Source organism: Mesorhizobium sp. B2-5-11, assembly GCF_006440835.1.
Taxonomy (GTDB): Bacteria; Pseudomonadota; Alphaproteobacteria; order Rhizobiales; family Rhizobiaceae; genus Mesorhizobium.
In genome coordinates this window covers 57,294-282,210 of the sequence record NZ_VFUK01000005.1, presented here as the reverse complement: position 1 = coordinate 282,210, position 224,917 = coordinate 57,294, and the positions used below count along the sequence as shown (strand labels likewise).

Genomic DNA, 224,917 nt, shown 5'->3' with positions numbered 1-224,917 from the left:
CCCAATCCCCACCACGTTACCGCCACAGCTTTAAAAATTGCCTAAGCAGACCCTAACAGCTAGGTAATGATCATGAACGCCGCGTTAGTCTTTTCGCAAACATTTGAAATATCTGCCGGGAAGTTCCGGATTCGCTCGAAAAATCTGCGCGGTCACCGGGCCGGCAGTTGCCCGCCGATCGGTTCCCGCAAGCTGGCGCAGCCGCCAAGCTTGACCTATATTCGCGTCATTGGCATGCAAGCGCCGCGCAGAACGAAAGAACCATGAACAGCCTCGATCTTCCCGGACGTCCCGAAAACACCCGTATCGTCGTCGCCATGTCGGGCGGCGTCGATTCGTCCGTCGTCGCGGGTCTCTTGAAGCGCGAGGGTTATGATGTCGTCGGCGTCACCTTGCAGCTTTACGATCATGGCGCCGCGACGCACCGGGCCGGGTCCTGCTGTGCCGGGCAGGATATCGATGACGCCCGCCGCGTTTCCGAGACGCTCGGCATTCCGCATTATGTGCTCGACTACGAAGAGCGCTTCCGCAAGGCGGTCATCGATCCCTTCGCTGAGAGCTATGTCGCCGGCGAGACGCCGATCCCTTGCGTTTCCTGCAACCAAACGGTGAAGTTCGCTGATCTGCTGGCCACCGCCAAGGATCTCGGCGCCGACGCGCTGGCCACGGGCCACTACATTCGCTCCGGCGCCAATGGCGCCCATCGCGCGCTCTATAGGCCGGTCGACGCCGATCGCGACCAGAGCTATTTCCTCTTCGCCACCACGCAGGCGCAGATCGATTATCTGCGCTTTCCGCTCGGCGGCCTGCCGAAGCCGCAGGTTCGCGCCATTGCCGAGGAGATGGGCCTGACGGTAGCCGCCAAGCAGGACAGCCAGGACATCTGCTTCGTGCCCCAGGGCAAATATTCCGACATCATTGCCAAGCTGAAGCCGACGGCCGCCAATCCGGGTGACATCGTCCATATCGACGGCCGGGTGCTCGGCCGCCATGAAGGCATTCTGCGCTACACCATCGGCCAGCGCCGCGGCATCGGCGTGGCCTCCGGCGAGCCGCTCTATGTCGTCCATCTCGACGCCGAGCGCGCCCGTGTCGTGGTCGGGCCGCGCGAGGCGCTGGAGACGCACAAGATCTACCTGCGCAACATGAACTGGCTTGGTGACGGCGCGCTGGCCGACATGCCCGCGGGCGGGCTGGAACTGTTCGCCAAGGTTCGCTCGACCAGGCCGCCACGCCCGGCGATGCTGCGTCACGAGGCGGGCGTCACATCGGTCGAATTGGCCGATGGCGAGTCCGGTATCGCGCCTGGACAGGCTTGCGTGCTCTATTCCGACGACGGCAACGAGGCCCGCGTGTTCGGCGGCGGCTTCATCGAACGCTCCGAGCGCGGCGCCGAGGCCGAGGCGATGTTGAGCCGACTTGCCGCGTCACCGGCGCAGGTTCCCGCCGAGTAGGCAACGATCTCTCCGCCGCGACGCGGCCCGATCTTCTTCAGGGATTGGATTTGGTGTGCGTGACCGTACCTGCGGTCAGGATGCGCAGCACCCGGATTGCCTCCTCGCCGCTGGTGCGCGGTTCGGCCCGCGTTTCGATGCAATGGATGAAGTGCTCGAGTTCGCGCGTCAGCGGCATGCCTTGGCCAACCGCGACATAGGAGGGCTCATTGGTGGTGAACGCCCATTGGCCGCTGTCCTGCCAGACCGCGTGGCGATAGACGGCGAGCTTGCGCTCCCATGGTTCGACATCGTCGAAGACAGCCATCGCCTTGGTGCCGACCACGGTCAGCCGCCGTTCGCGGTAAGGGTTCAGCCGCGAGGCGAAGAGATGGCTGCGCAAACCGTTGGGAAAGCGCATGTGCAGATGCGCGAAGTCGCTGAGATTGTCGAGCAGCGCCGCCCCTTCGCCGCGCACCTCGATCGGTTCGGTGCCGGTGATGGCCAGGATCATCGACAGGTCATGCGGCGCCAGGTCCCATAGCGCATCGTTCTCGGTGTGGAATTTGCCGAGGCCGAGCCGGTGCGAATGGATGTAGCGGACCTCGCCGAGCTCGCCCTTGTCGATGAGCGCCTTCAGCGTCTCGAATGCGGGATGGAAGCGCAAGACGTGGCCGACCATGAAGACGCGGCCCTTGTCCTTCGCCGCCTGCACCGAGCGCTCGGCATCGGCAACCGTCAACGCGATCGGCTTCTCCACCAGCACGTCCTTGCCGCTTTCGGTGGCGCGCACCGCCATCTCGGCATGAAATTGCGGCGGCAGCGCCATGACGATGGCGTCGATGTCATTGCGGACGAACAACTGGTCCGGTTCGATCGCGAGGCAGTCCTGTTCGCTGGCAAAGCCTTCGGCGCGGGCACGGTTGGCGTCGGAGACCGCGTGCAGCGCGCCGAGCGCCTTGAGGGTGCGGATGTGGTTGGAGCCCCAGTATCCGCAACCGAGGACTGCAATGCGCGGCTTCATCTGTTCTCAAACTCTAAAAACTCGTGGCCGAGACATAGCGACGTGCCTCTTCGAACTCAACCCCGGCGGCTGCAACCAATTATCGGCGCGGCAAAGCTTTTCGGCAGCGAGAATAAGCGCCCCTGCCGAGCGGTTCGAAGCTTGACAGGCTCACCCTCCCAACCTTATATCCGCGCGACCTTGGCGAACGCCTCGAAATGCCTTGCGATTTAAGGCGGATTTCGGGCCTTTCGCCGCCCTGGCGGGGTAGCTCAGTTGGTTAGAGCACGGGAATCATAATCCTGGGGTCGGGGGTTCAAGTCCCTCTCCCGCTACCACCTCTCACCTGTACGGCCCGGAGACATAGGTAACAGACTGTACCTAAGACATGGGTGACAACCTCGTGCTGAACGGGTTGGACAGGCCCGCGCTGATGCGGGTCGCGTTGGGAGGAACGTCTACACCTCTTCCGTCTCGAGCACGAACGTCCCGGTGGGGATGCGGTTGGTGATCATGGCGCGGATGCCGACATCGATGGCGGGGTCAGTTTCATCGAATAGGCCGCAGGCCTGCAGCGCCTTGCGCTGGTCGACGGAGCGGCCGAGATATTCCAGAAGCACGACCGAGGCTGCGGGTCTCCGCCCTCGTAAAAGGGGCATGCCCGTCTGGATGCCGACCAGATAGGCGACGCTCGTCTGGTAGCTCGGATAGAGGATCACCTGGGTGATGCTGGTCTTGAGCAGGGTTTCGGATTCGAGCGCGAATATGCGATCGCCGAGCAGCAGCAGGGCGGCCGAATATTTCGAGGTCTTTACGCCATATTTGCCGAAATGGACGAGCCTTTCCATGCATTTCCAGAAATAGCGGCCTTCCTTTTCATAGATTACGACAAGGCATTTGATGATCTTGCCGGCATAGCCGAACGAGTAGAAATAGCGGAAATAGTAGCCGACATAGCGCCCGAGATCGCCGGAACGCTGATAGAGCTGCTCCATATGCACCAGCATGTCCGATGGCGCATGGACGCCGAGCGGGCGGCGGCGCAGGCCGACGATCTCGGCAAAGCGCTGCTGGTCCATCAAAAGCTCGCCTTCGCTCACGCCGAAGAAATCGCAGATCTTGCGCATGTTGCGGCGGGACGGCCAGGTCTGGCCGCTCAGATATTTGTTGAACTGCTGGCGGTTGATCTGCAGGCGCCGGCACACGGCGGCGATAGACGGATAATAGCTGCACAGGAAGGCGAGGTTCTGGGGAAGCGGTTCGGTCTGCATGACCTAATGCATACTGACGCCAGAACAGTGTCAAGTCGCGAAGGGTCGCGAAATTGTGCGGCACCGCCGATTTGCCCAAAGTGGCGCTCTCCAACAGAGGCCTCGTCATGCGCACAGTGTCCAACTTCCCCCATCCGATCCGCTCGGTCGACCATTTCGAGATTCCGATGCCGGACGGTTGCCGGCTTGCGGCGCGCATGTGGCTCCCCGAGGGTGCCGAACAAAAGCCGGTGCCGGCTATCCTGGAATACATCCCCTATCGCAAGAACGATCTGACCGCCGCGCGTGATGTCGTCATGCACCCCTACGTGGCCGGCCACGGCTACGCAGTGGTGCGCGTCGACCTGCGCGGAACCGGCGATTCCGAAGGGCTGATGCTCGACGAGTACCTTCAGCAGGAGCTGGACGACGGCTGCTCGGTCATCGAATGGCTGGCCTCCCAGCCCTGGTGCGACGGCAACGTCGGCATGATCGGCATCTCCTGGGGCGGCTTCAACGGATTGCAGATCGCGGCCATGCGGCCGCCTGCGCTGAAGGCGGTGATCAGTTGCGCCTCGACCGACGACCGCTACGCCGACGATGTCCACCACATGGGTGGCACGCTGCTCATCGACAATCTCTCCTGGGCGGCGATCATGTTCGGGCGCAACACGCTGCCGCCCGACCCACGCAACAAGCCGCACAATTGGCGCGCTTTGTGGCACAGTCGATTGAAGGAAAGCGGGCTATGGCTGAAGAACTGGCTGGAGCACCAGCACCGCGACAAGTTCTGGAAACACGGTTCGGTCTGCGAGGATTTCGGCGCGATCACCTGCCCGGTCTACGCCGTCAGCGGCTGGGCCGATGGTTATTGCCGCTCGGTCTTCCGCCTGATGGAAAAGCTGCAGGGCCCGCGCAAGGGGCTGGTCGGGCCATGGGCGCACACTTATCCCTATATCGGCAAGCCTGGTCCTGCCATCGGCTTTCTGCAGGAATGCGTCCGCTGGTGGGATCAATGGCTGAAGGGCCGTGACACCGGCATCATGGACGAGCCGATGCTGCGCCTGTTCATGCAGGATAGCGCCCCGCCGCAAACTTCCTACGAGACGCGCGCCGGACGCTGGGTCACGGAGCCGGCATGGCCATCGCCGAATATCGAGCGGCAGTCCTTCTTCCTTTCCGGCAATGGGCGCCTGTCCCTACGCCGGGCAGACGATGCGGCCGGAACGCAGACGGTCCGCTCGCCCTTGTCGGTTGGCCTGCGCGGCGGCAAATGGTGCTCCTATGCCGTGCCCGGCGACCAGCCGGCTGACCAGCGCGGCGACGATGCCGGCAGTCTGGTCTATGAGACGCAAGAGCTGGCGCACGATGTTGAGATCGCCGGCGATGCAATGCTCGATCTTGTCTTCGAAAGCGACAGGCCCGTCGCCATGGTGGCCGTCCGTCTTTCGGATGTCGCCCCCGATGGCGCGACGACGCGCGTCAGCTACGGCCTTTTGAACCTGACGCATCGCGATAGCCATGAGAGGCCCGAACCGCTCGAACCGGCAAGGCGCTACCGCACCTCTGTCCCCTTCAAGCACGTAGCACAGCGCTTCAGCGCGGGGCATCGCATACGCCTTGCCATCTCGACAAATTACTTCCCGATCGCTTGGCCTTCGCCCGAGCCGGTCACGCTCACCGTCCATCCGGCGGATTGCCGCCTTGAACTTCCGGTCCGCGTCGGGGGCGCCGGAGATCCGGCACCGGCGCCTTTTGCCGAACCCGAAGGGGCGCCGCCCTTACGGGTGGAGACGATCTCAAAGCCGCAAAAGGATTGGACGATCACGGAGAATCTGGCAGTCGCTTCGACCGTCGTTGAGATCGGCGAAGGCGCCGGCACCTATCGCATCGTCGACAACGACCTAACCATTACCTCGCTCGGCCGCGAACGCTATTCCTTCCGCGGCGACGATTTCGGGTCGGCCAGGGCCGAGGCGAAATGGGAGTTCGAATTTTCGCGCGCTGATTGGCGCATGCGTTCTGTGACCGAAACGACCATGACCGCGACGCCATCGCACTTCCACGTCGAGGCGCATCTCGAGGCATGGGAAGGCGACGAGCTTGTCCACGAACAGAAATGGACCGAGGCGATAGAGCGTCGCCTGCTGTGACATTCGCGAACTGACGCTAATCTCGCTCACATCTGCGTCGGCAGCGAAATTGACCGGCTTGCCGGCTGAATTGAAGAATGCGCCGTCCGAACTCGCGGCCCCATCAGGCGGCGCGGTACCAAAAAGAGGGATCCCGGCAATCGCCGGGAAACCCGCTCAGTTGAAAGGGGAACGAAACCGTGAATGGAATGAAATTGAATCGCAGGCATTTCCTGCAGGCAGGCGCCGGCCTCGGCGCGGGGATCATCGCCTCCGGCCTGCCCTTGTCGCAGGCCGTATGGGCGGCCGAAGGCAAGGTACTCAAGGCCCGCGCCTATTCCGATATCGACAAGCTCGATCCTGGCTTCTACCAGAACGCGTACAATGTCGACGTCATGAACTGCATCTACACCAAGCTTACGCGCTATAAACCGGGTTCGGAGTGGGGCTGGGAACTCGAGGCCGCCGAATCCGTCGAGCAGATCGATCCGACGCACATCCGCTTCCGCCTGAAGAAGGGCATCAACTTCACTGGCGGATTTGGCGAAATGACCGCCGAGGACGTGAAGTTCTCGTTTGAGCGCGTCATCCAGCACAATTCTCCGGTCAAGGGCGACTGGGGTCCGCTTGACCGCATCGAGATCGAGGACGACCATACTGGCGTGATCGTGCTCAAGACGCCTTTCGTGCCGCTCTGGAACATCACTCTTCCCTATGGTTGCGGCCACATCGTCTCGAAAAAAGCGGTGACGAAGGCAGTTGCCGACGGCGGCGATTTCGGCATGAAGCCGCCCTGCTATTCAGGTCCCTACGTGTTGTCGGACTGGAAGCCGAACCAGCTCGTCCTGTTGACCCGAAATCCCGAATGGAAAGGCCCTAGGCCGGGCTTCGACGAAATTCATATCCTGCCCATGAGCGATATCAAGACCGCCGAGCGCGCCTATCAGGCAGGCGACATCGACTTCACCGATTTCAGCCTCGATTCGCTGGCCACGTTGAAGGACAGCCCGCCCGAAAACACCAAGATCGAAGAAAAGCCTTCGCTCTACTATGTCTATATCGGCATGAACTCGGACCATCCGAAGCTGAAGGACGTCAATGTCCGCAAGGCGATTCAATGGGCCATCAATGTGCCGCAGATCATGGACGCGGCCTATTCAGGCCAGGCCCAGGTCGCGACCGGCCTTATCGCTCCAGGCTTGGTGGGACACCGGGAAAAAGCGCTGATACCGCCGGAGGGCGATCTCGAAAAGGCGAAGCAGTATCTTGAGAAGGCCGGCATCACCGAACTCAGCCTCACCATCGACGCGCTCAACGTGACCACCTTCTCCACGATCGCGGAAATGGTCCAGGCGCAGCTGTCGCAGATCGGCATCACGGTCGAGGTCAATGTTCAGGATTCCGGTTCGTTCTGGACCATCGGCATGGAATCGGAAGGCGAACGTTGGAAGGACATGCAGCTGATCGTGCAGCGTTTCTCGATGGTGCCGGATCCCTATTACGCCACCACCTTTTTCGTGCGCGACCAGGTCGGTGTGTGGAACTGGGAGCGCTTCCGCAGCGAGCGCTTCGACGAGCTCAACGCCAAGGCGGTAACCGTCGAAGACCCGCAGGAACGGGCCAAGATGTATTATGAGATGCAGGACATCATGGAAGATTCCGGCTCCTACCGGTTCCTCACCCATGAAGGCTCGCCGATCATGTACCGAACGACGCAACTCGAGGCCGAGACGCGCCCAGACGGGCGGCCACTCTATCTCGGCTTTGAGCCGAAATCGGCCTAGGGCGTTCTAGGAAAAGTGCGTAGCGGTTTTCCGTCCGGAATTGCGAAAAAACAAAGGGTTAGAGCGGGTCGGCGATTCTATCAAACGCTGAACCGCTCTGACGCGGTCGCTGGGACAGGCTGAGTCAAAACATGTGGTTATATCTTGGCAAGCGTATCGTGCTGGCGGCGGCAATTGTCGTCGTTGCCGTCACGCTGCTGTTCCTGATGATCCAGGCCGTTCCCGGCGATCCCGCCGCGGTCCTGCTCGGACCGCGTGCGACGCCGGAACTGAAGGCGCAATTGCACGAGGAAATGGGCCTCGACAAGCCGCTGCCCGTGCAGATCGTCTCATTCTTCGGGGGGCTGCTGCACGGTAATCTCGGCACCGATGTCTTTACCCAGCGCCCTGTCGCGGCCATCGTTTTCGAGCAATTGCCTTACACGATCGAACTCATCCTGGTTTCGATCGCCTGGGCCGTTATCGTCGGCGTGCCGCTCGGCTGCTATTCGGCGCTGCGCCGCAACTCCGTGATCGACAAGGTCGTGGGTGTATTCGCGGTCGGAACCATCGCCATCCCGTCCTTCGTCATGGCGATCTATGCGCTGTTGATCTTCTCGGTCGGCCTGCGCTGGCTGCCGGCCATCGGCGCCGGCTCAGGCTTCCGCGACGGGTTCGTCCATCTCATCCTTCCAGCCTTCGTCGTCGGTATCGGCTGGGTGGGCTACATCTCGCGCATCGTGCGCGCCTCCATGCTGGAGATTCTTGGCGAGAACCACATTCGCATGGCGCGCTCCTTCGGCCTTTCGGAGCGGCGCATCGTGGCGCGCTACGCGCTGCCGCTCGCGATCCTGCCGACAGTGACGATCATCGGCGTCGGCATGGCGCACCTGCTCTCGGCGGCGGTTTTCGTCGAGGTGGTCTTCGCCCGGCCCGGCATCGGCGCTCTGATCGTCAAGGCGGTGGATTCGCGCAACTATCCGATCGTCATGGGCACGGTCCTCGTCACCACCGTTCTGTTCGTCATCTCCACGACGCTCGCCGACCTCGTCAACGCGGCGCTCGATCCAAGAATCCGCGAGAATTTGTAGCGTGTCCGAAGTTCAACTCATTCGCGAGGCGGTCGATGAACGCAGCGGGCAGGGCGCGGCCGCCATGTTCCTGCGGCAATTGCGCAAGTCTCCGCTCGGCATGATGGGCGCCGTGCTGGTCGTGCTGATGGTGGTGACTGCGGTCTTCGCCACCTGGATCGTGCCTTACGATCCGATCAAGATCATGGTTGGGCCCCGGCTGGCGCCGCCCTCTTTGCATTTTCTTCTCGGCACCGATCAGTTGGGACGCGATGTCTTCTCGCGGGTCGTCATGGGCGGAAGGATCGCGCTGCTCGTCGCCTTCGTCTCGTTGGGCGCCTCGCTCAGCGCAGGGCTTGTGCTCGGCCTCATCGCCGCCTTCGGTCCGCGCTGGCTGGACAATCTGCTGCTGCTGGTCTTCGACACGATCCGCTCCTTTCCGGTCATCATCTTCGCCTTGGCAGTGGTGACGCTGCTCGGGCCGAGCCTTGCCAGCGTCATCTTCGTCGTCGCGATCACGTCCGTGCCGATCTATGCGCGCGTGGTGCGCACGCAGGCCCACGCACTGCGCGAGAGCGAGTTCATCACTGCGGAGCGCGCCATGGGCGCCGGCATCGTGCGCATCCTTGCCGTGCACGTGCTACCCAATGTGATCGGGCCGCTGCTGATCCTGGTCAGCATGGATGTTCCGCTGGTCATCACGCTGGAGGCCGGCATGAGCTTCCTAGGCATGGGTGTCCGTCCGCCGACGCCGGACTGGGGAACCATCCTCAGTGACGGCTATGGCTATATCCACAAGACGGTGTGGCTGGTGATCGCCGGCGGCATCCCGATCGTCATAACCACGCTGGGCTTCACTTTCCTCGGCGAGGCGCTGCGCGACATTTTCGACCCCAAGCTTCGGAAAGACCTATGAACACCGGCGCTCAGGCAAGACATTCTCCAAACCGCGACCCGCTTCTGGCGATCCGCGGTCTGTCTCTCGATTTCGGCACGCCGCGCGGTCGCGCCCATGCACTGCGCGATATCCATATCGACGTGTCGGCGGGCGAAGTGGTTGGCATCGTCGGCGAAAGCGGTTCGGGCAAATCGACGCTCGCCTATGCCGTGATGGGGCTGCTGGCGGAAAATGCGGAGATGGTGAACGGCGCCATCCTGTTCGAGGGGCGCGACCTGCTCGGCATGCCTCCGGCGGAGCGGCGCGGCTTGCTCGGCAACCGCATGTCGATGATCTTCCAGGATCCGATGACGGCGTTGAACCCGGTGCGCAGCATCGAAAGCCAGATGATCGATGTCCAGCATCACGAGGGCGGCTCGCACCGGACCAAGCGCCAGCGCGCGCTGGATATGCTCCATCGGGTCGGCATTCCGGACCCGGAGAGCCGCATCGGCGGCTATCCGCACGAGTTTTCCGGCGGCATGCGCCAGCGTATCTGCATCGCGATGGCGCTGCTGGTGAAGCCGGCGCTGCTCATCGCGGACGAACCGACCACAGCGCTCGACGCGACGCTGGAGGTGCAGATCATCCATCTGTTGAAAGAGCTGCAAAAGGAGATCGGCTGCTCGATCCTGTTCGTCTCTCACCACCTCGGCGCTGTCGCCGAGCTCTGCGACCGGGTGGCGGTCATGTATGCGGGCGAGGTGGTCGAATACGGCACCGTGCGCGACATCTTCCGCCGACCGGGGCATCCCTATACGCGCTCGCTGCTCGAATGTGATCCCGGACGCATCCGGCAACGCACCCGCCAGTTGCCGACGATCCCAGGCGAGGTGCCGAGCCTCCTCGGTACCCAGGCGGGTTGCATCTTCCGTCGGCGCTGCCCGCAAGCCTTTACCCGGTGCGTGGATGACAGTCCTGTCCAGTGCGCTATCGGCGCAACGCACACCGCACGCTGCCATCGCCTCGACGACACGTTGGTGGCGCCGGCATGAGCCCCCTGCTTTCAGTCGAGGATCTTCGCGTACGCTTCCGCACCATGGGCGCGCTGAAGGCGCTCGCCAGCGGCGTTAAGAACCCGTTCGTGGACGCCGTCTGCGGCGTTTCCTTCGAGATCCGCAAAGGCGAAACGCTCGGCCTCGTCGGCGAAAGCGGGTCGGGAAAATCCACCATCGCCCGCACCATCATGGGCCTCCGGCCGCCGACGGGCGGCACGATACGCTTCGATGGTCAGGTGCTGAACGGCCTCGCCCCGACGGAGCGCAAGCCGCATCTTCGGCGCATGGCGATGATGTTCCAGGATCCGGTCGGATCGCTGTCGCCGCGCCTCACTGTACGCTCGCTGCTGATGGAGCCTTTCCGCATTCACGGCGTTACCGGCCGCGACCCCGCCGCCGAAGCGGAACGCCTGCTCAACATGGTCGGCCTGCCCGCCGACTTCGGGCGGCGATATCCACACCAGCTTTCCGGAGGCCAGGCGCGCCGCGTCGGCGTGGCGCGGGCCCTTGCATTGCAACCCGATCTTATCATCGCCGACGAGCCGACCGCGGGACTGGACGTGTCCGTTCAGGGTGAAGTCCTCAATCTGCTTGGACGCTTGCAGGGCGAACTCGGCATCGCCATTCTCATCATCACGCATAATCTCAATGTCGTGCGCCACATGACCGATCGCATGGCGATCATGTATCTCGGCCGCTTCATCGAGGTCGGCTCGACTGAGCGGATATTCACGCAGCCGCGCCACCCCTACACGGAGGCGTTGCTGTCGGCCAATCCGGAACCCGACCCGGACGCCGTGCTCGACAGGGTCGAGCTCAGCGGCGAGGTGCCGAGCCTGATGACGCGCCCAGCGGGCTGCGAGTTTCACACCCGCTGCCGCTATGCGCAGGGCATCTGCAAAAGCGTCTTCCCGTCCCGGGCAGCCGACCGGGAAGATCCCCGCCATGTCTTCAATTGCCACTTCCCGCTATCGGAACGTGCGCTCGCCGGAGCCACCAATGTCTCGTGAAATCCTCGATGTTCCTCTTGCCAACGGCACACCGGGCAGCCAACACAGCGTGCGCATCATCCGGTATGGTGCCGCCGACGCGCGCCCGAAAGCCTACATACATGCCGCGCTGCATGCCGACGAAGCGCCCGGCCTGCTGGTGTTACACCATCTGGTCGAGCAGCTTGACGCCGCCGACGCGCGCGGCGAAATCCGGGGCCAGATCGTCGTCGTTCCCTACGCCAACCCGCTCGGCCTGGCGCAGTTCGTCAATGGCGATCATCTGGGGCGTTACGATCTGGCCAGCGGCCGGAATTTCAACCGCAAATGGCCTGATGTCGCCGGCGAATTGACCATCCGACTTGCCGATCGGCTCGGAAGCAGCGCCGACGACAACACGGTGCTCATCCGCAGCACGATTCGCGAAATTCTCGACGAACGCGGCGCAGGGCAGCCTGTCGATTCCCTTTACACCACCTTGGCACGCGAGGCTTTCGATTCCGATCTTGTGCTGGATCTGCACTGCGACGACGAAGGGCTGATGCATCTGTTCGTGCGGCCCGAGATCTCGGCCGAGTTGTCCGACCTTGCGCGGGAACTCGGTTGCCGGGCGGTGTTCTCACAGGGTTCGTCGGGCGGCTCAACCTTCGCGGAAGCAAGCGTCGAGCCCTGGATCAGGCTTGCGGCTGCCCTTCCCGATAAGGTGATCCCGATCGGCTGCCTCGCCGCGACGGTGGAACTGCGCGGCTTCATCGACATCAGTGATGAGATGGCGTCGGCTGACGCTTCCGCCTTGCTCAACGTGCTTCGCCGCCGCGGCTACGTCGCGGGGCAAGCGGGCCTGCCGCCCGCCGCGCTTTGCGAGATCACCGGCTTCGATGCGTGCGATGTGGTTCGCACGCCCGCTTTCGGTGTCATCGTCTACCGCGCCGAACTGGGTGAACGCGTCACTTGTGGACAGCCGATCGCGGACATCATCGTGCCTTCTTCGCTGGGCCGCGAGGCGCGCGTGACGGTACGGGCGCGCACCGACGGGCTCGTGGTGACGCGAAGGCTGAAGAAACTTGTCGCCGCCAATCAGGTCATTGCCAAGGTGGTGGGCCAAAAGCCCCTCGCCCACCGGACAGGCTATCTGCTGGAGGATTAGATCGATCAGCGGGCGCGGGCACTTCTTGACCGCAGATCGATGATTGGCGGCCACGCGTAGAAACGAGGTCCGTTCGACCTGATCCTGTCCCGGGCTCTAGGCCAGGGGCCGACCGCCGTCGACCGGAATGATAACGCCGGTCACGAAACGGAGATGGGTCGCAGCCGCCAAAACCGCCTCGGCGACATCGTCGGGCGTGCCCAGCCGCCCCAGCGGCGTCCGGTTTGCCTGTTCGTCCCGCCAGGATTCGTCACGGCCCTTGATGAAGTCGGTGTCGACCACGCCGGGCGAGACCGAAACGACCCTGATTCTCGGGGCTAGGGCACGCGCCAGCGACTTGGTCAGATTATCGACAGCGGCTTTCGACGCACAATAGGCGACGTTGCTGCCCATGGCGGTGACCCCTGCGATCGACGAGATGTTGACAACAACCCCGCTGCCGGTGCGGTCGAGCAGCGGCCGCATGGCCCGCGTCGCAGCAATCACACCGCGCACGTTGACGCTGAAGATGCGGTCGATCAATTCATCGTCCAGGCTGTCGAGGTCCGGATGTGGCACGAAGCGGGTTGTCCCGGCGCAATTGACCAGGACATCCAGCCGGCCAAAGCTTTTCTCGATCTGACCAGCGAGGCGCGCGAGGCAATCGCTGTCCGTCACGGTCGCCTCGGCGACGAAGTGATCGCCGTACGCCAATGACGAAACCAGATCGTCGGCCGCCTGCCGCGAACGGTTGTAGCCGATGACAACCGAAGCCCCTTCCGCAGCAAGCCTGGATACGATCCGCGCGCCGATGCCGCCGGTTGCTCCAGTGACCAGGGCAACCTTGCCTGTGAGTGTGGCTGTCATGGCCGTCTCCTGAGTGTCAAACCCCGGTGCTTCGCTTATGGGCGGCCAGCGCCATTAGATTGCGGTCGCGCCAGGCGCTGCGTTCGGCGAGTTGGGATGCTGACAACTTTTCGCGGCGCGCTTCCTCGGCCTTGGCAACCAGCCCTTCCGACCAGGGGGCCGGATCGCGCCTGGCGAGGGCGATCGAATGGTAGAGCGGTCCCAGACGTCTCGCGTAGTCCGCGATCCCGCCGGGCGCATTCAGATCGATCGTCTCGAAAGGCCCCATGAAGGACCACCGGTAGCCGAGCCCATGCGACACCGTAAGGTCGATATCGGCGGCACTTGCCACGCCCTCCTCGAGCAGGGCCCAGGCTTCGTTCAGCAATGCCCCCTGAAGCCGGTTGAGGACGAACCCTTCGACTTCCTTGCGCACGATCACGGCAGCCTGCCCTACGGCCTCCATCTGCACCCGCAGCCACGCAACGGCCTCCGCGTCGGTCCAGGGCGCCGGGACCAGTTCCACCAACGGGATCAAATGCGGTGGATTGACGGGATGAGCGACAAGAAAACGCCGGCGGTTGGCACAGGACCCAGCGAAGGCCGAGGCCGGAATGCCGGAGCTGGAGCTGCCTACGACCGCGTCGGGCCGCATCGCCCGGTCAATCTCCAGACAGACCGCCTCCTTGATGTCGCGCACTTCCAGCACCGACTCCTGGATGTAGTCGGCATCCGCTACCGCACCCTCCAGCGTATCGACAACGTTCAGCCGCCGCATGACTGCATCGACGGCATCTACCAGCCCGGCCTCTTGCATATCGGCAAGGCTGGCCCGGATCTTGTCGAGCACCGCGGCGCGGATGTCGGCGCTGCCGTCATAGATGGTCACATCATGGCCGGCCCGGGCGAAGACGATCGCCCAGCCACGGCCGACCAGTCCGGCACCGACAATGGCGACTTTGCGGATTGCATCCATCATTGCACCCGTGACGTCTCGCCGTCCGCGAGGCAAATTTCGGTGATCCGCAGGCCATCCTGAGTGATGCGGGATGGGAACCGGTCCTTCAACCGCTCTTCGTGGATGGGAATGACCCGCCGTGCCTCGTGGCCCACCTGCTTCATCATCTCCTCGGTAGCGAGAACGAGATTGGTCTGGCTGCCGACCGCAAGCCCCACCGGAACGTAGAGCGTCTCGATATCGACGGCAGCTCCCGAGCCCTCGATGTTATCGAAGACGTAGACCAGATCGCCAGCCAGCACCCAGGTGTCGTCCTTGCCGTTGCGCACGGTGACCCACATCGACCCGTAGGTATGGCTGTCAAAAGCGGCATGGAGATCGATGTCGGGCAGGACGTCCTGTTTCGATCCGTCGATCGTTACCAACCGCTTCTGACGGGCCAGATCGACGCCGCGCACGATGTCGCCGGGGTCGACGGCTACGTTCATCCAGCGCATGCGGTCCGGCAGCGACATCGCCCAGACCCACTTCGCGATCTCCCTCTCCTGGATGTAGAAGGTCGCATTCGGGAAGTCCTCGACATTGCCGAAATGGTCGAAATGCGCGTGCGTGACAAAAACTGTGTCGACGTTCTTGGGCGAGAGGCCGATTTCGCCAAGAACGGCGTCGGGCGAGTGCCAGTTCTCGACGCCAAATTTGTCGGCGAGATGCTTGCCGTAGTCCTTGTTGTTGTAGCCGACATCGACCATCGCGACGCGACCGTTGCCCTTGATCAGCGCGTAGCAGTAAGGAAGCTTGACGTAACCCTGGTTGTGGGCGCCGTAGAGCACCCCGCTCTTGTGGTAGTTGCTGACATAGCTGTACTCAAGCACCCAGATCGAATATTGGCCCATTGCTTCCTCCCTGTTGTCGCCAGCGCTGCACACAGCTGCAGCAGGCGTGATTGAAATCGACCGGCGTCATACCGGCCCGCGGTTCCGACGCCGCCTGCAGCCCGGCGTAGGCGCGTTTGATCCTCTCCCCGGCCCGGTCGAGCTCCTGCTGCCAGTCGCGCCGCAGTCGGGCCGAACCGAAATCGTCCAGGACCTCGCCCAGCGTTGCATGAGCGGCCCGCAGACGCGCGCAATGGCTTTCGAGCCCATGCGGCGCGTGCAAGGCGCCCAGCCGCTGCTCCACCTCCGTCCACCGTTCGCGGGCCACCGGAATGTCAGGCAGATCGAGCACGTCGCGGCGTCCGCCGGCCTGAGCCAGGACCAGCAGGCCAGCGAGTTGGCCGATCAGCCGGCGCAGGCCTTCGTAGACGGGGCGGGTTGCCACGACGTAGCGGACGATGGCTTCGTCGGCCAACGCGGCATCGTTCACGGTGGCGACGGGTTCCTCGCTTCCGGTGACGGAGACATGGGGCGCCGCGACGACCTCGCAGTCATAGCGGTGGACGCTTACCGCCCGCTCGAAGAAGCGCTTTCCCGGGATATCAGCCATGGTGCCTTTTTCGCGTCGTCGCGCGCTCGATCACCGCGCCGGGCGGGATTAGTTGAACGATCGGCTCCCGGCCGGAATTCGTGCTCAATTCCTTCGCCAGGCTGACCGTGGCCTCGAGCATCTGGTCAATGGGCTGCCGGACGGTCGTCAGCCCGTGCGAAGGCCAGTGGGCCATCTCGATATCGTCGAAGCCGACGATCGAAATGTCGTCCGGCACGCCGAGCGCCAGCTCTCGCCGCACGCCGTCGAGAAAGCCAATGGCGAGAATGTCGTTGGCGCAGAAGACACCGTCGGGAACCTCTTTCAGGTCACGCAGCTTGCGCGCCGCTTCGTAGCCGGCGTGATAGCTGAACTGGCCTGCCTCGATAACTATCGGCGCGGCGAGGCCACGCTCGACGGCGCGTTCGCTGAAGCCCCTGTGGCGTGCGACATTGGTGGAGGCATCGGGCAAGGCGGCGATGTAGGCCAGGCGCCGGTGGCCGGTATCGACGAGATAGTCGGCGATGCTGCGGCCGCCGAGTATATTGTCGCAGGAAATGCCGAACGCGTGGTCGTCGGCCGAGAGTCGGTTGAAAAAGATCACCGGAGTGCCGGCCCTACGGCATTCCTGCGCGGCCGCCGAAGACAGGGTGGCCGCCAGGATGATGGCAAGATCTGGCTGGTAGTTGAGCAGCAGGCGTAGCGCCTGGTCGACGTCTCCCGACTGGTCGGCGGCGACGAGCATCACGTTCATGTCGATGGCACGAAGGGCGGTGGTCAGCCGCGTCAGCACTTCCGGATAGAACGGGTTCTTGATGTCCGCGACGACGATACCCACGATACGCGTCTTCTTGGTGATGAGGCTGCGCGCGAAAGGGTTCGGCGAATAGCCGATCTCCCTCGCACGGTTCAGCACCAGGTCCCGCGTATCCTTGGCGATCACGGCATCGGCGTGAAAGGCCCTGGATACGGTCGAAACAGACATGCCGAGATCGCGCGCCAGATCCTTGACGGTCAGGCGGGGCTTGCTGTTCTTGTTGCGGGCGATGATCGACATGAAAACTCCGTTGGCGCGCTGGCTTAGGCCTGGTTGCGACCTCCATAGCGGCGGACCCGGATGTTGGCCTGCTCGGCATGCCCATAGAATCCCTCGAGGACACACAGGCGCGAACAGTACTCGCCTATCATGGCGCTCGCTTCGTCGGTCAGGACGCGCTGATAGGTGCAGGTCTTGATGAACTTGCCAACCCACAAACCGCCTGTGTAACGGGCCGCCTTCTTGGTCGGCAGCGTATGGTTGGTGCCGATGACCTTGTCGCCATAGGCAACATTCGTACGCGCTCCCAGAAACAGAGCGCCGTAATTGTGCATGTTGTCGAGGAAGTAGTCCGGATCGCGCGTCATGACCTGGACGTGCTCGGATGCGATCCGGTCGGCCTCGGCGACCATCTCCTCATAGGAAGCGCAGACGATCACTTCGCCATAGTCCGCCCATGCCTTGGCGGCGATCTCGGCGGTCGGCAGGACCTTCAGCTGCCGCTCGATCTCGGTCAGGGTGTCGCGCGCGAGCTTCTCCGAATTTGTCAGAAGCACGGCGGGACTGGTCGGACCGTGCTCGGCCTGGCCGAGCAGATCGGTCGCGCAGATCTCGCCGTCGACACTGTCGTCGGCGATGACCAGCGTCTCGGTCGGGCCGGCGAACAGGTCGATGCCGATACGGCCGTACAATTGCCGCTTGGCCTCAGCGACGAAGGCATTGCCAGGACCGACGAGCATGTCGACGCGCCCGATGGTTTCGGTTCCGAGCGCCATGGCGCCGACGGCCTGCACACCGCCCAGAACGTAGATCTCGTCCGCGCCGGCCATGTGCATTGCGGCCACGATAGCCGGATGCGGACCGCCCTGGAATGGCGGCGCACAGGCGATGATCTTCTTCACGCCGGCGACCTTGGCCGTCACCACGCTCATATGCGCGGAGGCGACCATCGGATATTTCCCGCCCGGCACGTAGCAGCCGACTGTTTCCACGGGAATGTTCTTGTGGCCGAGGACAACGCCGGGAAGCGTTTCCACTTCGAGGTCCTGGAGGCAGGCGCGCTGCTTCTCGGCGAAATTGCGAACCTGGGCCTGGGCGAAGCGAATATCCTCGATGTCGCTTGCCGACACCTTGGACATCGCCTGCTCGATCTCGCTGTCGCTGAGCCGGAAGCTTGGCGGCGACCATTTGTCGAAACGCTCCGACAACTCCCGGACAGCGGTATCGCCTCGCTTTTCTATGTCGGCAAGGATCGTCTCGACGGTCGTCCGGACGGCCGCATCGCTCTGGGCGACAGCTTCGGGATCCCTGCCCCGTTTCAGAAAAGTCGGCATATTCTCATCCTTATGTTGAGTCAGGTGGGCGGCAGGATGCCGTCCACCTGTTGCATTGCTGATCGTCAGGGTTTTACCGTCGGCTCGATCTTGGTGAGCTTGTATTCGTCGGCCGGAGCCTTGCACGATGAGCAGTTGATGCCAGGGGCATCGGGCGCCTGCTTCACGTCCGCGGGCAATGCCTGAATGGTCGCTCCTGGTGTTGGCTTGCCCTCGAGCGCCGACTGCAGCGACAGTTCCGGCAGCAAATCGGGATTGAAGACCTCGGTGACGAAGGAACTCGGGACCTTGTCGGACGGGAAAACATTGCACCCGTCGGCGAAGGTATCGCCTTTGCAGGGTTTTACTTGATCCGCTGGCACCCAAGGCAGCGGGTACTCGATGTTCATCGGCTTCAGGTCGCGCTTCTTGGTCAGGATCTCCATCATCAGCTTGAAGGCATAGCCTGACGTAGCAGGCGGCGAACCGGCGGACACACCCTTGAGACCCATGCCTTGCATCTTCGGGTCTGCCAGTCCGAGACGAAAACCGTCCGAGTTCTCGCCGGTCATCGGAACCAGTTTGTTGCCCTTGTCGAGCAGCGCTTGAACGGCGCCATATTCGCCTGCCTGAGCCCAGATGCCGTCAACATCGGGATGCGCAGCGAGAGCCTTGGCCGTCTCCTGCTGCGTGGTGCGGTCATCCCAGTAGGAGTAGTATTCCGCGACGACCTTGATGCCGGAATACTGGTTGAAAATGTGCATCGCGCCATCGGTGTGGCGCTTATCCACCGAGTTGCCCGGGACGCCACGGCTCAGGAAGATCTTGCCCTTGCCTCCCAGGATGTTGACCAAGGCCTGGGCGGTATTCTCGCCGAAGCCTGCGGTGATATAGCTGACATTGTAGGCGCAAGGCTCGGTCACCGTGGCGTCGTACATGAAGAAGAGCACGCCCTTCTGGCAGCCGCGATGGACGGTGCGGTTCAGCGCCGTCGACGAGATCGGGAAGCTGATGATGCCGTCGGCGCCAGCCTGTATCATGCTTTCATAGGCCGAGATCTGAGCCTGGGGGTCGGTTCCCGAGATGACTTCCTTCAGCTCCACGGTCTTGTCGTAGGGCGGCGTCTGCGCCAACGCCTTGACGATGTTCGCGGCCTCCGACTGCCACGAATTGCCGCTGTAGCTCAGCGACAGATATATCTTGAACTTCTTGTCCTGCGCTTGGGCATGGTCGACAACCGCCCCAACGCCCATGGCGGTGGCAAGCGTCAGCGACGCGGCCAGTCCCAGTCTTTTTAACAGCCTCATTTCGATCAACCTCCCGTTGGAATTTGGCCCTTGCAGGTGCCGGACCAGAGCTTGTGAGAACGTTCTCACAATTGGACAAAACGCATTTCACGCACAGGCGTGGTCACTTCCTCCGCGTCAGCATTCGATTTCCGAGATGGGCCAGGAATTCGCCGCGCAGCACCAGAAGGGCGGCGACAATGATTGCGCCCTCTATGACGGTGCGCCATCCTTCGCTTAGACCGATGGCGGAGATAACCGTGCCAAGGGTCGTGAGAAGAATTGCGCCGCCAACCGTTCCGATGAAAGTTCCGCTGCCGCCGAGGATCGAGGAGCCGCCGACCACGACGGCAGCGATGGAAGGCAGCATGTAGCTGTCGCCCATCCTCAGCGTCGCCCCGTTCGAATAGCCCACCAGCATCATCCCGACGAAGCCTGCGCAAGCGGCACTGATCGCATAGGGGACGAGTTCGAGCCGATTGACAGCGACGCCGGCGATGAGGGCGGCGTTCCTGTTGGTGCCAAGGGCGTAGAGCCGGCGGCCGAGCGCAGTGAAGTTCTGCAAGAACCAGCCGAACAGGATGAAAGCGACGGTGAAGTAGATGACCAGCGGCACGCCGAGGAACCATTCCTTCATCAGCCACAGCAAGGCGGACGGGGAACCGCCGCGCGGCGTCCCGCTGGTATAGCCCAGCGCCACCGAAGCCACGACGATCGAGGTCGCCATGGTCATGATGAAGGGAGGAACCTTCAGCCAGACAATTCCCAGTCCGCTGATCGTGCCGACCAGCGCGCAAATGACCAGGATGGCCGGCAGCATGTACCAGATGCCGGCGTTGCCGCTACCAATCCAGGTCGTCGTCAACACGCCGCCGAGCGTGATGAGGGCGGGGACCGATAGGTCGAGCCCGCCGATCAGGATGACGAGCCCTTGCCCGAACGACAAGACGATCAGGAAGGACGCGAGGATAAGAACCGTCAGCACCTGATCCCAGGAACCCAGCGCCGGACTGATGAAGCGCGAGCACACCACAAGCACGATACTCAGCCCAAACATGACAAGCGTATTGACCACCTCCCGGTCGAGCCTTTGCCTGCCGCGCCGGTCGGAATTGGCCTCGAAACGCGTTGCGACGTCCTTATGCGCGTTCACCGGATCTCTTCCTTCTTGAGCAGGCGCGCCACGGCGCTGCCGAACACGATCGCAAGCACCAACACGAAACCTTGGAATATGCCGGTGTAGAAGGACGAGACCCCACCCGAGAAAAGCACCTTCTGCAAAAGCATCAGCGTACCGGCGCCGAGGATCGAGCCAACGAGGCTGCCCCGGCCGCCGCTCAACGGCGTGCCGCCGAGCGCCACCGCGGCAAAGGTGAGCATCAGGAATGGCGTGCCGGCTGTCGGATTTCCTGTCGCTGTTTGGGCGCTCAGCATGAAGCCGGCGACGCCGTAGAGGATGCCGGCGCCGACAAAGGCCGTGATGCGTACCCCTGCCACGGGCACGCCGGAGAAGCGAGCCGACTGCTCGTCGGCGCCGATCGCATAGAGGCCGATACCGGTATTGGTCCGCCGGAAGGCAAGCCAAAGCGCGATGGCGGCAACCAGAAACAGCCCGGCGATCGGGATGATACCGAACAGGGTGTCGGTCAGCGTATAGGTGACGAAGTCGGCAACCATACCGCCAGGCGCGTCCAGGATAACCAGCGCAAGTCCCTGGCAGACGATCATCGTGCCGAGCGTCGCCGCGATGGTCTGCAATCCAAGCCTGGCCACGAGAATGCCGTTGATTGCGCCGACGCCACCACCGATCGCACAGCACATCAGGAGGCTGGCCAGCGCACCGCCCGGACCACCGAACGGATAGACCGCCATCAGCACATTGGTCAGCGAGACGACGCCTGCGACGGACAAGTCGAAGCCGCGGCTGATGACGACCAGCGTCTCGCCCGCTGCCGCGAGCGCCAATGGCGTCGAGTTGTTGACGAGATCGGTGAAGGTGTAGACCGAAAGCGCATCCGGTTGCCAGAACGCGTAGAGCGCATAAAGCAGGACATAGATCATCGCCACGATGCCGGTGCCGCTGATGACAGCCCTCCATAACGCGGAGCGGCGGGGCGCGGGATTTGCCTGGACCGCGGTCATGCGGCCACTCCATTCACCGCGCCCGCAGCGTGGCCGATCAGCGCGCCGACGATAGTCGGCTCATCGATGGCATCGCCCTGATACTCGGCGAAGACGCGGCCGCCATAGAGCACCATGCAGCGATGCGCGAGATGGACGAGTTCCGGCAGTTCGGACGAGTAAAAGAGCACCGAGCCGCCATCGGCAGCGAACTTCCGGATCGCCTCGTAGATCGACTGCTTGGTTCCGACATCGACTCCACGCGTCGGATCGAAAAGCAGTAGAGTGCGCGCACCCGTCATCATGACGCGCGCCAGAAGCGCCTTCTGCTGGTTGCCACCGGAAAGCTCATCGATCTTGAACTGCAGATAGCGCTCCTGCAGTTCGACCGCCTCAGCGGTTTTTTTCGCAATGCGACGCTCGCTGGCCGGCCAGACGACGCCACCCTGCGCGATACGCGAAATGATAGGCAACACCATGTTGCTGGCGGTGCTGAGGCCGGCGAAAATCCCTTCCGACTTGCGGTCCTCCGGCAGGTAGGCAAGGCCGTTGCCGAAATGGAGCGCGGCGCCCGGGCTGGCGATCTGGGCGGGCACGCCGTCGATCTCGATGCCGCCGCTTTTCGCCTTGGAGAGGCCGATCATCATCCTGAACAGGTCGCGTTGGCCCTGCCCCTCGAGCGCGGCGATGCCGACGATCTCACCTCGCCTGACATCAAACGACACGTCGCGCAAAATGCCGCCGGAGAGGCCCCGAACGCTGAGCGCGACGGGCGCGGTGTCGGCGACCAAAGGCTGCGAGGCGGTCGTCTCACGCGCGCTTCGGCCGACCATCATCTCGAAAATGTTCTCGTCCGAAGCGCCGGACAACTCGACGGTGCCGATGCTGCGGCCATTGCGCAGGATGGTGGCGCGCGAACACAGGGTGCGCACCTCGCCGAGGCGGTGGGAAATGTAGAGGATGGCGGTCTGCAGGTTCTTCTGCCGGCGCACGAGCTCAAACAGCCATTCGACGTCCGCCAGCGCGGCCGTCGGCTCATCGAGGATCAAGAGCTTCGAGGCATGGGTGAAGGCGCGCACGATCTCAAGCCGCTGACGATCCGAAAGCGAAAGCACGCCGACGGGCGTGTCAGGATCAAAGTGGGAGAGAGCGTAGTCGTTAAGAACCTTGCCAGCTGATGCCGTGGCGGTGCGGCGCGAGACGAGACCTAGCTTGCCCTTCGGCATTTTCGGCAGCACGAGATTCTCGGCGATGCTGAGATTCGGCAGCAGGCTGAGTTCCTGAAAGGCCGTCGCCACGCCCTGCGCCCGCGCATCGATGATGCCATGCGGCGCATAAGGCTTGCCGAAGATCGACATGGATCCGCCGTCAGGCGTCACGACGCCGCTGAGGATTTTCACGAGCGTCGATTTGCCGGCGCCGTTCTCGCCCAACAGCGCATGGACTTCCCCTGGCCGCAGATCAATGGAGACGGAATCGAGTGCGACTGTGGGTCCATAGGATTTTGCAATATTCGCGATGCGAACAGCCAGCCGGATCTCGTCGGTACCCATACCTCCTCCCAAAAGGTAAGTCCGCCGCAGCGGTGAGAACGTTCTCTGAGAACGTTCTCACTAATCCACAAGCACCGCCGGCTTGTCAATTGTGAATCGTTCATTCCTTGTCGAACGCACCAGGCTCCCGGCCTCCGGGCGGCACTTGGCCGTCTTTTGAGTGCTCAGAAGTGGCTGAGCCGGCGCCTTTTCTGGGCGGCTGGTCGGGGGGCGCCCGCCGGGATGGATTCTGCCCCTCGGACTGATGCGTTTTCTCATTCACCTCGCCTGAAGGGCGCGTCAGGCCTTGCCCGGACGCCGGCGGCTTGTTGCCTGCGGCGTCCTGGGAGAATGAATCGGCGGGATCGCCGTCGCTCCTGGCCGGATATTTGGTGGCACCAGTCTCGCGGCGATTTTCGCTTCCAGTCATGGCCGGTCCTCCTTTGGCACAGTCATAACCTGGTTTCGACCGGCAGGTTCCAGCGGCTAGGCCGGAAGCGCAGATTTGAATCCGCCGCCGCTCCTATGGCCGGAAACCAATTTGGCGGCGCTGCGTTGACCCCGCAGGATCAGATCCCCCAACAGCTTCGGAGAAAATTCATGCTCGACCGCAGCGGAAGCGCCGTCCTGACGACCGACAGTCTCTGACAACGGGCAGCAACATGGCTCGCATCGAGCGCGGACATTGTTTCTGCGGTGCCGTCACGGCGGTGATGGAAGGAGAGCCCTTCTGGATCTGCTTCGACCATGACGACGATTGCCGGCGGGCGATCGGCGGACCGATGACCATCTGGATCGGCTATCGTCCGCACCAGGTCAAGCTGACCGCCGGGAAGCCTAAGACCTTTTCGAAGACGAAGGGAGTCGTCCGCTCCTTCTGCGCCGATTGCGGTACCTCGATCTTCTATGCCGACGAAGGCCTGCGTGACGAACTCTATGTCTCGATCGGCTTCATGGACGCGCCGGAGCGGTTTCCGCCACAGGCACAGGCCTATTGGGATATGCGCCTGCCATTCATCGACATGGCCGACGGCTTGCCCCGCGTCGACGACTACACGAGGCGCCGCGATCCAGCCTTGGGCAATCCGCGTGACCGTTGATGACGCGCGCCACACTAGGCCCCGCAGGCTATTGCCCGATCAGGGTCAGGCCAAAGAGAATGGCCAGCCACAGGCCCACCGCCGCGACCGCGAGCCTGGGGAGGATGCCCTCGCCCGCCAGATGCATGAACAGCAGCGCGATCACCACTGTCTTGGCAGCCGCCGCGGCAAGGTTGATCGCGGAATTGAACCCACCGAGGTCGACAAACGAAGAGCCGACGGTAAGCGCCAGCAAGGCGAGCAGCGCGAGATAGGCGAATGTGAGCTTGGCGAGGTCGCTCATCGTCGTCAGGCCCGGTTGATCAGATAGAGGACCGGGAACAGGAACACCCAGACGATGTCGACGAAATGCCAGTAGAGTCCGATCGCCTGCACGCGGCGCGCCCGGCTCGCCTGCGCGGTCCTCGGCCAGAGCAACAGCATGCCGGCAATCACCGCGATGCCGCCTATCAGATGCAGCGCGTGCAGCGATGTCATGGCGAAATAGAGCGCGAAGAAGAATTCGGCATGGGCCGGATCTGGGCCTGCGAAGCGGAACGGCGCGCCGAGCACCGGCGCCAGGCCCTCGCTGAATTCCTTGCTGTATTCGACGGCCTTGATCACCAGAAAGATGCAGCCAAGCAGGCTCGTGGACATCAAGGCCCAGAAGGCGGGCCGCCAACGCCGGGCAGCCGTGAACATATGGGCAAGCGCCATCGCGAAGCTGCTGGTGATCAGAACCGCCGTATTCAGCGTGCCGAGCGGCAATGACAGATGTTGCGACGCCGCGGCGAATGCCGCGCCATAGCTCAATCGGGCGTAGAGGAACACCAGCACGATCGCGCCGAACAGCATCGCCTCGGAGCCGATGAAAATCCACATGCCGAACGCATCGGCCGCCTTCTCGCGGGCCCGTGTATCGAAGGCAATGCTTTCGGTCGGCCCGCTCATGAGGCTTCGTCCCTGTGCGGGCTGAACGTCTCGTGCCTCAGGCCTTTCATGGCATAGTCATAGGCCGGCCGCCTGACCACGGGCATGGTGTCGAAATTATGCGGGGGCGGCGGCGAAGCCGTCTGCCATTCAAGGCCGGTCGCGCCCCACGGGTTGGCCGGCGCCCGCGTCCCGCGAAACAGCGACCAGCCGAGATAGAGCAGCGGCATAAGATAGCCGACGGCCAGAACGACCGCGCCGGCCGAGGACAATACGTGCCAGAACTGAAACTCCGGCGGATAGGTGTGATAGCGCCGCGGCATGCCGAGAAAACCGAGCACGAATTGCGGGAAGAAAGTCAGGTTGAAGCCGAGGAAGGTCACGGTCGCGGCGATACGGCCCCAGGTTTCGGAATAGACGCGGCCGGTGATCTTCGGCCACCAGAAATGCAACCCCGCCATGTAGGCCGTCACCATGCCGCCGACCATGATGTAATGGAAATGCGCCACGACGAAATAGGTGTCATGAACGTGGACGTCGACGGCGAGAGCGGCCAGGAACAGGCCGGCCAGCCCCCCGAAAGTGAACAGCGCCAGGAAAAACAGCGCATAAAGCATGGGCGTCTCGAAAGTGATTTCGCCCTTGCGCAGCGTCAGCGTCCAGTTGAACACCTTTATCGCCGAGGGGATCGCGACGCAGAACGACAGGAACGAGAACACGATGCCGGCATAGGCCGACTGGCCTGATACGAACATATGGTGACCCCAGACCAGGAAGCCGAACACGGCAATCGCCATCGAAGACATCGCCACCGCCTTGTAGCCGAACAGCGGGCGCTTGCTGAAGCAGGGCAGCACTTCGGAAACCACGCCCATGCCGGGCAGGATCATGATGTAGACCGCGGGATGTGAGTAGAACCAGAACAGATGCTGGAACAGCAGCGGGTCGCCGCCCAGCGCGGGATTGAAGATGCCGATACCGAAGGCACGCTCCAGCACGATCAGGATCAGCGAGGCGGCCAGCACCGGCGTCGCCAGCACCATGACCAGCGCGGTCGCATACATCGTCCAGACGAAGATCGGCAGTCTGAACCAGGTCAGCCCCGGCGCGCGTAACGTGTGGACGGTGACGATGAAGTTGATGCCGGTCATGATCGTCGAGAAGCCGACGATGAAGACACCCAGCGCGGCCATCGAAACGAAGCCGTTGGCATAGAGCGTCGAGAGCGGCGTGTAGAAGGTCCAACCCGTGTCGACACCGCCGGCGAGCACCGCGGCCAGGGCAAAGGCGCTGCCGAAGATGAACACGTACCAGCTGGCGAGATTGAGCCGCGGAAAAGCGAGATCGCGCGCGCCGATCATCAGCGGCAGCAGGAAATTGCCGAGCGTCGCGGGGATCGACGGCACCAGGAAGAACCACACCATGATGATGCCATGCAGGGAAAACAGCCTGTTATAGACATCGTCCGACACCAGATCGCCCGCAGGCGACGCGAGTTCGATCCGGATCATCACGGCAAAGGCACCGCCAAGAAAAAAGAACGCCGTCAGCGACATCAGGTAGAGCCAGGCGACGCGCTTGTGGTCGGTGGTCAAGAGCCAGGCGGCAGGTCCGGCCTCCCCATGCAGATAGCTCGAAGGCGCCAAGGCTTGCCTGCTCATTGGGTCGCCCCGCTTTCCCTGGTTGCTCGCGGCGACAGGGATTTGAGATATGCCAGCAGCATCTGTAGCTCCTGCTCGTCGACAAGGCCGTCAAAGCTCGGCATCACGGGTTCATACCCGGCGGCGATCTCCTTCTTCGGATTGAGGATGGAATCGCGCAAATAGCGGTCGTCGGCAATGACGGTCTGTTGATTGTCCAAGGCCACCGGCCGTCCGAAGACCCCAGCCAGATCCGGCGCCCTCACCTTGCTGGAATTGCCATGGCAGCCGGAGCAGCCGAGCGCGCGGAAGAGTTTTTCGCCGTCGGCCGCAAGCGTTTCACCCTGGCCCTGGTTGCCCAGCCACGCCGCATATTCTTGCGGCGGCATCACGGTCACCCAGCCGCCCATCTCCGAATGCTGGGTGCCGCAATATTGCGCGCAGAACAAATGATACCGCCCGGGCTCGCTGGCGATGAACCAGACATGCGTGGTGCGCCCCGGCACCGCGTCCTGCTTGACCCGGAAGGCAGGTACGAAGAATGAGTGGATCACGTCCTGCGATGCCAGCGACACGATCACCGCCTTGCCGACCGGCACATGCAGTTCGTTGATTTCACGCTGGCCGCCAGGATGACGGAACTCCCACATCCATTGCTTGCCAAGGCCGGCGATCTCGAGTGCGTCAAGGGGCGGGTGTTCGCGGCGCAGGAACAGCACGGCTCCCCATCCGAAGATGGTGAAAGCGATCAGCAGGCTGGCGACTGTCCAGGTCACCTCGAGCGGCGTGCTGCGCGCACGCTCCCCCGTTCGCTCCACCTTGGAGCCGGCGCGATATTTGATGGCGTAGAAAACGACCAGGCTGGTCAGGAAGACGCCCAGCGCGACGGTGAAGGCAAGCAGCACGTAGAACAGGGCGTCGACACTGCCGGCAATCGAGGAGGCCTGCGGCGGCGTAAAAGGGATGCCGAACGTCAAATCGGCCTCCTTCGCGACAGAACGAGGATGGTGGCGCCAAGGCCAAGCAGCGTCGCCATGCCAGTCACCTTCACGACTGCCCAGACCGCTGGCGTGTACTGGCCCTTTGATGCATCGAAGCCGGCACACAGCAGAAAGACGTGATCGGCGATGGAGCCAAGCCGCCCGGCCGACGCCTCGACCAGGGCAAGCCTGAGATCTCGCGGCTCGAAACTCAGCGCCGGAAGTACTTGCGCGATGCGGCCTTGCGGCGTCAGCGCGATGACCGCGATCGGGTGGACATATTGCGAGATCCGGTCGCGCCGGTCGAATGTGATGCCGGCCTCCACGGCAAGGGCGGCGCCAGCGCCATCCTCGCTGGTCAAGAAGCGCCACGCGGACAACCCTGCCTGACCGGCGGACCGCCCGACTTCGGCTTGGATGGACGCCGCATCCGCGACGGTCTCGGAAGCATCTATCGAGACGAAGAGAGCGTGGTAGGTCGCGGGATCGAGGCCGGTCTTGTTCAGATCCGAGGCAACCGCCTGCTGGGTCACGCCGCAGAGGTTGGGGCATTTGTCGTAACCGAAGATGAGCAGCGCCGGCCGCCCGCCGAGAATGCCGGAAAGCGTCTGCCGTCCGCCCGAAGCCTCGCGGAAGACTGTGTCGAGGCTGAGCTGCGCGCCGATCTGCGGTTCGAAAACCGGCCGCGCGCGCACGCTGGCGGTCATTGCAGCCAGGAGCACGAGCGGCAGGACCAAACGCCTCATGGCCTCGCCCCCATGGCCGGTGCGGCCTGGCCCTGCTGCGGCGCCCTGGCGTTTGGCTGCGCCGCGTCCGCTCGGGCGCGGCAAATGCCGGCCTGCGGCGCGCGCGGAACCTGGCCTTCGAGCAAGGCGCAGTCCTCACCGGCCGCAGCGGGCGTTACCGCCTCCGGCAGTCCCTGCGCGGCGATCAGCTTCATGGCGTCGTCGATCGGAATGCGCGCGATGCCACCATTGCGGTCGACCCATGCAAGCATGCCGAGTTCACGATCTTCCTGCTGACGGAACACGGCAAGATCGGCCCCGGGGAAATCCTGCAAGGCGGGACCTGCGGCGCTGCCGTTCATCTGCGTGCCCGCAAGTGGCCAGAACGGGGCCGTATCGAAAATCAGTCTCAGCCCAAGCGCGGCGAGCGCCAGGAAGACAAGCAGGCCGAGGCCAATGAGCACGAGCGCCCTCGGCCAGACATCGCGTGTTTCGGGATGACGCACGACCTTAGCCACGGGCCAGCCTCCCGCGCCAGACGACGATGCGATCAGGCCTGGTCCAGATATAGATGAAGCACCCGAACCAGATGCCGCCCGCGCCGACCATTGCCGCGAGGTCCGGCCACGACACTCCTGCACCGAGGGCGGACAAAGCCGGCCGGACGCGCCAGGCGACATCGGCGAAATGTCCGGCCAGCAGGAACGCGCCGAGCCCTATCAGGCCAACGCGGCTGCGCTTGACGGAGCGGTTCAGGAAACCGGCGAAGGGCAAGGCAAATTGCAGCGCGATCAGCAGCCAAAGCAGATACTGCCAGCCATTTCGACCACGGATGACATACCAATGGATTTCGTCGGGCAGGTCGCCGCCCCAGACGACCAGCCACTGCATGAATGCCAGATAGGCCCAGATGAGCATGAAGCCGAACATCATGTTGGCGAGGTCTTCGCCGAGCGCCACGTCCTCCTCGACACCCGGCGCCGACTCGATCGCACGGCCGGCCGAGAGCGCCGCCAGCGCCAGCCCGCACACGCCGACGACCTCGGCCGCCGCTTCGAGCATCGCATAGATGGTGGAGGAAAAATCCGGCTCTATCGACATCATCCAATCGATGGCAAACACCGTCACGGCAAAGCCGTGCGCGACGAGCCCGATGGCGTAGCCGCCGCCGGTCCTGCTTGCGGCCGAACCGGGCGCCGTCCAGCCAAGTACAAGCCAGGCCAGCGCCAGCCAGACGACAGCATAGACGATGAAACGAACGACGAAGAATGGCACGTTGAGATAGGTCATTTTCTGGCGCAACGCTTCCGTCAGCGCGGCCGGGCCGGCTCCTGCCCAGGGAAAGACCAGATCGAGCCGCGCAAGCACCGGCAGCATCAACAGCAGCGCGACAGGCAAGGTCGCGACGGCGGCCCGCAGCGGCGGCCGCAACGCGTCGCCCCAGCGCCCGCCGGTCAGGCCGTGCACCATGAGCAGGGTCATTGCGCCAAGCGGCAATCCGAGCAGGAACACCGCCATCGTCAGCCAGCCGGCCAGTGTCGCGCGCGGGGCGACGAACAGCCCGGCCGCGCACAGAGAGAGCCCTGCGGCGGCTGCGAGCAGCAGGACGAAGTGGTCGTCGGGCCGGGGGACGCGCTTCATCGTGCCGTCTCGGCATCGAGTTTCGCGCGAAGGGATTCGGGCAGCGTGCCGGCCGCAGCATGTCGCGAATATTGCAGCGCCCGGATATAGGCCACGATCGCCCAGCGGTCCCGCGGCTCGACACGCGCGGCATAGGGATACATCGCACCGTAACCGTCGGTGATGACGTCGTAGAAATGCCGGTCCGGCGCCTTGCGCAGCGCATCTTGATGGTAGGTCGGAGGCGGCGGGAAACCACGCCTGACCACCATCCCGTGCCCGTCGCCGGTGCGGCCATGGCAGGGAGAGCAGAATATATCGAAGCGTTGCTGCCCACGCTGAAGCAGCGCCATGGTGATCGGGTACGGGAATTTGTCCGGCGTCGCCGCCAGGTCGGCGTCGCGCGTCACCGTGCCTTCGACCGGTGTCCTTGCCGACATGCCGTCGGCGAACTCTCTGCTGGTTTCGAGCGGATCGTAGCGAGGCTGGTCGGCCATGTCCTGCTTGCAGGCGCCGAGGAGCAGGCAAACCGGCAAAAGCAGCCGCGGGTTCATATCGCCACCTCTTCGACCGTCTCGGCGCCAAGCCGTGTCAGTTGCCCCTTGGTGACGCCCTTGCGGTATTTCGGGTCGGTGGCCTCGATCAGCAGGTAGAACTTGCCGCCGCTCGCGTAGGTGAAGCTCTCGGCGTTGAAGACGGGGTGATAATATTGCGGCAGCCGGTTCTCGGCCAGCATGCCGAAGAAGCCGGCAAACACGCTGGCCAGGATCGCGGCTTCGAAGGCGATGACCGTGAACGGCGGCCAGGAATGCAGCGGCCGGCCGCCGACATTGACCGGATAGTCGATCTCGACGGAATAAAGGATCAATGCATAGACCAGCACGCCGCCGGCGACGCCACCCGCCAGCATGACCCATGGCAGCCGTGTCTTTCGCATGCCCAATATGTCTGTCAGGCCGTGCACCTCGAACGGCGAGAACGCATCCATATGCCGGTACCCCTTGTCGCGCATCGCTTGCGCCGCCCTGGTCAGCGCATCCGGATCGGCGAAAGCCGCGATGACGCCATGGACGCTCATGCCGCGCCGCCTTTCTGCTCGGCCAGTTCCTCGACCTCGAAGATGGTTATCGCCGGCAGGATGCGGATAAACAGGAAGACCAGCGCGAAGAAGGTGCCGATCGATCCGAACAGGATGCCGAAATCGAGCCAGGTCAGCGACTGCTCGCCCCAGGACGACGGCAGGTAGTCGCGGCTCGGGCCGGTCACCACGATGATGTAGCGCTCCAGCCACATGCCGATGTTGATGACCAGAGCGATCGAAAACAGCAGCGGCATATTGGATCGCACACGGCGAAACCAAAGCAGTTGCAGCACTGCGCAATTGCAGAAGAGCATGGTCCAGAACAGCGGCGCATAAGGGCCGACGGCGCGCTGGACCATCATCGCGCGCTCGTAAGGCTCACCCGAATACCAGGAGAAGAACGCTTCCGATGTATAGCCGTAAATGACGACCATGCCGGCCGCGATCATCAGTTTGGCGGCGTTGTCCATGTGGCGCGGCGTGATCAGGTCTTCCACAGCGAATGCCCAGCGCAAAGGAATGGCGATGGTCAGCACCATGGCGAAGCCGGAGAGGAGCGCGCCGGCGACGAAATAGGGCGGAAAGATCGTCGAATGGAAGCCCGGCGCTATGGCGAAGGTGAAATCGAGGGCGACGATCGAATGCACCGATACGACCAGCGGTGTCGCAAGCGCCGCCATCAGGAAATAGACCGTCCGATAGCGCGCCCAATGATAGGCCGAGCCGCGCCAGCCAAGCGCGAGGACGCCGTAGAAAAGTTGCCCGCCACGCGACTTCGCCCGGTCGCGCAGCACGCCGAGATCAGGCAGCAATCCCGTGTACCAGAACAGCAGCGAGACGGTGGCGTAGGTGGAAATCGCGGCGAAGTCCCAGACCAGCGGGCTGCGCCATTGTGGCCAATGCATGTGGGTGTTGGGCAGGGGCAGGAGCCAATAGAAGAACCACGGCCGGCCAAGATGCAGGATAGGGTAGAGGCCGGCCATCGCCACGGCAAACAGCGTCATCGCCTCGGCGAAGCGGTTGATCGAGGCGCGCCAGGGCTGGCGCAGCAGCAGCAGCACCGCCGAGATCAGCGTACCGGCATGGCCAATGCCGATCCACCACACAAAACTCGAGATCATCGTGCCCCAGACCACGGGAATGTTGACCCCATAGGCGCCAACGCCGACCGAGACCAGGTAGGTGATGGAATAGAGGAACAGTAATACGAAGGCGAAGCAGACGAAGAACGCCGACCAGAAGAACCGCGGCAACTTCCCTTGCAGGACCACCGCGCTGATACGGCCGCTGATCTCTGGAAAATCGTGACGCCCGCGCAGCACAGGTGTCACGCCTTTGCTCGTCCTGCGGGCGGCCACGTCAGCCATCGCCGCCCTCCGAGCCGGATGTCGCGGCGAGCCTGTCGTTAGGGTTGCTGACCTTGCCCAGATAGGTGGTGCGCGGCCTTGTGTTCAGTTCTTCGAGCAGCGCGTAATTGTGTGGCGAGGCCTTTTCCTGGACGACCTGCGAATCCTTCCTGTTGAGATCGCCGAAGGTGATGGCTTTTGTCGGGCACGCCTGCTGGCAGGCGGTGACGATCTCACCGTCCTCGATCTCCCGGTTCTCGATCTGGGCGCGGATCCGTTTTTGCGAAATGCGCTGTACGCAGTAGCTGCATTTTTCCATGACGCCGCGCGAACGCACGGTGACATCGGGATTGTGGACGGCCTGCTCCGGTCCCGCGCTGTCATTGTCGAACTCCTGGTACTCCAGGAAATTGAACCGCCGCACCTTGTAGGGACAGTTCTGCGAACAGTAGCGCGTGCCGATGCAGCGGTTGTACACCTGCGCGTTCAGACCGTCATGCGTATGGATGGTCGCATTGACCGGACAGACGACCTCGCAGGGGGCCTTCTCGCAATGCATGCACGGCACTGGCTGGAAGAACATGTCCGGATCGTCGATCCCGCCCGCATAGTAGCGGTCGACGCGCAGCCAGTGCATTTCGTGTCCGAGTGCCGCCTCGTCCGGCCCCACCGTTGCGATGTTGTTCTCGGCCTGACAGGCCGACACGCATGCCATGCAGCCGATGCAGGCCGACAGGTCTATCGACATGCCCCAGGCTTCCTGGTCGTAGCTCCAGTCGGGGTAGAGCGATTCCACGGGCGCTGGGGGCGCGTGGTCGCGCACGAAATGGGGATTTGCCCTGAACGCATCGAGCGAAGCATGGCGGATGATCGCCCTGCCCTCCATCGCTTGATGATGTTGGGTCGTGACTACACGCGCCGAACCGCCGCGCGGGCTCAGGACGACATCGTCGGCAAACCATGGCGCATCGCTGGTCCGGATCGCGAAGGCATCGTAGCCGCCCGCGAGTGCCGCCACCGAGCCGGCCTTGCGTCCAAAACCGAGCGACAGCGTCACTGTGTCGTCAGGCTGTCCCGGCGTGATCCAGACGGGTGCGTCCAGCGTCCTGCCGTCCCGCGCCAGGTTGACCACCTGCCCGTTTTCGAGCCTCAGGCGCTGCGCGGTGGCTGGCGAGACCAGCGCCGCATTGCCCCAGACGAGCTTGCTTAACGGCCGGGGCAATTCCTGAAGCCAGGATGAATTGGCGTGGCGGCCGTCGCGAAGCCAGGGATCGGCGACGAAGCGAACCTCCAACCCCTTGGTGGCGGCATTGGGTGCCGAGCCATCGCTATCCGGCGGTGCCGAAACGGCAGCGGGACCAGCAGCAGTGTTCGGCACGATGCCCTCGCGCAGCGCCTTGCGCCAGGCCACCTCGTCCATGGCGGCCCACGTCCGGCGCACCGGTGCCTGCGCATTGGGGCCGAATTCACCGCCCAGCGCGGCAAGCAACTGATGCAGGCTCTTGCCACCGAACAGAGGCTCTATGAGCGGCTGCACGATCGAGACCGTACCGTCATAGGCCCGGATATCGCTCCAGCTCTCCAACTCGTGCGCGGCTGGGATATGCCAGCGAGCCAGAAACGCCGTCTCATCGCGGTAGAGTCCCCAGTGGACAAGAAGCTTCAGGCTCGAAAGAGCCTTCCGCGCATCGATGTCCGATGGCGCCGTGTGCAAGGGATTGGCGCCGAGCACGACGGTCTTGTCGATCGAACCATCCGTGATGGCCCGGCAGAGCGTGGCAAGATCGCCATCCACCGGCATGGCATCAGGCGGCTCGATCAATTGCAGCGTGTTGCCAAGGGCACCAAGCCTGGCATTCATCGCTAGGGCCAAGGCATGCACGATCGGTGCCTGGTGCGCTCCGGCCACCACAAGCGCATTGCGGCCGGCACTGTGCAGATCATCGGCAAGCGCCTTTATCCACTCCGGATCGAGCGGCGACAAGCCGGCCGCGGCATTGTCGCCATCGAGGGCGGCCTTGATCGCCGCCGCAACGCTTGCGACGGCGCTTGGCCTGATAGCTCGGCGATGGTCGGCGGCAGCACCCGTGATGGTGGGAGTCGTCTCGACGACATAGAGGCGACTCATCGTGTCCGTCGATTTGCGCACCCGCCGCCGCTGCGCGAAATCACGAGCATAGGCCAGGCGCCCCGGACCATCGCCCAGGAAATCGGCATCCAGGCTGACGATCACATCGGCGCGGTCGAAACGGTAGATCGCCGTCAACGGCCTGCCGAACAATGTACCCGTTGCCTGTTCACCGGAATTGGCCGCAAGCGGGTCGTGGCGGAAGACGCGAAGTCTGGGATAGCGCACCCTCAGCGCCGCGATCTGCGCCTTCGTCGTCGGCGATGTCGTCGCCTCGAGCAGCAATGCCAGCCCTTGCCCGCCTGAAGCGAGGAATCCACCAGCCAGTTCGGCGATATCTTTCAGGAACTCATCGTAACTTGCGGGCTCGCCCAGCTTGAGCGGCGTGCGAGATCGCTCGGGATCGAACAGCGACAACACCGCCGCCTGCATGACGGCATCGGTGGCGCCGCGCGATGCCGGATGATCCGGGTTGCCCTCGACCTTTGTCGGCCGGCCCTCATGGCTCTCGATCACGGCTCCGATGCCGTAGCCGTCGCTGGAGAGGGCTGTCGCGTAGTAGAGCGGCCGGCCGGGAATGATGTTCTCCGGCTGGCGGACATAAGGCACGATGCTCTCGGCCTCGCTGCAGGCGGCCAGTCCGGCCAGCGACAGCGATGCACCCATCAGTTTCAGGACGGTGCGCCGGTCGAAGCCAGGCTGAAGGCGATCGGCCATCGCGGGGAATTCCGCCTCCACAAAGCGCTGGAACTCCGCCGTGTCAGCCAGTTCGCCCATGCTTCGCCATGGCTCGCGCCCCGCCGCGGCGAGCCGCAATGCCGCAAGATCGAAAGCCGGATTTCGGTCAACGGTGGCAGACATAGCAATCCGTCATGGTCTCGGGATGAATGTCGAGCACGCCGATCAGGGAACGCCGGATCTGCTCGATGTCGTCAGGCGGCTTCCAGTGCATCAGGAAAACGTCCCGCGGCGGGCGAAGGTTGGGACCTGGGTCCCGGTGGCAGCCAAGGCACCATTCCATCGACAATGAATGCGCCCGTCGCGTCAGCGGCATGTCGTCGACCGCGCCATGGCAGGTCTCGCAGGCGACGCCCTTCGCGATATGGATGGAGTGGTTGAAGTAAACGAAATCCGGCACCGAATTGACCCGCTGCCATTGCAGCGGCTGTCCCGAAGCGAGACTTGCGCGCACCGGCGCCAACATCTCGGCATTGGTGAAGAGCTGCGAATGACAGGTCATGCACACTTCTGTCGCCGGCAGCCCCGCCGAGGCTGATGTCTCGACCCCGTTGTGGCAATAACGACAGTCCAGTCCGATATCGCCGACATGATGCTTGTGGCTGAACGGAACGGCCTGGGCCACCGGTTGCCCCACGCCGGTAACGAACCCTGAACGCAAAAACGCCGTGCCGCCGACGGCCGCCAGAAGCGCGAAACAGCAAACACCCCACAGAAAGAAGCGGGCAATCCCATTGGCGTTGCTGGAAAAGACCTGCGGCATCCTCGCCGATTTTTCGCTTGGAACAAGCTTTTGGATCGAGCGCCTAACGGCGGCAAAGCGACAAAGGTTCCGTCGGCGCGGAATGCTCACAAAATGGTGAGTTAGGAGCACCCTCGAAAACCGCGGCCGATCGCAACCATGCGGGACGGCCAGCGTTCGAAACAATCATGAGCCTGTCGTAATGGAAATGCTGTCATGACCTCTGCCAATCCGAATCTCGCCGACAGGCGTCGCTCCGGCGTCGCCTTCTGGTGGACCATGTTCGTGGGTGTGCTGCTGGCAATACTTGGTTTGCTGATCGGCGCAGGCGGCGCCTGGCTCGTCGCGCTGGGCGGCTCCTGGTACTATTTGCCCACCGGAGTGGCTCTCCTGGCGTCGGGTGTTTTGCTTTTGAGCGGCAATGCCGCCGGAGTCTGGCTCTACGTCCTGACCTGGATCGCGACGCTCGCCTGGGCTTATTGGGAAGTCGGCATGGACGGCTGGGGGTTGATGCCCCGGGTGCTCGCGCCGACGGTCATCCTGATCTTCGTTCTTTTGACCTTGCCTGCCTTTCGCGCCGGGCACGCGAAACGGGTTCGCGACCGCGGCTGCGCGACCGCATCCGCTGCCCTTTTCATTGTCGGCTGCGCGATCGGGCTTCAGCATTTCACGCCCTCGGCACAATCCCAGGAGGCATCCCCGGTTGCCCCGGTCACGCCACCCGCCGCAGGAAGCGCATCTGGTCAGTCTCCGGTCAGCCCTCAGCCCGATGTCGCGATACACCAGGCTGGACCGAATTGGCCCGTCTATGGCGGCTCGGAACTTGCCACCCGCTATTCGCCTCTCAAACAGATCACCGCCGACAACGTCGCGAAGCTGACCAAAGTTTGGGATTTCCACACGGGCGATATGCCAAGCAAGGCGGCGACCGACAAATACTCCCCGGAAAACACCCCCCTCGAAGTGGACGGGCACCTGTTTGCATGTTCGGCCAAGGGCATCGTCATCTCGGCCAACGCGGCAACCGGCAAGGAGGAGTGGCGCTATGATCCGAAGATATCCGACGCCGCCATACCATACGGCGCCAGTTGCCGGGGCATCGCCTACTACGCCGTTCCAGGCGCAAGCGCCGATCGACCATGCGCAACACGCATCTTGTGGGGCACGCTCGATGCAAGGCTGATTGCCATCGACGCCAGGACCGGGAAGGCATGTGGCGATTTCGGCCAGCAGGGCGTCGTCGATCTCACCCAGGGGCTCGGAAAAACCGTGCCCGGCTGGTATTCGGTGACGGCGCCTCCGACCGTCGTGCGCGGCATTGCCGTGCTTGGCGCCCAGGTGCAGGACGGCCAGGCCGAGGATGCGCCGTCAGGCGTCGTGCGCGGCTATGACGTGATGTCGGGGAGACTGGTCTGGGCTTGGGACATGGGCCATCCGGACCGCACGGGCGCACCGCCCCAGGGCGATACCTACACGCGCGGCACGCCGAACATGTGGACCGTGGCCGCCGCCGATCCGCAGCTCGGCTATGTCTTCCTGCCGCTCGGCAACGCCGCCGTCGACTATTACGGCGTCGATCGCAAGGACTTCGAAAACCAATACAATTCCTCAATCGTCGCCATCGATGTCACGACGGGCAAGCCGGTCTGGCATTTTCAGACCGTTCATCATGACCTTTGGGACTATGACCTCGGTTCGCAGCCGACGCTCGTCGATTTTCCGTCAGTTAATGGAAAGGTTCCCGCAATTATCGTGCCCAGCAAGCAGGGCCAGATCTACGTGCTCGACCGCAAGACCGGAAAATCGCTGTTCCCGGTCGAAGAACGGCCGGTGCCGTCGGGCGGCGTCGAACCAGAGAAATTGTCCAGGACGCAGCCTTATTCCGGCTATGCCCATCTCGACCAGCCTGTGCTGACCGAGAAGGATATGTGGGGCATGAGTCCGCTCGACCAGCTCTACTGCCGCATCCAGTTCCGGCAGGCTTCCTACCAGGGCGAATATACGCCCCCCACGGTGGACAAGCCTTTCATCGAATATCCCGGCTACAATGGCGGCTCCGACTGGGGAAGCGTTGCCGTCGACACCGACGCCGGCATCCTGGTCGCCAATTACAACGACATGCCCAACTATGATCAGTTGATACCGCGCCAAAAGGCGGACCAGATAGGCTTCAGGTCGATCGAACAGGGCGGCGCTTCGAAAAGGGCCAAGGACATGGGTGACCCGCAGATGGGTTCGCCGTACGCCATTGCCGTCAACGCGGGCTGGCGCCTCTCGACGGGGCTGCTTTGTTCCGAGCCGCCTTACGGCCATATCCGTGCCATCGAGTTGAAGACAGGCAAGACGCTCTGGGACAAGCCGCTCGGCGAGGCGGTCGAGAATGGCCCTTGGCGCATCCCGTCCATGCTGCCGCTGGATATCGGCACGCCAAACAATGGCGGGCCGCTCGTGACCGCCGGCGGCCTGATCTTCATCGCGGCGGCGACGGACGACAAGCTGCGCGCCATCGACATCAAGACCGGCAAGGTGGTCTGGCAGACGGATCTGCCCGCTGGCGGCCAGACCACCCCGATGACCTATGAGGTCGGCGGCCGGCAATATGTCGTCATCGCGCCCGGCGGTCATCATTTCATGGAGACGAAGGTCGGCGACGACGTGATCGCCTATGCGTTGCCGGCCGACTGATGGCGCTCCCGGCGTGGCCCGGACTGGCTTGCGCTTGTCGGCTGGCAAAGCGTGACCCCGGCCGTCAGCCCCGTGATTTCTGGGGAACCTTGCCGGGATGAGCAGGTTTAGCTGCCTGAGACACTCCAAATTCGTCGGAAGGAGCAGCTCATGAGCAACGATCCCGACAAGGAGGGGCCTGTTTTTCCGCAGAGGATGCGCGGCAAGGCGAGATTATCCTGCGAACGCGAACGCGCCGTATCGTCTTCATTGCGGGACTTGTCGGCATCGTGCTGGTGATGATGCTGCTGCACTTCGCCTAGCGCGGCCGGCCACAAACGCTCAATCTGAAACAGGAACTTTTTCGGACGCGGGTCCGTTGATTTACGTCCTTCCAGCACGCGGCCTTTGCCGCACCAACCCTACCGCGGACCGCTAACGTGGACACGAACTCTCCAGACGTCGCACCGGTCGACGAAAGACCTCAAACAAAACGTCGCCCCGATGCACGACCGAAGCGCGCCTCGTCGCGCCCACAACCGAAACAGGACCTCGATGCTTCCGCCGGGAACAAAGAGGGCCTGTTCGGCTCGCTCAGGCGGCACCCCTACGTCACCGCCGCGGTCATCCTTGTTCTGCTGCTGGCATCGGCCGCAGCGATAATCTGGTGGCTCCAGGCGCGACAGTATGAATGGACCGACGATGCCTTCATCGACGCCCGTACCGTAACCATAGGTGCCGAAATCGCCGGCCGCATCACCGATGTGGCGGTGACCGACAATCAGAGCGTAAAGGCCGGCGACGTCCTGCTGCGCATCGACGACAGGGATTATCAGGCATCCCTCAAGCAGGTTCAGGCGCAGGTGGCGCAGGCCGACGCCGAAACCGCCGACATCGCAGCCCAGATCGAAGCGCAGCAGGCCAAGGTGGACCAAGCCCAGAAGCAGGTGTCGCAAGGCCGGGCAGCGCTTGATTTCGCGAAAGCCGAAAATCAGCGCAACAGCGAATTGCTTGCCAAGGGAACCGGAACGCTGCAGCAGGCGCAACAGGCTGCCTCGACGCTTCGCCAGGCCCAGGCGACGCTCGACAGCTCGCAGGCGAACGTCGTGGCGGCCCAGAGACAAGTCGCCGTCCTCGAGGCCCAGCGCAAAAGCGTGGCGGCAAAACTCGACCAGGCCCATGCCAGCGAAGAGCAGGCCCGCACCGCGCTTTCCCGCACCTCGATCACCGCTCCGGTGGCCGGACGGGCGACGAACATATCCGCCGCCGTGGGCGCATATGCCCAACCGGGGCAAGTGCTGATGATGTTCGTGCCCGAGAACGTGTGGGTGAAGGCCAACTTCAAGGAAACACAACTCGACCTTATGCGGCCTGGCCAGCCCGTCGAGATCGATATCGACGCCTACCCGGAGCAGACCTTCAGGGGCCACGTCGACAGCATCCAGGCCGGCAGCGGAACCGCTTTCAGCCTGCTGCCCGCAGAGAACGCGACCGGCAATTTCGTCAAGGTGGTGCAGCGCGTGCCCGTGAAGATCGTCTTCGACAAGAAGACCGGCCTGCTGCTCGGGCCCGGCATGTCCGTCGTGCCGACGGTCAAGGTGCGATGACCGGCCAGGCGACCGCGCAAGCGGGCGAAAGCCGGTCCGCCGCGGGCGGGCGCAATCCCTGGCTTATCGCCATCGTCGTCTCCATCGCCACCTTCATGCTGGCGCTCGATACGTCCATTGCCAATGTGGCGCTGCGCAACATAGCCGGCAGCCTCGCGGCCGGAATGGACGAAAGCACCTGGATCATCACCACCTATCTGGTCGCCAATTCCGTCATCATCCCGATCAGCGGCTGGCTCGCCGGCGTGATCGGCCGCAAACGCTACTACATGATCTGCGTCGCTACCTTCACGCTCGCGTCGCTGCTCTGCGGCCTCGCGCCGAACCTGGAAATGCTGATCCTGTTTCGCATCCTTCAGGGACTGGGCGGCGGTGGGATGGCACCCAGCGAGCAGTCGATCCTCGCCGATACTTTCCCGCCCGAAAAACGCTCGCAGGCCTTCGCGCTCTACGGCATCGCCGTCATCGTTGCACCGACGGTCGGGCCGACCATCGGCGGCTGGCTGACCGACCATTTCTCCTGGCACTGGATCTTCTTCATCAACGTGCCCTTCGGCATCATGTCGTTGGCCCTTGTGCAATGGCTGCTGGTCGAACCAGACGTGCTGGAGCGCGAGCGCCAGGAGAGGCTGAAGGATGGCCTCAAGATCGACTGGGTCGGCTTCATCTTCGTCGTGCTGGCGCTCGGATCCCTTGAGATCTTCCTTGACGAGGGCCAGCGCAACGACTGGTTTGCCTCGGGCTTCATCACGACGTTCGCCGTGATCTCGGCCGTCTCGTTCCTTTTCCTGATCCCCTGGGAGTTTCGCCATCGCGATCCGATCGTCGACATGCGGCTGGTTTTCACCCGCCAGTTCGGCACATCCTTCCTGGTGATGATGGCGGTCGGCGCGGTGCTGTTCAGCACAACGCAGATATTGCCGCAGCTCCAGCAGACCACCTTCGACTACACCGCGACGCTTTCGGGGCTTTCGATGATGCCCGGCGGCATCGCCATGCTGATGCTGATGCCGATTTCCGGCTTCGCCTCCGGCTTCGTGCAGCCGAAATACCTGATCATGATCGGCATGTCGGCGGTTGCCGTGGGATTGTGGCACCTGACCTCGCTGTCGCCGAATGCCGGTTTCAGCTATTTCACCTATGCCCGCATTTTCATCACGGTAGGGCTTCCCTTCCTGTTCATCCCCATTTCGACGGCCGCCTATGTCGGCCTGCCGCCGCAAAAGACCAACCAGGCCTCGGCGCTGATCAATGTCGCCCGCAATATCGGCGGCAGCGTCGGCGTATCGCTCTCCAACACCGTCGTGGCGCAGAACGCACAACTGCATCAGACCCATCTGATCGGCAACACGGCGCAGTCCTCGCCTGTCTATCAGCAGATGCTTCGGCGCATGACCGACTATTTCGTCGCTCAGGGCTCGCCCGCGGTCGAGGCGAAAGTCCAGGCGGTCGGCTGGATTGGCCAGACGATAGGCCGGCAGGCGACGCTTCTGGCTTACGTGGACTTGTTTCGCTACTCCGCGATCGCGACCGCCCTGCTCGTGCCGCTCGCACTTTTGCTGCGCTCTCCCAAGTCGAGTTCCTCCGCGAAATAGCTTCTACCGAGGCAGGCGCTCCCTCGAGCAAGGCAGTTTCATGGAACCGGGCGGCGCTTGTCTGGTTACGTCCCATGACACGGAAAAAAGGAGACAGACCGATGGCCAAGGAAAAGATCCGGCCACAAGACGAAGATCGCGAAGCCGTGCATCTGGCCGAAACGACCGACGTCTCGCCCAAGCAGGCGAAAGATCTTATCCGCAAGCACGACAACGACAGGAAAGAGGTGAAAAAGGAAGCCAAGAACTTCAAGGCTGAGGGGTAGGCGTTCGGGCGGATACTGCCGGTCGCTTCGACGCCGCGCGCCTGCCGCAATATGGAACCGGGACGCGAACGGTTCGTTCGAATAAGTGGGCCGGCCTGAAAATTCACCGCCAAGGTTTCTGCACCTTGGCCACAGGACAACGGCAATGAAATCGAAACTGGTTTCGAAAGTCGCGGGACAGAGGACCTTCGTGGTGGTGCTCGAGCCTGGCGAAGAGGCGATTGGGGTGCTCACTGCCTTTGCCAGCGAAGAACAGATCGACGGCGCATCGCTGACCGCGCTCGGCGCGTTCGAGCGAGCAGCGGTCGGTTGGTTCGATTTCGAGGCAAAGGACTATCGCAAGATACCGGTCAACGAGCAGTGCGAGGTTCTCAGCGCGATCGGCGACATTGCCCTGGGCGATGACGGCAAGCCCAGCCTCCACCTGCATGCCGTGCTCGGACTGAGCGACGGAGCGACGCGGGGCGGACATCTGCTGGGCGGCGTCGTGCGACCGACCCTGGAGGTCACACTGGTCGAGTCCCCCGCTCATCTGCGCCGCACGAAACACGCCGATCTCGGCATCGCCTTGATCGACCTGAGCGCCTGACCTGGACATTGCTTCGAGATCAGGTCCAGTTGGAAAGAACCGTCTCCATCTCGACCGTTTCGACCTGCTGCGCGAACCGCTGATGATAGACGGTCATCAGCGCGTCGTGTGTTGCATCCGAAGAGCTGCACAGGGCATCCGTCACCAGAACCACGCGGTAGCCGATATCGATCGCGCCAAGCACTGTCGCCAGAACGCAGACGTCGGTCTCGCCGCCGGTGATGACGAGAGTGTCGATCCGGCGGGATGAAAGCAGCGTGTGCAGATGCCCTTCGGGCCACGGTGAGTAGATGTGCTTGTCGACAACGATCGCCGGCGGGCAGCATGCCGCCAGCGGCGGCAGGAGTTCGATCATCTCCTCGCCGATCCTGTCGATGGTCATCGATGCCCAGCGTTCATAGTACCGCTTCCAGGTGCCGGTGCCCTGCCCCGGGCGTCGCGCCGGAAGGAAGCGAGTGAAGATCGTTTGTGAAGGATATCTTTCGGCAAGGCTGACGATCCGGGGAAGGACACGGGTGATCCAGGGTGTCGCCCACTCCGACGGCTCGGCGAACAGCCGCTGCATGTCGACACACAGATGGGCACAATGATCGCCCAGAGGTCCATATGCCAGACCCGGAGCCGACATCAGCAGCGACCCGCTTTGTCGTCTTCGGCGTCGAGCCGGCACAAGGCGGCCAGGGACGGATACCTGAACGCACATGCCAGCCGCATAGGGGTTCCGTTCAAGTCGACATCCTTGCGCTAGTCCCCAGTTTCTCGAGTGCCGACCAAACGCGAGGCAGCGAAACTCGTTCCCCTCGGGCTCTCGGAAACCACATCATCGGTGGAACGTTGACCAGCATCGAGGTTCGAGAGATCGGCCAATGGTCGCGCAGCAAGAAATGAGAGAACGAACCGGGGGATGCCTGTGCGGCAACGTCCGCTATCGCACCATCTCCAGGCCGCGCACTCACTATTGCCACTGCGACATGTGCCGACGCTCGACCGGCAGTGCGTTCGCAGTCCTGGCGTGGGTACCATCAGCCAGCTTGGAATGGCTTTCCAACAAGCCTTTCTGCCGCAGGTCATCACCCATCGCACAAAGAAGCTTCTGCCGCGACTGCGGATCGCCCGTCGCGTTGGCCTACGATGCATCGCCGGATGAGATCGCCCTGCATGTGGGAACCTTCGACGATCCCGCCGATCTCGAGCCACGCTACAATTACGGATCCGCGCAACGGCTCGGATGGACATGCTGCGGTGTGGACCTGCCGCACCACGACGCCGAAGAGCGGTGGTAGAAGCCGTGGCCGCTGCTTTTCCGCTGCCTTTGGATACCCGCCCCATGGAGGCCAAGGCGGCCGACGCACTGCCGGGCGACGACGGTCTCTGGCAGTATGAGCCGAAGTGGGACGGATTCCGCTGCCTGGCCTTCAAAGGCACCGCAAGCGTCGATCTCAGGGCCAAGTCCGGCAAGCCGCTCGGCCGGTATTTTCCGGAAATAACGACACTGTTGCGCGATCTCGATACCCAGTCTTTCGTTCTTGACGGCGAGATAGTCATCGAAGTGAATGGCGATCCTTCCTTCGAGGCCTTGCAGATGCGGCTTCACCCTGCCGAAAGCAGGATTCGCATGCTGAGCGCGCAAACCCCGGCCCGTCTCGTCCTGTTCGATATTCTCGCCGATCCGGACGGGGGGATCATGCTCGACAAGAGCTTGACGGAACGACGGGCCGCGATTGAGCGCTTCGTCATGAGGTCGGGCGTTTCCTCGTTGCGGTTGTCGCCGCGCACCACCGACGTGACCACCGCCAGGCGCTGGCTGGGCGAGGCCGGCCACGGCTCCACCGATGGAGTTGTCGCCAAACTGCTGATGGACCCTTATCGGCCGGGCGAGCGCACCATGATCAAGGTGAAGCGGCTGCGCACCGCGGACTGTGTCGTCGGCGGGTTCCGCTACCTGACGGGCAGCAGCCAGGTCGGATCCCTGCTGCTCGGTCTCTATGACGACCACGGCAAACTCGACCATGTCGGGTTTACGTCGACGATCGGCAAGGACGACAGGGCAGAAATTACCGCGAAGCTCGAGAACCTGAGAGGCGGACCCGGCTTTACCGGCAAGGCTCCCGGCGGGCCGAGCCGCTGGAGCACCGAACGCAGCGGGGAGTGGGAGCCCGTGCGGCCGGAGTTGGTGGTCGAAGTCCGTTTCGATCACGTCACCGGCAATCGGTTTCGCCATGGAACGAAACTGCTGCGATGGCGGCCGGACAAGGCGCCCCGGCAATGCGGGTTCGAACAGATTGAATGAAGGGAGGCTGGCAATGAGCATGCTCTACCGCGCGGCCAAGATTGCCGAGGACGCGCATCGATCGCAGACCGACAAGACCGGGCAACCCTATATCGAACACTGCAGGCGCGTGGTCGACACGGTCGAAACCCTTGACCAGAAGATCGTGGCTTATCTGCATGACGTCCTCGAAAAAGGGGAAGGCTGGACAAGGACAAGGCTGAAATCGGCGGGGTTTGGTCCCTCGATTGTCGCTGCGGTCGATGCGCTGACGAAGAGGCCTGGCGAGAATGAAATCGCTTTCGTGCGCCGGGCTGCGTCAAATCCCCTGGCGCGGCCGGTCAAGCGTGCGGATCTGGCCGACAACCTGTGGCAAGCGCGGCGGGCCGGGATTCCCCTCGCGAAATTTGAAGAGGGCCTGCGCATTCTCGACGAAGACCGCGCAGCGTGAAGGCGACCTGGGCCCGGTGTCATCGCACGACAACCCAATGGAATCGGTTCCCTTGGATAAATCCTGCCGCTGTCCTGCTATTCCACTATGTGAGGCGTGTGGCGCTCGTCTTCAGCGGGATCGGCGTCTATGCGAGCCTTGCCGGGATCGAAGGCGGCGTGGCGAGCAAGCACCCGGACAGGCGCCTCGGGCTCTTCATACGCCCACATGAAATCATCCGCCGATCCGCCAACGGCATGCACGCGCCAATAGCTCGCAGTGCCTTTTGGCGATATCGAGGTGGTATCGGTTTTCTCGAGCAGGTCGAAATAGATGTCCTGGAACGGGATGTAGAACACAGGATCCCTCCCCGTTTCCTGGACCTGCAGCGCATGTTCGGTGGAGGCGATGATGGCGTCGGAGAATCTGACAGTCACCGTTCCATGGAAAGGCTGAATATGGAGATTGTTTCCCGACGGTGATCGGGGCTCGGCTGAAGGGTTCATTTGAGTGTCTCTGAGATTTCCAATTGGTAAAGTTCAAGGGCCGGTCTCAAAGGCAAAACGAGGTAATGCGGGATTGGTTGCGCGAATGCGGCGGCTACCCCGCGATGCTGCATCCCAGGCCCAAGGCGGAACACCAACCGATCCCACTGAGAGGAACAACGGGCCGGGTCGGCGGTTATCCGTTAGCCTTTCCGATTCCACGATCCATCAGGATAGCCGAGTTCTGGCGGCGGAAAGCGACGCAACTGGCGACAAAGGGGCCACATGAGGCACCCGTTCATATCGGAGACATGAGATGGAACCGCGCAAGAAGCAACGATCCGAACAACGGGACGAAACTGAAGCCCCGGCAATCCAGCAGGCGGACTGGGATGCAATCAAGGGCGGCAGGGTTCTTCCAGACAAGGTGTCCGACAATGTCGACGCCGTCGTCGACGTCGAGAAGGAAGGCGACCTGCCGGAGGAGGACGATGACAACGCCTACCAGAACAGCGACGAGGCATTGCCCGATGACGAAGAGGAAGGTGCCATATCGCGCGATCTGGCCAGGCGAGCCGGGCCTTTTGACGAGCCCTGACCCCAAGGGCGCCGACACTGATCTTGCTGGCGCCCGGCAACCATCGAGTGGCCGAGGGTGTCAGGGCAACGGGCACTCCGTGCGTCACGAAAATCTCTTCACTTTCCGACGCCGGGATACTGCCTTTCCTTCAGCACGCTGGCCAGATGGGCCGCATTCGAAGCCGTCATTTCGATCATCTCGACCACGGCTTCCGGCGTTCCGGGCAGGTCGACATAGTTGACGTCGCCCATAGCCTGCCCAACCCAATACACGCCGCCATTGGCAGGAATCGTGAAGCCGACGTCGTTTAGCGCCTGAAAGCACGCCGCGTGACAGGCGTGAGCGCCGTCTTCATTGCCGACGATCGCCACGATCGCGACCTTGCCGGCGGCCGGCATCCGGCCTTGTTTGTCGGTCTCCGATAGAAACGCATCCATGCGCTCCAGGATGCGCTTGGCGACACTCGACGGCTGGCCGAGCCAGATGGGCAGGCCTAGCACGAAGATGTCGGCGTCGAGGATCTTCCTGCGGAGCTGCGGCCAACCGTCTCCCTCGCCCATGTCCGACAGCACGCCGGGTTTGACGTCATGGTCGAGGGCGCGAACAATCTCGCCGCGGACCCCATGCGGCACCATTGCCGCCAGCAGATCCGCCAGCAGGCGGTCCGTGGACGATTTCTCGGCGTCGTCGGAGGCCTTCAAGGTGCAATTGAGCGCAAAGGCGGTGAGCGGCATGGAAAGATCTCCCGAGTGCGTTCTGTGCCAAACGCACCGGGACGTCGTGGGTTGCCTGAACCCGACAAGAAGCTTCACCTTCCACCTAGGGAACCATCGAACGCTCCGCGGTGTTGGAGAACGAGCCCATTGCGTGAGTCGTCCCCGCTATGACCATGCCGCTTCATCCAACCTTGACCGACCTAGCCCTGCGCCTGGCTCTTGCTTTTGTTGCCGGCGTGATCATCGGAATGAACAGGGAAGCCCGCGGCCACACCGCCGGGCTCAGAACAACCATCCTGGTCGGCCTGGCGGCCGCGATCGCGATGATGCAGGCCAATATCCTGCTCGAGGTGGGTGGCAAGGATGCGGATTCGTTCAGTGTGATGGACGTGCTCCGTTTTCCGCTGGGCGTGCTGACGGGTGTCGGTTTCATTGGCGGCGGAGCCATTCTCCGCCGCGGCGATTTCGTGACGGGTGTCACCACGGCCGCCACCTTGTGGGTCATGACCGCAATCGGCCTCGCCTTCGGCGGCGGGCAACTGGCACTTGGCACAGCGGGGACGGTTTTGACGTTGATAACGCTTCAGGTGCTGAAGCAGGTCGATCTGTGGGTCCCACGAACCCATCATGCGATCCTGGCGATCTCGTCGGCGAACGGCGTTCCGCCTGACCTCGACGCGCTGGTTCAACCGCTGGGCTATCGCTGGCGCTTTCTCGGAATGCAGCACGACATCGAGCGCGGCCGGTTCGTATTCTCCTTCGAGCTGAGCTGGAAACAGCCCGACGCGGCCAAACCCTCCGTCGAGATACTGGCGCGGATCAGTCCGCGCTACGACATCGAACGGTTTGACGCGATCAGCGATAAAGGTCCCCGACCATAGGCAGGGCAGCGATGCGTCCTCGTCCCTGCCTCGGATTCGACCGGAGCCGGAACAAATCCGGACTTCGCGCTTTGAACACGCAACACTGTTCGAGGCGATGGCTTGCTGTCCCTGTCGCGCTTCATCCCGATCGACCCTCCTCGAACAAGGAAGGAAGATATCATGAACAAGGCAATCATCATCCTGGCGGCACTCACTCTGGCTTTGCCTGCCCATGCTCAGTCCCAAAACGCACCCCTTCCCCCGGACGCACCGGCACCGGAAGCCGTGCCAGGTCAGACCGGCCCCGACCAGGGCATCACCGGACAGACATTCACCAACATAGCCATCGTCGCATTGGCGGACTTGCCACCCGACCTCAAGGCTAAGGTCGAGACCGTGGTTGCCCAGACCAGCCAGGAAGACCTTCACGTCCTGCAGCGTTCGGTCAGCGCATCGCCGGAAGCTTCCTCGGTCCTGGCCGCGAATGGACTTGATGCCTCCGAAGTGGTGGCGGCCAACATTGACGGCGACGGCACGCTGACGCTGATCATCCAGACCACGACCTGACGGCGTGGGGCAGAACCCGGTGCTTCGGCGGATGTCCCATTCCCGGTGCCAGGCGGCAACGGTCGAAGGAGGGCGTCATGGCTGACGCGACGGTCCGCAATTTCACGATAAACTTCGGGCCGCAGCACCCTGCGGCGCATGGCGTCCTGCGGCTGGTGCTTGAACTCGACGGCGAAGTCGTCGAACGCGTCGATCCGCATATCGGGCTGCTGCATCGAGGCACGGAGAAGTTGATCGAGTACAAGAACTACCTACAGGCCCTGCCCTATTTCGACAGGCTTGACTATGTGGCGCCGATGAATCAGGAGCACGCCTTCTGCCTGGCGGCGGAGAAGCTGCTCGGGATCTCGGCTCCACAGCGCGGCCAGCTCATTCGCGTGCTGTATTGCGAGATCGGCCGGCTGCTGTCCCATCTGCTCAATGTCACCACGCAGGCGATGGATATCGGCGCCCTCACGCCGCCGCTCTGGGGTTTCGCCGAACGCGAGAAACTGATGGTGTTTTATGAACGGGCATCGGGCGCCCGCATGCATGCCAACTATTTCAGGATCGGCGGCGTACATCAGGATCTTCCCCCGGACCTGTTGGACGATATGTGGGATTTCTGCGATCCGTTCCTCAAGGTCTGCGACAATCTCGAAGAACTGCTCACCGAAAACCGCATCTTCAAGCAGCGCAATGTCGACGTCGGCGTCATCGGTCTCGACGATGCCTGGGCTTGGGGATTTTCGGGCGTAATGGTGCGTGGGTCGGGCGCGGCATGGGATTTGCGCAAGGCGCAGCCTTACGAATGCTACCCGCAGATGGATTTCGATATTCCCATCGGCAAGAACGGCGACTGCTATGACCGCTACCTCGTACGAATGGAGGAGATGCGCCAGTCGGTCCGGATCATGAGGCAATGTCTTGACAAGCTACGGTCGCCGCAAGGCCAAGGACCGGTCGCAATTCCCAACCGGAAGATCACGCCGCCACGCCGCGCGGAGATGAAACGCTCCATGGAAGCGACCATTCACCATTTCAAGCTTTACACGGAAGGCCATCACGTGCCCGAGGGCGAGGTCTATGCCGCCGTCGAGGCGCCGAAAGGCGAGTTCGGCGTCTATCTGGTTTCGGATGGGGGCAATGTTCCTTACCGGTGCAAGATTCGCGCGCCGTCCTTCGCACATCTGCAGGCGATGGACTATCTGTCCCGGGGGCACATGATCGCCGACGTCTCGGCGATCATCGGCTCCCTCGACATCGTCTTTGGAGAGATCGATCGCTGAACCGCCGTCGCCGCCCGCGGGACGCGGGCAGCGCTCTCGCAATGTCATCGATGGTCAGTGTGCCGTCTGCGAATGCGCGCCGCCTGCCTGTGAGATGCCGTTCAGCGCTTCGCCGGCTCGTGCTGCCTCGCCGTTTTTCGTGAGATCGCCAAGCGAGATGATGCCAATCAGCCGTTTTTCACGGCTGATCACCGGCAGCCGTCTAACCTGAAGGTCCCCCATCTGCTGGAGCACGTCTTCGATCTCCTCGTCGTCGTAACAGTACCTGATCTCGGCACTCATCACTTCGCGTATCCGCGTATCCGGGCCCCTACCCTGGGCGACGCCACGGACGGCGATGTCGCGATCAGTGATCATTCCGACCAGCCGGTCGTCCTCGCCTACGGGCAGAGCGCCGGCATCGAGGCTGGCCATGGCGGCGGCGGCCTCCCGCAGGGTCTGGTCCGGACTGGCGACCTGAACGCCTTGCGTCATGCAGTTGCCAACTTTCATGATGTTCTCCTTTGGTTGAAGCGCCCCTTGCCGTTGCTGCGATGGAAACACGATGGGGGGACAATGGCGCCGGCCCAAGACGTTCCATTGCCACGGGATCGGGATCTCATGCGTCGCACGTTCAGACGACGCGGCTCCCGGCATGCATCGGCGATTCTTCGTTCTCGTCGGGATTGGGCAGAGGCGTCTCGTCCGGGAGTTGTTCCGGATCAGGCTCCTCGATCGGTTCGGGCTTCCAGGTCGGCGCCGGCATCGGCACGTCGCGATTGGGATCTGGTTTTCCTGGGTTTGGCATCGGGATCACCTCCCTTCATTCGGGACGCAACTCCTGGCCGGCGTCATTTGTTCCATCGCCAATTCGCGGTCGCCTCCGGCCTTGCCGCCACGGATCGAGACGGCGCGCTGCCGATCGGATCCGCCGGTCGACTTCAGCCCCGTCTTTCGGAACCGGACGGTTTTCCAATCCGTTGTCTCGGCATCGATCGAGGAGAAAGACGATGGCTGGTGACGAGAGAATTTCCGGCAGCAACTTGCCCCAAGTCGCGGTCGACAGTGAACAGGTCCGGCAACTGGTGGCGACAGCCGATCTGCCGTCCAATCAGGCACGCGAGCTCGTGCGCCGTCACGGCAACGATCCGCACAAGCTCGAAGAACTGGCAAAATCGATCAAAGCGGTAAGCTGACCGTCGGGACGGCGTCCCGACTCCGTCAGATTTCAAGCAAGGCATAGGGTCGGCCGGTCGGTTTGGAAACGTGCATGGCGACGTTGTAGACCCTCGCCCCGCCGGGCGTGCGGCCCTCATAGCTTCCCCGATGCGCATGGCCGTGCACGACAGCACTGACCTGGAACCGGTCGATCGTTTCCGCCAGCCGCGACGAGCCCAGAAACGGAAATATCTCCAGGGGTTCGCCGGCGATGGTCTCGACGATCGGAGCGTAGTGCAAAATGACAAGCGTGCGTTTTGCGCGAACCTGGCGCATCGCGTTCTCAAGCCGCATGGCCTCGCTGACGCTCTCGGCGACCATCGACTTGATGGCCGGCTCGCCGAAGGAGCCGAGCATGCGTGAACCGAACCCCCCGACGAACCCTTTCACGCCGACAAAACCGACCTCCTCTATTTCGGTCGTCTGCCCGTCGAGGAGATGGACGCCCGCTTGACGCAGGATTTCCGCGACGTCCTCGACCGCACCGGATTCATAATCGTGGTTGCCGAGCACGCCGACCACCGGGATAGAGCAGGCGCGCAGGTCTTCGGCGAGGATCTCGGCTTCGCGGGGCTTGCCCAGATTGGTCAGATCGCCTGGAAGAACGAGGATATCGGCCTCGCGCGACATTTCGCCGAAGAGATCGCGATACGATGTCTGGGCGTCCTCCTTCACATGCAGGTCGCCAACGGCCGCCACCTTGATCGTGGCGGTGCCCTCCATCGCCGGAGCGTCTTCGGTCCGTTCAGCCATCACGAAATTCTCCTGTACCGCCGACGCCGGCGAAGCCCCATTCCTTGACGTCGATTTCGTAATCGGTCTGCGAAAGCAGGCGCCCGCGGCAGATCTTCATTCTGGGGGAAGGCAATTGGCGCTGCTTGGCAAGGCGGTCGAGCAGTTCGTCAAGCAGCCATGTGGGGATGCGGTCGCGCTCGCTCGGATAGATCCATCTGAAACTGAGAATCTGCATCAGCAGCACTTCCCAGTGGACTTCCAGGTAGGAGAGCAGCCTGTGCCAGTCGATCTGGTCCTGCGCCTTGAGGATCGTATGGGCGATGTCCGCCCCGTCATGACGCCCTCGGTCCTGGATGAAGCATTTGGACCATATGAGCTCGGTCGGGCCGACGATCCTCACCCGGCTTCCCAGCAGTTCGGTTTGGCGGGCATGCTCCATCCACTGGTCGCTCACGGGCATCGTTCCATTCGCCGAGGCGAATATGATGTCGAAGAAATGCGTGCCCTTGAAGACCTTCCCAAGCCACCGGTCGTCCTCGATCTCGACCGCGTAGCCGAGCTGCTTGAAATGGGCCAGGATGCGCGAGAAGTCGCCTGCCTTGCAGAAGATATCGAGATCCTTGGTCTGACGGATGACGCCGGTGTAGGCGCTTACCGCATAGGTTCCGGCGACAAGGAAAGGAATGTCGGTGGCGGCGAGTTCGCGAATGGCTTCGGTATAGAACACCTCCGCCTCGGCGTTCTTGAGCGTCGGGGCGGCCTTTGCGTCGATCGCGGGAAGGGATGCCGGAACAGTTCCCGGCAACGGATCGTTGATCATGGCACGCATGGCTCCCACACTTCGGCAACCGATTGATCGCCCGCGTTGTTAACAGCGGGAACCCTGCCTGGTTCCGCCATGGTCGCGTCGCGGCCTGGGGGAAATCGGGCGCGACGGGCAAAATTGCCCGCGGAGTCCTGGGTTTCAATATGATTGCATGGGCCGTTTCCCTGCATGGAACCATCGCCATTGGGCATCGTTAGCCCGAACAGCCGAAGCTGCCTTCGGGCGATCGGGGTGTCTGGTTTCAAGCGCAGACGATATCCAGGATGTATGTTCTTGCCCTAGCGACAGACTATGACGGCACGCTCGCCGAAGACGGGGTCGTCTCCGATGCGACCTATGCTGCGCTCAAACGGCTGAAGCAGACGGGCCGCAAGCTGATCATGGTGACCGGCCGCGAGCTTGCCGATCTCGAGCGGGTCTTTCCGGCACTCGACATCTTCGACGGGGTGGTCGCCGAAAACGGCGCGTTGATCTATACGCCCGCTTCGAAGAAGGAACGGCTTTTGGCGCCGGCGCCTCCGGCTGAATTCGTCGACCGGCTGAAGCGTCGCGGGGTCGCGCCCCTGTCGGTCGGACGCTGCGTCGTGGCCACTTGGGAACCACAGGAAGCCGCCGTGCTGTCGGAGATCAAGGAGCTTGGACTTGAGCTCGAGATCATCTTCAACAAGGGCGCGGTGATGGTGCTGCCAAGCGGGGTCAACAAGGCCACCGGTCTTGCCTGCGCACTCGAGGAATTGGGGTTTTCCGCCCACAACGTCGTCGGCGTCGGCGATGCCGAGAACGACCATGCATTCCTGCGCGCCGTCGGCTTCGGCGTCGCCGTGGCCAACGCATTGCCGACCGTTAAGGAGACGGCGGATTTCGTCACAGCCAGCCCTCGAGGTGCCGGCGTGGTGGAACTGATCGAACAGCTCATATCGCGCGATGCCGGCTTCGTGGAGACGGCTCGCCAACACGTGGAAGTGGGAACCGACATAGCGGGCGCGCAGGTGCACCTTTCACCGCATAGCGGCGGGGTGCTGCTGGCCGGCACGTCCGGGATCGGCAAATCCACGCTTGCCACCGCGTTGACCGAGCGCTTTGTCGAGAAGGGGTTTCAGTTTTGCGTTCTCGACCCCGAAGGCGACTATCAGGAACTCGAGAATGTGGTGGTGGTTGGCGACGCCAAGACCCCGCCGATCTCGCGTGAGGTCTTCGATCTTCTGTCCAAGCCAACCAACAATGTCGCTGTCAACATGCTGGGGCTGAAGACCGCCGAACGGCCCGGCAATTTTGCCAAGCTGCTGCCGGACATGGCCAGCATTCGAGCGCGCACCGGCCGACCGCATTGGCTGATCATCGATGAGGCGCATCATCTTTTGCCTCAGGCCCGGGACGGCGCGTCTTTCGCGCTGCCCAAGAGCCTCCCCGCGACCATCCTGATCACCGTGCACCCCGATCTGGTTTCGCGCGACGTCCTGGCTGGCGTCGAAACCGTTCTGGCGCTTGGACCGGAAGCCGACAAGATCGTCGCAAGCTTCTGTGCCGCCACCGGCATAGACGTTCCCGACGGCGCCGTGCCGCCGCCAAAGGACGAAGTCCTGTTTTGGAACCGATCATCGGGCGAGCCGATCAGGACGGTCAAGGTCGAACGGCCCCGCCAGGTTCGCAAGCGGCACATGCGCAAATATTCCGAGGGCGACCTTGGCGACAACAGCTTCTATTTCCGGGGGCCGGACGGAGCGCTTAACCTGAAAGCGCAGAACCTGATGATGTTCCTTCACATCGCAGAAGGCATCGACGATCGCACCTGGGAACATCACCTGCGCGCCGGCGACTATTCGAAATGGTTCCGCAGCAAGATCAAGGACAAGAACCTCGCCGACGAGGTGGCGGACATAGAAACGGATACCGGCACGGACATGCAGGAGAGCCGCGCGGCCATCGCCGAGGCCATTGGCCGCCGTTACACTGCTCCCGCGGACTGACCTTGAGCCGGGGTAGACACAAGCCCATCCCGATTCCTCGGGATGGGCCTCTCTCATGTCATGATACGGAGCGAGCGTCAGCGCGCCTGGCTGAAATGCCTAGCGGTTTTTGTGGCTCTGTTGGCCCGCTTTTACATGTTGTTCGTGCGAGCCGCCCCGCATGTTGGAGCCGTCGCCCTGTTGCCGCTCATTGTTGCCTGCGGCCTGTTGCTGCTGGCGGTTCTTGTTTTCCGTGTTCTTGTGGCTCTGCTGGCCCGCCTTCACATGTTGCTCGTGGCTACCACCTTGATTGGGCATGGTAATTCTCCTTTCAATCCAACTTCGAGACGACGGTCGTCTCCCCCGGAGAATGCAGATTTCGGCGCCGACGTTCCCTCACGTAATATTTCGTGACATCCTGCCAAAGGGACGAAGGCGGACCGAGCTTGATGCCGACCGGCGGGAGAGCGACATGCCTGAAGCAGCGATCATCACCCCGAGGGTGTGACGCGCCACACTGTGTTTCCGACATCGTCCGCGATCAGCAGCGCTCCGGTTTTGTCGATGGCAACGCCGACCGGCCGACCACGCGCCTCCTCCTGGTCGTTGAGGAAACCTGTGACGACGTCTTGAGCCATGCCACTCGGACGGCCACCGCTGAATGGCACGAAGACGACTTTGTAGCCATTCAGCCCGGGACGGTCCCAGCTGCCGTGCTCGCCGACAAAGGCGCCGCCTCGATATGTCTGCGGCAGGCTGGTTCCGGTGTAGAAGGCCATGCCCAACGGTGCCACATGCGAGCTCAGCGCATAGTCGGGAACGATCGCCTTGGCGACCAGATCGGGGCGCTGCGGCATTACCCGGGGATCGACATGCTGGCCGTAATAGCTGTACGGCCAGCCGTAGAAGCCGCCATCCTTCACCGATGTCATGTAGTCCGGCACCAGATTTGGCCCAAGTTCATCGCGCTCGTTGACGACGGTCCAGAGTGCTCCGGTCTGCGGCTCGAAGCTCAAGCCGTTCGGATTGCGCAATCCGCTGGCAAAAATGCGCGATCGTCCGGTGGCCCTGTCCACCTGCCAGATCGCGGCACGATCCTTTTCCGCGCCGATGCCATTTTCGGTGATGTTGCTGTTCGAACCGACGCCGACATAGAGCAACGAACCGTCCGGGCTGGCGACGAGGCTTTTGGTCCAATGATGATCGATCGGACCGCCCGGCAATTCCGTCAACCTGACACCCGGCGCGGTGATCTTGGTGTCGCCTGGTTTGTAGGGGTAGCGCATGATCGCGTCGGTGTTGGCAACATAGAGGTCGTTTCCCACCAGGGCGACGCCGAAGGGCGAATTCAGGTGATCGAGGAACACATCCCGGACGTCAGGCACGCTGTCGCCATTGCTGTCACGCAGCAAGGTGATGCGGTTGCTCGGTCCCGTATCGCCGCCCGAGGTGACAAGCGATTCGATCAGGCCCATCACGATATCCTTCGGCCGTTTGGCTGGCGGTTCCGGCGGGGCCTTCGATTCGACGACCAGCACATCGCCGTTCGGCAGGATGTAGAGCGAGCGCGGATGCTGAAGCCCGGTCGCCAGCGCATGGATCTGCAGGCCCTGCGCTACCGTCGGCGTTTCGTCCTTCTTCCAACCGACGACGGATGCAAGATGCATCGGCGGGAACAGATATTGCTTTATCTCCGGCAAATTCGGGTTGGGGCCGATCTGAGTGCTTGGGTCGGCGGCGTCGTCGCTGCAGCCGGCAGTGCCGAGCGTGGCAAAGCAAAGGAACGCAAGCCCTGTACCATAAGCGCGTCGCTTGCCGGATCGATCAAACGGTTTCATCGGCCACTCCCACGTGGTGGCGGTAGACAAGGGCCCAGCCCAGCCAGCCGGTAAATATCAGGATGAGTACCACCAGTGCCGACAGGATCAGGCCTGTCGGCAGGACCGAGGTCCAGGCATCACGGGTATGTATGAGCATGTTGAAGAAGGAGAGTATGACCGCCAGCGCATTGCCCAGCATGTGCAGCCACGCCGTTTTATGTGCGCGCACCCGGCGATCGCCCAGGAAGTCGGTGAAGCCGGCAATGGCGGCCAGCACGCCGACGATCACCCCGACCGTCAGCAGCCAGGCGGAGAAATTCGCCCACATCATCTCCGCCGTCCGCCAGTAGTTCAGGTCCGTCAGCAATGCGCCGACGAAGCAGGCGATGGGAATGGGCACGAGCATCGGATGGATGGGATGGCCGGCGATGCTGGCCGTGGAAGCCGGATTCTCCCTTGCCATGAGGAAGTCCTTCCATATCAACTCTTGGTTGGCCCATAAACAATCCCCAAGGCCGGAGGTTCCTGCCTGATGGTCCCGGCGGGTCGCCGCGGACCGAGTTCAGCGGTCAGATCGGCACGGTCGCCAGCACCTGGCGGGCGATGATCAATTCTTCGTTAGTGGCGATTGCGTAAACATCGACCGCGCTGCCCTCGCCGGTGATCCGCCCTTTTCCCGACCGGTTTGCATTCGCGTCGAGCAACACGTCCAGCCATCGCAGGCGCTCGCAAACCGCTTCACGGATCTGCCAGGAATGCTCTCCGATCCCTCCCGTGAACACCAGCGCCTCGATACCCTGGAGCGTGGCTCCCATCGCCGCGATCTCGCGGGCGATCCGAAACGTGAAGAGATCGATCGCCTCCGCCGCACGAGGATCCTTGCTGCCAAGCAAGGTCCGCACATCTGCCGACACTCCCGAAACGCCGAGCAGGCCGGACTTGTGATAGAGCAAGGTCTCCAACTCTTTCACGGACATGCCGCGCGCCTGCTGAAGGTAGAGAAGCACGCCGGGGTCGATGGCGCCCGGCCGCGTGGCCATCATCAACCCGTCAAGCGCGGTGAACCCCATGGTGGTGTCGAGACTTCTGCCTTCGCGCATGGCGCACAGGCTGCATCCGCTGCCGAGATGCGCGACCACGCAACGCTTGCCCCGGAGTCCGGGCGAAAGCGCCTGCAGCTGGCCTGCGACGAATTCGTAGGAAAGGCCGTGGAAGCCGTAACGGCGGATCCCGCTTTCCTCGAACTCGCGCGGCAGCGCATAGCGGTTGACGGGCGGCTCCAGCGTGCGGTGAAAGGCGGTGTCGAAGCAACCGATCTGGGGTAGGCCGGGCAGCAGTTTGGAGATCGCACGAACCGGCGCCAGGCCGGCCGGCTGGTGGAGCGGTGCCATCGGCGTCAGCGCGTCGAGCGCCTCGACGATCTCGCCGGTCAGCAGGACCGGAGTCGAAAACCGCTTGCCACCATGGACGATGCGATGGCCGACCGCGCTCAGCGGAGCCTGCGCAAGATACGGATCGAGGACATCGAACAAGTCCCGCAGGAGAACCTCTACGGGCGGGCTTGCGGGCTTGACGGCGCGTTTGAAGATGGATTTGCCCGACGCGTCCTTGGCGACGAGGCTTGGCTCGTCATCCAGGTCTTCGAACGCACCGCTCACCGTGAGCACCGGTCCCTCCTGTGATCCGGCTTCGAACAGACCGAACTTCAGGCTGGACGAGCCTGCATTGAGGGCGAGTATTGCGCTGGTCACGAGCGGCACTCCCCGGCGGGCACAGCCTTAACCATCCGCCGCGCCCGCTTTGTCGCGCCAGGCCCAGTTCCGGATCTCGGGCATGTCCTCGCCATGTTCGCGAACATAGCGCGTGTGCTCGTTCAGGCCGTCGGCAAATCGGGCCCTCGCATCGGCTGCCCTGGCGCTCAGCCCCGGCACCCGGTCGATCGCCTCGATGGCTAGGTGAAAACGGTCCAGTTCGTTGAGCACCGCCATGTCGAAGGGCGTGGTCGTCGTGCCCTCTTCTTTGTAGCCGCGAACGTGGAAGTTGTCGTGATTGGCCCGTTTGTAGGTCAGCCGGTGAATGAGATAGGGATAGCCGTGGTAGGCGAAGACCACCGGTCTGCCGGTCGTGAACAGCCTGTCGAATTCCGCGTCCGCCAGGCCGTGGGGGTGCTGCTCCTTGGGTTGCAGCGCCATCAGGTCCATTACGTTGACGACGCGTATGGCGAGATCCGGTATCGCCTGGCGAAGAAGGTCGACAGCCGCGAGCGTCTCCAGCGTCGGCACGTCTCCCGCGCAGGCCATCACCACGTCGGGATCCTCCCCTCCACGCTCGGTTCCCGCCCAATCCCAGATCCCGATGCCGGCCTCGCAATGACGTATGGCGTCGTCCATCGGCAGCCACTGGGAAGCCGGCTGCTTGCCGGCAACGATCACGTTGACCCGATTGTAGGTTCGCAGGCAGTGATCCGTGACCCAGAGCAGCGTATTGGCATCCGGCGGGAAGTAGATGCGCACGATGTCCGCCTTCTTGTTGGCGACGAGATCGACGAAGCCGGGATCCTGGTGGCTGAAACCATTGTGGTCCTGCCTCCACACATGGGAGGTCAACAGATAGTTGAGCGACGCGATCGGCCGCCGCCAGACAAGTTCACGCGAGACCTTCAGCCATTTGGCGTGCTGGTTGAACATGGAATCGACTATGTGGATGAACGCCTCGTAGCATGAGAAGAGGCCGTGCCGGCCGGTCAGCAGGTATCCTTCCAGCCAGCCTTGGCAAAGATGTTCGCTCAGCACCTCCATGACGCGGCCGTCGCGCCCCAGATGCTCGTCATAAGGCTCGATCTTTTCCATCCAGACGCGCTCGGTCGCGTCGAACACGGCGTCCAGCCTGTTTGACGATGTCTCGTCCGGTCCCATGAGCCTGAAATTGCGGGCATCGGCATTCAGCCGTATGACCTCCTCGATGAACGCTCCCATGAGCTTCGTCGCCTCGGCCCTTGCGCCGCCGGGTTTCGGGACCGCGACCCGGAAGTGGCGGAAATCCGGCAATCGCAACTCCTGCTTGAGCATCCCTCCATTGGCATGTGGATTGCTGCCCATGCGCCGCTCGCCGTCCGGCGCCAGGGCCTGTAGCTCGTTTCGAAACCTGCCCGCTTCATCGAAAAGCGTCTCGGGCCGATAGCCGCGCATCCAATTTTCCAGAGCTGCGAGATGGCCTGCATCGTTTCGCGGGTCGGTGATCGGCACCTGGTGCGCGCGCCAGAAACCCTCGACCTTCTTGCCATCCAGCTCCTTCGGGCCGGTCCAGCCCTTCGGGCTTCTCAGCACGATCATCGGCCAGCGGGGCCGATGATCCACTCTGCCGGTCTCGCGCGCTTCCTTCTGGATTTCATCGATCCGATCGAAGACAGTATCGAGCGTTTCGGCCATCAGCCGGTGCATCGCCCGCGGTTCGTCGCCTTCGACGAAAAAAGGTTCATAGCCATATCCAGCCAGCAGGCTCCGCAACTCTTGCACCTCGATCCGGGCGAGCACCGTCGGATTCGCGATCTTGTAGCCGTTGAGATGAAGGATCGGCAGGACAGCGCCGTCATGGACCGGATTGAGGAATTTGTTCGAATGCCAGGAGGCTGCCAGCGCCCCCGTTTCCGCCTCGCCGTCGCCGATCACGCAGGCCACGACGAGGTCCGGGTTGTCAAACGCGGCGCCATAGGCGTGAGCCATCGCATAGCCGAGTTCGCCGCCCTCATGGATCGACCCCGGCGTTTCCGCGGCGGCATGGCTCGGGATGCCGCCCGGAAAGGAGAATTGGCGAAAGAGCTTGCGCAGCCCATCCTCGTCGCGACTGACCTCGGGATAGATTTCGCTGTAGGTCCCTTCGAGATAGGTATTGGCGACCATCCCCGGTCCACCATGGCCTGGGCCGCAAATGTAGATCACGTCGGCATCACGCTGCCTGATGATGCGATTGAGATGGACGTAGATGAAATTCAGGCCGGGCGTGGTCCCCCAATGACCAAGCAGGCGAGGTTTGATGTGCTCCGGCCGCAACGGCTCCTTCAGCAGCGGATTGTCGATCAGATAGATCTGTCCGACCGACAGAAAATTCGCCGCCCGCCAATAACGGTCGATAAGATCGAGCTCTCCTTGTTCAGGCTGGCTACGCATTGCCCCCACGAGTTTCTCCTTGGCAAAGCTGGTTGAAATACGATGCGTCCCGCCCGCATTGAATAATCCGACAGCGAAGTCGAGGTTCCCATGAAATGCGAGCCGCCCCACGCGGCCGGCCGGGTAAATCTTGCCTCAACCGCGGATTTCACCATCTAAGGGCGATGCCATCGCCCGGAGCCAGCAATCCCACGGACCCTCGCCAGGACGACCTCTTTGGTGCGCCCGACAGCTTGCCGGAAGGATTTCGTTACCGGCCCGAACTGATCACGCCGGCGCAGGAAGCTGAACTGGTTCGGGAGCTCGAGAGCCTGCCCTTCCAGCCATTCGATTTCCACGGCTATCTCGCCAATAGGCGCGTGGCAGGCTTCGGCCTGCGCTACGACTATGAGCGGCGCCAGGTGATGGAGGCGCCACCCATACCAGGTTTCTTGCTGCCCTTGAGGGACAAGGTAGCCGGCTTTTCCGGCCTGCCTGCCGCCGATTTCGTGCAGGTCCTGATCAACGAATATCGACCGGGCGCCGGCATCGGATGGCATCGCGACAAGCCGCACTTCGGCATTGTCGCCGGAGTGTCGCTGTTGGCTGCTTGCAGTTTCCGCCTGCGCCGCAGGAACGGTGCGAAATGGGACCGCGAAACCGTCACGGTCGAGCCGAGATCCGCATATCTGATGGCGGGCGCCTCCCGGACCGAGTGGGAGCACAGCATACCGCCGATGAAAGAGCATCGCTATTCGATCACGTTGCGGACGCTCCGGCCGTTGTGATTGTCGGACAGCGACTGCGACAGCCGGTGCAGCGTCTCGCGTAAACTGCCGAAGCGAAGAAATTTCGGCCGGGCATGAAACTTTCCCTGCCACCGATGGTTTTGCCGACGGGTTTTGCGGGTGAGCGATTCGATTGAGGAGGCGGCGATGAGCGCTACCGGACTCGAGATTTTCGACAAGACCACCCAAACCACCAACGTCTGGCTGGACGAGATCATGGCCGACCACGGACAGGATCGCCAGTTCGCTTGGCACCTGCTCGGCGTCGTCTTGCGCACCGTCAGGGACCGGCTTCCGGTCGACATGGCTTCGCATCTTGGAGCGCAGTTGCCGCTGCTCGTGCGCGGCACCTACTATGAGCAGTTCGAGCCGTCACGCATGCCGCAAAAGAGCCGTTCCCTGGAAGAGTTTCTCGGCCCCGTTGAGCAGGGCATGGACGATACGCGTCCCGTCGACCCGAAAGCTGCGGTTCAATCGGTCTTCAAAGTCCTCTTTCATCATATCGACCCCGGCCAGATCAGAAAGGTCCGCGCCTCGCTGCCTGCGGACGTACGGCAGCTCTGTCCCGATCCCGATACGAAACACTGAACCTCCTCTCGGTTCGAGAGGCCGGCGTGCTCAATAAAGGAAATCCGCCATGCCCAATGCCGCCGAAATCCTCGTCGACACGCTGATCAACTGGAAAGTGGAGGTCGTCTTCGGCCTGCCGGGCGACGGCATAAACGGCATCATGGAGGCGTTGCGCACCCGTCAGGACCGCATCCGGTTCGTCCAGGTCAGGCACGAGGAATCTGCCGCCTTCATGGCGTGCGCCTATGCCAAATGGACCGGCAGGCTGGGCGTCTGCCTGGCCACCTCGGGACCGGGGGGCACACACCTCCTTACCGGGCTCTATGACGCCAAGCTCGACCAGGCTCCCGTGCTTGCCATCACCGGCATGCAGTTCCACGACCTTATCGAGACTTTTACGCAGCAGGACGTCGACCTGACCCGCGCCTTCAACGACGTAGCGATCTTCAACGCACAGGTCTCCGATGCCGCCCATATGGAAAACCTGGCCGGTCTCGCCTGCCGCTCGGCCCTTGCCCGGCGCGGCGTCGCCCATCTGTCGATTGCCAGCGATGTACAGGAAAACGAGTTGCCCGAGGCGGACCGCTCGAAGCGAAACCGGCCCTCGCACACCCCCGATCGATGGTTCGAAGGCAGCCGGCTTCCGGCTGCCGACCAGCTCGACCAGGCGGTTGAGATTCTCAATGCAGCGAAAAAAGTCGCTATCCTGGCCGGGCGCGGCGCACTCGGCGCGCGCGAAGAACTTGAACGCGCGTCGGACCTGCTGGCGGCGCCCGTCGCCAAGGCGCTGCTCGGCAAAGCCGTGCTGCCCGACGACCATCCGAATACGACCGGCGGCATCGGCATTCTCGGCACCCGCGCCTCGCAGGATGCGCTGAGCAAATGCGACGCCCTGCTGATTGTCGGATCGACGTTCCCCTACATCGAATACTATCCCGAACCCGGCAAGGCGCGCGGCGTCCAGATCGACCGTGACGCGCAGAGGATCGGCCTGCGCTACCCCGTCGAGGCAGGGCTCGTAGGCGATGCCGCCGACACCTTGCGTCTTCTCAACGAACGCCTCGAGCGCAAGAGCGACCGCTCCTTCCTGGAAAAGGCGCGGCAGGAAATGACCCGCTGGCGCGATGCAATGGCATTATCCGAAGCCAAGCCGGATGTGCCGCTGAAGCCGCAACTCGTGGTCAAGGCATTCGGCAGGCGTATGCCTGAGAACGCGATCCTGGCAGCCGATTCAGGACAGAATACCGAGATGGCTGCCAGGCACATCGACATGAAGGCCGGACAGGCATTCGGGGTTTCTGGAGCGCTCGCCTCTATGGCCTGCGGCCTTCCCTATGCGATTGCCGCCGGCATTGCCTTTCCGGGGCGGCCTATCTTCGCAGTGGTTGGCGATGGTGGGCTTGCCATGCAACTCGGCGAATTCTCGACCGCGGTACGGCACGGCATTCCCCTCAAGGTCCTCGTGCTCAAGAACGGCATGCTGAACCAGATCGCCTGGGAGCAGATGATGTTCCTTGGCAATCCGCAATTCGGCTGCGAGCTGCAGCCCATCGATTTCGCCATGGCCGCCGAGGCCATGGGCGGCATCGGCTACAGCGTCTCGCGGCCGGAAGAGGTCGAGGGCGTGCTTGAGGCGGCCTTCGCCACGCAGGGACCGGTGATCATCGAGGCCGTCGTGGACGCCTATGAGCCAATGATGCCGCCCAGGATGCCGCCGGATTATGCGAGGAATTTCCGCAAGGCGCTGCCGGACACGCCTGGACACGACCAGATCGAGGACAATGTCGGCGAGGAGCCGCTGAAGTCCATGATGAACGAAGTTTCCGAGGAAGCGTAGGCACAGCCGATCTCGCCCCACGTCCGCGACGGATGGCGACGTGCGCGGCGACACTGCATAGGGATACTTCTGCCGAGTCCGTGGGATCGGTATCGGCGCCCCGACCATCGCGGAAGTCTCGGGCCATGTACCGCTTCGGGGCAGATCCTGCTGTTGCAAGAGTGAAAGGGTCGTGCGGCAGAACTACCGCAAGCCACTGTTCTTGCATGGCAACTTAGCATCAAAAAATTTTTGGGACCCCTCTTGAAGAGATTTCTGGCCGTTCCCAGATCGTTTCGCGTCGAGGCTTCGGCTCGATGAAAAAGGCGTCGCGACACCTGCGGCGTCCCATGTTGCTTTTCGGAGGATATGGATATGAGAAGCGTGGATTTTGCACCCCTTTACCGCACGACGGTCGGCTTCGACCGTCTTTTCGACATGCTCGACAGCAGCATTCGCTCGGACTGGCCTCCCTACAACATTGAAAAGAAGAATGAGAACAATTACCGCATCACCATGGCGGTAGCAGGCTACGACCTGGACGAGCTCGAACTCGTGCAGAACGGCGCCGAACTGTGCGTTACCGGACGCAAGAAGCCCGATCCAGAGCAGCGGCAAGTTCTCCACCAAGGCCTTGCGATAGGTAATTTCAGACAGGCCTTCAGGCTGGCCGACCACGTAAGGGTGAAGGCTGCGACGCTGAACTGCGGTTTGCTCGCCATCGAGCTCGTGCGTGAGGTGCCCGAGGAACTCAAGCCGCGTCGCATCGAGATTGGCGTCCGCGACCCTGAAAATACAACGAAGTCGATAAGCCAGGATGTGTCGCGCAAGGCGGCCTAGAATGTCGCAACAACCTGCGGTCCGCCTCCCGGCAACGCCGGGAAGCCAAGATTGCGGAGAACGGAGATGAGAAGCGAAGCTGATATCTTTCTTCAAGCCGGCACAAGAAAACCGACCCGCATCGACGTCTCGCCGGTGCCGAAAAACCCCGGCGACGTTCTCAACTGCTCAACCATGAGCCTTGAGGCGAAGCGTGCCTTGCTTGCCTCATGGGCCTCGGACGCGCATGCGGTTGACGACGCTCCGTCGCTGCGCAAGCTGGATGACGGCTCGGTCATGAATGTGGATGAGATCCTTCGCGCGCTGAAGGCACTGGATGAGCGCGAGCAAGGGCATCCGCCGCACAGGGCGGCGTCTCGGTCCCAGCGGCGTTCTTTCGGCCGCTTCCGTCGAGGGAGTTGGTTCCGCTGGATCGCGGGCATCCGAGGTGAAGACGATGATGACGATCCACCTCCGAGCCCGGTCTGCGCGGCGATCCCGCCGAGGGCAGGTGGTGGCGGGGCATTTTCCCTGCCGGAACCTGAAGCAGCCTAGAGCAATCCCGAGAAAAGCGCATACCGCTTTTTCCCTGGAAATTACGTGGAAACAGACGGTTAGAGCAGTTCGGCGTCTCGTGAAACGATGAACTGCCCCAATGAAGGGGTTGGGTCCAACCCCTCAAAAGCATCCAGCCAATGGAGGAAGTTCATGAATGACAAAATGTTCGAGCAGCCTGTTCTGGTGAAGAACGGGGATTTCATGATCGAGGAAGTAGCGTGCCTCGAAGATGCATTCGAGTTTCTGCAGAATTGGCCCCGGAACCGCAGAGGCCCGATTTTCGAAACCGCCCTGCGCGCGTGTCAACGCGCCTATGACGGCCATGTCCCAGCCTCGCTGGCACGCGATGCTTTTGCCGGCTTTGCGCGCTCGGCCAGGATCCTTGAAGACGTCTCGACCTCCATACCCTGGATGGCGGGGATCAAGACGGGCAGAGGCGGCATTTCCGCCTGAGGAGAACGTTCGCCGAACCTTCGGTTTCAAGTATGTCAGGTTCCGAGCAAAGTCATGGAGAGCGCCTAATTCCGTAGGTCGTGCCGCCGGCAGGGCGCGGTGACCGGTGCTAACGCCGGTCACCATGCTTGGCGGTGCCGGTCAGCGGAACATCGAGCCGCCATCAACGTCGAGCGCCGCGCCATAGACGAAGCTCGCGGCGTCCGAGCAAAGGAATAGGATCGCGGCGGCCATGTCGTCGGGCCGGCCCATGCGGCGCATCGGCAAATTGGCCGCGATGCGGTCCTTGAGAGCCTGGTCGATATGGGAATGCATCGGCGAATCGGTCGGCCCCGGATTGAGGGCGTTGATGCGCACCTTCTTTCCCGCCAATTCGCGCGCAACCGACTTCACCAGCGACAGCGTGCCGGCCTTGGACGCCGCATAGGCGGTGTCGGCGATGAGCCCGCCGCCGCCATGCACACCGGCGTCGGAGGCCACGCACACGATATTCCCCCCGCCGGCATTGCCTTGCATGCGCTGCACCGCCCCCTGGACGGTGAAGAAGGTGCCCAGCAGATTGACGCCGAGGACGCGCCGCCAGTGCGCCCAATCCTGCTCCGCGATTCTCTTGGCAGTGATGATCGCCGCGCAGGTCACGACGTTGTCGAGCCGCGCCAGCTTGGCGTCGCAATAGTCGAACATGCGCGCGATGCTGTCGGGGTCGCCCATGTCGGCCACCACCTTGTGCGGTGGTGTCCCGGCCGTTCCGCTCAATTCGTCATGGCGCTTCGCCAACCCCTCGGTATCGCGGTCGCACATCACGACCTCGGCGCCCTTGGAGAGAAAGGCACGGGCGGTCTCGAAACCCATGCCGCTCGCGGCACCGGTCACCAGCACGGTCTTGCCGGCAAAACTGTCCTGGGCAAACGTCGGATAGGGATCGATCATGATGTCTCCGTGAACAGTAAGGGTTGGCCGGCGGCAAGGTTTGGCACGGCGTGTTCAGGCCTTCAGGTGCAGCGTCACGAGCACGCTGCACTCCGCGCCGCTGTCGAAACGCGCCGCGACGCGCAGCCAGTTGCCAAAATGGCTAAGCCGCGCCATTGCCATGCCGTCGCGCTCGGCCGGCATGACAAACTCGGTGCCTTCGCGCAGCCAGTGCATTCCATCCGGCGAGATCTCGATCCACGCCGTTGCCGCAGGGCCGACAGGTTGCTTCAACGCGCGCACGAAGAAGATCGCCTCGCGCGCCCATCCTGCCTCGTAAGGCTCGCTGGCGGCCTCGCCGCGCCAGCGCTCGTTGCGCGAGACGACCGCGGTGATGTTCTCGGGCAGCATCAGAAGTCTCCGGAAATGCAGATGGAATCGACATAGAGGAAGGCCCGTTTGGCAACGTCGGTTTCAGCGAAGAGGCCGAAATTGAGCATGCACCACAGGTTCTTCATCGCCGGAATGCGGATCGAATCGAATCCCGAGAGATCGAAGCTGCGATCGTTGCAGCGCAGCCCGAGCGCCGTCATCGATTCCAGATCGAAATCGAAGCACAGATAAGTCCAGTTCACCTTGGTGGGGATCTCGTTGTAGCACAGGCGCTGCGATCCGCCGGGAAGGTCGAGCCATCCCTCCGGCGACAGGTGATAGTGGCTGATCGTCTTGTCGTCGCTGCCGATCGGGATGATCTTCTCGGTCTCGCGCTTGTATTGCCATTTTTGCAAGTGCTGGCCGTCGAGCGCGTTCAAAAAGCGCAGATGCGGCATGACCCGATCGCTGTTGCCATCCTGATCTCCGCCCTGCAGGTCGAACAGGAAGCCGACGGAGCGCACATCGGTTTCGGAAAGCTTCAGCGCATTGGCTTCGGGCTTGAAGGTGAAATACATTTCGAAGCGGATCGGTCCGCGCTTCCTGAATGTGTGGCGTTTGATGGCGACGTTGCGGGCTCCCGGCAGGGGACGTGTCGCAACCTTCAACGCATAGGATGAATCCATCCCCCCGTGTGAGCCGGCGTCCCAGTGCGCGAGCGTCGACAGCATGGCGCTGGTATGCTGCGCGTAGCCCGGCAGCATGGTGTCCAGATCGTCCTCATAGTTGCCGACAAGCTGCGACCAGCCGCAATGGCCGCGCGCGAAATCGTCGAACGACAATATCCGCGGCAGCGGGTCGAAGCGGCTGAGCGCGGGGTCCGCGCGCAACAACGCCAGCCGCATCGCCTCGGCGAGGTCAGCGCCCTGGTTTGGAACCTGGTTCTTCATCTCGGCCTCATCCGGCTTTCAGTTTCTTGACGGCGTCCCAGTCGATCTCGATGCCGAGCCCGGGTTTCTGCGGGACGTCGAGCGTGCCGTTCTTCTGCCTGACGCAACCGGGCGCGAGATCGGCCAGGCTGGCCTTGAACGGGCTGGCGTCGCACTCGCACTCCATGACGCCAAAGTTCGGCATCGCGGCTGACAGATGGACGCTTGCGGTCTCGCAGACGATGCCCGACATGCCGATATGCGGCGCGTAGCGGACATCATGCGCCGCGGCGTAGTCGGCCATGCGACGCGTCTCGGAGATGCCGCCCGCGCGCGCCACGTCGGGCTGCAGCACGGACAGCGTCCGGTTGGCGATCAGGCGCTGCGCCTGGTCCAACGTGAAATTGCTCTCGCCCGCGGCCAGCGGCACGTCGCAGCGCCGGCGCAGTTCCTCGTAGCCCTGCTCGTTTTCCGGTTGCAGCGGCTCCTCGAACCAGAAATAGCCGTTTGCCGAAAGCGCACGACCTACCTCGACCGCCTCGTCCAGATTGTAGGCCCAGTTCGCATCGACGCAGAGCCCGATCGCATCGCCGGCGCGCTTGCGGATGCGCTCGATCCGTTTGCAGGCTTCGCGCACGGGCCGCGCCATCTTAACCTTGATGCGCGTAAAGCCCTCGCCGAGATAACGATCGAGTTCAGCGTCGGCGGCATCGTCGTCGACCCAGTTGACCGCGGCGGCATAGACGTCGATGCGGTCGCGTCCGACACCGCCGAGAAGCTTCGCGATCGGCTGTCCGGTCGCCTTGCCCAATATATCCCATAGCGCGATGTCCACGCCGGCGATGGCCTCAATCAGCACGCCGCCCGCCCTGCCCGAAAGCGCGCGGCGCATGGACTGCCATAGGGCGCCGATGTTGCGCGCGTCCTGGCCGAGCAGGCGCGGCTTGAGCGAGCTTTCGATCAGCTCGACATAAGCCTTGGGCGAGAACCGCGCCAGGGTTTCGCCTACGCCGACAATGCCCTCGCTCGTGCGCACTTCGACCAGGACCAGCGAGACCTTTTCATAGACGCCCCAGGACGTGACCGTGGGCCGGGGCAATGTCTGGCTGAGGGGATGGGCAATCACCTCGGCAATCTTCAGCGGCCCCGCCGCGATTGGATCGCTCACGTGCATCGGCTCCAGATTTCTCCCTTGGTCCTCTCGCACCGCCTTCATAGCTTTCACTTGTAAACTTAGCAACCAAAAAACTTAGTTGCTATGTTTGGGAAAACCGTGCTAGTGAGCTCGGAAAGGATTCCGAATGCCCCTGGACGAAGCACGCAAGCCGATTTTCTCCGCGAAACTCGCGAGCCCTTCCCGCCTCGCGGACGGCGTCTCGGATGCGATCGCCGCGGCGTTGTTCGACGGACGCATCGCGCCTGGCGAAGCGCTGCCGCCGGAAGGCGAGATCGCCCGGGAATTCGGCGTCTCCAAGCCCATCGCACGCGAGGCGCTGCGCCAGTTGACCAGCGCCGGCCTCGTTTCGACCCAGCAAGGAAAAGTTGCCCGCGCCAAGGCACTTAGCGGCGAGCCGATGGAGCGCATCTACGCCTATGCGGTCCGTTCGAGCCTGACGCGGCTTCAGGAAGCCAACGAGATGCGCCGCGTCATCGAGGTTGGCATAGCCAGGCTGGCCGCCGAGCGCCGCGATCCGCGCGGCCTGGAAATGATGCGCCAGGCCGTGCTCGACATGCACGCCGGCATCGGGAGGCCTGGCGATTTCACGCAAGCCGACATTCTGTTCCACCTCGGCCTCGCGACGGCCACGGGCAACTCCATGATCCGTATTCAGATGGAAGGGATGCGGTCTGTCCAACGCGAGGTTTCGGAACTGTTCTCCCAGCGCTCCAACCGCACGGAAACGGATTGGCGGGCCACCGTCGAACGGCACCAGGCGATCTACGACGCGATCATGGCGGGCGACACCGATCTCGCGGACCGGCGCATTCACGAGCATTTCGACGCGGCCGACATCGCCTCGTTCGAGGTGGCCGGCAAGCTCGGGGAGCCGTCGCCGTGAGCAAGGACCGTTTTTCCCTTGCCGGACGGCGGGCGCTGGTGACCGGCGCCAGCTCCGGCATCGGGCGCGCGGTTGCGATCGCCCTGGCGCAGCATGGCGCCAGCGTCGCGCTGCATCACTTCGGTGACGCCGCCGGCGCGCGCGAAACGGCTGCCGCTATCGGCCCGGGCACCGCGGTTCTCGAGGCCGATTTCACCGATAGCAAGTCAATGTCGGCCTTTACCGATGAAGCCGCCGGCGCCGGGCCCATCGACATCCTCGTCTCGAACGGCGCGATCGAGCGGCGCCGTGCATGGAGCGAGATCGACGAAGCGCATATCCAGGCCCATGTGGCGGCAAACTTCACGGCCCTGCTTACCCTGGCCACGCGGCTCGTTCCCGCCATGGCCAAGCGCGGGTGGGGACGCGTGGTCGCGACCGGCAGCGTGATGGCGAGGCGTCCGCGCGCGGAAACAATCGTCTATGCTTCGCTGAAGGCGGCGCAACTTACGGCGGTGCGCGCCATGGCACGCGAGGTTGCGCCGCATGGCGTCACCATGAATGTGGTATCGCCCGGCGCGATCGAGACGGAGGCAACCGCCGAGCGCTACCGGGACGCAGCCTTCCGCCAAGCGGTCGCGGCGAAGATTCCCGCCGGCCGCCACGGCCAGGCCGACGACCTCGTCGGCGCCTTCGTTTTTCTGTGCAGCGACGCCGCCCGCTACGTCACCGGGGCTGACCTGCCCGTCGACGGCGGCTGGACGATCGGCGACGCGCCCAGCGCGCTGCCGGGGACAACAGCATGACAAGTCGCCGCCGCCTGCCGGCCCGTTCGTTGCGCGCCCGCAGTTGTTGATTGGACCATCGGCGTTTCGGGAGGAAACCATGAAGACCGCAATCAAACTTGCACTATCGACCTTGGCGCTGTGCGCCCTGTCGGCGCACTCGCTGGCCCAGGAACTCCGAGTGACCGTGTGGACGGGCAGCGAGGCCCACCTCAAGATGCTGAACGGCATCGCCCAGGGCTTCATCGCCAAGCATCCGGGCGTCACGGTGAAATTCGAGACCGTTCCGGTCGCCGACTACACGCAGAAGCTCACTTTCCAGGTCGCCGGGGGCAACGCCCCCGACATCGCCTGGATGATGGAGGATGCCGCACCCGCCTTCGAGAACGCCGGGCTGCTGATGGACATCGGCCCGACGCTCAAGGCGACCGAGGGATACAATTTCGACGATTTCTCCCAGCCCGCCATGGCGCTCTGGCAGAAGGACGGCAAGGTCTACGGCGTGCCCTTCTCCACCTCGCCTTTCCTGATCTACTACAACAAGGACATGTTCGACAAAGCAGGTGTCGAAGATCCCAACCAGCTCGCCGCGAAGGGCGAGTGGAACATGCAGAAATTCCAGGAGGTCGCCAAGAAGATCACCGAGGCCAATCCCGGCAAATGGGGCTTCGAATTCAAGGATGGCGAAGGTTACGCATCGCGTATGACGCACGCCTTGCTGCCGCCCGTGCGCGCTTACGGCGGTGATCTGTGGGCCGACGGCCAGTGCGGCCTCGACAAGCCTGAAGCGGTGGCTGCCATCAAGCAGCTCCATGATATGGTGTTCAAGGACAGGTCGATCGTGCCGCCGGGAGAGCAGGGCGACTACTTCTCCGGCAATTCGGCGATGACCGTGAACCAGATCTCGCGAGCCTCGAAGATGCCCGAGGCAGGCTTCAAATGGGGCATCGCCCCCTTGCCTTCGGGACCCGCCGGCGAAGCTCCGGTCATCGGCCAGGCCGCGCTGACAGTCTTTGCGTCCGGCAAGAACAAGGAGCTTGCCGCGCAACTGGTGGCCGACATGACCAGCAAGGACAATGTGGCTGTCATGGCCCAGTTCTTTCCGCCGGCCCGCAAGAGCGTCCTGGAGAGCGACGCCTTCGTCAACTCCAACAAGCTGATCCCGCCCGAGCAGATGAAAAGCGTCGCCGCAGCGATCGTCAACGGCCGCGTTCACCCTTCGCATGAGCATGTGCCGCAGATATTCGCCGCGATGGCGCCGCGCGTCGACGCGCTGTGGCGGGCCGACGCCAATGTCGAAGAGGCGCTGAAGGGCGTCTGCGCCGCCATTCAGCCATTGCTCTGACAGGATTTCGGTTCATGGCCGGCATGGCATCCCGGGACAATGCGGCGCGCCCTGCCAGCGCGCCGTGGCTGAGCTTGAAGGCCAGGGAGATGCTGGAGGCATGGCTGTTCGTCAGCCCGACCTTGATCGGCTTCCTGGTCTTCTTCCTTGGGCCGCTGGTCGCCATCTTCTATTATTCGACGACCGAGTGGAACCTGCTCAGCCAGCAGGCGACCTTCGTCGGGCTTCGCAATTTCCAGAATGCGCTGCTGGAGAACCCCGACTTCTGGCATGTCGTGCGCAATTCCGTGATCTTCGCGCTGGGGCTCGTTCCCCTGAACATGGCGCTGGCGCTCTCCCTCGCGCTGGCGCTTTCGCGGCCGTTCTTCGGTGTCGTCTTCTTTCGCACGGTCTTCTTCGCGCCGGTGGTCACATCGGCAATCGCCTGGGCCATCGTCTGGAAATTCATGCTGCAGGGCGAAGGCGGCGCCGTGAACCAGATGCTCGCCTGGATCGGCATCGATGGCCCGAATTGGTTGCGCGAGCCCAACTGGGCGATGGCGGCCGTCATCGTCACCCGAGTCATCAAGATGGTCGGCCTCAACATGATCCTCTACATCGCCGCGCTCCAATCGATACCGCGCGACTACGAGGAGGCAGCGGCGCTGGAAGGCGCCTCGCGCTGGCAGGTCTTTCGCATGATCACCTGGCCGCTGCTCGCGCCGACGACGCTGGTCATCATGGTTCTGACGACGATCGGCTCGTTCAAGGTGTTCGACCACATCTACCAGATGACCGGCGGCGGCCCGGAAAACGGCACCCTGGTGCTGGCCTTCTACATCTATCAGCAAGGCTTCAAATTCTTCAACGTCGGCTACGCGGCCGCGCTGGCCCTGATCATGTTCGTCATCGTGATGGCGCTCACCCTCGTGCAGGTGATGTTGCGGCGGAAGGAGATGGAGTGACCCAGCGCCGGACCGAGATTCTCTATCGCATCTGCTGGACCATGGCGCTGCTGCTTTTGGCCGTGCCCTTCGTGTTCCCGTTCCTGTGGATGATTTCCGGCGGCTTCAAGAGCACCACCGAAATCTTCGGCGCGCCGACCTTGATTCCCCGCGTCTGGCGCTTCGAGAACTTCGCGGAAGTGTTCACCTATCAGCCCTTCGCGCGGCAGTATTTCAACTCGCTCTACATCGCCGCGACGGTGACGGTGCTGACCTTGTTCATCGCCTCGCTCGCGGGCTACGCGCTGGCGCGCATCCGCTTTGCCGGCGCCGGGCTGTTGATGCTGTTCCTGATGATGGCACTGATGGTGCCGGAAGAGGTCACCATCATCCCTAATTTCTTCCTGATCCGCGCCATGGGCCTGATCGACACGCACTGGCCGCTCATCCTTCTGCCGGTCTTCGGCCCGCAGGGCGTGGTGGCGACCTTCCTGATGCGTCAGTTCTTCCTGGCGCTGCCCAGGGAACTCGAAGAGGCCGGCAAGATGGACGGCCTCTCGCGCTTCGGCGTCTGGTTGAAGATCGCCCTGCCCATGGCGCGGCCGGCGCTTGCGGCGGTTGCGATCATCACCTTCCTGCATTCGTGGAACCTGTTCCTCGAACCGCTGATCTTCCTCAGTTCGCTTGAAAAATTCACGCTGCCGCTGGCGCTGTCCAACTTCAACGACAGTTACGGCCTGCCCTTGTGGAACCTGCAATTGGCGGCGACGAGCCTGGCCGTGGTTCCCATCCTCATCATCTATCTGATCGCCCAGCGCCAGATCATCGAGAGCTTCGCCCTCTCCGGCGTCAAGGGATAAGGGGAGTCATGACAAAGCTTCTGCTCAAGGACATCCGCAAGCGGTTCGGAACGGTCGAGGTGATCCGTGGCGTCGATCTCGAGATCGAGGATGGCGAGTTCGTGGTCTTCGTCGGCCCGTCGGGATGCGGGAAGTCGACGCTGTTGCGGCTGATCTCCGGCCTCGAGCATCTCAGCGAGGGCGAACTCCACATTGGCGGCCGTCTGGTCAATGAGGTTCCGGCGGCCAGGCGCGGCGTGGCCATGGTGTTCCAGTCCTACGCGCTCTACCCTCACCTGACCGTCCGCGACAATATGGGCTTCGGCCTCAAGGTCCGCAAAGTGCCGGCCGGCGAGCGCGCCCGGCGCGTCTCGGAGGCCGCCGCGACGCTGAAGCTCGAGCCGTTGCTCGACCGTTTCCCGCGTCAGCTGTCGGGCGGGCAGCGCCAGCGCGTGGCCATCGGCCGCGCCATCGTCGCCAATCCCGACGTCTTCCTTTTCGACGAACCGCTTTCGAACCTCGACGCCGAACTGCGTGTGCACATGCGCTCCGAGATCGCCGCGCTCCACCAGCGCCTGTCGACGACGATGATCTACGTGACCCACGATCAGATCGAGGCCATGACGCTTGCCGACAAGATCGTGGTGTTGCGCGACGGAAAGATCGAACAGGTCGGCTCACCGCGCGAGCTCTACGACAGCCCCCGAACCATTTTCGTCGCCCAGTTCATCGGCAGCCCGAAGATGAACATCCTGCCGCTCGCCGATGGACGGCCAATCACCCACGGGGCGTCCGTGCCTGCGGCGGCCGTCTCGATCGGCGTTCGGCCCGAGCACCTGTCGCTGGCCCAGCCTTCGTCCGCCACGCTGCGCGGCAAGGTAAAGCTTGCCGAATACACTGGCGCCGTCACGCTCATCCACGTTGAATTGGACGCGGGCCAGACTTGTCTTGTCATCCACAATCAAGGAACGGCGCCCGAGATCGGCGCCGAGATCGGCCTGGACGCAGCCCCGACGAACCTGCACTTCTTCGACGGCGAGGGCCGCGCGGTCTGACGCGATCAGGAATGGCCAGCGCGTAGCCGGCGTGCGGACGCGATAACCCGCGGAAGCATGAGAACGGGCGAATGACCCGCCGCATTGCCTTCTGTACCCGCTCGCTGGATAGTTCCGGCCATGCTGCAGAGCCTGACGACTCACTGGCCTCAAATCCTGGCGATCATCTCGGTGATGATCGCCAGCGTTGGCATTGCCCATGCCGTCATGACCAAGGAGGACGTCCGGGCCGCCACCGGCTGGGTCGGCGTGATGGTGCTGTCGCCGATCCTGGGCGTGCTGATCTATGCCGTGGCCGGCATCAACCGCATCCGGCGCGCCTCGATCAGCGCACAGCGCTCGCTTGCCGGCGATCTGGCGTCCGCCAGGCACGACCGCGACATTGCCGCCGAGGAGGCCCTGATCGTCGAACGATACGGGCCGCGCTTCATCGGCCTCAGGACGCTGGGCGACAGGGTGGCGCGGCGCGCGCTTCATCCGGGAAATGCCATCACGGTCCTGGAAACAGGCGACGAAGCCTATACCGCGATGTGTGCGGCCATCGACGGCGCCGAACGCAGCGTCCTGCTCGAAACCTATATTTTCGACAATGACCCCGTCGGCCTGCTCTTCGTGGAATCCCTTGCCCGGGCGGTCCGCCGCGGCGTCAGCGTGCGCGTGTTGATCGACGCCGTAGGCGCCCGCTATTCCGTGCCCAGCATATTGGGCCACCTGCGCGGCGCCGACATCACCGCCGGGCTCTTCAACGGCAACATCGTCATGGGCCTGCACCTGCCCTATGCCAATCTGAGGACCCACCGGAAGATCCTGGTGGTCGACGGCACGGTTGTCTTTACCGGCGGCATGAACATTCGCAAGGGCTTTTCCGCCGAGTTTGCCGGCTCCAACAGTTCCAGGGACACGCATTTTCGCGTGACCGGTCCAGTGGTAGCCGACCTCTTTTCGGTTGCCGCCGAAGATTGGCGTTTCGCCAGCAACGAGGCGCTGACGGGCGATGCCTGGCGAATTGCCCCGCTGTCGCCGGCGCCCGCCACGCCCATGCTGGTGCGGGCGGTCGCGTCCGGCCCGGACGCCAGCGTCGAGACCAATCACAAGCTGCTGATCGGCGCCTTCTCCGTCGCGCGCAAATCGATCCGCCTCATGTCGCCCTATTTCCTGCCGGACCGCGAACTGATCAGCGCCCTGACGACCGCGGCAAGACGCGGTGTCGAAATCGATATCGTGGTGCCGGCGGTGAACAATCTTTTCCTTGTCGACCGTGCGATGACGGCGCAATTCGACCAGGTTCTGAAGCACTATTGCCGCGTCTGGCGCACGGAAGGACCTTTCGACCATTCGAAGCTGCTTTCGATCGATGGCGCATGGGCCTATATCGGGTCTTCCAACCTTGACGCCAGGTCGCTACGGCTCAATTTCGAGATCGACCTGGAGGTACTCGACGCCGGCTTCGCCAGCGAGGTCGAAAAGCGGATCGCGGCGGCGATCGAGACGGCCGTCCCTGTCACGCTGGAAGCATTGCGGGCGCGGCCATTCGTCATCCGTCTGTTCGATCGCATCCTGTGGCTGGGCTCGCCCTATCTTTAACAAAAGGACGTGTTTGCCAGATAGCTTGAAATCGATGATGGAACAGATGCCGAAAGGTTCTATTTTTTGAGGTGCATGGTGCAAGCAGCAGGAATGGCGGGCAAACGATGCGGGTGAACGGGCGCAGCCTGCCGGCAAGCATGCTTTTGTCCATTCGCGACAAGCGGATGCGGAAGGCCAATGCCACGTCGACCAACAAGGCGGACGCCACCGGAACGCTGGTCGCCTCCTACAATGTCCACAAATGCATCGGCGTCGACCGCAAGTTCGATCCCGAGCGCACCAGTCGCGTCATCCGCGAGATCGACCCGGATGTCATCGCCCTGCAGGAAGCGGACAATCGTTTCGGCGACCGGACCGGACTTCTCGACCTGTCCCGGCTCGAACTGGAAACCGGCCTGGTGCCGGTGCCGATTTCGGCAACCGGCAAGGGCCATGGCTGGCACGGCAACGTCTTGCTTTTCAAAAAGGGCGTCGTGCGCGACGTGCATCAGATCAGGCTTCCCGGGCTGGAACCGCGTGGCGCTCTGGTGGCAGAAATCGACCTCGACGGAAGCCAGTCCCTGCGCGTCATCGCGGCGCATTTGGGCCTGCTGCGCCGTTCGCGGTCGCAGCAGGCACAGGTCGTACTGGATATCATGAACAGCCCCGACGAGAAGCCGACGCTGCTGCTCGGCGACCTCAACGAATGGCGCCTCGGAAACCGCTCCGCGCTGAACACGCTGCATCTGACGTTTGGACCGTTGCCTCCGGCTGTTCCCACCTTCCCCTCGAACCTGCCCCTGCTGGCGCTCGACCGCATCATGGCCAACCGGCACGGAATGATCGCGGCCGTCGAAGCGCATGACACGCCGCTGTCGCGGGTCGCCTCCGACCATCTGCCGCTGACCGCCTTTGTCCGCCTGTAGCCACGCGCCGATAACGCCTTGATGTCGACCGCGTTGGAAAGCGTGTAGGGCGGTATCGGAACGGCGGCTCCTTTTGCGAGTTGATATGGCTTGGACAACAGGAGGACGAGACATGAGAAGCTTTTTCCTGGCCTCGATGATGGCGTTGGCCGCTTCGGCTTCCGTCATTGCGCCGACGCAGGCCGCGAGCGTCACCATCCAGTCCGGCGACGAGCCCCAGTATTCGCCCGACGACGACTATGACAATGGCGAGGTCGTCGTGCGCCGCCATCACGATCGCCAGCGTTATATCGACAATCGCTATAACGACGACGAGGACAGCGATGTTCGTTACAGCGACCGCGAATACCGCCGCTACCATCGTCACCACCGCTGCCACATCGAGTTGGTGAAACACTGGCGCCACCATCACAGGGTGATCGAAGAGGTTCGTGTCTGCACCTGACCCGAGGATCGCTGAAGTGCATCTGCGTGGCCTGATTGCAATGCGGTAAGCTGCGGCCACGCCCCTTCTGCTGCACTGGCTATGCCGCATTGCACAATTCCGCGACCTTGCCCACAATGCGGGGCATGGTCCTATCCTCCCTAGCCGTCCTGGTGATCGACGAAAACCGTATCCGCGCCTCGATCATCGAGGCGGGACTGCGCGAGGCCGGCCATCAGCGGGTGACCGTCGTCCATGACGTGGCGGGCATTGCGCGCCGCATCGCCGAGATCGAACCCGACGTGATTGTCATCGACCTCGAAAATCCCAACCGCGACATGCTGGAGAACATGTTCCAGCTGTCGCGCGCGGTGAAGCGCCCGATCGCCATGTTCGTCGACCGTTCCGACCAGGCCTCTATCGAGGCCGCGGTCGATGCCGGCGTGTCCGCCTATGTCGTCGATGGCCTCAGGCAGGAACGCGTGAAGCCGATCCTCGACATGGCCGTCAGCCGCTTCAACGCCTTTTCTCGCATGGCACGCGAACTGGAGGAAGCGCGCAGCGAACTCGAGAACCGCAAGGTCATCGACCGCGCCAAGGGAATATTGATGAAATCGCGGGGTCTGAGCGAAGACGCGGCCTACACGCTGCTGCGCAAGACGGCGATGAACCAGAACCGCAAGATCAGCGACATCGCCCATAGCCTGGTGACGACAGCCGGGCTGCTCGGGCCGCTGGAGGATGAATGAGCATGACAGCTGCGCATCAGATCACCGCCGGCTTCATGCCCCTGTTCGACAGCGCCGTGCTGGTCGCGGCCGGCGAAATGGGCTTTGCCGCGCGCGAAGGCGTCGATCTCGTCCTCCACCGCGAAACCTCCTGGGCCAACATCCGCGACCGCATCGCCATTGGCCATTTCGACCTTGCCCATATGCTTGGGCCGATGCCGCTCGCCTGCAACCTCGGGCTCACGCCGCTGGCATCCGAGACGATCGTGCCCTTTTCGCTCGGCCTCGGCGGCAATTGCGTCACCATCTCCAACGCCGTCTGGGAAGGCATGGCGGCGCACGGCGCCGTATCGGATCTCGATCCGGCCCGCGCCGGCGCGGCGCTCGGCGCGTTTATCCGCGAACGCGCGGCGGCCGGCCGCGACCCGCTACGCTTCGCCGTCGTGCATCCGCATTCCGGGCACAATTACGAACTGCGCTATTGGCTCGCCGCCTGCGGCATCGACCCCGACGGTGAGATCGAGATCGTCATCGTGCCGCCGCCCTTCATGGCCGACGCGCTGGCCGCCGGCCGCATCGACGGCTATTGCGTCGGCGAACCCTGGAACAGTGCGTCCGTCGCGGCCGGCACCGGCCACATCGTCACCGTCAAGGCGCTTTTGTGGCGCAACAGTCCCGAAAAGGTGATCGGTGCGCGCAAGGCCTGGGCCGAAGCGCAGCCGGAGGCGCTGGCGGCGCTGCTCAGGGCACTGCACCACTCCGCCCGCTGGTGCCAGGACCCGGCCAATCGAGGCGAACTGGCGGCGCTGATGGCGCAGCCCGGCCTCCTTGGCCAGTCCGCCGAAATCCAGATGCCGGTCCTGACCGGACATCTCCGCCTCGGCAGCGGCGCCGAGCGGAACGTCGAGGACTTCTTCGTTCCGTTCGACAAGGCGGCGAACTTTCCCTGGAAGAGCCATGCGCTGTGGTTCTACACCCAGATGGTGCGCTGGGGCGATATCGCGCACACGCCTGAAAACCTCGCCGTCGCCCGCGACTGCTACCGGCCCGACCTCTATCGGGCGGCGCTGAAGCCGCTCGGCGTGGCGCTGCCGGGCGCCAATGCCAAGGTCGAGGGGGCGTTGAAGATCGCAACGCCCGTCGGCTCGGCCGGGGCAAGCCTGGTGCTCGGCCCCGACGGTTTCTTCGACGGCCGCATCTTCGATCCGGACCAGATCGACGCTTATATCGGGGCGCAGCGGCCAGGGTGATCATTTCCGCGCCGTTCTTGTGCATTGCACAAAATTTATGCGGACTGATCGCATAGCTGACCAATGTTTGGCCTTGTCACCTGGTGGCCGGATCTGCCCGTGAATCGGCTATTCAGCTGAATTCATTCGAAATTCCTTTCTAAGGCGAGACTGGCACGGTTCCTGCATTGAAATAACCAGACCCTTAGTGGGTCACGGAACAGGCGTCCAATGGCGGGCGCCCACAGGCAAAGCTGCCGCTCAGGTCAAGACGCGATCCGGATTCCCGGACGCGAAGACCTGGCCGGCGGCTTTTTTGTTTGGCCGAACACGCAATCGACGGTGCTGGTCCCAGGCAGCGCCCAACCGGAGACGACGATGACGAAACGGATCGGAACTGGAACAACCCTCAAGGATTTCACGCGCCGCGATTTTGTCGCCAGCAGCGCGCTGGCGGCGGCGCTGTTCGTCGCAGCGAAGATGCTGTTCCCGGTTGGCGCCGTGGCCGAGGGCAAAGGTGCCCAAGTGAACGCGCCAAGCTCGCCGCGCTGATGCCGCGCCGCTGACCATCGATCAAGAAAACACGCGCGGTGCTTCTCCATCGCAAACCGGAGCCTGACATGACCGCAATCCTCCCAGCCGCGCCCAGCCAGGACAATGCCCCCCGGCAGGCGCTCCTGATGTCCACCATCGCGTTCACAGTCTGCTTTGCGGTGTGGACGATCTTTTCCATCATCGGCGTGCGCATAAAGCAGGAACTTGGGCTGAACGAGACGGAGTTCGGCCTGCTCGTCGGCACGCCGATCCTCACCGGCTCCCTCGTGCGCATGGTGCTCGGCGTCTGGACCGACCGCTATGGCGGACGGCTGGTTTACACCGCCACCATGCTCGCTGCGGCGGTAGCGACCTTCCTGCTCGGTTTTGCGCACACTTACGGACAGATGCTGATCGCTGCACTCGGCGTCGGGCTTGCCGGCGGCTCCTTCGCCGTTGGCGTCGCCTATGTCTCGCGCTTCTTCCCGGCGGGCAGGCAGGGCACGGCGCTCGGCATCTTCGGTGTCGGCAATGTCGGCGCCGCTGTCACCAAATTCCTGGCGCCTTTCGTGCTTCTCGCCTGGGGCTGGCAATCGGTCGCGCTGATCTGGGCGGCAGCACTCGTCATCATGGCCGCCATCTTCTGGTTCACGACCGGCGACGATCCCGTGATTCGCGAGCGCCGCGCCGGCAAGACCACGCCTGCGAGGAGCTTCTGGCAGGAATTCGCGCCGCTGAAGAACCCGCAGGTCTGGCGCTTCGCCTTCTATTACTTCTTCTCCTTCGGTGCGTTCGTGGCGCTGTCGCTGTGGCTGCCGCGCTACCTGATCGGCGTTTACGGCTTCGGGCTGGCGACCGCCGGCATGATCGGCGCGGCTTATTCGATTCCCGCGAGCATCTTCCGCGCCTATGGCGGAGTGCTTTCCGACCGCGTCGGCGCTCGTACCGTACTCTACTGGACCTTCTCCGTTTGTGCCGTCGCGACCTTGGTGCTGTCTCTCCCCTCGGCAGACTATGTGGTGCGCGGCATCAGCGGGCCGATCGCCTTCCATTTCGAGATCGGCCCGCTCGCCTTCATCGCCGTCGCCTGCGTGCTCGGCTTCTTCATGAGCCTCGGCAAGGCCGCCGTCTACAAACATATCCCGGCTTACTATCCGCAGAGCGTCGGGGCCGTTGGCGGCGTCGTGGGCATGATCGGCGGCCTTGGCGGCTTCATCCTGCCGATCGCCTTTGGCGCGCTGAACGATCTCACCGGCGTCTGGTCGAGTTGCTTCATGCTGCTCTTCGTCCTCGTCGTCGCCTGCTTTGCCTGGATGCATGTCAGCGTCAGGCGGATGGGGCGGGCCGCATCAACCAAGGCGTCGACCCTTTCCTATGCTGCAGAGTGACACCGGAGCGGATTAGGAACATGACCCAAAAACTCGTCATCATCGGCAACGGCATGGCCCCCGGGCGCATGCTGGAGCACCTGCTGGAACAGGCGCCGGACCGCTACAGCGTCACCATCTTCAACGCCGAACCGCGCGTCAATTACGACCGCATCATGCTGTCGCCGGTCCTCTCGGGCGAGAAGGCCTACGAAGAAATCATCATCCATGGCGACGGCTGGTACATCGCCAACAACATCACCCTCTACAAGGGCCACAAGATCGTCGCCATCGACCGCGCAGCGAAGACCGTCACGTCGGACCACGGCGTCACCGAACCCTACGATAAGCTCGTCATCGCCACCGGCTCGGTGCCGTTCATCATCCCGGTGCCCGGCCACAACCTGCCCGGCGTTCTCACCTATCGCGACCTCGACGACGTCCAGGCGATGATGCTCGCGGCCCAGTCGCGCGCCAAGGCTGTGGTCATCGGCGGCGGACTGCTCGGACTGGAAGCAGCAGCGGGCCTCAACGCGCAAGGCATGGACGTCACCGTGCTGCATGTCATGCCGACGCTGATGGAGCGCCAGCTCGATCCGGCGGCAGGCTATCTGTTACAGCGCGCCGTCGAGCAGCGCGGGATCAAGGTTGTCACCAAGGCCAATACAAAGGCGATCACGGGCAACGGCAAGGTCGAGCAGGTCGAACTCGTCGACGGCACCGTCATCCCCGCGACGCTGGTGGTGATGGCCGTCGGTATCCGGCCGAACGCAGCGCTGGCGAAGGAGGCGGGCATCGCCGTCAACAGAGGCATCGTCGTCGATGCCGGCATGCGCAGCAACGACCCGGACATCTACGCGCTCGGCGAATGCGCCGAGGTCAACGGCCAGATCTATGGGCTGGTCACCCCCCTATACGAGATGGCCCGCGTCGCCGCCCGCCAGCTCGCCGCCGACGAGGCGGTCGGTTTTGTCCACATGGACACGCCGACCAAGCTCAAGGTCACCGGCATCGACCTGTTCTCGCTCGGCGACTTCGCAGAGGGCGAGGACCGCCAGGAGATCGTGCTGCGCGACGCGGCGGCCGGCGTCTACAAGCGCCTCGTGCTCAAGGACGACCGCATCATCGGCACCGTGCTCTACGGCGAGACCGCGGACGGCGCCTGGTTCAACGACCTCAAGAAGAAGCAAACAGACATATCGCAAATGCGCGATACGTTGATCTTCGGCCAGTCCTACCAGGGGGGTGCCCCACTGGACCCTATGGCGGCCGTTGCAGCCTTGCCGGATGATGCGGAAATCTGCGGCTGCAACGGCGTCTGCAAGGGCAAGATCACGGGCGCGATCGCGGCCAAGGGGCTGACTTCGCTCGACGACGTGCGCGCGCACACCAAGGCGTCGGCCTCCTGCGGCTCCTGCACCGGGCTGGTCGAAAAACTGATGGTGCTGACCATCGGCGACAAGTACAACCCGGCCGCCGTACAGCCCATGTGCTCCTGCACGACGCTCGGCCATGACGAGGTGCGCCGGCTGATCAAGGCCAAGGCGCTGAAGACCATTCCCGCGATCATGCAGGAACTGGAATGGAAAACCTCCTGCGGCTGCGCCAAATGCCGGCCGGCACTCAACTATTATCTCGTCTGCGACTGGCCGGACGAATACGCGGACGACTACCAGTCACGCTTCATCAACGAGCGCGTCCACGCCAACATCCAGAAGGACGGCACCTATTCGGTGGTGCCGCGCATGTGGGGCGGCGTCACCAATGCCGCCGAACTGCGCGCCATCGCCGATGTCGTCGATAAGTTCGATATCCCGATGGTCAAGGTCACCGGCGGCCAGCGCATCGACATGCTGGGCATCCGCAAGGAAGACCTGCCGGCGGTGTGGGCCGATCTCGGCCAGGCCGGCTTCGTCTCCGGCCACGCCTATGCCAAAGGCCTGCGCACGGTGAAGACCTGCGTCGGTTCCGACTGGTGCCGCTTCGGCACGCAGGATTCCACCGGCCTCGGCATCCGCATCGAGAAATTCATGTGGGGCTCGTGGACGCCGGCCAAGGTCAAGATGGCGGTGTCGGGTTGTCCGAGGAACTGCGCCGAGGCGACCTGCAAAGACGTCGGCGTCATCTGCGTCGACAGTGGCTACGAGATCCACTTCGCGGGTGCGGCAGGCCTCGACATCAAGGGCACCGAAGTGCTTGGCCTGGTCAAGACCGAGGACGAAGCGCTGGAGCATATCGTGGCGCTGACGCAGATGTACCGCGAGCAGGCCCGCTATCTCGAACGCATCTACAAATGGGCCAAGCGCGTCGGCATCGCCGAGATCAAGCGCCAGATCATGAACGATGGCGACAAGCGCAAGGCCTTCTACGACCGCTTCGTCTTTTCCCAGAAATTCGCCCAGGTCGATCCGTGGTCGGAACGCGTGTCAGGCAAGGACAAGCACGAGTTCCGGCCGATGGCCTCGGTCGGGTTCGCGGAGGCGGCGGAGTGATGGAGATGTTCGCGCGAGCCACCCCCCTCTGTCCTGCCGGCCATCTCCCCCTCAAGGGGGGAGATTGGATGCCACAACGGCCTTTGCCAATCGCCAACTTCGCAGAACGGACGCCATCAGCAAAACTGCCGATCTCCCCCCTCGAGGGGGAGATGTCCGGCAGGACAGAGGGGGGCGCCTGGGCGCATTCGTATCAAGTAAAGGCGACCCAATGACCTGGACACCGATCGGCTCCCTGTCCGACATCCCCCGCCGGGGCGCGCGCTGTGTTGCCACGCCGCAGGGCAAGATCGCTATCTTCCGCACCGCCGAGGACCAGGTCTTCGCCATCGACGATCATTGCCCGCACAGAGGCGGGCCGCTGAGCCAGGGCATCGTGCATGGCGCGGCGGTCACCTGCCCCCTGCACAGTTGGGTCATCTCGCTGGAGACCGGCAAGGCGCTCGGCGCCGACGAGGGCGCGGTGCGCACCATTCCGGTGAAGATCGAGGGCGAGCGTTTGTTCATCGCGCTCGAAGCGCTGGCAAGCCGCGCGGCCTGACCCATGCAGATTGGCGAAGCACGCGAGGTGAGGACCACTTGCCCCTATTGCGGGGTAGGCTGCGGCGTGCTGGCGAAGGTCGCCGCGGACGGGCAGGTGTCGGTCCGCGGCGACCCCGATCATCCCGCGAATTTCGGCCGGCTCTGCTCCAAGGGCTCTGCTCTTGCCGAGACCATAGGTCTTGACGGCAGGCTGCTCCATCCTGAGATCCACGGCCGCCGCGCCTCCTGGGACGAGGCACTCGATCTTGTCGCGTCGACCTTCTCGCAAACCATTGCCGAACATGGGCCGGATGCGGTCGCCTTATATGTCTCCGGCCAGTTGCTGACCGAGGACTATTATCTCGCCAACAAATTGATGAAGGGGTTCATCGGCTCGGCCAATATCGACACCAATTCGCGCCTCTGCATGGCCTCCTCGGTCGCCGGCCATCGCCGCGCCTTCGGCTCCGACACGGTGCCCGGAACCTACGAGGATCTGGAGCTTGCCGATCTCATCGTGCTGGTCGGCTCGAATCTCGCCTGGTGCCATCCCGTGCTCTACCAGCGCATAGCTGCCGCGCGTGAGAAGCGCTCGGAGATGAAAATCGTGCTGGTGGACCCGCGCCGCACCATGACATCCGATATCGCCGACATGCACCTGGCGATCGCGCCCGATGGCGACGTCGCCCTGTTCACCGGCCTGCTCGCTTGGCTCGGCCAGCACAATGCGCTCGACCGCGCCTACATCACGGCGCACACGACCGGCTTCGGACAAGCCCTTTTCGCCGCCTCGGCACTCGACCTTGCCGGCATCGCTGCCGCCACGGGCCTGAGCGAGGACGAGCTCGCCCGCTTCTACGGCCTGTTCGCCGCGACCGGCAAGACTGTCACGGTCTACAGCCAGGGCGTGAACCAGTCGTCGTCCGGCACCGACAAGGTCAACGCCATCATCAATTGCCACCTCGCCACCGGTCGCATCGGCAGGCCCGGCGCCGGGCCGTTCTCGGTCACCGGCCAGCCCAACGCCATGGGCGGACGCGAGGTCGGCGGCATGGCCAACATGCTGGCCGCCCACATGGAGATTGAAAATCCCGGGCATCGAGAACGCGTGAAGCGCTTCTGGAATGCACCTGACATCGTGCAAAAGCCCGGTCTGAAAGCGGTCGACATGTTCCGGGCGGTCGCCGACGGGCGGATCAAGGCGCTGTGGATCCTCGCCACCAATCCTGTCGATTCGATGCCCGATGCCGACGCCGTCGAAGCAGCGATCAAGGCCTGCCCGTTTGTGGTGGTGTCGGACGTGCAGGCCGACACAGACACGGTGCGCCATGCCCATGTCCGGCTGCCGGCCACCGCCTGGGGCGAGAAGGACGGCACCGTCACCAATTCCGAGCGTCGCATCTCACGCCAGCGCCCGTTCCTGGCGGCACCTGGCGAGGCCCGGCCGGATTGGTGGATCATTGCGGAAGTGGCGCGGCGGATGGGTTTTGGCGAAGCGTTCGCGCATGCGTCCCCGGCGGAGGTTTTTGGCGAGCATGCCGCGCTGTCGGGATTTGAAAACGACGGTGGGCGCGATTTCGACATTGGGGTTTATGCCGGCCTCGATGGGGAGGAATACGACGCGCTGGCGCCTTTCCAATGGCCAGCACAGAGCCCGGCCACCCCCCTCTGGCCTGCCGGCCATCTCCCCCTCAAGGGGGGAGATTGGATGCCACGACGGCCTTCGCCAATCGCCGATATCTCAGGACGAGCGCCGTCGACAAAACTGCCGATCTCCCCCCTAGAGGGGGAGATGTCCGGCAGGACAGAGGGGGGCGCCTGGGCTCGACATCTCTCGGAGGGGAACGTTCAAGCTGAGCCCCAACCGGAGAACGATAAAGCAGGGCCACCGAACACCCGCTTCTTCGCCGACGGCAATTTCTACACGCCCGACCGCAAGGCGCGCTTCATCGCCGTCCGCCCTGTCACGGAAACCCGCACGGACGAGAAATTCCCCCTCATCCTCAACACCGGCCGTGTCCGCGACCATTGGCACACCATGACGCGCACCGGCAAAAGCCCGCGTCTGTCGCAGCACATGGCCGAACCCTTCGTCGAGATCCATCCCGACGACGCCGCGCGATACGGCATCGGCGACGCCGACATCGCGCGCGTTTCCAGCCCGCGCGGCGCCGTGCTCGTGCGCGCGCTGATCACGTCCCGCCAGCGCCGGGGCAGCATCTTCGCGCCGATGCACTGGACGGACCAGTTCACCGCCAAGGGCCGGCTCGACACGCTCACCGCGCCGCTCACCGACCCGGTTTCCGGCCAGCCGGCACTGAAGCACGTCGCGGTGCACATCGAGAAATTCGCCGTGATGGCGTTCGGCTTCGCCGTGACCCGACAAAGGCCCGAAGCGGTCGCCGGCGACTATTGGGCCGTGGCCCGCTGCAGGGATGGCTGGCGGGTCGAGCTCGCCTTTGCAGACGACAAAATCGACTGGACGACTTTTGCCCAATCCCTGTTCGGCGCCTCGACCGATGCCGAAATACTCGCCTATCACGACCGCGATGCCGGCCAGCATCGCATCGCCGCCTTCGATGGCGTACAGCTCGCGGGCGCCCTGTTCGTCGCTCCCGGCCCGGTCGCCGTGTCGCGCGGATGGGCAACGCAGCAGCTCGAAGAGGCCCATGCCAGCCAACGCGAGCGCTTCCGCATCGTCGCCGGCCGCGCCGGTGCCGAACGGCGCGATGCCGGCGCGACCGTCTGCTCCTGTTTCAACGTCGGGATCAACCAGATCACGGCGGCGGTGGCTTCCGGCTGCACGAACGTGGAAGCCATCGGCGCCGCGCTGAAGGCAGGCACCAATTGCGGCTCCTGCCGCTCTGAGATCCGCGCCATCATCCAGGCACATCGCGTTCAGGCGGCCGAGTAGGCGGCAGAACCCGCCATCGGCGGCCTCCCGATGCGTATGCGCCGGCGGACCCCGCGTCAGCCCATCATAGCCGGGCGGCAGGACGACACCCGGGGCGTAGCTGCGGTTGTCCAGATCGCTAAGCGCGCCGTACTTGCCGCCGTGTGGGTTGCCGCCGACGTCTCGCCGCCATCATTGGCTACAGAACTGGACTTTAGTCCGAGCTGTCTCATCTGGACACAAAAGCGCAAGGCTGAAAATGTCTTAATGCATGTCGCCCAAAAGTAACCTCGGTTTTGGGAGGACGACATGCACGGAAAAAGCCAAAAGCGCGTCGCATGAATCCGCTTCGACGCGACCCGCTCTTGGAGCGCAGTAAGCTTGGCCAACCAGAAGGAGGCGGATGCTGGACATCGAGGACATAGCCGCTCATCCGGATCTGCACCGCCACGTCCAGGAGCAGTCGCTGGCGCTGATCCACATCTACGAAGCCAGCCCGCGGCTTGCTTCCATATTCGCCACGCAGCAGCGCTGGCTGATGGGCCATGTCGGCCTTGCCATGCATTTCAGGCGCGACCCGGGCGACCGTCGCACCGCGTTGACGGTGTCGCGCTTCATCGAGTTCGTGCATCAGCACAAGGTCGCCAGCCGCAACACCGCCGACGCTTTCATCAAGGAGATGCTGAATTACCGCATCGCCGAATACGTCGCGGGCGGAGACGGGCGCACCCACCCGTTGCAGCCGACAGCGGACACGGTGCGGACATTCACCGGATGGGTGCACGCACATCTAAGCACCCTTGACCGACTCGACGGCGCGGACCGGCTGGCGAAATACCTGGAGCGGCCCGATATGCTCGCCGCCCTGCAGCCCCTCGTGGCCGACGGCCTGCTTTCGTCCAAACCGGTGCGAGAACCCAACCAGACCTTTTCCCTGTTCATCTGGCTCAACAATGGCGGCATCGTCATGGATCGGCTCATGTCCGGCATCGACCCCGACCATGCCGGCCTAGATCGGATTCCGACCAGCGTGGTCTCGGTGGCGGAATTCGCCAGTTGGCTCAAACTGTCGCGCACCCACCTCGCCCGAAAACTACGCGATGCCGAGGCGCTCGGCAGCATCGGCTGGCTGGGCCAGCGCGGCAATTCCGTGATGTGGGTCTCGCACCGCTTCTTTCAGGAATACATGACCGTCCAGGCCGCCAAGCTGGCCATCGTGGATGCCGCCTTCGCAGCATGCTTTTCCACCGACCTCTGAGAGACTCGCCGCTGCCCAGGCTATGAAGGCGGTCCGTGCCGCTGCGTATCCTCGAAACAAAAAAGCCGCCTCGGCGGCGGGACGTCAGCACCATACGAAGAATGACAGCATAACTGCCCTCAGCAGTGAACCTCAGGCCGCAGAACGGCCCGGGTGCGCAAGGTCACCCGAGCCGGAACCCGCAATGTCACTCGATGTCGAAGGAGACACCCTGGGCGAGCGGCAGCGCCTTGGAATAGTTCACCGTGTTGGTGGCGCGGCGCATATAGGCTTTCCACGCATCGGAGCCGCTCTCGCGGCCGCCGCCGGTTTCCTTTTCACCACCGAAGGCGCCGCCGATCTCGGCGCCCGACGTGCCGATATTGACATTGGCGATGCCGCAGTCCGAGCCGTCGACGCCGAGAAAGCGCTCGGACTCCTGCAGGTCGCGGGTGAAGATCGACGACGACAGCCCCGCTCCCACCGCATTGTGCTCGTCAAGCACGGCGTCGAAATCGGAATACTTCATCACATAGAGGATCGGCGCGAACGTCTCTTCGGTCACCGGCGACACTTGGCTGGGCATTTCGACTAGCGCCGGATGCACGTAGTAGGCGTCCGGATGGCCATTCTCGACCCGCGTGCCGCCGGTCACCTTGCCGCCGTGGGCGGACGCTTCCTGCAGCGCCTTCTGCATGGCTTCGTAGGCTGCCCTGTCGATCAGCGGCCCAACGAGCGCCGACGTCTCCAGCGGATTGCCGACAGAGACGCTCTGATAGGCCTTCTTCAGCCGCGGTACCAAGGCGTCGTAGACGCTGTCATGCACGAACAGGCGCCTCAGGGTCGTGCAGCGCTGGCCCGCCGTGCCCATCGCGCCAAAGGCAATCGCGCGCAACGCCATGTCGAGATCGGCGGTCGGGCAGACGATGCCGGCATTGTTGCCGCCGAGCTCCAGCACCGCGCGTGCAAAACGCTTGGCCAGGCGCGGGCCGACGTCGCGGCCCATGCGGGTCGAGCCGGTGGCGGAGACCAGCGGCACCTTGGGATGATCCACCAGAATCTCGCCGACGGCGCGGTCGCCGATCAGCACCGACGCGAGCCCTTCCGGCGCATCAGTGCCGAAGCGCTTGACGGCGCGCTTGAAGATCGCCTCGCAGGCAAGCGCCGTCAGCGGCGTTTTTTCGGAAGGCTTCCATACCACCGCGTCGCCGCAGACCAGCGCGAGCGCCGCATTCCACGACCACACCGCGACTGGGAAGTTGAAGGCGGAGATGACGCCGACCACGCCGAGCGGATGCCAGGTTTCCATCATGCGGTGTCCTGGGCGCTCGGTGGCGATGGTCAGTCCGTACAATTGCCTGGAAAGACCGACGGCGAAGTCGCAGATGTCGATCATCTCCTGCACTTCGCCGAGCCCTTCCGAGGGGATCTTGCCGACCTCGATCGACACCAGCCGGCCAAGTTCGGCCTTGTGCGCGCGCAATTCCTCGCCGAGCAGCCGCACCAGCTCGCCGCGCTTCGGGCCCGGTACCAGCCGCCAGGCCTGAAACGCCTTGTGCGCGGCATCGATGGTCCTGGCCGCATCGGTCGGCGAGATCGTGCTCAATGCCGCGATCTGCTCGCCCGTGACCGGGCTGCGCACGATCAGGTCGCCGCCGACAAGCGCCTCCTTGGCAACACCCAGTTTCGCCAGCAGCTCGGCGGTTTCCTTCGCTATCGTCATGTCTGTCCCTTTCAGATCCCGCCATTCATGTGGCGTGGTCAAAGCATTGCGCCGTGCATTCCCTATGCGGTCAGGCGCAGGGTGGCGCTGTCTTGGCGTGCCAATAGCGGTTTCAGGAAAAAATCGCCACCCCGGCATGGTCCAAGCTCGGGCCAGACCATTGAACCAGGGTCAGCTTGCGGTGCGCGCTGCGCTGTCCTTCATCAGCCGGTCGATGTGCATGCGTATATGGGCCGCTTCCGCCGCGGTGTTGGCAAGCGCGATGGCGCGATCGAAGGCGACCCGCGCCTCCTCGCCCCGGTCGAGTTGCATCAAAAGCCCGCCCTTGAGGCCGAAGAAGTGGAAATAGCCGGAAAGCCTCTGCTCCAGCGGCTCGATTATGGCGAGCGCGGCCTCCGGTCCGCTCACCTTGGAAACCGCGACCGCACGGTTGAGGGTGACGACGGGCGACGGCTGCATCTGTTCGAGCAGGCCGTAAAGCAGGTCGATCTCCACCCAGTCCGTGTCCTCGGCCTTTTCAGCCCGAGCATGCAGCGCGGCAATCGCCGCCTGCACCTGGTAAGGGCCGGGCTTTCGGTGGCGCAGTGCCTTGTCGACCAGCGCCAGCCCTTCATCGATCATCTTGCGGCTCCACAGGCTGCGGTCCTGATCCTCGAGCAGAACGATCTCTCCGTCCGCATCGAAGCGGGCCGGTGCGCGCGCATGCTGGAGCAGCAGCAGCGCCGTCAGCCCCATGATCTCCGGCTCGGTCTGGAACAGCCTGAGCAGCAGCCGGGCCAGCCGGATCGCCTCCTCGCACAGCGGCGCGCGGGCCGGCGCCTCGCCGCTGTTGGTCGAATAGCCCTCGTTGAAGATCAGGTAGACCATGGCCGCGACCGCGGCGAGCCGCTCCGAGCGCTCCACCGCGCCCGGCGTCTCGAACGGCACGCCGGCGTCGGCGATACGTGCCTTGGCGCGAGTGATGCGCTGCTCCATGGCGCTTTCGCCGACCAGGAAGGCGCGTGCGATCTGCTTGACCGTGAGACCCGAGACGATGCGCAGCGCCACCGCGATCTGCTGCGTTGCCGGCAGGTCGGGATGGCAGCAGATGAATAGCAGCCGCAATATGTCGTCGCGGTAGTGCGCGCCATCGAGCCGCTCGGCGATGTCGCTCTCTGCGTCCTCGAGATCAGATATCTGGTCCTCTTCCGGCATCGGCGCCTGCTTGGCGCGCTTGCGCACCGCGTCGATGCCGCTGTTGCGTCCGACGAAGATCAGCCAGGCCGCCGGATCGCGCGGCGGACCGTTCTGCGGCCAGTTCTTCAGCGCCCTGAGGCAAGCGTCCTGGAAAGCTTCCTCCGCCGTATCGAGGTCGCGGAAATAGCGCAGCAGCGCACCCATCGCCTGCGGGCGGGCGGCGCTGATCGCTGAGCTGATCCAGGCAAGTTCGGTCATACGGCGACCCTAGTGGGATTGAAGATGGATACCGGCCGGATTTCGTAGGAGCCGCCGCTCGGATTGACCTCGGAAAGTTCGCGCGCGAACTCCACCGCCTCGTCGAGATCGGCGCATTCGAGCGTGTAGAAGCCGAGGAACTGTTCCTTGGTCTCGGCGAACGGCCCGTCGATGACGATCGATTCGCCCTTGACCTTCCTCAGCGTCGTCGCCGCCGTCGTCGGCAAAAGCCGCGCCACCGGGCCAAGCCGGCCGGCGTCCGCGTATTTCTGCTGGACATCGAGAATGTTGGCCATGACCTTGTCGTCCTGTTCCTTGCTCCAGGAGCAGACGACGTCTTCGGAAGCATAGCACAAGATCGCGTAGAGCATGGTTTGTCCTCTTCTGTGTCAAAGGACGAAACACTAGGACCGATCCCGACACGGCGTCGATAAAAAAATCGAGGCGCCGCGGATTCAGCGGCCGCTGGTTGCCGCGGGTCCGCTTTCGTGCGTCTTCAGCCATCGCAGCACGAGCGCTTCCTCGTCATCGAGACCGTCTATCGACCGTTTGCGCTTGTTGGCTTCCGCCATTTCGGCAAGCAGCCGTCCCTGCAGCCATGCTTCGAAGACTTGCGGATGGATATAGCATTGGCGGCAGACGGCGCGCGTGTTGCCCAGCCGCTCGGCGACCCTGTCGATGACGCTGTTCATCGCCCGTTTCTGCTGTGCCTGGCTGTCGGGCAGCACCGTTTGCGCGAACAGCGACGCGGCGTGAATGGTGCCGCCCCATGTACGGAAATGTTTCGAGCTGAATGCATCCCCGATGGCCTCGCGGATGTAGCGGTTGACGTCTTCGGAGCGCACCGGGTGTCTGTTGCCGTCCTCATCGAGATACTGGAACAGCTTTTGGCCCGGCAGGTCCTGCGCGCCCCGCACGATTCGCGCGATGCGGCGATCGACCAGCTTCAATTTCCATTCCTTGCCCGATTTGCCCTTGAAGGCGAACCGCAGGCTCGATCCCTTGATGTCGACATGGCGGTCCCGCAGCGTCGTCAGGCCGAAGCTCTTGTTGTCGCGGGCGTAAGCGGCGTTGCCGACTCGGATCATGGTGTTGTCGAGCAGCCAGACGATCGCGGCGACGACGCGTTCGAGCGGCAGGCCATGGCGGCGCAGGTCGCTGTCCATCCTACGCCGAAGCTCCGGCAGGCTTTCGGCGAAAGCGACAAGGCTCGAATATTTGGCGCTGTCGCGTTCCTCGGCCCAACGCGGATGGTAGCGATATTGCTTGCGCCCGCGCTGATCCCTGCCGGTTGCCTGGATATGGCCGTCCGCCTCGGGCGAGATCCACACATCCGTCCAGGCCGGCGGGATAACGATCGCCTCGATGCGCGCTCGGGTGGCATCCGAGACCGGCCTTCCGTCAGGTCCCCTGTAGGAAAATCCCTTGCCCGCTTTCAGTCGGCGGATACCGGGCTCGGTATCGCTGACATAGATCAGTGCGGCATCCTCGGCAGAGATCTGAGCGCCGTTCTTTGGTGCGGCCTCGCCGTCGATAGTCAATCCGGATTTCTGCAGCATGCTGGCCCCACGGAAACACCCGTAGATAAGCCTCTGGGCCGAGCACTGGTTCCATTCCTGTCGAAAAGTCGGCGGCCACCCACGTCGGGCGGAACCCTGCAAGGCGCTTTGCGCAAGCAGGCCTGACGTCAGGTCTTCTCCAGCACCACCGGAATAACGTCGACGGCTTGCTCTCCGACCTGTCCGCCGGTGGTCTTGAGAACGCCGACGATCGGCGCGACATCCGAATAGTCACGGCCATAGCCGACGGTGATGTGATCGTTGGAGGCCCGCATGCCGTTGGTCGGGTCGAACTCCTGCCAGCCGGCATCGCGCCCGCACCACACCTTGACCCATGCATGCATGGCGTCGGCGCCCTCCAGCCTGGGCTTGCCCTTGGGCGGAATGGTGCGCAAGAAGCCGCTGACGTAGCCGGCCGGCATGCCGAGCCCGCGCAGGCCGGCGATCATGATATGCGAGAAATCCTGGCACACGCCGCGCTTCAGCCGGAAGGCATCGCCTGCCCTGGTGCGGACGGTGGTCGCCTCGTTGTCATAGGTGAAATCGCGGTGGATGCGATTGCAGAGGTTCATCGCCGTACCGGCGGCCGAGCCGCCGACGCTGTCGCGCGCATAGGCGGTAATCGCCGCATCGATGCCGGCGTGACCGCTGGCGGCCAGGAAATGGTGGGGGGTATCCGGCGCCAGCGAGCGCACGGCGGCGAGCTCCTGACGCAGCCGGCTAAGGTCGGGCGACACGTCGAGCCCGGGCTCGGGCCGCGACACCGCCACGCGCGCGCTCATCCTGATGTCGAGTGCGTCATGCGCGTCGCGGAAGGCGATCGAGGTGACGTTGTTGCCGAAGAAATCGGAAAAATCCGAGCGTTCGTTGGGCGCCGGCGCGAAGGATAGCGACGCAGCGACGACGCGCTGCACGCCCTCGATGGTCGGCGGCAGTACGCGCACCTGGTGCCGGCCGCCGCCGGCGACGGCGGCGTAATCGTAGTGAAGGTGAAGCCTGATGTCGTAGAGCATGCCGGAGCGCCGCCTTACCCGAAATAGGCCTTGGCGAGGCTGCTGTAGAGCCCGCCTATCTCGCCGGCGAGATCGTTCAGCGCCTTCACACTCATGTCCGCTGGCTCCTTGATGGCGATGGCTGTGTTGAGCTGCAGGATCTCCTTGGCCGCAGGCGACATGTGCCCCTCGCCGCCGATCGCCGGCAGCAGCCCGATCTCGGCTTTCAGCCGTTCGAGCTGGAACAGGATGGAACGCGGATTGAGCGGATCGAGCGCCAGAAGGTCGATCACCGTGCGGCGGCCGGCTTGCACAGGGTACTGCCGCCGGTGCGTCATGACGCTGTCGCCGATCTCCAGCATCATGTCGAGCGCGCCGTCCGGCGCCTTGTCGCTGGTCAGCCGGGCGAGCGTGCTGGCGATCTGTATGCCGCGTTCCAGCCGCCGGCCGATCTCCAGGAACCGCCAGCCCGCGAAGCGGTACATGTTCTCGTGCAGCAGGCCGGAAAAACCGGCGAGCTTGCGCAGGATGACGGTCATCGCCCGCGTCGCGTCATCCCCCGGCGCCACCGTCGTCGCGAACTGATGGATGGTCTTCGACAAGTCCTTGAGCGCCAGCCAGCCGTCCGGCGAGAAACGGTCGCGGATCTGGCCGGCGCTGTAGACCGCGCTGTCCAGCGTACCGATCAGCCCCGATGGGATCGCTGTTTCGACATCGATGCCGAACGGTTCGAGATGATCCCTGATGTCGGCCAGCAGCGGCATATCCGGATCGGAAGTTTCGGCGAGCCGCACATGATAGGCGCGCAGGATGCGCACCGTGTCTTCCGAGCGTTCGATGTAGCGGCCGAGCCAGGTCAGGTTTTCCGCTGCGCGGCTGGGCAGGCTGCCCGGCCTGGTGCGGCTGAAGCTGTCGCCCTCTTGTGGCAGCAGCGTCTCGCGCTCCACCGGCCGGTCGCTGACCACCCAGACATCGGCCGCCTGGCCGCCGCGCTGCATGGCGATCGCGGTCGGATCGAGCGACAGGCCGACGCGGGCGAACCCGCCCGGCATCACCGTCCAGCCCTCGGGCGTGCGCGCCAGGTAGACACGCAGGCTTGCCGGCCGCGGCTCCAGCCAGCCGCCGACATAGACGGGCGTCGTCGAAAGCGTCACCGCTTCCTGGCCGACGAAAGCGTCGCCGTCGCGTTCGATGCGCGCCACCAGGTCCGCCCGCTCCCCGGCCGACAGCGCGGAGCCAAGCCTAGTCTGGTCGTCGTCCTCGAAGGCCAGCCTCGTCGACAGCGCCGGCCCGATCACCATGCGGTCGATATTGGCGAGCACATGCGCTCGGTCGGATGCCTGACCGCACCACCATGTCGCGACGGTGGGCAGCTCGAGTTCCTCGCCCCGCAATTCGCGCGCGATCTTGGGCAGGAAGGCAAGCAGCGCGCGCGTTTCCATCAGGCCCGAGCCGAGCGCATTGACGGTGGAGACGCTGCCTTGCCGGATCGCCTCGACCAGGCCCGGCGTACCGATTTGCGACTCCGAGCGCAGTTCCAACGGATCGGCGAACGCCGCGTCCAGCCGTCGCCACAGCACGCTGATCGGCATCAGCCCGGAAACGGTGCGCACCATCAGCCTGCCCCCGGAAACGGTCAGGTCCTCGCCTTCGAGCAGCATGATGCCGAGATAGCGGGCGATATAGGCGTGTTCGTAATAGGTTTCGTTGAGCGGCCCAGGCGTCAATATGGCGACGCGGCCGTCAGCTTCCCTGGCCATGCCGATCAGCGCATCGCGAAAGCGCCGGAAGAAGCCGGCGAGGCGATGCACATGCATCTCGCCATAGATGTCCGACAGCGCGCGGGTCGTGGCGACGCGGTTCTCCAGAGCGAAACCGGCGCCGGATGGTGCCTGAGTACGGTCGCCCAACACCCACCAGCGGCCGTCCGGCCCGCGGCCGAGTTCGAAGGCGCAGAAATGCAGGAAATGGCCGTCGGCCGGACGAGTGCCAACCACGGGCCGCAAATATTCGGGGCTCGCCGCGATCAGTCCGGCCGGCAGGATGCCCTTCTCGACCAGCCGGTTCGGCCCGTATATATCGGCGATGATCTCCTCGAACAGCTCGGCGCGCTGCACCAGGCCGGCGCTGATCGCTGCCCACTCGGCGTCCTCGATGAGCACCGGAACATGCGCCAGCGGCCATTCGCGCTCGTTGGCGCCGGCCTTGTCATAGACGCGGTAATAGACGCCGGCGTCGCGCAGATACTGGTCGGCACGCGCAAAACGCTGGGCGAGTTCTTCGGCGCCGAGATCGTCGAGCGCCCCGATGAAATGCTTCCAGGCCGGACGGGGATTGCCCGAAGCGTCGACCATCTCGTCGACGACGCCGTCGATCGGCTGGTAGTGCTCCAGCAGGCGATGGATCTGCGCCTTGCCGCGTACCCGCTTGTGATTCCCCTTTGCCATGTCAGATCAGAGTCTTGGCGGACGCCGAAGGTCAAGCGTCATGGGGAAATCTTCCGTGGGTTGTTCCTCGCGCAACACATAGGCCGACGGCGTGTGGCCGCGCGCTTCGAAGCGGGCGAGCCGGCGCGCTTCCGCCTCGTTGCCGTTGACCGGAAAAGTGTCGTAGCTGCGCCCGCCCGGATGCGCGACATGATAGACGCAGCCGCCAACCGCCCGACCCGACCAACGGTCGTAGATATCGAACACCAGCGGCGTATTGACCGGCAGTGCCGGATGCAGGCCCGAAGCGGGTTGCCACGCCTTGAAGCGCACGCCCGCCACCGCGACTTCCCTGTTGTCGGTAACCTTCATCGGCACGATGCGGCCGTTGCAGACGACGGCATGGCGCTCCGGATTGAGACCTTCGGTCTTGACCTGCAACCTTTCGACCGAGGAATCGACGAAGCGCACGGTGCCGCCGATGGCCCCCTGCTCGCCCATGACATGCCACGGCTCCAGGGCCTGCCGCAGTTCCAGCTTGACGCCCGCATATTGGACCTCGCCGCAGAAGGGAAAGCGGAACTCGAGCTGCGCGTCGAACCATTCGGGGCGGAACGTGAAACCGTTGAGCTTGAGGTCGTCGAGAACGTCGAGAAAATCCGCCCAGACATGATGCGGCAGCATGAAGCGGTCGTGCAGCGACGTGCCCCAGCGCACGAAACGGCCGTCGAGCGGGTTCTTCCAGGCACGGGCGATGATCGCCCTGACCAGCAGTTGCTGCGCCAGGCTCATGCGCGCATTGGGTGGCATCTCGAAGCCGCGGAACTCGACCAGGCCCAGTCGTCCGGTCGGTCCATCAGGCGAAAACAGCTTGTCGATGCAGATTTCCGAGCGATGCGTGTTCCCGGTGACGTCGGTCAAAAGGTTGCGGAACAGCCGGTCGACCAGCCATGGCAAAGGCACGTTGCCCTGGTCCGGACGCGGCACCTGCGTCATGGCGATTTCAAGCTCGTAGAGCGAATCGTGGCGCGCCTCGTCGAAGCGCGGCGCCTGGCTGGTCGGGCCGATGAACAGGCCGGAGAAGAGATAAGACAGCGAGGGATGCCGCTGCCATTGCAGCACTAGGCTCTTCAAAAGATCGGGGCGGCGCAGAAACGGGCTGTCATTGGGGGTCGCGCCGCCGACCACAACATGGTTGCCGCCGCCGGTGCCGGTGTGGCGGCCGTCGATCATGAATTTATCCGCGCCAAGCCGCGTTTGCCGCGCCTCCTCGTAGATCGCCGTGGTCGTCGCCACGCAGTCCTGCCAGTTGGCAGCCGGATGGATGTTGACCTCGATGACGCCAGGGTCCGGCGCGACGCGGATGACGTTGAGGCGCGGATCATGCGGCGGGCCGTAGCCCTCGATGTGCACTGGCAACCTGATCGCCTTGGCCGCGTTCTCGGCTGCTGCCACCAGCTCAAGATAATCCTCCAGCGCCTCGACCGGCGGCATGAACACGCAGAGCCGTCCCTCGCGCGGCTCGACCGAAAGCGCGGTACGCACCGCGCCGCCGATCTCGGTGATCTCCTGCTCGACCCGGTCCTGCTGGGCGGTCGCGGCCGTGAACGATGCCGCCTGCTGGCGGCGTGCCATTTCATCGGCGCCCTGAGGATCGGCCGGAGCCGCCATGGGCAAGATCGCCTCCCGCACGGGCAGCGCACCGCGCGGCTGCGACGGATCGACCGGAACGATGTAGGGAAACTGCTCCGGCGGCACGTGAGGCAGCGTGCCGAGCGGCAGGCGGTAGCCGACCGGTGAATCGCCCGGCACCAGGAACAGCCGCCCGCGCCGCGTCGTCCATTTTTCCGAGCGCCAGCGCTGGCCCGACGCCTGGCTGTTCCAGCGCTGCACCGGCAGCACATAGCCCGACGGCTTGGTCAGCCCGCGTTCGAACACCGTCGCCATGCGGCTGCGCTCTTCGGGATCCTCCAGCTTCGAATTGGACGGATCGACATTCTCCGGCAGCTTGCCTTCCTTGAGCAGCCACTCGGCCGGATCCTCATAGGCTTCGCTGACCATGGACGTTTCGATGCCGAGCTCGCCGGCGATCGCGGTCAGCAGGCTCTCGGCCTGCTTCGGACCGATATCGGCTTCGCTTTTCTCCCGCGCGATCAGCGACGGGTCGCTCCACACCGGCTGGCCGTCGGTGCGCCAGTAGAGCGAAAAGGTCCAGCGCGGTAAGCTTTCGCCGGGGTACCATTTGCCTTGGCCATAATGGAGGAAGCCGCCAGGCGCGAAGCGCTCGCGCAGCCTCCGGATCAGCGCATCGGCCTTTTCGCGTTTTGTCGGGCCGACGGCGGCGGTGTTCCACTCGGCGGACTCGAAATCGTCGATCGACACGAAGGTCGGCTCGCCGCCCATGGTCAGCCGTACATCCCCGTCCGCCAGCGCCGCATCGACCTTGTTGCCGAGCGCATCAAGCGCATGCCAGCTTTCATCCGAGAACGGCTTGGTGATGCGCGGATGCTCCGCGATGCGGTCGACCCGCATGTCGAAGCCGAACTCGACATTGGCAAAGCTCGCCATGCCGGAAATGGGCGCTGCATTGCGAAAATGCGGGGTGGCGGCAAGCGGTACATGGCTCTCGCCGGTAAGCAGACCCGAAGTCGGGTCGAAACCGATCCAGCCAGCGCCGGGAAGATAGACCTCGCACCAGGCGTGCAGGTCAGTGAAATCCACGGATGTACCGGCCGGCCCATCGAGCGCGACGAGGTCGGGCTTGAGCTGGATCAGATAACCCGAGACAAAGCGCGCGGCGATGTCTAGATTGCGCAGGATCTGCACCAGCAGCCAGCTCGAATCGCGGCACGACCCTTTGGCGGCCGCCAGCGTTTCCTCCGGCGAGAACACGCCGGTCTCCATGCGCACGATATAGGCGATTTCGCGCTGCAGCCGGGCATTGAGGTCGACGAGAAAATTGACCGTGTTTTTCGGGCTGGTATCGATGGTTTTCAGGAACGCCGACAGCAGCGGGCCTGCCGGTTCCGGTGTGCGATAGATGGCGAGGTCGTTGCGTGTCTCTTCCGGATACTCGAACGGGAAATTTTCCGCCGTCTCCTCCACGAAGAAATCGAACGGGTTGTAGACCGTCATGTCGGCGACGAGGTCGACCTCGATCTTGAGTTCGCTCACCGGGTCGGGAAAGACGAAACGGGCGAGGAAATTGCCGTAGGGGTCCTGCTGGAGATTGACGAAGTGGTTCGCCGGCTCGACCTTCAACGAATGGCTGAGCACTTTGGTGCGCGAATGTGGCGCCGGCTGGAGCCTGATCACCTGGGGACCAAGAACCACCGGCCGGTCGTATTTGTAATGGGTCAGGTGATAGACGGCGGCCAGAATTGCCATGGAGCCCCGGAAGATCGGCGTTTAGCTGGCCGAACCCTGACACATCTGGCCGTCATTCTCCAAGCGGATGTTGCGCTGCACCTAACTTAAACGGCTACCGAACCTCAGAAAAACGCTTGGATCCCCGTCTGCGCCCGTCCCAGGATCAGCGCGTGCACGTCATGCGTGCCCTCATAGGTGTTGACCGTCTCCAGATTCTGCGCATGGCGCATCACGTGATAGCCGATCTGGATGCCGTTGCCGCCATGCATGTCGCGCGCCTGGCGGGCGATGTCGAGCGCCTTGCCGCAATTGTTGCGCTTGACGATCGAGATCATCTCCGGCGCCATCTTGCCTTCGTCGAGCAGCCGCCCGACGCGCAACGAGGCCTGCAGCCCAAGCGCGATCTCTGTCTGCATGTCGGCGAGCTTCTTCTGGTAGAGCTGCGTGCTGGCCAGCGGCTTGCCGAACTGCTTGCGGTCGAGGCCATACTGGCGCGCGCGATGCCAGCAATCTTCGGCCGAGCCCATCGAGCCCCAGGAAATGCCGTAGCGAGCCCGGTTGAGGCAGCCGAACGGCCCCTTCAGCCCCGACACGTTGGGCAGCAGAGCATCCTCGCCGACCTCGACGCCTTCCATAACCACCTCGCCGGTGATCGACGCCCGCAGCGACAGCTTGCCGCCGATCTTCGGCGCCGAAAGCCCCTTCATGCCCTTTTCCAGGACGAAGCCACGGATCTCATCCTTGCCGTTCTCGCCCTTCAGCTTCGCCCAGACGACGAACACGTCGGCGACGGGCGCATTGGAGATCCACATCTTGGAGCCGGTAAGCTTGTAACCATTGGCGGTCTTCTCGGCGCGCGTCTTCATGCCGCCGGGGTCGGAGCCGGCATCCGGTTCGGTCAGGCCGAAACAGCCTATCCACTCGCCGCTGGCGAGCTCGGGTAGATACTTCCTGCGCTGTTCGTCCGAGCCATAGGCATAAATGGGATACATCACCAGCGACGACTGCACCGACATCATCGAACGATAGCCGGAATCGACGCGCTCCACTTCGCGGGCGACCAGGCCGTAGGTGACATAGTTGGCGCCGAGGCCGCCGAATTCTTCCGGAATGTTGATGCCGAGCAGGCCGGCCTCGCCCATCTCGCGAAAAATCGCCGTGTCGAAGGTTTCGTTGAGATAGGCCTCCTCGATGCGCGGCGCGAGCTTGTCGGCGGCGAAGGCCGCCGCCCCGTCCCGCACCATGCGCTCGTCTTCCGAAAGCTGGTCCTCGATCAGGAACGGGTCTTCCCAGACGAATGCATTCTTGTCGGCAGCCATGGCGTCTCGATCCTTAAAAACGGGTGAAGTCCGGCTTATCGGCCCACGGCCTGAAAAAATCAAACGAAATTGCTTCACCGATCAATGAGCGTTAGGAATAGATCATGAGCGTCCAACGTCGTCTTTTGCCTAACATCAACGCGCTTGCCGCCTTCGAAGCGGTGGCCCGGCTTGGCAGTTTCACCGCTGCAGCCCAGGAGCTGGATTTAACCCAGGGCGCCGTCAGTCGGCAGATCAGGCTGATCGAGGACCAGTTTGGCCGCCGGCTGTTCGAGCGCGACAGCCGCAATGTCCGGCTGTCGGCGGCGGGCGAAACCTACGCCGAAGTGGTCCGTTCGGCACTTGGCCAATTGCGCGACGCAGCGCTTGGATTGATGAGTAATCGGCATAGAGGCATCCTGAACCTCGCAATCCTGCCGACCTTCGGCACGCGCTGGCTGATGCCGATGATCCCAGACTTCGTCGACAACAATCCCGACATCACCATCAACTTCGTCACCCGCGTCGGCCGCTTCGACTTCGCCAGAGAGCGGCTGGACGCCGCCATCCATTATGGCCTGCCGGACTGGCCCGAGGCAGACTCGACGCTGCTGGTGCGGGAGGTGGTGGCCCCGGTGGTGTCGCCCGAATTTCTCGCCGAGCGCTCCATCGCCACGCCGGCCGACATCGGCCGTCTGCCGCTGCTGCACATGGCGACGCGGCCTGGCGCCTGGACAGAATGGTTTGAGCATCAGGGCCTGAGCGCGCCGACCGGACCGGGTATGCAGTTCGAACAGTTCGGCACCGCCGCCCAGGCCTGCATGGCGGGTCTGGGCGTGGCTCTGCTGCCGCAAATCCTCATCTCAGGCGAGTTGCAGCGCGGCCAGCTAGTGCCCGCGCCCGGCCAGCCTATGCACAGCCGCAGCGCCTATTATCTGGTCGTCCCGCACGACAAGCGCGGCCATCCGCCGGTCGCGAGTTTTCGAGATTGGCTGACGAGCCAGGTTGAAAAGGACCCGGCTGTTCTGGCGTGGTAGCTACTTCCGTTTCAGCGCATCCGCCAACGCCGCACCGAACGCACCTTGCTGCGCCGGTCGCTCCGGCTGGCGCTGCGGCGCTGGCGAGCGTGGCGCCGGCCTGCCGCCGCCATTGTCGCGCGGGCCGCGCGATGCGCCGCCACCATCCCTGCGCATGGAAAGCGCGATCCGCTTGCGCTTGATGTCGACGTCGACGACCCGCACCTTGACCACGTCGCCGGCCTTGACCACCTCATGCGCGTCCTTGATGAAACGGTCGGCCAGTTGCGAAACGTGCACCAGCCCGTCCTGGTGGACGCCGATGTCGACGAAAGCGCCGAAGGCGGCGACATTGGTGACGGTGCCTTCCAGCAGCATGCCGGGCTTCAGATCCTTGATGTCGTCGATGCCATCGGCGAAGGTTGCCGTCTTGAAGCCGGGGCGCGGATCGCGGCCGGGCTTTTCCAGCTCGGCCAAAATGTCGCGCACCGTCGGCAGGCCGAACCGCTCGTCGACGAAAACGCGCGGATCGAGCGCCTTCAGCGCCGCACTGTCGCCCATCAGCGAACGCACATCGCGTCCGCAGGCGGCGACGATCTTTTTGGCCACGCCGTAGGCTTCCGGATGCACGGCCGAGGCGTCGAGCGGCTCGGAGCCGTTCGGGATGCGCAGGAAGCCGGCGCATTGCTCGAACGCGCGCGGCCCGAGGCGGGAAACCTTGAGCAGGTCCTTGCGGCTGGCGAACGGGCCGGTGGCATCGCGGTGCGCGACGATGGCGTCGGCCAGCGACGCGCCGAGGCCTGACACGCGGGCCAGAAGCGGCGCCGAGGCGGTGTTGAGATCGACGCCAACCGCGTTGACGGCGTCCTCGACCACCGCCTCCAGCGAGCGGCCAAGCCGGTACTGGTCGACATCGTGCTGATACTGGCCGACGCCGATCGATTTCGGCTCGATCTTGACCAGTTCGGCCAGCGGATCCTGCAAGCGGCGCGCGATCGACACCGCACCGCGCAATGATACGTCGAGACCGGGGAATTCCGCCGCCGCCGTCGCCGAAGCCGAATAGACCGAAGCGCCGGCCTCGCTGACGATCACCTTGAGCGGCTTCGGCCCGCCGTCGGAAGGCATGTCGGACAGCATGTCGGCCACCAGCTTCTCGGTTTCGCGGCTGCCGGTGCCATTGCCGATCGAGATCAGCTCGACCTTGTGCAGGCGAACGAGCTTGGCGAGCTCCGCCTGCGTGCCACGCACATCGTTCCTGGGCGGGAACGGATAGACCGTTGTCGTCGCCACCAGCTTGCCGGTGCCGTCGACCACCGCGACCTTGACGCCGGTGCGGATGCCAGGGTCGAGCCCCATCGTCGGCCGCGATCCGGCGGGGGCGGCGAGCAGCAGATCCTTCAAATTGCGGGCGAAGACGTGGATCGCCTCTTCCTCGGCCCGTTCGCGCAGGTCGCGCATCAGATCGAGCGTCAGGTGCAGGGATAGTTTTATGCGCCAGGTCCAGCCTGCGACCTCCATCAGCCAGCGATCGCCCGGCAGGCTGCCGCCGATGGCGTAGGCATTGGCGATCATCCGCTCTACCGGCTTCACCGGTGAAGAGTCGTCGGCATCGACCTCGATGTCGAGCGACAGCACCTCCTCGTTGCGGCCGCGCAGCATCGCCAGCGCGCGGTGGCTCGGCACGGTGGCCCAGCGCTCGACATGGTCGAAATAATCGGAGAATTTCGCACCCGCCTCCTGCTTGCCGTCGACCACCCTGGCGCGCATGAAGGCGCGTTCCTTCATGTAGCTTCGCAGCTTGCCGACCAGGTCTGCATTCTCGGCGAACTGCTCCGACACTATGTCGCGCGCGCCCTCAAGTGCCGCCTTGGCGTCGGCCACGTCCTCGGTCAGATAGGCCAGTGCGAGTTCCGCCGGCACCAGCGAACGGTCGGCCAGGATGGCTTCCGCCAGGGGTCCCAGCCCACGCTCCCGGGCGATCTCCGCCCTGGTGCGGCGCTTGGGCTTGTAGGGCAGGTAGATGTCCTCCAGCTCGGCCTTGGTGACGGCGGCGGCGAGCTTGGTTTCAAGCTCGTCGGTCAGCTTGCCCTGCTCCCGGATCGAGCCAAGGATGGTGTCACGCCGCGCGTCGAGCTCGCGCAGATAGGCAAGACGCTCCGACAGCAGGCGCAGTTGCGTATCGTCGAGCCCGCCCGTCACCTCTTTGCGGTAGCGCGCCACGAACGGCACGGTCGCGCCTTCGTCGAGCAGCCCGATGGCAGCGGCAGCCTGTTCGGGCCGCGCTGTAATCTCGGTCGCGATAATGGCTGCGATGCGCTTGATGTCGGATGCCATGCCGTTCCTGCTCTTCTCGAAAAGAGCGGCGACCATAGGCGCAGTTATCCTGCCCGCCAACCTTCGCGGTTTCACCGGCGACAGAGGTCCACAGGAAAGCGCGCCCTAATGTTGCGGCCGCTCAGACCATCCGGCTCAGCGCTTCGAAGAATGCGACGATCTCGAGATCGAGCGGATCGTCAACCGGCTCGGGCTGCGACGACATCTTGGCGATCACCACTTCCGTCCGGGGGTCGACATAGAGCCACTGGCCATGGATCCCGATGCCGCAATAGGCCCCGTTCTCATGTCCTGTCTGGTACCATTTGTTGCGGTAGCGGCCCTTGGGAAACAGCGGCAGCATGGCGCCACGCTGCCAGGCTTCAGAACTGCCGCCGGTTACCGTGGTGTCGCGCACCCAGGCCTCGGGCACGATGCGGCGGCCATTCGCAGTGCCCCCTTGCCGCATCATCTCGCCGACGCGCGCCAGATCGCGCGGCGTCACCGATATGCCGCCGGCAGTGCGCGCCGTGCCCTCCCTATCTACCGCCACCGAAGCTTCGCTGGCGGCGCCGAGCGGCTGCCACAGTTTCTCGCGCATCAGGTCGGCGAAGCGCTGGCCAGACGCCCGTTCGAGCAGCAGGCCAAGCAGGTCGGAATTGGGCGACCGGTAACGGAAGGTCTGGCCGTGCGGCTCGGCGAGACGCTGCAGCGTCAGGAGGAATTCACGCAGGCTTTCCGTGCCGCCGCCGGGGTTCCACAAGGTGGCGCGCCGGTAGCGGGCAAAGGCGCTTTCGGGATCGAGATAGGCTTCTTCGAAATCGAGGCTGACACTCATATCGAGCACATGCCGCACGGTAGCCTCGCCATAGGCCGAATCGCCGGCTTCCGGTATGTAGGCCGTCACCGGCGCTTCCGGATCGAACACGCCCTCGCCTTCCAATATGCCGGCCATGATCGCGGTCACCGACTTGCTGATCGAAAAAATGATGTGGCGGGCGCCGAAATCCATATGCGGCGCAAACCAGTCGCCGACGATCCTGCCGCCTCTCATGACGGTCAGCGCATCCGTGTGCGAGCGGCTGAGAAAAGCCGCGACGGTTTCCGGCGTGCTCGCCAACGCGACCTTTTCGTCGAGCAATCCGCCGAAATCCTCGGCCGGCGCCTCGTTGACCGGCAGGGCGGCGACACGCGCGCTCGGCACCAGCTCGCCGACGTTCTGGAATGACCATCGGTTGAACGGATTTTCCCGCCAGTTGGCGAGCAGCACCTGGTTGCGGCGGAAGCCGGAACGGGTCTCGAACGCGGTCTTGCCGGTCATGGCATTTCCTTCCAGGTCGTGTCTTGTGGGGGTTCAGCTCAGCGCGGCGGCGATGGCATGCACGGCCTTCAGCGTCGCCATGGAATAGGCGACGTTGCTGAAATCCGGCCAGCTCGAAAGCTTGACCACGACCATCCGCGTATTCCAGTCGATGTGGATCATCTGCCCGAACACGCCCCGGCACATCAGCGCCCGCGAATGCGGATTCTCGATCCAGAACTGGTTGCGATAGCTGCCCTCTGGCAGGCTCGGACTAAAGCCCGGCCCGTGGCTGCCGCTGCGCGTCGCCTCGATCCAATCGGCAGGCACGATGCCACCGCCATTGTCGAGGATCAGCTGGCCGAAGCGGGCATAATCGCGCAGCGTCGCGTTGAAGCCGCCATCGGCCAGTGCGTAGCCCGCGCTGTCGACGGTGAAGCAGGCGCTTTCATCGGCGCCGAGCTTTTGCCAGAGTTCTTCCGAAACCAGCTGTGCCAGCCGCTTGCCTGTCACCCCCTCCATGATGAACGCGAGCACATCGGTTTCGACCGAGCGGTACTCGAATGCCGCCCCATGTGGCCGAACAATGTCCTTCAAGCCCAGGATCAGCTCGAACATGTGCGCGGGCCAGCGAAAGTCCGGGTCGCTGCCCGGCGGCACCGGCTTCCAGCCGGTGGCGACATCGACCTGGCCGATATCGGAATAGCGATCGGTATATTCCTCGGAAAAGCGCACTCCGCTCGTCATGTCGAGCACGTGCTGGACGCTGGCGCCGGCCCACCCGGTTGCCTTCAGCTCCGGCAGGTAGTCGGTAAGCGGTTTTGTCGGATCGACCAGCCCGCGCCCGGCCAGTATGCCGAACACCGAGCCGGTGACCGATTTGGCCATCGACTGCGACAGATGCAGCGTGCGCTCGTCCATGCCGTTGAAGTAACGCTCATGGGCTATCTTGCCGTCCTTGAGCACCAGGAAACCATCCGTGTAGGTCTCGTCGAGCAGGCCCGCGAGCGTCGAGGCCTTGCCATCGCTGCCCTCGACCGGCAGCCCGTCGAGATCGACCTCTGCGCGTTCGAGGCGGTGACGGTGGCCATTGCCGCGCCAGACTTCGACGGTCGGCAGAATTTCCCTGATGTGCTGGAAAGCCCAGCGGTTCCAGGGCGGCCTGTCCCAGTCGAGCCTTGGTGGCACCATGGCGGGCGGCGAGCCCTGCATGATCGGCGGCCGCGGATCGCTGTTGCGATAGGAGTCCATGAAAGCCATTCCCGGAAACGGAAAAGACCCGGCGGCATGTGCCACCGGGTCGATCACGCAGCGATCACTTCTGCAGTTCGGTCCAGATCTTGGTGTAGATCTCCTGGGTTTCGGGAGCGCACATCTTCTGGAATTCGCCATGCGGCTTGGCGTCGGCCGGAATGACCACTTCCGGCGCATCCTTCATGTCGGCCGGCATATACTTCTCCGAGCCGGTGATGGCATTAGCGTAGCGGTGGAAGGCCGAGAGGCCGGCCGCGTTTTCCGGATCCATGATGAAGTTCTGGAACAACTTGGCGTTCTCGACATTCTTGGCTTCCTTCAGGACGACGACATTGTCGCTCCACAGGCCAAAGCCTTCTTTCGGATAGTTGTAGTGGATAGCCGGGTTGGCCAGGCGCTGGCGCAGCGCCGAGCCGTTCCAGTCGCTGGTCGCCTTGAAGTCGCCGGCGCCCATCTTCTCGATGGTGTTGTATTCCATGGCGATCCAGTTCGGCTTGGCCGCGACCAGAAGGTCGCGCACCTTCTTCAGCACCGCCTTGTCGTCGGTGCATTGCTCGCCGCCGACATATTTGACTGCCGCGAAGATGACGTCGTTCATCTCTGGAACGACATTGACCTTGCCCTTCAACTCGTCGGGCGTGTTGAACACGATGCCCCAGGTGTCGGCAGGACCCTTGTAGGCGTCGGTGTTGACGACCACGCCGATCGTGCCCCAGGCCCATGGCACGGAATATTTGCGGCCAGGATCGAATTCAGGATTGGCCCATTCGGGCGCGATGTTCTTCGCGTTCTCCATCTTGCCCGGATCGGTCTCCTGGACGAGGCCTTCCTTTATCCAGATCGGCACGTAGGTCTGCGAGGGCACCGCTATGTCGAAGCCGGTGCCGCCCTGGCGAACCTTGGCGAGCGCCGTGTCGTTGGAATCGTAGTCGGTGATGGTCACCTTGACGTTGTATTTCTGCTCGAACTTCTTGATTACGTCGGGGCTGGTGTAGTTGCCCCAATTGTAGATGTTGAGCACGCCGTCGGCGCGCGCAAGGCCCGTCGAAGCGAGCAACGCCAACCCCAAGGTGGCCGTTGTTGTCTTCCAGTTCATCGTTCCAGCTCCCATTTCAGGTTCAGTCTCGTTTCCTGCTGACGAAGAAAAACAACGTGACGATCGCAACCGAAAGCAGCAGGAAGGCGGTCGATATCGCGTTGATCTCGGGTGTGATGCCGCGGCGGATCTGGCCGAGCATATAGGTGGGCAGCGTGTCCTGGCCGCCCGACTTGACGAATTCGGTGATGACGACGTCATCCAGCGAGATGACGAAGGCCAGCATCAGTCCGGCAAGGATGCCGGGCCACAAAAGCGGCAGCGTGATGCGGCGGAAGGTCTTCCACGGCGTCGCGTAGAGGTCGGCGGCGGCGCGTTCCAGAGTCAGGTCCATATTCTCCAGCCGCGCCCTGATCGGCAAATAGGCGAAAGGAATGCAGAACGCCGTATGCGCGGCGATCAGGTAACCGAGGCCCGAATAGCCGGTGAAGATCTTGATGCGCGAGAAGAAGATCAGCAGCGCCACGCCGGTGACGATCTCGGGCACCATCAGCGGCTGGTTGATCGCTGCGTATTTGAAGGTGAGGCCGGGATAGGGCGCGGTGCGCGTGGTGGCGAGCGCCGCCATGGTGGCGAAGATGGTCGACAGCACCGCCGCGGTGGCGCCGATCTGGAACGAGCGCAGCGTCGCGTCGATGACCTGCGTGTTCTGATATGCCGACTGGAACCATTTCAGCGAAAAACCGCCCCATTCGGAAGTCGAGGTCGCCGCGTTGAAGGCATAGATCACCAGCACGACGATCGGCAGATAAAGCACGACGAAACAGGTCGCCGCGATCGCGGTGAATCCAGGCTGGTGCTTGATGGAGAAGTTGCTAGCCATGCCGCACCCCCGACTTGCCGGCATTGCGCACATAGGCAAGCAGCGCCACCATCACGATGATCATGACCGTGATCGACAACGCCGAACCGAGTGGCCAGTTGCGGCCTTGTCCGAACTGCAACTCGATCAGGTTGGACAGCATCATGTTCTTGCCGCCGCCAAGCACGCTCGGCGTCACATAAGCGCCAAGGGCAGGAATGAAGACCAGGATGGAGCCGGCGATGACGCCGGGTTTGACCAGCGGAAAAATGATCTTGCGCAGCACCTTGAAGCGTGTCGCGTAGAGATCGTAGCCAGCCTCGACCAGCCGGAAATCGAGTTTTTCCATGCTGGCATAGATCGGCAGCACCATCAGCGGCAGGTAGACATAGGCCATGCCGATCAGGATCGCCGTGTCGGTGTAGAGGATCTGCACCGGCGCCGAGACGATGCCGAGCTTCAGAAGGATGGTATTGACGATGCCTTCGTTGCGGATGATCTGCAGCACCGCGAAGGTACGGATAAGGAGGTTGGTCCAGAACGGAATGGTGATCAGGAATAGCCAGAGATCCCTGGTCTTTTCGCTGCGCGTCGCCATGAAATAGGCGGTCGGGAAGCCGAGCGCCAAAGTCGCCAGCGTCGTCACCACCGCGAGCTTGATCGAGCGCAGGAAAATGGTGACGTGGGCGGCCGCGAGCGACAGCGTGTCGTCAAAAATGTCGCGTTCCATGAACACCGACACCCAGGCTTCCGGCGAAAATTGCCACTTCACGTCGCCATAGGCGCCGGGCGTCAGGAACGAATAGACGAGCACGATCAGCAACGGGCCGGTCGCGGCGAGCAGAATGACCAGCAGCGCCGGCGCTGACAGCAGCCAGCGGTCGCGGACGTCGCGCCGCTCCGCTGCCTTGGCGACTTCTTCGGCGGTGGCCATCAGTCCCTCAGCACTTGCGCGGCGTCGTTGCCGATCAGGATGCCGACCTTGTCACCGCGCTCGAAACCGCAGCCGGCGCTGCGCGTGTTCTGCTGGCGCACGGTGAAGGCTTCGCCGCTGTCGAGCTGGACATGGATATGCGTGTCGGTGCCGAAATAGACGATGTTGTCGACCGTGCCCGACAGGTCGCCCTTACTCTTGGTCAGCTTGGCATGCTCCGGCCTCACCACCACGGTGGCGTTGTCCTTCGGCTGGAAACCTTCGGCGACGGTCGCCTCGATGGTGGTGCCGGATTTGAGCGTCGCGCGCGCCTTGCCGTTGCCGGTGCCCGATATGGCCGCGGTGAGAAAGTTGGTCTCGCCGATGAAGTCGGCGACGAAGCGTTCGGCAGGCTTGTCGTAGATATCCCAGGGCGAGCCGACCTGCAGGATCTTGCCCGACGACATCACCGCGATGCGGTCCGACATCGTCAGCGCTTCTTCCTGGTCATGGGTGACGAAGATGAAGGTTATGCCGGTCTCGTGCTGCAGCCGCTTCAACTCGATTTGCATCTCCTTGCGCAGCTTGTAGTCGAGGGCGGAGAGCGGTTCGTCGAGCAGCAGCACCTTCGGTTGCGGCGCGAGCGCCCGGGCCAGCGCCACGCGCTGCTGCTGGCCGCCGGAAATCTGGCCGGTGCGCCGGCCCGCCAGCGCCTCCATCTTGACCAGCTTCAGCATCTCGGCAACGCGCGCCTTGATCTGCGCCTTGGGCTTGCCCAGCATCTCCAGGCCGAAGCCGATATTGTCTGCCACCGTCATGTGAGGGAACAGCGCATAGGACTGGAAGACGGTGTTGACCGGCCGCTTGAAGGGCGGCAATGGCGCGATGTCCTGGCCGTAAAGCAGGATTTCGCCGGTGGTTGGAAAGTCGAAGCCGGCGATCAGCCGCAGCAAGGTGGTCTTGCCGCAGCCGGATGGTCCCAGCAGTGTGAAGAATTCGTTTTCGCGGATGGATACCGAGACTGTGTCGAGGGCAGCGACCTGCCCCTCACCCGATCCGAAAATTTTGCTGACGTTTACTACTTCAATCGCATTCCGATCCGGTTTGTCCGGCACGATTACGCCTCACTGTTGACCCCGCTCTTGCTGGCGGAGCTTTTCCCCTATTGGATGTGACCACATGGCCGGTGGGTTGGCAAGTCCGGCATTGAATCACAGTTCAGTCGGTCATTTCAGTCCGCCATTTCAGCAGGCAAGCCGCATGCCATGTCAGGCCTGGTAGGTGACTTTGCCGCCGCAGATCGTTGTTACCGGGCGCACCTTGTGCAGGTCGGCCGGCATAGTCTTTTCGATGTCGGCCGACAAAACCACCAGATCGGCCATATAGCCCGGCTTCAGCGTGCCCTTGCGGTGCTCGGCGAATTCGGCATAGGCGCCCTCGACCGTGTAGGCGGCAAGCGATTCACGCAGCGAGAAGCTCTGGTCCGGATCGCTTGATGCCCATGGTTTGCGCATCACTGCCGCCTGGATGCCCAGGATCGGATCGATCGGCGACACCGGCCAGTCCGACGCGAACACGACATGCGCGCCGGCATTCTTCAGGGTGCGCCAGGCATAGCTCAGCGGCCAGCGCGCCGGCCCGATGCGCGACACAGTCGGCTCCAGCGGAAAATCCATGGCGCCGGGCGGATGCGGCGGCTGCATCGAAGCGATGGCGCCGAGTTCGGCGAAACGCGGCACATCAGATGCGCCGATGACCTCTATATGTTCGACACGATGCCGGCTGTCGCGCCTGCCATTGGCCTTTTGCGCCGCCTCGTAGCCGTCGAGCACGGCGCGCACCGCGCCGTCGCCGATCGAATGCACGGCGATCTGCAGGCCGCGCCTGTCGACGGCGACGGCGAGATCGATGAATTGCTGGGGCGTGAACAGGGGGTCGCCCACCCAGTCGGGACGGTCGGCATAGGGCTCGATCATGACGGCCGTCCAGGAATCGAGCACGCCGTCGTAGAACACCTTGACCATGCCTGACGACAGCCACTCGCCATTGTAGCGCTCAGCCATTGTGGACGCCTTGTCGAGCATGTCGAGCGTCATGAAATTCTTGTAATGGAAGGGTATCTGCACCCGGCAGGGTAGACCCTCCTCGGCCTCGATCTCGGCCAGCAATTCGAGCTGGTAGAGATTGCCGTCCATGTTCTGGATGGAGGTGATGCCGTGGCGCGCGCACCAGGCGAGCCCACGCCGCATGATGTCGCGGTCGAAGGCCCGCTCTTCCGCCGATGGCATCGGGTCCGGTTCGCCGCCTGTCGCCAGCCCGAGCCGCACCCGGCTCTCACCGGCAAGATCGAGAACCGGGCCGAAAGCCTCGCCCTCGCGCAGTTCGCCATTGGCCAGGCCGTCGTCGCCCATGACGATCTCATTGCCGGGGCCAAGCGCGCGCCCATTCAGGATGCCGGCCATGTCCAGCGCCCTGCTGTTGGCCCACATCGTATGGTGATCGGGCGCGGCCATGACGAAGGGCCGGTCCGGCAGGATCGCATCGAGATGATGGCGCGTCACTCGCTCGTCATCGAGCACGGTGTAGTCGACGCCCTGTCCGACCAGCATCTTGGCATCGGGGTGCGTCGACGCGTAGTCGCGGATCGCCTTTTGCAGCGCCTCGAAACCGTGGACGCCCGACAGCTGCAGATGCGCAAGCTCGGCCGCGCCTGAAAACAGATGCATGTGGGCTTCGATGAAACCCGGGATCACCGAACCGCCCCTGGCGTCGATGACCCTGGTGGCCGGGCCCTTGAACTCTTCGATGGAGGCTTGGCTGCCGAGAGCGACGATGGCGCCATCCTTGACGGCAACGGCTTCGGCTGTCGGATTGTCATCGTCCATGGTCAACACACGACCATTGATGACGATCAGATCCGCCTTGTGACCCGCACCCATGACAGACATCGCGACTCCGCGCTTTTGACTGAGACCGACAACCACTGCCCACGAGCTGCCGCTCCGCGGGAGGGGCGATGGGAAAAGATGATGCCGGCGCGCTGTCTTCGAAATTCCCCTTGTTATCCCCAAGGCAGCGTGGATAAAAGAATGCGACTAATCATTCGCGTTTGTCAACATGCGGAATTTGCAATGTATTGTGGACAACCCCGCCCCGATGTTGGGACCGGGCGGGGAACGAGGACATCAAGCCGTGAAGCGCAATCTCGATCGCAAAACCAGGATAGCGCTCGAACCGCGCAAGCAGCCGCGGCAACAACGGTCGAGCAAGGTGGTGGACCGGATTCTCGACGCGGCGCTGATCCTGACCCGCGAGCAAGGGACAAGGACGCCGACGACGCTCGCCATAGCGCAGCGCGCGGGCCTGTCGGTCGGTTCGGTCTACCAATACTTTCCCAACAAGGAAGCCATTCTCCTGGACCTCGCCCGGCGCTGGCTGTCATCCTTTCCCGAAGTGATCGCGAGGCGCATCAGGGTCGATCCGCCCACCAACCGCGAGGAGTTTCGGCGGGAGGTGCGCAGGCTCTTCACCGATACCTCCAGGCTTTATCTCGACAATGCCAGCCTGATGCCGGTGATCGAGGCGATTTCAGGCAACGCCGACCTGAGACCGATCCAGAACGAGTATGACGACCAGATCATCGCCCTCTATGCGGCGTGGCTGCGGCACGTGAACCCGGCTCTCGAAGACAAGGTCGCCAACCGGCTCGGCGTGCTGATGATGGAGGTCGGACACGCCTGCCGTCTTGTCGGCCTGAAAAGGGATCGCCGGACATACGACCTCATCGAGGACGATGTCGAAACCATGTGGCTCGCTCTGGTGACCCCCTACCTCAACCTTGACTGATTTCGCATTTCGAGAGGAATTTTATGAAGACTGTCTATTCGCCGCTTCACGCCGGCCACGCCGGCCAGATGGAACTGGTCACATCGGCGATCGTGCCGGGTTTCGAAAAACCCTCGCGCGCCGAGTTCATCAAGGCGCGGGTCGACAGCGAGAAACTCGGGCCGATCATCGCGCCGGCCGAGCATGATCTTGCCGCCGCCAAGCGCATCCACAGGGCCGACTACGTCGATTTCCTGCCGACGGTCTGGCCGCAATGGATCGCCGAGGGCCACACAGGCACAGCCATGCCCTTCACCTGGCCGACACGCGGCCTGCGCGGCGACGTGCCGCCCAAGCGCGTCGACGCCCTGCTCGGCTATTATTCCTTCGACGGCGGCGCCACCTTCGTCGAAGGAACATGGGACGCGATCAAGTCCTCCTACGACGTCGCGCTGACCGCCGCGGGCCTGGTCAAGGCCGGCGAAGCCTCCGCCTTCGCGCTCTGCCGTCCGCCCGGCCACCATGCCGGAGCCGGCTTCATGGGCGGCTATTGCTACATCAACAACGCGGCCGTTGCCGCGCAGTGGTTCCGCGACCAGGGGGCCAGCCGCATCTCGATCCTCGATGTCGACTATCATCACGGCAACGGCACACAGGAGATCTTCTACGACCGCGCCGACGTGCAGGTCCTCAATTTGCACGGCGACCCGATGGTCGAATATCCGTTCTTCCTCGGCCATGCCGACGAGCGTGGCGCCGGCGCGGGCGAAGGTTTCAACATCAACTATCCCATGCCGTTCGGCACCGGCTGGGACGCCTGGAGCGCCTCGCTGGAAGACGCCTGCGCCAGGCTCGCCGCCTACGCGCCAGACGTCGTCATCGTCTCGCTCGGCGTCGACACGTTCGAGAAGGATCCTATCAGCCAGTTCAAGCTGAAGTCGTCGGACTATCCCATGATCGGCCGCCGCATCGCCAGGCTCGGCCTGCCGACGCTGTTCGTCATGGAAGGCGGCTACGCCGTCGAGGAAATCGGCATCAATGCCGTCGGCGTGCTGACCGGCTTCGAGGGCCGGTGACACCGGCTGCCCGAAGCGCGGCAGCTCTCAGGGAAACCACGAAAAAGGGCGGCGTCAGCCGCTCTTTGACATCCTCTAGCCCCTTGGTGGGCGCGACCGAAACAGCCCCGGCCGAGAAGACTGGCTTGCACGGCTCGAACATTTTCACGCACCGAAACGCGCGAAAATCGGCGCCTGAGTCGCAGCTTGAGTCCACTCGATTCGATTTTGTCAAATCGCGTTTGATGTCAGATTCATCTACGGGTAGATTAGACCCGAATCAGCCGGTCCTCGGGGGGCGCGGCGACCACCCAAAGTCTCAAGTGCCGGAATTTTCTGGCGCCAGACGCGGACGGCTTCGCGTTCCCTGAATGGATTCCGTCTGATCGGGCGCGACCCCGCGCTTGTGTGTGTCTCGTAAATGTAACGCGTTTTCAGGTTCGGCGGCTGGCTCTCCAGCATCCGGACATCAGCATCGATTCCGGCCAAAAACAGCAATGAGCAGTCCCGCCGCGCTTCTTCAATCCGACACATTGGGCTCGCGCCTGACGTCGCGCGGCGATCTCACCAGCTTTTTCATGGAGTTGACCGCCGAGATCGGTGCCGACAGCTATATGCTGGTCGCCATCGTCCACGATCAGGACCGCAACGACGCGCGCATCGTCTCGTCCAACTGGATTTTCGACGCCATCGAACTGATCGGCAAGCGGCTAATCGCTGGCCTTGCCCAGGGCGCGCTCACCGTCGCGCCGGGCATGCGTCCAAGGCCGCTGGTGTCGGCGCAGGCACCACAGGCCGAGGGGCTGGTCTCCGGCGAAGAGGCACGTCTGCTCGACGTGCTCGGCCATGCCGAAATCTATTCGCTCAGGCTGAATGTCGGCCGCCAACGCCTGTTCGCGCTGTTCTCGGCGGCAGCCGCCGGTCGGATCGACCAACCGGCGCTGATGAAGGCGCAGTTGAAGTGCTGCTACGCGCTCTCGCATATTCCGCAACTGATCGCCGCCGCCGCCATGCAGGATCCGCTGTCGGACCGCGAGCGCGAATGCCTGTTCTGGGTCTCGGAAGGCAAGACCACGGACGAGGTTGCCGTCATCCTTGGCGTGTCCTCCAACACCGTCAACAGCTACATCACCCACGCCATCCAGAAATTCGCGGCCAGCAACCGCGCGATGGCCATCGCCACGGCGATCAGGAGCGGCATCATTTGAAACAGGCCGACGTCAAGCAGGCCGCCGAGGCCCTTTTTAACGACCAGCGCAATCCGTTCGGTGCCTTCTCGCTCGGCTCCGAAACGCATCACGCCGTGACCATTCCCGATGCTGTGCGGCGCTGCCGTTGGATCGCCGTCGACATCAATGCCTCGGCCTTCGGCCTGTTCTTCGTCAGCCCGTCGCTCGAGCGGGCGCGGCTGGTGCCGTGCTTCGATTCCGACTATCCCGGCATATCGGTGGCGACCAAGTTCATCTCGGGCGCCAATGGCGAGGAGATCGTGCGCCATAGCAGGATCTCGACCGAACCGCGCTGGTGGACGGATGACGGTGTGGCGGCCATGAGCGATATGTTCGGCGGCCTTGCCTGGACCGAGCAGATGGCGCCGCCGGCGCCCGGCAGCAGCGGCATCGCCTTTCCCGTCCACGCCGATCGCGGCCAGTGCGGCCTCGTCGTCTTCCTCGGCTCGGAGATCGCCCTGCCGCAGGACGCGCTCTATGAAATCCACGCCCGTTGCTTTTCGCTGTTCGCCGCTGTCGCCCGCATGCGGCCGGGCGATGTCGGCAAGACGCGCGCGATCTCCAAACGCGAGCTCGAATGCCTGAAGCTGACCGCCAACGGCAATACCAGCGAGGAGATAGCGCGGCTGCTGAAACTGTCGGTGCATACTGCCAACCAGTATCTCACCCAGTCGACCCAGAAGCTCAACGCCGTCAACCGCAACCAGGCGGTCGCCAAGGCGCTGCGGCTCGGCCTGATCGAATAGTTAGAACGCCAGCGGCTCGACCTTGCGGATACGAGCCTGTTCGACCACCGCCTCGAGCAGGGCGGTGTTGTGCTCGGGGTCCTCGCCGGGCTTTTCGAACGACACGTAGTTGACCGCGACCGAGGCGCCTTTTTCGCTCAGCGTCAGCTGGAAATAGACGGTGACGCCGGGCGGCCGAAGCTCGAGATCGAGCACGATGCGCGGGCTACCGCTCCAGTCGACATGAGCCTCGCCGCCATGGCCGAGCCTCAGCGTGCCCGGCTTGAAGAACAGCTCCGCCGCGGAATCGACCAGGTCCGACAGGCAGGCGAAATGCTCCAGCCGGATGAAGGCGATATAATCGGCGACATCGATCAGCCTGAGCTCCGCCACGACTTGCTCGATGGCGCTGGCGACGATGATCTCGCGGGAGTTGGCGTGCGGTTGGCGGTTCATGAAATCTGTCTGCGCTCAGCCTTTTTCGAGTAGACGATCCGCACCAGTTCGGCGACGGCCTGGTAGAATTGCGACGGGATCACACTATCGACCGAAACTTGCTTGTACATGGAGCGGGCGAGCGCCACGTCCTCGAAGATCGGGATGTTGTGCTCGCGCGCGATTTCGCGGATCTTGAGCGCCACCAGATCCTGCCCCTTGGCCAGCACCAACGGTGCCGAATCCTCGTCGCGCACATATTTCAGCGCGATCGAGAAGTGCGTCGGGTTGGCGATGATCAACGTCGCGCGCGGCACCGCCGTCATCATCCGCTTGCGAGCGCGGTCGCGCGCCAGCGAGCGCAGCCGCGACTTAACGATCGGGTCACCCTCGGACTGCTTGAACTCGTCCTTGACCTCCTGCTTGCTCATGCGCAGGTCCTGCTTCCAGTGGAAGCGCGACCAGACGATGTCGATCGCCGCGATCAGGCCCATGACGAAGACGATCGCCACCAGTATGTCGACCGCGATGCCGCGGATGACGAGGCCGAAGGCGACGGGATTGGTGATCATGCCGGCGAGCAGCTTGCGGTGATCCTCGGACAGCGTGAAGGCGAGCACGACGATGGCGAAGCCCACCTTGCCGAGCGCCTTCAGGAACTCGACCCAGCCCTGCACCCCGAACAGCCTGTTCCAGCCCTTGACGATCGAGATGCGCGACAGCTGCGGCCTGATGCGTTCGCCGACGAATTGCGGCATGTTCTGGAACACCGAGGCGCCGATGCCGGCGATGGTCAGGAGCACCAGCAGGCTGAGGATGGCACGGCCCACCTCCAGCATGACGATCTTGTAGAGCGCGATGACGTCGGTCTCGGTGTCCATGGGCCAGGCTTCCGGCTTCTCCAGGAACATCGACAGGAACATGCCGAGATCGACAATGGCATCCTTGGCGTAGAAGACGGTGAACACCAGTATGGCGACGAAGGAGGCCAGGAGCGCGGTCTCCCTCGAATGAGGCAGCTTGCCCTGTTCGATGGTGTCGCGGATCTTCTTTTCCGTCGCTTCTTCGGTTTTGGAATCCTTGTCGACCGCCTCTGCCATGATCCGGCCTTAGGCGGCGGCGTTCTGGGTCGCGGGAAGCTCGAACGCGCCTTCGCGCGCCAGCCGGATTGTCGTCGTCACGATCGTCTTGCGCGCCGCCATGATGTCGGCGAGGGGGACCCCTTCGGATCCTTGTCCGAGTTCGGCTTCGATCATGCGCCGCGAGCGCGCGCCGATCGCCGACAGCGCCGCTTCGGCAAGGATCGCCGAAGTGCCGCGCAGCGCCAGCGTGACCAGTTCGGTGGACAGCCCGTCGAATAGAAGCACGCGCGCTTTCTGGGTAAGCAGCGGCAAATCGTCGAAGGCGAACAGCCGAGCCCGGACGCCGTCGAGATCGGGCGTGCCGGCGGCCTCCAGGTCCTGCATGACCTCCTCGAGCAGCGGCTTGTCCAATTCGTTGAGAACGCTGGCGACGCGCGCCTGTCCGGCCGATGTATCCTTGGTCGCGGTTTCCGCCAGCACGCTGGTGCGCAGCCGGTTTTCGACGATCCTGCTGGCGGCGTCGGGAACATTGGCCATCGTCACCATGCGCTTGATGATCTCGCCGCGCGTCAGCTTGCTCAACGTCAACAGCACGCTCGCCGCCGCCTGCGGCGCCAGCTTCGACAGCACCATGGCCGCAGTCTGCGGATGTTCACCGGCCAGGAAAGTACCAAGCCGCACCGGCTCGAGCTTCTCGAGCTCGGGCCAGATCGGCGGCGGACCTTCCGGCGCAACCTCGAATTTTTTGTCACCCATGATCGCGCTCATCTCTTCCGGTGACAGCGATTCATTGAGGATGGTGTCCATCCTGTCGGCGGAATCGAGCAGTCCCGCCCCTTCGGTGAACTCCGCCTCGAACTCGGCGACGATGCGCTCGAGATCGCCTTGCGGAATGGTCCTGAGCAGCCGGGCGCCCTCGATAAGCGCCTTCAATTCCTCCTGCTTGAAGAATTTCAAGAGGCGGCTGGCCGACGGCTTGCCCATCGCCACCAGTATGGCGGCCGCCTTCTGCGGACGCGTCAGGGAAAGGGACGTCGTCATGCCTTTCGCTCCCGCTGCCGCCGGCAAGACCCGCGACGCATCTTCACGCGCCCTTCGTGCCGGCGATGATTTCGGTCAGCCTGATGCCGAAGCGCGACGGGTCGCTTTCGAGCACGGTGATCTCGCCGCGCGCTATTCTGCGGCCGTTGACCACCACGTCGACCGGTTCGCCGATGCGGCGGTTGAGCGCCACCGTGGAGCCCTTCTGCAGCGCCATCAGGTCGGACACCGGCATCTCGGTGCTGCCGAGGATGATCTGGACGTCGACGGGGATGTTCATGATGACGCTCGAATTGGCAGCGGACGCGGCCTTGAACGCAATATCGGGGCGCTGTTCCTCTTCATGCAGAACCCCGCGCAATTCCTCGATGGCGCGGTCGAGCTGCTCGTCCGGCTGGTCGATTTCGGCTTCTGCCTTGGTCTTGGCCATGCATCGTCTCCAAAAGCTCAGGCGTGCCCGGCACCAGCCGGCATGAGCCCGTCGATAAAATCCTGTCCGGCATCATAGGGATGCTTGATCCGGACGGTGTAATTCTGTCCCAGCTTGCCGAACTCGCATACGAACAGCGTCTTGCCGCGCGCGCCGAGACGCGCTTGCGATTGCGCCGTTTCCTCGAATTCGATGATCTGGCCAATTTCGAAATCGGCAAGATCGCCGAGCGTCAGTCGGGCCAGCGGCATGGTCGCCTCGAGCGCCACCGTGGAGCGCATCACTTCTTCCGAAAAGCGCGCGCGCCAGCTGGCGCCCTGATCGTTCTCCCCGCCGGCGGCAGCGCTGTCCCGGCTGGCCAGCACGACACGCTGCGGCATCGTAACCGTGACGGTGCCGCTGTCGGCCGGCGTCGAGATGCCAAAGACGATGCGGATTGCAGCGCCATCGCGCAACACGTGTCGTTTGGCTTCGGTGCCCGACATCGCCCGCGGCACTGGCAGGCGCAGGTCGAGCGACCGTCGCCCCGATCCGTTCAGTGCCTGCGCGACCTGCTGGAACACCATGGTCGAAACATCGACCTCGATCTGCGACAGATCACGCTCTATCGGCGATGCCGGCATCTCCGGGTCGCCGCCGAACAGCGTGCAAAGCGTGACCGCGATCGCCGGCGCATCGATCACCAGGGTCATGGCATCGGAGGACGTGGCTGACGCAACGATGGTCATGGCAAACGTATCGCCGGCACGGGAGCGGGCCTCCGCGACGCGGCTGACCTCGACGCCCCTGAGATCGACGGTGACCGGAACTCCAAGCTCACTGGTCAGGCTCTTCTGCAGCAGCGGCGCAGCGCGCTCTGCCATGCCCCGGCCGGTGCCGATGACCTGGGCGGCCTCGCCGCTGTCGCCGACCAGGCGCTCGATGATCAGCGAGCGCGCTTGTGAGGGACTGCCGGGACTGGTCATGACAATGTCGGCACCGATCTGTCGCGCATCGCTCAGGCGGCCCTTTTCTCGGCGGAGCCGGTGTTCATCGTGCTCTGCTCGACGGCGTCGATGGTCGGCCGCTCATAGGACGATATGGTCTTGCGGCCGAACTCGATCGCCACCTGCGGCAGGGCGCCGTTCATATAGGCGAGCAACGTCTGCTTGACGATAATGTAGAGGCGGTTCTTCTTCTCGCGCACCGTCTTGATCTTGGTGGCGACGGGCCCGACCACCGCGTAAGACAGGAAGATGCCGAGGAAGGTACCGACGAGGGCGGCGCCGATCAGGCCGCCAAGGATTTCCGGCGACTGGTCGAGCGCGCCCATCGCCTTGACCACGCCGAGCACGGCGGCGACGATGCCGAGCGCCGGCAGGCCGTCGCCGACCGCCACCAGCGCGTGGTAGGCTTTCATCTTGTCGGACTTGATGGTCTGGATTTCCTCATCCATCAGCGCCTCGATCTCGTGCGAACGGGCGTTGCCGATGATGATGATCCGGCAATAGTCGCAGATGAAATGCGTCAGGTCGTGGTTCTTCAGCACGGTGGGGAATGCCTGGAAGATCGCCGATTCCTCGGGATTGTCGATATGCGCCTCGACCTCGCTGCGCGACTTCGAACGCAGTTCACGCATCAGGCTGTGCAGCACGCCGAGCGTTTCCAGATAATCCTGCTCCTTCGGCACGGCCTGCTTGAAGGCTTCGAGGATGCCCCTGCCGGTGTCCTTGACCGTTTTCATCGGATTGGCGACGAGGAAGGTGCCGAGTGCGGCGCCGCAGATAACCACCGCTTCCCAGGGCTGCATCAGCACATGCAGATGCCCGCCCATGGCCATGAAGCCGCCAAGGACGCAGCCGAGCGTCACCACCAGTCCAATCAGAATGCCCACGAGAGGTCCTTCCGCATTTCAAGTCAGCTGCAAGGAATAGTCCCCGTGCCTTGTGTGAGGCTTGAATCGGAGCGGCATCGAGCCGATTGGCGCGATTCAGTTTCGCGCAAGGAAGTGAGTCTATTGTGCTGGCATAGCTTCGGCCGGAGGCGCGTCCTTGCTCAGTACCTATACCAGCTACCAGTTGATCACCAGGGACATCGACAAGTCGATCGACCGCATCGAAAAGCAGCCGACGGTCGATCGCGACACCAAATATTATCTGGACAACATCACCAAGGTGAAATCGATCGACGATTTCGTCAACAATGACCGTTTGTTCAAATATGCCATGAAGGCCTACGGCCTGGAGGACATGGCTTACGCCAAGGCGTTCATGGTCAAGGCGCTCAAGGAAGGCGTTTCCGACCCCGACAGTTTCGCCAACAAGCTGACCGACAAGCGCTACGCCGAATTTGTCAGCGCCTTCAACTTCGCAGCCAACGGCGCCAATACCACGGTTTACAACAAGGCGCAGCAGCTGGTGACCGGCAACTATGCGCTGCAAGTCCAGATCGGCGCCTCGCAGGCGGGCTTCTCTTACTATCAGAGCGAAACCGCCTATTATGTCACCAACATCTCCAAGGTTAAGTCGATCGACGACCTGATGGGCGACAGCCGCCTGCTGACATACGCGATGGCCGCATTCGGGCTCGACGCCGAAACCGAACCGGCCGCAACGGTCAGGGCGATGCTCGAAGGTGGCGTCAGCGATACCAACAGTCCCGCCAACAAGCTGACCGACAAGAGTTACGCCAACTTCGTCTCGGCGTTCGACTTCGCCCAGTATGGCGATCAGACGACCACGCGCGACAACGTCCAGCAGGCGGTGCCTAAGGGCTACATGGCCGGAGCCGGGCTGACGTTGGTCAAGCCGAGCGCGCAGTACGTCAAGGGCGAGGCCGACTACTACGCGGCAAACATTTCCAAGGTGAAGTCGATTGACGACCTCATGGCGGACAAGCGCCTGCTTACATTCGCCATGGCGTCCTATGGACTGGATGCGTCAACCGAAACCCCGCGGCAGATCCGCGCCATGCTCGAGGGCGGCGTGAGCGATCCCAACAGCCCTGCAAACAAGCTGACCGATAAACGATACGCCAACTTCGTCACGGCCTTCGATTTTGCCCAATATGGCGATCAGACGACCACGCGCGACGCAGTGCTGAAAGATACGCCGAAAATCTACACGACAGGGTCGGCGCTTGGCCTGATCAAGCCAAATGCGGACTACATCAAGTCGGAGACCGCATATTATCTGGCCAACATCACGAACGTGAAATCCATCGACGATCTGATGGCCAACAGCCGCTTGTACAATTATGCCCTCTCGGCCTACGCGCTCGATCCGGCGACAGAGAGGAAGGATCTCATCCGCAGCGTTCTGGCCGGTGGCGTCCGCGACCCCGACAGCGTCGCCAACAAGATGACCAACAAAGCCTATGCCGGGCTCGCCTCCGCCTTCAACTTCGAACAATACGGCGAAGCGGCCACCACGACCAATCCGGCACAGCAGCCGACCGTCGACAAATACATGCGCCAGACGCTGGAGGAGGATGCCGGCCAAACCAACGAGGGCGTACGGCTGGCGCTCTATTTCCAGCGCAAGGCGCCTGATATCACCAGCTGGTACGATGTGCTCGCCGACACCGCTCTTGCCAGCGTGGTGCGCACAGTGCTCGGCTTGCCCGATTCCTTCGCCACCGCCGACGTCGACAAGCAGGCGCAGCTGTTCGAGCAGAAGCTCGACATTTCTGATTTCTCCGACCCCGAAAAGCTCGGCAAGTTCCTGACCCGCTTCACCTCCATGTACGAGATCAACCACCCGACCTCTTCAGCCGTGTCGTCGATCAGCGTGCTCTTCGCCAAGCCGGTCACGGCGGGGATCTCCACCGACCTGATGATGGCCATGCAGAAGTTGAAGTTCTGACCATGCGGGACAGTCTCTACGTCGCCCTTTCCTCGCAGATCGCGCTCGAGCGTCGGCTCGACACGATCGCCGACAATGTCGCCAACGCCTCGACCGTCGGCTTTCGCGCCACCGGCGTGAAGTTCGAGGACGTGGTGTCCGGCACCGGGCCGAAATCCGTGTCCTTCGCCTCCTCGGGCAAGACCTACCTTTCCGGCGCCCATGGCTCCCTGACCGAGACCGGCAATCCGTTCGATTTCGCAATACAGGGCGACGCCTGGTTCGCCATCGAGACGCCGGTCGGCACCGTCATGACCCGCGATGGCCGCTTCTCGATGAACGAGAATGGCGAGCTGATGTCGGTCGAGGGCCATCCCGTGCTCGACGCCGGCGGCGCACCGATCCAGCTCGACCCCCGCAACGGCCCGCCCAAGGCCGGAGCCGACGGATCGTTGCGCCAGAACGATCAGCTGGTAGGCTCCATCGGCCTGTACAATTTCGATCCGGGTGAGAATTTCGTGCGCTACGGCAATTCCGGCATCGTGCCGGCGCGCACGCCCGAGCCGGTGACCGATCGCGCCGATATCGGCGTCGCCCAGGGCTTCGTCGAGGAATCCAACGTCAATCCGGTGTTGGAGATGACGCGGCTGATCATGGTCCAGCGCGCCTTCGAGAACACCGCCGCCCTGATGCGGCAGACTGATTCCTCAACCGACGAGGCGATCAAGACGCTCGGCTCGAAGTAGCATGTCGCTCGACCAGCCAACCCTGCGCGCACCCGAAAGACTGCCCCAGCCGACGCCGGAAGACCGGCTTGCCGCGCTGGAGCGGATATGGCGGCGCTTCAGCGATGCCGAGGGACTGCTCAAACGCGGCGGTCTCGTCACCGAAGTCACATCGACGCATTACAAGGTGCGCGGCCTTTCGGATTTCGCCAGGCTGGGCGATCTTGTCGAACAGCGCGGCCATGCCGGCACGCGCCGCGGCGAGATCGTCAAGATCAGCCGCGACGAGATTGTCGTGGCCCCCTTCGAACGCAGTGCCGATGCCGGCATAGGCGACGCCGTTTTCCGTCGCGGTCCGCTCGCGGTGGCGCCGCATGCCTCGTGGCGCGGCCGCACGATCGACGCGCTCACAAGGGCGATCGACGGCGGTCCGCCATTGGTCAGGGGCGACGGCATGTCGGCCGCCGCCGCAACGCCGGGCGCCATGGCGCGCCAGCGCGTCTGCACCGCCTTCATGACCGGGGTCAAGATCATCGACATTTTCACGCCGCTCTGTTTCGGCCAGCGCATGGGCGTCTTTGCCGGTTCCGGTGTCGGCAAGTCGACGCTGCTGGCCATGCTCGCCGGCGCAGACGCTTTCGACACCGTCGTTGTGGCGCTGATCGGCGAACGCGGCCGCGAAGTCCGCGAATTCCTCGAGGACACGATCGGCGACAGCCTGGCCAAGACCGTAGCCGTCGTCGCCACGAGCGACGAAAGCGCCATGATGCGCCGGCGCGCGCCGGACACCGCGATGCGCGTCGCCGAACATTTTCGCGACCAGGGCCACCGCGTGCTTCTGGTGCTGGATTCGATCACCCGCTTTGCCCACGCCCTGCGCGAAGTGGCGACGGGAACGGGTGAGCCGCCGGTCGCGCGCGGCTATCCCGCTTCGGTTTTCACCGAGCTGCCGAAGCTGCTCGAACGCGCCGGGCCGGGAGTGGAAGGGAAAGGATCGATCACCGCGATCATTTCCGTGCTGGTCGACGGCGACGACCACAACGATCCGGTGGCCGATTCCGTGCGCGGCATCCTTGACGGCCATGTCGTGCTCGACCGCGCGATCGCCGAACAGGGCCGCTATCCGCCGGTCAATCCGCTGTCGTCCATATCACGCCTGGCCGGCAAGGCTTGGAGCGTCGAGCAGCGCGCGCTGGTGACGCGGCTGAAGTCGATGATCTCCCGCTTCGAGGACACGCGCGACATCCGCCTGCTTGGCGCCTACCAGGGCGGCGCCGACGTGGAACTCGACATGGCGGTGCGCCAGGTACCCCTGATCTACGAGGCGCTGATGCAATCGCCCAAGGACCGCCCGTCCGCTGATCCGTTCTCCGATCTCGCCCGCCATCTCAAGGGAAAGCAGAATGCCGAACCAGGGGACTGAGCTCCAGCATACCGAGCGCATCCTGCGCGAAATGATCGCTGAGGCGAAAGCCGAAGAAGAGATAGAAGCCAGCCGCAACTCGGCCATCGACGGGCTCTTCGCGGCGCCGCAATGGCCGCAGCCGCCCAAGACCGCGTTTCCCAGGCTGGGCAAGAAGGCCGGGCGGCGCAGCGACTTCGTCATCGCCGCGCTCGGCATCACGCTCGGCCTGATCTGCGCGCTGTTTCCCTGGTATATCTTCTTCAATCAGGAACAGTTCGGCGTCCAGGCGATCAAGTTCGGCGGCACCGGCACCAATTCTGGACGCGAGGGCGGCGGCGTGGTTGCCGAGCGCAGCGCGCCGCTGACGGCCAAGGACGTTCCGAATGCCAATATCGACCTGCTTGCCACCGGAACCGTGCAGGACGATCCCAGCGCCGCCCCGGCGCCAGATGACCAGCCCTTTCCGGCCGACGTCACCAAATTCCGCATGGTACACGTCGCCAATGGCCGCGCCATGATCGAGGACGATACCGGGCTGTGGATGGTCCAGCGCGGCTCGATACTGCCGGATTCCAACAAGGTGTCGTCGATCGAGCAACGCAACGGCAAATGGGTGATGGTCACCAGCGCCAACCAGGTGATCGAGCTTTCCAGATAAGTTCGCCGCGCTTGCCGGTTGCGTCCGCCCGCAAGGTCCGCGCAAGACTGGCGGCCTAGTCTTTGGGCACACGCCCGGAGATTCCCATGGAGCCCGTTTCTCTTTTCGATCTCGCCGCCAAGCAGGCGCAATGGCTGGCCGTGCGTCAGTCGGCGGTCGCCGGCAACATCGCCAACGCCAACACGCCGGGCTATACGGCAAACGATGTCGAGCCGTTCGAAAAGGTGCTCGACCGCGCGGCGGTGTCGTTGCAGACGACACAGGCCGGACACCTCGGCAGCGCCGCGACCAATGCCGGTTTCGCGATCAAGCCACAGGAAGACGACGGCGTCGTCATGCCGTCAAAAAACACCGTCGTGCTCGAGGACCAGCTTCTCAAGGCCGGTGAGGTGCGCCGCTCCTTCGAGCTCAACACGGCAATCGTCAAGGCATTCCATTCGATGATGATGATGGCGGTGAAGAGCTGACCATGGACGCGCTCACAGCAGCCCTCAAAGTAGCAGCCTCCGGCCTCGGCGCCCAGTCGGAGCGGCTGCGCGTGGTTTCCGAAAACCTCGCCAATGCCCAGTCGACCGGCACCACCCCCGGCTCCGACCCCTATCGCCGCAAGACCATCAGCTTCGTCTCGGAGCTCGACCGGACCACTGGCAGCTCAACGGTCGAAGTGAACTCGATCGACCGCGATCCCAGCGATTTTCCCGTGGAATTCCAACCCGGCAACGAGGCCGCCGACGACAAGGGCTACGTCAAGATGCCCAACGTCAACGTGCTGATCGAAATGGCTGACATGACCGAGGCCAACCGCTCCTACGAGGCTAACCTGCAAGTCGTGAAGCAGGCGCGCGATCTCATTTCAATGACCATCGACCTGATGAGGAACCAATGATCGTGAACGGCATCGGCGCGCTCAACTTGAAGCCTGGACTTGGCGACACGGCGACTGAGCTGCTTCAGGGCGGCGTTGCGCCCGCGAGCGCAGGCAACCTCGGCACCTCCTTCGCCGAGGCGCTGAGCCAGGCGGCCACAAAGACCGTCAACACGCTGCAGAACGCCGAGCAGGTCTCGGTCCAGGCGCTCAAGGGCGACGCCGACACCCGTCAGGTCGTCGATGCCGTGATGAGCGCCCAGCAGGCGCTGCAGACCGCCGTCGCCATCCGCGACAAGGTCGTTTCGGCCTATCTCGAAGTCAGCCGCATGGGCATCTGAGGAGTTCGGCCATGAAAGCACTCGCCATCGCCGCCACCGGTATGAACGCCCAGCAGACCAATCTGGAAGTCATCGCCAACAATATCGCCAACATCAACACAACCGGCTACAAGCGGGCGCGGGCCGAATTCTCCGACCTGCTCTACCAGGTCGACCGCACGCAAGGCGTGCCCAACCGCTCCAACGCTTCGCTGGTGCCGGAAGGCGTCTCGATCGGCCTCGGCGTCAAGACCACCGCCGTGCGCAACGTCCACACCCAGGGCGAACTGACCAGCACCGGCAACAGTTTCGACATGGCGCTCACCGGCAGGGGCTGGTTCCAGATCGAAGGCGCCGATGGCGGCACGCTCTATACCCGCGCCGGCGCCTTCAACACCAACGCCACAGGCCAGCTGGTGACGGTGGACGGCGCCAGCGTCATTCCAGCGATCAACGTCCCGGTCGACGCCGTCGAGGTCATCGTCAACAAGACGGGCCAGGTCTTCGCCCGCATCGACGGCCAGACCGATCTGCAGAATCTCGGCCAGCTCCAGATCGTCAACTTCGCCAACGAAGCGGGACTGGCGCCGCTCGGCGACAATCTGTTCCAGGAAACCACCGCTTCCGGCCCCGCCAATGCCGGCGTGCCGGGCGATCCCGGCTTTGCCACCATCCAGCAAGGCTATCTCGAGGCCTCCAACGTCGACCCGGTCAAGGAAATCACCGAACTGATCTCGGCGCAGCGCGCTTATGAGATGAATTCCAAGGTCATCCAGGCCGCCGACGACATGGCCTCGGTCGTCTCCAAGAACATCAGGTAACGACAATGGCCGCTCCGGTCTCGTGCTCCGCGTTCCGCCGTACCGCGCTCGTCCTTGCGCTGATGACCGGCGGCATGCCAGCTTTCGCGCAGGATGCGGCCAAGCGGTCGGCAACGCAGATCGCCAGCAGCCAGCTTGCCGGCGAGGTCGTGCTGATCCCAAACCGGGTCATTTATCCCGGCGAGACCATCGAGCTCGCGGCCCTCAAGCAGGTGACCCTCATCCCAGGCAAGCACAAGCCCGACGCGGTGACGACCGTCGCCGAGGAACTCCAGGGCAAGATCGCCAAGCGCACGCTGCTGCCCGGCCGCTACATCCCCGCCGCCGCCATTCGCGACGCCTGGCTGGTCGAGCAGGGCGCAGCCGTGCAGGTCTTCTTCATCGCCGGCGGACTGACGATATCGGCCACCGCCGTGACCTTGCAGCCGGGCTCGGCCGGCGATCTCATCAAGGTTCGCAACAGCGACAGCGGCAAGATTCTCTCCGGCACGGTGATGGCCGACGGAACCATCCAGGTCAGCGCTTCATGATGCGTCCGCTTGCTCTTCTGCTTGCAGCCGCGCTCGGCCTGCAGCCTGCCTTGGCCGACGGCCTCACGCCCAAGGCCAAGCGCGAACTCGCCGCCAGGAATGGCGGCGTCTATGACGATCCTGAATATGATCCGGCCACCACCACGCGCATGTTCCGCGTCTCGCCCGGGCCAAGCTCGCTGCCGCCGGGCCAGGTCGCCTCGCGCATCAAGGACATCGCGCAGCTGCAGAGTTCGCGCGACAACCAGCTTGTCGGCTACGGCCTGGTCATCGGCCTCGCCGGATCGGGCGACAGCCTGCGCAACTCGCCGTTCACCGAACAGTCGATCCGCGCCATGCTGGAGAATCTCGGCATCGCCACCGAAGGCGGCAGAGCGCGCGCCAAGAACGTCGCCGCCGTCATCGTCACCGCCAACATGCCGCCCTACGTACAGTCGGGCGCGCGCATCGACATCGACGTTTCCTCGATGGGCGACGCCACCTCGCTCGCCGGCGGCACGCTGATCATGACGCCGCTGAAGGCGGCGGACGGTGAGATCTATGCTGTCGGCCAGGGCGCGGTCATCGTTTCGGGCTTCACCGCCCAGGGCCAGGCCGAGCAGTTGACGCAAGGCGTCCCGACCGCGGGCCGCGTGCCGAACGGCGCCATCATCGAGCGTGCCGTGAAGGCCGAGTTCGATGACCAGCCGATACTGACGCTGCAGCTGCGCAATCCCGATTTCTCGACCGCCATTCGCATCGCCGACGCGATCAATGACTACACCAGCCAGCGCTTCGGCATGCGCGTGGCGGCCGAGCGCGATTCCCGCACCGTGCAAATCAGACGGCCGAAAAGCGTATCGGCGGCCCGCTTCTACGCCGAGATCGAGAACCTCGTGGTCGAATCCGATACGCCGGCCCGCGTCGTCATCGATGAGCGCACCGGCACCATAGTCATCGGCAACGACGTCAAGATCTCACGCGTGGCCATCAGCCACGGCACGCTGACGGTGCGCATCACCGAAGCGCCGCGCGTCGTGCAGCCCGAACCATTCTCCAAGGGCGAAACCGCCGTCGAGCCGTTCACCGCCATCGACGCCAGCCGGCCCGACGCGCGCGTCGCCGTGCTCGACGGCCCGGACCTGCAAACCCTTGTTTCCGGCCTCAACCGCCTCGGCGTGAAGCCCGACGGCATCATTGCCATCCTGCAAGGCATCAAGTCGGCCGGCGCCCTGCAAGCCGATCTGGTTCTCCAATAGGCGATGCCGATGATCTTCTTCCCCTCATTCCATCAAGGATGCCGCCCCGCCGCGATCCTGTTCGCGGCCTGCGCTCTGGCGGCCTTTTCCAGCGGCGTGCATGCCGAGGAAGCCGTCCGCCAGGTCCTGCCGGGGGCGCCGCCCGCACCCGCGCCGCAGCTGTTGGCCCGGGAGAAGGCTCCCGACCAAAGCGAGATCGAGCGCTTCTGCTCCAACATAGCCGACGCCGCCCGCGACCGCCGCTACGTGTTGCAGGCGGAGGAGTTGAAACAGCTCCAGGCCGGCATCGACCAACGCATGAAGGCACTGGACGAAAAGCGGGCCGAATACGAGACCTGGCTGAAGCGGCGCGAGGTGTTCCTGGCCCGGGCCGAGGACAGCGTCGTCAAGATCTATGCCGGCATGAAGCCCGACGCGGCGGCCGAGCGCCTGGCCATCGTCAATGCCGATCTGGCCGCGGCCATCCTGATGAAACTGGATTCGCGCAAGGCCGCCGTCATCCTCAACGAAATGGACCAGAAGGCGGCGGCGACGCTCACCGGCATCATGGCCAGCGCAGCCCGAAGGGTAGATCCGTCATGATCCGCACAACGCTCATCCTGTGCGCGGTCGCAGCTTTGTCCGGCTGCGGCACCAATCTCAAGGAGATCGGCAGGGAGCCTTCACTGTCGCCGGTCGGTTCCGGCATCGGCAGTGAAGGAGCTTCGCCCTACAGCTATCCTGAGCCGCCTGCCGCGCCGGTCAAGAAATTCTCGCTGTGGGACGATCGCCAGAGCCGGCTGTTCACCGACCCCAGGGCGTTGCGCGAAGGCGACATTCTCACCGTCAGGATCAAGCTCAACGACAAGGCCAACTTCAAGAACCAGAACGACAGGAGCCGCACCGCCTCGCGCAAGCTGGGTTACGACGTCACGCTCGGATGGGAAGACAAGAGCACGAGCGGCAAGGGCGACGCCGGCCTGAGCTCCAGCACCGAAACCAATGCGGACGGCGAGATCAAGCGCTCGGAGAACCTGGAGCTCAACGTTGCTGCCGTCGTCACCGAAGTCCTGCCCAATGGCAATTTGATGATCAGGGGCTCGCAGGAAGTGCGTGTTAATTATGAGCTCAGGGTGCTCACCATCGCCGGCATGGTGCGCCCGTCGGATATCGGCGCGGAGAACACCATCTCCTATGAACGCATCGCCGAGGCGCGCATCTCCTATGGCGGCCGCGGCCGCGTCAGCGAGGTCCAGCAGCCGGCCTACGGCCAGCAGATCCTCGACCAGGTTCTTCCGTTCTAGGGCATTGGAGACCGCAGCACCGTGGCCAGCGTCGAACAGGTTCCGTCTCGCAAGGGTCCTTCCCTTGCCGTCCAGGGCGCCATGCTGCTCCTGGTGACGGCTGCCGCCATCGGCATGGGCTGGCTGTCCGGCGGCTATCTCAAGGGTGTGGGGGCACCGGCATCGGTACCCGTCGCGCCGGAAAACGAGGGCAAGGTGCCCAAGCCCGCCGACGCGCAAGAGCCCGGCACGGGACCGTCACTCGTCGCGCTGGCGCCGATCACCACCAACATCGCCTCGCCCGCCGAGACCTGGATCAGGATGGAAGTGTCGGTGGTCTACGACGCGCCGCAGCCGCCGGCAATGTCGGATGAGATCCATCAGGATCTTCTGGCCTTCGTGCGCACCCTGAAGATGCACCAGATAGAAGGCGCCAGCGGCTATCAGCACCTGAAGGCCGATATCGAGGAGCGCGCCTCGATCCGCAGCCAGGGGCATGCCAAGCAGGTACTCATCAGGACGTTGCTGCTCGAATGAAGAAATTTCTTCTTGCCGCGGCGCTGCTCGGCGCCGCCACATCGATCGCGACGGCCCAGCAACTGGACCTCGGCGGCATCGGCAAGGCCGACGGCACCACCGTCGGCTACATCATCCAGATGTTCGGCCTGCTCACCGTGCTTTCGGTGGCGCCGGGCCTGCTGATCATGGTGACAAGCTTCACCCGTTTCGTCATCGCCTTCTCGATCCTGCGCGCCGGCATCGGCCTGCAGTCGACGCCGGCGAACCTTATCCTCATTTCGCTGTCGCTGTTCATGACCTTCTATGTCATGGCGCCGACCTTCGACCAGGCCTGGAATACCGGCGTCAAGCCGCTGATGGACAACCAGATCAGCCAAACCGAGGCTTTCGAGAAGATTTCCGATCCCTTCCGCACCTTCATGCTGCACAATGTGCGCGACAAGGACTTCGACCTGTTCGCCGACCTCGCGCGCGAACGCGGCCAGACCGTTGCGAAGGAAACCGTCGACCTGCGCATCCTGGTGCCCGCCTTCATGATCTCCGAGATCAGGCGCGGCTTCGAGATCGGCTTCCTGATCGTGCTGCCGTTCCTGGTCATCGACCTGATCGTCGCCACCATCACCATGGCGATGGGCATGATGATGCTGCCGCCGACGGTGGTGTCGCTGCCGTTCAAGATCCTGTTCTTCGTGCTGATCGACGGCTGGAACCTGCTTGTCGGCAGCCTGGTGCGCTCCTTCAACTGATCGCGCCCGGCGCCGAACCGCGCCCTCCCGTTTTTTTCGACAATATTTTTCGATTAACCGTCCGGTTTAGTCCTTTGGTAGGGACTTGCCGCCATATTCCCCGCAGATGGCGGGTGATCGGGTCTCAGACAGATCATTGGCATGATGCCGCTCCGTCATACCGGCCAATCCGGTATGTCAAAAAACACCTGTAAAAAGTAAGGTACGAGTAGACATGGCCAGTATCATGACCAATGCCTCGGCGCTGACCGCGCTGCAGAGCTTGAACGCCACCAACAAGAACCTCGAAACCACCCAGGCCCGCATCTCGACGGGCTATCGCGTTTCCCAGGCTTCGGACAACGCCGCTTACTGGTCGATCGCCACCACGATGCGTTCCGACAACCAGCAGATGTCGACCGTTTCGGACGCGCTCGGCCTCGGCGCCTCGAAGGTCGATACCGCTTACACCGGCATGAACAGCGCGATCGACACCATCAACCAGATCAAGACCAAGCTGACCGCCTCTTACGGCCAGACGGATGCCGACAAGGAAAAGACCCAGACCGAAATCGCCGCCCTTCAGAAGCAGCTGAAGGCCTATGCCGATGGCGCCAGCTTCTCCGGCACCAACATGCTGTCCGTGGACAGCGGCACGGGCACGTCCGTGGCGGACGTCAAGATCGTTTCGGCCTTCAACCGTGACGCTTCCGGCGCGGTCTCGATCTCGACGATCGACGTCAACGTGGAAAGCACCAAGCTCTACGAGGCGGGTACCACGGCTGGCACCGCGAAGGGCATCCTCGACGCCGCGCGTCTGGGCACCGACGGCAGCGTCACCGCCACGGCGGCGACTCCGGCTGCTGGTGCTACCGTTGCGGCCGGCGACACCTATTCGGTCGCCAGCCTGAAGATCTTCGACTCCGCAACGGGCAAAGGCTTCAGCGACGACCAGATCTCGGGGATGATGAACGTCGTCGACGCTGCGCTCAAGGACATGACGAACGCCGCCACCACGCTCGGCGCCGCCAAGAGCTCCATCGACCTGCAGAAGACCTTCACGCAGAGCCTGATGGACTCCATCGACCGCGGCGTCGGCCAGCTCGTCGATGCCGACATGAACAAGGAATCGACCCGCCTCCAGGCCCTGCAGGTTCAGCAGCAGCTCGGCATCCAGGCGCTGTCGATCGCCAACGGTTCGTCGCAGTCGATCCTGTCGCTCTTCCGCGGCTAATCGCCTTCACCATCCACGAACAGCACCAAGATATCGGGCCGCGCCAAAAGCGCGGCCCGATTGCGTTTGCTCCAGCCCCGCGCAATCCTCGTTCCTTAACTGTCGAAAGCTGACTTTTAACAGGGCGTTAACCATATCGCGCTAGCTATGGTTAACCAATAGCTTACGACAGGTTGTCGAATCGGCCCGACCGGCACGATCGCAGCCGATGGGCAGGCCGACCAGGCCTGTGGGCATGCCGGCTTAGAGAAGGAGCGAGTTTCTTGGCGAGCATCATGACGAACGCTGCGGCGTTGACTGCACTTCAAAGCCTCAACGCCACCAACAAGTCGCTCGAGCAGACACAGGCCCGCGTCTCGACGGGCTATCGCGTCTCCGAGGCCTCCGACAACGCCGCCTACTGGTCGATCGCCACCACCATGCGCTCCGACAACCAGGCGCTCTCGACCGTGCAGGATGCGCTCGGCCTAGGCGCCTCGAAGGTCGACACCGCCTATACCGGCATGAACAATGTGCTGGACACGATCGGCAAGATCAAAACCAAGCTGCTTTCGACCGTCGGCCAGACGGATGCCGCCAAGGCAAAGACGCAGACCGAAATCACGGCGCTTCAGGCGCAGATGAAATCCTTTGCCGACGCCGCCACCTTCTCCGGTTCGAATTTCCTGTCGGTGATCTCCAAGCAGGTGTCGGCCGCCAATGACGGCGTCCAGCCCGACTCCAAGATCGTGTCCTCGTTCAACCGCACCTCGTCCGGCGCCGTCCAACTCGGGACGATTGACATCGATGTCGAGAGCACCAAGCTTTTCGATTCCGGTCTCGCCGGCGAGGTCAAGAACCAGGGCATTCTCGACCGCAAGACATCGGTCTATTCGACCGCGGCCGCGCAGACCCTGTATGACACCGCCTATGCGGCATCGATCGCGGGTGGATCAACGGATATCGCAGCCAACACCGCCGGCCAGACCGCGGCGGGGGCGGTTGCCAAGGTCGACAATATTTCCGCCTACAATCTCGACATCACGGCGGCAGGCGTGACCGACGACATCATCACCCAGATGATCACCAAGATCGACAACGTCATGAGCCAGCTGACCGATTCCGCCACCATCCTCGGTTCGGCCAAGAGCAGCATCGACCTGCAGAAGACCTTCACGCAGAGCCTGATGGACTCCATCGACCGCGGTGTCGGCCAGCTCGTCGACGCCGACATGAACAAGGAATCGACCCGCCTTCAGGCGCTCCAGGTGCAGCAGCAGCTCGGCATCCAGTCGCTGTCGATCGCCAACAGTTCCTCGCAGTCGATCCTGTCGCTGTTCAAGAGCTGACCGCCCACTCGACGTCTTCACCTCAAGGTTGACGGGCCGCGCGCCGAGCGCGGCCCGATTTCATTTTCGCACAAGCTTCGAGGGCTAGTGTTCCAGCGGACAGTCATGCTGGGAGTAGTCGACCGTGCCGGAACAGATCCAGAGCATCATCGCGAATCTCCGCGGGTTTGGCGTGAAGCGCCTGGCCATGCTGGCGGGCATCGCCGCATTGGTGATGAGCGTCATCGGTGTCGCTTCCGTCTATCTCAACCGTCCGGCCTACGACACGCTCTATGTCGGGCTCGACCGCGCCGACGTGAACCAGATCGGCCTCGTGCTGGGCGAGGCCGGCATCGGCTTCGACGTCGGCTCCGACGGAACCTCGGTCCTGGTCCCGGCCGGCACCACCGCGCAGGCCCGCATGCTGCTTGCCGAAAAGGGCCTGCCGACCAGCGCCAATGCCGGCTATGAACTGTTCGACAATGTCGGCTCGCTCGGCCTGACCTCCTTCATGCAGCAGATCACGCGTGTGCGCGCGCTGGAGGGCGAAATATCGCGCACCATCCAGTCGATCGCGGGCGTCAAGGCTGCGCGCGTCCATATCGTTATGTCCGAGCGTGCCAATTTCCGCCGCGACGAGCAGCAGCCCTCCGCGTCGGTCGTCATCCGCTACGCCGGCATCGACGCCGAGAAAAGCGCCATGTCGATCCGCCATCTCGTCGCCGCCGCCGTTCCCGGCCTGTCGGCCGACAAGGTGACGGTGCTCGATTCCAACGGCAATCTGCTGGCGGCGGGAGACGATCCCTCCAACACAAGTGCCGCCCGCACGCTGGGCGTCGAGCAGACCGTCGAGGCGCAGATCGGTGACAACATCCGGCGCGCCCTCACCCCGTATCTTGGCCCGGACAATTTCCGCGCCAGCGTCAAGGCCGACGTCAACACCGATACCCGCCAAACCGAGGAGACGATCTTCGATCCGGAGTCGCGCGTCGAGCGTTCGGTGCAGTCGGTGCGCGCCAACGAGAACAACAACCAGAAGCAGGCCTCCACCCCGGCCAGCGTCGAGCAGAACCTGCCCGAGACGCAGACGACCGCCACCGAGGGTCCGCAATCCTCCTCGCAGAACGACCGCAGGGAAGAGATCACCAACTACGAGATCAACTCCAAGAAGATCGCCACCGTCTCCAACGGCTACAGCGTCACCAAGATGTCTATCGCCGTGGTCGTCAACCAGGATCGGCTGAAGGCGATCCTGGGCAAGGACGCCACGCCCGAACAGATCGCCAAGCGCGTCGCCGACATCCAGAAGATGGTGACCTCTGCCACCGGCTTCGACGACAAGCGCGGCGATGTCATCGACGTCTCGGCGGTCGAGTTCATCGACGGGCTCGACGGCGAGGCGATCCCGCAGGCCGGAATGCTCGATTCCGTCGGCCAGCACGCCGGCACGCTGATCAATGCCGGCGCCTTCATCGTCGTGGTGTTCCTGGTGGCCTTCTTCGGCCTGCGCCCGATGGCGGCGGCCCTGACAGCAAAGGCCACGCCGGCCATAGCGGGTCCCAATTTCGACGAGGTCCAGCGCTCGCTGCCGACGCCGGAGGGCACGGCTTCCGCCGAAGCCGGCTCGGCCGTCGGCGCGTTGCCGGGCGTGCGCGCCGGTTCCACGCCGCTCGACGACCTGCGCCAGAAGATCAGGCCTGCGCCGCAGGAGCGGCTTGCCCGCATGGTCGACCTCAACGAGGAGCGCACAGCGCAGATCCTGCGCAAATGGGCGGCCCAGGAAGTCGCGGTGTAGTCCATGCCTTCCCTAGCCCTTTTCGATCTCCTGCCGGATTTCGGCCCGCGCCCGCAACGTGTCAGCCAGCCGAGGGCCGCCGCCGAGCACGAGCCGGAAGCAGCCGCGCCGCAAGCCGATATCGGCACGCTGATCGCCGAAGCGGTCGCCCAGGCGGAGGCGGCGCTTGGCGAGCGGCTTGCGGCTGCCCACGAAGCAGCGATGGACGCTGAACGCCGGGCGAATGCCGAGGAAGCGAAGGCCTTTCTCGAGAGCTTCGGCGGCGATGTCGGCGAGGCGGTCTCGCTGCGCATCGATGCCATGGAGGCGCGCGTGACGGACCTCGTCGCCGCCACGGTCGCCCGCATCATCGGCGGCATCGTCAGTGACGACCTGCAAAAGCGCTCGCTTGAAGCGCTTGCCGGTGCGGTCCGCGAAGCGGTCGGCGATGGCGAAGCGGTGCGCATAGTCGTTCGCGGCCCGCTTTCCCTTTTCGAAGCGCTGAAGGCATCGCTCGGAGCGCGCGCCGCCAATCTCGACTTCATCGAAGCTCCCGGCTTCGATCTCACGGTCTCCATCGACGAAGCGGTGTTCGAGACGCGCATGGCCGAATGGTCGGCAACGCTCTCCCAGGTGTTGGCATGAGCGTCGCCGATGCCGATCAGGCCAGGCACGAGATCATCATCGTGCGTCGTGGCCATGACGACCACGAGGAGGGCCATCACGGTGGCGTCTGGAAGATCGCCTTCGCCGACTTCATGACGGCCATGATGTGCTTCTTCCTGGTCATGTGGCTGATCAACGCCGCCAACGAACAGACCAAGGCGGCGGTCGCCAGCTATTTCAATCCGGTCAAGCTGGTCGACCGCACGTCGAGCCGCAAGGGCCTGGAGGATCTCGGCGACGGTCCGCGCGCCATCGGGCTGACCGCCGACAATCCGGAAGAGGCGGCCACCAAGGCCGGACAGGATGGAGCCGGCGGCGCGGGTTCATCCGATCCCAAAAAGGAAAAGCAGGAGCCGCAGCAGTCCGAGCAGTCCGACGAACACCTGTTCGCCGATCCCTACGCGGTGCTTTCGGAAATCGCCACCAACACCGGCATCATGCAGAACGTCAGCCAGAAGGGCGATGGCGGCGCGCAGAGTGCCGGCCCGGCAACGGGCGCTTCCGGCGGCGCCTCCTATCGCGATCCGTTCGAGCCTGATTTCTGGTCTCAGCAGGTGGCCTCGCCGGGCGCCGAGGCCAGCGCGCAGCGCGCCAGGATCGAAGGTGATCCGGTGAAGCCCGGCGACAAGGCCGCCGAGGCGCAGGTCGCCAAGGTCAAGGCCGTGCCGCCTGCGCCGCCGGTCATCGCGGCGCCGCTTGAACCTCTGGCAAAGGACGGCAAGGCCACAACGGCAATCGCCGAGGCGGGTGATGCGAAAGCCGGCGCCGCCGGGCCCGCGGACGCCAAGGTTGCCGCCGCCCAGGAGGCGGCCAAGCCCGATGCCGGCGAAAAGAAGCCGGGCGCGGCCGCGCTTAAGGCTGCGGCCGATGTCAGGCAGCAGCTGGCCGAGGCCTTCAAACCTGGCGACAAGTTGCACGACGGCGTCTCGGTCGAAGCCACCGACAAGGGCGTCCTCATCTCGATCACCGACCAGCTTGACTTCGGCATGTTCGAGGTCGGCTCCGCGATGCCGCGCCGTGAGCTGGTGCTCGCGATGGAAAAGATCGGCCGCATCGTCAACAGCCAGAAGGGCACGATCAGCATCAACGGCCACACCGACGCGCGGCCGTTCCGCAGCGCCGGCTACGACAATTGGCGGCTGTCGACGGCGCGCGCGCATTCGGCGTACTACATGCTGGTGCGCGGCGGCGTCGACGAGCGCCGCATCACCGAAGTCGCCGGCTTCGCCGACCGCCAGCCGAAGGACCCCGCCGATCCGCTGTCGGCGGTGAACCGCCGCATCGAGATACTGATGGCGACCGGCGGATGAGGCGGGCGGTCTTCACCAGCCGCTTGATGGGCCTTTTGCTGTTGGCCGGCCAGCCTACGGCCGCCCTCGCGCAGGATTCGTTGCAACCCTATCAGCTGGTGCGCTCGCTGCAGCTTATTCAGGACCGTATCGCCGTCGGCGACCACGCCGCGCTGCCGATGCAGTCCAAGCTGCTGGAGATGATCGATACGCGCTTGCGCGAGGCGGACAAGGACGATTTCAGGGATCCGAAGAATTTTCGCGCGCTGCTGGTCTACGGCATGAGCGGCGGCAACCCGGTGACCGTCGAGGCGGCCGTGTCGCGCGCCACCGCCGATGCGCGGGACCTAGCCCTTGCCAGGGGCGTCATCGATTACCTGAACGGCCGCCCCGCCGAGGCCATCGAAGCCTTGAAGCCGGTCGATCCGATGGCGGAGCCCAGCGACCTCGGCGCCTTCCTTGCCCTGGTCAAGGGTTCGCTGCTCGCCAGCGACCAGCCGGCCGCGGCGCTGGTGCTGCTCGACGAGGCGAAATTGCTCGGCCCCGGGACACTGGTCGAGGAGGCGGCATTGCGCCGCTCGGTCGGCATTGCGGTCGCGCAGCGCGACGCGGCGCGCTTTGCGCTTGCCTCCACACAATATGTCGAGCGCTATCTCTATTCGCCCTATGCCAGCCAGTTCGCCGACTCCTTCGTCTCGGGCGTGATTGAGCTGCACATGTCGATCAGCCAGGACAAATTGGCCGATATCACCTCAATGATGGATCCCGAGCGCGAGAAGGTCATTTATCTGCGCATCGCCCGCCGCGCCGCGATCGACGGCCTGAACGAACTGTCCGCCTTCGCCTCGGCGCGGGCCGAGCAAGGCCGCGACGGCAACACCAATCAGGGCGATCCGCGCGCCCTGCTCTACTCAAGCCTGTCCACCGTGACATCGGGTACCATCGAGGACGTGCGCGCCAAGCTGGGCAAGATCGACCGCAGCCGGCTGTCGGACGGCGACCGCGCGCTGCTCGACGCCGCCGAGGCCATCGCCGGCGAAGTGGTGGCACCGCCCGCTTCCCTCCCGACCGCCAGCTCGGCACCTGCAGAGGTCATGCCATCGCACGAGCCCGAGCCTGCCGCCGCGCAGACGGCCGACGCCGCCGGATTGCCGCCCGTCGAGGGTGCTGTCTCCGAACGGCCGGCCGTCGCGCCATCCGGCGATACAGTGGCAGTTGCGCCGAACGCGCCGGCTCCGGGCGATGCGGCAACTGTCCTGCCGGCATCGGCGCCGGCGGCCGCGGCCAGCACCGACACGTCAGACCCAACCGATGCCGCGATGGTCAAAACCCGTCGACAGCTCGACCTGATCGACCAGATGCTTGGAGCCGCTCCGAAATGACCCCCAGCCTCGGTCCGGCGCTGCCGGGAATCACCACCGCGCGCACGACGGCGGAACAGCCGGCGGCGACCGGAAAAAATGACGACACGGGTTTCGGCAAGATGCTCGACGACAAGGCCGGCCCGGCCCACCCGGACAAGCATCCGGCAGCCGGGGCCGGATCGCGCGATGAGCGCTGGAGCAGGCTTGCCGCCGGTCCTGCCGGGCAGAAGGACGAGCCACTGCCGGCTGGCAAGGCAAGGATCCCATCCAGCGGAATGCCGGCCGCGAAAACGGCCAGGGACGACAAGACCGCCGAGCCGGACAAGGACTCCGATGGCGCAGCGGCCGCGACAGGTGCGACGCCGCTCGAGGACCATCTGCCGTTGCTGATCGCGTTCCATGACCTGCGCCATTTCTCGACATCGGCCAGACCGGCCGATACGAACGAAACCGGACAGGAACCGGCGCTCGACGGGCAGCTCCTGCCGAAGGCCTACCGGCCGAAATCCGCCGCCGGGCATGACGATCTCGACCCGATCTCGAAGCCCGAGCGGACATCGCTCGTCGATGGGTCGCTGACCAAGCTCGATGGCCAGACCGTCCACGACGCCGCTGGCACGCCAAAACGCGACAATGCGATCGCGGCCGGGCCGCTGCCCCAGACAGCGCCGGCCGAAGTGCCGGGCGTGGATCCGAAGCAGGCGGCACCGCAGCTGAAATCCATGGCCGATGTTCAGTCCTCGTTGCGGCACGAGCCCGGAAAACAACTGTCGGCGGCAGGGCGCATCGACGTGGTCTCCGAGCGCAGCTTCCCTGCCCCGCCGCAGGCGCCGATGAGCCAGGCCGCCCTCAACGTGATCGGCGCCATAACAGCCGATGGCGGCCCGAAAACGACGCTTTCGACACACTCCGCAACCGCGCAACTGACAGGCCCTGTTGCCGCCGCGACACATGTGTTGAAGATCGAACTTCATCCGGCCGAGCTTGGCATGGTCACCGCCAATCTTCGCCTCTCCGGAGAACAACTTTCGATTGAGTTGAAGCCTCAAACACATGACGCCTACCACCGGCTGTCCTCTGATAGCGATGCCATCGTCAAGTCCCTGCGCGGACTCGGCTTCGAGGTTGACAAGGTCACGATACTACAACCTTCGGTAGCGGTCCCCGCAACGACCCGCACTGATGCGACCGCATCCTTGCAGACGGCGGCGGGCCGCGACCAGTCGTCCTTTCAACCCGGGAATTCCGGCGGCGGCAACAGCGGCGCCGGCGGCCAGCAACCGGGCCAGCAATCCGCCGGAAGACACAATGATGACGCGCAAGCACACGGCCGCCCCGCTTCGCCTTCTCGCGAGCGCGCTGGCGGCGATATCTTTATCTAGTCTTGCGAGCGCCGCCGCTGCCGCCGCCAATGCTTGCGAACCGGAGATCCTGCGCGCCGCCGACCACTATGGCGTGCCGGCCGGCATCCTCTATGCCGTCGGCTTGACCGAGACCGGCAAGAAGGGAAGCTTGCAGCCCAACGCATTGAATATAGAAGGAAAAGCAGTCTTCCCGACAAGCCGCGCCGAAGCTCTTGCCACCTTCGCCAATGCCCGACGCGAGGGCAAGACGCTGATCGATCTCGGCTGCATGCAAATCAATCACCACTACCACGGCGCGCATTTCCGCAGCGTCGAGGACATGCTAGATCCGCGTCAGAACGTCGACTATGCAGCGCGTTTCCTGGCCAGCCTTCATGCCCGTCACGTGACCTGGTCGATGGCCGTCGCCCGCTATCACGCGGGGCCCGACAACGACCCGGCGCAGAAGGTCTATGTCTGCCGCGTGATATCAAACATGGTGGCCACCGGCTTCGGCAAATGGACCGGCAACGCCCGCACGTTCTGCAACCCATGAGTGTATTGTTGCATCTCATGCAATCAGTCGCAAAGTCTCGGCGTTGCGCTTCGACTTGGCCGGGACTTGGAGCACCAAGCATATCTCACCCCATGCTAATGCAACCGATGCGATTCCAGACTCCCAAGAAACTAGTTACAAGAAATGACGGTTGTTCAGGATTCCTGCCAGCGGATACGGCTTTCCCCACGGGGCAGATGAGCTGATTCGGAGGCGGGGCCGATGATCGTTATCGTTGACGAGCGAGAGCTCGTGACAGACGGATACAATTCACTTTTTGACCGCGAGGGCATCGCCTGCGCGGGCTTCGCTTCCGGCGAATTCGGCGAGTGGGTGAACTCGGCGGCCGATGCCGATCTGCGCTCGGTCCGGGCCTTCCTCATCGGCGACTGCCGCGAAGGCGCGATCTCTCCGCGCCAGATCCGCGACCGCACCGGAGCCCCGGTGATTGCTCTCAGCGAGCAGCATTCGCTGGAGAACACGTTGCGGCTGTTCGAGAGCGGTGTCGATGACGTCATCCGCAAGCCGGTCCATATCCGCGAGATCCTGGCTCGCATAACAGCCATCCGCCGCCGCGCCAACGAAGATGCCGCCTTTACCGAGATCGGTGCCATGCGCATCTTCATGGATGGCCGCGACCCTGAAATCAATGGCCAGCCGCTTCCCTTGCCGCGCCGTGAGCGCCGCATTCTCGAATATCTGGCAAGCAATCGCGGCCGCCGCGTCACCAAGACCCAAGTATTCAACGCCATCTACGGCATCTTCGACGAAGAGGTCGAGGAGAACGTGGTGGAAAGCCACATCAGCAAGCTGCGCAAGAAGCTGCGCGAGAAGCTGGGCACCGATCCGATCGATTCCAAGCGCTTCCTCGGCTACCGGCTGGTGTTCTGATGCACCGCCGCGCCAGCCTCGCGCAAGACAGGACGCGTAGCCTCGCTGCCAATGGCATGGACATTGCGGAGACATTTCGATGAGCCTCTACGGGATGATGCGGACCGGCGTTTCCGGCATGAACGCGCAGGCCAACCGTCTGTCGACGACAGCCGACAACATCGCCAATTCCGATACCACCGGCTACAAGCGGTCCTCCGCCGAATTTTCAACGCTGGTCATGCCCTCGACGGGCGGCGCCTATAATTCCGGCGGCATCACCACCACGATCCGGCAGGCGGTCAGCGATCCCGGCGTTCTCCAATACACCACCTCTGTCTCCGACCTTGCCGTCAGCGGCGACGGCTTCTTTGTCGTCCAGGACCCGAGCGGCACGCCTTTCCTGACCCGCGCCGGCGCCTTCGTTCCCGATGGACAGGGCAGGCTGGTCAACTCGGCCGGCTTCCAGCTGATGGCCTACAGCTACGAAAATGGCGTGCCGGCGGCGACGGTGAACGGTTTTGAAGGATTGGTCCCGGTCGTCATCTCCGACCAGGGAATGACCGCGACCCCGAGCACCGAGGGTCTCTACAGCGGCAACCTGCCCGCAGGCGCGACGCCGGTCGCGGCCGGCAACCTGCCCACCACCAACGCCGCAGGCGCGCAGTACACCTCGAAATCCTCGATGGTCGCCTATGACAATCTCGGCAACAAGAAGCTGCTCGACGTCTATTTCACCAACACCGGCGCCGGCACCTGGCAGGTGTCGGTCTTCGACCAGTCGAAGGCGACCGCTGGAACGTCATTCCCCTACGCCGGCGGCGCACTGGGCTCGGCCAACCTGACGTTCGACACGACCACGGGCAAGCTCACCGGCGCCGTCGACAGCGTCTCGCTCACCGTGCCCAACGGCAGCGCCTTTTCGTTGGATCTGTCGGCATTGACCCAGCTCGGCACCGGCTTCACGGTTTCGGACGCTCAGGTCAACGGCAACGCGCCGAGCACCATCGACAAGGTGCAGATCAGCAAGGACGGCACCATCTACGCCCAGTACAAGGACGGCTCCACCAAGCCGCTCTACAAGATCCCGCTGGCCGATGTGCAGAGTCCCGACCAGCTCACCGCGCTGCCCGGCAATGTGTACTCGCAAGGCACAGAATCCGGCGCGGTCCGCGTCGGCTTTGCCAATGAAGGCAAGCTTGGCTCCATCATCTCCGGCGCGCTCGAGAATTCGAACGTCGATATCGCCGAGGAACTGACCAACATGATCGCGGCGCAGCGCAGCTACACCGCCAATTCGAAAGTCTTCCAGACGGGTTCCGACCTGATGGACGTCCTTGTCAACCTGAAGAGATAAAACCGGGCAACGCCCGTGAAAGACCCGCATGTCGCTTTCCACCGCATTGAGCATCGCCCAATCGGCGCTTATGAACACCGCTCGGCAGACCAGCGTTGTCTCGCGCAACGTCGCCGACGCTTCCAATCCGGACTATACGCGCCGCATCGCCGTCGTCACCAGCACGGCGCCGGGCGCGCGCTCGGTTGACATCCAGCGCGTAGCCAACGACCTGCTCTTCCGTCAGAATCTAAGCGCCCTGTCGGCGTACAGCGGCCAGAACGCGCTCTATAGCGGCCTGGATCAGCTGGATGTTTCGGTCAATGGTGTCGACAATGCGTCCTCTCCCTCGACCGCGATCGGCAATTTGCAGCAGGCGCTGCAGCTCTATGCCACCTCGCCGTCCAACCAGAATCTCGGCTCCAGCGTTATCGACGCGGCCAAGCAGGTCGTGCGCTCCCTGAACGAAGGCTCCAGGGCCATTCAGGACTTTCGCACCCAGACCGACGGCCAGATCGCCACGGCGGTAGACGATCTCAACTCGCTGCTCAGCCAATTCCAGGACGCCAACCAGGCTGTCATATCAGGCACGCGCTCCGGCACCGACGTTTCCGATGCGCTGGACCAGCGCGACGCGCTTTTGAAGAAGATCTCGGACTATGTTCCGGTCTCCACCTTCACGCGCGGCGACAATGACATGGTCATCACCACGGGTGACGGCACGACACTGTTCGAAACCATCCCGCGAACGGTCAGCTTCGCCCCATCCTCCGGCTACAGCGCCGGTACCGTCGGCAATGCCCTCTACATCGATAATGTGCCGATCTCGGCGGGAACCGGCGGCAACACCAGCGCCAGCGGCAAGCTTGCCGGTTTGCTGCAATTGCGCGATGGCGTAGCCTCGACCATGCAGAGCCAGCTCGACGAGACCGCGCGCGGCCTGATCACGGCGTTCGCCGAGACCGCGCCGTCAATGCCCAACGCCGCCGGGCTGTTCACCTGGTCGGGCGCGCCGGCGGTGCCGGCCGCTGGCACGCTGGTCAATGGCCTTGCCGGCACGATCAGCGTCAATGCCGCCATGGATCCAAGTGTCGGCGGCAATCCGGCACTGCTGCGCGACGGCGGCGCCAACGGCGCGGCCTATATCGTCAACACTGGTGGCGCCTCTTATTCCAGCCTTCTGGTCGCCTATGGCGACCGGCTCGATCAGCCGATGACATTCGACCCCGCCGCCGGGATTTCGGCGACGTCGAGCGTTGCCGACTATGCCGCCAATTCGATCGGTTGGCTCCAGGGCGTGCGCCAGCAGGCTTCGACCGCAGCCGACGCCAAGCAAGCCCTGGCATCGCGCAGCGCCGAGGCGCTGTCCAACGCGACCGGCGTCAATGTCGACCAGGAAATGTCACTGCTTCTCGATCTCGAACACACCTATCAGGCATCGGCCCGAATGATGAAAACCGTCGACGACATGTTGGCGGCTCTGCTCAGCGCGGTGGGATAATCCATGACCTCAGTCTCTTCGGCCGCCCTCTCGAACGCGATGCGTTATCAGCAGATGCGCATGCAGGCCGAGCTCGTCAAAGCCACGAAGGAGTCCTCGACCGGCAGGGTCGCCGATGTCGGCCTGGCGCTGGGCGGACGCACCGCCCAGTCCGTCACCTTCTCGCGCGATCTCGACCGGCTCAATGTCATTATCGATTCCAACGGCCTGGTGGCCGCCCGGCTCTCCTCGACGCAGACCTCGCTCGGCCAGCTCTCCAGCGTCGCGCAGACCTTGCTGTCGAGCCTGACCACCTCAACGTCGGGCGATTCTTCCGCCAACCTCACCCAGTCGGCCGGCAAGACGGCCGTCCAGCAGCTCGCCTCGATCCTCAACACCAGCGTCAACGGCGAGTATCTGTTTGCCGGCACCAACACCGACGTCAAGCCGATCAACGATTTCACAGCGGCCGGATCACCCGCCAAGGCTGCCTTCGACGCCTCCTTTGTCGCCAATTTCGGTTTCACGCCGGATGACCCCGCCGCGGCAAACATCACCGCGGCCCAGATGGACGATTTCATCACCAACGACGTCGAGCCGCAGTTCTTCGGTTCGGGCTGGCAGGCCAACTGGTCGAACGCCACCGACCAGCAGATCGTCAGCCGCATCGCGCTCAACGAAACCACCGCGACCTCGACCAGCGCCAACAGCGACGGCATCAAGAAGCTCGCCATGGCGGCGGCCATGGTCTCCAGCCTGATGTCGACCAACATCAGCCAGGCGGCGAAGGACACCATCGTCGGCCGCTCGCAGTCGCTGGTCGGCGAAGCGCTGAGCGGCATCGGCCAGGTTCAGTCCGAAACCGGCATCGTCCAGAAGCGCGTGTCCGACGCTGTCGACCGCATGAAGACGCAGGTCGACCTGTTCGAGCGCCACATTCTCGATCTTGAAGCGGTCGACCCGGCCGAAGCCGCGACCCGCGTCGCCGACCTGACGCAGCACATCGAGACCTCCTTCGCATTGACGGCGCGGCTCCAGCAGCTCAGCCTGTTGAATTACCTGACCTGACAACTCTGAACCGGAACGGTAGAGCCAACGATGTACCAATTCTCCTACGCCGACATCCAGAGCACCTCTGTCGCCGATGCGAAGGACCGTGAACGGGAGCTGTTGACCCGCTCGATCGACATGCTGGCGGCGGCCGCCGCCCTTGGCCCCGCTTCGATGGAGGCAGTGGAGGCGCTGCATTTCACCAACCGCGTCTGGACCGCCTTTGTCGAGGATCTCGGCTCCAACGACAACGCGCTTCCCAAGGAACTGCGCGCCAACCTGATTTCGATCGGCCTTTGGCTGCTGCGCGAGGCGGAAGACATCCGCCAGGGCCGCACCCAGAATTTCGAGGGACTGATCGAGGTATCCCAGATCATCCGCGACGGCATTCAATGACCAACACGCTGAAGATATCGCTGAAGCCGAACGAGAAGATCTACATCAACGGTGCCGTCATCCGCGTCGACCGCAAGGTCACCGTCGAACTGATGAACGACGTGCAGTTCCTGCTCGAAAGCCATGTGATCCAGGCCGATGACGCCTCGACGCCGCTCAAGCAGCTGTATTTCATCCTCCAGGTGATGCTCATGAATCCGGCCGGCGCCGGCGAGGCGCGCGAAATGTTCCGCCGCTCCCTGCCGCTGCTGCTTGCAAGTTTCGAGGACGCCGAGATCGGCAGTGCGCTGAAACAGATCGACCGCATGGTCGGCGAGGACCACATCTACGAGGCGCTAAAGGCGATCCGGTCGCTCTATCCGCTCGAACGCCGCGCGCTGGGCGGCAATGACGACGTTCCGGGCGCCTCGCGTCCGCTGGCTGTGGGAGCACGCTGATGACCGTGGACATGACGACGACGATACCGGTTGGCACCAATCAGGCCAGCCAGCAGACCTCAAAGACCGCTGTCGACTACCAGTCCTTCCTGAAGCTTCTGATCGCCGAGATGAAGAACCAGGATCCGACCAAGCCGATGGATTCGACACAGTACGTCGCCCAGCTCGCCACCTTCTCGCAGGTCGAGCAGTCTGTGCAGACCAATACCAAGCTGGACCAGATCATGCAGTCCTCGGCGCTGTCGCAGGCCGATGCGCTGATCGGGCGCTCGATAACGTCCGCCGACGGCAAGACGACGGGCACCGTCGCGTCCGTGCGCCTTGCCAGCAGCGGCCTCATCGCCGTGCTGGGCAACGGCACCGAGATCGCGGTCGGCCCCGGCGTCTCGGTCAAGGCGGCAAGCTGACGGCTCCGGCGGGCCGACCCCATGAACGAGGCCGACGCACTCGACATCGTCCAGTACGCGGTGTGGACGGTGCTGACCGCATCCGCCCCGGTGGTGCTGGTCGCCATGGCGGTGGGTATCGGCATCGCCTTGATCCAGGCCCTGACGCAGGTCCAGGAGATCACCTTGACCTTCGTGCCGAAGATCGTCGCCATCATGCTCGTGGCGGCGCTGACCGGTCCCTTCATCGGCAGCCAGATATCGGCCTTCACCAACGTCGTCTTCGAGCGCATTGAAAACGGGTTCTAGCTGCTTGCGGCGAGCCGGCCCGTTCTGTCCCGACGACTTACCGGCAGCAGCCTGCTGTCGCCGATGCGGACCGTGTACGGCATAGGGCTGCATCCGCGGCGCGGCGTCGAAGCAACGCCGCACGGCTGCGTGGTCCTCCTCTATCCTCTTGTTGGACCATGATCTTTTTTTCAGGACGTTCGCTCTTTGCGGCACGATGCCATAGTTTCGGCAAACCATCCGGGGAAACGGATCACCGCAACGATCGGCAAGCCATGACAGGGCCTTTCCTATGATTGACGAAAAGCCGGAGAGCGAGAGCGTTTCGGCGCTGGCGCCGTTCCGGCACGGCATCTTCCGCGCCGTGTGGTCGGCCAGCCTCGTGTCGAATTTCGGCGGCCTCATCCAGGGCGTCGGCGCCGCCTGGATGATGACCACGATCGCCACCTCGCCCTATCAGGTCGCGCTGGTGCAGGCCTCGACCACCTTGCCGATCATGCTGTTCGCGCTCGTCGCCGGCGCCATCGCCGACAGCTTCGACCGGCGCAAGGTTATGCTGGTCGCCCAGACCTTCATGCTGGTCGTCTCGGTGCTTCTGACCCTGTTCACCTATTCCGGCTTGATGACGCCGTGGACGCTGCTTGCCTTCACCTTCCTGATCGACAGCGGCACGGCCCTGAACAGCCCGTCCTGGCAAGCCTCCGTCGGCGACATCGTGCCCCGCAACAAGGTGCCGGCCGCCGTCGCGCTGAACTCGATGGGCTTCAACCTGACCCGCAGCGTCGGTCCGGCGATCGGCGGCATCATCGTCGCCGCAGCCGGGGCGGCGGCCGCCTTCGCGGCCAACGCGGTGAGCTATATCGGTCTCATCGTCGTGCTGGCGCGCTGGAAGCCGCAGCTTCAGCCATCGACGCTGCCGCGCGAATCGCTTGGCGCGGCCATGGGCGCAGGCCTGCGCTATGTCGCCATGTCGCCCAACATCGGCAAGGTGCTGGTCAGGGGCTCCGCCTTCGGCTTCAGTGCCGGCGCGGTGCTGGCGCTCCTGCCGCTGGTGGCGCGCGACGTCGTCAAGGGCGATGCCTTGACCTATGGCATCATGCTGGGCGCCTTCGGCATCGGCGCGGTCGGCGGCGCGCTGATCAGCGTGCGGCTGCGCCAGCTTTTGTCCAGCGAGACCATGGTGCGCTCGGCCTTCGCCGGCTTCGCCGTCTGCGCCTTCAATGCCGCCGTCAGCCACAACGCCTGGCAGACATCGCTCGGCCTGCTGGTCGGCGGCGCGTGCTGGGTGATCGCGCTTTCGCACTTCAACGTCACCGTGCAGATGGCAACGCCGCGCTGGGTCGTCGGCCGGGTGCTGTCGGTCTATCAGACCGCGACCTTCGGCGGCATCGCGCTCGGCAGCTGGATCTGGGGCATCGTCGCCGACGCGCATGGCGCCGGGACAGCGCTGATTGCGGCGGCCATCGCCATGCTGGCTGGCGGCGCCATCGGCCTCGTGCTGCCGCTGCCGCAGCAGCAGGTGCTGAACCTCGATCCGCTCAACCGTTTCAAGGAGCCGCACCTCGCGCTCGACCTGAAACCGCGCAGCGGCCCCATCGCCATCATGATCGAATACATCATCCGCGACGAGGACGTGCCGGAGTTCCTGGCCACCATGGCCGAGCGCGGCCGCATCCGCCGTCGCGACGGTGCCCGCAACTGGACGCTGGCGCGCGATCTCGAAAATCCGGCGATCTGGATCGAGCACTACCACACGCCGACCTGGCTCGAATATGTCAGGCACAATGGCCGCATCACCCAAGCCGACGCCATGGTCGGCGAGCGCCTGCGGGCACTGCACAGCGGCGACGAGCCGCCGCGGGTGCGCCGCGTGATCGAGCGCCCGACAACCGCGGGCACGGCGCTGGTCATGGCAAAGGGACCGATCGAGCATTAGGAGTGAAGGAAAGCGCGAAGACGTTTTCGTCCGGGCTTGCATCAACACAAAGCGTTAGAGCGGACCCAGCCAGCGGAACGCGCGCTTCAGTTCGGCGACGCCATCGTGTTCGTACCAACGGCCGTGCGCCATGATCACGCGTTCCGGATTCCATTCTATCATCTTTTCGACTGCCGCCTTGAGTTGCCCCCTGGGGAAGGTCAATCGCAAATCGCGCGGCGTCTTGCCATCCGGATCAACGACACCAGCCGCCCTGGCAAGCCAGCGCCACGGCCAGCCAAGCTTCCGCGGTTCGAAGTTCTCGATCAGGTCTGTCAGGATCAATGTTCGGCTGACGGAATGGAAGAACACCATCTCCGTCATGAAGCTGCCTTCCACCGGCAGCGACTTGAGGTCATCGTCCCACGGGTAGCCCCTCTCGGCACCAAGCTCGTTCGCCTCGAAATCGATCCTGTCGCCCGCCTGCTCGCGAATGCCCGGTGCCAGCCAGATACCCGCATCCGCAAAGGCCCTGCGCCACATCGGAATCCACCAATAGTGGATCCGGTTCGGCCCGATGATGTAGCGGACCTTGCCCAATCCCGCGATCTCGGCCTCGAGGCTCTCTGTCAGGAAGGTGGGTGAATGGACGAACAAATCGCCGTCATTGACGCGGATGACGGTCATCCGCGTCGGAAACGGCATTTTCGGCCAAGGCATGCCGAAGCGGATGACCGGGCCATCCACGATCCAGATGTCCTTCGAAACCAGCTTTAACGTGTTGAGCGGCGGATATGGTGCGCGGTCGGCCATGGTCTGCTGATGTAGGGTGGAGAACAAGCTTGGCCACGGCAGCTTCGCCTTGCACGAGCTCAGCCAGGCCGGCTCGGCAGCCTACCTTCGCCCGACCTACCCTTCGCCCGACAAGTCCCGGCGCGCTTTTTCCAGCTCCTCGGCATAGCGCCGCATCAGATGGCCCTCGGTCAGCAGTCCGAGCACGATGTGGTCGGTGAAATCCTCGACCACGGCCAGCTCCTCGGCGCCGGCCCGCTGGAAGGTCTCGGCGGCCGACTGCACGTTCATGCTCGGCACCAGGACGGCATCCTTGTATTGCGCCAGATCGCGCACCGCCGTCTCGCCGTCGGACAGGTCGCTGTGCAGTTCGGCAACGATCAGCACGCCGACATACTGATCGCCGGCGTCGACGGCAATGACGCGCTGGGCCGAACCCAGCGGCACCTGCTTGCGGAAGGCCGCAAGCGTCGTGTCGGCATTGATGGTCTTGATGTCCTTGCGCATCATCGAGCCGACGGTCAGGCTGCGCATCCAGCCGACGTCATGGGCACTGCGGATCGTCTCGCCGCGCAGATGAAAGCGCCACGTCGAGAAGGAGTAGCCGAAGGTCTCGCGCACCAGGATCGCCGCCATGATCGAGGCCGCCAGGACGACGCCGGTTAGCGTCAGGTCGCGGGTCGATTCCAGCGCCAGGAACGTCATCGTCAGCGGCCCGCCGACGACGCCGACCGCCAGCGATGTCATGCCGACGACGGCAGCGACGGCGGAATCGATGCCGGTCGACGGTGAGATGAAAGCCATCACATCGGCGAATGCCTTGCCGAGCAGGGCGCCAAGAAACAGCGAAGCGAAGAACAGTCCGCCGCGAAACCCCGAACCCAGCGAGATCGCGGAAGCCGCCAGCTTCAGCACGAAGACGCTGGCCACCACGCTCAGCCCATAGTTCATGGCGAATTCGCGATGCAGCGCGCCGTGGCCGCTCGACAGCACCTGCGGCGTGACCAGCCCGAGCAGGCCGACGATGACGCCGCCGATGACGGGACGCAGCGAGGCATCGACCGACAGCTTGGCAAAGGCGCGTTCGACCAGCGTCACCAGATGCATGATGGCGATCGAGGCGGCCCCGCCAAGCAGCCCAAGCAGCAGGAAGGGCACGTACTGGCTGGCCGTGAGTGCCGGCAGGCCCGCAAGCTCCAGCGGGAACGGCACGCCGCCGAACATCTCGGCGGTGAGCGAGGCGGAGATCGCCGCGGTCATGACAGGCACCACATTGGCGACCGAATAGATGCCGATGACCAGTTCGAAACCATAGAAAGCGCCGGTCAGCGGCGCGTCGAAAGCCGCCGCGATGGCGCCGGCGGCGCCGCAGCCGACCAGGATGCGGACATCGTTGCGGCGCAGCTTGAACAGCCGCGCCAGCCGCGAAGCCAGGCCGGAACCGACCTGCGTGTAGCCGGCCTCCAGCCCGACGGAGGCGCCGAAACCGCTGGAGAGCATGGTCTGGCCGGCGATGATGAACGTATCGGTCAGCGACATGCGACCGCCATAGAGCGCGTTGGCCTCGATCGGGTCGACAGGCGTGCGGAATCTCCGCTTTCTCAGCCAGATCACCGTCAGCCCGAGCAGGATGCCGCCGATCGCCGGGATCAGGGCCTGCATGGGGTGGGCGAGGGAGAACATGCCCGAAAGCCGGCCGCCGGCCTGCACGCCGAACAACAGCCCGTGCAGGTCCTGCACGATCTGGCTCATCGCGGTGACCAGTATGCCCGCCATCACGCCGACGATGCCGGCAAGGACGACAACCGCTATGCCTCGCGCTTCGAGCAGCGGGATCGAATTGATGAGCACCGCGCGCAGCCGGCGAGCGTAGACTTGCGGTTGATTCCTGGGCGATTGGTTTTTGGTAAGCACCGGAGCGGCTCGCCGACATCAGCAAGGCATTGAAAACACTGCCGTGCTGATACGCCGAGCGGCACCGCATGGCAACCACAATGACGGCGCCCGCGCGCCCTTTGGGAGGGAGCCCGTCCGGCCGCCGATGGTCAGGTCGGCTTCGGGTCGCCGGCCTCGTAGAGCACGAGATTGCGCTCGCCGATGCCGAGCGCCGGCCAGCTTGCGCGCCAGTCCACAAGGTGTGGCGCGGCGAAATGTGCGTCGAGCGCCGCCCTGTCACTCCAGACTTCCGTGACCCGGATCAACCCGGCATCGAGGACATCCTGCGCATAGGAGTATGCGAGGCAACCGGGCTCGGCACGGCTGGCGACAACCATGCGTTCCATCGCTGGCCTTGCCTGTTCGAGCTTGTCGGGTGGCAGACGAACCGTGCCGATGACCAGCAGCATGAGATTTCCTTTCGATGGTTGGGCAGGCCACTCTCCCACCCTCGCGCAAGCTTGGCCAGCTACCCTCGCCGGGCTGTCGCATGCTCGGCAGCCCACGGTTTTCGAGGACTAGAATGGCGATAAGCGAAAGCATCCAGCCCGGCGCCGTGGCCAAGAACGGTCGCGACGTCTTCTTCGCGCTGGGCATCGTCATCATCCTGGCCGTGCTGTTCCTGCCGATCCCGGCCTTTCTCATCGACGTCGGCCTTGCCTTCTCGATCGCCCTTTCGGTGCTGATCCTGATGGTGGCACTGTGGATCCAGCGGCCGCTCGACTTCTCCTCGTTTCCGACCGTACTGCTCATCGCTACCATGCTGCGGCTATCGCTTAACATCGCCACCACGCGCATGATCCTGTCGCACGGCAATGAAGGCACGCATGCAGCCGGCTACGTCATCGCCGGCTTCTCCAAACTGGTCATGGCCAGCGATTTCGTCATCGGCCTGATCGTCTTCATGATCCTGATCGTGGTGAACTTCATCGTCATCACCAAGGGCGCCACCCGTATCGCCGAGGTCGGCGCCCGTTTCACCCTCGATGCCATCCCCGGCAAGCAGATGTCGATCGACGCCGACCTCTCCGCCGGCATGATCGACGACAAGACAGCGCAGTTGCGCCGCCGCGAGCTGGAAGAGGAATCCTCCTTCTTCGGCTCGATGGACGGCGCCTCGAAATTCGTCCGCGGCGACGCCATCGCCGGCCTCATCATCACCGCCATCAACATCGTCGGCGGCATCGCCATCGGCTATATCAGGCACGGCATGGGCATGGGCGAGGCCGCCGACGTGTTCATCAAGCTGTCGGTCGGCGACGGTCTGGTCACCCAGATCCCGGCGCTCATCGTCTCGCTCGCCGCCGGCCTGCTGGTTTCCAAGGGCGGTACGCGCGGTTCGACGAACCAGGCCGTGTTCGGGCAGCTCGGCGCGCATCCGCGCGCGCTCTATGTGGCGGCGGCGCTGCTGGTGCTGCTCGGGCTGATGCCAGGCCTGCCCTTCTTCCCCTTCTTCGCGCTCGCCGGCGGCATGGCCGGCCTCGGCTATGTCATTCCGATGCGCCACAACCGGGCCATGGCCGAGGCCGAGGCGCTGAAGAACCAGGAGAAGGCGACCAAGGCCGAGGAAGAGAAGAACTCGGTCAAGGCCTCGCTCGCCACCGCCGAGATCGAGCTTCTGATCGGCAAGCAGCTTTCGACCCGGCTGCTGGTCTCGCATCAGGAGCTGGTCTTCCGCATGGCCAAGATGCGCAAGAAGTTCGCCCAGCAATATGGCTTCGTCGTGCCCGAAGTGCGCGTCGCCGACGATTTCGCCATCCCGCCGAAAAGCTATCAGATCAAGGTGCACGGAACGGTGGTCGCCGAATATTCGATGCGCGTCGGGGAGATCATGGTGCTGCTCGGCAACCGCGACGTTCCCGAAATTCCGGGCGAGGAGATCCGCGAACCGGCCTTCGGCATGCGTGCCTATTCCGTCATGGAAACATTCGCCGAGGATCTGAAGCGCGAGAACTACACCTTTGCCGACAACATGTCGGTGCTGCTCACCCATCTCTCCGAGGTCATCCGCAACAACCTGCCGCAGCTTCTGTCCTACAAGGACATGAAGGCGCTGCTCGAGCGCCAGGATCAGGAATACCGCAAGCTCGCCGACGAGATCTGCACCACGCACATCTCCTATCCCGGCCTGCAGGCAGTGCTGAAGCTGCTGCTGGCCGAGCGTGTCTCGATCCGCAACCTGCACCTGATCATCGAGGCCATCGCCGAGATCGCGCCGCATGTGCGCCGCACCGAGCAGATCGTCGAGCATGTCCGCATCCGCATGGCGCAGCAGATCTGCGGCGATCTTTCGGAGGGCGGCGTGCTCAAGGTGTTGCGTCTCGGCAACCGCTGGGACCTCGCCTTCCACCAGAGCCTCAAGCGCGACGCCAAGGGCGAGGTGCGCGAGTTCGACATCGATCCGCGCCAGCTCGAGGAATTCGGCCAGGACGCCACCAAGGCGATCAAGAAATTCCTCGAAGCCGGCGAGCGTTTCGTCCTCGTCACCGCGCCCGACGCGCGCCCCTATGTGCGCATGATCATCGAGCGGCTGTTCACCACGCTGCCGGTGCTCTCGCATGTCGAAATCGCCAAGGGCGTCGAGATCAGGGTGCTCGGGACCATATCGTGAGCGTTCTCTCGCAAGCGGTCGTCATCGCGGCGTTCCTCGCCTTCTGCCGCATCGGCGCCTGCTTCATGCTGATGCCCGGCCTGTCCAGCGCCCGCATCCCGGTGCAGGTCAGGCTGTTCGTTGCGGTCGCCGCCACCGGCGGCCTGCTCGCCTTCCTGTGGGACAAGATCTTTCCCTTCGTCGATCCGCGTCCGCAGATCCTGGTGCCGATGATCGTTTCCGAACTCCTGGTCGGCGGCCTGATCGGCGCCATGACCAGGCTCTACATGGAAGCCCTGCGCTTCATGGGGTCGGCCATCGCCATGCTGATCGGCTATGGCGGCTCGGGCGGGCCAGCGATCGAGGAGCCCGAACCGCAGGCGGCGCTCGCCGCCATGATCTCGTTCTCGGCACTGCTGCTGCTGTTCGTCTTCGACTTCGACCATGAGATCATACGCGCGCTGGTGACGTCCTATACGGTCGCGCCGGTCAACGTCTTCTTCAACCCGCAGGCGGCACTGGTCGATGTCGCCGACACGGTGTCGGACACCTTCTTCCTGGTCATCCGCCTCGGCAGCCCTTTCGTCGCCTATGCCATTCTCGTCAACCTGACGATCGGCTTCGTCAACAAGCTGACGCCGCAGATCCCGATCTATTTCATCTCTCAGCCCTTCGTCATCGCCGGCGGCATGCTCATCTTCTATTTCGCCGTCGGCTCCATGCTGTCGCTGTTCGTCGACGGCTTTGTCGACCTGACGCTGGCGAGGTGACATGAGCACGCGCAAGGACCGCCTGAAGAAGCTGGTCAAGGTTCAGGAACAGTTGAAGGCGCTGCACGAGACGCGCCACGCCACCCTCCTCGCCGCCGCAAATGCCGCCGAAGCCGAGGCCAAGGAACTGGTCGAGCATTTCGACAAGGACAATTCCCTCTCCGGCCTTTTCCCCGATCTCTACCACCGCCGCATCGCCCAGGCCGTCGTGCGCCAGGAGGCGAACCTCGAAAGCGCCAGGAAGGAGGCCGGCCTCGTCGCGTCGGCAACCGCGCGCACCAACATGGTCGAGCGCGCCTACAAGGACGTGCGCAACCGCGACGAACGCGAACGCTCCGACCGCGAACGCCTCGATCTGATCGCGCAGAAGCGGGGACAGGAGTAGAGGAGGAGGTCTGGACGCAAAGCAAGCCTTCGCAGCGGAATCCTGACTGACCGCTTTGCGCCTCGTACGGGCTATGGATGCAATTTCGCGTCTACCCAGAAGCCGCCCGTACAGCCTGTCGAAGAATGTGCCGAGCCTCCGCATTGCGGAGGATCGTAAAAAGGCGACGTTTCAGCTAACTTGTTATCTGCTCGGCGGCAGCTTCCTCGAGGCCAGCTGCCGCTTGGACGGCAAGACCGCGAGCCGCTGCCTGTGAATCGTAAAATTCCTCCAGCGCATGGACCCTGCCCCACCGCAGGGTAAACACGTGGAGACCTCGGTTGATGTACGACGTGTCGCCGTTAAGCAGGGTCGCGGTGCCATCCCACTGGGCAAACACAGTGGTATGCCACGGCCAGCCCTCCACCCAGATGTGATTGACCCTGAGACGGAGGGTGGGCAGAACACGGCCGAGGCGTTCAAACCAGCGGCGCAGGGCTTCCTTGTCGTGGCGCTCTCCACCAAGCGCGTGGGCGCCGCCAACCCGATGATGGACATGCGGCGCGAGTGCTTTCACCGCCGCATCCCAGCGATGATTGTTGACGTCATCGAAGCTCTTTCGGATCGATTTCTCGACAAAATAGCTATATAGCATATCACTCTCCTCCAACTCATTCGGTAGCGCGATCGAAGGTACCTGTGGCGAGCTGTTCGGACGCAGCCGACGCCACGCACGGTCTGCGCGTCAGCGCATTGTCGCGTCGGCTCGCAGGTATGTGTCGGTCTCGGTCGAGATCGTGACCTCCTCGCCCGACCTTGAGAACGCGTAAAGCGAATCCTGGTGGCCCGGCATGGAAAAGGCCACGGAGTCGCCGTCAGCAAGGCCCATGACGAAGCGCAGCGGATCACCTCCGATCTTCGGCGCGAAGGTGGCGGTGACCTCCAGCAGGCCGCCGTTGACCGGGACGTAGTAGACCACCATGTCGAGCTGTCCCTCGTGCAGGCTGGCAGCTTCGATCGGGCGTCCGATGGTCGCTTCCTCGGCAAAAGCCGGTTTCGCAAGAAACATCGCGGCCAGAACGGACGCACTCAGGGTTTTGCGGATCATCTCATATCTCCTTTTTTGGATTGCGTTCGACCTCTATATAATGTATAGATTACGAATGCAATCTAAAAAAGGAGATGGCGATGCGCGTAAGTCGCACTCAGGCCGCGGAAAACCGCGAAACCGTGATCAATGTGGCAAGCCGCCTTTTTCGGGAGCGAGGTTTTGACGGCATTGGCCTCAAGGATCTGATGAAGGGCGCCGGGCTGACCCAGGGCGCCTTTTACAAGCAGTTCGAGTCAAAGGACGACCTGGCGGCGCAGGCATCCAGGCGCGCGATGGAAAGCGCCACCGACAAGTGGTCGGCCGCGACCGCGGCAAACCCTGGGAAACCGCTCGACGGGGTGATCTCATTCTACCTCAGTATGGATCATCGCGCGGAAAAGATGGACGGCTGCCCGGTCGTCGCGCTCGGCTCGGATGCGGCCAGGCAAGGCGCCGAGGTGAAGGCCTCATTCGAGGCCGGCATCAAGGAGTACCTCGAGATGCTCGGCAGTTGGGTTGGCGAGGACGACAGCGAAAAGGCCGGCGACAAGGCAATGGCCGTTCTCTCGACAATGGTCGGCGCGGTCATGCTCTCGCGGGTGGTCAACGACCCCGACCTCGCGCAGGCTTTTCTGGATGCGGCGGCCGATCAGGTTCGCGAGACAGTCGCCATCTGAACCATGCGGGCAGCGGCGCCTGATCCATCGCTCACCGCTCGGACCGAACCGCCGCGCGCGACTGCGAGGAAGTAACGGATAGTCGTCCCAGCCGGTCGATCATGGAGAAGTTCGCGTCGTCACGTGAAGCCTCCGGTGCGATTTCGCACCACCGTAATGCGTATCTTCCGACTGCATAGCGCGCCTGGGCATGCCTACCTCTTGGCGTGAGGCAGCGGCGATGCGTCCGCCCGAAGGAGAAGCGCGATGAGCTATTCCACCATGAGATTTGGGGCTGTTGGCCAGGCATTGGCCCGTATGTTCGGCCGCCAGGAAATGGCGGTGTGCGTGGCAAGCACCCGGCTCGGCGCCCTTCGGCACTAACATCGGAACGCCTGCGCGCGCTCGCGCGGCTCATCTAGCTGAGCGGCATCAGCTGACCTCCGGGCCATCTGTCCGGTCGTCCGGCCATTTATAATCGGAGATCAAGGGCATGAACATCGAACTCAAGGGCCGCAAGGCCATCGTCACCGGATCGACCGCCGGCATCGGCCGCGCGATCGCCGAAGGGCTCGCGCGCGCAGGCTCCGCCGTCGTCGTCAATGGACGTACGGAAGAGCGGGTCGCCGCGACGCTCCGGGAACTGCGCGCGCTGCTGCCTGACGCCGACCTCACCGGCATTGCCGCCGATCTCGCGACGGCCGAGGGCTCGGCGGCGCTCGCGGCGCAGGCGCCGGATGCCGACATCCTCGTCAACAATGTTGGCACTGCAGGTCCCAATGGCTTCTTCGAGCAGGACGACGCCGCATGGCTCGACCTCTTCCAGCTCAACGTGATGAGCGGCGTGCGCGCCGCGCGCCACTATATGCCGGGTATGGTCGAGCGCGGGTGGGGACGGGTCGTCTTCATCAGCAGCGAGTCCGCGCTCGCTATCCCCAAGGAGATGATCGACTACGGCATGACCAAGACCGCGTTGCTGGCCGTGTCGCGCGGGCTGGCCGAACTTGTCGGTGGCACCGGCGTCACGGTCAACGCTGTCCTGCCGGGGCCGACCGACTCCGAGATTCTCGGCGGCTGGATGAAGGCCACCGCGAAGGAGCAGGGCATCACGCAAACGGACGCCGAGCATAATTTCCTGAAATCGCTGCGTCCGACCACGCTCATCAACCGGTTCGCGACAACCGAGGAAGTCGCGAACATGGTCGTCTACACCTGCTCCGAGCAGGCCTCGGCGACCACCGGCGCCGCACTGCGCGTCGACGGTGGTGTGCTCCGCTCGATCGGATGAGCCGCGTCCCACCGCCGCGGTGGCATGAGGGTCGCCGCGGCTGAGCCAGCCTCAAATCGGCGCCGGCTCGGGTGACTCCTGTCGGCAGCGATTGTCGGATCGTCGAGCCGCCTGGGGTGCGCCGCCGATCGACCGGGCCGAGGTCAAGATCGACGAGGGGCCGTGGATCGCCAAGAAACATACCTGTCGGGAGAGCAACGGACAGGTGACCGCCGTATTCAGGTCAGTTGACGGCTCGGCGCGTCGAGCCGAGCAGCCTGGAAGCTGTGTTTGCTGATGCCAGGAGCCGCCGTCTGCTCTCGGCCCTTACGCGTGCGTGCAGCAATGCGCCACTGTCCGGAATTACGGTTGGGAAGAGCGCTCGTCCGCCGGTTGCGGGAATTGCCCTTCGTTGTTCATGCTTACTTCTGTGACCAGCTTGCGGCGAAGCGCCGTGCTGTAATCGTTTGGCCCTTTCGGCGTCATGACGAAGGCCTGGGAACCGCCAATGACCGATTTGGCAAAATAGGATGCCAGCGAATTGCCGGGATCGTCGCCTTCGGTGGGAATGGCGATCGCGTTGATCGTATATCCCTTGGCAATGGCGTTCAGCCTGCTCGGCTGAACAGGAAGTCCGTCGTTGTTCTCACCATTGGAAGAGATATCGATGACCTTCTTGGCGGCATTTCCAGGAAACTGGTCCAACAGAAGACTGCCAATGTCGATAGCCGAGGAAACCGATGTTCCGGATCGCCCTCGACGGATGACGCCGGTATCCCCTTTCCTGCTGATCTCCGCCGCCGCCGCTCTTGCATCTTCCAGTCCGCAAATGCTTGTCCACGGCAGTATGGTGCGTGCGTGTCCGGGGCTCGACCATTCAAAGTAGGCCACGCCGATGCAGCCGACGTAATTCCGGCCGATGGCGGCGATGATCTCGGGCGACGTGAGTGCCGCGGCATGTCCCTCGCGTTGCAGATCGGCGATCTTTGGATCAATCGATGACGAGAAGTCGACCGCGAACACGATGGCAACGTCGACATTCGCCGCATGCGCCGGGAGATTCCAGAACGCAGAAGCTGCAAGTATCCCCGCCAGTCTCAGGAGTGAATTGGCTCGCCTTGCCAGCCCCCTTCCCGATGGCTTTGTGGGCGAAAAAAGATTGGCCCCGCCTATCGGCTGCACCCGCCCGCGAAAGGAGACCGCTCCAGAAGAGGGACCGGCGTCCTGATACATACCTATAAACATGCCATTCTCCATCGCGACAACCGATCGTTGTCAAAGCCGCCCATTTTCAACATGTGGAAATTTGACGAGGGACCTTGGACCCGACGCCGAACAGCAGCAGATCGGCCTTGGTCCACAAAAGATAACAGCCGAGTAACGTCAGCGGCATGATGAGTGCCGCGAAGGACTCGCCCGACCAGACCACCGGCAAAGCCTGGCCGAGGGCGACGGTTGTCGCCACCACTGCCGGCAACCTGCTGGCGAGCACCGCACTGCGGAACGGATCGGGCCAGGCGGTCGGCCACACCGGAACCGGCCTGCCCGGCCTGTGAAAGGTGCTGCCGAACTTGCCGAGCGCATGCAGCAAGCCGGAGGTCGCCGCAAGCAACGGGTCGCCGAGCAGCAAGAGCGCGATGCCGAGCCCGATTGCGCCTAATCCCGAGAGGAAGTCGCCCAGACGATTGAGGGCGGGATCGGGAACATCCGGCTTTGCCCAAGCCCGGTGGTAGGCTTCGCCGCCCCAGAAAAAGACGAGGGTAGCCAAGGTGAGCGCAACAGTGCCATGGCTGCCCGCGAAATAGTCCATCACCGCCGCGATGACAGCGCTTTCCTCATGCTGGCCGACTGGCGCGGCCGCAATTTGGGTTGCAAGACCTACGATGAGGCCAAGCGCGTTGCCACTGTTGTAATAGCCGCCGGGTCCCTTCATGCGGGCACCAAGGGCCGATCTCAAATGTGCGAGCGGAAGAAGGACTGTCCACGCGTTCATCGCAGCGCACCCGCGGCCTGTCCGGCCGCGCTCGATACGGCGACGTTCGCATCAGCGGCAGTGGTCATCGCATTCCTCCACCGGACCTGAACTGTTGACGCGGCGTTCGCCTGCCCCGCTTGCCGGCGCTGTTGCAAAGGCAGGGGCAATGTCGAAGCGTTGGTTCGAAGCGGTCCGCAAGGACGCACGTGCCTGCGGCGCTCGGTTCGATCGTGCCACGGAAAGGATCGCACCGAGAATGATCGCTGCTCCCAAGGCGCCCGGCCACGAACTCCGCTCGCCCAGAAAGATCGTCGCGCCCAGCGCCCCGAAGACGCTTTCGGCACTGACGATCACGGCGGCGTGGCTGGCCGGCGTGAAGCGGAGGGCAGCCGTCTGTATGCCGAAGGCTATCGCGGTGGAGAAGACGCCGAGTATCGCCAATTCCGGGCCGGCTGCGAATGCGGCGGCCAGCGACAGGTTGCCTTGCATTGCCCCGAGCGGCAGGGCGAAGACTGCGGCGCCGAGGAATTGTGCCGCGGCGGCGGTGAACGGCCGCGCATGGGCCTGCATGTGCCGGCCGAGCTCGACCGCCCAGAGCGCATAGCAGGCAGCCGACAGGATGGCGGTGAGATCGCCGCTGCCGAGGCCGCCGATCCCATCCGACAAAAGCAGGGCTCCGACCAGGGTCAGCCCGGCAGCGATCGTGAGGCCAGCTGTCGGACGCTCGCCGACGAGCAACCAGGCGGCCAGAGGTGTCATTACGGTTGCCGTGCTCACCAGAAAGCTTGCATTGGTGACCGAGGCTCCGACATAGCAAAGCTGCTGAAGCGTGATGGAGATGGCGAACAGCGCGCCCACCCTGGCCAGGCTCGGAAAATAGCCCGCCCCGATCGCCACTCGCCTTTCGGTCAAGACAAAGGGCAGCACCAGCAGCCCGCCGATCAGGCAACGCAGACTTACCGCGCTCATGGCGTCGAGATGGACCAGCACCGTCTTTTGCGAGACGTTGCCGAAGCCCCACAATGCGGCTGCAAGGAGCAGCAGCAAATTGGCTCTTGTTCTGGACACGCGCCCCCCTTGAACCAAGCATTGCGTTGACTTGGCCGCCTAATTTAGCGAAGTCTAAATGACCTGCCGTCACGGGAGCGCTTGAAGCGCGGTGACGGACGATTGCGGAACGTTAGATTTGCGTTAGAATTTCGTCAGGCTGAGGCAGCAGATGCAAAGTGACGACGGCGGCGCTGCAAATAGAATCTCACTCTTCGGCGGCTTCCGTATTGAAACAACTGGCCCGCTTCGACTGGTCGGGAAACGCGGCCCGGCAATCGTTGCTTATCTGGCCCGATGTCCGGGCATGGCAGCGACGCGGGAGAGACTGGCTGATCTGCTATGGGGCGACAGCGATGGCGAACATTCGCGCAACAGTCTTCGCCAAGCGCTCAGCGTCCTGCGCCGCGATCTCTCGGGTGTCGATCTTATCCATTCCACCGGAGAGTTGATCCACCTCAGGCCAGAGGCGTTCCGGGTCGATGTGGAGGAGTTCGAGACGGGTTTATCGGCCCGCTCCGCGCAGGAACTCGAAAAGGCTCTGGCGAACTACACCGGCCCGTTCCTCGACGGTCTCCATGTGGGAAGCAATGGCTTCGACGACTGGGTCGCGTCGGAACGCGACAGGTTGCTCGGTCGTGCGCTTGAATCGTTCGAGAAACTGGCTCGCCTCGTCGACGCTGAAGCGGGCCTCGTCCTGGCCGATCGCGTCCTGGCTATGGATCCGGCGCGGGAAGAATCCTATCGGCTCAAGATGGAATTGCTCCTTGCTTGTGGTCAACGCGACAAGGCGCTCAGGACATACGAGGCTTGCAGAAGCATGCTGAAGAAGGAGTTCGGCGTCGAAGCCGGCCCTGAGACGCGGGCACTATGGCAGTCCCTGCTGCTCACTTCCGACACGGCGTCACACGCACCGTCGGCAAGTGGTGTTGCGGCCAGCCATCGTCTCGGACACCCCTCCATCGGCGTTGCCGACTTCACCAATCTGACCGGAAAACAAGGCGACAATTTTTTCTCCAAGGGACTGGTCCAGGACATCACGACAGCCCTTTCCGAGGTGGCCGACTATGTCGTGCTCTCCGCGGTTCCCCCGACAGATAAGATCGGCCCGCGCCAGGAAGGTAAAGCGCCGGGAGCGCTGCGCGCACAATATGTGCTCAGCGGCAGCATCCAGAGATCCGGCAATGGGCTGAGGGTGAACATCCAGCTTGTCGATGCCGTCGGCGGTCATCATGTCTGGGCCCAGAAGTTCGACGGCCAGTCCGAGAATGCGCTCGAATTCCAGGACAGGATCGCCCAGTCCGTCGTTCTGGCGGTGATCCTCGAACTTCAACTGACCAACTGGAAGGTCCGCGACAAGAGTCCGCCTGGTCCCCCTGAAGTGCGCAGGTTGGTGAACGAGGCGCTCATGAAATATTTTGAGATGACCCAGGACTCGCTGCTGGTCGGGATGGAACTTGCGACGAAGGCGCTCTCGACAGGGCCCGACAACGCCCGTGCGAAGCGGACGCTCTCGATCATGATTTCCATGGGCATCGCGTTTGGCGCGCTGCCCCGCGAGCAGGGCAATATCGAGTATACGCTGGCGCTTGCCGAGGCCGCGGTGCGGGCGGTGCCGGACGATGAAATTGCCCGGTGCATCTTGTCATTTGCTCTCGAAAGTTGCGGTCGTATCGACGAGGCGATCGTCGAATGCCGGCACGCGATCAGCCTCAACCCAAATTATCCGAGCGGCCACGGCGATATTGCGATGCTCTTCGCGCTGCGCGGGCAGGTCAGCGAAGCCGTGCGCGAGGCGAACGAGGCGATCCGGCTGGGAACCCATGACGTCATCGACTACTGGCGTCACCACGGGCTCGTTATGGCGCTGTTTGCCGGCGGAGACGATCAGCGGGCGCTCGAGGTCGCGCGCAAGGTGGTCAGGACAAAGCCGGGCTTCGTTCGTGGCGCGCTTTATTGGGCCGCAGCCGCGGCCGCAACCGGCAATCGCGATGAAGCGTCGCGGGCCATCCATCATTGCCTGTCACAACTTCCACATCTCAATCTGAGCAATGTCTGCCCTGGCTTTGTGCCGCGCTATGTGAAGGATCATCACCATTCCCGGTTCCTTGAAATGCTGTCGAGGGCCGGTCTTCCTCCGTCCTGAAGCCCCTCGCGTTCGAACGGATTCGGGCGAGACGCCGTCTGCAGGTCGTTCTCGCAAAACCGGAAGCCACTTTTTACGCGACATGCGTTGTTGAAATCTGGCTACGCGGCTTGGATGCAGAGAACCCTGACCTTGCTCCCTCCCCCCGCAAGCCTGCCACAAGCTTGTTGAGGCATGGTCTGGCCAAGGAAAACCGATAAAAGGCGGACTTTCTTGGCGATCTCTCCACCCAGCGACATCGTGATGGATGTTGTCCGAGCAGCCGAGCCGGCGGATCTCGCGGCCGCGCGCGCCGCACTGACCAGGCATGCGGGCGGCGTTGCCGGCAGCTTTTCGGTCGAGGCCGCTTCGGCCGAGACGATGCTCTCGCGCGCCACCGCCGACCAGGCCCTGGCGGCCGATCCATCCAAGAAGTTCAAGAAATTCGAAGCCATGGTGCTCCAGACCTTCATCCAGAACATGATGCCCAAGGACACCGAGGGCGTGTACGGCAAGGGCCTGGCCGGCGACATGTGGAAATCGCAGCTCGCCGAGCGCGTCGCCGACGTCATGGCCGAGCGTGGTGGCATCGGCATCGCCAAGTCGCTGCTCGCCGACCATTATCTCGAAGGCAAGCGCAAGGTGCCGATCGGCCCGGTCTCCGGCGGGCCTGAAAAGACCGAGATCGACCGGCAGAGCCGTCTGTCCACCTCGCTCGTCCAGGAACTGCAGCGCAAGGCCGCCAGGTCCATGACCGGCGATGAAACGACCACAAAGACAGACATCAAGATCTAGACTGGGAAACGCCATGGCCGACTTTTCGGAATTCACCGCCAACCTGCCGGCGCGCACGGCCACATCGGAAGCCCCGGTCGCACTCGCGCGGCCCGGAAACCTTGCCGCCATCATCGGCCGCATCGAGGAAGTCGTCGAGCAAGAAACGGCCGGGCTGCGCAGCGACACCGGCTACGACCTCAAGGCATCGAACGCGCGCAAGAGCCGCTATCTCTATGAACTGACCCGTGCCATGCGCGGCGGCAGCGAAGCCGAGTTCCTCGAACAGCACCGCGAAGGCCTTGTCCGGCTTCGCCAGAAGCTTGCGAAGAACGAGGCAGCGATCCTGGCGCATCTGAGCGCCGTCAACGAGGTCGCTGGCCTGTTGCGCACCGCCATCCAGCGCGCCGAAACCGACGGCACTTATTCCGCCGGCGAGTTCGGCCGGGCGCGCGGTTAGCGCGCGGTGGTCGCCGGCTCGGGTGCCTGAATGGTCAAGGTCATCGCCATCGCGGTCTGGATCTGCGTCGCCACCCTCGGCGCGGTGTTCTATTCGTTCCAGGCCGCCGGCGAACGCGGCGTCGGCGAAAAGCCGAAGCCGATGCTGGGCGGGCTGGACTACGTCAAGACCGAGGTCATCTCGGTGCCGCTGATCCGCAACGCCAGGATCGACGGTTATTTCCTGACCAAGTTGGTCTACACGGTCGAACCCGAGCAGATCAAGAAACTGTCGATCCCGGCCGAGGCACTGATCACCGACCAGGTCTATTCCTACCTGTATTCCAATCCGCAGATCGACTTCACCAAGAAGGAGACGATCGACCTCGACGCCTTCCGCGCCGCGATCCGCGATACCGTCAACACACGCGTCGGCGCCACACTGGTGCATGAGGTTCTGGTCGATCAGGTCAATTTCCTGAGCAAGGATGAGATACGCGACAACTGGTTGCGCCGCCGGCAGGAAGCCGGCGCCACTGCGTCCGAGATGACCAAGGCCTTCAAGTCGCATTGAGCCCCCGGGCATGCCACTGGCCAGGCACGGTGATCCGGTCCTCGCCCGGTGCGGCGATAGGAACCAGGCCCTGCAATTCGCGTTGACGTAAACGTCAATCCAAAGCTATATGCGGCAGCGACCGTGGCCGCGAAGATGCATGGCCCTCGGGCGGATCGATGTGTCGTGGCGCGACAGATGCAACCAGATAAGCAGATGCAACCGAACAGGCAGATGCAACCAGACAGGAGAACAGCGTGAGCGTTCAGGAGATTGCCGACAAGATCAGGTCGCGCGTGGCCAGCAGCGGGTTCGATCGTTCCGTGAAATTCGACACCGGCAGCGATGGCGTCATCGTCATCGACGGCGCCGATGTCTCGACCACCGACGGCCCCGCCGACTGTACCATCAAGCTCTCGCTCGACGATCTGGACTCGCTGATATCGGGCGATCTCAACCCGACCATGGCGTTCATGACCGGCAAGATAAAGGTCGAAGGCGACATGTCTGTCGCCATGGCGCTCAGCCAGTTGATCGGCTGAGACAGAAGACCGCCGAGACTGTTCTCGGGACGAAAACGCCGCCGTTTCGGGCGGCGTTTTTCGTTCGTTTGGGGCTCAGCGCCTCAGGCCGCCAGCGTCGGCGCCTTCAGCTTGCGCCCCGCGGCCTTCAGCGTGCCATGGACGCCGTCGAGCGCGCCCTCCACCAGTTCCACCGCGAGCAGCCGATGCCGCTCATACGGGCCCGGCATGGCCAGCGAACCGGTCTTTGCGGCTGAGAAGCCGAAGCGGCCGTAATAGGGCGCGTCGCCGACCAGCAGGATCGCCGCGTGGCCGAGACGCGCGGCTTCGGCGACCGCATGGCGCATCAGCGCCGAGCCGATGCCGGCACTCTTGAGCGAAGGAGCGACCGCCAGGGGCCCAAGCAACAGTGTTGCCGGACCGCCCTCGCCCAGCGTGACGTCCCAGAGCCGCACCGTGCCCATCACGGCGCCCGATGCGTCGCGCGCGACGAAAGCCAGGCCTTCCGAGGGCCGCCGGCCCCGCCGCAGCTTCTCCGACGACTTCGTCTTGCGCTTCGGCCCCATGGCGGCATCGAGCAACGCCTCGCGCGCCGCGATGTCATCAGGCGTTTCGGCAACGATGGCGAAAGCACGGGCACTCTCCCCCCTCGAGGGGGAGATGTCGCCGAAGGCGACAGAGGGGTTCGCCGCGCGTGAAGCGCTAGCCCCATGCGGTCCAAGAGACGTCGAGGCGGCTGAGACAAACCCCTCCGGCCACTTCGCGCCCATCTCCCCATCTGAGGGGGAGATGTCGCGCGCAGCGCCTTCGACAACGAAATTTGCAATGTCCATTTCCGCGATCCCTTCACGAGCGGAGACTGTTCCACAGGCGAGCCCGGATGGGCGACAAACGCCCACCTGGGATGATCTGACGGTTCTTTCGAACCGTCAGATCACGTAGGATCGGAGAGGCTCGAAGCCGTTGAAGGCGACCGCCGAATAGGTGGTCGTGTAGGCCCCGGTGCCTTCGATCAGCACCTCGTCGCCGATGGTCAGCGACAGAGGCAGCGGATAGGGCGTCTTCTCATACATCACGTCCGCCGAATCGCAGGTCGGGCCGGCGAGCACGCAAGGCGCGGTTTCCGTGCCGTCATGCGCGGTCACTAGGGGATAGCGGATCGCCTCGTCCATCGTCTCGGCCAGGCCGCCGAATTTGCCGATGTCGAGGAACACCCAGCGCACATTGTCGTTGTCCGCCTTCTTCGAGATCAGCACGACTTCCGACTTGATGACGCCGGCATTGCCGACCATGCCGCGGCCCGGCTCGATGATCGTCTCGGGAATGGCGTTGCCGAAATGCTTGCGCAGCGCCGAGAAGATGGCCTGGCCGTAAGCCTGGGCCGCCGGCACGTCGCGCAGGTAGCGCGTCGGGAAGCCGCCGCCCATATTGACCATCTTCAAGACGATGCCTTCTTCGGCGAGCGTCGAAAACACGGTCTTGGCATCGGCCAGCGCGCGATCCCAGGCCGTCAGGTCGGTCTGCTGCGAGCCGACATGGAACGACACGCCATAGGCGTCGAGCCCGAGCGCCTTGGCATGGCGCAGCACGTCGACGGCCATCGCAGGCACGCAGCCGAACTTGCGCGACAGCGGCCATTCGGCGCCCTCGCCATCGGTCAGCACGCGGCAGAACACGCGGGCGCCTGGAGCGGCGCGGGCGATCTTCTCGACCTCCTCGACGCAATCGACGGCGAACAGCTTGATACCGAGCTGGTAGGCGCGCGCGATGTCGCGCTCCTTCTTGATGGTGTTGCCGAAGGAGATGCGGTCCGCCGGCGCACCGGCGTCCATCGCCATCTCGACTTCGGCAACGGAAGCGGTGTCGAAGGACGAGCCCATCGCAGCAAGGAGGCGCAGGATTTCCGGCGCCGGGTTTGCTTTCACCGCATAGTAGATCCTGGAATCGGGGAGCGCCTTCTCGAAGGCGCGGAAATTGTCGCGCACGACATCAAGGTCGACGACGAGGCAAGGACCGGTCGGACGTCGGGTGGCGAGGAAGTCGAGGATGCGCTGCGTGGCCATCGGGTTTCTCCATCACGCCTTTCGGCGCGCACAAGGGTGCGGACGCGGGCTGTCGGCCTCGCGAACACGCGGTGGACAAAGGCGGGACGGAAATCCATGGAACCAGCCGGTGGAGACCCCGGAACCATGAAACGCCGTCTCGCGGCGATGAACCTTGGCCTTGCCCGGCTTCGGTTCGCTTTGTCTGCCTTGGCTTGGACTGGGAGAACCCCGTTCCGCACTGCCGGCAATGATGGTGTGCCTCTTCAGTAACCCCGGTCTTTGGACAACCGGCAGAGAACCAGAAAGGCCCGCACCGTCGTTGCTTCAAGGTGTCCTCGGTCTGGCGGTTGGCCGCTAAACCGACTGGAGGGGTTGGCTCCAGTTACCTTACCGATTTCCCTCACCATTCAGAGGATCGGCGGACACCCACAGGCACGTGCGACTTTGGGCAAGCGCGATATAGGGGCAGAGAGATTCACAATCAATAAAAATCGTATCGTAGGTTGTAAAAATTCCGGCATCGAACAATGTTGGTTTCACCGTATCCGGATATCGAACGATGACAGGCACGCACGACCCTCTCGACCCCCTTCTGCACCCTCGCAAGATACCGGTGGGCCGGCCTGTCGCTGGCCGTTCCGGCGGCGACATTGCCCTGATACGGCTCGGCCGAAATCTCGACGCCGCACGAAAGGCCTGATTCATGGACACACTGACCCGCATGCGCGCCTTCATCGACGTGGTCGAGGCCGAGGGCTTTTCGGCGGCGGCGCGCAAGATCGGCCGCTCCAAGGCGCTGCTGTCGAAATATGTGCGCGAGCTGGAGGACGAGCTCGGCGCGCTGCTGCTCAACCGCACCACCCGCCAGTTCTCGATGACCGAGGCCGGCCACACCTATTATCGCCGCGCCTCCGAGATCGTGCGCGAGGTCGACAGTCTTGCCGATGCCGTGCGCGAATCCTCCGGCGACGTGCGCGGCAGGATCAAGCTGTCTGCGCCGCGCACCTTCGCCGACGCGCCGATCGGCCAGTCGCTGATCGACTTCGCCAAGCAATATCCCGACATCGTGCTCGACATCCAGCTGGACGACCGCTTCGTCGACCTCGTCGAGGAAGGCTTCGATCTCGCGGTGCGCATCTCGCGCCTGGAGAACTCGTCGCTGATCGCCAGGCGTCTGGCGCCGTTCTCGACGCGGCTGTGCGCATCTCCCGAACTCATCGCAAAACATGGCATGCCGGTGCGCGCGCAGGATCTCGGCCGCATGCCCTGCATCGTCGACACCAATGGCCGCGGCTTGAACAACTGGCAATTCAAGGGAGACGGCGAGGATACGGTGAGCGTCTCGGTCTCCGGCCCGATCGAAGTCAACAGCCCGATGGCGGCGCGGGCTGCTGCCCTGTCGGGGTTGGGATTTGCCATCCTGCCCGATTTCATCGCCGTGCCGGATATTGCGAGCGGCCGGCTGGTGACGGTGCTGGATGACCGCACCCTGTCGGGCGCCGGCATTTTCGCCGTCTATCCGCACCGGCGCTATTTGCCCGCCAAGGTGCGTGTCTTCGTCGATTTCCTGGTCCAGTGGTTCAGGACGCGCGAAACCGCATGACCGCCTTCAATTGCGGCGCGGTCCCATTTTCGCCCCCTTTCTGGTAACTGTCGACTTCTCTCCGAAGCCAAGGGAATCGCGACCGCGAATGCATCTGAGACGGCACGCAATCATGCTGGCTTCGGCCCTGGCGGCGACATTGGCCGCCGTTGGACCGGCAGAGGTGCATCCGCACGTTTTCGCCGAGGCCCGCCTCGACGTGATCCTCTCCCCGGATCACCAAAGCGTGAAAGCGCTGCGCCATCTCTGGCGCTTCGACGATCTGTTTTCCAGCACTGTCATGATGGAGTTCGACAAGAATTCCGACCTGAAGCTTGACGACAAGGAGTTGAAGGAGGTCGCCGACACGGTCCACGCCTCGCTGGCCGAATTCAACTACTTCCAACTCGTCACCCAGGACGGCAAAGACGTGCCGATGACGCCGCCGCCGCATCTGATGGCCAATTTCGACAACGACCAGCTGATCATCCTGTTCGAGTCCGAACCGAAGGCGCCGATCAAGCTCGCCGGCAAGATCGATATCGGCGTCTACGATCCGACCTTCTACACGGCGATCGATTTCACCGAGGACGCCAACATCACGGTCGAGGGCCTGCCCCCGAACTGCACCGACAAGGTGGTCCGCCCCGACCCGGATGAGGCCATCAAGGAAAACCAGAAGACCCTGACAGACGCCTTCTTCAACGACCCGACAGGCACCGACATGAGCAAGATCTTTGCCACCAAGCTCGAACTGACCTGTCAGCCAGAAGGATGAACCCGGTGATGAGACCGTCCCTGCGTTTGGCATTCGGCTTGTTGGCCATCAGCTTCGCGATGGTGCATTTCGCCGGCTCGGCTCATGCCCAGAGCTCGCTCGGCATCGGCGTCAACGATGGCATGGCGCCGACCACCGGCCCGTTCGCCCACATACTGATGTGGATCAACCTGCGGCAGCAGGAGTTCTATCGCGCGCTCGCCACGGCGATGAAGGCGATGCGCCAGGACAACAGCAAGCTCTGGGTGCTCATCGGCCTGTCCTTCGCCTACGGCATTTTCCACGCCGCCGGCCCCGGCCACGGCAAGGCGGTGATCTCGTCCTACATGGTCGCCAACGAAGTGGCGCTGCGGCGTGGCATCCTGTTGTCGTTTGTCTCGGCCCTGCTGCAGGGCCTGACCGCTGTCGCGGTCATGGCGGTCGCCTATTTCGTCCTGCGCGGCACCGCCGTCTCGATGACCGATGCGGCCTGGTTCATGGAGATCATGAGCTTCGTCTTCGTCACCCTGTTCGGCGCCTGGCTGCTGTGGCGCAAGCTCGGCCCTTCCATCCTGCGCCTGTTCGGCAGAGGTCCCGCTTACAGCCTGTCGGCGGCTCACGCCGGGCATTCTCACGCGAGCCATTCGCATGCCGCTCACAGCCATTCGGCGCACGCGCTGCATCAGCATGATCATCATGACCACGGGCATGACCATTCGCACGATCATCATGACCACGGCGCGCATGACCATCACCACGATCATGGCGCGCACGATCACGCGCACGCGGCGGGCGAGGTCTGCGAGACCTGCGGCCACTCGCATGCGCCCGATCCGGCGCTGCTGTCGGGCGACCGCTTCGACTGGCGCACCGCCTGGACGGCGGTGGCCGCGGTCGGAATCCGCCCCTGCTCCGGCGCGCTGATCGTGCTCAGCTTCGCCCTGCTCAACGGTCTGTGGCTCGGCGGCCTGCTGTCGGTGCTGGCGATGTCGATCGGCACCGCCATAACCGTCTCGGCGCTGGCGACGATCGCGGTGACCGCAAAGAACTGGGCGGTGTATTTCGCCGGCGACGGCCGCATGGGCAACCGCATCCATTCGATCGTCGAGATCGGCGGCGCCGCCTTCGTGTTCCTGTTCGGACTGCTGCTGCTGTCGGCGAGCCTGACGGGTGGCGTTTGACCCGGAAGTAGCGCCCCAAGGTGTGTTGAGATTCAGGTCAGGCCGCGCCGAGAACGGTTGATATCGAGAACCGGAGCGGAGCGTACTTAAAGTACGTGAGCACCGGAAGCGCAGGTATCAGCCGTTCGCAGGCCGGCGTCACCTGAATATCAATACACCTTGCCGCCCAGTTCATCCTCGATATGAGCGCGGATAATCTCGTCAAAACTCTTCTCGGCGCTGAAGCCGAGTTCCCTTGACCGCCGCGCCTCGAACCGCGTCGGCCAGCCCTTGACGATCGCCCAGATCGTCTCGTCAGGCTCCTCGCGGATCAGGCTCACCGCCTTCGGCCCGGCGATGCGTTCCAGCGCCTCGATCTGCTCGCCGACGGTGACGGCGACGCCTGGCATCGTCAGGTTGCGGCGCGGCCCGACGGCGGCGCCGTCGATCCCGGCCGCATGGATCAGGAAATTCACCGCCGATCGCGGGCTGGCGTGGGTATGGACGACGGTGTGCGGCACCGGCAGGATCGCCTCCTGACCGTTCAGCGGCTCGCGGATGATGCCGGAGAAGAAGCCGGAGGCCGCCTTGTTCGGCTTGCCCGGCCGCACGCAGATGGTCGGCAGCCGGATGCCGATGCCGTCGAAGAAGCCGCGCCTGGAATAGTCGGCCAGCAGCGCCTCGCTCATCTGCTTCTGCGTGCCGTAGGAGGTCAGCGGCGTCGTGTGGAATTCATCGGGAATGACGTCCGGGAACGGCGCGCCGAACACCGCGATCGACGAGGTGAACACGACGCGCGGCGCAAACCCAGCCAGGCGGACGGCATCGAACAAGGCGCGCGTGCCGTCGAGATTGACGCGGTAGCCGAGATCGAAATTGGCTTCCGCCTCGCCCGATACGATGCCGGCGAGATGGAACACGACGTCGGGCCGCGACGCGACCAGCCTCTCGGCGGCGCCCGCCTCGGCGAGATCGCCGGTATGGCTGTGGATGCTGACGCCGTCGATGGCCGGCGCCTGTGGCGGTACGATGTCGTGCAGGTCGAGCGCGGTGATCTTCTGGCCGCGCAGCCTGCCGTCCTTCGCCAGCCGTGCAATGAGCTTGCGGCCGACCATGCCGGCGGCGCCCGTGATCAGAATGCGCATGTCGAACTTCCCTTATTTGCCCTGATTTTTGCGTTGGCTGCGCGCGCGCAGCCAGAACACCAAGAAAAACGCCAGCACGAACGCGGTGCCGAAGATGCCGGCCAGCACGGTCGACAGATCGCCGAGGGCCAGCATGATGTTTGGCAGGAAATAAACGGCAATGCCGAACAGCAGCATGATCGACAGCGCGGCGATGGCGGCGTTCTTGCTATCGCGATCCATTATGCTGTCCCGGCGTGGCCAGGGGTCGTCGAGCTCGGATTCAAGGCGCTTGGATTCCCTGCGTCAGTGATGATGGCCATGATGCAAAGCCGCGTCATGCCCCTGGTGGTGATCATGGTCATGACCATGGTCGTGCTCGTCGCCGTCGTCGGCGCACTGGCCGAATTCAGGTTCCACCGTGGCATGGCTGATGCCATGCTCCGACGCAAGCCGCTTCTTGATCGCGCTGACCGCCTTGTGCGCGTCCACGCCCTCGTTGAGGCATGCATGCAGCGTCGCCATGCTGCTGGTGCCGTCGATCGACCAGATATGCATGTGGTGCACCTCGCGCACCCCCTGGACCGTCGTCGCGATGTCGCTGGCGATCAGGTCCCGGTCGAGGCTCGGCGGCACCCCTTCGAGCAGGACGTGGGCGGCCGCGCGCATCAGCGACCATGCCGTGGACAGGATCAGCAGCGAGACCAGCACCGACAGGATCGGATCGATCGGGGTCCAGCCGGTGGCCAGAATGACGATCGCCGCCACGATTGCCGCGGCCGAGCCGAGCAGGTCGCCGAGCACATGCAGGATGGCGCCGCGCATGTTGAGGCTCTCACGGTCGCCGCCATGCAGCACCAGGAAGGAGCCGATGTTGACCAGCAGGCCGAGGATCGCCACCACCAGCATCGGCCCGCCCAGCACCGGCGCCGGCGTCTGCAGGCGCTCCCACGCCTCGTAGACGATCCACAGCGCGATGACGAAGATGGCGATGCCGTTGGTGTAGGCCACCAGCGTCTTGACCCGGCCGAAGCCATAGGTCAGGCGGACGGTCGCCGGCCGGTCCGCAAGATGAAACGCATACCAGGCCAGGCCGAGCGCAATGGCGTCGGCAAGCATGTGGCCGGCATCGGCCAGCAGCGCCAGAGAGCCGGTGAAGAGGCCGCCAAGCGCCTCGGCCACCATGAAGCCTGCCGTCAGGCAGGCCGCGATCAAAACGCGCTTCTTGTCGGTCGAGCCATGACTATGCCCGCTGTGGCCGTGCCCGCTGTAGCCGTGCCCGCTGTGGTCGTGCCGGCTGTCGTCGTGCCGGCTGTCGTCGTCACTGTGCGCCAATGGCAAACTCCCATGCCCGGATTCAGCTCAAGCGCCGAATTCCGCGCGAAAATCCTCGAGCCGTCGTTTCTGCTGGCCGGCACCGTCGAAATTGGCCGGATCGAGCCACGCCTCGTAGGCTTTGCGCAAGGCCGGCCATTCCTTGTCGATGATCGAATACCATGCGGTGTCGCGGTTTTCACCCTTGACGATCAGGTGCTGGCGGAAAACGCCCTCGAACTTGAAGCCGAACCGTTCCGCGGCGCGCTTCGACGGCTCGTTGCGGTTGTTGCATTTCCATTCGTAGCGGCGATAGCCGAGCTCGTCGAAAATGTATTTCATGAACAGGAACTGCGCTTCCGTCGCCGCCGGCTTGCGCGCGATGAGCGGCCCCCAATAGATGTTGCCGATCTCGATGACGCCATAGGCCGGATCGATGCGCATCAACGTCTGGCGCCCGGCGACCTTGCCGCTCGGTTTGTCGATGACGGCGAAGAACAGCGGATCCTCGCTCGCCTCCACCTTGTCCAGCCAAGGCTGGAAGGCGGCGCGGGTTTCCGGCGGATAGTCGGGCAGCCAGGCGAAGCGGCCATCGACGTCGGCCACGGAAGACGCTTCATAGAGGCCATCGCCGTGCTTGGCGGCGCTCAGCGGCTCAAGCCTGACATAGCGGCCCTCCAGCACCTTGCGCTCCGGGCGCGGACGCGGTTGCCAGTTCTTGAGATTTTCCGACACCGAAAGCTCCAATCCGTTTGACTTTTGCGGGCCGAAGCTCACAAAAACGCAACCGCATAGCAAGAACCACACGGACGGGAAAAATGCTCCACACGATTTCGGCCTTCGATCGTCTCGGCGAGGAAAACGCCTTCGCCGTGCTCGCGAGGGCCACGGCACTCGCCCAACAAGGCCGCGACATCGTCAATCTCGGCATCGGCCAGCCCGACTTCAAGACGCCGCAGCACATTGTCGAGGCGGCGATCAAGGCGCTGCGCGACGGCCACCACGGCTACACGCCGGCGAACGGCGTGTTGGCGACGCGCGAGGCGGTGGTGCGCCGCACGCTGACCACGACCGGGGTCGAGGTATCGCCCGAGGCGGTGATGATCCTGCCCGGCGGCAAGCCGACCATGTTCGCCGCCATCCTGATGTTCGGCGAGCCCGGCGCCGAGATCCTCTATCCCGATCCCGGTTTTCCCATCTACCGCTCGATGATCGAGTTCACCGGTGCGGCACCCATTCCCGTGCCGATGCGCGAGGAGAACGGCTTTGCCTTCTCGGCCGATGAGACGCTGGCGCTGATCACCTCGAAGACGAGGCTCCTGATCCTCAACTCGCCGGCCAACCCGACCGGCGGCGTCACACCGCGCGCCGAGATCGAGAAGCTGGTCAAGGGACTGGAGGCACATCCGCAGGTGGCCATCCTCTCCGACGAAATCTACGACGTGATGACCTATGACGGCGAAAAACACTGCTCGCTGCTCGGGTTTCCTGAAATCCGCGACCGGCTGATCGTGCTCAACGGCTGGTCGAAGACCTGGGCGATGACCGGTTGGCGCATGGGCTGGTCGATCTGGCCGAACGGCGACAAGGGCGCCCATCTCTACGACAAGGTGCGCAAGCTGGCGGTCAATTGCTGGTCCTGCGTCAACGCGCCGAGCCAGTTTGCCGGCATCGCGGCCATCGACGGCCCGCAGGACGACGTCGACAAGATGATGCGCGCCTTCGACCGCCGCAGGAAGATCGTGGTCGAGGGACTGAACGCCCTGCCAAACATATCCTGCATCACGCCCAAGGGCGCCTTCTATGCCTTCCCCAACGTGTCGAAGACCGGCTGGAAGGCGAAGCAACTGGCCTCGGCCCTGCTTGACGACGCCGGCGTGGCACTGATCGGCGGCCCCGATTTCGGCATTCTCGGCGAGGGCTATGTCAGGCTCTCCTACGCCAATTCCGAGGAGAACATTTTGCGCGCGCTGGACAGGATCGGAGCGTTCCTGGCCAAGTGAGGCCTCCGGCGTTCGCCGCGAGCCCGCATCGATTGCCGCTGGCGGCATGGCAATGTCATGATGCGTCGGGAGGCGCATGGCCAAAGACTGTGCCTGCGTGCGGGGAGCCGCTACGATCGTTGGATCAGGATCGAAATGGGGTGCCTCGATGTTTTATGCAATTCTTGCCTATCACGTGGAAGACGCGATCAAGGCACTGACGCCGCAGGAAGATGCGGCACTGATGACCGACCTGCTCAAGATCCACGACGGGCTCTATGCGAACGGCAGCCTCGGCCCCTCGGCGCGGCTTGGAGCGACCCAGTCGGCCTGCACCTTGCGCGGACCCGGCGACGGGATCGTCATCGACGGCCCCTTCGCCGAGACCAAGGAACAGCTTCTCGGCCTCTATGTCGTCGATTGCGCCAAGCGCGATGACGCGATCGCCATCGCGCGCGATCTGCGCCGCGTCAACCCGACCGCCGTCTACGAGATCCGCCCGATCGCGCTCTATCTGCCGGGCGTGGCGCTGGCGGGGGCCTAAGGCAACTCCAGAAAAAGTGCGTAGAGGTTTTCCCGGGAAAAGCGCGTAGCGCTTTCCCTTGGGAATTGCGCAAAAATAAAGGCTTGGTCAGCCTCTGCCCACGAACGGCATCTTGGTCGCCATCACGGTCATGAACAGCACATTGGCCTCGAGCGGCAGGCTGGCCATGTGGACGACGGCGTCGGCCACGTGCTGGACGTCCATCACCGCTTCGGCGGCAATGGAGCCGTTGGCCTGTGGCACGCCGACCGTCATCGGTTGCGCCATGTCGGTCAGCGCATTGCCGATGTCGATCTGGCCGCAGGCAATGTCGTAGGGGCGGCCGTCGAGCGCCAGCGTCTTGGTCAGCCCGGTGATGGCATGCTTGGTCGCGGTATAGGGCACCGATCCCGGGCGCGGCGCGTAGGCCGAGATGGAGCCATTGTTGATGATGCGGCCGCCCATCGGTTTCTGCTTGCGCATGGCGCGGAAGGCCGCGCGGGCGCACAGGAACGAACCGGTGAGGTTTACGCCCACAATATCGTTCCACACCTCGACCGGGATCTCGTCGATCGGCGCCGACTTGTAGCCCATGCCGGCATTGTTGAAGAGCAGGTCGACGCGGCCGAACGCCTCCGCCACCGTCTCGAACAAATCATCGACCTCGCCGGGCTTGCTGATGTCGCAGGCGACAGCCAGTGCCTTGGCATCCGTCTGCCCGGCCGCGGCGATCGCCTCGTCCAGCACCCCCTTCCGGCGTCCGCAGAATACAGTGTTCCAGCCGGCTTTGAGCAGCGCGGTGGCGACGCTCTTGCCGATGCCCGTGCCGGCGCCGGTGACGATGGCGGTTTTTTCGGTCATGGCAGATATCCTCCGGCTGCGCCGCATTTGGCTCGACTGATTTTCAGGTGGTCCAGGGGCAAAAGGCATCGCAAATGACGGCGGCGATGGCAAGCGGGACGCTGGTGTCCAGGGCAACGAATCCAAGCTGACAGGTTTCGTCCGGCCTTCGACCGCGCGCTGTCGAGGGAGCATTGAACGGAAAACCCGCCTGTGCGGCGGGTCCCTGGCGCAACTCAGCACCATAACCAAATATCTACCATAGTTGCCGTCACCCAGTCAAGGAAAAAATTCCTATCACGGGTTCGGAGCCTGGCCGGGTGCCGAAAGGTGCAATTCCTTTTTGGGAGAAGCCCGGAGGGCCGACAAAAAGGGCGGTCATTGGCGACCGCCCTGATCTGGACCGGACTTGGGAGGAGGAAAGCCGATCCGACTGTCTAGAATCATGCGCTTCCTGGGTTAACGAGAGGTTAACGCCACGAAGGCCCGCCTGTTCCGTTTTGGCCTACCAGCGTGGATTGGGTGAGGTCCCGGCCTTGGCAGCCGGCACTTTGGCCGCCGAAACCGTTGCCTCGACATGGTCGATCAGCGCATCCGGCAGGCCGAGCCGGCCCGCGAGCAGATCGAGATAGCCGCGCTCGGCGCGTGTGTCGGGATCGATTGTAAGGCGCGACGCGGTGTAGAGCTCAAGCTTCTGCGCGTCGGTCTTGGCGCCGGCCACCAGCGTGTCGAGGTCGAGCGGGTTCTCCAGCTCCGCCATCAGGAATTTTTCCGCATCGGAACCGATCCCCGCGAGGCTCAGCTTGCCGGCGATCTTCTTGCGCTCCTCGTCGTCGACATGGCCGTCGGCCTTGGCCGCCGAGATCATCGCCCGCACCAGGGTCAGCGTGAATTCGTCCTCGCCCTGCGGCGCTTGCGACGGGTGGAACGCAGTGTCCTTCGGCGGCGGCAGCAATTCCGGTTCGCCGGCCGCCGGCGCCTGCTCGGGTGCATTGCCGGCCTTATAGTTCTGGTAGGCCTTGTAGGCGAGGCCACCGATCGCTGCCAACCCGCCGAGCTTGACGGCGGCACCGGTGACCTGGCGCCCGGCGCCGGTTCCAAGCAGCACCGCGGCCAGCGCGCCCGCCGCAAGAGGATTGTCCTTGGCCATCTGCACCGCCTGTCCGGCCTTGTCGCGGACCGTGCCGCCGGTGCCGGGAATTTGCGAGCCGAGCAGATCGTCGAGAAGCTTCTTGGGATCGAACATCAATGCCTCCAGGATTGCCCGGCCGAACGGGCAGGTTTCGAACGCCGAAGACGTAGGTCCCGAAACCTGGCATTGCAATGACGGACGCCGCTTTGCCCCGGCCCAGGCGCCTTGATCAGGACCCGATATGCGGTCCCCTGCCCCGCGCCTGCGCCAGCTCGACCTGCCGCTGGCGCTCGGCATAGCGCTGGCGGTCGTCGTCCGACCGAGCGTCGAAACAATGCGGGCAGGAGACGCCGGCGGCAAATTTCGGCGATGTCAGCTCGTCCAAGGTCAGTGGATGCCGGCAGGCGCGGCACAGCTCGGCGTCGCCCTCGGCGAGGCCGTGCGACACCGAAACCCGTTCGTCGAAGACGAAGCATTCGCCTTGCCACAGGCTTTCCTCGGCCGGCACCTCTTCGAGGTATTTCAGGATGCCGCCCTTGAGATGGAACACCTCCTCGAAGCCGAGCGACCTGACATAGGCCGTCGCCTTCTCGCAGCGTATGCCGCCGGTGCAGAACATGGCGACCTTGCGGCCTTCCAGCTCCACGCGGTGCTCTTCCACCCAGGCCGGGAATTCGCGAAAGCTCGCGGTCGCCGGATCGATGGCGCCCTTGAAGGTGCCGATCGACACTTCGTAGGCGTTGCGCGTGTCGATGACGATCGTGTCGGGTTGGGAAATCAGCGCGTTCCAGTCGGCCGGCGCGACATAGGTGCCGGCACTCTTCGCCGGGTCGATGTCTTCGACACCCATGGTGACGATCTCGCGCTTCAGCCGCACCTTCATGCGGTGGAAGGGCGTTTGCGCGGCGCTGCTGTATTTCACCTCGAGGCCGGACAGCCCGTCGATGGCTTCGAGATGGTCGATCAGTTCGGCAATCGCCGCATCGCTGCCGGCGACCGTGCCGTTGATGCCTTCATGCGCCAGAAGCAGCGTACCCCTGATGCCGCGCCCACAGCAGAAGGCAGCCAGTGGCGCCCGCAGCACCTCGAACGCGTCGAGCCGGGCAAATTTGTAGAGCGCGGCGACGCGGACAGGCTGGGATGGCGCGGACGGTGTCATTGCCAGAGCAACTAGACGCTCGTAAAAGCCGTTTCAAGGTGAAACGGGTTTGACGGCCTGCCATGGCCCTGTTCCGGAAGAGCCCGTAAGCTACCCGGCGTGCGTGACATCACGACACGCCCGGTTGCGTGGACAGGAAAATACCCGTCTGCTAATCGGTTGAATTGACAACGATATGGAGAAGAAGATGCCCAGCAAGACCGAAAAACTCCTGTCGTTGCTCAACGGTCAGCCGGTCATCCCGGTGTTGAAGATCGCTGATGTTGCCAATGCGGTGCCGTTGGCCCGCGCTTTGGCGCGCGGCGGCCTGCCGGCGATCGAGATCACGCTCAGGACCGCGGATGCGCTGGAAGCGATCCGGCGCGTGGCCGGCGAGGTCGAGGAAGCCATCGTCGGTGCCGGCACCATTCTGGATGCGCGTCAGTTCGACGAGGCGGCCGCCGCCGGCTCGCAATTCATCGTCAGCCCGGGCATAACCCGCGAGCTTCTGGCAGGCGCCGCCGACAGCGAGGTTCCGCTGCTGCCCGGCGCCATTACCCCCGGCGAGATCATGGCCGCGCGCGAAGCAGGCTTGCGCTTCCTGAAGTTCTTCCCGGCCGAGCAGTCGGGCGGCATCGCCTCGCTGAAGGCATTCGCCTCGCCGCTCGCCGATGTGAAATTCTGCCCGACCGGCGGCATCACCGGCAAGAACGCGGCCGACTATCTCAGCCTGCCCAATGTCATCTGCGTCGGCGGCTCCTGGGTTGCCCCCGACGACATGGTCAAGGCCGGCAGGTGGGACGAGATCGAAGCTCTCGCACGCGCCGCGAGCAAGCTCGCCGGATAAGCGCTTTCGCGTTCACCAGCGCAGCGGGCCATTCTCGTCGAAATAGCCGGCAGTCGGACCATCGGCATCTAGCGTCGCCAGGCGCACGATGATCTCGGCTGCCTGCTGCACCGTGCGACCGCCCCTGTGCCCGTTGAGATCGGTCGCGGTGTATCCGGGAGCAGCGGCATTCACCTTGATGCCGCGCGGCGCGAGTTCCCTGGCGAACGCCACCGTAATCGCGTTGAGCGCCGTCTTGGAGCTGCCATAGCCCATTATGTTGGGCGACTGGTTTTCGCCTGTTGCGTCCTGCGCGCGTGCGATCGAGCCGATATAGCTGCTCACCATGACGATGCGGCCGGCGGGCGATGCCAGCAAGAGCGGCAGGAATGCCTGGGTGACGCGGACCGGGCCGAAGACGTTGACATCATAGGTGGCCTTGATGTCGGCGATGTTCTCCCGGCTCGGCGGCAACTCATACCGCCCGTTCGAGCCGAGCGCGTCGACATATCCAGGAGCAATGCCGGCATTGTTGACCAGCACGTCGAGGCTGGCTACCCGCGCCGCGACGGTCCTGGCGGCGGCCGCCACGCTTTCGTCATCGGCGACGTCGAGTTCGAGCCACTCGACGTCGAGCCCTTCGCTGCGCAGCGCCTGTGCCGTCGCGGTGCCGCGTTCGGCGTCGCGGGCGCCGAGCCAGACCTTGAATCCCGTTGCCGCCAGGCGCCGTGCGGTCTCCAGGCCGATGCCCTTGTTGGCGCCGGTCACCAGTGCGCGCTTCGATGTCGTCATATCCAAATCTCCTTTGTGGAGGCCTGATGCATGTCGCCTGGAAGTGGCCCCGGTCCGGGAGAACGACATGCATAAACAAAGGCCCAAGACGCGTCGCCAAACGCGGCGCGCCTTAGAGATGGCGGATTGCCGCCCGCCTGGCGCGCCGAAAACTCTCTTGCTCTTGCCTGATCCTCTCACCTGGTTGCGCGGCCCACGCGGATCGGCAATGCTGAAACGATGAGAGAAGCGCTGCTGGAATTGATCGCCATCGCCGGCCGCCATGCGCATGGGCGGCGGACAAGGACGGCGATCCCTCGCGTTACGATCGGCCGCAGCGAGGTCCCGACGTCGCCGATGCCCGAGCTTTGTCAGCCGACGGCGCTGTTCGTGCTGCAAGGCACGAAATCGGTGCTGATCGGCGAGCGCACGCTTCGTTATCAAGCCGGCAGCTATTTCGTCTACGCGGTCGAGACACCCGCCACCAGCCAGCTGATCGAGGCGAGTATCGCGCATCCCTATGTGGCCATCGGCTTCGCCCTCGATGTCAAGGCGATCGCAGCCCTGCTCATCGAGCACGAGCCGGCCGTCGGTGGCGACGATTTCATGACCTACCTGGCCAATGACGACCTGCTCGACGCGTGGCGCCGGATGCTGCGGCTGCTCGACAGGCCCGCCGAGATTCCCGTGCTCGCTTCCCTGCTCGAGCGCGAGATATTGTTTCGCCTGTTGCAAGGCCCGCAAGGCGCGAAGTTGCGCCAGCTCGCCGGCGCCGACAGCCGCTTGTCACAGATCCGCCGGGCGACCGCCTGGATCCGGGCTCACTATGACGAGCCTATCGAGGTGCGGCGGTTGGCCGAGCTCGCCAATATGAGCAGCGCTGCGTTTCATCGCCACTTCAAGGCGGCGACGGCGATGAGCCCGATCCAGTACCAGAAGCAGGTCCGCCTGCTGGAGGCCCGCCACCTGCTGCTGGCCCAGCCGGGAAACGCCGCGCGGGTTGCCTTTACCGTGGGCTATGAAAGCGCTTCGCAGTTCAGCCGGGAGTATGCGCGTCAGTTCGGGTTGCCGCCTGCACGCGATGCCGCGCGGCTTCTGGCGCGGGGCGAAGCGGCCGCGCTGGACATCGACTGAACCATCCCGGGCGGCACGAAAAAGCCCGGCCGGCTTGCGCCGATCGGGCTAGTCTGGTGCCATGATAGTCAGTGGTGTCTTGGCGGTCAGTTGCAGACCCTGACCTTCTCGACCGCCTTGTGGCGATGCTTCCAATGCGTGACCATCTTGGTCCGGCAGTGATGCTTGCCATTTTTGATGATCACGGTTTCGGCTTGCGAGGGAGCAAAAGCCGCCGATGCCGCCACCAGCGCCAGGACGGATGCCAACAGGATCTTCTTCATGAATATCCCCGGGGTTGGAACGCAGCCATTCTAGCCGGGAAACAGGCAGCTTTTACCTTTTCACGAGAAGTTCAGGCACCCGTGATCCCCGCGGGGCCGGGGCCGGCTTCATGCATGCCGGTTGTGCCCGCACACAGCCGGCTGACAACGAAAAGCCGCGCCGGTTGCCCGGCGCGGCTTTCGGAATGCCCGGTCTTTACTTCGTTTGGAAGCGCGCGACGGACAGGAATTTTACGGCATTGCCGGTGAAACGGTTGGCATCCGCCATCTGGTCGCCCTGCTGGAAGCCGGCCGTGTAGACCTCGCTCGGCGGCGTGTGGACCACGTTGTAGGCGTAGCCCGGCGCCGTCGTGGCGCTCGAAACCGTCGCGACATTCTCGCCGCTGGTCAGCGCCCAGCGGGCGGCCTGCGGTGCGGCGGCAACCACGATGGCCTTGGGACCGGGTTTGAGGTCGCGGGCGGTGGCTCTGGCCTCCTTGCGGGTCGTCTTCACGCCGGCGCCGATCGCGGCGACCGGATCGGAACCGGCAGCGCGGGCGACGACGGCCTCGCGCGGCGATGCGGCATCGACGCCGGACGGGTCGTTGAAAGCCGAACGAGGCTCGGACAACGACGCAACCCGATAATAGTCAGCCTGCACGGGAAGCGCCTCGGCCTCGTCGAGCACGGCCTTGACCGCATCGGGCTTGACCGCATCGGCCTTGGCCGCATCGATATTGGTCATATCCGGCCGCGCGCTCGGCAGCACCGAGAAGGCATCGGTCGCGGTCTTGCCACGCTCGGCCGTCTCGGCCAGCGCCATCAGCACATCCTTGCTGGGCGCAGGCGCCAGCACCGCCGGCAACGTGTGTTCGGGGCGCCATGTCGGCAAAGGTATGTTGTTGGCGGCAACCTGCGCTGCATCGGCGGCGACCGCCGAGGGATCAGCCTTGCCGAAAGGCATATTCGCCGGCGTCTGCACGGTTGCCACGGTCTGTTCGGTGCTGGCCGTCGCATCCGCCATGCCGAAGGGAACATTCTCAGGCGGCTGCGCGCCGACGTCGACTTTCGGCCGCGGAGCGAAATCGGGCAGCGGGATGCTGCGTGCCGGCAACGCCGCGATGATCGTCTCGGGCGTATCCTTTTCCGGCTCCGGGGCCTGCTCCTCGGCGACCTGCGGGATCTCGGCGCGCTTGGCGTTCTCGGGCGCCACGATCGCGATCCCCGGCAGGGTGCCGCTCTTGGCGGTGCTCGCCGGTGCCGGCTTCACGCTTCTCGGCTTCGGTGCCGGCTCTGCGGATGCGACATCGGCGCTGTCGTCGGCCTCGTCGTCGCCGCCGCCGAAGAAGGCAGCCAGCAGTCCGCCGGACCTCTTGGAACCGCCGCCGGCGCTGGCCAGCTCGATGGCGGCGCCGCCGGAACCCTTGCGTGCCTTGTACGAGGCAAGCGCCTGCTCAAAGCCGGGCAGCGGCCGGCCGTCGCTCGGCACGTGCAGCGTCTTGCCGTTCGGGAACAGGCTCACCAGTTCCTGTCGGCTGATGCCGGGCCAATGGCGCACATTGCCGACATCCATGTGGACGAACGGCGAACCGGATCTCGGATAGTAGCCGACGCCGCCGCCCTGCATCTTGAGCCCGATATTGCGCAGCTTCTTCAGCGGCACGCCCGGAATGTAGAAGTCCATCGCCTTGCCGAGCATGTGCTGGCTCTTCTCGGCGACACCCTTGCTGCGGCTGCGCAGCATCGAGTTCGTCGACGGCGAGCGATAGCCGCAAACCACCTGGATATAGTCGGTGGCGCCGCTTTCCCGATAGGCTTCCCAGACCAGGTCCAGCAGGCGCGGGTCCATCTTGGTCGGCTCGTTGCGGCGCCAGTCCCGCAGGATGATGTTGATCTTTCTCAGCCCGGCCTGATCGTAACGGCCGTTGCGCTTGTAGACGATCTCCGCCTTCTCGTGCGTGTGGAGGTGGTAGAGCTTCAGAGAACGGACTTCGGCCCTGGCGCCGGTTGCGGCAGCGGCAAGAAAACCAAATGCGACAATCATGGCCGCCAGCCACTTCGGCCAGACGCTCAAATGATAGTGCCGCCCGTTTGTGTGTCGTTCGATTCTGTTCAAATCAAAAGGCCTTGCAGGCTGCCGTTTGTCCCCGGATTTGCCCAAACGGACGTGTCGTTGTCACATCCGAATATCGATCCTAATGGTTAATCATCGCTTATTGAAGCCGAAATGCGGTAAGACCGTGGCGATATCCCGCCAAAAATTGTCCACAAGGTTTCTTGGTAAACCGCTGGTTTAGATCATGATTCCTCGTTTGGCCGAAACACGATCTGTTACCGTTAGCCTTAATGCGTGAACGGGACCGTCGGGGACGTCGCCATCGGCGCGCCACACTCCGGTCCAATCAATGCACCGGCGACATGATGGCAGCGCAAGCTGGTCCCGGCCTTGCGTGACCGCACTCGGGCCGACCGCTCTCAGGCCGGACATCGGGCGGCTGTGCGCGATAGCGCCCTCAGGAAGCGAGCCGGTCGAGCCTGCCGGTTTCCGGATCGATGCCGTATTCCTTGAGCTTGCGGTAAAGCGTCGAGCGGCCGATGCCGAGGCGGCGGGCGACTTCGCTCATCTGGCCGTTGTAGTGATCGATGGCGAGCTTGATCATCTCCAGTTCGACATCCGCCAGCGCGCGCACATTGCCGCGCTCGTCGAGCGCGCGCAGCGTGCCGAAGCGTGGCTGAAGCCGCGTCGGCGATTCGGGTTCGGCAGCCGAAACGCCCTCGCCGGCCAGCGCCGGCTCATCGCGCGGTTCTACGGCCAAAGCCGGGCCGGCCGGCGCGATGTCCACATCGAGACGGACCGTGCCCTCCACCTGGGCGCGGATTTGCGGGAAATCCTCGACGCCGAGCACATCGCCTTCGCACAGCACCGAGGCGCGGAAGACGGCATTTTCCAGCTGCCGGATGTTGCCGGGCCAGTCATAGGCCTGGAGCACGGCGAGCGCCGCCGCCGAAATGCCCCGCAGGCGATGGCGCGGGTCCGCCGGAGCCACCTTCTCCATGAAATGTGCGACCAGATCGGGAATGTCGTCGCGGCGGTCGCGCAAGGGCGGCACATAGATCGGATAGACGTTGAGCCGGTAGAACAGGTCCTCGCGGAACTTGCCGTCCTTGACCTGCTGCAGGAGATTGCGGTGCGTCGCCGAAATCAGCCTGATGTCGACCCGGACCGTGGCGCGGCCGCCGACCGGATCGACCTCGCCATCCTGGACGGCGCGCAGCAGCTTGACCTGCACGTCGAGCGGCAGGTCGCCGATCTCGTCCAGGAACAGCGTGCCCGAATGCGCTTCGACGAATTTGCCGGTGTGCTTCTCCGTGGCTCCGGTGAACGAGCCCTTCTCATGGCCGAACAGGATCGATTCGACCAGATTGTCGGGAATGGCGCCGCAATTGACGGTGACGAAAGGTTTCGAGCGGCGGTCGCCGCTGCCCTGTATGGCGCGCGCCACCAGTTCCTTGCCGACGCCGGATTCGCCCTCGATCAGGATCGGGATGTTGGATGCCGCCGCTTTCTGGCCGAGGCGGATCACCTTGTCCATGGCGGGACTGTGCGTGATCATGTCCCTGAAGGTCAGCAGCCCGCCGCGCCGGCGCGACGTGCGCTTGACCTCGCCTTCGACAGCCTCGACCTTGAGCGCGTTGGCGATCGAGGCCTGCAGCCTGTCGGGAGAGGCCGGCTTGACGACGAAGTCGAAGGCGCCGTGGCGCATCGCCGAAACCACGGTCTCGATGCCGCCCTGGGCGGTCTGCACGATGACCGGGATGGTGATGCCGCGCTCGCGCATCGCCTTGAGCACGCCGATGCCATCGAGATCGGGCATGACCAGATCGAGGATGACCACCGACACGTCGCGGGCGCCGGGCCCGTCGAGGGCATCGAGGCCGGCAGCGCCCCCGTCGACGACGATTGCGGTGTGGCCGAACCGCGTCACCGCCGCCTCGAGCAGCCGGCGCTGCACGGGATCGTCATCGACTATGAGTATGGAACCTGTCATGACTGTCTTGAGCCGCCCGCCTGATATCCCCATGGACCATCTTGGCACAGGGTTCTAAATAAGGTTTCAAAAAACCCGGTGAACGAATTCCTTAGGATTTGACCGGCTTCTCCGTTCTCCTTGATTCTGGCCCTGGCCCGGCCACTTGATTCAAAAGAAGGTATTGTCGATGCGCGTGATGTTTGATCGGCGGCCTGCGGCGCCAGCTTCCGGTCAGGGCGCCGCCGAGCTTGGCGATCTGCCGGAATGGAATCTTGCCGACCTCTATGCGGGCATGGAGGCGCCGGAGCTGAAGCGCGACATCGCCAAAGCCGCCGCCGATGCGGTCGCCTTCGAGAGCCGCTGGAAGGGCACGCTGTCCGCCGAGGCCGAGCGCGGCAGCGCAGGCAGGCTGGGCGAGGCGCTTGTCGCCTATGAGGCTCTGGAGGAGCTGATCGGCCGCATCGTCTCCTATGCCGGCCTCATCTATGCCGGCAACACCGCCGATCCGCAGCGCGCCAAGCTCTATGGCGACATCCAGGAGAAGATGACCGACGCCAGCGCGCATCTTCTGTTCTTCGCGCTCGAACTGAACCTGATCGACGACGCGGCCATCGAGGGCGCGCTCGCCGCCGACCCCGCCTTCGGTCATTACCGGCCCTGGGTGCTCGATCTGCGCCTGGACAAGCCCTATCAGCTCGAGGATCGCGTCGAGCAGCTGTTCCACGAGAAGTCGATCACCGGGCGCGGCGCCTGGAACCGGCTGTTCGACGAGACGATGACGGACCTGCGCTTCGACGTCGACGGCGAGGAGCTGACGCTGGAACCGGCCCTGAACCGATTGCAGGATGCCGACGGCGAGGTGCGACGCCGCGCCTCCGAGGCGCTCGCCCAGACCTTCCGGAGGAATTTGCGCACCTTCACGCTGGTCACCAACACGCTGGCCAAGGACAAGGAAATCTCGGACCGCTGGCGCGGTTTCGAGGACATCGCCGATTCACGCCATCTCGCCAACCGCGTCGAGCGCGGTGTGGTCGATGCGCTGGCTTCGGCGGTGCGCGAGGCCTATCCGCGCCTGTCGCACCGCTATTACCGGATGAAGGCGCGCTGGCTGGGCATGGAGGTGATGAACCACTGGGACCGCAACGCGCCGCTGCCGGAGACGCCGCAGGCGGTGATCGGCTGGGACGAGGCCAGGAACACGGTGCTGTCCGCCTATCAGCGCTTCTCGCCCGAGATGGCCGAGATCGCGCGGACTTTCTTCGACCGCAACTGGATCGACGCGCCGGTGCGCCCAGGCAAATCCCCCGGCGCCTTCGCCCATCCGACCGTGCCTTCGGCGCACCCCTACGTGCTGCTCAACTACATGGGCAAGCCGCGCGATGTGATGACGCTGGCGCATGAGCTTGGCCATGGCGTGCACCAGGTGCTGGCCGGCGGCCAGGGCGCGCTGATGGCCTCGACGCCGCTGACGCTGGCCGAGACGGCGTCCGTTTTCGGCGAGATGCTGACCTTCCGCTCGTTGCTCGAGCAGACCACCGACAGGCGCGAGCGCAAGGCCATGCTCGCCCAGAAGGTCGAGGACATGATCAACACGGTCGTGCGCCAGATCGCCTTCTACGAGTTCGAGCGCAAGGTGCATGCGGAGCGCCGCAACGGCGAACTGACATCCGACAGGCTCGGCCAATTCTGGCTGGAGGTGCAGGCGGAAAGTCTGGGCCCGGCGATAAAGTTGCGCGACGGCTACGAAGTGTTCTGGACCTACATCCCGCACTTCATCCATTCGCCCTTCTACGTCTACGCCTATGCGTTCGGCGACTGTCTGGTGAACTCGCTCTACGCGGTCTACCAGAACGCCGAGCGCGGCTTCCAGGACAAATATTTCGAGATGCTGCGCGCCGGCGGCACCAAGCATCATTCGCAGCTTCTGGCGCCTTTCGGCCTCGATGCCACCGATCCCGCCTTCTGGCAGATCGGGCTTGGCGTGATCAGCGGCTTGATCGACGAGCTGGAAGCGCTCGACAACTGAGGCGTCTTCTGTACGTCGTCCCCACCTGCTCAGAACAGTTTAGCCGGAATGCATATGGGGCCCACACTATTCTTGGTCTAAATATCTGTTCTTGAATAACTCTCTTTCGTAGTTTTCCCATAGCTTTCCGTAAGCTCTATGATAGCCTCCCCGCCAAGCTCAGCCGGAGCATACGGGTCGGGCGGGGAAGTCTCAGCCGACCGCGGCGTTCCGGTGCACGCGACGACGGCCATTGGCCATGGCTTGCAAAGCCGACGCCGACGGCTCGACTGAGGCCGGCTGTTCCGCAGGCGGCGGAACCATCATCGAGTAGTCCTTCGCCGAAGGTCATTAAGTCCAATGCCGCGGCAGACGGATCTGACTGGAGAGAGAGACAATGGGCACTTTTTTCTACATGCTCCTGGCGTTCCTTGTGGGTGTGCTGGTTGGCTGGTTCATCTGGGGACGCCTGCGCGGTGAGCTCGACAGCTTGCGCGGCGATCTCGACCGCACACGCAGCGAGCGCGACCGGCTGCGGGCCGACAGCGATCGCCTGACCGGCGAGTTGGATGCCTGCGGGCGCACCCGCGCCGATCTCGAGCGCCAGCTGCGCGAGGCCTCGACCGGCTCCGGCCCGGCAAAGGCGGCGGCGCCGGCGCCGGCCGCCTTGATGTCGACGCCCACCCCTGCCAAATCCGCTCCGGCGGCCAAGCCGGCGCCCAGGAAGCCGGCTGCGGCCAAGGCCGCTTCCAGCGCCGCGAAGACCGGTGCGCCGAAGGCCGCTGCCGCCAAGGCGGCACCCAAGGCCAGCGCGGCGTCCAGGAAGGCGGCACCGGCGAAGGCCGCGCCGGCCAAGGCGGCTTCCGGCAAACCCGACAATCTGCGCCGGCTGATCGGTATCGGCCCGGTCAACGAGAAACTGCTCAGGGCACAAGGCGTCACCAGCTTTGCCCAGATCGCCGCCTGGACAGCCGCTGATATCAAGCGGATCGAGGACGTCATGAATTTCGACGGCCGTATCGCGCGCGAGCGCTGGATCGAGCAGGCCAAGCTGCTCGCCGCCGGCAACGAGGCGGAATTCGCCAGGCAGTTTCCGTCGGCTGGAACCGCCAGCAACACCTGAGCGACAGGGCAGATCCGACGATTGCGGCCGGCGGCGCGAACGAAGCGCCGCCGGTTTGCTTTTGGCCGCAAGGTCTGCGCACGGATCGGGCCAGAGGTTGGGCCAGAGGTCGGCTTTAAGTGGCAAGGTGCCGCTCCCTCGATTGCGCGCGGCTGGCCCCCCATATAGAGCCATCATTGGCTTCATCGATCCACGCGCCGAGTTCCATGCCCCTGCCCGCCGCAATTTTCCGTAATGACGAAAGCGCGCGCCAGCTCGTTTTCGACGGGCCGGACGACGTCATCACGGCGCACGAGGCCCGGGATTTCTCGGCCGCGCTGCAGGCGGCCCAGGCCGCGCATGACGCCGGCAAATGGCTTGCCGGCTATTTCTCATACGAGGCGGGCTACCTGCTGGAGCCGAAGCTGGTTCCGTTGCTGCCGGCCGGGCGCCGCGCCCCGCTGGTCTGCCTGGGCGTCTTCGACGCGCCGGTGCAAGAGCCGGTGCCGCCCCGCAAGGCGGCGGGGACCAACGGCCCGATCTTCGATGCAAGGGCGACATGGTCGTTCGAGGATTACGAGAAGCGGTTCTCACGGCTGCACCGGCACATCAGGCAAGGCGACTGCTACCAGGGCAACCTGACCTTTCCGGTGCATGCGCAATGGTCGGGCGATCCGCTGGCCGCCTTCGACGCGCTGACCGAACGCCAGCCGGTGAAATACGGTGCCCTGGTTTCGCTTGGCGATCCGGTCGTGCTGTCACGCTCACCCGAACTGTTCTTCGAGATCGACGCGCAGGGCATGGTCGAGACGCATCCGATGAAGGGCACGGCGCCGCGTGGTGCGACGGAAGCCGACGACGAGCGCCAGAAAACCTTCCTGCGCAATGATGAGAAGAACCAGGCCGAGAACCGGATGATCGTCGACCTGCTTCGCAACGACATCTCGCTGATCAGCGAGGTCGGTACGCTGGAAGTGCCAGAGCTGTTCCGCATCGAGACCTATCCGACCGTCCACCAGATGGTGAGCGACGTCAGGGCGAAGCTGCTGCCGGGCCTCACGATCCGCCAGATTTTTGCCGCGCTGTTTCCCTGCGGCTCCATCACCGGCGCGCCGAAAATCCGCGCCATGGAGATCCTGCATGACCTTGAAGGCACGCCCCGCGATGTCTATTGCGGCGCCATCGGCTGGATCGCGCCCGGCGGCACGATGCGCTTTTCCGTGGCGATCCGCACCATCTCGCTCTTTCCCGGCGGCGAGGCCGTCTACAATGTCGGCGGCGGCATCGTCTTCGATTCAACCGCGCAGGAGGAGTATCAGGAGTGTCTCTTGAAAGCCCGCTTCGCGACGGGAACGCCGCCGGTTTCGAATTGATCGAGACCATGCGCTGGGAGCCGCCCATGGGCTTCCTGCGCTTCGAGCGGCATCTCGCGCGCCTCTATGGTTCGGCGGCCGAACTCGGTTTTGCCTGCGACCCGCAAAGGATCGGCGACGTGTTGGGCAAGGCTGTCGATGGCGCGCGCAACGCCTTGCGCACGCGCCTGGCTTTGGCGCGCAGTGGCGACGCGGCCGCCTCGGTCCAGCCCTATGAGCAGCTCGCCGCCGATAAGGTCTGGACGCTGCGGCTGGCGCGCACGAGGCTCGATTCGAACGAGATGCTGCTGCGCCACAAGACCAGCCGCCGGCAGGTCTACACGCATGCCCGCGCTGAATATCTCATCACCCAGGCTGACGAAGTGCTGTTGGCCAACGAACGTGGTGAGATGTGCGAAGGCACCATCACCAATGTCTTCGCCGATTTCGGCGATGGCATGCTTTTGACGCCCCGCCTCGATTGCGGGCTGCTGCCTGGCGTATTGCGCGGCGCGCTTCTGGATGAAGGCCGCGCCCGCGAGGCGATCTACAGCTTTGACGACTTGAAATCCGCCAGGGCGCTCTATGTCGGCAATTCACTGCGCGGCTTGATCCCGGCAAAACTGATCTGAAGCATGACATCGCTGCCCACCCACACGCCCTATGATGGCTCGTCCAAGCTGTTCACCATCGGGCTGAAGCCGCTTGCCCTGGCCGACTGGATCGAAGTCGACGAACATCTCCTGCCGTTCCTCGCCGAGAAGCAGCGGCTCTATGCCGAAATGCCCGGCACCGTGTTCGTCGAGGAAGACGGCACGCGCGATGCCCAGCGCGAAGTGCTCGACCTGCTCGAAGCGCACTTGCCGCGGGTATTTCCCGAGACCCATCGGCGTGCCAGTGGCGGGGTCGAGGTGATCGCCGCCGGCGGCAATCCCGAGGGCGACTTCGCCAAGGCGCCGCTTGTCGCGGCCTCGCTGCTCGTCCAGGAAGACCTGATCCTGATGCGCCGCGGCGAAGACGGCTGGCGGCTCGCCGCCGGCTCGCTCTGCTTTCCCTCGTCCTGGTCGCTGCTCGAAAAATTCGGCAAGCCGTTGCAGCAGATCCATGCGCCCGTGCCGGGTTTTGGCCCTGGCACGCGGCCGGCCGAGCTGATCAACCGCATGTTCGACGGCCTCCAGGGCCAGGCCGTGGAGCGCTACAACTGGTCGATTCAATCGGGCGATGCGCTCTACCATCCGCTATCCAATGTCGAGCGAATCGAGCGCGCCGCCAGCCGCCCGTCGCGATTTGCCGATGGCGACGCCAATGCCCACGCCTTCATCCGCGTCGAGCGGCAGACGCTTCGAAAATTGCCCGTCTCGGGCGACATCCTGTTCACCATCCGCATTCATCTCGACCCGCTGGCGGCGTTGGCGCATCACCCCGACCGGGCAACGCTGGCTCCGGCTTTCGCTGCCCAGCTCGAAGCGCTCGACATCGCCCAGCTCGATTACAAGGGCTTGACATCAGACCGCGACCGGCTGGTCGGCGTCCTTAACCAAATGGCGAACGCCGCCTGACCGGCGGTTGGCGCTTTTCACTGGTTTATGACAATGATCTGTGATGTAGCGCATGCCCGTTGGGCGAGAATGCCCGGGTTTTGCACCTGTCTGAAGGAGTGCTCGATAAAATGGCGAATGAAAACTGGCCCGTTTACGGTGAGATCACCGGCCCTGTGGTGATGATCGGCTTCGGCTCGATCGGACGGGGCACGCTGCCGCTGATCGAGCGCCATTTCAAGTTCGACAAATCGCGCATGACGGTCATCGACCCGCGCGGCACCGATCGCGCGCTGCTCGACGAGCGTGGCATCACCTTCATGCAGGATGCGGTGACCGAGAAGAATTACAAGAAGCTCCTGACCCCGCTTCTGACCAATGGCGGCGGCCAGGGTTTTTGCGTCAACCTGTCGGTCGACACCGGCTCGGTGGATCTAATGCGGCTCTGCCGCAAGCTCGGCGTGCTCTACATCGACACGGTCGTCGAGCCATGGCTCGGTTTCTACTTCGATGCCGAGGCCGACAATGCCAGCCGCACCAACTATGCGTTGCGCGAGTCGCTGCTCAAGGAAAAGCACGACAAGCCCGGCGGCACGACGGCGGTCTCCACCTGCGGCGCCAATCCGGGCATGGTCTCGTGGTTCGTCAAGCAGGCACTGGTCAACCTGGCCACCGATCTCGGCCTCGAGTTTTCGGAACCCGCGCAGGAAGACCGCGAGGGCTGGGCGAAGCTCATGAGGAAGGCCGGCGTCAAGGGCATCCACATCGCCGAGCGCGACACCCAGCGCACCAAGAAGCCGAAGCCGATGGACGTGTTCTGGAACACCTGGTCGGTCGAGGGCTTCATCTCCGAGGGCCTGCAGCCCGCCGAACTCGGCTGGGGCACGCATGAGAAATGGATGCCCAAGAACGGCAAGAAACACAAGCATGGCTCCAAGGCTGCAATCTATCTGGAGCAGCCCGGCGCCAACACGCGCGTGCGCTCGTGGTGCCCGACGCCAGGTGCGCAATACGGCTTCCTGGTGACCCACAACGAGGCGATCTCGATCGCCGACTTCTTCACCGTGCGGTCCAAAAAGGGCAAGGTTCAGTACCGCCCGACCTGCCACTACGCCTACCATCCCTGCAACGACGCGGTGCTGTCGCTGCATGAAATGTTCGGCGCCGCCGGCAAGGCGCAACCGGTACACCACGTGCTGGACGAAAACGAACTGGTCGATGGCGTCGACGAGCTCGGCGTGCTGCTCTACGGCCATGACAAGAACGCCTACTGGTACGGCTCGCAACTGTCGCTCGCCGAAGCGCGCAAGCTGGCGCCTTACCAGAACGCCACCGGCATGCAGGTTACCTCGGCGGTTCTGGCCGGCATGGTCTGGGCGCTGGAGAACCCCGAGGCCGGCATCGTCGAGGCCGACGAGATGAACTACAAGCGCTGTCTGGACGTGCAGTCGCAATATCTCGGACCGGTGAAGGGCTATTATACCGACTGGACGCCGCTCGATAATCGGCCCGGCCTGTTTCCGGAGGACCTCGACCGGAACGACCCGTGGCAATTCCGCAACATCCTGGTGCGATAGCGTCGCGCCAAGCATGCCTCACTGCCTTGCAATCGCCCGGAAATCGGGCGATTGAAGGATGCGGACGGGAGCAAGCCGCGTCCATCTGGACGCATGAACTACGCTCTTGAAACTTGGATGCATGCACCGTGCTTTCCGAAAGTCGTTTTCCGATTTCGGGCCGACGGGCGAGGAGAGGATTTTTACATGACCATTGCGCGCAAGATTCTTTCGATGAGTGTTGCGGCGGCCACGATGGTGGGGCTGGCCGCTTGTGCAACCAGCGGTCCCGACGAGCCGTCGATAGGGGCCGCGCCGAAGGGCGTCGAAGGCTCCTGGATCGACGCCAAGGGCACCGGTCTTTCGACCTTTGCCGGCGGAACCTTCACCACGGTGGCGACCGATACCGGCCAGAAGTTGTCCGACGGCACCTATACGATGACCGGCGCCACATCGGTCGAGATCCACGGAACCTCGCTGATCCGGCAGACGCCGGTGAGCTTCAATTGCCTGCTGGTGTCCACCAGCCAGCTCAACTGCACCAGCGGCTCCGGCCAGAACTTCGTGTTGACCCGGCGGGCCTGAACCACCAGGCATTCAAACCTCCAAAGGACGGCGGCCAATGGCCGCCGTCCTTTTTGTGCCCAGCAGGGATCAACGGGATTTTGCCCCGATTTCCCCTTGCATGCTCCGGAACGCGATGGGAACATGGCTGAAAAAGCCGGCTGTTATAGACCGGTCAAGCAAGAGCGCTAAACGGCTCTGATCAGCCTATCCGGGAGACGAAGATGAAGAAGCTTGCCGCCATTGCCGCCCTTTCCGCGTCGACGCTGGGCCTGTCGGCCGGCGCATCTTTTGCCGACTACACGCTGAATATCCTGCACATCAACGACTGGCACAGCCGCATCGAAAGCAACAACAAATACGAATCCACCTGCTCGGCGGACGAGGAGACAAAGGGCGAATGCGTCGGCGGTGCCGGCCGGCTGGTCACGGCGATCGCGCAGGAGCGCAAGAAGCTGGAAGGCCAGAACGTGCTGTTGCTCAGCGCCGGCGACAATTTCCAGGGTTCGCTGTTCTACACGACTTACAAGGGCAAGGCCGAAGGCGAGTTCCTCAACGACATGAAGTTCGATGCCATGGCGCTCGGCAACCATGAATTCGACGACGGCGAAACGGCATTGGCGCCGTTCCTCGACATGATCAAGTTCCCCGTGCTCGGCGCCAATGTGAAAGCCAACGCGCAGTCCAAGCTCGGTGACCGCGTCAAGCCGTCCATCGTCGTCGAGGTCGGCGGCCAGAAGATCGGCATTATCGGCGCCGTCACCAACGATACGCCCGAACTCGCCACTCCCGGCCCCAACATCGCCATCGAGGACGACGTCAAGTCGATCACGGCCGAGGTCGAGAAGTTGAAGGGAGAGGGCGTCAACAAGATCATTGCCGTGACCCATATCGGCTACAACAGGGAGCGCGATGTCATAGCGAAGATCCCGGGCGTCGACGTGGTCGTCGGCGGCCACAGCCATACGCTTTTGTCCAACACCGATCCGAAGGCGGCAGGCCCCTATCCGACCATGGTCGACAATCCGGACGGCTACAAGGTGCCGGTCGTGCAGGCGGCGTCCTATTCGAAATATCTCGGCGAGTTCAAGGTCGTGTTCGACGACAATGGCGTCGTCAAGTCGGCGAGCGGCGACCCGATCCTCCTCGACAAGTCGATCACGCCCGATCCCGCCGTGCTCGCCCGCATAAAGGAGCTCGGCGCGCCGATCGAAGCGCTTAAGAACAAGGAAGTGGCCGAGACGACCGACGTCATCGACGGCAGCCGCGAGAGCTGCCGCGCCCGCGAATGCGCGATGGGCAATCTCGTCTCCGACGCCATCCTCGACCACGTCAAGGGACAGGGCGTCGAGATCGTCATCTCCAATGGCGGCGGCCTGCGCGCCTCGATCGACAAGGGCACCGTCACCATGGGCGAGGTGCTGACCGTGCTGCCCTTCCAGAACACGCTGGCGACCTTCCAGATCTCGGGCAAGGACCTCGTTGCCGGGCTCGAAAGCGGTCTCAGCCAGGTCGAGGACGGCGCCGGCCGCTTCCCGCAGGTGGCCGGCCTGAAATACGCCTTCGACAAATCCGCCCCGGCCAATGCCGGCCGCGTCAAGTCTGTCGAGGTGATGGAGAACGGCGCCTGGACGCCGCTCAATCCCGACAAGGACTATCTGGTCGCCACCAACAACTATGTCCGCCAGGGCGGCGACGGCTACAAGGTTTTCGCCGAAAAGGCCAAGAACGCCTATGATTACGGCCCCGGCCTCGAACAGGTGGTCGCCGACTATCTCGGCGCGCACCGGCCCTACACGCCCAAGCTCGACGGCCGCATCACCGAGATCGCCGCGACGACAGCGGCCGCGCCTGCGGCGGAGCCCGCCAAGCCAGCCGAAGCAATGCCCGATCTGCCTGCCAACTCCGGCGATATCGCCAACACGCCGCCGGCCGTGTCGACCGAGGCCGCGCCTGCGCCCGCACCGGCAACGCCTGCCGCTCCGGCAACGCCAGCACCTGCGGAACCGGCAAAGCCTGCCGAAGCCGCCCCTGCCCCGGCAACACCCGCGCCGGCTGAGCCGGCAAAGCCCGCCGAGGCCGCACCGGCCGAAACCAGCCATGTCATCGTCGCCGGCGATACCTATTGGGACCTGGCAAAGAAGGCCTATGGCGACGGCACCAGGTGGAAAGTCATTTCCGAAGCCAACAAGGGCTACGAGCCGCGCCGGCTTCCGGTCGGCGCCACCTTGACCATACCGCCGAGGTAACCGCCTTCGCCTTTGCGCGCAGGGACACCCGCCCGAAACAGGGCGGGCATCCTGTTTCGGGTAAGGTGCGGCCAGACGCTGCATTGAAAAGCAGCGCCGCATCGCTACTTTCGCGCCGTGTTCGGAGACCCGCAATGCCGCCTTCCACTCCTGTCGACGCCAAGCCCGCGAGAACCGTGGGGCCGAGACCGGCCGGACATTCGCCGGCCAAGGCGGGCAAGGTCGGCGTCATGCTGGTCAATCTCGGCACGCCGGACGGCACCGATTTCAGGCCGATGTGGCGCTATCTCCGCGAATTCCTGTCCGACCCGCGCGTCATCGAACTCAACAAGGCGATCTGGTATCCGATCCTCTACGGCCTGGTGCTGACCACGCGACCGAAGAAGTCGGGCGCCAACTATGCCAGGATCTGGAATCGCGAGAACAACGAGTCGCCGCTGCGCACCTATACCCGCGCCCAGGCCGAGAAGCTGACCGTGGCATTGCGCGACCTGCCCGACGTGGTCGTCGGCTGGGCGATGCGCTACGGCAATCCCTCGACCGCGAGCGTCGCCGAAAGCCTGGTCGCGCAGGGCTGCGACCGCATCCTGACCTTTCCGCTCTATCCGCAATATTCGGCCACCACCACGGCGACTGCCAATGACCAGTTGTTCCGGGCGCTGATGAAGATGCGTGCGGCGCCTGCCGTCCGCAGCGTGCCGCCCTATTATGCCGAACCGGTCTATATCGAGGCGCTCGCCCATTCGATCGAACGGCATCTGGCCAGCCTCGATTTCGAACCGGAGGTGGTCATCACCTCCTATCACGGCATCCCGAAACCCTATTCCGACAAAGGCGATCCTTACCGCGAGCATTGCCTCGAAACGACACGGCTGCTGCGCGAGAGGCTCGGCTGGGACGAGAAGAAGCTGATCACCACCTTCCAGTCGCGCTTCGGCGCACAGGAATGGCTGCAGCCCTACACCGACAAGACGGTGGAGAAACTGGCCAAGGACGGCGTGAAATCGATTGCCATCGTCAACCCCGGCTTTTCCGTTGACTGCATCGAAACGTTGGACGAGATCGGCCGCGAGGCGGCGGAAACCTTCCATCATGCCGGCGGTGGGAGATTCGCGCACATCCCCTGCCTCAACGACAGTCCCAAAGGCATGGCGGTGATCGAGGCGATGGTGCGGCGCGAACTGTCCGGCTGGATCTGAACCCGGGAACAATGGACGTTCCGGGGCGTTGAGGCGCGCCCTCCGGAGACCATCGATGCCCCGCAAGCTCGACCTCAGAAGCGGCCGGCCAGTCTGGTCCGCCTATCGGGCACCCGCTGTCCCGACAAGCGCTCTGACCCGTGACGCCAAGGCCGATGTGCTGGTGATAGGCATGGGCATCAGCGGCGCCATGATCGCAGAAGCGCTGACGGCGGACGGCCATTCGGTGGTCTGCATCGACCGGCGCGGCCCGCTGAGAGGGTCGACGTCGGCGACCACCGCCCTGGTGCAGTTCGAGATCGACCAGCCGCTGACGGCACTCGGCAGGATGATCGGCAAGGCCTCGGCGGAACAGGCCTGGCGGCGCTCGCGTCTGGCCGTTTCCAACCTTGCCGGCCGCATAGCCGAGCTCTCCATCAACTGCCGCCTGAGCCGCGCCCCCTCCCTCTATCTGGCCGGTACCGTGCTCGGCCCATCGCAGTTGCGTGACGAGACCGAGGCGCGGCGACAGGCGGGCATCGCCGCGACCTATCTCGCCCCTGCGCCGCTGGCTGCGCGATTCGGCATCGAGCGCGACGGCGCCATCCTCAGCCATGGCAACATCGCGCTCGATCCGCGCAAACTGACCGCCGGATTGCTGCTGAAAGCGCTGGAGCGCAAGGCGCGCCTCTACGCCCCGGTCGAGGCGACCACGATCGAAGACAGCGCCAAGGAGGTCGTCGTCGCCACCAGGGGCAGCCCCACAATCACCGCGCAGCACGTCCTGCTCGCGACCGGCTACGAGTTGACCGACATCGTGCCGGCAGCCGCCCACCGCGTCATCTCGACATGGGCCATCGCCACACGCTCGCAGCCGCGAAAGATCTGGCCGGACGCGGCCCTCATCTGGGAAGCGTCGGACCCCTATCTTTATGCAAGGGCGACAGCCGACGGCAGGGTGATCTGCGGCGGCGAAGACGAGGATTTTATCGACAAGGAACGGCGTGACGCGTTGATCGCCGGCAAGAGCCTGAGACTGGCCAGGAAGCTCGGCCGCCTGTTCCCGGATCTGGACACCAGGCCCGATTTTGCCTGGACCGGCTCCTTCGGCACCACAACCACCGGCCTGCCCTATATCGGCGCCATCCCTGGGCATCCGCGCATCCAGGCCGTGATGGGCTATGGCGGCAACGGCATCGCCTTCTCGCAAATCGCATCCGAAATCGTTTCTGCCGCCATCGCCGGATCGGAAGATACGGACGCAAGCCTGTTCGCCTTCAGCCACCGGCAGCAGCGACACAAACAATCCCTCATCACCTGATTGTAACGTTGTTGAAACACACTTAAGTGTTTGCTGAAGCCGGCTGCGGGAGAATGGCTCCCATGGCTTGCCTCTTGAGGGAGAGCCAAATGGATTTCAGTGGTTTCGATATCGCGATTATTGTTCTGGTCGCTCTTGTCGTGCTGGTGCTGTTCAAAGGCATAAAGACAATCCCGCAAGGCTACAATTATACGGTCGAACGCTTTGGCCGTTACACGAAAACGCTGTCGCCAGGCCTCAACCTCATCGTGCCGTTCATCGATCGCATCGGCGCCAAGTTGAACATGATGGAGCAGGTGCTCGATGTCCCGAGCCAGGAGATCATCACCCGCGACAACGCCATCGTCGGCGTCGACGGCATCGCCTTTTTCCAGATCCTCAACGCGGCGCAGGCGGCCTACCAGGTTTCCGGCCTGCAGAACGCCATCCTCAACCTGACCATGACCAACATCCGCACCGTGATGGGCTCGATGGACCTCGACGAGCTGCTGTCGAACCGCGACGCGATCAACGAGCGCCTGCTGCGCGTGGTCGACGAAGCGGCCCATCCCTGGGGCATCAAGATCACCCGCGTCGAGATCAAGGATATCAATCCGCCCGCCAACCTGATCGAATCGATGGGCCGGCAGATGACGGCCGAACGCAACAAACGCGCGCAGATCCTTGCCGCCGAAGGCCTCAAGCAGTCGCAGATCCTCGAGGCCGAAGGCCGCAAGGAAGCCGCCTTCCGCGATGCCGAGGCACGCGAGCGCTCCGCCGAAGCGGAAGCCCGCGCCACGCAAGTGGTGTCGGAAGCGATCTCCAAGGGAGATGTGCAGGCGCTCAACTACTTCGTCGCCCAGAAATACACCGAAGCGCTGGGCAAGATCGGTTCGGCCACCAACAGCAAGATCGTGCTGATGCCTTTCGAAGCGTCGTCGCTGATCGGCTCGCTGGGCGGCATCGGCGAGATCGCCAGGGAAGTGTTCAAGGGCGACGGGCCGGCCGGCACGCAACGGCAGGTCTCACGACCTCCGGTCGTCAGGCCGAGCGACAACTAATGCCTTTGTGAGTGGATCAAAACCATGATCGACCGCATCGTTTCCGAACTCGGCCCGTGGAACTGGATGGTTCTGGGCTTCGTGCTTTTGGCGATGGAAATCATCGCACCGGGCATCTTCATGTTGTGGACCGGCATCGCCGCGCTGATCGTGGGCGCGGTATCGCTGCTGGTCTGGGATGCGGCCAGCTGGACTTGGCAGGTCCAGGTGCTCGTCTTCCTCGCGCTGTCGCTGGTCTCGGCATTGGTCGGCAAGAAACTCATCGGCGGACGCGACGAACCGACCGACCAGCCGCTGCTCAACCGCCGTGGGGCGCAGATGATCGGCAGGATGGCGACGCTGTCCGAGCCGATCCGCGACGGCCGCGGCCGCATCAAGCTCGGCGACACGCTGTGGCGCGTCTCTGGCCCTGACCTGCCGGCCGGCACCCAGGTGCGCGTCACCGGAGCCGCCGACACCGATCTCGAACTGACCGTCGAGCGGGTGTGAAACCGGCTCCGCGCTAGCGCAATTCCAGGAAAAGTGTGTACGGTTTTCCGTCCGGAATTGTGCAGAAACAAAGAGATAGAGCAGTTCGCCGTTTCCGTGAAACGGTGGACTGCTCTACGCGGCGCCGATGCGCAAGAGATCGTGCAGGTGGACGAGCCCGACAGGCTTGTTGCCCTCCACCACCATCAGGCTGGTGATGGCTGAATTGTTGATCGTCTGCAGCGCGGTCGCCACCAGCGTGTCCGGCGCGGCGGTCTTGGGGGATCTCGTCATCACCTCATCGACCGTCATCGCCGTCAGGTTGCTGCCTATGTGACGCCTGATGTCGCCATCGGTGACGATGCCGATCAGCGCGCCGTCGGCGGCGGTGACCGCCACGCAGCCGAAGCCCTTGCGCGACAACTCCAGGATCGCGTCCTGCATGCCGGTGCCCGAAATGACCAGCGGCAACCTCTCGCCGACATGCATGATCTCGCGGATCTGCATCAGGTTGGCGCCGAGCTGGCCGCCGGGATGGAAGGTGCGGAAATGATCGGGCGTGAAACCCCGCGCCTCGAGCAGGGCGATCGCCAGCGCGTCGCCCATCACAAGTTGCAGCAGTGCCGATGTCGTCGGCGCCAGGCCATGCGGGCAGGCTTCCGGCGCACGCGGCAGCAAAAGCACGACGTCAGCGGCGCGCGCCAGCGCCGATGTCTCACCGGACGTGATTGCAATGAGCGGGATGGAGAAGCGCCTGGAATAGGCGACGATGCCCATCATCTCCTTGCTTTCGCCCGACCATGACATGGCGATGATGGCATCGTCCCTGGCGATCATGCCGAGATCGCCGTGGTTGGCTTCAGCGGGGTGGACGAAAAAAGCCGGCGTTCCGGTCGAGGCCAGGGTCGCGGCGATCTTCGAGCCGATATGGCCGCTTTTGCCGACGCCGGTGACGATGACCCGGCCTTCGATCCTCGAGATCATGTCGACCGCTTCGGCAAAGGGCTTCGCCAGCCCATTTTCGAGCGCCTCGGCCAGCGCCGCCACTCCCGCCTGTTCGGTCGCCACCGTTCTTAGTGCCGAAGCGATAGAGGCCTGTCTGTCCAACGGCTTCTTGTCGAGGGATCGCGCATCCATGGCCGATGCGATTAGCGCTTTGTGCCGCGCCTGTCCAACGGAAATGCCTCCCCCGACCGTCTAGGAGAGCGGTTCGAATGAACGAAGCGCAAGGTCACGAATGTCGAGACCTGGAACAATGAGCGCTTGGAAAAGCAATCGCCCCCCGCCTCAACCCTCCGTTAACCATCCCCATTTACGGTTCGGTAAGTATGGCGCGCGCTCGCGCCGCGCAAGCAGTGGTGGCGATGTCCGGGGCCCAGTCAGAAAAGACGAGAAGGCGAAAGAGCAAGGCTGCCTGCGCCTTGCTGCTGGCGACCAGCATCTTCGGCCTGCCGCGACCGACGCTGTCCTTCGCCCAGGAAACGGAGCTGCGCGGCGAGGTCTCGGAATCGGCGATCCTGTCCGACCAGCAGCGCAAAGCGAGACTGGCCGCCATAGCCGGTCAGGGTCAACAGCAGCCAGCGAATGCCGCCGGTCAGGACGACACGCCGTCGCGCACCTATCTGCCCGCCAGCGCCGGCGCTGCTCCTGACGATAGCGGTGCCGCCTCGCCCACTGGCAGCATCTTCGACCCGCCGGCGGCCGGTGACGACGTGACCGCCGACAATCCGCCTCCGCCCAAACCACGCCGGCCATCGGCCACCGGGCAGGCCAATGCGGACAAGACCGCCGACAGGGCGAAGACAAAGAAAAAGAACACCACCGCGACGACCGACGCGACCACCACCGCCAGCACGGCCGACGATGCCGACGCCACCGTCACCGGCACCGGCACCGACCAGGAGACCGCCAACCGCCGCGCCGTCACGATCGACAGCGTCGACCGGCAGCAGCTCGATCCGGGCGCCGAACGCACCGCTTCCATCGAAGGGCAGAAGAAGAAAATCGAGGACGATCCGTTCACCGCTCCAGGCATCAAATGGGGCTCCTTCGTCATAAGGCCGACGCTGGAGCAGGGCCTGACCGCCACCTCGAACGGCGATTCCAGCAGTGCCGGCAAAGCGGCGCTGCTGTCCGAGACGGCACTGCGCTTTTCCGCCGCCTCCGACTGGCGCGAGAACTCCGCGACCATTGATGGTTATGGCCTCTTCCGCGAGACCGTCTCGGGCTACCCGGTTCACAATGAGCAAGGCCGCATCGAAGGCCAGCTCAATGTCGACCTCGACAACGAGCAACGCGCCGTCGCCAAGCTCGGTTACGAGGCCGTGCCGGAATCGGCCTCGTCGCCCGACGCCATTGCAGGCGTCAGCAAGCAACCGCTGCGCCAGACCATCGACGGCAGCCTCGGCATCGAAAAGGACGTCGGCAAGGCGCAATACACTTTGACCGGCGCGGTCTCGCACGACTTCTATGGCGACGCCAAGCTTTCTGACGACACCTCGCTGTCGCAGAAGGATCGTAACTCCACGCTTTATACGGCGACCTTGCGCACCGGCTACGAAATCTCCCCTGCCCTTACGCCTTTCACCGAAATCGAGCTCGGGCGCAGGGCCTATGATCAACGCTTCGACAATGAAGGCTTCGAGCGTTCATCAACGCGGCTTGGTGCCCGCGCCGGCCTCGAGCTCGACATGGGCGAGAAGCTCGCCGGCGAGTTCTCGGCCGGCTGGCTGCGGGAAGCGATCGACGACGACCGCCTGGGGGCGATCGCGGGTGCCACCGTGGACGCCGACCTGAAATGGTCGCCCGAACGCGGCACCACGATCGGCCTGACCGGGCGGACCACGGTCGAGCCCACGACCACCGCAGGTGAAAGCGGCGACATCCTCTATTCCGGCCGCCTCACGGCCGAACGCCAGATCCGCGCCAACCTGACCGGCAATGCCGCGCTGGGCCTGGACTGGCGCGATTATATCGGCATAGACGGCCATGACAGGGTGCTGAGCGCCGAAGCCGGGCTGACATGGTGGCTGAACCGCTATGCCGGCCTCACCACCCGCGCCAGGACCGAGAAGCTCACCAGCAACCTGCCTGGCCGCGACTACACCGCCAACAGCATCTATCTCGGCTTGAAGGTGCAGCGGTAAGCGCGGGCCGCTAAGCTGCGTGCCGCATCCGAGACATCGGCCAGACAGCGCCTCCCTTAAAGCGCCGCCACAACGTCCTCCGAAGGCGCCATCTCGTCGAGAAGCCTGCGGATAACGCCGGCCATGCTCTGGTTCATGTCGTTGCGCCAGAGCGCGAAGGCCACATTGGCCTCGACGAACCCTTCCGGCGATCCGCAATCGAAGGTGCGGCCCTGAAAGTGGTAGCCGTAGAAGGGCTGCTGCTTCTCCAGCTTCAGCATTGCGTCCGTGAGCTGGATCTCGTTTCCGGCGCCCTTCTCCTGGCCTTCGAGGATTTTGAAAATCTCGGGCTGCAATATGTAGCGGCCATTGATGTAGAGATTGGAGGGCGCGGTGCCGGTCTTCGGCTTTTCCACCATCTCGGTGATGCGGAAGCCATGATGGGTGGCTTCGCCCCGGCCGACAATGCCGTACTTATGGGTCTCGGCGGGATCGCATTCCTGAACCGCGATAATGTTGTTGCCGGTCTCGGCATAGAGGTCGACCATGTCCCTCATGCAGCTCTTTTCCGACTGCATGATCATGTCGGGCAACAAGAGCGCGAACGGCTCGTCGCCGACCAGTTCGCGCGCGCACCAGACGGCATGGCCAAGTCCGAGCGGCACCTGCTGGCGAGTGAAGCTGGTCTGTCCCGGCCCGGGCTGCAGCCGCTGCAGCCTGGCGAGCTGGTCGTCCTTGCCGCGCTGGGCGAGCGTGTCATAGAGCTCGAACTGGATATCGAAATGATCCTCGATGACCGCCTTGTTGCGCCCGGTGACGAAGATGAAATGCTCGATGCCTGCCTCGCGCGCCTCGTCCACCACGTATTGGATGACGGGCCGGTCGACCACGGTAAGCATTTCCTTGGGGACGGCCTTGGTGGCCGGGAGAAACCGCGTGCCGAGACCTGCGACCGGGAAAACTGCCTTGCGAACTCTCTTCATGCCTTCAATTATCCGTTTGCAGGCCGGCTCCGCAATCCCGCGCCGCGACATTTTCACGCCGGAATTGAGGATTATCGGGCGAATGAAGGGAAACTTGCACCGGTAGAAGCATCGAGGCGCCTTTTCGTTCCAGGGGCGGCCTATGGTAAACCAATTCCTAACCTGGTTCGGCGATGAATGGTCTTTCCCAAGACGGAGAAGGAGGAAAAGATGTCCGTTCGCAATGCCGCAAAGCGTTTCACCAGCGTCATGACGGCCGCCAGCCTCTCGCTCGCCATGCTGATGCCTGCCGGGCCGGCCTTCGCCGATGCCGGCTTCCGGCAATGGGTCGCCGGCTTCCGCGCCACCGCGGTGCAGGGGGGCGTTTCCGGCGCCGTCTATGACCGCGCCTTCAGGGGCATCGACGAACCCGATCCGGTGGTGCTGGAAAAAGCCCGAACCCAGCCGGAATTCACCGCACCCGCCTGGGATTATTTCGACAACCGCGTCCACGACCAGTCGGTCGCGGTCGGCCAGCAGATGGCCAGGAAATGGAAGCCGTGGCTGGACAGGATCGAGGCGAGGTTCGGCGTTGACCGCAACGTCCTGCTGGCCATCTGGTCGATGGAATCCAACTATGGCGAGATCCTCAAGCGCGACGACATCATGCGCAATGTCGTCCGCTCGCTGGCGACCCTGGCCTATGGCGATCAGAAGCGGTCGAAATATGCCCGCACGCAACTGGTCGCCGCACTGAAGATCCTCCAGACCGGCGACATCGACGAGAGCCACCTCATGGGCTCCTGGGCGGGCGCCATGGGCCAGACCCAGTTCATCCCGACCAGCTACCAGCACTATGCGGTGGACATGGACGGCAACGGCAAGCGCGACATCTGGAATTCCATTCCCGATGCCTTGGCGACATCAGCCAATCTGCTCAAGAAGAATGGCTGGCAGGCCGGCAAGACCTGGGGCTACGAGGTGGCCTTGCCGGCCGGCAAGCTGCCTGCAGGCTCCAGGACGCTGGCGCAATGGCAGGCGCTCGGCGTGGTCAGGGCGAGCGGCAAGCCGTTCAGGAACCTCAGCGACAAGGCGACGTTGAAAGTACCGGATGGCCGCGGCGGTCCCGCCTTCCTGATGATCAGGAATTTCTCGGTCATCAAGGCTTACAACAATGCCGACAAATACGCGCTTGCCGTTGGCCTTCTTGCCGACGAGATCGCCGGTTCCACCGGCCTCGTACAGGACTGGAAACGGCCTTTCACCAAGCTGACGTTCGAGGAAAGGCAGGAATTGCAGAAGCGGCTTTCCCAGCACGGCCTTTATGATGGCAAATTCGACGGCAAGATCGGCGACGGGTCGAAGTCGGCCATCATGGCCTATCAGGCAAAGGTCGGCTTGACCCAGGACGGCTATCCGAGCATGGAAGTGCTCAAATGGCTCAGGCAAAAATAGGGCCTGTCATGAACTGAGGAGGAACGATTGGCTTGGGCTGCGCGCATCGGGACCTTCATTCCCCGCATGCTGGTGCTGTTCCTGGCCGTCGCCGTGCTCGCCGTCGCCATGGCAGGCGCCTTCCATGCCCCCGCCATGGCGCAGGAGCAGCAAAGCCGCGGCTGGTCATTGCGTGACCTTCTGTTCCCGCGCCGCAGCGAGCGGATCGAGCCGCCGCTGGACATCCAGAAACCAAGGCCCAGGCCGAAGGCAAAAAAGCCGCGTGCCCCGCGTCCGCCCGCGGAACCGGAAATCCCGATCGCCGAGAAGGCGCCGGACGCCCGGGTCGTCCTGGTGGTCGGCGATTTCATGGCGGCCGGGCTCGCCGAAGGTCTAGATACCGCCTTTGCCGAGAATACCGGCGTCAGGATCGTCGTTCGCTCCAATGGCTCGTCGGGCTTCGTGCGCGATGATTTCTACAATTGGCCGGAACAGATCAAATCGTTGATAGAGACCGAAAAGCCCGCCGCCGTGGTCGTGATGCTGGGTTCCAACGACCGCCAGCCGATGAAGGTGGGGGATGTGCGCGAGCAGCCCCGTTCCGAGACCTGGACCAAGGAATACGAACGTCGCACCGAAGCGTTCGGCAAGGCCATCGCCACGGCTAAGGTGCCTTTCCTGTGGGTCGGCATGCCGGCGTTCAGGGTTTCGAAGATGACATCCGACATGCTCGCCTTCAACGACATCTACCGTCAGGCGGCCGAAAGCCATGGCGGCGAATTCGTCGATATCTGGGATGGATTCGTCGACGAGAACGGCGCCTTCGTCACCAGTGGCCCCGACATCAACGGCCAGCCCGTGCGGCTGCGCTCCGATGACGGCATCAACATGTCGAAGGCCGGCAAGCGCAAGCTCGCCTTCTATACCGAAAAGCCGTTGATGAAGGTCCTGGGCCTGGCCGCGCCGGGAAGCGTCGCCCCGACCGCTGCTCCTGCCGGCGCGCCGGTCGAGGCGCCGGCGCCGGCCGCCGCTCCCATCGTCATTGACCGCACCGCGCCGATGCTGCTCAGCGATCCGGCGCTCGACGGCGGCACGGAACTGCTCGGCGCCGGACCGCCCGCGAAGGCCAACCCGGGCCTGCCCGGCGAAAAACTGGTGGTCGAGGGCAAGGCGCCGGTGGCTTCGCCCGGCCGCGCCGACGATTTCGCCTGGCCGCCGAAGACAAATCCGGCAGCCGCGGCCGCCGCGGCTGGCACGACGACGGCCATCACTCCTTAGCAGCGCGGAGGGCCGAAACCGGTTTTCGGAACTCGCTGCTGCGAGCCATAGGATGGCGTTTTCAAGAACCGGAGCGAGCGTACTTTTTGGGTACGGGAGCACCGGAAGCGCAGAAAACGCCTTATGGCCGCAGCAGTAGAGTTTCCAAACGGGCTCAGCGGGGCAGGACGCTCGAACCCATCAATGCCTCGTCGATCGAACGCGCCGCCTGCCGACCCTCGCGGATCGCCCAGACCACCAGCGACTGGCCCCGACGCACGTCACCCGCGGCATAGAGCCTGTCGACGCTGGTCCGGTAGTCGCGGTCATTGGCCTCGACATTGCGGGAGCGCCGGCTGTCGGTGACGATCTTCATCTCACCTTCCAGTTCAGACACCACGCCGGCCATGGCCGGCCCGGCAAAGCCGATGGCGATGAAGGCGAGATCGGCGCGGATGACGAACTCGGTGCCGACGATCGGTCGGCGCTTGTCGTCGACCTCGCAGCATTTGACACCGGTCAGCTGGCCTTCCTCGCCGATGAATTCGAGTGTCGCCACCTGGAATTCGCGCTCGGCGCCCTCGGCCTGCGAGGAGGAGGTGCGCATCTTGGTCGCCCAGTAGGGCCAGACGGCGAGCTTGTCTTCCTTCTCCGGCGGCTGCGGACGGATGTCGAGCTGCGTGACGCGCACGGCGCCTTGGCGGAAGGCGGTGCCGACGCAGTCGGAAGCGGTATCGCCGCCGCCGACGACGACGACATGCTGGCCGCTGGCGATGATCGGGTGCGACGGCCACGCCACCGACTGGATCGGCTCGCCGCCGACACGCCGGTTCTGCTGCACCAGGTAAGGCATCGCGTCATAGACGCCGCCGAGATCGTCACCGGGGATGTTGGCCGCACGCGGGGTCTCGGATCCGCCGCAATAGAGCACCGCGTCGTGCTCGGCGAGCAGTTCGGCCACGGGCTTGTCGATGCCGACATTGACGCCGCAATGGAAGGTCACGCCTTCGCCCTGCATCTGCTCGATGCGGCGATCGATATAGTGCTTCTCGATCTTGAAGTCGGGAATGCCATAGCGCATCAGCCCGCCTGGCCGGCTTTCGCGTTCGTAGACATGGACATCATGGCCGGCGCGGCCGAGCTGCTGGGCGGCGGCCATGCCGGCCGGGCCGGAGCCGATGACGGCGACGCGCTTGCCCGTCTTCCTCTCCGGCGGATAGGGCCTGATATGGCCGGTCTCGTAGGCCTTGTCGGCGATCGCCTGCTCGACCGTCTTGATGGCCACCGGAATGTCCTCGAGGTTCAGCGTGCAGGCTTCCTCGCAAGGCGCGGGGCAGATGCGGCCGGTGAATTCGGGGAAATTGTTGGTCGAATGCAGGTTGCGGATCGCATTGTCCCAGTCCCTGTTATAGACGAGGTCGTTCCAGTCCGGGATCTGGTTGTGGATCGGGCAGCCGGTCGGCCCGTGACAGAACGGGATGCCGCAGTCCATGCAGCGCGCGGCCTGTTTCTCGACCTCCTTGTCCGACATCGGCAGCGTAAACTCGCGGAAATGCCGGATGCGGTCGGAGGCCGGCTGGTACTTGTGCACCTGCCGGTCGATCTCGAGAAAGCCTGTTACCTTGCCCATAGTCCAGTTCCTGCTGTCCAGATGGTGCGGTTTTCGCCGCACCCGTTAACCTCTTCAGGCAGCCGTGGCAACCTTCCGCGAGAGGTCAAATTATCAGTGACATGGAGCCGGGAAGCCTGGGCTTCCCGGCCTTTGCGAAGATCTATTCGGCCGCCACGCTCATGCGCATGCGTTCCATCTCGATCAGCGCGCGGCGGTATTCGACCGGCATGATCTTGCGGAATTTCGGCCGGAACGCCGCCCAATTGTCGAGGATCTCGCGGCCGCGCACCGAACCCGTATAGTGCACGTGGTTCGAGATCAGCTGATAGAGCCGCTCCTCGTCATGGCTGGTCATGTCACCCGAGACGTCGACGCGGCCCTTGTGGTCGAGGTCGCCGCCATGATGCAGCAGCTTTTCCATCAGGTCGTCTTCTTCCGGCACCGGCTCCAGCTCGACCATGGCCATGTTGCAGCGCTCGGCGAAATCGCCCGCCTCGTCCAGCACATAGGCAACGCCGCCCGACATGCCGGCGGCGAAGTTGCGGCCGGTCTTGCCGATGACGACGACGATGCCACCGGTCATGTATTCGCAGCCATGGTCGCCGACGCCCTCGACGACGGTGACGACGCCCGAGTTGCGCACCGCGAAGCGCTCGCCGGCGACACCGGCAAAATAAGCCTCGCCTTCGGTAGCGCCATAGAGCACCGTGTTGCCGACGATGATGGACTCGGCCGCGACGATCTTGGCTTCATCCGGCGGCCGGATGACGATGCGGCCGCCCGACAGGCCCTTGCCGACATAGTCGTTGCCGGCGCCGACCAGCTCGAAGGAGATGCCGCGCGCCAGGAAGGCGCCGAAGGACTGGCCGGCGGTCCCGGTCAGCTTCACCTGGATCGTATCCTCGCGCAGGCCCTTGTGCTTGAAGCGCTTGGCGACCTCGCCCGACAGCATGGCGCCCGCCGAACGATCGACATTGCGGATGTCGACCTCGATCTTGACCGGCTGCTTGGCCTCCAGCGCCGGCTTGGCCAGCTCGATCAGCTTGCGGTCGAGCACGTCGTCGATCGGGTGCTTCTGCCGCTCGGTCCAGTGCACCGCCTCATGTGGCGCATCGGGCTTGTAGAACATCTTCGAGAAGTCGAGCCCGCGCGCCTTCCAATGCTGGATCACGTCGCGCTTTTCCAGGAGATCGGCGTCGCCGATGATCTGGTCGATATGGGTGAAGCCCATTTCGGCAAGCAGTCCGCGCACCTCTTCAGCGACATAGAAGAAGAAGTTGATGACGTGCTCGGGCGTGCCCTTGAAGCGCTTGCGCAGCACCGGATCCTGCGTCGCCACGCCAACCGGGCAGGTGTTGAGATGGCATTTGCGCATCATGATGCAGCCGGCCGCGATCAGCGGCGCGGTCGAGAAGCCGAACTCGTCGGCGCCGAGCAGCGCGCCGATGATGACGTCGCGGCCCGTGCGCAATCCGCCATCGACCTGCAGCGCCACGCGCGACCTGAGACCGTTGAGCACCAGCGTCTGGTGCGTCTCGGCAAGGCCCATCTCCCACGGGCTGCCGGCATGCTTGAGCGACGTCAGCGGCGAGGCACCCGTGCCGCCATCGTAGCCCGAGATGGTGATGTGGTCGGCGCGCGCCTTGGCGACGCCCGCCGCGACCGTGCCGACCCCGACCTCCGACACCAGCTTGACCGAAATGTCGGCCGCCGGGTTGACGTTCTTCAGATCGTAGATCAGCTGCGCCAGATCCTCGATCGAATAGATGTCGTGATGCGGCGGCGGCGAGATCAGGCCGACGCCGGGCGTCGAGTGCCGGACCTTGGCGATGGTGGCGTCGACCTTGTGGCCGGGCAACTGGCCGCCCTCGCCGGGCTTGGCGCCTTGCGCCACCTTGATCTGCATGACGTCGGAGTTGACGAGATATTCGGTCGTCACGCCGAACCGTCCGGAAGCGATCTGCTTGATCGCCGAACGTTCGGGGTTCTTGCCGCCGCCGGGCAGCGGCAGATAGCGGTCTGCCTCTTCGCCGCCCTCGCCAGTGTTCGACTTGCCGCCGATGGCGTTCATGGCGCGCGCCAGCGTCGTATGCGCTTCCCTGGAGATCGAGCCGAACGACATCGCGCCGGTCGAGAAACGCTTGACGATCTCGGCCGCCGGCATGACGTCGTCGAGACGGACCTTCTTGCGGCCGGTATCTTCCGCCAGCTTGATCTTGAACAGGCCACGAATGGTCTGCGCGCGCGCCGTCTCGCTGTCGATCTGCGCGGAATACTCCTTGAAGGTCTCCCAAGACCCCTGACGCACGGCATGCTGCAAGGTGGCGACCGCGTCGGGCGACCACATATGCGCCTCGCCGCGCATGCGGAACAGGTATTCGCCGCCGACATCCAGGCTGTTGCGCAGCACCGGATCGTTGCCGAAACCATCCGTATGACGCCTGAACGTCTCCTCGGCGATCTCGTCCAGCCCGACGCCTTCGATCAGCGTGGCGGTGCCGGTGAAATACTTCTCCACGAAATCGGTCTTCAGCCCGATCGCGTCGAAGATCTGCGCGCCGCAATAGGACTGGTAGGTCGAGATGCCCATCTTCGACATCACCTTGAGGATGCCCTTGCCGATGGACTTGATGTAGCGCGACACGACTTCGTAGGCGTCGACCTCTTCAGGCAGTTCGCCGCGCTTGTGCATGTCGAGCAGCGTGTCGAAGGCGAGATAGGGATTGATCGCTTCGGCGCCGTAACCGGCGAGGCAGCAGAAATGATGCACTTCGCGCGGCTCGCCGGATTCCACGACGAGCCCGACCGAAGTACGCAGCCCCTTGCGGATCAGATGATGATGCACCGCGGCCGTGGCCAGAAGCGCGGGAATGGCGATGCGGTCCGGCCCGAGCTGGCGGTCGGACAGAATGATGATGTTGTAGCCGCCGGCGACCGCCGCTTCCGCCCGCTCGCACAGCCGATCGATGGCGCCCTGCATGCCGGCCGCGCCCTCGATCGAGGCATAGGTGATGTCGATCGTCTTGGTGTCGAACCGATCCTCGGTGTGGCCGATGGAGCGGATCTTTTCGAGATCGCCATTGGTCAGGATCGGCTGGCGCACTTCCAGCCGCTTGCGGCGCGAACTGCCGACCAGGTCGAAAATGTTGGGCCGCGGGCCGATGAAGGACACCAGGCTCATCACCAGTTCCTCGCGGATCGGATCGATCGGCGGATTGGTGACCTGGGCGAAGTTCTGCTTAAAATAGGTGTAGAGCAGCTTCGATCTGTCCGACATTGCCGAGATCGGCGTGTCGGTGCCCATCGAACCGACGGCTTCCTGGCCTGTGGTGGCCATCGGCGACATCAAGAGCTTGGTGTCTTCCTGGGTGTAGCCGAACGCCTGCTGGCGGTCGAGCAGGCTGACATCCTTGCGCAGCGCGCGCGGCTCGACCGGCTTCAGGTCCTCCAGGATGAGCTGCGTATTGGCGAGCCAGGTCTTGTAGGGATGCCTGGTGGCGATCTCCGACTTGATCTCCTCGTCGGAAACGATGCGGCCCTTGGCAAGATCGATCAAGAGCATGCGGCCGGGCTGCAGCCGCCACTTCTGGACGATCTTTTCCTCCGGCACAGGCAGCGCGCCGGCCTCCGACGCCATGATGACCCGGTCGTCGTCGGTGACGATGTAGCGCGCTGGCCGCAAGCCGTTGCGGTCGAGCGTGGCGCCGATCTGGCGCCCGTCGGTGAAGGCGACCGCGGCGGGCCCGTCCCACGGCTCCATCAGCGCCGCGTGGTATTCGTAGAAGGCCTTGCGGTCGGCGTCCATGAGCTTGTTGCCGGCCCAGGCTTCCGGGATCAGCATCATCATGGCGTGGCTGAGGCTGTATCCGCCCTGGAACAGGAACTCGAGCGCATTGTCGAAACATGCGGTGTCGGACTGGCCCTCATAGGAGATCGGCCAGAGCTTGGAGATGTTGTTGCCGAACAGCTCCGAATCCACCGACGCCTGGCGCGCCGCCATCCAGTTGTTGTTGCCGCGCACGGTGTTGATCTCGCCATTGTGCGCGACCATGCGATAGGGATGCGCCAGCTTCCACGAGGGGAAGGTGTTGGTGGAGAAGCGCTGGTGGACCAGGATCAGCGCCGTTTCGAAGCGCGGATCGGACAGGTCCTTGTAATAGGCTCCGACCTGATAGGCCAGGAACATGCCCTTGTAGACGATGGTGCGCGCCGACAGCGACACGCAGTAGGCGCCGATGTCCTTGTTGTCGTTCTCGGCGTAGATGCGGCCCGATATGACCTTGCGCAGCAGATAGAGCCTGGCCTCGTACTCCTCGTCGTCGGGAATGTCGGCCGTGCGTCCGATGAAGACCTGCCGGTGGAACGGCTCGGATGCCACGATATCCGGGGCCTTGGAGAGCGACGAATTGTCGACCGGCACGTCACGGAAGCCGAGCAGCGGCAGCCCCTCGGACTGCGCCGATTCGGCAATGATGTCCTCGACATGGGCGCGCAGCGCGGCATCCTGCGGCATGAACCAATGGCCGACGCCATACTGCCCCGCCGGCGGCAGCTCGACGCCCTGCGCGGCCATCTCCTCGCGGAAGAAGCCGTCGGGAATCTGCACCAGCACGCCCGCGCCGTCGCCCATCAGCGGATCGGCGCCGACGGCGCCGCGATGCGTCAGGTTTTCGAGCATGGAAAGCCCGTCCTCGACGATCGTGTGCGACTTCGCGCCCTTCATGTTGACGATGAAGCCGACACCGCAGGCATCGTGCTCGTTGCGCGGATCGTAAAGGCCCTGGGCGGTCAAACCGGTGCGGCGGGTATTGGCCAGGGTTTTGACGGCTGCCGCTTTCGTCTGCGCGGCCTTGCCGTTCGTCGCAGCGTGCGTCAATTCCGTCATCGTCCTGTCCTCCATTCCGCGTCCTTGCGGGCGCTGGTTTGCCTCGGGAAGCGCATTGCTTCCCCTTCATCCTTACGGCACGTCTTGCGAAATCCTTGTCGAACCATGCGGCTCGCCGCGCGGTTCGCATCCGGTATCGTACAGGCCAGAGCACGGCCGTCCACCTGTCGCTCGCGGCAAAAGCCGGAGAGGCTTAGAATACGCCAATCCAGCCTGTTTTGCGCGACAAAATAAGACAGCACTACTGTCCTAAATTTTTATGGCAGAAAAGCCGGGCGCATACAAGACCGATTCACAAAAAACTTCGGCGTTCCGCGACACAAAGTTTCGTGAAATACCCGCTAAACGCAAGCTTCCATCCCTGCCGGTTTTCGGCAGTTCGCTGGCTTTACCCGTTTTCTGGCGTCTGGCCCTTGCGAGCCAGCCATGAAACCGGTCAAGGTTGCAGCGATTTTCCCAGCACAGGCAGATGCATGTTCTTCGCTTCCGACAATTGGGCAGGCGCCCACCCCAACATCGCCTCCGGTCTCTCGGCCCACGCCGGCGGCTTTTCCACTGCCTATGGCGATGGCGCGCTCGACCAGGCCGTCTGCCAGCGCTTCAGCGAAATCTTCGAACGCGAGGTTGCGGTGTTCTTCGTGGCCACCGGCACCGCCGCCAATTCGCTGGCGCTGACCGCCTACAACAAGCCCGGCGGCATTTCCTTCGCTCATCGCGAATCGCATGTCATCGAAGATGAGTGCGGCGCACCGGAATATTTCTCTGGCGGCTCGCGGCTGCATGCCGTCGATGGCGCGCTGGGCCGGATCGATCCGCACAATCTGGAAACGGCGATCGGCCGTTTCGCCGGCGAGGTGGTCCATTGGGGCCGGCCGATGGCGGTCTCGATCACCCAGTCGACGGAGGTCGGCACGGTCTACGGCCTGCATGACATCGCCGCGATCTCGGCCATCGCGCGGCAACATTCCGTGCCATTGCATATGGACGGCGCCCGCTTTGCCAATGCACTGGTCGCGCTCGACACGACGCCCGCCGAAATGACCTGGAAAAGTGGCGTCGACATACTGTCTTTCGGCGGCACCAAGAACGGCTGCTGGTGCGCCGAGGCGATCGTGCTGTTCGATCTCGAGCGTGCCCGGGAATTGGCCTTCCTGCGCAAGCGCGCAGCCCAGCTGTTTTCCAAATCGCGCTTTATCGCGGCACAGTTCGAGGCTTATTTCCGCGACGGCCTGTGGCTCGACACCGCCAGGCACGCCAATGCCATGGCTGCCCGCCTTGCCGCGGCGATCGAGGATTCCCAGACGGCGAAACTGGCTTGGCTGCCGCAAGCGAACGAGGTTTTCGCGGTGATGAAAAAAGCCGAAGCCGACAGGCTGCAGGCGGCGGGTGCTGTTTTCTACGGCTGGCACAAGCCGCATGGCTTCGAAGGCCATATCGGCGAGGACGAATTGCTCTATCGCTTCGTCACCAGTTTTGCGACGACGTCAGAGGAAGTCGACCGCTTTGGCCAGTTGATCGCAGGATAATTGCTGTTCTCGGCAAATAAAAAAGAAGCGGCGCCTTTCGGCGCCGCTTCCGTCTCGGGAGGAGACTTAGGGATTACGCAGCGGTCTTGGCCTCGATCTGCTTGGCCTTGGCCGGAGCCGAAGTGATCGCGATCTTGCGCGGCTTCAGTTCCTCGGGGATGTTGCGCTTCAGGTCGACGAAGAGCAGGCCGTTCTTCAGCGTGGCGCCCACGACCTCGACGTGGTCGGCAAGCTGGAAGCGGCGCTCGAAGGCCCTGGAGGCAATGCCGCGATAGAGCAGTTCGGAACCCTCGCCCGTGCCCTCATCCTTGCGCTCGCCTTTCACGGTCAGCACATTGCGGTGGGCCTCGATCGAGATCTCCTCGTCCGAGAAGCCGGCGACAGCCATCGAGATGCGGTAGGCATCCTCACCGGTGCGCTCGATGTTGTAGGGCGGATAGGTCTGCGCGCCATCGGGCTGCGCAAGGGAATCAAGCATGGTGAAGAGACGGTCGAAGCCGACGGTCGAGCGATAGAGCGGGGAAAAATCAACGTGACGCATGGTGTGTTCTCCTGTTGAGCAACAAGGTTTGCGTTTGGCCGGTGCGAAACCCGTGAGCGGCGTTCCGGTTTGACCAGCGGCCCCGACATTGGCGGCCGCAATCCACATTTGGGGAGCGGGCAAAGCCATTTCAAGATTTTGCCTCCCGGCAAAAATCGAGGATGAACGGCAGATGAACCGGCGCTTTTGCGCGCGTTCAGACAGCCGCCGCTAGACTGCTCTCGACATCAAGGACAAGCGGCGCCGGATTTGCATGGACCGGGCGCCGCGACGAGGCCGAACCGGGTGCAACGTCCCTTCCTCCCGGATCGACAGGGGCCGGAAGCGCGCTCATAGCGGCTTCCGGCCTTCCCTGTTGCCGATCCGACGCCTCCCGGAATTCCTTTGCTTTTGGCCCATGGACGGCTATCAACCTTGGCGAGGCCGGCCACGACAGGCAGGCATGCGAGACGCCGAGCACGAAGCGCCGAATGACGGATCTCCTTTTTCACGAAATTCCCCTTTTTCATGAAACTGAGGGCAACCCGCGACCGCAAAACGCCACCGGCGGCTTTTTTACGGCACGCGACGGCAAGAAGATACGCTATGGCCTGTTCGCCGCGGTCGCCCGCCCGATGAAGGGCACCGTGGTGCTGCTGTCCGGCCGCAACGAGTGCATCGAGAAATATTTCGAAACCATTCGCGATCTTGCGGCGCGCGGTTTTGGCGTCGCCACGCTTGACTGGCGCGGCCAAGGCGGCTCCGACCGGCTGATCCGCGATCGCCAGCGCGGCTATATCAGGTCCTTCCGCGACCACACGGCCGACCTTGAACAGTTCTTCGAGGAGATCGTGCTGCCGGACTGCCGCGGGCCGTACTACATTCTAGCCCATTCGGCCGGCGCCGTGATCACGCTGCTTGCTTCGCCCTCCATGGTCAACCGCGTGCGGCGCATGGTGCTGATCGCGCCGTTCTTCACCTTGCCCGACCTGCCGGTCTCGATCCGGACGGTCCGCCGCGTCTGTTCGCTGTTTTGTGCCCTGGGCCTTGGCCGGCTTTACGCCGCCTGGGGGCCGCGGCCGAAGGTTACCGCTCCCTTCGACACCAACAAGGTAACGACGGATCCGGAACGCTACCGCCGCAACACCAAGATCTACGAGGATCACCCGCAACTGGCGCTTGGCGGCCCGACGATCCGCTGGCTGAGAGCGGCTGCCGAAGCCGCGGAAGCGGTAAGCGATCCCGAATTCATGGCCCGCATCCGGGTCCCCCTGCTGGTCATCGCCGCCGGTGCCGATCAGGTCGTCTCGACCAAGGCCGTGGAAGCCTATGCCAGGCGTCTGCGCCTCGGCTCGCTGCTCATGATCGACGGCGCGCGTCACGAGATCCTGCAGGAGGCCGACATCTACCGCGAGCAATTCCTTGCCGCCTTCGACGCTTTCATTCCCGGCAGCGACGACCCAACGGCCTGATGGCGCGTATTGCCGAGCCGGCGCCGGTTCCGGCTCATGCTTGGCGAAAACTCCATGATCCGGTTGGTCCCCAGGTCGCTCGCTATCCGCTGACAACGCCCGTTCCCAGCGCCCGCGTCTTGCGCGATCAATGTCGGACGATGATCGCGCCGACGCCTCGGCAATTCTAACGGCTACGCCTGCCTCCTGCTCAACCGGAGGCAACTTGACGCCAGTTCCCGTTCGGGGCCCGAGCGCTAGTTACCGTCCGCAGAGGTCAGTCGACGGATCGGGAGGAGCGGCCATGAACGCATCGGACACGCTGCCACGCCAGGGGCATCGCCTGCTGCAGCTCGGCATCGCCCTCCTGCTGTTTTCGTCAGTCGAAGGGTTCGCCATCCCATACCTCGCCGCACCGCGGCTCGGATTGTCGGTTCACACGCTCGGTGCCTTGCAAGGCGTCCTGCTGCTGGTTTTGGGTCTCGTCTGGTCCAGGCTTAATCTCGGCGTCGCGATGTCGCGGATTGCGTTCTGGTTCCTGATCTATTCAGCCTTGGCCATCCTGGCAGCCTATGTGATGGCCAGCCTCTGGGGAGCCGGCAACGAGACGATGCCGCTAGCGGCAGGAGCCGCGCACGGAAGCGCCTTTCAGGAGTACGCGATCAAAGCCATCGCCTATTCGTCCGCGCCGACCGGCCTCATCGCTTTCGCGCTCATTCTATGGGGCCTGCGTCTCTCGGACGCCTAAAGCGCATCGCGGCGAAACGGATGCTCAGCCGCGCAGGGCCGCCATCGCCGCCGCATGGAGTTCGGGCGTCGCCGCCGCCAATACGTCGCCGCCATTCTCGGCCGGCCCGCCGTCGAAGGTAGTGACCACGCCGCCCGCCTTCTCGATGATGGGGATCAGCGCCACGATGTCATAGGGCTTCAGTCCGGGATCAGCGACGATGTCGACGCTTCCCGCGGCGACCATGGCGAAGGCATAGCAATCGGTGCCATAGCGGGCGAGTTGTACCTGCTTCTCGAACTGGTCATAGCGCAGGCGTGCCTCGCCCTGGAACAGCGCCGGCGTCGTGGTGAACAGCGTTGCTTCAGCAAGGCTCGTCGTCTTGCGTGTGACCAGTTTGCGCGGCCCGCCCGGCCCCTCATAATGGGAGCCGGAGGCGTTGGCGTAGAAGAGCTCGCCGGTGAAGGGCTGCGACATCAATCCGGCAACGGCATCGCCCTCCACCGTCAATCCGACCAGCGTCCCCCACACCGGCAGGCCGGAGATGAAAGCGCGCGTGCCGTCGATCGGATCGATTACCCAGACATGCCTGCTGGAAATATTCTCGCTTCCGTGTTCCTCGCCGAGAATGCCATGGTCCGGATATTGCGCCGATATCAGCGCCCGGATGGCGCGCTCGGCTTCGCGATCGGCTTCGGTGACCGGATCGAAGCTGCCCTTTTCCTTGTTGGCGACCGCACCCTGGCTGCGGAAGCGCGGCAAGGTTTCCGCCGCCGCGGCTTGCGCGATGCGGCGCATGAAATCGATGCTGATGTCCAACTGATTCTCCCGCATTGCAGCATGGCCGAGCCCACGTGTGCCGCCAGTTCCGCGCCAAGACAAGGGTGTTCCAGGATTTTTCGCCGCGCCGACTGTTGCCAGAATAACACGCCGGCGCCACCGAAGCGCAATTTCCACATCACTCTGAATTAAAAAAGCCGGTAGGTCGCTTGACATTTGTGCAGCGCACCATACCCTTGATCTCGGACAGGGTTTCCTGTCCATGCCCTCCTTGGGCGTTTCCTCCCTAGACTTCGACCGTATCGTGCGAACGATGCGGTCTTTTTTTCGCCGCCAGTTCCAATCCCCGCCAATCCCGATCCATGTCGCCCAAGACTATGCGGCGGTTGAGGATGGCGCCATCTAATGAAACCAGGATCTATTCACTCCGCGGCCAGCGGCAGATCCATGAAATGGTGGTCGGGCATGGCCATCAGGTCGGCCGAAAATCGCGCCAGGTCGTCGGTCAGCGCATCGAAACCGGCCGCTTTCTCGAATGTGCGCTCATTCATGTAGAGCCCGCGATTGACCTCGATCTGCAGCGCATGGAGATGGCGCGCCGGGCGACCGTAGTGTTCGGTGATGAAGCCGCCGGCATAGGGCTTGTTGTGGGCGACGGTATAGCCCATGGCGTTGAGCAGGCCGATCGCGGTCTCGGTCAATGCCGCGGTGGCTGAGATGCCGAAGCGGTCGCCGATGATGAAATCGGGCCGCAGGCCGCTGTCTCCGACGCGGATGCTCGCCGGCATGGAGTGACAGTCGATCAGCACGGCAAAGCCGAAACGCGCGTGGGTTCGCGTCAACAGCCGTTTCAGCGTCTCATGATAGGGTTTGTAGACGGCCTCTATGCGGGCAACCGCTTCGGCCAGCGGCAGGCGACCGGAGTAGATGTCGAGGCCTTCACCGACCAGCTTCGGAACGGTGCCGAGCCCGCCGGCCACGCGCGCGGAACGGATGTTGCAGAAGGATGGCACCGGCTCGGCGAACATGCGCGGATCGAGTTCCCACGGCTCGCGGTTGACGTCGAGATAGGCACGCGGGAAATTAGCCGCGAGCATCGGCGCGCCAAGCGCCACCGCGCCGCCGAACAGCTCGTCGACATAGCAGTCCTCGGACCGGCGAATGGCGTTGCGGTCCAGCCTTGCCATGGCGAGGAAGCGCTCCGGATAATGGCGCCCGCTGTGGGGTGAGTTGAAGAGGAAGGGGACGCGCTGCTCGGCGCCCGACCGGATTTCGAAGGGGGGAACGACCGAAAAATCCTCGGCTGCCGTCTTCAATTTGAACGAACCCGAAAACACCAATGCATCATAGGATGAAAGTGCCACCTTGAGGGCCGCATGTCCAGCATTTCAGCGCCGGCACCGCCTTTCCGAATGCGGATTATGCTGCGCCTCGTTCACTTGATGTTTACCCTCGCCTCCTCATATACAGGATGGTTAACGGCCCTGCTTTTCGGCAGAGTTCGGGCGGGTGATTCGGACGGGATATCATGGCACGCATTCTTCTGGCGGAAGACGACGACGATATGCGTCGCTTCCTCGTCAAGGCGCTGGAGCGCGCCGGTTACCAGGTCAGCGACTTCGACAACGGCGCCAGTGCCTATGAGCGGCTGCGCGAGGAACCGTTCTCGCTGCTTTTGACCGATATCGTCATGCCGGAGATGGACGGCATCGAGCTGGCCCGCCGCGCCACCGAGATCGATCCCGACCTCAAGGTCATGTTCATCACCGGTTTCGCCGCCGTTGCGCTGAACCCGGATTCCAAGGCGCCGAAAGACGCCAAGGTGCTGTCGAAGCCGTTCCATCTGCGCGACCTCGTCAACGAGGTCGAGAAGATGCTGCAGGCGGCCTGAGCCGTTTTTGCCCAAGGCATCGGCGACTATCGGCCGGTGCGGCAAAACGGAGCCTTCTTTCCCCTTTCCTGCTATTGACGCGCCGGATCAAAAATGGTGTATGCGCGGCTTCGGATGGGCGTGTAGCTCAGCGGGAGAGCACTGCATTGACATTGCAGGGGTCACAGGTTCAATCCCTGTCACGCCCACCATCCTTTCAAAGACTTAGTCTCTTGTGCCGATTGGCACAGAACGGCACAAAACGCCCACTGAGCTCCTGAATGGTGCCCTTGAGTATTCCGATGCGGCCGATCCGTGACAGCTTGTGTGTTACGCCCGATATGGCGGGGTCAAGAAAAAAGCCGAACGGAACAACCAGCGCCGTGAGAAGTTAGCCGGCACGCTTCCCTCCGCCCTCCGTCGGCTCAATAGCCCCGTTTGCGCTCGCGGGGCGGGGTTTCTGCGTTTTGGGCATCTACCTCCAATTGCCGACCGAATCGCTCTTTCGGGTGACTTTCTTAAAGGAGTGAACTGTTCAAATCTGGAGTCTCTCTAAGCGGGAGGAACGGATGGGCAGCGATTTCGAGGCCGCACGACGACACCTGAAGCGCGCGCGTCAGTGCCTTCATGGCGATGATCACGTGAGCAGAGAAACGGTTGAGAGAATCGATGAAATGATCATAGCCCTGGCCGCGGAGGAGTGCTCTTCGTTTGGCTCCCTCTTCCCCTTCGGCCATCGAACGACGCGGAACTCTGAGGCCGCCTCGTCCAAGGCATAGCTCTACCTGCCGAAGGCAAACACTCGCGGTCCGTCGAGGCCCCGCTGGCTCCGTCCGGCCGGCTCTTCTGTAGACTTGATGAAAAGGCCGGAGCCAACAACCGCTCCGGCCCTGTTCCGTCGTCAGTCATTGCAGCTGTCGTCGGCCTTTGCCGCCGCGGTCTTGCCGCCATGCTGCTGCGCCTCGATATCCTGCTGCGATGTTGCGAGATTCTTGTCACCGCCGCCTTCCGCCCCCGCCAACGGCATTGTGCTGCCATCCTTGGCGGCCGGTTTGCCGGCACTATCCTTGGCCTTCGGAGTTTCCAAGGGCGCGTGGGTACCATCTTTCGAAATACCGGCAGTCTGTTGGGGGTCGGCGCCCGTGTTGGCAGCCGACTTGTCCGGACATGCCGCGATTGCAGAGCCCGCAGAAAACGACACCGCAAGCGCGATTACCAAAGCCATTTTCATCATGCTCGTCCTTCTGTTTGAGTGCCCTGCGGGTGAAACTAACGGCGCTTTTCTTTGTTCCGGGCCGGGCCGTATGTCGTCATCGACGCACCACAACCGGCACGCTGATGCCACGGCGACGGCGCCAGATACTCCACGGAAGCGTTCGCCGACTCCCTTGTTATGCGGCCGAAGGGATACTCACCAGGAGTGAATGATGAAACGACTTCTTCTCGCTTCCGCCGTAATGATTCTTTCCGGCGGCCTTGCCCTGGCGCAATCGACCAATACGACGTCGAGCGGCTCCTCCTCCACGACGACAACGATGCCGACGGATCAGAACACGGACTCGACCACGACCAAGTCGACCAACTCCGCTAAGGATTGCGCACCGGGCCAACAGACAGGCAGCGCCAAGGAGTCAGCTCCCGGTCAGCAGGATACCAGCGCCAAGTCCGCGGCCCTGGCCAGATGGAAACGACGACGGAAGGTTGCTGACCGCATTGCCACTGATGTCTCGACTCGCAACCTTGGCCTCCAGGTGCCTCGCGTCAGTTGGAACCACCTGCTGGGCTGATAGCCCGTCGGCTTCGGCCGGCGGGTGTCCAATGAATGCGGCTGTGGACTCGGTGACCCCCTACGCAAACGTGACCAAGTTCTCTGAAAAGTGACTGACGATTGTCCGCCTCGACGCGATAACGTTCCTCGACATCAGGAGGAACGCCTTGAAGCTCAATTCGCAGCAGAAGAAAACCGTCCTTGCCTCATTCCTGGGCTGGACGCTCGACGCTTTCGATTTCTTCCTTCTGACATTCCTGCTCACCGACATTGCGTCTGA

The 224,917-nt window shown here is 63.8% G+C and carries 214 protein-coding genes and 2 tRNA genes (1 of these 216 running past the window's edge); 123 read left to right on the top strand and 93 right to left on the bottom strand.

What is annotated here, in order from left to right:
- Positions 1-72 precede the first annotated feature (72 nt).
- Both FJ490_RS17970 and mnmA read left to right on the top strand, forming a co-directional pair.
- A complete protein-coding gene (locus FJ490_RS17970; protein WP_140518053.1) occupies positions 73-267 on the top strand; it encodes a hypothetical protein in 195 nt (64 codons plus the stop codon).
- Positions 264-1,454, top strand: coding sequence for a tRNA 2-thiouridine(34) synthase MnmA (gene mnmA / locus FJ490_RS17965; RefSeq protein WP_140496104.1), 1,191 nt, complete (start codon positions 264-266; stop codon positions 1,452-1,454). Before FJ490_RS17970 ends, mnmA begins: the two co-directional genes overlap by 4 nt.
- Positions 1,455-1,491: 37 nt before the next feature.
- On the opposite strand, the gene FJ490_RS17960 is transcribed toward mnmA, so the two are convergent.
- Positions 1,492-2,457 carry a Gfo/Idh/MocA family oxidoreductase gene (locus tag FJ490_RS17960; protein ID WP_140496105.1) on the bottom strand — a complete coding sequence of 322 codons (966 nt, stop codon included), beginning with the start codon at positions 2,455-2,457 and terminating at the stop codon, positions 1,492-1,494.
- Positions 2,458-2,697: 240 nt separating this feature from the next.
- Between FJ490_RS17960 and FJ490_RS17955 the strand changes: the two genes are divergently transcribed.
- Positions 2,698-2,774, top strand: a tRNA-Met gene (locus FJ490_RS17955).
- Positions 2,775-2,894: 120 nt separating this feature from the next.
- Here the strand turns inward: FJ490_RS17955 and FJ490_RS17950 are convergent.
- Positions 2,895-3,707, bottom strand: coding sequence for a helix-turn-helix transcriptional regulator (locus tag FJ490_RS17950; protein ID WP_140496106.1), 813 nt, complete (start codon positions 3,705-3,707; stop codon positions 2,895-2,897).
- Between the two features lie 107 nt (positions 3,708-3,814).
- Between FJ490_RS17950 and FJ490_RS17945 the strand changes: the two genes are divergently transcribed.
- From FJ490_RS17945 to FJ490_RS17915, 7 genes are all read left to right on the top strand, one after another.
- Positions 3,815-5,839, top strand: coding sequence for a CocE/NonD family hydrolase (locus FJ490_RS17945; protein ID WP_140728526.1), 2,025 nt, complete (start codon positions 3,815-3,817; stop codon positions 5,837-5,839).
- Between the two features lie 188 nt (positions 5,840-6,027).
- Positions 6,028-7,602, top strand: coding sequence for an ABC transporter substrate-binding protein (locus FJ490_RS17940; protein WP_140496108.1), 1,575 nt, complete (start codon positions 6,028-6,030; stop codon positions 7,600-7,602).
- A gap of 131 nt (positions 7,603-7,733) precedes the next feature.
- The gene (locus FJ490_RS17935) at positions 7,734-8,672 is read left to right on the top strand and encodes an ABC transporter permease (RefSeq protein WP_140496109.1); all 939 of its coding nucleotides are present in this window, start codon (positions 7,734-7,736) and stop codon (positions 8,670-8,672) included.
- A 1-nt stretch (position 8,673) separates the two neighbouring features.
- Complete coding sequence (locus FJ490_RS17930; RefSeq protein WP_224680319.1) at positions 8,674-9,567, top strand: ABC transporter permease; 894 nt, start codon at positions 8,674-8,676, stop codon at positions 9,565-9,567.
- Positions 9,564-10,583, top strand: coding sequence for an ABC transporter ATP-binding protein (locus FJ490_RS17925; RefSeq protein WP_140728525.1), 1,020 nt, complete (start codon positions 9,564-9,566; stop codon positions 10,581-10,583). Before FJ490_RS17930 ends, FJ490_RS17925 begins: the two co-directional genes overlap by 4 nt.
- Positions 10,580-11,596, top strand: coding sequence for an ABC transporter ATP-binding protein (locus tag FJ490_RS17920; protein WP_140582229.1), 1,017 nt, complete (start codon positions 10,580-10,582; stop codon positions 11,594-11,596). The genes FJ490_RS17925 and FJ490_RS17920 overlap by 4 nt, the downstream gene beginning before the upstream one ends.
- A complete protein-coding gene (locus FJ490_RS17915) occupies positions 11,586-12,722 on the top strand; it encodes a succinylglutamate desuccinylase/aspartoacylase family protein (protein WP_181165224.1) in 1,137 nt (378 codons plus the stop codon). Before FJ490_RS17920 ends, FJ490_RS17915 begins: the two co-directional genes overlap by 11 nt.
- Before the next feature lie 96 nt (positions 12,723-12,818).
- Here the strand turns inward: FJ490_RS17915 and FJ490_RS17910 are convergent, their stop codons facing one another.
- The 11 genes from FJ490_RS17910 to FJ490_RS17860 form a co-directional block, all read right to left on the bottom strand.
- The gene (locus tag FJ490_RS17910; RefSeq protein ID WP_140496113.1) at positions 12,819-13,568 is read right to left on the bottom strand and encodes an SDR family oxidoreductase; all 750 of its coding nucleotides are present in this window, start codon (positions 13,566-13,568) and stop codon (positions 12,819-12,821) included.
- 16 nt (positions 13,569-13,584) lie between these two features.
- Positions 13,585-14,523 carry a 3-hydroxyacyl-CoA dehydrogenase gene (locus FJ490_RS17905; RefSeq protein WP_224680317.1) on the bottom strand — a complete coding sequence of 313 codons (939 nt, stop codon included), beginning with the start codon at positions 14,521-14,523 and terminating at the stop codon, positions 13,585-13,587.
- Positions 14,523-15,398, bottom strand: coding sequence for an N-acyl homoserine lactonase family protein (locus tag FJ490_RS17900; protein WP_140518016.1), 876 nt, complete (start codon positions 15,396-15,398; stop codon positions 14,523-14,525). Before FJ490_RS17900 ends, FJ490_RS17905 begins: the two co-directional genes overlap by 1 nt.
- Positions 15,370-15,987, bottom strand: a complete 618-nt coding sequence (locus FJ490_RS17895) for a hypothetical protein (protein WP_140728523.1) — start codon at positions 15,985-15,987, stop codon at positions 15,370-15,372. The genes FJ490_RS17900 and FJ490_RS17895 overlap by 29 nt, the downstream gene beginning before the upstream one ends.
- Positions 15,980-17,023, bottom strand: coding sequence for a LacI family DNA-binding transcriptional regulator (locus FJ490_RS17890; RefSeq protein ID WP_140728522.1), 1,044 nt, complete (start codon positions 17,021-17,023; stop codon positions 15,980-15,982). The genes FJ490_RS17895 and FJ490_RS17890 overlap by 8 nt, the downstream gene beginning before the upstream one ends.
- Before the next feature lie 23 nt (positions 17,024-17,046).
- Entirely contained in the window at positions 17,047-18,336 is a 1,290-nt protein-coding gene (gene hisD / locus FJ490_RS17885) for a histidinol dehydrogenase (RefSeq protein WP_140563985.1), read from the bottom strand.
- Positions 18,337-18,401: 65 nt separating this feature from the next.
- Entirely contained in the window at positions 18,402-19,622 is a 1,221-nt protein-coding gene (locus tag FJ490_RS17880; RefSeq protein WP_246672629.1) for a sugar ABC transporter substrate-binding protein, read from the bottom strand.
- A gap of 103 nt (positions 19,623-19,725) precedes the next feature.
- Positions 19,726-20,754, bottom strand: a complete 1,029-nt coding sequence (locus FJ490_RS17875; protein ID WP_140686452.1) for an ABC transporter permease — start codon at positions 20,752-20,754, stop codon at positions 19,726-19,728.
- The gene (locus FJ490_RS17870) at positions 20,751-21,743 is read right to left on the bottom strand and encodes an ABC transporter permease (protein ID WP_140728521.1); all 993 of its coding nucleotides are present in this window, start codon (positions 21,741-21,743) and stop codon (positions 20,751-20,753) included. The genes FJ490_RS17875 and FJ490_RS17870 overlap by 4 nt, the downstream gene beginning before the upstream one ends.
- Positions 21,740-23,275 carry a sugar ABC transporter ATP-binding protein gene (locus tag FJ490_RS17865; RefSeq protein ID WP_140728520.1) on the bottom strand — a complete coding sequence of 512 codons (1,536 nt, stop codon included), beginning with the start codon at positions 23,273-23,275 and terminating at the stop codon, positions 21,740-21,742. Before FJ490_RS17865 ends, FJ490_RS17870 begins: the two co-directional genes overlap by 4 nt.
- A 100-nt stretch (positions 23,276-23,375) precedes the next feature.
- Entirely contained in the window at positions 23,376-23,684 is a 309-nt protein-coding gene (locus FJ490_RS17860) for a hypothetical protein (protein WP_140522219.1), read from the bottom strand.
- A gap of 232 nt (positions 23,685-23,916) precedes the next feature.
- Here FJ490_RS17860 and FJ490_RS17855 point away from each other — a divergent pair, with 232 nt between their 5' ends.
- Entirely contained in the window at positions 23,917-24,354 is a 438-nt protein-coding gene (locus tag FJ490_RS17855) for a GFA family protein (RefSeq protein WP_140728519.1), read from the top strand.
- Between the two features lie 28 nt (positions 24,355-24,382).
- Here FJ490_RS17855 and FJ490_RS17850 read toward each other — a convergent pair whose 3' ends face one another.
- The 12 genes from FJ490_RS17850 to FJ490_RS17795 are packed head-to-tail and all read right to left on the bottom strand — an operon-like array spanning position 24,383 to position 36,284.
- Complete coding sequence (locus tag FJ490_RS17850; protein WP_140522223.1) at positions 24,383-24,637, bottom strand: cytochrome C oxidase subunit IV family protein; 255 nt, start codon at positions 24,635-24,637, stop codon at positions 24,383-24,385.
- 5 nt (positions 24,638-24,642) lie between these two features.
- Positions 24,643-25,284, bottom strand: a complete 642-nt coding sequence (locus FJ490_RS17845) for a cytochrome c oxidase subunit 3 (RefSeq protein WP_140522225.1) — start codon at positions 25,282-25,284, stop codon at positions 24,643-24,645.
- Positions 25,281-26,924, bottom strand: a complete 1,644-nt coding sequence (ctaD, locus tag FJ490_RS17840; RefSeq protein WP_140518010.1) for a cytochrome c oxidase subunit I — start codon at positions 26,922-26,924, stop codon at positions 25,281-25,283. Before ctaD ends, FJ490_RS17845 begins: the two co-directional genes overlap by 4 nt.
- Positions 26,921-27,880: a cytochrome c oxidase subunit II gene (coxB, locus tag FJ490_RS17835; protein ID WP_140518009.1), complete on the bottom strand. Its 960-nt coding sequence runs from the start codon at positions 27,878-27,880 to the stop codon at positions 26,921-26,923. The genes ctaD and coxB overlap by 4 nt, the downstream gene beginning before the upstream one ends.
- Positions 27,877-28,629: an SCO family protein gene (locus tag FJ490_RS17830; protein ID WP_140518008.1), complete on the bottom strand. Its 753-nt coding sequence runs from the start codon at positions 28,627-28,629 to the stop codon at positions 27,877-27,879. Before FJ490_RS17830 ends, coxB begins: the two co-directional genes overlap by 4 nt.
- A complete protein-coding gene (locus FJ490_RS17825; RefSeq protein ID WP_140672492.1) occupies positions 28,626-29,126 on the bottom strand; it encodes a hypothetical protein in 501 nt (166 codons plus the stop codon). The genes FJ490_RS17830 and FJ490_RS17825 overlap by 4 nt, the downstream gene beginning before the upstream one ends.
- Positions 29,119-30,249: a hypothetical protein gene (locus FJ490_RS17820; RefSeq protein ID WP_140728518.1), complete on the bottom strand. Its 1,131-nt coding sequence runs from the start codon at positions 30,247-30,249 to the stop codon at positions 29,119-29,121. The genes FJ490_RS17825 and FJ490_RS17820 overlap by 8 nt, the downstream gene beginning before the upstream one ends.
- Positions 30,246-30,782 (bottom strand): cytochrome c, encoded by a 537-nt coding sequence (locus FJ490_RS17815; RefSeq protein ID WP_140728517.1) that lies wholly within the window; start codon positions 30,780-30,782, stop codon positions 30,246-30,248. Before FJ490_RS17815 ends, FJ490_RS17820 begins: the two co-directional genes overlap by 4 nt.
- A complete protein-coding gene (locus FJ490_RS17810) occupies positions 30,779-31,306 on the bottom strand; it encodes a DUF3341 domain-containing protein (RefSeq protein ID WP_140518005.1) in 528 nt (175 codons plus the stop codon). Before FJ490_RS17810 ends, FJ490_RS17815 begins: the two co-directional genes overlap by 4 nt.
- Positions 31,303-32,676: an NrfD/PsrC family molybdoenzyme membrane anchor subunit gene (nrfD, locus tag FJ490_RS17805; RefSeq protein ID WP_140728516.1), complete on the bottom strand. Its 1,374-nt coding sequence runs from the start codon at positions 32,674-32,676 to the stop codon at positions 31,303-31,305. The genes FJ490_RS17810 and nrfD overlap by 4 nt, the downstream gene beginning before the upstream one ends.
- Positions 32,669-35,644 carry a TAT-variant-translocated molybdopterin oxidoreductase gene (locus FJ490_RS17800; RefSeq protein WP_140728515.1) on the bottom strand — a complete coding sequence of 992 codons (2,976 nt, stop codon included), beginning with the start codon at positions 35,642-35,644 and terminating at the stop codon, positions 32,669-32,671. Before FJ490_RS17800 ends, nrfD begins: the two co-directional genes overlap by 8 nt.
- A complete protein-coding gene (locus tag FJ490_RS17795; RefSeq protein ID WP_140496135.1) occupies positions 35,628-36,284 on the bottom strand; it encodes a cytochrome c3 family protein in 657 nt (218 codons plus the stop codon). The genes FJ490_RS17800 and FJ490_RS17795 overlap by 17 nt, the downstream gene beginning before the upstream one ends.
- A gap of 195 nt (positions 36,285-36,479) precedes the next feature.
- Between FJ490_RS17795 and FJ490_RS17790 the strand changes: the two genes are divergently transcribed.
- Positions 36,480-38,948, top strand: coding sequence for a membrane-bound PQQ-dependent dehydrogenase, glucose/quinate/shikimate family (locus FJ490_RS17790; protein WP_140728514.1), 2,469 nt, complete (start codon positions 36,480-36,482; stop codon positions 38,946-38,948).
- 107 nt (positions 38,949-39,055) lie between these two features.
- On the opposite strand, the gene FJ490_RS32720 is transcribed toward FJ490_RS17790, so the two are convergent.
- A complete protein-coding gene (locus tag FJ490_RS32720) occupies positions 39,056-39,328 on the bottom strand; it encodes a hypothetical protein (protein WP_181165225.1) in 273 nt (90 codons plus the stop codon).
- A gap of 39 nt (positions 39,329-39,367) precedes the next feature.
- Between FJ490_RS32720 and FJ490_RS17780 the strand changes: the two genes are divergently transcribed.
- From FJ490_RS17780 to FJ490_RS17770, 4 genes are all read left to right on the top strand, one after another.
- Positions 39,368-40,534 (top strand): HlyD family secretion protein, encoded by a 1,167-nt coding sequence (locus tag FJ490_RS17780; RefSeq protein ID WP_140728513.1) that lies wholly within the window; start codon positions 39,368-39,370, stop codon positions 40,532-40,534.
- On the top strand, positions 40,531-42,129 hold the full coding sequence (locus FJ490_RS17775; protein ID WP_140736538.1) for a DHA2 family efflux MFS transporter permease subunit: 1,599 nt from the start codon (positions 40,531-40,533) through the stop codon (positions 42,127-42,129). Before FJ490_RS17780 ends, FJ490_RS17775 begins: the two co-directional genes overlap by 4 nt.
- A 101-nt stretch (positions 42,130-42,230) precedes the next feature.
- Positions 42,231-42,395, top strand: coding sequence for a hypothetical protein (locus tag FJ490_RS32715; RefSeq protein ID WP_181165226.1), 165 nt, complete (start codon positions 42,231-42,233; stop codon positions 42,393-42,395).
- A 145-nt stretch (positions 42,396-42,540) separates the two neighbouring features.
- Entirely contained in the window at positions 42,541-42,984 is a 444-nt protein-coding gene (locus FJ490_RS17770; protein WP_140522248.1) for a PPC domain-containing DNA-binding protein, read from the top strand.
- Positions 42,985-43,003: 19 nt separating this feature from the next.
- Here the strand turns inward: FJ490_RS17770 and FJ490_RS17765 are convergent, their stop codons facing one another.
- Positions 43,004-43,612: an isochorismatase family cysteine hydrolase gene (locus tag FJ490_RS17765; RefSeq protein WP_140522250.1), complete on the bottom strand. Its 609-nt coding sequence runs from the start codon at positions 43,610-43,612 to the stop codon at positions 43,004-43,006.
- 238 nt (positions 43,613-43,850) lie between these two features.
- On the opposite strand from FJ490_RS17765, the gene FJ490_RS17760 reads away from it, so the two are divergent.
- The 3 genes from FJ490_RS17760 to FJ490_RS17750 are packed head-to-tail and all read left to right on the top strand — an operon-like array spanning position 43,851 to position 45,704.
- The gene (locus FJ490_RS17760; RefSeq protein ID WP_140556685.1) at positions 43,851-44,267 is read left to right on the top strand and encodes a GFA family protein; all 417 of its coding nucleotides are present in this window, start codon (positions 43,851-43,853) and stop codon (positions 44,265-44,267) included.
- Positions 44,219-45,274 (top strand): ATP-dependent DNA ligase, encoded by a 1,056-nt coding sequence (locus FJ490_RS17755; RefSeq protein WP_140560377.1) that lies wholly within the window; start codon positions 44,219-44,221, stop codon positions 45,272-45,274. The genes FJ490_RS17760 and FJ490_RS17755 overlap by 49 nt, the downstream gene beginning before the upstream one ends.
- A gap of 13 nt (positions 45,275-45,287) precedes the next feature.
- Positions 45,288-45,704, top strand: coding sequence for an HD domain-containing protein (locus FJ490_RS17750; RefSeq protein WP_140513578.1), 417 nt, complete (start codon positions 45,288-45,290; stop codon positions 45,702-45,704).
- A gap of 77 nt (positions 45,705-45,781) precedes the next feature.
- Here FJ490_RS17750 and FJ490_RS17745 read toward each other — a convergent pair whose 3' ends face one another.
- Positions 45,782-46,120: a DUF427 domain-containing protein gene (locus tag FJ490_RS17745; protein WP_318012459.1), complete on the bottom strand. Its 339-nt coding sequence runs from the start codon at positions 46,118-46,120 to the stop codon at positions 45,782-45,784.
- A gap of 364 nt (positions 46,121-46,484) precedes the next feature.
- On the opposite strand from FJ490_RS17745, the gene FJ490_RS17740 reads away from it, so the two are divergent.
- A complete protein-coding gene (locus FJ490_RS17740; protein ID WP_140496145.1) occupies positions 46,485-46,766 on the top strand; it encodes a hypothetical protein in 282 nt (93 codons plus the stop codon).
- 98 nt (positions 46,767-46,864) lie between these two features.
- On the opposite strand, the gene FJ490_RS17735 is transcribed toward FJ490_RS17740, so the two are convergent.
- Positions 46,865-47,482 carry an NAD(P)H-dependent oxidoreductase gene (locus tag FJ490_RS17735; protein ID WP_140513580.1) on the bottom strand — a complete coding sequence of 206 codons (618 nt, stop codon included), beginning with the start codon at positions 47,480-47,482 and terminating at the stop codon, positions 46,865-46,867.
- A gap of 149 nt (positions 47,483-47,631) precedes the next feature.
- Between FJ490_RS17735 and FJ490_RS17730 the strand changes: the two genes are divergently transcribed.
- The 3 genes from FJ490_RS17730 (at position 47,632) to FJ490_RS17720 (ending at position 50,162) form a co-directional block, all read left to right on the top strand.
- Entirely contained in the window at positions 47,632-48,345 is a 714-nt protein-coding gene (locus FJ490_RS17730) for an MgtC/SapB family protein (RefSeq protein WP_348640074.1), read from the top strand.
- Between the two features lie 162 nt (positions 48,346-48,507).
- Complete coding sequence (locus FJ490_RS17725) at positions 48,508-48,894, top strand: hypothetical protein (RefSeq protein WP_140513581.1); 387 nt, start codon at positions 48,508-48,510, stop codon at positions 48,892-48,894.
- Between the two features lie 77 nt (positions 48,895-48,971).
- Complete coding sequence (locus FJ490_RS17720) at positions 48,972-50,162, top strand: NADH-quinone oxidoreductase subunit D (RefSeq protein ID WP_140560363.1); 1,191 nt, start codon at positions 48,972-48,974, stop codon at positions 50,160-50,162.
- A 54-nt stretch (positions 50,163-50,216) separates the two neighbouring features.
- Here the strand turns inward: FJ490_RS17720 and FJ490_RS17715 are convergent, their stop codons facing one another.
- Positions 50,217-50,654, bottom strand: coding sequence for a CBS domain-containing protein (locus tag FJ490_RS17715; RefSeq protein WP_140729060.1), 438 nt, complete (start codon positions 50,652-50,654; stop codon positions 50,217-50,219).
- 121 nt (positions 50,655-50,775) lie between these two features.
- Positions 50,776-50,949 carry a hypothetical protein gene (locus FJ490_RS17710; protein ID WP_140496150.1) on the bottom strand — a complete coding sequence of 58 codons (174 nt, stop codon included), beginning with the start codon at positions 50,947-50,949 and terminating at the stop codon, positions 50,776-50,778.
- A 202-nt stretch (positions 50,950-51,151) separates the two neighbouring features.
- Here FJ490_RS17710 and FJ490_RS17705 point away from each other — a divergent pair, with 202 nt between their 5' ends.
- Entirely contained in the window at positions 51,152-51,337 is a 186-nt protein-coding gene (locus tag FJ490_RS17705; protein WP_140496151.1) for a hypothetical protein, read from the top strand.
- Positions 51,338-51,362: 25 nt separating this feature from the next.
- Here FJ490_RS17705 and FJ490_RS17700 read toward each other — a convergent pair whose 3' ends face one another.
- A complete protein-coding gene (locus FJ490_RS17700; protein WP_140496152.1) occupies positions 51,363-52,112 on the bottom strand; it encodes a metallophosphoesterase in 750 nt (249 codons plus the stop codon).
- On the bottom strand, positions 52,105-52,914 hold the full coding sequence (locus tag FJ490_RS17695) for a nucleotidyltransferase family protein (RefSeq protein WP_140496153.1): 810 nt from the start codon (positions 52,912-52,914) through the stop codon (positions 52,105-52,107). The genes FJ490_RS17700 and FJ490_RS17695 overlap by 8 nt, the downstream gene beginning before the upstream one ends.
- 269 nt (positions 52,915-53,183) lie before the next feature.
- Between FJ490_RS17695 and FJ490_RS17690 the strand changes: the two genes are divergently transcribed.
- Positions 53,184-54,887 carry an HAD family hydrolase gene (locus tag FJ490_RS17690; protein WP_140729059.1) on the top strand — a complete coding sequence of 568 codons (1,704 nt, stop codon included), beginning with the start codon at positions 53,184-53,186 and terminating at the stop codon, positions 54,885-54,887.
- Between the two features lie 99 nt (positions 54,888-54,986).
- Here the strand turns inward: FJ490_RS17690 and FJ490_RS17685 are convergent, their stop codons facing one another.
- The 5 genes from FJ490_RS17685 to FJ490_RS17665 form a co-directional block, all read right to left on the bottom strand.
- Positions 54,987-55,184: a hypothetical protein gene (locus FJ490_RS17685; protein WP_140566334.1), complete on the bottom strand. Its 198-nt coding sequence runs from the start codon at positions 55,182-55,184 to the stop codon at positions 54,987-54,989.
- 173 nt (positions 55,185-55,357) lie between these two features.
- Entirely contained in the window at positions 55,358-56,704 is a 1,347-nt protein-coding gene (locus FJ490_RS17680; protein ID WP_140729058.1) for a sorbosone dehydrogenase family protein, read from the bottom strand.
- Positions 56,691-57,149 (bottom strand): DUF2231 domain-containing protein, encoded by a 459-nt coding sequence (locus tag FJ490_RS17675; protein WP_140496157.1) that lies wholly within the window; start codon positions 57,147-57,149, stop codon positions 56,691-56,693. Before FJ490_RS17675 ends, FJ490_RS17680 begins: the two co-directional genes overlap by 14 nt.
- 106 nt (positions 57,150-57,255) lie before the next feature.
- Positions 57,256-58,437: an acetate/propionate family kinase gene (locus FJ490_RS17670; protein WP_140729057.1), complete on the bottom strand. Its 1,182-nt coding sequence runs from the start codon at positions 58,435-58,437 to the stop codon at positions 57,256-57,258.
- A 27-nt stretch (positions 58,438-58,464) separates the two neighbouring features.
- Positions 58,465-60,852, bottom strand: coding sequence for a phosphoketolase family protein (locus FJ490_RS17665; protein WP_140729065.1), 2,388 nt, complete (start codon positions 60,850-60,852; stop codon positions 58,465-58,467).
- A gap of 164 nt (positions 60,853-61,016) precedes the next feature.
- On the opposite strand from FJ490_RS17665, the gene FJ490_RS17660 reads away from it, so the two are divergent.
- The 6 genes from FJ490_RS17660 (at position 61,017) to FJ490_RS17635 (ending at position 65,835) form a co-directional block, all read left to right on the top strand.
- Positions 61,017-61,619, top strand: a complete 603-nt coding sequence (locus FJ490_RS17660) for an alpha-ketoglutarate-dependent dioxygenase AlkB (RefSeq protein WP_140729056.1) — start codon at positions 61,017-61,019, stop codon at positions 61,617-61,619.
- Positions 61,620-61,766: 147 nt separating this feature from the next.
- The gene (locus tag FJ490_RS17655; protein WP_140496159.1) at positions 61,767-62,207 is read left to right on the top strand and encodes a DUF2267 domain-containing protein; all 441 of its coding nucleotides are present in this window, start codon (positions 61,767-61,769) and stop codon (positions 62,205-62,207) included.
- Between the two features lie 49 nt (positions 62,208-62,256).
- Positions 62,257-64,026, top strand: a complete 1,770-nt coding sequence (locus tag FJ490_RS17650; protein WP_140513588.1) for a thiamine pyrophosphate-dependent enzyme — start codon at positions 62,257-62,259, stop codon at positions 64,024-64,026.
- Positions 64,027-64,380: 354 nt separating this feature from the next.
- Positions 64,381-64,845, top strand: a complete 465-nt coding sequence (locus tag FJ490_RS17645; RefSeq protein WP_140496161.1) for an Hsp20 family protein — start codon at positions 64,381-64,383, stop codon at positions 64,843-64,845.
- Between the two features lie 66 nt (positions 64,846-64,911).
- Positions 64,912-65,379, top strand: a complete 468-nt coding sequence (locus FJ490_RS17640; RefSeq protein ID WP_140729055.1) for a hypothetical protein — start codon at positions 64,912-64,914, stop codon at positions 65,377-65,379.
- Between the two features lie 153 nt (positions 65,380-65,532).
- On the top strand, positions 65,533-65,835 hold the full coding sequence (locus tag FJ490_RS17635) for a DUF982 domain-containing protein (protein ID WP_140496450.1): 303 nt from the start codon (positions 65,533-65,535) through the stop codon (positions 65,833-65,835).
- Positions 65,836-65,976: 141 nt separating this feature from the next.
- Here FJ490_RS17635 and FJ490_RS17630 read toward each other — a convergent pair whose 3' ends face one another.
- Genes FJ490_RS17630 through FJ490_RS17615 form a run of 4 tightly spaced genes read right to left on the bottom strand, consistent with a single transcriptional unit; the run spans position 65,977 to position 69,213 of the window.
- Complete coding sequence (locus FJ490_RS17630; RefSeq protein ID WP_140658511.1) at positions 65,977-66,765, bottom strand: SDR family oxidoreductase; 789 nt, start codon at positions 66,763-66,765, stop codon at positions 65,977-65,979.
- Between the two features lie 54 nt (positions 66,766-66,819).
- The gene (locus FJ490_RS17625) at positions 66,820-67,155 is read right to left on the bottom strand and encodes a hypothetical protein (protein WP_140496164.1); all 336 of its coding nucleotides are present in this window, start codon (positions 67,153-67,155) and stop codon (positions 66,820-66,822) included.
- On the bottom strand, positions 67,155-68,021 hold the full coding sequence (locus tag FJ490_RS17620; protein ID WP_140632677.1) for a DUF6772 family protein: 867 nt from the start codon (positions 68,019-68,021) through the stop codon (positions 67,155-67,157). The genes FJ490_RS17625 and FJ490_RS17620 overlap by 1 nt, the downstream gene beginning before the upstream one ends.
- Before the next feature lie 52 nt (positions 68,022-68,073).
- Positions 68,074-69,213: a mandelate racemase/muconate lactonizing enzyme family protein gene (locus FJ490_RS17615; protein WP_224518899.1), complete on the bottom strand. Its 1,140-nt coding sequence runs from the start codon at positions 69,211-69,213 to the stop codon at positions 68,074-68,076.
- 133 nt (positions 69,214-69,346) lie between these two features.
- Between FJ490_RS17615 and FJ490_RS17610 the strand changes: the two genes are divergently transcribed.
- The 17 genes from FJ490_RS17610 to FJ490_RS17530 all read left to right on the top strand — a co-directional run bounded on the left by FJ490_RS17610 (position 69,347) and on the right by FJ490_RS17530 (position 88,970).
- Entirely contained in the window at positions 69,347-70,105 is a 759-nt protein-coding gene (locus tag FJ490_RS17610; RefSeq protein ID WP_140496166.1) for a FadR/GntR family transcriptional regulator, read from the top strand.
- Positions 70,102-70,890 carry an SDR family oxidoreductase gene (locus FJ490_RS17605; RefSeq protein ID WP_140496167.1) on the top strand — a complete coding sequence of 263 codons (789 nt, stop codon included), beginning with the start codon at positions 70,102-70,104 and terminating at the stop codon, positions 70,888-70,890. Before FJ490_RS17610 ends, FJ490_RS17605 begins: the two co-directional genes overlap by 4 nt.
- 79 nt (positions 70,891-70,969) lie before the next feature.
- Positions 70,970-72,214 carry a sugar ABC transporter substrate-binding protein gene (locus FJ490_RS17600; RefSeq protein ID WP_140496168.1) on the top strand — a complete coding sequence of 415 codons (1,245 nt, stop codon included), beginning with the start codon at positions 70,970-70,972 and terminating at the stop codon, positions 72,212-72,214.
- A gap of 23 nt (positions 72,215-72,237) precedes the next feature.
- Positions 72,238-73,158 (top strand): sugar ABC transporter permease, encoded by a 921-nt coding sequence (locus FJ490_RS17595; RefSeq protein ID WP_140496454.1) that lies wholly within the window; start codon positions 72,238-72,240, stop codon positions 73,156-73,158.
- On the top strand, positions 73,155-73,997 hold the full coding sequence (locus FJ490_RS17590; RefSeq protein WP_140496169.1) for a carbohydrate ABC transporter permease: 843 nt from the start codon (positions 73,155-73,157) through the stop codon (positions 73,995-73,997). The genes FJ490_RS17595 and FJ490_RS17590 overlap by 4 nt, the downstream gene beginning before the upstream one ends.
- Positions 73,998-74,005: 8 nt before the next feature.
- Entirely contained in the window at positions 74,006-75,031 is a 1,026-nt protein-coding gene (locus tag FJ490_RS17585; protein WP_140496170.1) for an ABC transporter ATP-binding protein, read from the top strand.
- A gap of 120 nt (positions 75,032-75,151) precedes the next feature.
- Complete coding sequence (locus FJ490_RS17580; RefSeq protein ID WP_140560354.1) at positions 75,152-76,615, top strand: phosphatidylserine/phosphatidylglycerophosphate/cardiolipin synthase family protein; 1,464 nt, start codon at positions 75,152-75,154, stop codon at positions 76,613-76,615.
- Between the two features lie 107 nt (positions 76,616-76,722).
- Positions 76,723-77,523, top strand: coding sequence for an endonuclease/exonuclease/phosphatase family protein (locus tag FJ490_RS17575; protein WP_140549708.1), 801 nt, complete (start codon positions 76,723-76,725; stop codon positions 77,521-77,523).
- A gap of 112 nt (positions 77,524-77,635) precedes the next feature.
- Positions 77,636-77,968, top strand: a complete 333-nt coding sequence (locus tag FJ490_RS17570) for a hypothetical protein (protein WP_140496173.1) — start codon at positions 77,636-77,638, stop codon at positions 77,966-77,968.
- 125 nt (positions 77,969-78,093) lie between these two features.
- Positions 78,094-78,696: an ANTAR domain-containing response regulator gene (locus FJ490_RS17565; protein ID WP_140496174.1), complete on the top strand. Its 603-nt coding sequence runs from the start codon at positions 78,094-78,096 to the stop codon at positions 78,694-78,696.
- Positions 78,697-78,698: 2 nt separating this feature from the next.
- The gene (locus FJ490_RS17560; RefSeq protein ID WP_181165241.1) at positions 78,699-79,925 is read left to right on the top strand and encodes a CmpA/NrtA family ABC transporter substrate-binding protein; all 1,227 of its coding nucleotides are present in this window, start codon (positions 78,699-78,701) and stop codon (positions 79,923-79,925) included.
- Positions 79,926-80,135: 210 nt separating this feature from the next.
- Positions 80,136-80,456, top strand: coding sequence for a hypothetical protein (locus FJ490_RS17555; RefSeq protein WP_140496176.1), 321 nt, complete (start codon positions 80,136-80,138; stop codon positions 80,454-80,456).
- Positions 80,457-80,524: 68 nt separating this feature from the next.
- Positions 80,525-81,826 (top strand): nitrate/nitrite transporter, encoded by a 1,302-nt coding sequence (locus tag FJ490_RS17550; RefSeq protein WP_140566293.1) that lies wholly within the window; start codon positions 80,525-80,527, stop codon positions 81,824-81,826.
- A gap of 20 nt (positions 81,827-81,846) precedes the next feature.
- On the top strand, positions 81,847-84,297 hold the full coding sequence (gene nirB, locus FJ490_RS17545; RefSeq protein WP_140584387.1) for a nitrite reductase large subunit NirB: 2,451 nt from the start codon (positions 81,847-81,849) through the stop codon (positions 84,295-84,297).
- Positions 84,298-84,508: 211 nt separating this feature from the next.
- A complete protein-coding gene (gene nirD / locus FJ490_RS17540) occupies positions 84,509-84,838 on the top strand; it encodes a nitrite reductase small subunit NirD (RefSeq protein WP_140496179.1) in 330 nt (109 codons plus the stop codon).
- Positions 84,839-84,841: 3 nt separating this feature from the next.
- Entirely contained in the window at positions 84,842-87,733 is a 2,892-nt protein-coding gene (locus FJ490_RS17535) for a nitrate reductase (RefSeq protein WP_140729054.1), read from the top strand.
- Positions 87,734-88,115: 382 nt separating this feature from the next.
- The gene (locus FJ490_RS17530; protein WP_140632611.1) at positions 88,116-88,970 is read left to right on the top strand and encodes a hypothetical protein; all 855 of its coding nucleotides are present in this window, start codon (positions 88,116-88,118) and stop codon (positions 88,968-88,970) included.
- A gap of 187 nt (positions 88,971-89,157) precedes the next feature.
- Here FJ490_RS17530 and FJ490_RS17525 read toward each other — a convergent pair whose 3' ends face one another.
- From FJ490_RS17525 to FJ490_RS17490, 8 genes are all read right to left on the bottom strand, one after another.
- Entirely contained in the window at positions 89,158-90,672 is a 1,515-nt protein-coding gene (locus FJ490_RS17525) for an aldehyde dehydrogenase family protein (protein ID WP_140632608.1), read from the bottom strand.
- Between the two features lie 171 nt (positions 90,673-90,843).
- Positions 90,844-92,106 (bottom strand): RNA polymerase sigma factor, encoded by a 1,263-nt coding sequence (locus tag FJ490_RS17520; protein ID WP_140632605.1) that lies wholly within the window; start codon positions 92,104-92,106, stop codon positions 90,844-90,846.
- Positions 92,103-92,477: a YciI family protein gene (locus FJ490_RS17515; protein WP_140496184.1), complete on the bottom strand. Its 375-nt coding sequence runs from the start codon at positions 92,475-92,477 to the stop codon at positions 92,103-92,105. Before FJ490_RS17515 ends, FJ490_RS17520 begins: the two co-directional genes overlap by 4 nt.
- Positions 92,478-92,561: 84 nt before the next feature.
- Positions 92,562-93,665 carry a DNA topoisomerase IB gene (locus tag FJ490_RS17510; RefSeq protein WP_140632602.1) on the bottom strand — a complete coding sequence of 368 codons (1,104 nt, stop codon included), beginning with the start codon at positions 93,663-93,665 and terminating at the stop codon, positions 92,562-92,564.
- A gap of 128 nt (positions 93,666-93,793) precedes the next feature.
- On the bottom strand, positions 93,794-94,678 hold the full coding sequence (locus FJ490_RS17505; protein WP_140729053.1) for a transglutaminase family protein: 885 nt from the start codon (positions 94,676-94,678) through the stop codon (positions 93,794-93,796).
- A gap of 14 nt (positions 94,679-94,692) precedes the next feature.
- Complete coding sequence (locus tag FJ490_RS17500; protein ID WP_140729052.1) at positions 94,693-97,104, bottom strand: circularly permuted type 2 ATP-grasp protein; 2,412 nt, start codon at positions 97,102-97,104, stop codon at positions 94,693-94,695.
- A gap of 6 nt (positions 97,105-97,110) precedes the next feature.
- A complete protein-coding gene (locus tag FJ490_RS17495; protein ID WP_140729051.1) occupies positions 97,111-100,470 on the bottom strand; it encodes a transglutaminase family protein in 3,360 nt (1,119 codons plus the stop codon).
- Between the two features lie 104 nt (positions 100,471-100,574).
- Entirely contained in the window at positions 100,575-101,771 is a 1,197-nt protein-coding gene (locus tag FJ490_RS17490; protein WP_140729050.1) for an acyl-CoA dehydrogenase, read from the bottom strand.
- Between the two features lie 104 nt (positions 101,772-101,875).
- On the opposite strand from FJ490_RS17490, the gene FJ490_RS17485 reads away from it, so the two are divergent.
- Positions 101,876-102,787, top strand: coding sequence for a LysR family transcriptional regulator (locus FJ490_RS17485; RefSeq protein WP_140729049.1), 912 nt, complete (start codon positions 101,876-101,878; stop codon positions 102,785-102,787).
- Here FJ490_RS17485 and FJ490_RS17480 read toward each other — a convergent pair whose 3' ends face one another.
- The 8 genes from FJ490_RS17480 to FJ490_RS17445 all read right to left on the bottom strand — a co-directional run bounded on the left by FJ490_RS17480 (position 102,788) and on the right by FJ490_RS17445 (position 113,395).
- A complete protein-coding gene (locus FJ490_RS17480; RefSeq protein WP_140729064.1) occupies positions 102,788-105,103 on the bottom strand; it encodes a Tex family protein in 2,316 nt (771 codons plus the stop codon).
- A gap of 121 nt (positions 105,104-105,224) precedes the next feature.
- Complete coding sequence (locus FJ490_RS17475; protein ID WP_140729048.1) at positions 105,225-106,403, bottom strand: serine hydrolase; 1,179 nt, start codon at positions 106,401-106,403, stop codon at positions 105,225-105,227.
- A 33-nt stretch (positions 106,404-106,436) separates the two neighbouring features.
- Positions 106,437-107,633, bottom strand: a complete 1,197-nt coding sequence (locus FJ490_RS17470) for a serine hydrolase (RefSeq protein ID WP_140729047.1) — start codon at positions 107,631-107,633, stop codon at positions 106,437-106,439.
- Between the two features lie 64 nt (positions 107,634-107,697).
- The gene (locus tag FJ490_RS17465) at positions 107,698-108,732 is read right to left on the bottom strand and encodes an extracellular solute-binding protein (RefSeq protein WP_140671467.1); all 1,035 of its coding nucleotides are present in this window, start codon (positions 108,730-108,732) and stop codon (positions 107,698-107,700) included.
- Between the two features lie 22 nt (positions 108,733-108,754).
- A complete protein-coding gene (locus FJ490_RS17460) occupies positions 108,755-109,555 on the bottom strand; it encodes an ABC transporter permease (protein ID WP_140513623.1) in 801 nt (266 codons plus the stop codon).
- On the bottom strand, positions 109,548-110,468 hold the full coding sequence (locus FJ490_RS17455; protein ID WP_140496195.1) for an ABC transporter permease: 921 nt from the start codon (positions 110,466-110,468) through the stop codon (positions 109,548-109,550). The genes FJ490_RS17460 and FJ490_RS17455 overlap by 8 nt, the downstream gene beginning before the upstream one ends.
- Positions 110,468-111,562 (bottom strand): ABC transporter ATP-binding protein, encoded by a 1,095-nt coding sequence (locus FJ490_RS17450; protein WP_140729046.1) that lies wholly within the window; start codon positions 111,560-111,562, stop codon positions 110,468-110,470. Before FJ490_RS17450 ends, FJ490_RS17455 begins: the two co-directional genes overlap by 1 nt.
- A 153-nt stretch (positions 111,563-111,715) precedes the next feature.
- Positions 111,716-113,395: an amidohydrolase gene (locus FJ490_RS17445; RefSeq protein ID WP_140729045.1), complete on the bottom strand. Its 1,680-nt coding sequence runs from the start codon at positions 113,393-113,395 to the stop codon at positions 111,716-111,718.
- A 244-nt stretch (positions 113,396-113,639) separates the two neighbouring features.
- Here FJ490_RS17445 and FJ490_RS17440 point away from each other — a divergent pair, with 244 nt between their 5' ends.
- The 4 genes from FJ490_RS17440 to FJ490_RS17425 all read left to right on the top strand — a co-directional run bounded on the left by FJ490_RS17440 (position 113,640) and on the right by FJ490_RS17425 (position 117,302).
- Positions 113,640-114,293, top strand: a complete 654-nt coding sequence (locus tag FJ490_RS17440; protein WP_140522311.1) for a TetR/AcrR family transcriptional regulator — start codon at positions 113,640-113,642, stop codon at positions 114,291-114,293.
- Between the two features lie 23 nt (positions 114,294-114,316).
- Entirely contained in the window at positions 114,317-115,348 is a 1,032-nt protein-coding gene (locus tag FJ490_RS17435) for a histone deacetylase family protein (RefSeq protein ID WP_140513627.1), read from the top strand.
- Between the two features lie 476 nt (positions 115,349-115,824).
- Entirely contained in the window at positions 115,825-116,535 is a 711-nt protein-coding gene (locus FJ490_RS17430; RefSeq protein ID WP_140496200.1) for a helix-turn-helix transcriptional regulator, read from the top strand.
- Positions 116,532-117,302: a helix-turn-helix transcriptional regulator gene (locus FJ490_RS17425; RefSeq protein WP_140566258.1), complete on the top strand. Its 771-nt coding sequence runs from the start codon at positions 116,532-116,534 to the stop codon at positions 117,300-117,302. Before FJ490_RS17430 ends, FJ490_RS17425 begins: the two co-directional genes overlap by 4 nt.
- On the opposite strand, the gene FJ490_RS17420 is transcribed toward FJ490_RS17425, so the two are convergent.
- The 6 genes from FJ490_RS17420 to motA are packed head-to-tail and all read right to left on the bottom strand — an operon-like array spanning position 117,303 to position 122,142.
- Positions 117,303-117,737 carry a hypothetical protein gene (locus FJ490_RS17420; protein ID WP_140496202.1) on the bottom strand — a complete coding sequence of 145 codons (435 nt, stop codon included), beginning with the start codon at positions 117,735-117,737 and terminating at the stop codon, positions 117,303-117,305.
- Positions 117,734-118,816: a flagellar biosynthesis protein FlhB gene (gene flhB, locus FJ490_RS17415; RefSeq protein ID WP_140522313.1), complete on the bottom strand. Its 1,083-nt coding sequence runs from the start codon at positions 118,814-118,816 to the stop codon at positions 117,734-117,736. Before flhB ends, FJ490_RS17420 begins: the two co-directional genes overlap by 4 nt.
- Positions 118,817-118,825: 9 nt before the next feature.
- Entirely contained in the window at positions 118,826-119,839 is a 1,014-nt protein-coding gene (locus FJ490_RS17410) for a flagellar motor switch protein FliG (protein ID WP_140522315.1), read from the bottom strand.
- 43 nt (positions 119,840-119,882) lie between these two features.
- Entirely contained in the window at positions 119,883-120,269 is a 387-nt protein-coding gene (gene fliN, locus FJ490_RS17405) for a flagellar motor switch protein FliN (RefSeq protein ID WP_140496205.1), read from the bottom strand.
- 17 nt (positions 120,270-120,286) lie between these two features.
- Positions 120,287-121,234 carry a FliM/FliN family flagellar motor switch protein gene (locus FJ490_RS17400; protein WP_140522317.1) on the bottom strand — a complete coding sequence of 316 codons (948 nt, stop codon included), beginning with the start codon at positions 121,232-121,234 and terminating at the stop codon, positions 120,287-120,289.
- Between the two features lie 32 nt (positions 121,235-121,266).
- Positions 121,267-122,142: a flagellar motor stator protein MotA gene (motA, locus tag FJ490_RS17395; RefSeq protein ID WP_140496207.1), complete on the bottom strand. Its 876-nt coding sequence runs from the start codon at positions 122,140-122,142 to the stop codon at positions 121,267-121,269.
- Between the two features lie 157 nt (positions 122,143-122,299).
- Between motA and FJ490_RS17390 the strand changes: the two genes are divergently transcribed.
- From FJ490_RS17390 to FJ490_RS17240, 31 genes are all read left to right on the top strand, one after another.
- Entirely contained in the window at positions 122,300-124,111 is a 1,812-nt protein-coding gene (locus FJ490_RS17390) for a DUF1217 domain-containing protein (protein ID WP_140566250.1), read from the top strand.
- Positions 124,112-124,113: 2 nt separating this feature from the next.
- Positions 124,114-124,836, top strand: coding sequence for a flagellar basal-body rod protein FlgF (gene flgF / locus FJ490_RS17385; protein ID WP_140513633.1), 723 nt, complete (start codon positions 124,114-124,116; stop codon positions 124,834-124,836).
- A 1-nt stretch (position 124,837) separates the two neighbouring features.
- Positions 124,838-126,238: a flagellar protein export ATPase FliI gene (fliI, locus tag FJ490_RS17380; protein ID WP_140729044.1), complete on the top strand. Its 1,401-nt coding sequence runs from the start codon at positions 124,838-124,840 to the stop codon at positions 126,236-126,238.
- Positions 126,219-126,878 (top strand): hypothetical protein, encoded by a 660-nt coding sequence (locus FJ490_RS17375; protein WP_140665833.1) that lies wholly within the window; start codon positions 126,219-126,221, stop codon positions 126,876-126,878. The genes fliI and FJ490_RS17375 overlap by 20 nt, the downstream gene beginning before the upstream one ends.
- A gap of 86 nt (positions 126,879-126,964) precedes the next feature.
- Positions 126,965-127,345, top strand: coding sequence for a flagellar basal body rod protein FlgB (flgB, locus tag FJ490_RS17370; RefSeq protein ID WP_140496212.1), 381 nt, complete (start codon positions 126,965-126,967; stop codon positions 127,343-127,345).
- A 2-nt stretch (positions 127,346-127,347) separates the two neighbouring features.
- Positions 127,348-127,764 (top strand): flagellar basal body rod protein FlgC, encoded by a 417-nt coding sequence (flgC, locus tag FJ490_RS17365; RefSeq protein ID WP_140496213.1) that lies wholly within the window; start codon positions 127,348-127,350, stop codon positions 127,762-127,764.
- The gene (locus FJ490_RS17360) at positions 127,761-128,084 is read left to right on the top strand and encodes a flagellar hook-basal body complex protein FliE (protein WP_181165227.1); all 324 of its coding nucleotides are present in this window, start codon (positions 127,761-127,763) and stop codon (positions 128,082-128,084) included. Before flgC ends, FJ490_RS17360 begins: the two co-directional genes overlap by 4 nt.
- An 11-nt stretch (positions 128,085-128,095) precedes the next feature.
- Positions 128,096-128,884 carry a flagellar basal-body rod protein FlgG gene (gene flgG / locus FJ490_RS17355; protein WP_140513636.1) on the top strand — a complete coding sequence of 263 codons (789 nt, stop codon included), beginning with the start codon at positions 128,096-128,098 and terminating at the stop codon, positions 128,882-128,884.
- 5 nt (positions 128,885-128,889) lie between these two features.
- Positions 128,890-129,414, top strand: a complete 525-nt coding sequence (gene flgA, locus FJ490_RS17350) for a flagellar basal body P-ring formation chaperone FlgA (RefSeq protein WP_140556619.1) — start codon at positions 128,890-128,892, stop codon at positions 129,412-129,414.
- Positions 129,411-130,652, top strand: coding sequence for a flagellar basal body P-ring protein FlgI (locus tag FJ490_RS17345; RefSeq protein ID WP_140522322.1), 1,242 nt, complete (start codon positions 129,411-129,413; stop codon positions 130,650-130,652). Before flgA ends, FJ490_RS17345 begins: the two co-directional genes overlap by 4 nt.
- A gap of 3 nt (positions 130,653-130,655) precedes the next feature.
- Positions 130,656-131,234 (top strand): MotE family protein, encoded by a 579-nt coding sequence (locus FJ490_RS17340; protein ID WP_181165228.1) that lies wholly within the window; start codon positions 130,656-130,658, stop codon positions 131,232-131,234.
- A complete protein-coding gene (gene flgH, locus FJ490_RS17335; RefSeq protein ID WP_140729042.1) occupies positions 131,231-131,935 on the top strand; it encodes a flagellar basal body L-ring protein FlgH in 705 nt (234 codons plus the stop codon). Before FJ490_RS17340 ends, flgH begins: the two co-directional genes overlap by 4 nt.
- A 21-nt stretch (positions 131,936-131,956) precedes the next feature.
- A complete protein-coding gene (locus FJ490_RS17330) occupies positions 131,957-132,451 on the top strand; it encodes a flagellar basal body-associated FliL family protein (protein ID WP_140496219.1) in 495 nt (164 codons plus the stop codon).
- A complete protein-coding gene (gene fliP, locus FJ490_RS17325) occupies positions 132,448-133,179 on the top strand; it encodes a flagellar type III secretion system pore protein FliP (RefSeq protein ID WP_140513640.1) in 732 nt (243 codons plus the stop codon). The genes FJ490_RS17330 and fliP overlap by 4 nt, the downstream gene beginning before the upstream one ends.
- 214 nt (positions 133,180-133,393) lie before the next feature.
- Entirely contained in the window at positions 133,394-134,392 is a 999-nt protein-coding gene (locus tag FJ490_RS17320; RefSeq protein WP_140566244.1) for a flagellin, read from the top strand.
- Between the two features lie 263 nt (positions 134,393-134,655).
- Positions 134,656-135,720 (top strand): flagellin, encoded by a 1,065-nt coding sequence (locus FJ490_RS17315; RefSeq protein ID WP_140496222.1) that lies wholly within the window; start codon positions 134,656-134,658, stop codon positions 135,718-135,720.
- A 124-nt stretch (positions 135,721-135,844) separates the two neighbouring features.
- Complete coding sequence (gene fliF / locus FJ490_RS17310; protein WP_140729041.1) at positions 135,845-137,494, top strand: flagellar basal-body MS-ring/collar protein FliF; 1,650 nt, start codon at positions 135,845-135,847, stop codon at positions 137,492-137,494.
- A gap of 3 nt (positions 137,495-137,497) precedes the next feature.
- Positions 137,498-138,118 carry a hypothetical protein gene (locus tag FJ490_RS17305; RefSeq protein WP_140496224.1) on the top strand — a complete coding sequence of 207 codons (621 nt, stop codon included), beginning with the start codon at positions 137,498-137,500 and terminating at the stop codon, positions 138,116-138,118.
- The gene (locus FJ490_RS17300; protein WP_140522326.1) at positions 138,115-139,449 is read left to right on the top strand and encodes a MotB family protein; all 1,335 of its coding nucleotides are present in this window, start codon (positions 138,115-138,117) and stop codon (positions 139,447-139,449) included. The genes FJ490_RS17305 and FJ490_RS17300 overlap by 4 nt, the downstream gene beginning before the upstream one ends.
- The gene (locus FJ490_RS17295) at positions 139,446-140,810 is read left to right on the top strand and encodes a chemotaxis protein MotC (RefSeq protein ID WP_140650217.1); all 1,365 of its coding nucleotides are present in this window, start codon (positions 139,446-139,448) and stop codon (positions 140,808-140,810) included. The genes FJ490_RS17300 and FJ490_RS17295 overlap by 4 nt, the downstream gene beginning before the upstream one ends.
- The gene (locus FJ490_RS17290) at positions 140,807-142,174 is read left to right on the top strand and encodes a flagellar hook-length control protein FliK (RefSeq protein ID WP_140650215.1); all 1,368 of its coding nucleotides are present in this window, start codon (positions 140,807-140,809) and stop codon (positions 142,172-142,174) included. Before FJ490_RS17295 ends, FJ490_RS17290 begins: the two co-directional genes overlap by 4 nt.
- Positions 142,104-142,691 (top strand): lytic transglycosylase domain-containing protein, encoded by a 588-nt coding sequence (locus FJ490_RS17285; protein WP_181165242.1) that lies wholly within the window; start codon positions 142,104-142,106, stop codon positions 142,689-142,691. The genes FJ490_RS17290 and FJ490_RS17285 overlap by 71 nt, the downstream gene beginning before the upstream one ends.
- 222 nt (positions 142,692-142,913) lie before the next feature.
- On the top strand, positions 142,914-143,582 hold the full coding sequence (locus FJ490_RS17280) for a response regulator transcription factor (protein WP_140496228.1): 669 nt from the start codon (positions 142,914-142,916) through the stop codon (positions 143,580-143,582).
- Positions 143,583-143,661: 79 nt separating this feature from the next.
- Entirely contained in the window at positions 143,662-144,918 is a 1,257-nt protein-coding gene (locus FJ490_RS17275) for a flagellar hook protein FlgE (protein ID WP_140624290.1), read from the top strand.
- A gap of 28 nt (positions 144,919-144,946) precedes the next feature.
- A complete protein-coding gene (flgK, locus tag FJ490_RS17270; protein WP_140729040.1) occupies positions 144,947-146,398 on the top strand; it encodes a flagellar hook-associated protein FlgK in 1,452 nt (483 codons plus the stop codon).
- A gap of 3 nt (positions 146,399-146,401) precedes the next feature.
- Positions 146,402-147,445 carry a flagellar hook-associated family protein gene (locus tag FJ490_RS17265; protein ID WP_140496231.1) on the top strand — a complete coding sequence of 348 codons (1,044 nt, stop codon included), beginning with the start codon at positions 146,402-146,404 and terminating at the stop codon, positions 147,443-147,445.
- Positions 147,446-147,475: 30 nt separating this feature from the next.
- Entirely contained in the window at positions 147,476-147,823 is a 348-nt protein-coding gene (gene flaF, locus FJ490_RS17260; RefSeq protein WP_140496232.1) for a flagellar biosynthesis regulator FlaF, read from the top strand.
- Complete coding sequence (flbT, locus tag FJ490_RS17255) at positions 147,820-148,260, top strand: flagellar biosynthesis repressor FlbT (protein ID WP_140496233.1); 441 nt, start codon at positions 147,820-147,822, stop codon at positions 148,258-148,260. The genes flaF and flbT overlap by 4 nt, the downstream gene beginning before the upstream one ends.
- Complete coding sequence (gene flgD, locus FJ490_RS17250; protein WP_140513649.1) at positions 148,260-148,667, top strand: flagellar hook assembly protein FlgD; 408 nt, start codon at positions 148,260-148,262, stop codon at positions 148,665-148,667. Before flbT ends, flgD begins: the two co-directional genes overlap by 1 nt.
- Before the next feature lie 21 nt (positions 148,668-148,688).
- Complete coding sequence (gene fliQ, locus FJ490_RS17245) at positions 148,689-148,955, top strand: flagellar biosynthesis protein FliQ (RefSeq protein WP_140496235.1); 267 nt, start codon at positions 148,689-148,691, stop codon at positions 148,953-148,955.
- A gap of 271 nt (positions 148,956-149,226) precedes the next feature.
- On the top strand, positions 149,227-150,870 hold the full coding sequence (locus FJ490_RS17240; protein WP_140729039.1) for an MFS transporter: 1,644 nt from the start codon (positions 149,227-149,229) through the stop codon (positions 150,868-150,870).
- A gap of 54 nt (positions 150,871-150,924) precedes the next feature.
- On the opposite strand, the gene FJ490_RS17235 is transcribed toward FJ490_RS17240, so the two are convergent.
- From FJ490_RS17235 to FJ490_RS17225, 3 genes are all read right to left on the bottom strand, one after another.
- Positions 150,925-151,662: a DUF4336 domain-containing protein gene (locus FJ490_RS17235; protein WP_140729038.1), complete on the bottom strand. Its 738-nt coding sequence runs from the start codon at positions 151,660-151,662 to the stop codon at positions 150,925-150,927.
- 96 nt (positions 151,663-151,758) lie between these two features.
- Positions 151,759-153,555 carry a chloride channel protein gene (locus FJ490_RS17230; protein ID WP_140513652.1) on the bottom strand — a complete coding sequence of 599 codons (1,797 nt, stop codon included), beginning with the start codon at positions 153,553-153,555 and terminating at the stop codon, positions 151,759-151,761.
- Positions 153,556-153,686: 131 nt separating this feature from the next.
- Positions 153,687-153,986, bottom strand: a complete 300-nt coding sequence (locus tag FJ490_RS17225) for a putative quinol monooxygenase (RefSeq protein WP_140556597.1) — start codon at positions 153,984-153,986, stop codon at positions 153,687-153,689.
- 113 nt (positions 153,987-154,099) lie between these two features.
- On the opposite strand from FJ490_RS17225, the gene flhA reads away from it, so the two are divergent.
- From flhA to FJ490_RS17210, 3 genes are read left to right on the top strand one after another with little or no spacing between them, the layout of a single operon-like run.
- Positions 154,100-156,187, top strand: a complete 2,088-nt coding sequence (gene flhA, locus FJ490_RS17220; RefSeq protein WP_140496240.1) for a flagellar biosynthesis protein FlhA — start codon at positions 154,100-154,102, stop codon at positions 156,185-156,187.
- Complete coding sequence (gene fliR / locus FJ490_RS17215; RefSeq protein ID WP_140496241.1) at positions 156,184-156,936, top strand: flagellar biosynthetic protein FliR; 753 nt, start codon at positions 156,184-156,186, stop codon at positions 156,934-156,936. Before flhA ends, fliR begins: the two co-directional genes overlap by 4 nt.
- Position 156,937: 1 nt before the next feature.
- Complete coding sequence (locus tag FJ490_RS17210) at positions 156,938-157,321, top strand: hypothetical protein (protein ID WP_140496242.1); 384 nt, start codon at positions 156,938-156,940, stop codon at positions 157,319-157,321.
- Between the two features lie 175 nt (positions 157,322-157,496).
- On the opposite strand, the gene FJ490_RS17205 is transcribed toward FJ490_RS17210, so the two are convergent.
- Positions 157,497-157,955 (bottom strand): nuclear transport factor 2 family protein, encoded by a 459-nt coding sequence (locus tag FJ490_RS17205; RefSeq protein ID WP_140496243.1) that lies wholly within the window; start codon positions 157,953-157,955, stop codon positions 157,497-157,499.
- Between the two features lie 90 nt (positions 157,956-158,045).
- On the bottom strand, positions 158,046-158,408 hold the full coding sequence (locus FJ490_RS17200; protein WP_140496244.1) for a hypothetical protein: 363 nt from the start codon (positions 158,406-158,408) through the stop codon (positions 158,046-158,048).
- 80 nt (positions 158,409-158,488) lie between these two features.
- Between FJ490_RS17200 and FJ490_RS17195 the strand changes: the two genes are divergently transcribed.
- Positions 158,489-159,067, top strand: coding sequence for a TetR/AcrR family transcriptional regulator (locus tag FJ490_RS17195; protein WP_140496245.1), 579 nt, complete (start codon positions 158,489-158,491; stop codon positions 159,065-159,067).
- Positions 159,068-159,539: 472 nt separating this feature from the next.
- On the top strand, positions 159,540-160,334 hold the full coding sequence (locus tag FJ490_RS17190; RefSeq protein WP_140729037.1) for an SDR family oxidoreductase: 795 nt from the start codon (positions 159,540-159,542) through the stop codon (positions 160,332-160,334).
- Between the two features lie 342 nt (positions 160,335-160,676).
- On the opposite strand, the gene FJ490_RS17185 is transcribed toward FJ490_RS17190, so the two are convergent.
- The 3 genes from FJ490_RS17185 to FJ490_RS17175 form a co-directional block, all read right to left on the bottom strand.
- A complete protein-coding gene (locus FJ490_RS17185) occupies positions 160,677-161,570 on the bottom strand; it encodes a DUF1194 domain-containing protein (protein ID WP_318012902.1) in 894 nt (297 codons plus the stop codon).
- A 34-nt stretch (positions 161,571-161,604) separates the two neighbouring features.
- Complete coding sequence (locus FJ490_RS17180) at positions 161,605-162,246, bottom strand: hypothetical protein (protein ID WP_246671678.1); 642 nt, start codon at positions 162,244-162,246, stop codon at positions 161,605-161,607.
- Between the two features lie 111 nt (positions 162,247-162,357).
- Entirely contained in the window at positions 162,358-163,356 is a 999-nt protein-coding gene (locus FJ490_RS17175; protein ID WP_140496248.1) for a DMT family transporter, read from the bottom strand.
- Between the two features lie 151 nt (positions 163,357-163,507).
- Between FJ490_RS17175 and FJ490_RS17170 the strand changes: the two genes are divergently transcribed.
- From FJ490_RS17170 to FJ490_RS17150, 5 genes are all read left to right on the top strand, one after another.
- Complete coding sequence (locus tag FJ490_RS17170) at positions 163,508-165,481, top strand: BTAD domain-containing putative transcriptional regulator (RefSeq protein ID WP_140496249.1); 1,974 nt, start codon at positions 163,508-163,510, stop codon at positions 165,479-165,481.
- Between the two features lie 174 nt (positions 165,482-165,655).
- Complete coding sequence (locus FJ490_RS17165) at positions 165,656-166,255, top strand: rod-binding protein (protein WP_181165229.1); 600 nt, start codon at positions 165,656-165,658, stop codon at positions 166,253-166,255.
- Between the two features lie 13 nt (positions 166,256-166,268).
- The gene (locus FJ490_RS17160; protein ID WP_140496250.1) at positions 166,269-166,694 is read left to right on the top strand and encodes a hypothetical protein; all 426 of its coding nucleotides are present in this window, start codon (positions 166,269-166,271) and stop codon (positions 166,692-166,694) included.
- A 30-nt stretch (positions 166,695-166,724) separates the two neighbouring features.
- Positions 166,725-167,246 (top strand): hypothetical protein, encoded by a 522-nt coding sequence (locus tag FJ490_RS17155; protein WP_140496251.1) that lies wholly within the window; start codon positions 166,725-166,727, stop codon positions 167,244-167,246.
- 236 nt (positions 167,247-167,482) lie between these two features.
- Complete coding sequence (locus FJ490_RS17150) at positions 167,483-167,767, top strand: SCP2 sterol-binding domain-containing protein (protein ID WP_140513660.1); 285 nt, start codon at positions 167,483-167,485, stop codon at positions 167,765-167,767.
- An 83-nt stretch (positions 167,768-167,850) separates the two neighbouring features.
- Here the strand turns inward: FJ490_RS17150 and FJ490_RS17145 are convergent, their stop codons facing one another.
- Both FJ490_RS17145 and odc2 read right to left on the bottom strand, forming a co-directional pair.
- On the bottom strand, positions 167,851-168,408 hold the full coding sequence (locus tag FJ490_RS17145) for an N-acetyltransferase (RefSeq protein ID WP_224646477.1): 558 nt from the start codon (positions 168,406-168,408) through the stop codon (positions 167,851-167,853).
- Between the two features lie 267 nt (positions 168,409-168,675).
- Positions 168,676-169,809, bottom strand: a complete 1,134-nt coding sequence (gene odc2 / locus FJ490_RS17140) for an ornithine/lysine decarboxylase (RefSeq protein WP_140513661.1) — start codon at positions 169,807-169,809, stop codon at positions 168,676-168,678.
- 685 nt (positions 169,810-170,494) lie between these two features.
- On the opposite strand from odc2, the gene FJ490_RS17135 reads away from it, so the two are divergent.
- From FJ490_RS17135 to FJ490_RS17125, 3 genes are all read left to right on the top strand, one after another.
- Positions 170,495-171,394 carry a LysR family transcriptional regulator gene (locus FJ490_RS17135; protein WP_140496254.1) on the top strand — a complete coding sequence of 300 codons (900 nt, stop codon included), beginning with the start codon at positions 170,495-170,497 and terminating at the stop codon, positions 171,392-171,394.
- Positions 171,395-171,482: 88 nt separating this feature from the next.
- Positions 171,483-172,151: a DUF1007 family protein gene (locus FJ490_RS17130; protein ID WP_140496255.1), complete on the top strand. Its 669-nt coding sequence runs from the start codon at positions 171,483-171,485 to the stop codon at positions 172,149-172,151.
- Complete coding sequence (locus tag FJ490_RS17125) at positions 172,148-173,311, top strand: nickel/cobalt transporter (protein ID WP_140729036.1); 1,164 nt, start codon at positions 172,148-172,150, stop codon at positions 173,309-173,311. The genes FJ490_RS17130 and FJ490_RS17125 overlap by 4 nt, the downstream gene beginning before the upstream one ends.
- Before the next feature lie 149 nt (positions 173,312-173,460).
- Here the strand turns inward: FJ490_RS17125 and denD are convergent, their stop codons facing one another.
- From denD to FJ490_RS17105, 4 genes are read right to left on the bottom strand one after another with little or no spacing between them, the layout of a single operon-like run.
- Complete coding sequence (gene denD / locus FJ490_RS17120) at positions 173,461-174,435, bottom strand: D-erythronate dehydrogenase (RefSeq protein WP_140729035.1); 975 nt, start codon at positions 174,433-174,435, stop codon at positions 173,461-173,463.
- Positions 174,436-174,447: 12 nt separating this feature from the next.
- Positions 174,448-174,660 (bottom strand): SoxR reducing system RseC family protein, encoded by a 213-nt coding sequence (locus FJ490_RS17115; protein WP_140496258.1) that lies wholly within the window; start codon positions 174,658-174,660, stop codon positions 174,448-174,450.
- Positions 174,661-174,720: 60 nt separating this feature from the next.
- Positions 174,721-175,749, bottom strand: coding sequence for a cation diffusion facilitator family transporter (locus FJ490_RS17110; RefSeq protein WP_140729034.1), 1,029 nt, complete (start codon positions 175,747-175,749; stop codon positions 174,721-174,723).
- A gap of 27 nt (positions 175,750-175,776) precedes the next feature.
- Positions 175,777-176,463 (bottom strand): GNAT family protein, encoded by a 687-nt coding sequence (locus FJ490_RS17105; RefSeq protein ID WP_140729033.1) that lies wholly within the window; start codon positions 176,461-176,463, stop codon positions 175,777-175,779.
- 83 nt (positions 176,464-176,546) lie between these two features.
- On the opposite strand from FJ490_RS17105, the gene FJ490_RS17100 reads away from it, so the two are divergent.
- The gene (locus FJ490_RS17100) at positions 176,547-177,731 is read left to right on the top strand and encodes a pyridoxal phosphate-dependent aminotransferase (RefSeq protein WP_140729032.1); all 1,185 of its coding nucleotides are present in this window, start codon (positions 176,547-176,549) and stop codon (positions 177,729-177,731) included.
- A gap of 148 nt (positions 177,732-177,879) precedes the next feature.
- Positions 177,880-178,254 carry a YciI family protein gene (locus FJ490_RS17095; protein WP_140496262.1) on the top strand — a complete coding sequence of 125 codons (375 nt, stop codon included), beginning with the start codon at positions 177,880-177,882 and terminating at the stop codon, positions 178,252-178,254.
- Between the two features lie 87 nt (positions 178,255-178,341).
- On the opposite strand, the gene FJ490_RS17090 is transcribed toward FJ490_RS17095, so the two are convergent.
- The 3 genes from FJ490_RS17090 to FJ490_RS17080 all read right to left on the bottom strand — a co-directional run bounded on the left by FJ490_RS17090 (position 178,342) and on the right by FJ490_RS17080 (position 181,364).
- Positions 178,342-179,094 (bottom strand): SDR family oxidoreductase, encoded by a 753-nt coding sequence (locus FJ490_RS17090; protein WP_140522375.1) that lies wholly within the window; start codon positions 179,092-179,094, stop codon positions 178,342-178,344.
- 484 nt (positions 179,095-179,578) lie between these two features.
- Positions 179,579-180,319, bottom strand: coding sequence for a tellurite resistance TerB family protein (locus tag FJ490_RS17085; RefSeq protein WP_140650205.1), 741 nt, complete (start codon positions 180,317-180,319; stop codon positions 179,579-179,581).
- 115 nt (positions 180,320-180,434) lie between these two features.
- A complete protein-coding gene (locus FJ490_RS17080; RefSeq protein ID WP_140729031.1) occupies positions 180,435-181,364 on the bottom strand; it encodes a rhodanese-related sulfurtransferase in 930 nt (309 codons plus the stop codon).
- A 187-nt stretch (positions 181,365-181,551) separates the two neighbouring features.
- Here FJ490_RS17080 and FJ490_RS17075 point away from each other — a divergent pair, with 187 nt between their 5' ends.
- A complete protein-coding gene (locus FJ490_RS17075) occupies positions 181,552-182,190 on the top strand; it encodes a 2-dehydro-3-deoxy-phosphogluconate aldolase (protein WP_140566208.1) in 639 nt (212 codons plus the stop codon).
- Positions 182,191-182,202: 12 nt separating this feature from the next.
- On the opposite strand, the gene FJ490_RS17070 is transcribed toward FJ490_RS17075, so the two are convergent.
- A complete protein-coding gene (locus tag FJ490_RS17070; protein ID WP_140729030.1) occupies positions 182,203-182,961 on the bottom strand; it encodes an SDR family oxidoreductase in 759 nt (252 codons plus the stop codon).
- Between the two features lie 219 nt (positions 182,962-183,180).
- Between FJ490_RS17070 and FJ490_RS17065 the strand changes: the two genes are divergently transcribed.
- On the top strand, positions 183,181-184,074 hold the full coding sequence (locus FJ490_RS17065; RefSeq protein WP_140729029.1) for an AraC family transcriptional regulator: 894 nt from the start codon (positions 183,181-183,183) through the stop codon (positions 184,072-184,074).
- A gap of 86 nt (positions 184,075-184,160) precedes the next feature.
- Here the strand turns inward: FJ490_RS17065 and FJ490_RS32710 are convergent, their stop codons facing one another.
- From FJ490_RS32710 to FJ490_RS17055, 3 genes are all read right to left on the bottom strand, one after another.
- Positions 184,161-184,337, bottom strand: coding sequence for a hypothetical protein (locus tag FJ490_RS32710; protein ID WP_181165230.1), 177 nt, complete (start codon positions 184,335-184,337; stop codon positions 184,161-184,163).
- Positions 184,338-184,533: 196 nt separating this feature from the next.
- Positions 184,534-186,360 carry a DUF882 domain-containing protein gene (locus tag FJ490_RS17060; RefSeq protein ID WP_181165231.1) on the bottom strand — a complete coding sequence of 609 codons (1,827 nt, stop codon included), beginning with the start codon at positions 186,358-186,360 and terminating at the stop codon, positions 184,534-184,536.
- A 469-nt stretch (positions 186,361-186,829) separates the two neighbouring features.
- Positions 186,830-188,365, bottom strand: a complete 1,536-nt coding sequence (locus FJ490_RS17055) for a sigma-54 dependent transcriptional regulator (RefSeq protein WP_140729028.1) — start codon at positions 188,363-188,365, stop codon at positions 186,830-186,832.
- 169 nt (positions 188,366-188,534) lie between these two features.
- Here FJ490_RS17055 and FJ490_RS17050 point away from each other — a divergent pair, with 169 nt between their 5' ends.
- The 12 genes from FJ490_RS17050 to FJ490_RS16995 all read left to right on the top strand — a co-directional run bounded on the left by FJ490_RS17050 (position 188,535) and on the right by FJ490_RS16995 (position 202,741).
- Positions 188,535-190,373: a M3 family oligoendopeptidase gene (locus FJ490_RS17050; protein ID WP_181165232.1), complete on the top strand. Its 1,839-nt coding sequence runs from the start codon at positions 188,535-188,537 to the stop codon at positions 190,371-190,373.
- A gap of 376 nt (positions 190,374-190,749) precedes the next feature.
- Positions 190,750-191,475: a proton-conducting membrane transporter gene (locus FJ490_RS17045; RefSeq protein WP_140729027.1), complete on the top strand. Its 726-nt coding sequence runs from the start codon at positions 190,750-190,752 to the stop codon at positions 191,473-191,475.
- Positions 191,476-191,681: 206 nt separating this feature from the next.
- Complete coding sequence (locus FJ490_RS17040) at positions 191,682-192,827, top strand: aminodeoxychorismate synthase component I (RefSeq protein ID WP_140729026.1); 1,146 nt, start codon at positions 191,682-191,684, stop codon at positions 192,825-192,827.
- A complete protein-coding gene (locus FJ490_RS17035) occupies positions 192,776-193,438 on the top strand; it encodes an aminotransferase class IV family protein (RefSeq protein ID WP_140729025.1) in 663 nt (220 codons plus the stop codon). Before FJ490_RS17040 ends, FJ490_RS17035 begins: the two co-directional genes overlap by 52 nt.
- A gap of 3 nt (positions 193,439-193,441) precedes the next feature.
- On the top strand, positions 193,442-194,365 hold the full coding sequence (locus FJ490_RS17030) for a DUF3445 domain-containing protein (protein WP_140496273.1): 924 nt from the start codon (positions 193,442-193,444) through the stop codon (positions 194,363-194,365).
- 110 nt (positions 194,366-194,475) lie between these two features.
- Complete coding sequence (locus FJ490_RS17025; RefSeq protein WP_140624314.1) at positions 194,476-195,921, top strand: homospermidine synthase; 1,446 nt, start codon at positions 194,476-194,478, stop codon at positions 195,919-195,921.
- 186 nt (positions 195,922-196,107) lie between these two features.
- Positions 196,108-196,485: a hypothetical protein gene (locus tag FJ490_RS17020; protein ID WP_140496275.1), complete on the top strand. Its 378-nt coding sequence runs from the start codon at positions 196,108-196,110 to the stop codon at positions 196,483-196,485.
- Positions 196,486-196,688: 203 nt separating this feature from the next.
- Positions 196,689-198,713, top strand: a complete 2,025-nt coding sequence (locus tag FJ490_RS17015) for a bifunctional metallophosphatase/5'-nucleotidase (protein WP_140624316.1) — start codon at positions 196,689-196,691, stop codon at positions 198,711-198,713.
- Positions 198,714-198,847: 134 nt separating this feature from the next.
- Positions 198,848-199,912: a ferrochelatase gene (gene hemH, locus FJ490_RS17010; protein WP_140632502.1), complete on the top strand. Its 1,065-nt coding sequence runs from the start codon at positions 198,848-198,850 to the stop codon at positions 199,910-199,912.
- Positions 199,913-199,967: 55 nt separating this feature from the next.
- The gene (locus FJ490_RS17005; RefSeq protein ID WP_140729024.1) at positions 199,968-201,212 is read left to right on the top strand and encodes an FAD-binding oxidoreductase; all 1,245 of its coding nucleotides are present in this window, start codon (positions 199,968-199,970) and stop codon (positions 201,210-201,212) included.
- 89 nt (positions 201,213-201,301) lie between these two features.
- On the top strand, positions 201,302-202,252 hold the full coding sequence (locus FJ490_RS17000; protein WP_140624323.1) for an SPFH domain-containing protein: 951 nt from the start codon (positions 201,302-201,304) through the stop codon (positions 202,250-202,252).
- A 24-nt stretch (positions 202,253-202,276) separates the two neighbouring features.
- Complete coding sequence (locus FJ490_RS16995; protein ID WP_140686033.1) at positions 202,277-202,741, top strand: NfeD family protein; 465 nt, start codon at positions 202,277-202,279, stop codon at positions 202,739-202,741.
- A gap of 114 nt (positions 202,742-202,855) precedes the next feature.
- Here FJ490_RS16995 and FJ490_RS16990 read toward each other — a convergent pair whose 3' ends face one another.
- The gene (locus FJ490_RS16990) at positions 202,856-203,857 is read right to left on the bottom strand and encodes a KpsF/GutQ family sugar-phosphate isomerase (protein WP_140686034.1); all 1,002 of its coding nucleotides are present in this window, start codon (positions 203,855-203,857) and stop codon (positions 202,856-202,858) included.
- 227 nt (positions 203,858-204,084) lie between these two features.
- Here FJ490_RS16990 and FJ490_RS16985 point away from each other — a divergent pair, with 227 nt between their 5' ends.
- On the top strand, positions 204,085-205,866 hold the full coding sequence (locus tag FJ490_RS16985) for an outer membrane beta-barrel protein (protein ID WP_181165244.1): 1,782 nt from the start codon (positions 204,085-204,087) through the stop codon (positions 205,864-205,866).
- Between the two features lie 56 nt (positions 205,867-205,922).
- Here the strand turns inward: FJ490_RS16985 and galU are convergent, their stop codons facing one another.
- Entirely contained in the window at positions 205,923-206,837 is a 915-nt protein-coding gene (galU, locus tag FJ490_RS16980; protein ID WP_181165245.1) for a UTP--glucose-1-phosphate uridylyltransferase GalU, read from the bottom strand.
- Between the two features lie 201 nt (positions 206,838-207,038).
- Here galU and FJ490_RS16975 point away from each other — a divergent pair, with 201 nt between their 5' ends.
- Both FJ490_RS16975 and FJ490_RS16970 read left to right on the top strand, forming a co-directional pair.
- A complete protein-coding gene (locus FJ490_RS16975) occupies positions 207,039-208,262 on the top strand; it encodes a lytic murein transglycosylase (protein WP_140496283.1) in 1,224 nt (407 codons plus the stop codon).
- 27 nt (positions 208,263-208,289) lie between these two features.
- Positions 208,290-209,519, top strand: coding sequence for a DUF459 domain-containing protein (locus FJ490_RS16970; RefSeq protein WP_140624327.1), 1,230 nt, complete (start codon positions 208,290-208,292; stop codon positions 209,517-209,519).
- A 154-nt stretch (positions 209,520-209,673) separates the two neighbouring features.
- Here FJ490_RS16970 and FJ490_RS16965 read toward each other — a convergent pair whose 3' ends face one another.
- Both FJ490_RS16965 and gltB read right to left on the bottom strand, forming a co-directional pair.
- Positions 209,674-211,128, bottom strand: a complete 1,455-nt coding sequence (locus FJ490_RS16965; RefSeq protein ID WP_140522407.1) for a glutamate synthase subunit beta — start codon at positions 211,126-211,128, stop codon at positions 209,674-209,676.
- A 142-nt stretch (positions 211,129-211,270) separates the two neighbouring features.
- Entirely contained in the window at positions 211,271-215,995 is a 4,725-nt protein-coding gene (gltB, locus tag FJ490_RS16960) for a glutamate synthase large subunit (RefSeq protein WP_140632493.1), read from the bottom strand.
- A gap of 473 nt (positions 215,996-216,468) precedes the next feature.
- Between gltB and FJ490_RS16955 the strand changes: the two genes are divergently transcribed.
- A complete protein-coding gene (locus FJ490_RS16955) occupies positions 216,469-217,521 on the top strand; it encodes a low specificity L-threonine aldolase (RefSeq protein WP_140729023.1) in 1,053 nt (350 codons plus the stop codon).
- A gap of 73 nt (positions 217,522-217,594) precedes the next feature.
- Here the strand turns inward: FJ490_RS16955 and FJ490_RS16950 are convergent, their stop codons facing one another.
- Positions 217,595-218,062 carry an Hsp20 family protein gene (locus tag FJ490_RS16950; RefSeq protein WP_140496288.1) on the bottom strand — a complete coding sequence of 156 codons (468 nt, stop codon included), beginning with the start codon at positions 218,060-218,062 and terminating at the stop codon, positions 217,595-217,597.
- Between the two features lie 470 nt (positions 218,063-218,532).
- On the opposite strand from FJ490_RS16950, the gene FJ490_RS16945 reads away from it, so the two are divergent.
- A complete protein-coding gene (locus FJ490_RS16945; protein WP_140729022.1) occupies positions 218,533-219,513 on the top strand; it encodes an alpha/beta hydrolase in 981 nt (326 codons plus the stop codon).
- 283 nt (positions 219,514-219,796) lie between these two features.
- Positions 219,797-220,240, top strand: a complete 444-nt coding sequence (locus FJ490_RS16940; protein WP_140560301.1) for a hypothetical protein — start codon at positions 219,797-219,799, stop codon at positions 220,238-220,240.
- A gap of 24 nt (positions 220,241-220,264) precedes the next feature.
- Here the strand turns inward: FJ490_RS16940 and hisN are convergent, their stop codons facing one another.
- Together hisN and FJ490_RS16930 are read right to left on the bottom strand one after the other, a co-directional pair.
- Entirely contained in the window at positions 220,265-221,038 is a 774-nt protein-coding gene (hisN, locus tag FJ490_RS16935; RefSeq protein WP_140729021.1) for a histidinol-phosphatase, read from the bottom strand.
- A gap of 383 nt (positions 221,039-221,421) precedes the next feature.
- Complete coding sequence (locus FJ490_RS16930) at positions 221,422-222,363, bottom strand: N-formylglutamate amidohydrolase (RefSeq protein WP_140729020.1); 942 nt, start codon at positions 222,361-222,363, stop codon at positions 221,422-221,424.
- Between the two features lie 164 nt (positions 222,364-222,527).
- On the opposite strand from FJ490_RS16930, the gene FJ490_RS16925 reads away from it, so the two are divergent.
- Together FJ490_RS16925 and FJ490_RS16920 are read left to right on the top strand one after the other, a co-directional pair.
- Positions 222,528-222,890 (top strand): response regulator, encoded by a 363-nt coding sequence (locus FJ490_RS16925; protein WP_006199474.1) that lies wholly within the window; start codon positions 222,528-222,530, stop codon positions 222,888-222,890.
- A gap of 116 nt (positions 222,891-223,006) precedes the next feature.
- Positions 223,007-223,081: transfer RNA gene (locus FJ490_RS16920), tRNA-Val, on the top strand.
- Positions 223,082-223,770: 689 nt separating this feature from the next.
- Here FJ490_RS16920 and FJ490_RS16910 read toward each other — a convergent pair.
- Positions 223,771-224,103 carry a hypothetical protein gene (locus tag FJ490_RS16910; protein WP_140729019.1) on the bottom strand — a complete coding sequence of 111 codons (333 nt, stop codon included), beginning with the start codon at positions 224,101-224,103 and terminating at the stop codon, positions 223,771-223,773.
- 193 nt (positions 224,104-224,296) lie between these two features.
- Between FJ490_RS16910 and FJ490_RS16905 the strand changes: the two genes are divergently transcribed.
- Complete coding sequence (locus tag FJ490_RS16905) at positions 224,297-224,656, top strand: hypothetical protein (RefSeq protein WP_140657337.1); 360 nt, start codon at positions 224,297-224,299, stop codon at positions 224,654-224,656.
- Between the two features lie 148 nt (positions 224,657-224,804).
- A protein-coding gene (locus tag FJ490_RS16900; protein ID WP_140513694.1) for an MFS transporter crosses the window boundary here: on the top strand, positions 224,805-224,917 show its 5' end (the start). Its footprint extends 1,123 nt past the window's final position; 113 of the gene's 1,236 nt are visible here — the first part of the coding sequence; its start codon is at positions 224,805-224,807; its stop codon lies beyond the right edge, outside the window.

Excerpts from the sequence above, each read along its gene's own strand:
- FJ490_RS17210 (WP_140496242.1), top strand. The coding sequence starts at position 156,938 with ATGAGCACGCGCAAGGACCGCCTGAAGAAGCTGGTCAAGGTTCAGGAA.
- FJ490_RS17675 (WP_140496157.1), bottom strand. The coding sequence starts at position 57,149 with ATGGCAAGGGAGAATCCGGCTTCCACGGCCAGCATCGCCGGCCATCCC.
- FJ490_RS17495 (WP_140729051.1), bottom strand. The coding sequence starts at position 100,470 with ATGGCAATTCTGGCCGCCGTCTATCACCTGACCCATTACAAATACGAC.
- FJ490_RS16955 (WP_140729023.1), top strand. The coding sequence starts at position 216,469 with ATGTTCTTCGCTTCCGACAATTGGGCAGGCGCCCACCCCAACATCGCC.
- FJ490_RS17125 (WP_140729036.1), top strand. The coding sequence starts at position 172,148 with ATGAACCCGGTGATGAGACCGTCCCTGCGTTTGGCATTCGGCTTGTTG.
- FJ490_RS17020 (WP_140496275.1), top strand. The coding sequence starts at position 196,108 with ATGACCATTGCGCGCAAGATTCTTTCGATGAGTGTTGCGGCGGCCACG.
- FJ490_RS16950 (WP_140496288.1), bottom strand. The coding sequence starts at position 218,062 with ATGCGTCACGTTGATTTTTCCCCGCTCTATCGCTCGACCGTCGGCTTC.
- FJ490_RS17770 (WP_140522248.1), top strand. The coding sequence starts at position 42,541 with ATGAAATCGAAACTGGTTTCGAAAGTCGCGGGACAGAGGACCTTCGTG.
- FJ490_RS17890 (WP_140728522.1), bottom strand. The coding sequence starts at position 17,023 with ATGTCGATCATCGCCCGCAACAAGAACAGCAAGCCCCGCCTGACCGTC.
- FJ490_RS17300 (WP_140522326.1), top strand. The coding sequence starts at position 138,115 with ATGAGCGTCGCCGATGCCGATCAGGCCAGGCACGAGATCATCATCGTG.
- FJ490_RS17905 (WP_224680317.1), bottom strand. The coding sequence starts at position 14,523 with ATGGATGCAATCCGCAAAGTCGCCATTGTCGGTGCCGGACTGGTCGGC.
- nrfD (WP_140728516.1), bottom strand. The coding sequence starts at position 32,676 with ATGGCTGACGTGGCCGCCCGCAGGACGAGCAAAGGCGTGACACCTGTG.
- FJ490_RS17600 (WP_140496168.1), top strand. The coding sequence starts at position 70,970 with ATGAAGACCGCAATCAAACTTGCACTATCGACCTTGGCGCTGTGCGCC.
- FJ490_RS16995 (WP_140686033.1), top strand. The coding sequence starts at position 202,277 with ATGATCGACCGCATCGTTTCCGAACTCGGCCCGTGGAACTGGATGGTT.
- FJ490_RS17275 (WP_140624290.1), top strand. The coding sequence starts at position 143,662 with ATGAGCCTCTACGGGATGATGCGGACCGGCGTTTCCGGCATGAACGCG.
- flgG (WP_140513636.1), top strand. The coding sequence starts at position 128,096 with ATGAAAGCACTCGCCATCGCCGCCACCGGTATGAACGCCCAGCAGACC.
- FJ490_RS17155 (WP_140496251.1), top strand. The coding sequence starts at position 166,725 with ATGGTCAAGGTCATCGCCATCGCGGTCTGGATCTGCGTCGCCACCCTC.
- FJ490_RS17265 (WP_140496231.1), top strand. The coding sequence starts at position 146,402 with ATGACCTCAGTCTCTTCGGCCGCCCTCTCGAACGCGATGCGTTATCAG.
- FJ490_RS17720 (WP_140560363.1), top strand. The coding sequence starts at position 48,972 with ATGGCTGACGCGACGGTCCGCAATTTCACGATAAACTTCGGGCCGCAG.
- FJ490_RS17810 (WP_140518005.1), bottom strand. The coding sequence starts at position 31,306 with ATGAGCGTCCATGGCGTCATCGCGGCTTTCGCCGATCCGGATGCGCTG.
- flgK (WP_140729040.1), top strand. The coding sequence starts at position 144,947 with ATGTCGCTTTCCACCGCATTGAGCATCGCCCAATCGGCGCTTATGAAC.
- FJ490_RS17095 (WP_140496262.1), top strand. The coding sequence starts at position 177,880 with ATGTTTTATGCAATTCTTGCCTATCACGTGGAAGACGCGATCAAGGCA.
- FJ490_RS17925 (WP_140728525.1), top strand. The coding sequence starts at position 9,564 with ATGAACACCGGCGCTCAGGCAAGACATTCTCCAAACCGCGACCCGCTT.
- FJ490_RS17240 (WP_140729039.1), top strand. The coding sequence starts at position 149,227 with ATGATTGACGAAAAGCCGGAGAGCGAGAGCGTTTCGGCGCTGGCGCCG.
- FJ490_RS17070 (WP_140729030.1), bottom strand. The coding sequence starts at position 182,961 with ATGACGACATCGAAGCGCGCACTGGTGACCGGCGCCAACAAGGGCATC.
- FJ490_RS17345 (WP_140522322.1), top strand. The coding sequence starts at position 129,411 with ATGATGCGTCCGCTTGCTCTTCTGCTTGCAGCCGCGCTCGGCCTGCAG.
- FJ490_RS17505 (WP_140729053.1), bottom strand. The coding sequence starts at position 94,678 with ATGCTCTACGACATCAGGCTTCACCTTCACTACGATTACGCCGCCGTC.
- FJ490_RS17160 (WP_140496250.1), top strand. The coding sequence starts at position 166,269 with ATGGCCGACTTTTCGGAATTCACCGCCAACCTGCCGGCGCGCACGGCC.
- FJ490_RS17585 (WP_140496170.1), top strand. The coding sequence starts at position 74,006 with ATGACAAAGCTTCTGCTCAAGGACATCCGCAAGCGGTTCGGAACGGTC.
- FJ490_RS17935 (WP_140496109.1), top strand. The coding sequence starts at position 7,734 with ATGTGGTTATATCTTGGCAAGCGTATCGTGCTGGCGGCGGCAATTGTC.
- FJ490_RS17320 (WP_140566244.1), top strand. The coding sequence starts at position 133,394 with ATGGCCAGTATCATGACCAATGCCTCGGCGCTGACCGCGCTGCAGAGC.
- FJ490_RS17460 (WP_140513623.1), bottom strand. The coding sequence starts at position 109,555 with ATGGCTAGCAACTTCTCCATCAAGCACCAGCCTGGATTCACCGCGATC.
- FJ490_RS17430 (WP_140496200.1), top strand. The coding sequence starts at position 115,825 with ATGAGCAGTCCCGCCGCGCTTCTTCAATCCGACACATTGGGCTCGCGC.
- FJ490_RS17565 (WP_140496174.1), top strand. The coding sequence starts at position 78,094 with ATGGTCCTATCCTCCCTAGCCGTCCTGGTGATCGACGAAAACCGTATC.
- FJ490_RS17475 (WP_140729048.1), bottom strand. The coding sequence starts at position 106,403 with ATGACCGGCAAGACCGCGTTCGAGACCCGTTCCGGCTTCCGCCGCAAC.
- FJ490_RS17940 (WP_140496108.1), top strand. The coding sequence starts at position 6,028 with ATGAAATTGAATCGCAGGCATTTCCTGCAGGCAGGCGCCGGCCTCGGC.
- FJ490_RS17490 (WP_140729050.1), bottom strand. The coding sequence starts at position 101,771 with ATGGCTGCCGACAAGAATGCATTCGTCTGGGAAGACCCGTTCCTGATC.
- FJ490_RS17900 (WP_140518016.1), bottom strand. The coding sequence starts at position 15,398 with ATGGGCCAATATTCGATCTGGGTGCTTGAGTACAGCTATGTCAGCAAC.
- FJ490_RS17845 (WP_140522225.1), bottom strand. The coding sequence starts at position 25,284 with ATGAGCGGGCCGACCGAAAGCATTGCCTTCGATACACGGGCCCGCGAG.
- FJ490_RS17195 (WP_140496245.1), top strand. The coding sequence starts at position 158,489 with ATGCGCGTAAGTCGCACTCAGGCCGCGGAAAACCGCGAAACCGTGATC.
- FJ490_RS17550 (WP_140566293.1), top strand. The coding sequence starts at position 80,525 with ATGACCGCAATCCTCCCAGCCGCGCCCAGCCAGGACAATGCCCCCCGG.
- odc2 (WP_140513661.1), bottom strand. The coding sequence starts at position 169,809 with ATGGCCACGCAGCGCATCCTCGACTTCCTCGCCACCCGACGTCCGACC.
- FJ490_RS16945 (WP_140729022.1), top strand. The coding sequence starts at position 218,533 with ATGACGGATCTCCTTTTTCACGAAATTCCCCTTTTTCATGAAACTGAG.
- FJ490_RS17855 (WP_140728519.1), top strand. The coding sequence starts at position 23,917 with ATGGCTCGCATCGAGCGCGGACATTGTTTCTGCGGTGCCGTCACGGCG.
- FJ490_RS17005 (WP_140729024.1), top strand. The coding sequence starts at position 199,968 with ATGCCCCGCAAGCTCGACCTCAGAAGCGGCCGGCCAGTCTGGTCCGCC.
- FJ490_RS17295 (WP_140650217.1), top strand. The coding sequence starts at position 139,446 with ATGAGGCGGGCGGTCTTCACCAGCCGCTTGATGGGCCTTTTGCTGTTG.
- gltB (WP_140632493.1), bottom strand. The coding sequence starts at position 215,995 with ATGACGGAATTGACGCACGCTGCGACGAACGGCAAGGCCGCGCAGACG.
- FJ490_RS17570 (WP_140496173.1), top strand. The coding sequence starts at position 77,636 with ATGAGAAGCTTTTTCCTGGCCTCGATGATGGCGTTGGCCGCTTCGGCT.
- FJ490_RS17400 (WP_140522317.1), bottom strand. The coding sequence starts at position 121,234 with ATGACCAGTCCCGGCAGTCCCTCACAAGCGCGCTCGCTGATCATCGAG.
- FJ490_RS17860 (WP_140522219.1), bottom strand. The coding sequence starts at position 23,684 with ATGACTGGAAGCGAAAATCGCCGCGAGACTGGTGCCACCAAATATCCG.
- FJ490_RS17470 (WP_140729047.1), bottom strand. The coding sequence starts at position 107,633 with ATGGACTCCTATCGCAACAGCGATCCGCGGCCGCCGATCATGCAGGGC.
- FJ490_RS17765 (WP_140522250.1), bottom strand. The coding sequence starts at position 43,612 with ATGTCGGCTCCGGGTCTGGCATATGGACCTCTGGGCGATCATTGTGCC.
- FJ490_RS16975 (WP_140496283.1), top strand. The coding sequence starts at position 207,039 with ATGTCCGTTCGCAATGCCGCAAAGCGTTTCACCAGCGTCATGACGGCC.
- FJ490_RS17340 (WP_181165228.1), top strand. The coding sequence starts at position 130,656 with ATGCCGATGATCTTCTTCCCCTCATTCCATCAAGGATGCCGCCCCGCC.
- FJ490_RS17525 (WP_140632608.1), bottom strand. The coding sequence starts at position 90,672 with ATGACGATAGCGAAGGAAACCGCCGAGCTGCTGGCGAAACTGGGTGTT.
- FJ490_RS17285 (WP_181165242.1), top strand. The coding sequence starts at position 142,104 with ATGACGCGCAAGCACACGGCCGCCCCGCTTCGCCTTCTCGCGAGCGCG.
- FJ490_RS17180 (WP_246671678.1), bottom strand. The coding sequence starts at position 162,246 with ATGAAGGGACCCGGCGGCTATTACAACAGTGGCAACGCGCTTGGCCTC.
- mnmA (WP_140496104.1), top strand. The coding sequence starts at position 264 with ATGAACAGCCTCGATCTTCCCGGACGTCCCGAAAACACCCGTATCGTC.
- FJ490_RS17820 (WP_140728518.1), bottom strand. The coding sequence starts at position 30,249 with ATGAAGCGCGTCCCCCGGCCCGACGACCACTTCGTCCTGCTGCTCGCA.
- FJ490_RS17100 (WP_140729032.1), top strand. The coding sequence starts at position 176,547 with ATGCTCCACACGATTTCGGCCTTCGATCGTCTCGGCGAGGAAAACGCC.
- FJ490_RS17790 (WP_140728514.1), top strand. The coding sequence starts at position 36,480 with ATGACCTCTGCCAATCCGAATCTCGCCGACAGGCGTCGCTCCGGCGTC.
- FJ490_RS17625 (WP_140496164.1), bottom strand. The coding sequence starts at position 67,155 with ATGCTGCCCGAGAACATCACCGCGGTCGTCTCGCGCAACGAGCGCTGG.
- FJ490_RS17015 (WP_140624316.1), top strand. The coding sequence starts at position 196,689 with ATGAAGAAGCTTGCCGCCATTGCCGCCCTTTCCGCGTCGACGCTGGGC.
- flgC (WP_140496213.1), top strand. The coding sequence starts at position 127,348 with ATGGACGCGCTCACAGCAGCCCTCAAAGTAGCAGCCTCCGGCCTCGGC.
- FJ490_RS17080 (WP_140729031.1), bottom strand. The coding sequence starts at position 181,364 with ATGACACCGTCCGCGCCATCCCAGCCTGTCCGCGTCGCCGCGCTCTAC.
- flgH (WP_140729042.1), top strand. The coding sequence starts at position 131,231 with ATGATCCGCACAACGCTCATCCTGTGCGCGGTCGCAGCTTTGTCCGGC.
- FJ490_RS16940 (WP_140560301.1), top strand. The coding sequence starts at position 219,797 with ATGAACGCATCGGACACGCTGCCACGCCAGGGGCATCGCCTGCTGCAG.
- ctaD (WP_140518010.1), bottom strand. The coding sequence starts at position 26,924 with ATGAGCAGGCAAGCCTTGGCGCCTTCGAGCTATCTGCATGGGGAGGCC.
- FJ490_RS17760 (WP_140556685.1), top strand. The coding sequence starts at position 43,851 with ATGGTCGCGCAGCAAGAAATGAGAGAACGAACCGGGGGATGCCTGTGC.
- FJ490_RS17895 (WP_140728523.1), bottom strand. The coding sequence starts at position 15,987 with ATGGCTGATATCCCGGGAAAGCGCTTCTTCGAGCGGGCGGTAAGCGTC.
- FJ490_RS17575 (WP_140549708.1), top strand. The coding sequence starts at position 76,723 with ATGCGGGTGAACGGGCGCAGCCTGCCGGCAAGCATGCTTTTGTCCATT.
- fliP (WP_140513640.1), top strand. The coding sequence starts at position 132,448 with ATGAAGAAATTTCTTCTTGCCGCGGCGCTGCTCGGCGCCGCCACATCG.
- FJ490_RS17420 (WP_140496202.1), bottom strand. The coding sequence starts at position 117,737 with ATGAACCGCCAACCGCACGCCAACTCCCGCGAGATCATCGTCGCCAGC.
- FJ490_RS17640 (WP_140729055.1), top strand. The coding sequence starts at position 64,912 with ATGAGAAGCGAAGCTGATATCTTTCTTCAAGCCGGCACAAGAAAACCG.
- FJ490_RS17225 (WP_140556597.1), bottom strand. The coding sequence starts at position 153,986 with ATGCTGCTGGTCATCGGCACGGTTCGTCTGCCACCCGACAAGCTCGAA.
- FJ490_RS17410 (WP_140522315.1), bottom strand. The coding sequence starts at position 119,839 with ATGACGACGTCCCTTTCCCTGACGCGTCCGCAGAAGGCGGCCGCCATA.
- FJ490_RS17700 (WP_140496152.1), bottom strand. The coding sequence starts at position 52,112 with ATGGCTGAACGGACCGAAGACGCTCCGGCGATGGAGGGCACCGCCACG.
- FJ490_RS17465 (WP_140671467.1), bottom strand. The coding sequence starts at position 108,732 with ATGAACTGGAAGACAACAACGGCCACCTTGGGGTTGGCGTTGCTCGCT.
- FJ490_RS17445 (WP_140729045.1), bottom strand. The coding sequence starts at position 113,395 with ATGTCTGTCATGGGTGCGGGTCACAAGGCGGATCTGATCGTCATCAAT.
- fliI (WP_140729044.1), top strand. The coding sequence starts at position 124,838 with ATGTCGCTCGACCAGCCAACCCTGCGCGCACCCGAAAGACTGCCCCAG.
- FJ490_RS17610 (WP_140496166.1), top strand. The coding sequence starts at position 69,347 with ATGCCCCTGGACGAAGCACGCAAGCCGATTTTCTCCGCGAAACTCGCG.
- FJ490_RS17750 (WP_140513578.1), top strand. The coding sequence starts at position 45,288 with ATGAGCATGCTCTACCGCGCGGCCAAGATTGCCGAGGACGCGCATCGA.
- FJ490_RS17795 (WP_140496135.1), bottom strand. The coding sequence starts at position 36,284 with ATGCCGCAGGTCTTTTCCAGCAACGCCAATGGGATTGCCCGCTTCTTT.
- FJ490_RS16905 (WP_140657337.1), top strand. The coding sequence starts at position 224,297 with ATGAAACGACTTCTTCTCGCTTCCGCCGTAATGATTCTTTCCGGCGGC.
- FJ490_RS17500 (WP_140729052.1), bottom strand. The coding sequence starts at position 97,104 with ATGGCAAAGGGGAATCACAAGCGGGTACGCGGCAAGGCGCAGATCCAT.
- FJ490_RS16925 (WP_006199474.1), top strand. The coding sequence starts at position 222,528 with ATGGCACGCATTCTTCTGGCGGAAGACGACGACGATATGCGTCGCTTC.
- FJ490_RS16985 (WP_181165244.1), top strand. The coding sequence starts at position 204,085 with ATGTCCGGGGCCCAGTCAGAAAAGACGAGAAGGCGAAAGAGCAAGGCT.
- denD (WP_140729035.1), bottom strand. The coding sequence starts at position 174,435 with ATGCGCATTCTGATCACGGGCGCCGCCGGCATGGTCGGCCGCAAGCTC.
- flgB (WP_140496212.1), top strand. The coding sequence starts at position 126,965 with ATGGAGCCCGTTTCTCTTTTCGATCTCGCCGCCAAGCAGGCGCAATGG.
- FJ490_RS17280 (WP_140496228.1), top strand. The coding sequence starts at position 142,914 with ATGATCGTTATCGTTGACGAGCGAGAGCTCGTGACAGACGGATACAAT.
- FJ490_RS17290 (WP_140650215.1), top strand. The coding sequence starts at position 140,807 with ATGACCCCCAGCCTCGGTCCGGCGCTGCCGGGAATCACCACCGCGCGC.
- FJ490_RS17000 (WP_140624323.1), top strand. The coding sequence starts at position 201,302 with ATGGATTTCAGTGGTTTCGATATCGCGATTATTGTTCTGGTCGCTCTT.
- FJ490_RS17030 (WP_140496273.1), top strand. The coding sequence starts at position 193,442 with ATGACATCGCTGCCCACCCACACGCCCTATGATGGCTCGTCCAAGCTG.
- FJ490_RS17045 (WP_140729027.1), top strand. The coding sequence starts at position 190,750 with ATGGGCACTTTTTTCTACATGCTCCTGGCGTTCCTTGTGGGTGTGCTG.
- FJ490_RS17630 (WP_140658511.1), bottom strand. The coding sequence starts at position 66,765 with ATGATCGATCCCTATCCGACGTTTGCCCAGGACAGTTTTGCCGGCAAG.
- FJ490_RS17535 (WP_140729054.1), top strand. The coding sequence starts at position 84,842 with ATGCAGATTGGCGAAGCACGCGAGGTGAGGACCACTTGCCCCTATTGC.
- FJ490_RS16965 (WP_140522407.1), bottom strand. The coding sequence starts at position 211,128 with ATGGGCAAGGTAACAGGCTTTCTCGAGATCGACCGGCAGGTGCACAAG.
- FJ490_RS17485 (WP_140729049.1), top strand. The coding sequence starts at position 101,876 with ATGAGCGTCCAACGTCGTCTTTTGCCTAACATCAACGCGCTTGCCGCC.
- FJ490_RS16990 (WP_140686034.1), bottom strand. The coding sequence starts at position 203,857 with ATGGATGCGCGATCCCTCGACAAGAAGCCGTTGGACAGACAGGCCTCT.
- FJ490_RS17645 (WP_140496161.1), top strand. The coding sequence starts at position 64,381 with ATGAGAAGCGTGGATTTTGCACCCCTTTACCGCACGACGGTCGGCTTC.
- FJ490_RS17555 (WP_140496176.1), top strand. The coding sequence starts at position 80,136 with ATGGCGGGCGCCCACAGGCAAAGCTGCCGCTCAGGTCAAGACGCGATC.
- FJ490_RS17560 (WP_181165241.1), top strand. The coding sequence starts at position 78,699 with ATGACAGCTGCGCATCAGATCACCGCCGGCTTCATGCCCCTGTTCGAC.
- FJ490_RS17830 (WP_140518008.1), bottom strand. The coding sequence starts at position 28,629 with ATGAGGCGTTTGGTCCTGCCGCTCGTGCTCCTGGCTGCAATGACCGCC.
- FJ490_RS17510 (WP_140632602.1), bottom strand. The coding sequence starts at position 93,665 with ATGCTGCAGAAATCCGGATTGACTATCGACGGCGAGGCCGCACCAAAG.
- FJ490_RS17135 (WP_140496254.1), top strand. The coding sequence starts at position 170,495 with ATGGACACACTGACCCGCATGCGCGCCTTCATCGACGTGGTCGAGGCC.
- FJ490_RS17655 (WP_140496159.1), top strand. The coding sequence starts at position 61,767 with ATGAGCGCTACCGGACTCGAGATTTTCGACAAGACCACCCAAACCACC.
- FJ490_RS17725 (WP_140513581.1), top strand. The coding sequence starts at position 48,508 with ATGAACAAGGCAATCATCATCCTGGCGGCACTCACTCTGGCTTTGCCT.
- FJ490_RS17915 (WP_181165224.1), top strand. The coding sequence starts at position 11,586 with ATGTCTCGTGAAATCCTCGATGTTCCTCTTGCCAACGGCACACCGGGC.
- FJ490_RS17515 (WP_140496184.1), bottom strand. The coding sequence starts at position 92,477 with ATGCTCTACGCGATCTTGTGCTATGCTTCCGAAGACGTCGTCTGCTCC.
- FJ490_RS17775 (WP_140736538.1), top strand. The coding sequence starts at position 40,531 with ATGACCGGCCAGGCGACCGCGCAAGCGGGCGAAAGCCGGTCCGCCGCG.
- FJ490_RS17880 (WP_246672629.1), bottom strand. The coding sequence starts at position 19,622 with ATGAGGCTGTTAAAAAGACTGGGACTGGCCGCGTCGCTGACGCTTGCC.
- FJ490_RS17945 (WP_140728526.1), top strand. The coding sequence starts at position 3,815 with ATGCGCACAGTGTCCAACTTCCCCCATCCGATCCGCTCGGTCGACCAT.
- FJ490_RS17690 (WP_140729059.1), top strand. The coding sequence starts at position 53,184 with ATGTATGTTCTTGCCCTAGCGACAGACTATGACGGCACGCTCGCCGAA.
- flhB (WP_140522313.1), bottom strand. The coding sequence starts at position 118,816 with ATGGCAGAGGCGGTCGACAAGGATTCCAAAACCGAAGAAGCGACGGAA.
- FJ490_RS17755 (WP_140560377.1), top strand. The coding sequence starts at position 44,219 with ATGCTGCGGTGTGGACCTGCCGCACCACGACGCCGAAGAGCGGTGGTA.
- FJ490_RS17455 (WP_140496195.1), bottom strand. The coding sequence starts at position 110,468 with ATGGCCACCGCCGAAGAAGTCGCCAAGGCAGCGGAGCGGCGCGACGTC.
- flbT (WP_140496233.1), top strand. The coding sequence starts at position 147,820 with ATGACCAACACGCTGAAGATATCGCTGAAGCCGAACGAGAAGATCTAC.
- FJ490_RS17435 (WP_140513627.1), top strand. The coding sequence starts at position 114,317 with ATGAAGACTGTCTATTCGCCGCTTCACGCCGGCCACGCCGGCCAGATG.
- FJ490_RS17205 (WP_140496243.1), bottom strand. The coding sequence starts at position 157,955 with ATGCTATATAGCTATTTTGTCGAGAAATCGATCCGAAAGAGCTTCGAT.
- FJ490_RS17075 (WP_140566208.1), top strand. The coding sequence starts at position 181,552 with ATGCCCAGCAAGACCGAAAAACTCCTGTCGTTGCTCAACGGTCAGCCG.
- FJ490_RS17680 (WP_140729058.1), bottom strand. The coding sequence starts at position 56,704 with ATGAAACCGTTTGATCGATCCGGCAAGCGACGCGCTTATGGTACAGGG.
- FJ490_RS17685 (WP_140566334.1), bottom strand. The coding sequence starts at position 55,184 with ATGCCCAATCAAGGTGGTAGCCACGAGCAACATGTGAAGGCGGGCCAG.
- FJ490_RS17050 (WP_181165232.1), top strand. The coding sequence starts at position 188,535 with ATGCGCGTGATGTTTGATCGGCGGCCTGCGGCGCCAGCTTCCGGTCAG.
- FJ490_RS17850 (WP_140522223.1), bottom strand. The coding sequence starts at position 24,637 with ATGAGCGACCTCGCCAAGCTCACATTCGCCTATCTCGCGCTGCTCGCC.
- FJ490_RS32715 (WP_181165226.1), top strand. The coding sequence starts at position 42,231 with ATGGCCAAGGAAAAGATCCGGCCACAAGACGAAGATCGCGAAGCCGTG.
- FJ490_RS32710 (WP_181165230.1), bottom strand. The coding sequence starts at position 184,337 with ATGAAGAAGATCCTGTTGGCATCCGTCCTGGCGCTGGTGGCGGCATCG.
- FJ490_RS17190 (WP_140729037.1), top strand. The coding sequence starts at position 159,540 with ATGAACATCGAACTCAAGGGCCGCAAGGCCATCGTCACCGGATCGACC.
- FJ490_RS17910 (WP_140496113.1), bottom strand. The coding sequence starts at position 13,568 with ATGACAGCCACACTCACAGGCAAGGTTGCCCTGGTCACTGGAGCAACC.
- FJ490_RS16910 (WP_140729019.1), bottom strand. The coding sequence starts at position 224,103 with ATGATGAAAATGGCTTTGGTAATCGCGCTTGCGGTGTCGTTTTCTGCG.
- FJ490_RS17710 (WP_140496150.1), bottom strand. The coding sequence starts at position 50,949 with ATGCCAAACCCAGGAAAACCAGATCCCAATCGCGACGTGCCGATGCCG.
- flgA (WP_140556619.1), top strand. The coding sequence starts at position 128,890 with ATGGCCGCTCCGGTCTCGTGCTCCGCGTTCCGCCGTACCGCGCTCGTC.
- FJ490_RS17375 (WP_140665833.1), top strand. The coding sequence starts at position 126,219 with ATGCCGAACCAGGGGACTGAGCTCCAGCATACCGAGCGCATCCTGCGC.
- FJ490_RS17970 (WP_140518053.1), top strand. The coding sequence starts at position 73 with ATGAACGCCGCGTTAGTCTTTTCGCAAACATTTGAAATATCTGCCGGG.
- flaF (WP_140496232.1), top strand. The coding sequence starts at position 147,476 with ATGTACCAATTCTCCTACGCCGACATCCAGAGCACCTCTGTCGCCGAT.
- flgD (WP_140513649.1), top strand. The coding sequence starts at position 148,260 with ATGACCGTGGACATGACGACGACGATACCGGTTGGCACCAATCAGGCC.
- FJ490_RS17085 (WP_140650205.1), bottom strand. The coding sequence starts at position 180,319 with ATGTTCGATCCCAAGAAGCTTCTCGACGATCTGCTCGGCTCGCAAATT.
- FJ490_RS17480 (WP_140729064.1), bottom strand. The coding sequence starts at position 105,103 with ATGGCATCCGACATCAAGCGCATCGCAGCCATTATCGCGACCGAGATT.
- flgF (WP_140513633.1), top strand. The coding sequence starts at position 124,114 with ATGCGGGACAGTCTCTACGTCGCCCTTTCCTCGCAGATCGCGCTCGAG.
- FJ490_RS17800 (WP_140728515.1), bottom strand. The coding sequence starts at position 35,644 with ATGTCTGCCACCGTTGACCGAAATCCGGCTTTCGATCTTGCGGCATTG.
- FJ490_RS17695 (WP_140496153.1), bottom strand. The coding sequence starts at position 52,914 with ATGATCAACGATCCGTTGCCGGGAACTGTTCCGGCATCCCTTCCCGCG.
- FJ490_RS17920 (WP_140582229.1), top strand. The coding sequence starts at position 10,580 with ATGAGCCCCCTGCTTTCAGTCGAGGATCTTCGCGTACGCTTCCGCACC.
- FJ490_RS17040 (WP_140729026.1), top strand. The coding sequence starts at position 191,682 with ATGCCCCTGCCCGCCGCAATTTTCCGTAATGACGAAAGCGCGCGCCAG.
- FJ490_RS17740 (WP_140496145.1), top strand. The coding sequence starts at position 46,485 with ATGGAACCGCGCAAGAAGCAACGATCCGAACAACGGGACGAAACTGAA.
- FJ490_RS17650 (WP_140513588.1), top strand. The coding sequence starts at position 62,257 with ATGCCCAATGCCGCCGAAATCCTCGTCGACACGCTGATCAACTGGAAA.
- FJ490_RS17170 (WP_140496249.1), top strand. The coding sequence starts at position 163,508 with ATGCAAAGTGACGACGGCGGCGCTGCAAATAGAATCTCACTCTTCGGC.
- FJ490_RS17735 (WP_140513580.1), bottom strand. The coding sequence starts at position 47,482 with ATGCCGCTCACCGCCTTTGCGCTCAATTGCACCTTGAAGGCCTCCGAC.
- FJ490_RS17025 (WP_140624314.1), top strand. The coding sequence starts at position 194,476 with ATGGCGAATGAAAACTGGCCCGTTTACGGTGAGATCACCGGCCCTGTG.
- FJ490_RS17530 (WP_140632611.1), top strand. The coding sequence starts at position 88,116 with ATGCTGGACATCGAGGACATAGCCGCTCATCCGGATCTGCACCGCCAC.
- FJ490_RS17305 (WP_140496224.1), top strand. The coding sequence starts at position 137,498 with ATGCCTTCCCTAGCCCTTTTCGATCTCCTGCCGGATTTCGGCCCGCGC.
- FJ490_RS17055 (WP_140729028.1), bottom strand. The coding sequence starts at position 188,365 with ATGACAGGTTCCATACTCATAGTCGATGACGATCCCGTGCAGCGCCGG.
- fliQ (WP_140496235.1), top strand. The coding sequence starts at position 148,689 with ATGAACGAGGCCGACGCACTCGACATCGTCCAGTACGCGGTGTGGACG.
- FJ490_RS17060 (WP_181165231.1), bottom strand. The coding sequence starts at position 186,360 with ATGATTGTCGCATTTGGTTTTCTTGCCGCTGCCGCAACCGGCGCCAGG.
- flhA (WP_140496240.1), top strand. The coding sequence starts at position 154,100 with ATGGCGATAAGCGAAAGCATCCAGCCCGGCGCCGTGGCCAAGAACGGT.
- fliN (WP_140496205.1), bottom strand. The coding sequence starts at position 120,269 with ATGGCCAAGACCAAGGCAGAAGCCGAAATCGACCAGCCGGACGAGCAG.
- FJ490_RS17130 (WP_140496255.1), top strand. The coding sequence starts at position 171,483 with ATGCATCTGAGACGGCACGCAATCATGCTGGCTTCGGCCCTGGCGGCG.
- FJ490_RS17165 (WP_181165229.1), top strand. The coding sequence starts at position 165,656 with ATGGTCTGGCCAAGGAAAACCGATAAAAGGCGGACTTTCTTGGCGATC.
- FJ490_RS17580 (WP_140560354.1), top strand. The coding sequence starts at position 75,152 with ATGCTGCAGAGCCTGACGACTCACTGGCCTCAAATCCTGGCGATCATC.
- FJ490_RS17870 (WP_140728521.1), bottom strand. The coding sequence starts at position 21,743 with ATGACCGCGGTCCAGGCAAATCCCGCGCCCCGCCGCTCCGCGTTATGG.
- FJ490_RS17185 (WP_318012902.1), bottom strand. The coding sequence starts at position 161,570 with ATGGAGAATGGCATGTTTATAGGTATGTATCAGGACGCCGGTCCCTCT.
- FJ490_RS17090 (WP_140522375.1), bottom strand. The coding sequence starts at position 179,094 with ATGACCGAAAAAACCGCCATCGTCACCGGCGCCGGCACGGGCATCGGC.
- FJ490_RS17665 (WP_140729065.1), bottom strand. The coding sequence starts at position 60,852 with ATGCGTAGCCAGCCTGAACAAGGAGAGCTCGATCTTATCGACCGTTAT.
- FJ490_RS17595 (WP_140496454.1), top strand. The coding sequence starts at position 72,238 with ATGGCATCCCGGGACAATGCGGCGCGCCCTGCCAGCGCGCCGTGGCTG.
- hisD (WP_140563985.1), bottom strand. The coding sequence starts at position 18,336 with ATGCCGACTTTTCTGAAACGGGGCAGGGATCCCGAAGCTGTCGCCCAG.
- FJ490_RS17620 (WP_140632677.1), bottom strand. The coding sequence starts at position 68,021 with ATGCGGCTGGCGTTGTTGCGCGCGGACCCCGCGCTCAGCCGCTTCGAC.
- FJ490_RS17235 (WP_140729038.1), bottom strand. The coding sequence starts at position 151,662 with ATGGCCGACCGCGCACCATATCCGCCGCTCAACACGTTAAAGCTGGTT.
- FJ490_RS17730 (WP_348640074.1), top strand. The coding sequence starts at position 47,632 with ATGACCATGCCGCTTCATCCAACCTTGACCGACCTAGCCCTGCGCCTG.
- FJ490_RS17360 (WP_181165227.1), top strand. The coding sequence starts at position 127,761 with ATGATCGTGAACGGCATCGGCGCGCTCAACTTGAAGCCTGGACTTGGC.
- FJ490_RS17520 (WP_140632605.1), bottom strand. The coding sequence starts at position 92,106 with ATGACCGAACTTGCCTGGATCAGCTCAGCGATCAGCGCCGCCCGCCCG.
- FJ490_RS17715 (WP_140729060.1), bottom strand. The coding sequence starts at position 50,654 with ATGAAAGTTGGCAACTGCATGACGCAAGGCGTTCAGGTCGCCAGTCCG.
- FJ490_RS17200 (WP_140496244.1), bottom strand. The coding sequence starts at position 158,408 with ATGATCCGCAAAACCCTGAGTGCGTCCGTTCTGGCCGCGATGTTTCTT.
- nirB (WP_140584387.1), top strand. The coding sequence starts at position 81,847 with ATGACCCAAAAACTCGTCATCATCGGCAACGGCATGGCCCCCGGGCGC.
- FJ490_RS17065 (WP_140729029.1), top strand. The coding sequence starts at position 183,181 with ATGAGAGAAGCGCTGCTGGAATTGATCGCCATCGCCGGCCGCCATGCG.
- FJ490_RS17960 (WP_140496105.1), bottom strand. The coding sequence starts at position 2,457 with ATGAAGCCGCGCATTGCAGTCCTCGGTTGCGGATACTGGGGCTCCAAC.
- FJ490_RS17635 (WP_140496450.1), top strand. The coding sequence starts at position 65,533 with ATGAATGACAAAATGTTCGAGCAGCCTGTTCTGGTGAAGAACGGGGAT.
- FJ490_RS17865 (WP_140728520.1), bottom strand. The coding sequence starts at position 23,275 with ATGGGTACCGACGAGATCCGGCTGGCTGTTCGCATCGCGAATATTGCA.
- FJ490_RS17815 (WP_140728517.1), bottom strand. The coding sequence starts at position 30,782 with ATGAACCCGCGGCTGCTTTTGCCGGTTTGCCTGCTCCTCGGCGCCTGC.
- nirD (WP_140496179.1), top strand. The coding sequence starts at position 84,509 with ATGACCTGGACACCGATCGGCTCCCTGTCCGACATCCCCCGCCGGGGC.
- FJ490_RS17660 (WP_140729056.1), top strand. The coding sequence starts at position 61,017 with ATGCCATCGCCCGGAGCCAGCAATCCCACGGACCCTCGCCAGGACGAC.
- FJ490_RS17950 (WP_140496106.1), bottom strand. The coding sequence starts at position 3,707 with ATGCAGACCGAACCGCTTCCCCAGAACCTCGCCTTCCTGTGCAGCTAT.
- hemH (WP_140632502.1), top strand. The coding sequence starts at position 198,848 with ATGCCGCCTTCCACTCCTGTCGACGCCAAGCCCGCGAGAACCGTGGGG.
- FJ490_RS17705 (WP_140496151.1), top strand. The coding sequence starts at position 51,152 with ATGGCTGGTGACGAGAGAATTTCCGGCAGCAACTTGCCCCAAGTCGCG.